Source organism: Meiothermus ruber DSM 1279 (genome assembly GCF_000024425.1).
Classification (GTDB): Bacteria; Deinococcota; Deinococci; order Deinococcales; family Thermaceae; genus Meiothermus; species Meiothermus ruber.
Window position 1 is genome coordinate 1329401 of the sequence record NC_013946.1, and the last position, 223625, is coordinate 1553025.

At 63.4% G+C, this 223625-nt stretch carries 222 protein-coding genes, 6 tRNA genes and 2 CRISPR repeat arrays (2 of these 230 running past the window's edge); of the genes, 120 read left to right on the forward strand and 108 right to left on the reverse strand.

The window, feature by feature from the left end:
* Together acs (MRUB_RS06595) and MRUB_RS06600 are read right to left on the reverse strand one after the other, a co-directional pair.
* A protein-coding gene (acs, locus tag MRUB_RS06595) for an acetate--CoA ligase (RefSeq protein ID WP_013013581.1) crosses the window boundary here: on the reverse strand, positions 1-1451 show its 5' portion. The gene continues 433 nt to the left of window position 1, outside the view; the window shows 1451 of its 1884 coding nt (coding positions 1-1451); its start codon is at positions 1449-1451; its stop codon lies beyond the left edge, outside the window.
* A 154-nt stretch (positions 1452-1605) separates the two neighbouring features.
* A complete protein-coding gene (locus tag MRUB_RS06600; RefSeq protein WP_013013582.1) occupies positions 1606-4248 on the reverse strand; it encodes an AMP-binding protein in 2643 nt (880 codons plus the stop codon).
* A gap of 224 nt (positions 4249-4472) precedes the next feature.
* On the opposite strand from MRUB_RS06600, the gene acs (MRUB_RS06605) reads away from it, so the two are divergent.
* Positions 4473-6419 (forward strand): acetate--CoA ligase, encoded by a 1947-nt coding sequence (acs, locus tag MRUB_RS06605; protein ID WP_013013583.1) that lies wholly within the window; start codon positions 4473-4475, stop codon positions 6417-6419.
* A 193-nt stretch (positions 6420-6612) separates the two neighbouring features.
* Here acs (MRUB_RS06605) and prfB read toward each other — a convergent pair.
* Both prfB and murA read right to left on the reverse strand, forming a co-directional pair.
* Positions 6613-7711, reverse strand: a protein-coding gene (gene prfB / locus MRUB_RS06610; protein ID WP_013013584.1) for a peptide chain release factor 2 whose coding sequence is annotated in 2 segments (ribosomal slippage) — positions 6613-7659 and positions 7661-7711 — 1098 coding nt in all. Because the reading frame shifts where the segments join, the coding sequence is not laid out codon by codon here.
* Positions 7712-7778: 67 nt separating this feature from the next.
* A complete protein-coding gene (gene murA, locus MRUB_RS06615; protein WP_013013585.1) occupies positions 7779-9062 on the reverse strand; it encodes a UDP-N-acetylglucosamine 1-carboxyvinyltransferase in 1284 nt (427 codons plus the stop codon).
* A gap of 183 nt (positions 9063-9245) precedes the next feature.
* Between murA and MRUB_RS06620 the strand changes: the two genes are divergently transcribed.
* Positions 9246-9467 (forward strand): hypothetical protein, encoded by a 222-nt coding sequence (locus MRUB_RS06620; protein WP_013013586.1) that lies wholly within the window; start codon positions 9246-9248, stop codon positions 9465-9467.
* A gap of 14 nt (positions 9468-9481) precedes the next feature.
* Here the strand turns inward: MRUB_RS06620 and rsmF are convergent, their stop codons facing one another.
* Positions 9482-10855 (reverse strand): 16S rRNA (cytosine(1407)-C(5))-methyltransferase RsmF, encoded by a 1374-nt coding sequence (gene rsmF / locus MRUB_RS06625; protein WP_013013587.1) that lies wholly within the window; start codon positions 10853-10855, stop codon positions 9482-9484.
* A gap of 20 nt (positions 10856-10875) precedes the next feature.
* Here rsmF and acpS point away from each other — a divergent pair, with 20 nt between their 5' ends.
* Positions 10876-11241 (forward strand): holo-ACP synthase, encoded by a 366-nt coding sequence (acpS, locus tag MRUB_RS06630; protein ID WP_013013588.1) that lies wholly within the window; start codon positions 10876-10878, stop codon positions 11239-11241.
* Between the two features lie 77 nt (positions 11242-11318).
* Here the strand turns inward: acpS and MRUB_RS06635 are convergent.
* Positions 11319-11404 (reverse strand) — tRNA-Leu (locus tag MRUB_RS06635).
* 452 nt (positions 11405-11856) lie between these two features.
* Here MRUB_RS06635 and MRUB_RS06640 point away from each other — a divergent pair.
* From MRUB_RS06640 to MRUB_RS06685, 10 genes are all read left to right on the forward strand, one after another.
* The gene (locus MRUB_RS06640; protein ID WP_013013590.1) at positions 11857-13485 is read left to right on the forward strand and encodes a glycosyl transferase family protein; all 1629 of its coding nucleotides are present in this window, start codon (positions 11857-11859) and stop codon (positions 13483-13485) included.
* 282 nt (positions 13486-13767) lie between these two features.
* Positions 13768-15339, forward strand: coding sequence for a polysaccharide deacetylase family protein (locus MRUB_RS06645; RefSeq protein ID WP_015586556.1), 1572 nt, complete (start codon positions 13768-13770; stop codon positions 15337-15339).
* A gap of 16 nt (positions 15340-15355) precedes the next feature.
* Positions 15356-16402 carry a glycoside hydrolase family 26 protein gene (locus MRUB_RS06650; RefSeq protein ID WP_013013592.1) on the forward strand — a complete coding sequence of 349 codons (1047 nt, stop codon included), beginning with the start codon at positions 15356-15358 and terminating at the stop codon, positions 16400-16402.
* A 127-nt stretch (positions 16403-16529) separates the two neighbouring features.
* The gene (locus MRUB_RS06655; protein ID WP_015586558.1) at positions 16530-17402 is read left to right on the forward strand and encodes an NAD(P)-dependent oxidoreductase; all 873 of its coding nucleotides are present in this window, start codon (positions 16530-16532) and stop codon (positions 17400-17402) included.
* A gap of 127 nt (positions 17403-17529) precedes the next feature.
* Positions 17530-18015, forward strand: coding sequence for a hypothetical protein (locus tag MRUB_RS06660; RefSeq protein ID WP_013013594.1), 486 nt, complete (start codon positions 17530-17532; stop codon positions 18013-18015).
* A 45-nt stretch (positions 18016-18060) separates the two neighbouring features.
* Complete coding sequence (locus tag MRUB_RS06665) at positions 18061-19113, forward strand: AAA family ATPase (protein ID WP_013013595.1); 1053 nt, start codon at positions 18061-18063, stop codon at positions 19111-19113.
* Positions 19114-19125: 12 nt separating this feature from the next.
* Entirely contained in the window at positions 19126-20148 is a 1023-nt protein-coding gene (locus tag MRUB_RS06670) for a DUF58 domain-containing protein (RefSeq protein WP_013013596.1), read from the forward strand.
* Complete coding sequence (locus MRUB_RS06675; protein WP_013013597.1) at positions 20145-21209, forward strand: VWA domain-containing protein; 1065 nt, start codon at positions 20145-20147, stop codon at positions 21207-21209. Before MRUB_RS06670 ends, MRUB_RS06675 begins: the two co-directional genes overlap by 4 nt.
* Positions 21210-21221: 12 nt before the next feature.
* Positions 21222-22118: a vWA domain-containing protein gene (locus tag MRUB_RS06680; protein ID WP_013013598.1), complete on the forward strand. Its 897-nt coding sequence runs from the start codon at positions 21222-21224 to the stop codon at positions 22116-22118.
* Positions 22119-23075, forward strand: a complete 957-nt coding sequence (locus MRUB_RS06685; protein WP_013013599.1) for a vWA domain-containing protein — start codon at positions 22119-22121, stop codon at positions 23073-23075.
* Between the two features lies 1 nt (position 23076).
* On the opposite strand, the gene MRUB_RS06690 is transcribed toward MRUB_RS06685, so the two are convergent.
* From MRUB_RS06690 to hpaI, 17 genes are all read right to left on the reverse strand, one after another.
* Positions 23077-23685, reverse strand: a complete 609-nt coding sequence (locus tag MRUB_RS06690) for an LON peptidase substrate-binding domain-containing protein (protein WP_013013600.1) — start codon at positions 23683-23685, stop codon at positions 23077-23079.
* A gap of 46 nt (positions 23686-23731) precedes the next feature.
* Positions 23732-24166, reverse strand: a complete 435-nt coding sequence (locus MRUB_RS06695; RefSeq protein ID WP_013013601.1) for a thioesterase family protein — start codon at positions 24164-24166, stop codon at positions 23732-23734.
* A 10-nt stretch (positions 24167-24176) separates the two neighbouring features.
* Entirely contained in the window at positions 24177-25520 is a 1344-nt protein-coding gene (locus MRUB_RS06700) for a phenylacetate--CoA ligase family protein (RefSeq protein ID WP_015586559.1), read from the reverse strand.
* Positions 25521-25614: 94 nt separating this feature from the next.
* Positions 25615-26364, reverse strand: coding sequence for an SDR family oxidoreductase (locus MRUB_RS06705; protein WP_013013603.1), 750 nt, complete (start codon positions 26362-26364; stop codon positions 25615-25617).
* Positions 26361-27569: a 3-oxoadipyl-CoA thiolase gene (gene pcaF / locus MRUB_RS06710; RefSeq protein ID WP_013013604.1), complete on the reverse strand. Its 1209-nt coding sequence runs from the start codon at positions 27567-27569 to the stop codon at positions 26361-26363. Before pcaF ends, MRUB_RS06705 begins: the two co-directional genes overlap by 4 nt.
* A 52-nt stretch (positions 27570-27621) precedes the next feature.
* A complete protein-coding gene (paaI, locus tag MRUB_RS06715) occupies positions 27622-27996 on the reverse strand; it encodes a hydroxyphenylacetyl-CoA thioesterase PaaI (protein WP_013013605.1) in 375 nt (124 codons plus the stop codon).
* Positions 27997-27998: 2 nt separating this feature from the next.
* Positions 27999-28730 (reverse strand): ABC transporter ATP-binding protein, encoded by a 732-nt coding sequence (locus MRUB_RS06720; RefSeq protein WP_013013606.1) that lies wholly within the window; start codon positions 28728-28730, stop codon positions 27999-28001.
* Positions 28727-30499, reverse strand: a complete 1773-nt coding sequence (locus MRUB_RS06725) for a branched-chain amino acid ABC transporter ATP-binding protein/permease (protein WP_013013607.1) — start codon at positions 30497-30499, stop codon at positions 28727-28729. Before MRUB_RS06725 ends, MRUB_RS06720 begins: the two co-directional genes overlap by 4 nt.
* A complete protein-coding gene (locus MRUB_RS06730) occupies positions 30499-31530 on the reverse strand; it encodes a branched-chain amino acid ABC transporter permease (RefSeq protein WP_013013608.1) in 1032 nt (343 codons plus the stop codon). The genes MRUB_RS06725 and MRUB_RS06730 overlap by 1 nt, the downstream gene beginning before the upstream one ends.
* 64 nt (positions 31531-31594) lie before the next feature.
* On the reverse strand, positions 31595-32788 hold the full coding sequence (locus MRUB_RS06735; RefSeq protein WP_013013609.1) for an ABC transporter substrate-binding protein: 1194 nt from the start codon (positions 32786-32788) through the stop codon (positions 31595-31597).
* Complete coding sequence (locus MRUB_RS06740) at positions 32785-34365, reverse strand: 3-hydroxyacyl-CoA dehydrogenase NAD-binding domain-containing protein (RefSeq protein ID WP_013013610.1); 1581 nt, start codon at positions 34363-34365, stop codon at positions 32785-32787. The genes MRUB_RS06735 and MRUB_RS06740 overlap by 4 nt, the downstream gene beginning before the upstream one ends.
* Positions 34366-34516: 151 nt before the next feature.
* A complete protein-coding gene (gene hpaD, locus MRUB_RS06745; RefSeq protein ID WP_013013611.1) occupies positions 34517-35488 on the reverse strand; it encodes a 3,4-dihydroxyphenylacetate 2,3-dioxygenase in 972 nt (323 codons plus the stop codon).
* A gap of 12 nt (positions 35489-35500) precedes the next feature.
* The gene (gene hpaC / locus MRUB_RS06750) at positions 35501-35953 is read right to left on the reverse strand and encodes a 4-hydroxyphenylacetate 3-monooxygenase reductase subunit (protein WP_174320990.1); all 453 of its coding nucleotides are present in this window, start codon (positions 35951-35953) and stop codon (positions 35501-35503) included.
* Positions 35954-35987: 34 nt separating this feature from the next.
* Positions 35988-37445: a 4-hydroxyphenylacetate 3-monooxygenase, oxygenase component gene (gene hpaB / locus MRUB_RS06755; protein WP_013013613.1), complete on the reverse strand. Its 1458-nt coding sequence runs from the start codon at positions 37443-37445 to the stop codon at positions 35988-35990.
* A gap of 11 nt (positions 37446-37456) precedes the next feature.
* Complete coding sequence (gene hpaE / locus MRUB_RS06760) at positions 37457-38974, reverse strand: 5-carboxymethyl-2-hydroxymuconate semialdehyde dehydrogenase (RefSeq protein ID WP_013013614.1); 1518 nt, start codon at positions 38972-38974, stop codon at positions 37457-37459.
* Positions 38971-39765 carry a fumarylacetoacetate hydrolase family protein gene (locus MRUB_RS06765; protein ID WP_013013615.1) on the reverse strand — a complete coding sequence of 265 codons (795 nt, stop codon included), beginning with the start codon at positions 39763-39765 and terminating at the stop codon, positions 38971-38973. The genes hpaE and MRUB_RS06765 overlap by 4 nt, the downstream gene beginning before the upstream one ends.
* 18 nt (positions 39766-39783) lie before the next feature.
* Positions 39784-40725, reverse strand: coding sequence for a 2,4-dihydroxyhept-2-ene-1,7-dioic acid aldolase (gene hpaI, locus MRUB_RS06770; RefSeq protein ID WP_013013616.1), 942 nt, complete (start codon positions 40723-40725; stop codon positions 39784-39786).
* A gap of 123 nt (positions 40726-40848) precedes the next feature.
* On the opposite strand from hpaI, the gene hpaR reads away from it, so the two are divergent.
* Positions 40849-41334: a homoprotocatechuate degradation operon regulator HpaR gene (gene hpaR, locus MRUB_RS06775; protein ID WP_013013617.1), complete on the forward strand. Its 486-nt coding sequence runs from the start codon at positions 40849-40851 to the stop codon at positions 41332-41334.
* Here the strand turns inward: hpaR and MRUB_RS06780 are convergent.
* The gene (locus MRUB_RS06780; protein ID WP_013013618.1) at positions 41331-41903 is read right to left on the reverse strand and encodes a GNAT family N-acetyltransferase; all 573 of its coding nucleotides are present in this window, start codon (positions 41901-41903) and stop codon (positions 41331-41333) included. The genes hpaR and MRUB_RS06780 overlap by 4 nt on opposite strands.
* Positions 41904-42078: 175 nt before the next feature.
* On the opposite strand from MRUB_RS06780, the gene MRUB_RS06785 reads away from it, so the two are divergent.
* A complete protein-coding gene (locus MRUB_RS06785) occupies positions 42079-44151 on the forward strand; it encodes an ABC-F family ATP-binding cassette domain-containing protein (protein WP_013013619.1) in 2073 nt (690 codons plus the stop codon).
* Between the two features lie 3 nt (positions 44152-44154).
* On the opposite strand, the gene MRUB_RS06790 is transcribed toward MRUB_RS06785, so the two are convergent.
* From MRUB_RS06790 to tsaB, 6 genes are all read right to left on the reverse strand, one after another.
* Complete coding sequence (locus MRUB_RS06790; RefSeq protein ID WP_013013620.1) at positions 44155-44592, reverse strand: SufE family protein; 438 nt, start codon at positions 44590-44592, stop codon at positions 44155-44157.
* A gap of 59 nt (positions 44593-44651) precedes the next feature.
* Positions 44652-44915 carry a hypothetical protein gene (locus tag MRUB_RS06795; RefSeq protein WP_013013621.1) on the reverse strand — a complete coding sequence of 88 codons (264 nt, stop codon included), beginning with the start codon at positions 44913-44915 and terminating at the stop codon, positions 44652-44654.
* Positions 44916-44963: 48 nt separating this feature from the next.
* A complete protein-coding gene (locus MRUB_RS06800) occupies positions 44964-45638 on the reverse strand; it encodes a hypothetical protein (RefSeq protein WP_235438182.1) in 675 nt (224 codons plus the stop codon).
* Positions 45639-45853: 215 nt separating this feature from the next.
* Positions 45854-47377 carry an RNA polymerase sigma factor RpoD gene (gene rpoD / locus MRUB_RS06805; protein WP_013013623.1) on the reverse strand — a complete coding sequence of 508 codons (1524 nt, stop codon included), beginning with the start codon at positions 47375-47377 and terminating at the stop codon, positions 45854-45856.
* A 281-nt stretch (positions 47378-47658) separates the two neighbouring features.
* Positions 47659-48753 (reverse strand): methyltransferase, encoded by a 1095-nt coding sequence (locus MRUB_RS06810; RefSeq protein ID WP_013013624.1) that lies wholly within the window; start codon positions 48751-48753, stop codon positions 47659-47661.
* Positions 48750-49280, reverse strand: coding sequence for a tRNA (adenosine(37)-N6)-threonylcarbamoyltransferase complex dimerization subunit type 1 TsaB (gene tsaB, locus MRUB_RS06815; protein WP_235438183.1), 531 nt, complete (start codon positions 49278-49280; stop codon positions 48750-48752). Before tsaB ends, MRUB_RS06810 begins: the two co-directional genes overlap by 4 nt.
* 79 nt (positions 49281-49359) lie before the next feature.
* On the opposite strand from tsaB, the gene proC reads away from it, so the two are divergent.
* From proC to metG, 6 genes are all read left to right on the forward strand, one after another.
* Positions 49360-50142 carry a pyrroline-5-carboxylate reductase gene (gene proC / locus MRUB_RS06820; RefSeq protein ID WP_013013626.1) on the forward strand — a complete coding sequence of 261 codons (783 nt, stop codon included), beginning with the start codon at positions 49360-49362 and terminating at the stop codon, positions 50140-50142.
* 89 nt (positions 50143-50231) lie between these two features.
* Positions 50232-50780, forward strand: a complete 549-nt coding sequence (locus MRUB_RS06825) for a hypothetical protein (protein WP_013013627.1) — start codon at positions 50232-50234, stop codon at positions 50778-50780.
* Positions 50781-50783: 3 nt separating this feature from the next.
* Positions 50784-51272 (forward strand): adenosine diphosphatase, encoded by a 489-nt coding sequence (locus tag MRUB_RS06830; protein WP_013013628.1) that lies wholly within the window; start codon positions 50784-50786, stop codon positions 51270-51272.
* A 97-nt stretch (positions 51273-51369) separates the two neighbouring features.
* Positions 51370-51864: a thioredoxin-dependent thiol peroxidase gene (gene bcp / locus MRUB_RS06835; protein WP_013013629.1), complete on the forward strand. Its 495-nt coding sequence runs from the start codon at positions 51370-51372 to the stop codon at positions 51862-51864.
* A gap of 27 nt (positions 51865-51891) precedes the next feature.
* The gene (gene rpiA / locus MRUB_RS06840) at positions 51892-52578 is read left to right on the forward strand and encodes a ribose-5-phosphate isomerase RpiA (RefSeq protein ID WP_013013630.1); all 687 of its coding nucleotides are present in this window, start codon (positions 51892-51894) and stop codon (positions 52576-52578) included.
* 180 nt (positions 52579-52758) lie between these two features.
* A complete protein-coding gene (gene metG, locus MRUB_RS06845; protein ID WP_013013631.1) occupies positions 52759-54645 on the forward strand; it encodes a methionine--tRNA ligase in 1887 nt (628 codons plus the stop codon).
* Between the two features lie 9 nt (positions 54646-54654).
* On the opposite strand, the gene aroH is transcribed toward metG, so the two are convergent.
* On the reverse strand, positions 54655-55023 hold the full coding sequence (aroH, locus tag MRUB_RS06850; protein ID WP_013013632.1) for a chorismate mutase: 369 nt from the start codon (positions 55021-55023) through the stop codon (positions 54655-54657).
* A 95-nt stretch (positions 55024-55118) separates the two neighbouring features.
* Between aroH and rpmE the strand changes: the two genes are divergently transcribed.
* Both rpmE and MRUB_RS06860 read left to right on the forward strand, forming a co-directional pair.
* Entirely contained in the window at positions 55119-55346 is a 228-nt protein-coding gene (gene rpmE / locus MRUB_RS06855; protein WP_013013633.1) for a 50S ribosomal protein L31, read from the forward strand.
* 155 nt (positions 55347-55501) lie between these two features.
* Positions 55502-56104, forward strand: coding sequence for a thymidine kinase (locus MRUB_RS06860; RefSeq protein ID WP_013013634.1), 603 nt, complete (start codon positions 55502-55504; stop codon positions 56102-56104).
* Between the two features lie 4 nt (positions 56105-56108).
* Here the strand turns inward: MRUB_RS06860 and MRUB_RS06865 are convergent, their stop codons facing one another.
* Positions 56109-56513: an Hsp20/alpha crystallin family protein gene (locus tag MRUB_RS06865; protein WP_013013635.1), complete on the reverse strand. Its 405-nt coding sequence runs from the start codon at positions 56511-56513 to the stop codon at positions 56109-56111.
* 56 nt (positions 56514-56569) lie between these two features.
* Here MRUB_RS06865 and miaA point away from each other — a divergent pair, with 56 nt between their 5' ends.
* The gene (miaA, locus tag MRUB_RS06870; protein WP_169306026.1) at positions 56570-57475 is read left to right on the forward strand and encodes a tRNA (adenosine(37)-N6)-dimethylallyltransferase MiaA; all 906 of its coding nucleotides are present in this window, start codon (positions 56570-56572) and stop codon (positions 57473-57475) included.
* Between the two features lie 12 nt (positions 57476-57487).
* Here miaA and MRUB_RS06875 read toward each other — a convergent pair whose 3' ends face one another.
* Genes MRUB_RS06875 through MRUB_RS06885 form a run of 3 tightly spaced genes read right to left on the reverse strand, consistent with a single transcriptional unit; the run spans position 57488 to position 59924 of the window.
* Complete coding sequence (locus tag MRUB_RS06875) at positions 57488-58270, reverse strand: deoxyribonuclease IV (RefSeq protein ID WP_174320989.1); 783 nt, start codon at positions 58268-58270, stop codon at positions 57488-57490.
* Between the two features lie 14 nt (positions 58271-58284).
* Positions 58285-58884 carry a septal ring lytic transglycosylase RlpA family protein gene (locus MRUB_RS06880; RefSeq protein WP_013013638.1) on the reverse strand — a complete coding sequence of 200 codons (600 nt, stop codon included), beginning with the start codon at positions 58882-58884 and terminating at the stop codon, positions 58285-58287.
* The gene (locus tag MRUB_RS06885) at positions 58881-59924 is read right to left on the reverse strand and encodes a M24 family metallopeptidase (protein ID WP_013013639.1); all 1044 of its coding nucleotides are present in this window, start codon (positions 59922-59924) and stop codon (positions 58881-58883) included. The genes MRUB_RS06880 and MRUB_RS06885 overlap by 4 nt, the downstream gene beginning before the upstream one ends.
* Before the next feature lie 123 nt (positions 59925-60047).
* Here MRUB_RS06885 and MRUB_RS06890 point away from each other — a divergent pair, with 123 nt between their 5' ends.
* A complete protein-coding gene (locus MRUB_RS06890; protein WP_015586567.1) occupies positions 60048-60791 on the forward strand; it encodes a hypothetical protein in 744 nt (247 codons plus the stop codon).
* Positions 60792-60971: 180 nt separating this feature from the next.
* Here MRUB_RS06890 and ileS read toward each other — a convergent pair whose 3' ends face one another.
* On the reverse strand, positions 60972-64235 hold the full coding sequence (ileS, locus tag MRUB_RS06895; protein WP_197057659.1) for an isoleucine--tRNA ligase: 3264 nt from the start codon (positions 64233-64235) through the stop codon (positions 60972-60974).
* Between the two features lie 525 nt (positions 64236-64760).
* Between ileS and fsa the strand changes: the two genes are divergently transcribed.
* The 5 genes from fsa (at position 64761) to MRUB_RS06920 (ending at position 69527) form a co-directional block, all read left to right on the forward strand.
* Entirely contained in the window at positions 64761-65411 is a 651-nt protein-coding gene (fsa, locus tag MRUB_RS06900) for a fructose-6-phosphate aldolase (protein ID WP_013013642.1), read from the forward strand.
* A gap of 111 nt (positions 65412-65522) precedes the next feature.
* The gene (gene rho / locus MRUB_RS06905; protein ID WP_024050148.1) at positions 65523-66800 is read left to right on the forward strand and encodes a transcription termination factor Rho; all 1278 of its coding nucleotides are present in this window, start codon (positions 65523-65525) and stop codon (positions 66798-66800) included.
* A 124-nt stretch (positions 66801-66924) separates the two neighbouring features.
* Positions 66925-68133 carry a LysM peptidoglycan-binding domain-containing M23 family metallopeptidase gene (locus MRUB_RS06910; RefSeq protein WP_013013644.1) on the forward strand — a complete coding sequence of 403 codons (1209 nt, stop codon included), beginning with the start codon at positions 66925-66927 and terminating at the stop codon, positions 68131-68133.
* A 113-nt stretch (positions 68134-68246) separates the two neighbouring features.
* Complete coding sequence (locus MRUB_RS06915; RefSeq protein WP_013013645.1) at positions 68247-68873, forward strand: zinc metalloprotease; 627 nt, start codon at positions 68247-68249, stop codon at positions 68871-68873.
* The gene (locus MRUB_RS06920) at positions 68874-69527 is read left to right on the forward strand and encodes a site-2 protease family protein (RefSeq protein ID WP_013013646.1); all 654 of its coding nucleotides are present in this window, start codon (positions 68874-68876) and stop codon (positions 69525-69527) included.
* Between the two features lie 147 nt (positions 69528-69674).
* Here MRUB_RS06920 and sucD read toward each other — a convergent pair whose 3' ends face one another.
* The 3 genes from sucD to MRUB_RS06935 all read right to left on the reverse strand — a co-directional run bounded on the left by sucD (position 69675) and on the right by MRUB_RS06935 (position 74373).
* Positions 69675-70547, reverse strand: a complete 873-nt coding sequence (sucD, locus tag MRUB_RS06925; protein WP_013013647.1) for a succinate--CoA ligase subunit alpha — start codon at positions 70545-70547, stop codon at positions 69675-69677.
* Positions 70544-71680 (reverse strand): ADP-forming succinate--CoA ligase subunit beta, encoded by a 1137-nt coding sequence (gene sucC, locus MRUB_RS06930; protein WP_013013648.1) that lies wholly within the window; start codon positions 71678-71680, stop codon positions 70544-70546. The genes sucD and sucC overlap by 4 nt, the downstream gene beginning before the upstream one ends.
* Before the next feature lie 140 nt (positions 71681-71820).
* Positions 71821-74373, reverse strand: coding sequence for a G8 domain-containing protein (locus MRUB_RS06935; RefSeq protein ID WP_013013649.1), 2553 nt, complete (start codon positions 74371-74373; stop codon positions 71821-71823).
* Positions 74374-74582: 209 nt separating this feature from the next.
* On the opposite strand from MRUB_RS06935, the gene MRUB_RS06940 reads away from it, so the two are divergent.
* From MRUB_RS06940 to MRUB_RS06965, 6 genes are all read left to right on the forward strand, one after another.
* Positions 74583-74659, forward strand: a tRNA-Pro gene (locus tag MRUB_RS06940).
* A 168-nt stretch (positions 74660-74827) separates the two neighbouring features.
* On the forward strand, positions 74828-75202 hold the full coding sequence (locus MRUB_RS06945; RefSeq protein ID WP_013013650.1) for an FxLYD domain-containing protein: 375 nt from the start codon (positions 74828-74830) through the stop codon (positions 75200-75202).
* A gap of 60 nt (positions 75203-75262) precedes the next feature.
* Entirely contained in the window at positions 75263-75664 is a 402-nt protein-coding gene (locus MRUB_RS06950) for a hypothetical protein (RefSeq protein ID WP_013013651.1), read from the forward strand.
* Between the two features lie 5 nt (positions 75665-75669).
* On the forward strand, positions 75670-76206 hold the full coding sequence (locus tag MRUB_RS06955) for an RsmD family RNA methyltransferase (protein WP_013013652.1): 537 nt from the start codon (positions 75670-75672) through the stop codon (positions 76204-76206).
* Positions 76207-76262: 56 nt separating this feature from the next.
* Positions 76263-76760, forward strand: a complete 498-nt coding sequence (coaD, locus tag MRUB_RS06960; protein ID WP_013013653.1) for a pantetheine-phosphate adenylyltransferase — start codon at positions 76263-76265, stop codon at positions 76758-76760.
* A gap of 3 nt (positions 76761-76763) precedes the next feature.
* Positions 76764-78353, forward strand: a complete 1590-nt coding sequence (locus MRUB_RS06965; RefSeq protein ID WP_013013654.1) for an aldehyde dehydrogenase family protein — start codon at positions 76764-76766, stop codon at positions 78351-78353.
* A gap of 14 nt (positions 78354-78367) precedes the next feature.
* Here the strand turns inward: MRUB_RS06965 and MRUB_RS06970 are convergent, their stop codons facing one another.
* From MRUB_RS06970 to MRUB_RS07000, 7 genes are all read right to left on the reverse strand, one after another.
* Entirely contained in the window at positions 78368-79573 is a 1206-nt protein-coding gene (locus tag MRUB_RS06970; RefSeq protein WP_013013655.1) for a vWA domain-containing protein, read from the reverse strand.
* 32 nt (positions 79574-79605) lie between these two features.
* A complete protein-coding gene (locus MRUB_RS06975; protein ID WP_013013656.1) occupies positions 79606-80502 on the reverse strand; it encodes an AAA family ATPase in 897 nt (298 codons plus the stop codon).
* Positions 80499-81563: an XdhC family protein gene (locus tag MRUB_RS06980; RefSeq protein WP_013013657.1), complete on the reverse strand. Its 1065-nt coding sequence runs from the start codon at positions 81561-81563 to the stop codon at positions 80499-80501. The genes MRUB_RS06975 and MRUB_RS06980 overlap by 4 nt, the downstream gene beginning before the upstream one ends.
* Before the next feature lie 116 nt (positions 81564-81679).
* Entirely contained in the window at positions 81680-82129 is a 450-nt protein-coding gene (locus MRUB_RS06985; protein ID WP_013013658.1) for an SRPBCC family protein, read from the reverse strand.
* 216 nt (positions 82130-82345) lie between these two features.
* The gene (locus MRUB_RS06990) at positions 82346-84745 is read right to left on the reverse strand and encodes an aerobic carbon-monoxide dehydrogenase large subunit (RefSeq protein ID WP_013013659.1); all 2400 of its coding nucleotides are present in this window, start codon (positions 84743-84745) and stop codon (positions 82346-82348) included.
* Positions 84746-84780: 35 nt separating this feature from the next.
* Complete coding sequence (locus MRUB_RS06995) at positions 84781-85269, reverse strand: (2Fe-2S)-binding protein (protein WP_013013660.1); 489 nt, start codon at positions 85267-85269, stop codon at positions 84781-84783.
* A gap of 29 nt (positions 85270-85298) precedes the next feature.
* A complete protein-coding gene (locus MRUB_RS07000) occupies positions 85299-86177 on the reverse strand; it encodes an FAD binding domain-containing protein (protein WP_013013661.1) in 879 nt (292 codons plus the stop codon).
* 125 nt (positions 86178-86302) lie between these two features.
* Here MRUB_RS07000 and MRUB_RS07005 point away from each other — a divergent pair, with 125 nt between their 5' ends.
* From MRUB_RS07005 to rplT, 5 genes are all read left to right on the forward strand, one after another.
* Positions 86303-87184: a nucleotidyltransferase family protein gene (locus MRUB_RS07005; RefSeq protein ID WP_013013662.1), complete on the forward strand. Its 882-nt coding sequence runs from the start codon at positions 86303-86305 to the stop codon at positions 87182-87184.
* A 353-nt stretch (positions 87185-87537) separates the two neighbouring features.
* A complete protein-coding gene (locus tag MRUB_RS07010; RefSeq protein WP_013013663.1) occupies positions 87538-90144 on the forward strand; it encodes an HD domain-containing phosphohydrolase in 2607 nt (868 codons plus the stop codon).
* Positions 90145-90265: 121 nt separating this feature from the next.
* The gene (locus MRUB_RS07015) at positions 90266-91402 is read left to right on the forward strand and encodes an NAD(P)/FAD-dependent oxidoreductase (protein ID WP_013013664.1); all 1137 of its coding nucleotides are present in this window, start codon (positions 90266-90268) and stop codon (positions 91400-91402) included.
* A 95-nt stretch (positions 91403-91497) separates the two neighbouring features.
* Positions 91498-91698: a 50S ribosomal protein L35 gene (rpmI, locus tag MRUB_RS07020; protein ID WP_013013665.1), complete on the forward strand. Its 201-nt coding sequence runs from the start codon at positions 91498-91500 to the stop codon at positions 91696-91698.
* Positions 91699-91714: 16 nt separating this feature from the next.
* Positions 91715-92062 (forward strand): 50S ribosomal protein L20, encoded by a 348-nt coding sequence (gene rplT / locus MRUB_RS07025; protein WP_013013666.1) that lies wholly within the window; start codon positions 91715-91717, stop codon positions 92060-92062.
* A gap of 83 nt (positions 92063-92145) precedes the next feature.
* Here the strand turns inward: rplT and MRUB_RS07030 are convergent, their stop codons facing one another.
* The 11 genes from MRUB_RS07030 to hemL all read right to left on the reverse strand — a co-directional run bounded on the left by MRUB_RS07030 (position 92146) and on the right by hemL (position 103568).
* The gene (locus MRUB_RS07030; RefSeq protein ID WP_013013667.1) at positions 92146-93438 is read right to left on the reverse strand and encodes a M20 family metallo-hydrolase; all 1293 of its coding nucleotides are present in this window, start codon (positions 93436-93438) and stop codon (positions 92146-92148) included.
* A 249-nt stretch (positions 93439-93687) separates the two neighbouring features.
* Positions 93688-94437, reverse strand: a complete 750-nt coding sequence (allE, locus tag MRUB_RS07035) for a (S)-ureidoglycine aminohydrolase (protein WP_013013668.1) — start codon at positions 94435-94437, stop codon at positions 93688-93690.
* On the reverse strand, positions 94434-95780 hold the full coding sequence (locus MRUB_RS07040; RefSeq protein ID WP_013013669.1) for an allantoinase: 1347 nt from the start codon (positions 95778-95780) through the stop codon (positions 94434-94436). Before MRUB_RS07040 ends, allE begins: the two co-directional genes overlap by 4 nt.
* A 9-nt stretch (positions 95781-95789) precedes the next feature.
* A complete protein-coding gene (locus MRUB_RS07045) occupies positions 95790-97037 on the reverse strand; it encodes an allantoate amidohydrolase (protein ID WP_013013670.1) in 1248 nt (415 codons plus the stop codon).
* Positions 97038-97148: 111 nt separating this feature from the next.
* Positions 97149-97505, reverse strand: coding sequence for a hydroxyisourate hydrolase (uraH, locus tag MRUB_RS07050; protein WP_013013671.1), 357 nt, complete (start codon positions 97503-97505; stop codon positions 97149-97151).
* Between the two features lie 9 nt (positions 97506-97514).
* Positions 97515-98831, reverse strand: a complete 1317-nt coding sequence (locus tag MRUB_RS07055; protein WP_013013672.1) for a urate hydroxylase PuuD — start codon at positions 98829-98831, stop codon at positions 97515-97517.
* A gap of 97 nt (positions 98832-98928) precedes the next feature.
* Positions 98929-99420 carry a 2-oxo-4-hydroxy-4-carboxy-5-ureidoimidazoline decarboxylase gene (gene uraD, locus MRUB_RS07060; RefSeq protein ID WP_013013673.1) on the reverse strand — a complete coding sequence of 164 codons (492 nt, stop codon included), beginning with the start codon at positions 99418-99420 and terminating at the stop codon, positions 98929-98931.
* Between the two features lie 2 nt (positions 99421-99422).
* On the reverse strand, positions 99423-100187 hold the full coding sequence (locus tag MRUB_RS07065; protein WP_013013674.1) for an ABC transporter permease: 765 nt from the start codon (positions 100185-100187) through the stop codon (positions 99423-99425).
* Complete coding sequence (locus MRUB_RS07070; RefSeq protein ID WP_013013675.1) at positions 100184-100987, reverse strand: ABC transporter ATP-binding protein; 804 nt, start codon at positions 100985-100987, stop codon at positions 100184-100186. The genes MRUB_RS07065 and MRUB_RS07070 overlap by 4 nt, the downstream gene beginning before the upstream one ends.
* A gap of 52 nt (positions 100988-101039) precedes the next feature.
* Positions 101040-102059 carry an ABC transporter substrate-binding protein gene (locus MRUB_RS07075; RefSeq protein WP_013013676.1) on the reverse strand — a complete coding sequence of 340 codons (1020 nt, stop codon included), beginning with the start codon at positions 102057-102059 and terminating at the stop codon, positions 101040-101042.
* A 186-nt stretch (positions 102060-102245) separates the two neighbouring features.
* Positions 102246-103568, reverse strand: a complete 1323-nt coding sequence (gene hemL / locus MRUB_RS07080) for a glutamate-1-semialdehyde 2,1-aminomutase (protein ID WP_013013677.1) — start codon at positions 103566-103568, stop codon at positions 102246-102248.
* 179 nt (positions 103569-103747) lie between these two features.
* On the opposite strand from hemL, the gene MRUB_RS07085 reads away from it, so the two are divergent.
* From MRUB_RS07085 to hemG, 10 genes are all read left to right on the forward strand, one after another.
* Positions 103748-105076 carry an NAD(P)-binding domain-containing protein gene (locus MRUB_RS07085; protein ID WP_015586573.1) on the forward strand — a complete coding sequence of 443 codons (1329 nt, stop codon included), beginning with the start codon at positions 103748-103750 and terminating at the stop codon, positions 105074-105076.
* The gene (gene hemC / locus MRUB_RS07090; RefSeq protein WP_013013679.1) at positions 105069-105971 is read left to right on the forward strand and encodes a hydroxymethylbilane synthase; all 903 of its coding nucleotides are present in this window, start codon (positions 105069-105071) and stop codon (positions 105969-105971) included. The genes MRUB_RS07085 and hemC overlap by 8 nt, the downstream gene beginning before the upstream one ends.
* On the forward strand, positions 105956-106636 hold the full coding sequence (locus tag MRUB_RS07095; RefSeq protein ID WP_013013680.1) for a uroporphyrinogen-III synthase: 681 nt from the start codon (positions 105956-105958) through the stop codon (positions 106634-106636). Before hemC ends, MRUB_RS07095 begins: the two co-directional genes overlap by 16 nt.
* A complete protein-coding gene (gene hemB, locus MRUB_RS07100) occupies positions 106624-107661 on the forward strand; it encodes a porphobilinogen synthase (RefSeq protein WP_013013681.1) in 1038 nt (345 codons plus the stop codon). The genes MRUB_RS07095 and hemB overlap by 13 nt, the downstream gene beginning before the upstream one ends.
* Positions 107662-107791: 130 nt before the next feature.
* Complete coding sequence (locus MRUB_RS07105; RefSeq protein ID WP_013013682.1) at positions 107792-108910, forward strand: sensor histidine kinase; 1119 nt, start codon at positions 107792-107794, stop codon at positions 108908-108910.
* Positions 108907-109632 carry a response regulator transcription factor gene (locus tag MRUB_RS07110; protein ID WP_013013683.1) on the forward strand — a complete coding sequence of 242 codons (726 nt, stop codon included), beginning with the start codon at positions 108907-108909 and terminating at the stop codon, positions 109630-109632. Before MRUB_RS07105 ends, MRUB_RS07110 begins: the two co-directional genes overlap by 4 nt.
* A complete protein-coding gene (hemE, locus tag MRUB_RS07115) occupies positions 109629-110687 on the forward strand; it encodes a uroporphyrinogen decarboxylase (protein ID WP_013013684.1) in 1059 nt (352 codons plus the stop codon). The genes MRUB_RS07110 and hemE overlap by 4 nt, the downstream gene beginning before the upstream one ends.
* Positions 110684-111466 (forward strand): chlorite dismutase family protein, encoded by a 783-nt coding sequence (locus MRUB_RS07120; protein ID WP_013013685.1) that lies wholly within the window; start codon positions 110684-110686, stop codon positions 111464-111466. The genes hemE and MRUB_RS07120 overlap by 4 nt, the downstream gene beginning before the upstream one ends.
* 23 nt (positions 111467-111489) lie before the next feature.
* Complete coding sequence (gene hemH, locus MRUB_RS07125; RefSeq protein ID WP_024050157.1) at positions 111490-112476, forward strand: ferrochelatase; 987 nt, start codon at positions 111490-111492, stop codon at positions 112474-112476.
* Complete coding sequence (hemG, locus tag MRUB_RS07130; protein WP_013013687.1) at positions 112469-113848, forward strand: protoporphyrinogen oxidase; 1380 nt, start codon at positions 112469-112471, stop codon at positions 113846-113848. The genes hemH and hemG overlap by 8 nt, the downstream gene beginning before the upstream one ends.
* A gap of 212 nt (positions 113849-114060) precedes the next feature.
* Here the strand turns inward: hemG and MRUB_RS07135 are convergent, their stop codons facing one another.
* The 3 genes from MRUB_RS07135 to MRUB_RS15780 are packed head-to-tail and all read right to left on the reverse strand — an operon-like array spanning position 114061 to position 116745.
* Positions 114061-115185, reverse strand: coding sequence for a tyrosine-type recombinase/integrase (locus MRUB_RS07135; protein WP_013013688.1), 1125 nt, complete (start codon positions 115183-115185; stop codon positions 114061-114063).
* A gap of 5 nt (positions 115186-115190) precedes the next feature.
* The gene (locus MRUB_RS07140) at positions 115191-116267 is read right to left on the reverse strand and encodes a restriction endonuclease (RefSeq protein ID WP_013013689.1); all 1077 of its coding nucleotides are present in this window, start codon (positions 116265-116267) and stop codon (positions 115191-115193) included.
* A 43-nt stretch (positions 116268-116310) separates the two neighbouring features.
* Positions 116311-116745: a S24 family peptidase gene (locus tag MRUB_RS15780; protein ID WP_052310724.1), complete on the reverse strand. Its 435-nt coding sequence runs from the start codon at positions 116743-116745 to the stop codon at positions 116311-116313.
* 316 nt (positions 116746-117061) lie between these two features.
* Between MRUB_RS15780 and MRUB_RS16340 the strand changes: the two genes are divergently transcribed.
* The 28 genes from MRUB_RS16340 (at position 117062) to MRUB_RS07265 (ending at position 130080) form a co-directional block, all read left to right on the forward strand.
* Positions 117062-117274, forward strand: a complete 213-nt coding sequence (locus MRUB_RS16340) for a helix-turn-helix domain-containing protein (RefSeq protein WP_036271030.1) — start codon at positions 117062-117064, stop codon at positions 117272-117274.
* Positions 117267-117488, forward strand: coding sequence for a helix-turn-helix domain-containing protein (locus tag MRUB_RS07155; protein ID WP_013013691.1), 222 nt, complete (start codon positions 117267-117269; stop codon positions 117486-117488). Before MRUB_RS16340 ends, MRUB_RS07155 begins: the two co-directional genes overlap by 8 nt.
* A gap of 33 nt (positions 117489-117521) precedes the next feature.
* Positions 117522-117794, forward strand: coding sequence for a hypothetical protein (locus MRUB_RS07160; protein ID WP_013013692.1), 273 nt, complete (start codon positions 117522-117524; stop codon positions 117792-117794).
* A 71-nt stretch (positions 117795-117865) separates the two neighbouring features.
* A complete protein-coding gene (locus tag MRUB_RS15785) occupies positions 117866-118042 on the forward strand; it encodes a hypothetical protein (RefSeq protein WP_015586577.1) in 177 nt (58 codons plus the stop codon).
* A gap of 13 nt (positions 118043-118055) precedes the next feature.
* Complete coding sequence (locus tag MRUB_RS07165; RefSeq protein ID WP_013013694.1) at positions 118056-119288, forward strand: hypothetical protein; 1233 nt, start codon at positions 118056-118058, stop codon at positions 119286-119288.
* A 45-nt stretch (positions 119289-119333) separates the two neighbouring features.
* Positions 119334-119627 carry a hypothetical protein gene (locus MRUB_RS07170; protein ID WP_223299581.1) on the forward strand — a complete coding sequence of 98 codons (294 nt, stop codon included), beginning with the start codon at positions 119334-119336 and terminating at the stop codon, positions 119625-119627.
* A 20-nt stretch (positions 119628-119647) separates the two neighbouring features.
* On the forward strand, positions 119648-120025 hold the full coding sequence (locus MRUB_RS07175) for a hypothetical protein (RefSeq protein ID WP_013013696.1): 378 nt from the start codon (positions 119648-119650) through the stop codon (positions 120023-120025).
* Positions 120026-120029: 4 nt separating this feature from the next.
* Positions 120030-120323 carry a hypothetical protein gene (locus tag MRUB_RS07180; RefSeq protein WP_013012395.1) on the forward strand — a complete coding sequence of 98 codons (294 nt, stop codon included), beginning with the start codon at positions 120030-120032 and terminating at the stop codon, positions 120321-120323.
* A 258-nt stretch (positions 120324-120581) separates the two neighbouring features.
* A complete protein-coding gene (locus MRUB_RS07185) occupies positions 120582-120941 on the forward strand; it encodes a hypothetical protein (RefSeq protein ID WP_015586244.1) in 360 nt (119 codons plus the stop codon).
* A 334-nt stretch (positions 120942-121275) separates the two neighbouring features.
* The gene (locus MRUB_RS07190) at positions 121276-121809 is read left to right on the forward strand and encodes a hypothetical protein (RefSeq protein ID WP_015586243.1); all 534 of its coding nucleotides are present in this window, start codon (positions 121276-121278) and stop codon (positions 121807-121809) included.
* Positions 121790-122326: an N-acetylmuramoyl-L-alanine amidase gene (locus tag MRUB_RS07195; protein ID WP_015586242.1), complete on the forward strand. Its 537-nt coding sequence runs from the start codon at positions 121790-121792 to the stop codon at positions 122324-122326. Before MRUB_RS07190 ends, MRUB_RS07195 begins: the two co-directional genes overlap by 20 nt.
* On the forward strand, positions 122323-122517 hold the full coding sequence (locus MRUB_RS07200) for a hypothetical protein (protein WP_013013697.1): 195 nt from the start codon (positions 122323-122325) through the stop codon (positions 122515-122517). The genes MRUB_RS07195 and MRUB_RS07200 overlap by 4 nt, the downstream gene beginning before the upstream one ends.
* A 14-nt stretch (positions 122518-122531) precedes the next feature.
* On the forward strand, positions 122532-122741 hold the full coding sequence (locus MRUB_RS15565; protein WP_013013698.1) for a hypothetical protein: 210 nt from the start codon (positions 122532-122534) through the stop codon (positions 122739-122741).
* Positions 122725-123147, forward strand: coding sequence for a putative toxin-antitoxin system toxin component, PIN family (locus MRUB_RS07205; RefSeq protein WP_013013699.1), 423 nt, complete (start codon positions 122725-122727; stop codon positions 123145-123147). Before MRUB_RS15565 ends, MRUB_RS07205 begins: the two co-directional genes overlap by 17 nt.
* Positions 123137-123811: an AAA family ATPase gene (locus MRUB_RS07210; RefSeq protein ID WP_013013700.1), complete on the forward strand. Its 675-nt coding sequence runs from the start codon at positions 123137-123139 to the stop codon at positions 123809-123811. The genes MRUB_RS07205 and MRUB_RS07210 overlap by 11 nt, the downstream gene beginning before the upstream one ends.
* Positions 123812-123959: 148 nt before the next feature.
* Complete coding sequence (locus MRUB_RS07215; protein WP_013012388.1) at positions 123960-124376, forward strand: hypothetical protein; 417 nt, start codon at positions 123960-123962, stop codon at positions 124374-124376.
* Between the two features lie 15 nt (positions 124377-124391).
* Positions 124392-124901 (forward strand): hypothetical protein, encoded by a 510-nt coding sequence (locus MRUB_RS07220; protein WP_013012387.1) that lies wholly within the window; start codon positions 124392-124394, stop codon positions 124899-124901.
* A gap of 12 nt (positions 124902-124913) precedes the next feature.
* Positions 124914-125789 (forward strand): hypothetical protein, encoded by an 876-nt coding sequence (locus MRUB_RS07225; RefSeq protein ID WP_013012386.1) that lies wholly within the window; start codon positions 124914-124916, stop codon positions 125787-125789.
* 14 nt (positions 125790-125803) lie between these two features.
* Positions 125804-126142 (forward strand): hypothetical protein, encoded by a 339-nt coding sequence (locus tag MRUB_RS07230; RefSeq protein ID WP_013012385.1) that lies wholly within the window; start codon positions 125804-125806, stop codon positions 126140-126142.
* 1 nt (position 126143) lies between these two features.
* Positions 126144-126485 (forward strand): hypothetical protein, encoded by a 342-nt coding sequence (locus tag MRUB_RS07235; protein ID WP_013012384.1) that lies wholly within the window; start codon positions 126144-126146, stop codon positions 126483-126485.
* A complete protein-coding gene (locus MRUB_RS07240; RefSeq protein WP_013012383.1) occupies positions 126472-127113 on the forward strand; it encodes a coiled-coil domain-containing protein in 642 nt (213 codons plus the stop codon). The genes MRUB_RS07235 and MRUB_RS07240 overlap by 14 nt, the downstream gene beginning before the upstream one ends.
* Positions 127113-127304, forward strand: coding sequence for a hypothetical protein (locus MRUB_RS07245; protein WP_013012382.1), 192 nt, complete (start codon positions 127113-127115; stop codon positions 127302-127304). The genes MRUB_RS07240 and MRUB_RS07245 overlap by 1 nt, the downstream gene beginning before the upstream one ends.
* Positions 127294-127572, forward strand: a complete 279-nt coding sequence (locus tag MRUB_RS07250) for a hypothetical protein (protein ID WP_013012381.1) — start codon at positions 127294-127296, stop codon at positions 127570-127572. The genes MRUB_RS07245 and MRUB_RS07250 overlap by 11 nt, the downstream gene beginning before the upstream one ends.
* A 611-nt stretch (positions 127573-128183) precedes the next feature.
* Positions 128184-128507: a hypothetical protein gene (locus MRUB_RS07255; protein ID WP_223299578.1), complete on the forward strand. Its 324-nt coding sequence runs from the start codon at positions 128184-128186 to the stop codon at positions 128505-128507.
* Complete coding sequence (locus MRUB_RS16210) at positions 128504-128635, forward strand: hypothetical protein (protein WP_280109456.1); 132 nt, start codon at positions 128504-128506, stop codon at positions 128633-128635. Before MRUB_RS07255 ends, MRUB_RS16210 begins: the two co-directional genes overlap by 4 nt.
* Positions 128616-128813 (forward strand): hypothetical protein, encoded by a 198-nt coding sequence (locus tag MRUB_RS15570; protein WP_013012379.1) that lies wholly within the window; start codon positions 128616-128618, stop codon positions 128811-128813. Before MRUB_RS16210 ends, MRUB_RS15570 begins: the two co-directional genes overlap by 20 nt.
* Complete coding sequence (locus MRUB_RS07260) at positions 128810-129262, forward strand: hypothetical protein (protein WP_244403983.1); 453 nt, start codon at positions 128810-128812, stop codon at positions 129260-129262. The genes MRUB_RS15570 and MRUB_RS07260 overlap by 4 nt, the downstream gene beginning before the upstream one ends.
* A gap of 308 nt (positions 129263-129570) precedes the next feature.
* Positions 129571-130080, forward strand: coding sequence for a transglycosylase SLT domain-containing protein (locus MRUB_RS07265; RefSeq protein ID WP_013012377.1), 510 nt, complete (start codon positions 129571-129573; stop codon positions 130078-130080).
* 64 nt (positions 130081-130144) lie between these two features.
* Here the strand turns inward: MRUB_RS07265 and MRUB_RS07270 are convergent.
* The 3 genes from MRUB_RS07270 to MRUB_RS07280 form a co-directional block, all read right to left on the reverse strand.
* Positions 130145-130220 (reverse strand) — tRNA-Arg (locus MRUB_RS07270).
* Between the two features lie 100 nt (positions 130221-130320).
* Positions 130321-130396 (reverse strand) — tRNA-Gly (locus MRUB_RS07275).
* Positions 130397-130419: 23 nt separating this feature from the next.
* Positions 130420-130496, reverse strand: a tRNA-Pro gene (locus MRUB_RS07280).
* A 137-nt stretch (positions 130497-130633) separates the two neighbouring features.
* On the opposite strand from MRUB_RS07280, the gene MRUB_RS07285 reads away from it, so the two are divergent.
* The 3 genes from MRUB_RS07285 (at position 130634) to MRUB_RS07295 (ending at position 133452) form a co-directional block, all read left to right on the forward strand.
* Positions 130634-130709 (forward strand) — tRNA-Lys (locus MRUB_RS07285).
* 461 nt (positions 130710-131170) lie between these two features.
* Entirely contained in the window at positions 131171-132331 is a 1161-nt protein-coding gene (locus tag MRUB_RS07290) for an HD-GYP domain-containing protein (protein WP_235438188.1), read from the forward strand.
* A gap of 56 nt (positions 132332-132387) precedes the next feature.
* Entirely contained in the window at positions 132388-133452 is a 1065-nt protein-coding gene (locus MRUB_RS07295) for an ATP-binding protein (protein ID WP_013013702.1), read from the forward strand.
* A 12-nt stretch (positions 133453-133464) separates the two neighbouring features.
* Here the strand turns inward: MRUB_RS07295 and MRUB_RS07300 are convergent, their stop codons facing one another.
* Positions 133465-135102: a CTP synthase gene (locus tag MRUB_RS07300; protein ID WP_013013703.1), complete on the reverse strand. Its 1638-nt coding sequence runs from the start codon at positions 135100-135102 to the stop codon at positions 133465-133467.
* Between the two features lie 185 nt (positions 135103-135287).
* On the opposite strand from MRUB_RS07300, the gene MRUB_RS07305 reads away from it, so the two are divergent.
* A complete protein-coding gene (locus MRUB_RS07305) occupies positions 135288-136283 on the forward strand; it encodes an MBL fold metallo-hydrolase (protein ID WP_013013704.1) in 996 nt (331 codons plus the stop codon).
* Positions 136284-136372: 89 nt separating this feature from the next.
* Positions 136373-136585, forward strand: coding sequence for a dodecin (locus MRUB_RS07310; RefSeq protein WP_013013705.1), 213 nt, complete (start codon positions 136373-136375; stop codon positions 136583-136585).
* Position 136586: 1 nt separating this feature from the next.
* Here the strand turns inward: MRUB_RS07310 and MRUB_RS07315 are convergent, their stop codons facing one another.
* From MRUB_RS07315 to MRUB_RS07345, 7 genes are all read right to left on the reverse strand, one after another.
* Positions 136587-138176, reverse strand: a complete 1590-nt coding sequence (locus MRUB_RS07315; RefSeq protein WP_013013706.1) for a gamma-glutamyltransferase family protein — start codon at positions 138174-138176, stop codon at positions 136587-136589.
* A gap of 34 nt (positions 138177-138210) precedes the next feature.
* Positions 138211-139044, reverse strand: coding sequence for a nickel transporter permease (gene nikC, locus MRUB_RS07320; RefSeq protein WP_013013707.1), 834 nt, complete (start codon positions 139042-139044; stop codon positions 138211-138213).
* A 1-nt stretch (position 139045) separates the two neighbouring features.
* Entirely contained in the window at positions 139046-139990 is a 945-nt protein-coding gene (locus MRUB_RS07325) for an ABC transporter permease (protein ID WP_013013708.1), read from the reverse strand.
* 12 nt (positions 139991-140002) lie between these two features.
* Positions 140003-141490 carry an ABC transporter substrate-binding protein gene (locus MRUB_RS07330; protein WP_013013709.1) on the reverse strand — a complete coding sequence of 496 codons (1488 nt, stop codon included), beginning with the start codon at positions 141488-141490 and terminating at the stop codon, positions 140003-140005.
* Positions 141487-142170, reverse strand: coding sequence for a FadR/GntR family transcriptional regulator (locus MRUB_RS07335; protein ID WP_013013710.1), 684 nt, complete (start codon positions 142168-142170; stop codon positions 141487-141489). The genes MRUB_RS07330 and MRUB_RS07335 overlap by 4 nt, the downstream gene beginning before the upstream one ends.
* Before the next feature lie 258 nt (positions 142171-142428).
* Positions 142429-143193, reverse strand: a complete 765-nt coding sequence (locus tag MRUB_RS07340) for a TIGR00282 family metallophosphoesterase (RefSeq protein WP_013013711.1) — start codon at positions 143191-143193, stop codon at positions 142429-142431.
* Positions 143194-143246: 53 nt separating this feature from the next.
* Positions 143247-145265: a thioredoxin domain-containing protein gene (locus MRUB_RS07345; RefSeq protein ID WP_013013712.1), complete on the reverse strand. Its 2019-nt coding sequence runs from the start codon at positions 145263-145265 to the stop codon at positions 143247-143249.
* Between the two features lie 36 nt (positions 145266-145301).
* Between MRUB_RS07345 and MRUB_RS07350 the strand changes: the two genes are divergently transcribed.
* The 15 genes from MRUB_RS07350 to MRUB_RS07425 all read left to right on the forward strand — a co-directional run bounded on the left by MRUB_RS07350 (position 145302) and on the right by MRUB_RS07425 (position 162836).
* Positions 145302-145778 carry an RDD family protein gene (locus MRUB_RS07350; protein WP_013013713.1) on the forward strand — a complete coding sequence of 159 codons (477 nt, stop codon included), beginning with the start codon at positions 145302-145304 and terminating at the stop codon, positions 145776-145778.
* 6 nt (positions 145779-145784) lie between these two features.
* Complete coding sequence (gene clpS, locus MRUB_RS07355; RefSeq protein WP_013013714.1) at positions 145785-146081, forward strand: ATP-dependent Clp protease adapter ClpS; 297 nt, start codon at positions 145785-145787, stop codon at positions 146079-146081.
* Between the two features lie 82 nt (positions 146082-146163).
* The gene (locus MRUB_RS07360) at positions 146164-146808 is read left to right on the forward strand and encodes a cation efflux transmembrane domain-containing protein (RefSeq protein WP_013013715.1); all 645 of its coding nucleotides are present in this window, start codon (positions 146164-146166) and stop codon (positions 146806-146808) included.
* Positions 146809-146865: 57 nt separating this feature from the next.
* A complete protein-coding gene (gene clpA / locus MRUB_RS07365; protein WP_013013716.1) occupies positions 146866-149106 on the forward strand; it encodes an ATP-dependent Clp protease ATP-binding subunit ClpA in 2241 nt (746 codons plus the stop codon).
* Positions 149107-149227: 121 nt separating this feature from the next.
* Entirely contained in the window at positions 149228-150613 is a 1386-nt protein-coding gene (locus tag MRUB_RS07370) for a xanthine dehydrogenase small subunit (RefSeq protein ID WP_013013717.1), read from the forward strand.
* Positions 150610-152928 (forward strand): xanthine dehydrogenase molybdopterin binding subunit, encoded by a 2319-nt coding sequence (gene xdhB / locus MRUB_RS07375; RefSeq protein WP_013013718.1) that lies wholly within the window; start codon positions 150610-150612, stop codon positions 152926-152928. Before MRUB_RS07370 ends, xdhB begins: the two co-directional genes overlap by 4 nt.
* A 31-nt stretch (positions 152929-152959) precedes the next feature.
* Positions 152960-153190, forward strand: coding sequence for a type II toxin-antitoxin system Phd/YefM family antitoxin (locus MRUB_RS07380; RefSeq protein ID WP_013013719.1), 231 nt, complete (start codon positions 152960-152962; stop codon positions 153188-153190).
* A 93-nt stretch (positions 153191-153283) separates the two neighbouring features.
* Positions 153284-154123, forward strand: a complete 840-nt coding sequence (xdhC, locus tag MRUB_RS07385; protein WP_013013720.1) for a xanthine dehydrogenase accessory protein XdhC — start codon at positions 153284-153286, stop codon at positions 154121-154123.
* Between the two features lie 44 nt (positions 154124-154167).
* The gene (locus MRUB_RS07390) at positions 154168-155664 is read left to right on the forward strand and encodes an ABC transporter ATP-binding protein (RefSeq protein WP_013013721.1); all 1497 of its coding nucleotides are present in this window, start codon (positions 154168-154170) and stop codon (positions 155662-155664) included.
* The gene (locus tag MRUB_RS07395; RefSeq protein WP_015586937.1) at positions 155661-156716 is read left to right on the forward strand and encodes an ABC transporter permease; all 1056 of its coding nucleotides are present in this window, start codon (positions 155661-155663) and stop codon (positions 156714-156716) included. Before MRUB_RS07390 ends, MRUB_RS07395 begins: the two co-directional genes overlap by 4 nt.
* Positions 156717-157038: 322 nt before the next feature.
* A complete protein-coding gene (locus MRUB_RS07405; protein ID WP_013013723.1) occupies positions 157039-157911 on the forward strand; it encodes an ABC transporter permease in 873 nt (290 codons plus the stop codon).
* A gap of 48 nt (positions 157912-157959) precedes the next feature.
* On the forward strand, positions 157960-159108 hold the full coding sequence (locus tag MRUB_RS07410) for a BMP family ABC transporter substrate-binding protein (RefSeq protein WP_013013724.1): 1149 nt from the start codon (positions 157960-157962) through the stop codon (positions 159106-159108).
* A gap of 108 nt (positions 159109-159216) precedes the next feature.
* On the forward strand, positions 159217-160962 hold the full coding sequence (gene ade, locus MRUB_RS07415) for an adenine deaminase (protein WP_013013725.1): 1746 nt from the start codon (positions 159217-159219) through the stop codon (positions 160960-160962).
* Between the two features lie 6 nt (positions 160963-160968).
* Positions 160969-162261, forward strand: a complete 1293-nt coding sequence (gene guaD / locus MRUB_RS07420) for a guanine deaminase (protein WP_013013726.1) — start codon at positions 160969-160971, stop codon at positions 162259-162261.
* 5 nt (positions 162262-162266) lie between these two features.
* Positions 162267-162836 (forward strand): NUDIX domain-containing protein, encoded by a 570-nt coding sequence (locus tag MRUB_RS07425; RefSeq protein ID WP_013013727.1) that lies wholly within the window; start codon positions 162267-162269, stop codon positions 162834-162836.
* Here MRUB_RS07425 and MRUB_RS07430 read toward each other — a convergent pair.
* Both MRUB_RS07430 and MRUB_RS07435 read right to left on the reverse strand, forming a co-directional pair.
* Positions 162823-163623, reverse strand: coding sequence for a DNA adenine methylase (locus MRUB_RS07430; RefSeq protein WP_013013728.1), 801 nt, complete (start codon positions 163621-163623; stop codon positions 162823-162825). The genes MRUB_RS07425 and MRUB_RS07430 overlap by 14 nt on opposite strands.
* Positions 163624-163631: 8 nt before the next feature.
* Positions 163632-164039: a PD-(D/E)XK nuclease superfamily protein gene (locus tag MRUB_RS07435; protein ID WP_013013729.1), complete on the reverse strand. Its 408-nt coding sequence runs from the start codon at positions 164037-164039 to the stop codon at positions 163632-163634.
* Between the two features lie 155 nt (positions 164040-164194).
* On the opposite strand from MRUB_RS07435, the gene MRUB_RS07440 reads away from it, so the two are divergent.
* The 3 genes from MRUB_RS07440 (at position 164195) to MRUB_RS07450 (ending at position 167730) form a co-directional block, all read left to right on the forward strand.
* A complete protein-coding gene (locus MRUB_RS07440; RefSeq protein ID WP_013013730.1) occupies positions 164195-166486 on the forward strand; it encodes a 3-hydroxyacyl-CoA dehydrogenase/enoyl-CoA hydratase family protein in 2292 nt (763 codons plus the stop codon).
* Between the two features lie 89 nt (positions 166487-166575).
* Positions 166576-167178 (forward strand): tetratricopeptide repeat protein, encoded by a 603-nt coding sequence (locus tag MRUB_RS07445; RefSeq protein WP_235438190.1) that lies wholly within the window; start codon positions 166576-166578, stop codon positions 167176-167178.
* Between the two features lie 69 nt (positions 167179-167247).
* A complete protein-coding gene (locus MRUB_RS07450) occupies positions 167248-167730 on the forward strand; it encodes a TlpA family protein disulfide reductase (RefSeq protein WP_015586933.1) in 483 nt (160 codons plus the stop codon).
* 7 nt (positions 167731-167737) lie between these two features.
* Here MRUB_RS07450 and MRUB_RS07455 read toward each other — a convergent pair whose 3' ends face one another.
* On the reverse strand, positions 167738-168118 hold the full coding sequence (locus MRUB_RS07455; RefSeq protein ID WP_015586932.1) for a Fur family transcriptional regulator: 381 nt from the start codon (positions 168116-168118) through the stop codon (positions 167738-167740).
* A 219-nt stretch (positions 168119-168337) separates the two neighbouring features.
* On the opposite strand from MRUB_RS07455, the gene MRUB_RS07460 reads away from it, so the two are divergent.
* Positions 168338-169234 (forward strand): metal ABC transporter substrate-binding protein, encoded by an 897-nt coding sequence (locus MRUB_RS07460; RefSeq protein WP_013013734.1) that lies wholly within the window; start codon positions 168338-168340, stop codon positions 169232-169234.
* 183 nt (positions 169235-169417) lie between these two features.
* Complete coding sequence (locus tag MRUB_RS07465) at positions 169418-169681, forward strand: hypothetical protein (protein WP_013013735.1); 264 nt, start codon at positions 169418-169420, stop codon at positions 169679-169681.
* Between the two features lie 24 nt (positions 169682-169705).
* Here the strand turns inward: MRUB_RS07465 and MRUB_RS07470 are convergent, their stop codons facing one another.
* Entirely contained in the window at positions 169706-170764 is a 1059-nt protein-coding gene (locus MRUB_RS07470; RefSeq protein WP_013013736.1) for an N-acetylmuramoyl-L-alanine amidase family protein, read from the reverse strand.
* 111 nt (positions 170765-170875) lie between these two features.
* Between MRUB_RS07470 and MRUB_RS07475 the strand changes: the two genes are divergently transcribed.
* Positions 170876-171313: an FKBP-type peptidyl-prolyl cis-trans isomerase gene (locus MRUB_RS07475; RefSeq protein ID WP_015586930.1), complete on the forward strand. Its 438-nt coding sequence runs from the start codon at positions 170876-170878 to the stop codon at positions 171311-171313.
* On the opposite strand, the gene MRUB_RS07480 is transcribed toward MRUB_RS07475, so the two are convergent.
* The gene (locus MRUB_RS07480; protein ID WP_013013738.1) at positions 171310-172347 is read right to left on the reverse strand and encodes a YibE/F family protein; all 1038 of its coding nucleotides are present in this window, start codon (positions 172345-172347) and stop codon (positions 171310-171312) included. The genes MRUB_RS07475 and MRUB_RS07480 overlap by 4 nt on opposite strands.
* Before the next feature lie 100 nt (positions 172348-172447).
* On the opposite strand from MRUB_RS07480, the gene MRUB_RS07485 reads away from it, so the two are divergent.
* Entirely contained in the window at positions 172448-173002 is a 555-nt protein-coding gene (locus tag MRUB_RS07485) for a YIP1 family protein (protein ID WP_013013739.1), read from the forward strand.
* A 197-nt stretch (positions 173003-173199) separates the two neighbouring features.
* A CRISPR array of direct repeats spans positions 173200-174104; the repeat unit is 37 nt; unit sequence GTTTCAATCCTCACTCGAGCTATCGCCCGAGTGCAAC.
* A gap of 201 nt (positions 174105-174305) precedes the next feature.
* Here the strand turns inward: MRUB_RS07485 and cas2 are convergent.
* The 19 genes from cas2 to MRUB_RS07575 all read right to left on the reverse strand — a co-directional run bounded on the left by cas2 (position 174306) and on the right by MRUB_RS07575 (position 195862).
* Entirely contained in the window at positions 174306-174605 is a 300-nt protein-coding gene (cas2, locus tag MRUB_RS07490) for a CRISPR-associated endonuclease Cas2 (protein WP_013013740.1), read from the reverse strand.
* A gap of 2 nt (positions 174606-174607) precedes the next feature.
* Positions 174608-175627, reverse strand: a complete 1020-nt coding sequence (gene cas1c / locus MRUB_RS07495; protein ID WP_013013741.1) for a type I-C CRISPR-associated endonuclease Cas1c — start codon at positions 175625-175627, stop codon at positions 174608-174610.
* Positions 175624-176280 carry a CRISPR-associated protein Cas4 gene (cas4, locus tag MRUB_RS07500; RefSeq protein ID WP_013013742.1) on the reverse strand — a complete coding sequence of 219 codons (657 nt, stop codon included), beginning with the start codon at positions 176278-176280 and terminating at the stop codon, positions 175624-175626. Before cas4 ends, cas1c begins: the two co-directional genes overlap by 4 nt.
* Positions 176281-176316: 36 nt before the next feature.
* Positions 176317-177381 carry a putative CRISPR-associated protein gene (locus tag MRUB_RS07505; RefSeq protein WP_013013743.1) on the reverse strand — a complete coding sequence of 355 codons (1065 nt, stop codon included), beginning with the start codon at positions 177379-177381 and terminating at the stop codon, positions 176317-176319.
* Entirely contained in the window at positions 177378-178340 is a 963-nt protein-coding gene (gene cmr6 / locus MRUB_RS07510) for a type III-B CRISPR module RAMP protein Cmr6 (RefSeq protein ID WP_013013744.1), read from the reverse strand. The genes MRUB_RS07505 and cmr6 overlap by 4 nt, the downstream gene beginning before the upstream one ends.
* Positions 178327-178719 carry a type III-B CRISPR module-associated protein Cmr5 gene (cmr5, locus tag MRUB_RS07515; protein WP_013013745.1) on the reverse strand — a complete coding sequence of 131 codons (393 nt, stop codon included), beginning with the start codon at positions 178717-178719 and terminating at the stop codon, positions 178327-178329. Before cmr5 ends, cmr6 begins: the two co-directional genes overlap by 14 nt.
* A gap of 2 nt (positions 178720-178721) precedes the next feature.
* Complete coding sequence (gene cmr4 / locus MRUB_RS07520) at positions 178722-179459, reverse strand: type III-B CRISPR module RAMP protein Cmr4 (protein WP_013013746.1); 738 nt, start codon at positions 179457-179459, stop codon at positions 178722-178724.
* Complete coding sequence (gene cmr3 / locus MRUB_RS07525; protein ID WP_013013747.1) at positions 179449-180579, reverse strand: type III-B CRISPR module-associated protein Cmr3; 1131 nt, start codon at positions 180577-180579, stop codon at positions 179449-179451. The genes cmr4 and cmr3 overlap by 11 nt, the downstream gene beginning before the upstream one ends.
* Positions 180572-182038 (reverse strand): type III-B CRISPR-associated protein Cas10/Cmr2, encoded by a 1467-nt coding sequence (gene cas10, locus MRUB_RS07530; RefSeq protein WP_013013748.1) that lies wholly within the window; start codon positions 182036-182038, stop codon positions 180572-180574. The genes cmr3 and cas10 overlap by 8 nt, the downstream gene beginning before the upstream one ends.
* On the reverse strand, positions 182035-183258 hold the full coding sequence (gene cmr1, locus MRUB_RS07535; protein ID WP_013013749.1) for a type III-B CRISPR module RAMP protein Cmr1: 1224 nt from the start codon (positions 183256-183258) through the stop codon (positions 182035-182037). The genes cas10 and cmr1 overlap by 4 nt, the downstream gene beginning before the upstream one ends.
* 2 nt (positions 183259-183260) lie before the next feature.
* Entirely contained in the window at positions 183261-184241 is a 981-nt protein-coding gene (gene cas7c / locus MRUB_RS07540) for a type I-C CRISPR-associated protein Cas7/Csd2 (protein WP_013013750.1), read from the reverse strand.
* A 59-nt stretch (positions 184242-184300) separates the two neighbouring features.
* Positions 184301-186157, reverse strand: a complete 1857-nt coding sequence (cas8c, locus tag MRUB_RS07545; RefSeq protein ID WP_013013751.1) for a type I-C CRISPR-associated protein Cas8c/Csd1 — start codon at positions 186155-186157, stop codon at positions 184301-184303.
* Positions 186157-186900: a type I-C CRISPR-associated protein Cas5c gene (gene cas5c / locus MRUB_RS07550; protein WP_013013752.1), complete on the reverse strand. Its 744-nt coding sequence runs from the start codon at positions 186898-186900 to the stop codon at positions 186157-186159. The genes cas8c and cas5c overlap by 1 nt, the downstream gene beginning before the upstream one ends.
* Positions 186901-186911: 11 nt before the next feature.
* Positions 186912-190148 carry a CRISPR-associated endonuclease Cas3'' gene (locus MRUB_RS07555; RefSeq protein ID WP_013013753.1) on the reverse strand — a complete coding sequence of 1079 codons (3237 nt, stop codon included), beginning with the start codon at positions 190146-190148 and terminating at the stop codon, positions 186912-186914.
* Between the two features lie 150 nt (positions 190149-190298).
* On the reverse strand, positions 190299-191891 hold the full coding sequence (locus tag MRUB_RS07560; protein WP_013013754.1) for a tetratricopeptide repeat protein: 1593 nt from the start codon (positions 191889-191891) through the stop codon (positions 190299-190301).
* Positions 191892-191936: 45 nt separating this feature from the next.
* Positions 191937-192086: a hypothetical protein gene (locus MRUB_RS15790; protein WP_155915763.1), complete on the reverse strand. Its 150-nt coding sequence runs from the start codon at positions 192084-192086 to the stop codon at positions 191937-191939.
* Positions 192087-192335: 249 nt separating this feature from the next.
* Positions 192336-193165: direct repeats of the CRISPR family, unit length 37 nt; unit sequence GTTGCACTCGGGCGATAGCTCGAGTGAGGATTGAAAC.
* A gap of 64 nt (positions 193166-193229) precedes the next feature.
* Positions 193230-194738 (reverse strand): lysine--tRNA ligase, encoded by a 1509-nt coding sequence (gene lysS, locus MRUB_RS07565; protein ID WP_013013755.1) that lies wholly within the window; start codon positions 194736-194738, stop codon positions 193230-193232.
* A gap of 107 nt (positions 194739-194845) precedes the next feature.
* Positions 194846-195319 carry a GreA/GreB family elongation factor gene (locus MRUB_RS07570; protein WP_013013756.1) on the reverse strand — a complete coding sequence of 158 codons (474 nt, stop codon included), beginning with the start codon at positions 195317-195319 and terminating at the stop codon, positions 194846-194848.
* 177 nt (positions 195320-195496) lie between these two features.
* Complete coding sequence (locus tag MRUB_RS07575; RefSeq protein ID WP_015586922.1) at positions 195497-195862, reverse strand: hypothetical protein; 366 nt, start codon at positions 195860-195862, stop codon at positions 195497-195499.
* 117 nt (positions 195863-195979) lie between these two features.
* Here MRUB_RS07575 and MRUB_RS07580 point away from each other — a divergent pair, with 117 nt between their 5' ends.
* The 9 genes from MRUB_RS07580 to MRUB_RS07620 all read left to right on the forward strand — a co-directional run bounded on the left by MRUB_RS07580 (position 195980) and on the right by MRUB_RS07620 (position 207770).
* Positions 195980-196456 (forward strand): MarR family winged helix-turn-helix transcriptional regulator, encoded by a 477-nt coding sequence (locus MRUB_RS07580; RefSeq protein ID WP_015586921.1) that lies wholly within the window; start codon positions 195980-195982, stop codon positions 196454-196456.
* Positions 196449-197777 (forward strand): TolC family protein, encoded by a 1329-nt coding sequence (locus MRUB_RS07585; protein ID WP_013013759.1) that lies wholly within the window; start codon positions 196449-196451, stop codon positions 197775-197777. Before MRUB_RS07580 ends, MRUB_RS07585 begins: the two co-directional genes overlap by 8 nt.
* Positions 197774-198775, forward strand: a complete 1002-nt coding sequence (locus tag MRUB_RS07590) for a TolC family protein (RefSeq protein ID WP_013013760.1) — start codon at positions 197774-197776, stop codon at positions 198773-198775. The genes MRUB_RS07585 and MRUB_RS07590 overlap by 4 nt, the downstream gene beginning before the upstream one ends.
* On the forward strand, positions 198775-199998 hold the full coding sequence (locus tag MRUB_RS07595; protein WP_013013761.1) for an efflux RND transporter periplasmic adaptor subunit: 1224 nt from the start codon (positions 198775-198777) through the stop codon (positions 199996-199998). Before MRUB_RS07590 ends, MRUB_RS07595 begins: the two co-directional genes overlap by 1 nt.
* Before the next feature lie 55 nt (positions 199999-200053).
* Positions 200054-203386, forward strand: a complete 3333-nt coding sequence (locus tag MRUB_RS07600) for an efflux RND transporter permease subunit (protein WP_013013762.1) — start codon at positions 200054-200056, stop codon at positions 203384-203386.
* Between the two features lie 65 nt (positions 203387-203451).
* Entirely contained in the window at positions 203452-204195 is a 744-nt protein-coding gene (locus MRUB_RS07605) for an alpha/beta hydrolase (RefSeq protein ID WP_013013763.1), read from the forward strand.
* Between the two features lie 46 nt (positions 204196-204241).
* Positions 204242-205672, forward strand: coding sequence for an Asp-tRNA(Asn)/Glu-tRNA(Gln) amidotransferase subunit GatA (gene gatA / locus MRUB_RS07610; RefSeq protein ID WP_013013764.1), 1431 nt, complete (start codon positions 204242-204244; stop codon positions 205670-205672).
* A 198-nt stretch (positions 205673-205870) separates the two neighbouring features.
* Positions 205871-206644: a 3'-5' exonuclease gene (locus MRUB_RS07615; RefSeq protein ID WP_036200192.1), complete on the forward strand. Its 774-nt coding sequence runs from the start codon at positions 205871-205873 to the stop codon at positions 206642-206644.
* A gap of 7 nt (positions 206645-206651) precedes the next feature.
* A complete protein-coding gene (locus tag MRUB_RS07620) occupies positions 206652-207770 on the forward strand; it encodes a hypothetical protein (protein ID WP_013013766.1) in 1119 nt (372 codons plus the stop codon).
* A gap of 15 nt (positions 207771-207785) precedes the next feature.
* Here the strand turns inward: MRUB_RS07620 and MRUB_RS07625 are convergent, their stop codons facing one another.
* The 6 genes from MRUB_RS07625 to MRUB_RS07650 all read right to left on the reverse strand — a co-directional run bounded on the left by MRUB_RS07625 (position 207786) and on the right by MRUB_RS07650 (position 211629).
* Complete coding sequence (locus tag MRUB_RS07625) at positions 207786-208226, reverse strand: hypothetical protein (protein WP_013013767.1); 441 nt, start codon at positions 208224-208226, stop codon at positions 207786-207788.
* Positions 208226-208516, reverse strand: a complete 291-nt coding sequence (locus tag MRUB_RS07630) for a hypothetical protein (RefSeq protein WP_013013768.1) — start codon at positions 208514-208516, stop codon at positions 208226-208228. The genes MRUB_RS07625 and MRUB_RS07630 overlap by 1 nt, the downstream gene beginning before the upstream one ends.
* 129 nt (positions 208517-208645) lie before the next feature.
* Complete coding sequence (gene icd, locus MRUB_RS07635) at positions 208646-209920, reverse strand: NADP-dependent isocitrate dehydrogenase (protein ID WP_013013769.1); 1275 nt, start codon at positions 209918-209920, stop codon at positions 208646-208648.
* A gap of 102 nt (positions 209921-210022) precedes the next feature.
* Positions 210023-210583 carry a CPBP family intramembrane glutamic endopeptidase gene (locus MRUB_RS07640; protein ID WP_013013770.1) on the reverse strand — a complete coding sequence of 187 codons (561 nt, stop codon included), beginning with the start codon at positions 210581-210583 and terminating at the stop codon, positions 210023-210025.
* A gap of 7 nt (positions 210584-210590) precedes the next feature.
* Positions 210591-210875: an Lrp/AsnC ligand binding domain-containing protein gene (locus MRUB_RS07645; protein WP_013013771.1), complete on the reverse strand. Its 285-nt coding sequence runs from the start codon at positions 210873-210875 to the stop codon at positions 210591-210593.
* Between the two features lie 28 nt (positions 210876-210903).
* The gene (locus MRUB_RS07650) at positions 210904-211629 is read right to left on the reverse strand and encodes a metallophosphoesterase (protein WP_013013772.1); all 726 of its coding nucleotides are present in this window, start codon (positions 211627-211629) and stop codon (positions 210904-210906) included.
* Positions 211630-211741: 112 nt separating this feature from the next.
* On the opposite strand from MRUB_RS07650, the gene recX reads away from it, so the two are divergent.
* Positions 211742-212197, forward strand: coding sequence for a recombination regulator RecX (recX, locus tag MRUB_RS07655; protein ID WP_013013773.1), 456 nt, complete (start codon positions 211742-211744; stop codon positions 212195-212197).
* Here recX and MRUB_RS07660 read toward each other — a convergent pair.
* Positions 212194-213423, reverse strand: coding sequence for an aminopeptidase (locus MRUB_RS07660; protein ID WP_013013774.1), 1230 nt, complete (start codon positions 213421-213423; stop codon positions 212194-212196). The genes recX and MRUB_RS07660 overlap by 4 nt on opposite strands.
* 259 nt (positions 213424-213682) lie before the next feature.
* On the opposite strand from MRUB_RS07660, the gene trpB reads away from it, so the two are divergent.
* The 4 genes from trpB to MRUB_RS07680 are packed head-to-tail and all read left to right on the forward strand — an operon-like array spanning position 213683 to position 217385.
* Complete coding sequence (gene trpB, locus MRUB_RS07665) at positions 213683-214903, forward strand: tryptophan synthase subunit beta (protein ID WP_013013775.1); 1221 nt, start codon at positions 213683-213685, stop codon at positions 214901-214903.
* On the forward strand, positions 214900-215691 hold the full coding sequence (gene trpA, locus MRUB_RS07670) for a tryptophan synthase subunit alpha (protein ID WP_013013776.1): 792 nt from the start codon (positions 214900-214902) through the stop codon (positions 215689-215691). The genes trpB and trpA overlap by 4 nt, the downstream gene beginning before the upstream one ends.
* 10 nt (positions 215692-215701) lie before the next feature.
* Positions 215702-216562 (forward strand): DNA-methyltransferase, encoded by an 861-nt coding sequence (locus MRUB_RS07675; protein WP_013013777.1) that lies wholly within the window; start codon positions 215702-215704, stop codon positions 216560-216562.
* Positions 216531-217385 (forward strand): MBL fold metallo-hydrolase, encoded by an 855-nt coding sequence (locus MRUB_RS07680; RefSeq protein WP_013013778.1) that lies wholly within the window; start codon positions 216531-216533, stop codon positions 217383-217385. The genes MRUB_RS07675 and MRUB_RS07680 overlap by 32 nt, the downstream gene beginning before the upstream one ends.
* Here MRUB_RS07680 and paaZ read toward each other — a convergent pair.
* The 6 genes from paaZ to tpiA all read right to left on the reverse strand — a co-directional run.
* Positions 217361-219421: a phenylacetic acid degradation bifunctional protein PaaZ gene (gene paaZ, locus MRUB_RS07685; RefSeq protein WP_013013779.1), complete on the reverse strand. Its 2061-nt coding sequence runs from the start codon at positions 219419-219421 to the stop codon at positions 217361-217363. The genes MRUB_RS07680 and paaZ overlap by 25 nt on opposite strands.
* A gap of 135 nt (positions 219422-219556) precedes the next feature.
* Positions 219557-220555 (reverse strand): alpha-ketoacid dehydrogenase subunit beta, encoded by a 999-nt coding sequence (locus MRUB_RS07690; RefSeq protein ID WP_013013780.1) that lies wholly within the window; start codon positions 220553-220555, stop codon positions 219557-219559.
* Positions 220552-221586, reverse strand: a complete 1035-nt coding sequence (pdhA, locus tag MRUB_RS07695) for a pyruvate dehydrogenase (acetyl-transferring) E1 component subunit alpha (protein ID WP_013013781.1) — start codon at positions 221584-221586, stop codon at positions 220552-220554. Before pdhA ends, MRUB_RS07690 begins: the two co-directional genes overlap by 4 nt.
* Positions 221587-221725: 139 nt before the next feature.
* Entirely contained in the window at positions 221726-222850 is a 1125-nt protein-coding gene (locus tag MRUB_RS07700; protein ID WP_013013782.1) for a pyridoxal phosphate-dependent aminotransferase, read from the reverse strand.
* A gap of 30 nt (positions 222851-222880) precedes the next feature.
* A complete protein-coding gene (locus MRUB_RS07705; protein WP_013013783.1) occupies positions 222881-223201 on the reverse strand; it encodes an MliC family protein in 321 nt (106 codons plus the stop codon).
* A 10-nt stretch (positions 223202-223211) separates the two neighbouring features.
* Positions 223212-223625 carry the 3' portion of a triose-phosphate isomerase gene (tpiA, locus tag MRUB_RS07710; RefSeq protein ID WP_013013784.1) on the reverse strand. The gene runs 333 nt beyond the window's last position, so only the last 414 of its 747 coding nucleotides appear in the window; the start codon falls outside the window, past its right edge; it ends in the stop codon at positions 223212-223214.

Below are 223625 nucleotides of genomic sequence, written 5' to 3' on the forward strand. Positions count from 1 at the left end.
GTCCAGTACTGGGCGTAGCGGGCGTGGTTGCCCCAGACCGTGCGCATCATGTGGGGGAAGGGGCGCTTGAGCGCGAGCAAGCCGCCGGTTCCGGGGGCTACCTCGTGGCCCTCGGCATCCACCACCGTGGCCTCCACGCCGGGCAGGGGCACCCCTACAAAGCCGGGCCGGCCCTCCAGGGTGAGCGGGGTGCCCAGGGTGGGGCCGCCCAGTTCGGTCTGCCACCAGTTATCGGCCACAAAGCCGCGCTGGCCGCCCTCCATCAGGTGCTCAACCGCCCATTGCCAGGCCTCGGGGTTGAGGGGCTCGCCGGCCACCCCGATGAACCGCAGCGAGGAGAGGTCGTGCCGGGCGGGCCATTCGGGGCCAAACTTCATGAACATGCGAACCGCCGTGGGAGCGGTGAACATCACGTTGACCCGGTAGCGCTCGACGGCCTGCCAGATGGCGGCGGGGTTGGGGTGGTCGGGCGCGCCTTCCCGCAGCACGCTGGTGACGCCCTCGAGCAAAGGCGCGTACACGATGTAGCTGTGCCCCACAATCCAGCCGATGTCCGAGGTGGCCCAGTAGACATCGCTATCCTTCACATCGAAAAAGGTGCGCAGGTGGTAGGCGGTGCCCACCATGTAGCCCCCGTGCACGTGCACCACGCCCTTGGGTTTGCCGGTGGAGCCCGAGGTATAGAGGATAAACAGAGGGTGCTCGCTATCCAGCGGAACCGCTTCGGCCTCGGGTTTGTGCGACCAGAGCAGGTTGTTGAAGTCGTGAAAGCGAGGCCCCTCGGGCACGGCTTTGTTGCGGCAGAACCAGATGGTGTGAAGGTCTAGGTCTTCGATGGCCTGGAGCACGATGGACTCGAGGTCTACCGGCTTGCCCCGGCGGTAGCTCACGTCCCCGGCGATTACCAGCCTGGCCCCGGCGTCCATGATGCGCTCGCGCAAGGCTGAAACCCCCAGCCCGGCATAGACCACCGAGTGAATGGCGCCAATGCGGGCACAGGCCAGCATGGCAATAACGCCTTCCAGGGTGAGGGGCATGTAGATGATGACCCGATCGCCTTTTTCCACCCCCAACGCTCTGAGCCCGCTTGCAAAGCGTGAGACCCGATCCAACAGCTCGCCATAGGTCAGCTTTTGCTCGCTGCCGTCCTCGCTTAAGTACAGGAGCGCGACCTGGTTGCGCTTGGCGCCCTGGGCATGGCGATCCAGGGCGTTGTAGGTGATGTTGGTCTGGCCGCCCACAAACCAGCGGTGGTCGGGGAAGTTCCACTCTAGCACCTGCCCAAAGGGCCGGAACCAGTGAAACCGCCGGGCCTGTTCACCCCAGAACGCCTCAGGGTCTTGCAGGCTGCGGGTGTACTCGGCCCAGAAGTCGGACAGGTTGGCCTGGTTTCGCTGGGCCTCGGGGGCCTGGTAGCTGACCTTGGGTTTTAGCAGTTGCTCGAGTTCCATAAGGGGCCTCCGGTTGTTGCGGCGCTGCTGCTTAACCGAGCGCTTCTCAAAACCTTGCCGCTGGGGCTTGTGGCAAAAATAGAGGAAACCGCTGTGGCAAGAACCCTGACCGGAGGGGGCTTGAAACACCTGGCCCAACGAGCTTGCTGCATACTCACGGCTCCAGGGTGGACAGGTCGCCCGGATCGTTGCCGAGCTCCTGGGCTTTGAGCAGGCGGCGCAGGATTTTGCCGCTTTTGGTGCGGGGTAGCTGGTCGAGGATTTCGACCTCGGTGGGCAGGTGGATATTGCCCAGTTGGCGGCGCAGGTGGGCTTGCAGTTTGTCGGCCAGGATGGCGCGCACCTCGAGGCTGGCCTCGCGGGTTTTGAGCACCACGTATACCTTAATGACCTCACCGACCTCGGGGTTGGGAATCCCCACCGCGGCCACTTCGGCCACCGAAGGGTGCGAGAGCATGGCCCCCTCGATCTCAGCCGTACCGATACGCATCTCCCCGGCCTTGATGACGTCGTCGGAGCGGCCCAGCAGGGCGATATAGCCCTCTTTATCCCGCACGGCGATATCGCCGGTGCTGTAGCAGCCGGGAATGCGGCTCCACTGCTCGAGGTAGCGCTCATCGTTGTTCCAGAAGGTGCGCATGAAATGGGGGAAGGGCTGGCTGATGACCAGGTGGCCTTTCTGGCCGGGGGGTAGCTCACGCCCCAAGGAGTCCACCACGCGCACCTCCACCCCTGGCAGGGGCAGGCCGACCTTGCCGGGTTTGGCCGGCATGCACACGGGGGTGGAGAGGCACGGGCCCCCGGTCTCGGTCTGCCACCAGTGATCCACCACGTGGGCCAGGTGTTTGGCGGCCCAGTGCCAGATCTCGGGGGCCAGATACTCCCCCACGCTGGCCACCAGCCGGAGGTCGGAAAGCTGGGCCTTCTGGGCGAATTCGTCGCCGTGCTTGCGCAGGGTGCGTAGCCAGGTGGGGCTGATGATCAGTACGTTGACCCCGCAGTCCTCCAGGGTCTCATAGAAGCTGCTGGCATCGGGGTAGTCGAGCCGCTCGGCCCGCAGTACGGTGGTGAGTCCTTCCAGCAAGGGTGCATACAGCCCGTAGCTGTGCCCCACAATCCAGGAGAGGTCGGCGGTGGCCCAGGAGATCTCGCCGTCCTTCAGGTCGAAGAGGGTGCGCAGGTGGTAGGTGATGCCCACCATATAGCCCCCGTGCACGTGCACCACGCCCTTGGGCTTGCCGGTGGAACCCGAGGTGTACAGGATGAACAAGGGGTGTTCGCTGTCGACCGGCAGGGCGGGGGTGGTGGGCCGGTGGGCCTCGATTAAATCCCAGAATTCCAGCGGCCTGACCGCGCCGCCCCGGCTGAACCACAGCACCGGTATATCCAGGCCCTGGATGGCCTCCTCGAGCACATGGCTGAAGTGCAGGGTGCGCCCGCCCTGGTACATGCGGTCGGCCGCCACCAGCAGCCGGGCCTGGGTATCCTCCAGGCGTTCGCGCAGGGCCTGGCTGCCCAGGCCGGCAGGAATGGCCACGTGCACCGCCCCGATGCGGGCGCAGGCCAGAAAGGTCAGGGCCATCTCCAGCCCGGTGGGCATATACACCGCCACCCGGTCGCCGGGCTTGATGCCCAGCGACAGCAGCCCACCGGCCAGCCGGGCGGCCAGGTCGCGCAGCTCGCGGTAGGTTAGCTTGTGCACTGTGCCGTCCCCGGCCAGGGCCATCAGGGCCAGTTGATTGCGGCGTGGCCCGTCGGCGTGCCGATCCAGGGCGTTGTAGGTGATGTTGGTGGTGGCCCCCACAAACCAGCGATGGTAGGGGCCGTCCACTTCGCGAACCCGCTTCCAGGGGTTGAACCAGTGGAAGCGCTCAGCCCATTCACCCCAAAAAGCCTCGGGCTGCTCGAGGCTGCGCCGATACTCGGCAGGGTAGTCCTTGAGGTTGGCTTTTTCCACCAGGGGCCTGGGGGCCCAGACGGGGGTTTCTTCGCTGGATGCGCCCAGGTAAACGGGCTCGCTGGAGGGTAAGGGCTTGCTATCGCTGGGTGGGGTGTGTTCGACCTGGACGCGGCTGGAAGCAGCCCTGGCTACCTCCTGCACAGCTTGCACCAGCCGGGTGAAGGCATAAGGAAAGCGCCTCGAGGGCACCACCACCCCAAAGGCTCCTATCACCGTACCGTCCGGGCTGAAAATGGGGGCGGCCACCCCGGAGATGCCGTCGGCGTGCTCCTCGAGCTCCACGGCAAACCCCATCTGGCGCACCTTGGCCAGCTCTTCCTCCAGGGTCAGGGGGTCGGTGATGGTGAGCCGGGTATAAGCCTTCAGATCTTGCAGGTGGGGGGCCTGGGCCTGGCTGTCCATATAGGCCAGCACGGCTTTGCCTAAAGCCAGGGCATGAAAGCCTTCAGACACCTGATCCACGAGGCCGGCCAGCTTGGGCAGGCCCTGCCGCCCGCGGGTGGACAGGCGCAGCTTGCCGTCGCGATCCAGCAGGGCCAGGTAGGTGCGCTCACGGGTGCGCAGGTAAAGCTCTTCCAGCGCATCCGATAGCTTCTCAGGCTCGGCCAGGCGGTTGGGTGAGGGCGCCAGGGCGTTTTTGGATAGCCGGTAGGTGCTACCGTCCCGTTCGGCAAACCCTTCCGAGACCAGGCTGGCCAGCAGGGCGTAGGCGGTGGAAAGGCTTTTGCCTAAAAAAGCGGCCAGACGGGCAGCCTCCACCCCCTCGGGGTGTTCGGCCAGGTAGGCCAGCACCCTTAGCGCCGCTTGAACGGTGGTGAGTTTGCGACTCTGTGCCATAGGTCTTCGGGTTGCTGCACCGTATGATCAAAGGAAGACCAGCGCAGGCTCATCTGGGTTCTGCGGCTATGATGGCCTGGATTGCTCTGGGCTGTCAAGTAAAGCCGGGTTTCGCATATTTGCCGAAGCCCAGTCTTTCTTGACGCCGACCCCTGCCCCGCCTATGCTCACCAACAAACGACCCCTTGATTCGGTAGCCTAACCGAACCCAGAAGAGGTAATTTATGGAAAAAATCGAAGCGGTTCTAAAGGAGGAGCGGGTTTTTCAACCCTCGGAGGATTTTCGGCAGGCGGCCCGTATTCGTCGGCTCGAGGACTACGAGGCCCTTTACCGCGAGAGCCTCCAAGAGCCCGAAAAGTTCTGGAGCCGGGTAGCCTCGGAGCTACACTGGTTCAAGCCCTGGGATAAGGTGCTCGAGTGGAACCCCCCCAACGCCAAGTGGTTCATCGGGGGGCAGCTCAACCTTTCCTACAACTGCCTGGATCGCCACCTCGCAACCCGTGGCAACAAGGCTGCCATCATCTTTGAGGGGGAGCCGGGCGACTCGCGCATCCTCACCTACCAGCAATTGCACCGCGAGGTGAGCAAGTTTGCCAACGTGCTTAAAGGGCTGGGGGTGCGGAAGGGCGACCGTGTGACCATCTACCTGCCCATGATCCCCGAGGCTGCCATCGCCATGCTGGCCTGTGTGCGCATTGGGGCGGTGCACTCGGTGGTGTTTGGGGGCTTCTCGGCCTCGGCCCTGGCCGACCGGATTAATGACGCGCAGGCCAAGGTGCTCATCACCGCCGACGGTGGCTGGCGGCGGGGGAACGTGGTACCGCTCAAGGTCAACAGCGACGAGGCTTTAGCCGATGCCAAATCCGTTGAGCAGGTGGTGGTGGTGCGGCGCACCGGCCACGAGGTTCCTATGGAGCGGGGCCGCGACCACTGGTACCACGAGCTGATGGCCTCGGCCTCACCCGACTGCCCCCCCGAGCCCATGGACGCCGAAGACCCTCTTTTCATCCTGTATACCTCGGGTTCCACCGGCAAGCCCAAAGGGGTTTTGCACACCACCGGGGGCTACTCGGTGTATACCTACCTGACCGCCCAGTACATCTTCGACCTCAAGGAGTCCGATACCTACTTCTGCACGGCGGATGTGGGCTGGATTACCGGTCACAGCTATGTGGTGTATGGGCTGCTGCAAAACGGGGCCACCACCCTGATGTACGAAGGCGCGCCCAACACACCGGACGAGGGCCGCATCTGGAGCATCATTGAAAAATACAGTGTGAGCATCCTGTACACCGCGCCCACGGCCATTCGCGCCTTTATGAAGTGGGGCGAGCAGTGGCCCCTCAAGTACAACCTCTCGAGCCTCCGCCTGCTGGGCTCGGTAGGGGAGCCCATCAACCCCGAGGCCTGGTTCTGGTACTACAAGGTGATCGGCAAGGAGCGCTGCCCCATCGTGGATACCTGGTGGCAGACCGAGACCGGCGGGATCATGATCACCACCCTGCCGGGTGTGCACCCCATGAAGCCCGGTCATGCCGGCAAGCCCTTCTTTGGGGTACAGCCCGAAATTGTAGACACCTCGGGCCAGCCGGTGAACAACCCCGACGAGGGCGGCCACCTGATCATCCAGAAACCCTGGCCCTCCATGCTGCGCACGGTCTGGGGCGACCCGGAGCGCTTCGAGCGGCAGTATTTTTCCCAGTACCCCGGCAACTACTTCACCGGCGACGGGGCCCGGCGCGACGAAGACGGCTATTACCTGATTCTGGGCCGGGTGGACGACGTGCTCAACGTTTCGGGTCACCGCCTGGGCACCATGGAGGTCGAAAGCGCCCTGGTCTCGCACCCGGCGGTGGCTGAGGCGGCGGTGGTGGGGCGGCCCGACCCCATCAAAGGTGAGGGCATTGTGGCCTTTGTAACCCTCAAGACCGGTTTCAGCCCCAGCGCTGAGCTGGCCCAGGAACTCAAGGCCCATGTGGTCAAGGCCATTGGGGCCATTGCCCGCCCCGACGAGATTCGCCTGACCGATGCCCTGCCCAAAACCCGCTCCGGCAAGATTATGCGCCGCCTGCTGCGGCAGGTGGCCTCGGGTGAGGAGATCAAGGGGGATACCAGCACCCTCGAGGATCGGGGGGTGGTGGAGCGGTTGAAATCCACCCCCGCGCAGTAGCTTTTATAAGGGAGCAGGGGTGTATTCCGGCCGTATTGCTTAGGCTTTCAAAGGTGAACGATGCGGCCGGAATGCGCACTGCACAGCAAGCCACCCTTGGCATCGGAAAAAGCCAGGGAGTGCTGTGCACCGGACTCCAAAAGGTCATCCCCTGGAGTCCGGTGATGTTCTGTTGGGATTTGCGCGGGTGGCCCTACTCCTCGTCGGCGCTGGCGACCGCCTCCCGCCGCCCGGCTTTCCACTCCAGCCCGGCCCAGATGAGGCTCTCGAGGTCGCCGTCCAGCACGTTCTCGGGGTCGTGGCGCATCTCGCCGGTGCGGTGGTCTTTGATGTACTGCTTGTCCAGCACGTAGCTCCGGATCTGGCTGCCCCACTCGATAGGCCGTGACTCACCTTTGAGCCGGGCCAGCTCCTCCTGCTTTTTCTTCCACTCGATCTCGAACAGCTTCGAGCGCAGGATGTTCAGGGCCATCTCTTTGTTCTTCTGCTGGCTGCGGGTGACCTGGCACTTCACGAAAATGCCGGTGGGCAGGTGCACCACCCGCACCGCGGAGTCGGTGGTGTTGACCCCCTGGCCGCCCTTGCCCTGCGAGCGCATCACGTCAATGCGCAGGTCTTCGGGGGCAATTTGGATGTCCACCGATTCGTCTACCTCGGGCATCACCTCCACCGCGGCGAAGCTGGTCTGGCGCTTGCCCTGGGCGTTGAAGGGGGAGGGCCGTACCAGGCGGTGCACCCCGGCCTCGGCCGAGAGCAGGCCGTAGGCGTTCTCACCCCGCACGATAAACTGGGCCTGGTCAATTCCGGCCTCGGCGCCGGGTTCTAAGTCCACAAGCTCTAGGCTGAAGCCCTTGCGCTCGGCAAAGCGGGTGTACATGCGGTAGAGCATCTGGGCCCAGTCGCAGGCCTCGGTGCCGCCCGCGCCGGGCTTGATGGTCACAATGGCTGCGTTTTCAGCGTAGGGAAAGCCGAGCAGGGTTTGGTGGTAAAGCTCCTCCAACTCGCGCCCAGCCCGCTCGAGTTCGGGTTGCATCTGCTCCCGCTCCTCGGGCGAAAGCTCCGGCCAGAGTTCCAACAGCCCTTGCAGGTCGGACTCCAGGCGGCGGTAGCCCTCCACCGCTTTGCGCAGCCGGGCTGCTTCCTGCGAGATTTTGCGGGCGTGGGCCGGGTCGTTCCAGAGGCTGGGGTCGTTGATTTGACGGTCTAGTTCCTTCAGGCGGGCTTCTTTACCCGCGATGTCAAAGATACCCCCGAAGGGCCTCGAGCCGGTGTTCTAGGGTCTCTAAATCCATAGCACTTGAGTGTAGGCTTTCTGGGGCCAAACGTCAAACGTGGTTTGACCCGAAGCAACGGCCCCCATCAATCAGCAGCCAGGGCCAGGTCGGGCATTTGCAGGCCGACCTGGGCCCCCAGGCTGCGCAGCCGGTTTTCGATGTCGTCGTAGCCGCGCTCGATGTACTGCATTCCGGTGATATGGCTTTCGCCTTCGGCAGCCAGGGCCGCGATAATCAGACCTCCTCCAGCCCGAATATCGCGGGCCTCAACGGCAGCCCCGGTGAGCTGGCGGCCCTGAATCACCAGGGTGCGGTCTTTTAAGGTGACATCGGCCCCCATGCGGGCCAGCTCGCTGGCGTGGGTGAAGCGGTCGGGGTAGACCCGATCCGAGACCAGCGAGGTGCCGTGCACGGTGGCCAGGTAAGCCGTGGCCGGGGGTTGCAGGTCGGTGACGAAGCCGGGGTATTCACGGGCCTCGAGGTTGAAAGGTTGGGGGTTGGGGGTGGCTTCCAGTCGAATCCAGTCCTGGCCGGTGGTGATGTGGTGGCCCGACTGCGCGAGCTTATCCAGCACCGCGTCCATGTGGAACGGTTCCACGTTGGTCAGGGTGATGGAGCCCCTGGTAGCGGCGGCGGCGAACAGATAGGTGCCGGCCTCAATGCGGTCGGGGATGACGGTGTAGCGCCCCCCCCGCAGACTGGGCTTACCCTTGATGTGCAGGATGCTGCTCCCGATGCCCTTGATCTCGGCCCCCATCATGGTCAGGAAGTTGCACAGATCGACGATCTCAGGCTCCTGCGGGGTGTTTACCAGGACAGCCTCGCCGCCCAGGGCTGCGGCCATCAGGGCCTGCTCGGTACCGCCCAGGGTGGGAAGGTCGTAGACCACCCGACCCGAGGCCGGTTTGCGCCGGCGGGCGGTGTAGGCCAGGCCCTGCTCGGTGATCTCGGTGGTGACCTCGAAGCCCAGCGCACGCAGGGCTTTGATGTGCTGATCGACCGGCCGCTCAGCGAAGTTGCAGCCACCCGGCAGGGGCACGGTACCCTCGCCGGCCCGTGCGGCCAGGGCGCCCAGGACGTTGAAGCTGGCCCGCATCTTGCCGACCAGCTCGAAAGGGGCCTGGGTAGAACGAATTTCGGGTGTGTGCAGGTGCAGGGTACGGCCCTCCCAGGCGTGGCGGGTGCCCAGGTGGCCCAGGAGCTCGAGCAAAACGTCAATATCACGCAGGCGCGGAACCTCTGTGAGGGTAACCGGCTCTGCGGTAAGAATGCTGGCGGCCATTAGCTTGAGCGCCGAGTTTTTGGCCGGAAAAATCCGCAGCTCACCACTAAGGGGAACACCGCCGCGAATAGTTAAGATTCTATTCATACAGGATCGCGTCTCCTGGGTGTGCTCGAGCGTTGTTGTGCATGTTACACATCACACTCACTATGAGCATAGTAAGCCAGAACCGTATTGTCAAGCACAAATGTAACGTGCTAAATTATAGCCAGAAACGCATGCGAGTATTCTACCGTAACCATACTCGTGCAGTGCTTAGACCAACCGGTTATGCCTAAGAAAGAGAAAAAGCGCCTCCAGGTAGTCATCAGCGACGATCAGGACGCCCTCCTGACCAAGCTGGCCTACGAGCTTTCCAGCCCGGAACAACTGGTTTCCAAGTCGGAGGTGGTGCGGCTCGCCATCGAAAAGCTCGCCGACGGGATGGAAGAAGGCCAGCAAAAAGCTGAATTAAAAGCGCTTCTGAAGCGGCTCGAGGAGCAGGAAGAGTAAACCCGCCCGGCGTATTACAGCCCGGTTCTGCTGGGCCGCAGGACGCCTGCTTTGAGCCTGCCCCAGCCCAGGCTGAAGTTTCCAACGGGTGTTTGCAGCGCCACCAGCTTCCAGCCATCGGTGCCTTCCGCTGGGATGGGCTGTCCCAGGGCAAAAGCCAGGGTTCGGGGGTCGTCGCTCGGCAGGAGGAGGGGGTGGTTAACCTCCCCAGGCGTTAGGTAGTGGGCCAGCGGCTGACCTGGCAGAAACCGCCCAGTGTCTTTGCGGTGGCCGGTTCGTGCCTGGCCCAGGTAAAGCCCAGGCGCTGGCGCGCGGAGGCCCTCGAGGTCGGGTAGCCCGGGGGGCAGCAGGTAGAGGTGCCCGGCGCGCTCGAGGAGCTCCCCCTCGAGGGCAATTTGCAGGTGTTCCTCACTCCAGGCCTGCCACAGCGCTCTGGCCTCGCGGGAAGGTGGGGGGATGCGGGCCTGAGGGGGGTGGTTCTCTGCACCATCGATCTTGCGCAGCCTGGCCAAAAAGTGCCCCTCCCCGCGCAGCCGATGGGGCCACAGCCGGGCTGTTCGGGCCAGGGCGGGGAGGCCATCGCCCCAGGCCGGAACCCCGTCGGCAAAAAGAGGGGAGATGCGGGCGTCCTCGAGCGTCCAGCCAGGGGTGCGCAAGAAATCTGCAATGACCTGCTCGTTTTCCTCTGGGGCGAAGGTGCAGGTCGAGTAGACCAGTGTGCCGCCTGGGCGCACCAGGTCGGCGGCGGCGGCCAGCAGGGTCTTTTGTATCCGGGCGGCCCGCGATGGAGCCCCAGGCCCCCAGTGTCGAACCACCTCGGGGTCTTTACGAAACATGCCCTCCCCGGAGCAAGGGGCATCCAGCACCACCCGGTCGAAGTAGGCTCCCCAGGCTTGGGCCAGCTTCTCCACCGGCGCCGAGACCACCGCCAGATTGGCGCCCCAGCGCTCCACGTTTTCCAGCAGCCCGCGCACCCGCTTGCTATCGATTTCGTTGGAGATCAAGAGCCCCCGGCCCTGCATCCGGGCCGCCAGATGGGTGGTTTTACCGCCGGGGGCGGCGGCCAGATCCAGCACCCGCTCACCGGGCTGGGGGTCGGCCAGTACCCCCACGGCCTGGGCCGAGGGCTCCTGGATGTAGTACAGCCCCGCGTAGTAGTACGGATGGGGGCCGGGCCGGGCCTCGGCCGGGTAGTAGAAGCCCTCAGGCGACCAGGGGATGGGCTCGAGGGGCCAGGGGCTGATCTGCCGAAGCTGCTCGGGGCTTAGCTTGAGCGTGTTGACCCGCAGGCCATAGCTGCGGTCGGCCTGGGTAAGGGCCCTCAAAAACTCCGGAAAGGCCTCGCCCAGCAAGTCGGACATTTTGTTCAGAAAGGCTTTGGGCAGCACAACGCTTACAATGCTAACCGATGTCCATTGTAGCGATTGGAACCGATATCGTAGAGCTTGCACGCCTGCGCAAGGTGTGGCAGCGGCACCCCCGGCGGTTTTTGGAACGCCACTTTGTGCCCAGCGAGATCCAGTACTGCCTGGCTAAGCCCGACCCGGTGCCTTCGCTGGCGGTACGGTTTGCGGCGAAGGAGGCCTTTCAGAAATGCTGGCCGGATAGCTTTGGCTGGCTCGAGGTCTGGGTGGAGATGGAAGGGCGCAGACCCCTGCTGCATTTTGCCCCAAAACTCCGAACCCGGATGGAGGCCGAACATCTAAAAGCCCACCTTTCACTTACCCACGAGAGGCACTATGCCCTGGCGATGGTGGTACTGGAAAGAACCTGAACAGTTAGGTGGAGGTAGGGGTGTTGTTTCAGACTGGCTGCAACCCGCGGTCAGACGGGGCTTCCAGCAGCAAAAAATGGTGCCGGGAATGGGACTCGAACCCACACGCCCTTGCGGGCAACGGATTTTAAGTCCGTAGCGTCTACCATTCCGCCATCCCGGCAGACCCGCTCTCTAGTTTAGCCGTTATACGCAATCTGGCAAGATAAATCGCAGCAATACAGCAATGGATACTTTTGTTGAGCCCTGAGACGATTTGTTATCCCAGGTGATACTCATGCGTTACTTATTTATGAGAACAAGCAAAGTACTACTATTGTGTAGCCTCATAAACATACTTTGTGTTGCGGGTAGTGGAGGAAAATTTATGCATATTAGCCGGGTAGTAGAGGAGAAATTTCACATGAAAAGCCGACAAAACCTGAACGAGCCGGTTCTACCCCTACTTTTTGATCAAACCGACACACCTGAACAGGTAGCGTTACTGTAAGACACAAAAAGCTGGAAGGCTTGGCGGCCAGCAGCTAAAAATCATCCATATAGCACTGCTTGGCTCAGTGATTTACCTCCCAGTAAATCTTCCCTTTTATTTGGAAACACTTGCGAGAGGTATGTATGCCTGATTTTATTGGAGCAGTATTGGTGCTGGTCTGCTTTGGATACCTTGTTGCCATCTTTGACGACCTGATTTTCGATGCGGCCTACCTGTTTCGAAGACGCCGTTTTCAGCAGGCCGGTCTTTCGAAGGAGGAACTTGAAAGCGACAACCCCAAGCGCATCGCAGTAATGGTGGCAGCCTGGCAGGAAGCTGGGGTGGTGGCCAAGATGGCGAAGGCCACGTATCGTCTAATGCGTTATCCGGAGGATCGGATCGAGTTTTTTATTGGGGTATACCCCAACGACGAGGCCACGTTGCATGAAGTACGCGAACTGTCCAAGAGCAACCCTCGAGTACATTGCGTAGTTAATCAGAAACCGGGGCCAACTAGCAAAAGCCAGAACCTTAATGAGGTTTTTGCCTTTATCCAAGACCTCGAGAACATCCGGAATCAGGCGTTTGATGTTATTGCTCTACATGACGCAGAGGACGTGATTCACCCTTATGCCTTTCGCTTCTACAGCGCCCTGCTTAGCCGCCATGACATGGTGCAATTGCCGGTGATTGCCATGTTTCCCAGGCTGCCCTGGTGGCGGTGGCTAAACCGCATTGTTTCCGGCACTTATGCCGACGAATTTGCAGAGAGCCACCTTCACCACATGCCGATACGCGAGGGGTTTGGCTTGTTTGTGCCCAGTGCTGGTACCGGCTTCGCTTTGCGACGAGAAGTGGTGAGCTTTTTGGCGGCTGAAGGCCCGGTTTTCCGAGAGGGAAACCTGACCGAGGATTACGACATGTCGTTGCGCTTGTGGCAAAAAGGCTTTCGGGTGCACTTCCACGTGCAGCGGCTCAAGCGCATAGATGATCGAGGCCGGGTTTGCAACGAGGTAGTGGGAATTAAGGAGTACTTTCCTTTTGAAATACCGGCTGCTGTAAAGCAAAAGGCGCGCTGGATTTATGGCATTACCATGCAGAGCCCCAAGGAGACTGGCCTCAAAAGACTGCGCTTAAAGGAACGACTGATACTCTGGCGTGATTGGAAGGGGAAATATACCAACCTGATCCATTTTGTGGGCTATCCACTGGCTTTGTACTCTGTACTGGCCTACTTCCTCGACTGGCCGCATGCAGATCCCCGGTTAATGCTGGTGCTCAGTGGTGGTGTTCTGCTGATCACCCTCGAGCGCCTCCTGATGCGCTTTGCTGCAATCAAATCTGTATATGGGGTAGCCGAAGCACTACAGGCCACCGTGGTGCTGCCATTGTTTCCCTTGAGGTGGTTTGTGGGAAACATCATCAATGCTCTGGCTACTCTGAGGGCCTGGCGTATGTACTTCTGGCCCGCTCGAGGGGCCCGCAAAGGTGCGACCCCAGTTTGGGATAAAACCGAGCGCAAGAGCTATGTGCCTGCTGAGGTGCTTGAGTCTGTTCGCCGTCGCTTGGGGGATGTGCTGCTCTTTTACGGTGATGTAAGCCCCCAAGAGCTGGCTTTAGCCTTGCGCACAAAGCCTTCCGGAGTGCCCTTGGGTGAAATTTTATTGCGCAACCAAACGCTTGATCCCGATCGCCTCAGGCTGCGCATTACCGAGACCCAGGAACGCCTGCAGAACGAATCCAAAGTATCAGCCATTACAGCGAATAAATGACGTATTGCGTTGGATTGGCAAAGGAGCGGTGGTATGAACCTAGCAAAATGGCTCGAGGCGGTCAAGCATTACAGCAAAACTTTGCTTCTGCTGCTCGGCCTGCTGATTTTGGCAGCTTGTGGCAGCTCTCCAAGGCCGAACGTGCAGGACATACAAGACAACCAGGGGGGTGGAGTTAATACGCAGGCAGTCACCCCGGTGCTGATTCTTTATCCTGATGGGCTGGGTACATTTGCTGAATCCGACGGAGTTTCTTTACAAGGTAAGGCCAAAATTGGGTCTGTGCAACTCAAACCAGGCCTGGCCTACGACAGTTCGACACGCCCTAAGAAAAGCGCTAAAGACAAGCGCGGCCAGACGGGGGCACAGGCGCTGGGTGACGTGCAGACCCAGGCCTTCTCCTATCCCGATGCGGCCCAGATCTATGCCATCATGCTGACCAACCTGTTGGGCCGCTACGCCGATGTGGTGGTAACCCGCAAGGCGATTTCTGCCTACACGGCTGGAGAGGCCAACCAGTACTATCGCACCTTTTACATTGGCAGCACTTACGAAGACCCAATTCCGCCCGCGTTCATCTCGGACATCATGGCCGGTGCAAAAGTTACCTGGCTCAACTACAACATCTGGCGTCTGGATAACGCCGCCATCGGGGCCAGCCTGAGCCAGCTCGGCTTGCGCTATGTGGCCTTGTACCCGGAGTATCAGCCGTCTGAGTTTTCGACTGGCTTCAACAGGATTGATTATCGGGGTTATGCTTTCAAAAAATACATCCCGGGCTTGCTGGAAGTGCCTATCGAGATGATGGAGGTGGCCCCCGAGTCTCCCAGCGTGATCGTACACGCCTGGGCCAGAAATAGCGCAGGGCGGCAGATACCTTACGCCTTGCAAAGCGGCAACTTTTGGTACATCGCCGACAATCCCTTCACCTATATTCATGAGCAGGATCGCTATCTGATTTTTGCGGATCTCATTGCGCCCATGATGGGCCGGGACACCACCTGTGCGCCCAGGGCCTTGGCCCGCATGGAAGATTTGAGCCCAAACGACCAGGGCGCTGATCTCAAGCGCATGCTGGATATCATCAACCGGGTAGGAATTCCCTTCCTGGCTACGGCCATACCCCTGTACATCGACAACAACACCACGCCGGTAACTCAAATTCGCTGGACGCAAAACAGCGGGGCCCTCGCCCAGCTTCGCCGCATACCCAGGATTCGCGGCAGAATTTTCCAGCATGGCTACACCCATCAGTTTGAAAATCTGAAGAATCCTTCTGGTATATCGGGTGATGACTGGGAATTCTGGCGGGTGGAGCTGGATGCCAGCGGCAATCGCATTACCAGCACGCCCATACCGGGGATGACCGCCAGCAGTGCGCTGCAGCGCATTCAGACCGGGCGCTCGATTTTGAGCAGCCTGAGCACTGCGCTGTCCAACTTAACCCCCGTTGGCTGGACAACCCCTCATTACGAGGCAGACCCCAGCTACTACGCTACCTTCAACCAGACGTACAACCGGGCTATGGAACGGCGCATCTACCGGGTGGGTTCGGTTATTGCAGGGCAGTTTTTCCCCTATCCAGTGCGCGATGTGAATGGCACCCTGATGCTTCCTGAAAACCTTGGCAGCGTGCAGCCCAACTACCTGCTGCCCATGGTAGAGGAAGCGGCTCGAGCCAACCGGGTGTTGCGTTGCCCCTGGGCGGGCCATTTCTTCCACGCCTACACCATTGACCCAAGTTACACCGGCCCCAATGCCTACTCGGCGGCGCAGTTTGAAAGTTTCCTGGGCTATATTCGCAATACCCTGGGCTACACGTATGTAGACCCCACGGGCGTCACCACGCAGTAGCCGGTGCTGTGGCCCTATGCAACGAATCGGTGCTTTGCTGATCTTGCTGATGCTGGGAGGGTGTTATGACTTCACCCTCCCGCCTGGGCCTGTGAACCCCAAGCCGCCGCTGGTCAGGAGAATAGGGGTGCCCCCCTCTGGTACGCTTTACCACGGTGTGTATCCGGGTCAAAAGGATCGGGAGGAGTACCAGATAACACCTTCCTCGCTGGAGGCCTATGAGCAGGCCGTCAACCGTAGGGTGGCCTGGGTCTATTTTTCCAACGACTGGTTTGCTGGTCGGGATTTTCCTACCGCTACCGCTGAGTGGATTCGGGCGAGGAATGCCGTTCCATATATCCGACTGATGTTGCGCAGTAGCAGCGAGACGTATGTTCCCGAGCCGCTGTACAGTTTGCAGGCGATTCTACGAGGCGACTTTGACCCCGATCTCAGGGCCTGGGGCCGGGCGGCCCAAAATTTTGGCACGCCCCTCTTGGTGGAATGGGGCACCGAGGTCAACGGCCAGTGGTTTTCCTGGAACGGCCGGTGGAATGGCGGGCCTACGCTGGGCCCCGAACGCTTCCGTGAGGCGTATCGCCACATTGTTCAGACCATTCGATCGGTTGGGGCCGACAATTTAACCTGGGTGTGGCACGTGGATGCCTACGATGATCCTGCCGCTGAGTGGAACCGTTTGGAGAATTACTACCCTGGCGACGATGTGGTGGACTGGATTGGTGTTTCTGTTTATGGGGCACAGGAACCGACGGAGAACAATTCCCAAACCTTTGCAGATGGTATGGATGCGGTTATGCCCCGCCTGTTACGGCTGGCGCCGACCAAGCCTGTGGTGGTGGCGGAGTTTGGGGTTACAGCCGGCAACCCGGGTGTGAATGCTGTGCAGTGGGCTGAGGCTGCCCTCACCGATCTGCTGGCCAACCGCTGGCCAGCGGTGCGTGGGTTTTCCTGGTGGAACGAGGCCTTTGATCAAACGGAGATGCGGGTGCAGGTGATTCCTGGTCTGAGGGAAGTGTTTCGTAGCAAACTGGATTCGCCAAAGGTGTTGGATCACCCTTTATGAGCAGGTGCGCCTGGGCGGCCCGGTAGAAGCTGCCCTGGGCGTTGCGCAGAGGTTGATCTGCTTTACGGGAAGCTGTCGCAGCAAACAGCGTTTCTCTGCTTGAGAACCCCTGGTTATTATCTTGACTATGAAAGCAGCTTTTATCGGACTGGGCGCTATGGGGTATCCGCTGGCTGGACATCTGGCAAAACGATACGAGACCCTGGTTTGGAATCGCACCTTTGATAAGGCCCTGGCCCACGCCAAGGCCTATGGCTCCAGGCCAGCCGATCTGAGCGAACTCGGCCAGGCCGATATTCTGTTCACCTGTCTGCCCACTTCCCTCGAGGTTGATGAGATGGCCCACAAGCTACTGCCCTACCTGCGCCCCGGCACGCTTTGGGTGGATCACACCTCGGGCGAGCCCGAGCTGGCCAGGAAGACCGCCCAGGTGCTGCAGGAGAAAGGGGTTTCCTACCTGGATGCCTGCCTGTCAGGTGGCGTGGCCGGTGCGGTTCAGGGCAGGGCCACTGTGATGGCCGGGGGTTCAGCCGAAGATTTTGCCCGTGCCAGGCCGGTCATGGAGGTCTATGCCGCAAAAATTGTGCACGTAGGGCCGCTGGGGTCGGGGCATGCGGTCAAGGCGGTGAATAATGCCTTGCTGGCGGTTAACCTGTGGGCCCTGAGTGAAGGCATGGTGGCCCTGGTCAAGCAAGGGGTGGATGCCAGGCTGGCCCTCGAGGTCATCAACGCCTCCTCGGGCCGCTCCAACGTGAGCGAGAACCTGTTTGGTCAGCGGGTGCTGAGCCGCCAGTTTACCAACACCTTTGCGCTGGGCTTGCTAGCTAAAGATCTGGGTATTTGCGCCAAGGTGCTCGAGGCCGCCGGCACCCCGGCCCCCCTGCTGCGGCAGATGCGGGAGTTTTTCGAGATTGCCAAGCGCGAGGTGGGCAGCACAGACGTGGATCACACCGCTGTGGCCCGGCTGCTCGAGCAGTGGTCGGGGGTTGAAATCAGGTAATCGCAGGGCTGTGTTCCGTTGCGATTTCGCCATGGAAAGTGGTTTATGGCCGCTGCTGATGAGAAATTGGGGGTTCAAACGTAGGGCATTCTCAGATTGAACCCAGTATTGCATCATAAAGTAAAGCATGGAAAAGCTCAGGCTGGGTGGGTTGGGTAAACCGGTTGTGGCCGCCCTGGCGCTGCTGGCTGTGTTTGCTGCGGGTTACGCGATCGGGTTGCGGTCGGCGCCCAGGGCATGGGCGGTGGGGGCCTCTGAACCGCGCTTGGGACAGCCCCGTTGGGTACAGTTTGACCAGCAGCAGCCGCTCCAACCGATGCCCGATCCCCGTGAGCTGATTCCACTTCAGCCGGGGCCGGGGCCCGGCCAGCCGCAGCCCGGGCAGGAGCCGGCTGCGGAGTGTCCCATTCTGATTTACCAGGATGGTCAGCTATACCGCTTTGACCTGCCCGGACAGCCCATGCCGGGGCCCGGAGGCCCGCAGCCAGGGCCCGGTATGCCGGGGGGCTCCCCAGAGCTGATTCCCCTCGAGCCCAACACCCCCTCCCTGCCCAGCCCTCCCCCGCAACCCACCCCCACCCCTCCCGACAGCAATCCGGATCAGAGCATCTAAAACCACCTACCGCACCTCGTGTGTTTGTTTTCTGGAGAGGTTGTTATGAACGAAGCGCCTAAAACCACCCTCGAGCCCCAGGCCGTGATGGATGCCGCCGCCAAGCTGCGCACGCTTTTGCTGGAAGTCAAGAAGGTGATTGTGGGGCAGGATCTGATGCTGGAACGCATGCTGGTGGCGCTGCTGGCGCGGGGCCACATCCTGATCGAGGGGGTGCCGGGGCTGGCTAAAACCCTGGCCATCAAGACCATGGCCGAGGCCATCGGGGCCAGCTTCAAGCGCATCCAGTTCACCCCCGACCTGGTGCCCGCCGATCTAGTAGGCACCCGCATCTACAACCCCAAGGAGGCCAGCTTCGAGGTGGAGCTGGGCCCCATCTTTGCCAACCTGATTCTGGCCGACGAGATTAACCGGGCCCCGGCCAAGATCCAGTCGGCTTTGCTCGAGGCCATGCAGGAGCGCCAGGTCACCATCGGACACGAGACCTTCAAGCTGCCCGACCCCTTTTTGGTACTGGCTACGCAGAACCCCATCGAGTCGGAGGGCACCTACTTCCTGCCCGAGGCCCAGGTAGACCGCTTCATGTTCAAGGTATGGATTGACTACCCCGCCTTCTACGAGGAGATGACGGTGGTGGAGCGGGTTTCTACCAAGTTTGAGCGGGTCAACGAGGTGCTCACCGGCGACGAGCTGCGCCACCTGCAGGCCATGGCCGACCAGGTGCACGTACACCAGGCCGTCACCGAGTACGCCGTGCGGCTGACCCGGGCCACCCGCGACCCCGGCGAGGTGGGCCTTTCGAACCTGAAGAAGTACATCAGCTTTGGGGGTAGCCCACGCGCCAGCGTCAACCTGATTCTGGGGGCCAAGGCCCTGGCCATCGTGCGGGGCCGCGAGTACGCCCTGCCCGAGGATGTGCGCGACCTGGCCCCCGAGGTGCTGCGCCACCGCATCATCCTGTCCTACGAGGCCCTGGCCGACGAGGTGAAGCTCGAGGAGGTGGTGCAGAAGATCATTGCCGCCACCCCCTTGCCCAAGGTGCACATCGGCGATCCCTACCGCGATACCCGGCCCGCCGCCGAGAACCCCTCGGCCTGAGCAGGACGAGTTATGCTGCTGCGACGACCGCGCAAGAGCCAGATCGAAGTCACCCTCGAGGCCGAACCCACGAAGGCCCCACCCCGCCCGCGCGAGCTGCCCACTGAGCTGCTGCGCAGGCTCGAGTTCCGGGTTTTGAAGCGGCTGGACGGGTTTTTGTTTGGCGACTACACCGGCTTTTTCTACGGCCCCAGCCTGGATCTGGCCGAGGTGCGGGAGTACCAGCCCGGCGACGAGGTGCGCCGCATAGACTGGAACGTGACCGCCCGCACCGGCAAAATCCACATCCGGCAGTACCGCGAAGAAAAAGAGGTCACGGTCTGGTTGATTGTCGATCTCTCGGCCTCGATGCGCTTTGGTACCCGGCGGGTGCTCAAGCTCGAGGAGGCCCTGGAGTTTGTGGGCACCGCGGCGGCCATTGCGGGGCGGCACGGCGACAAGGTGGGCGCTATAGGTTTTTCGGAAGCTGGGATGCGGATCGTACCGCCCGGTACGGGCCGGCGGCAGGCGCTGCGGATTCTACACGAGCTGTACGGACTGGTGGCCGCACACCAGGGGGCTGTTCCCGGCTCAAAACAGCGGGCAAAGCCGGTAGAACAACCCAGTCCTGCCGGTGGCTCGCTGGAACAGGCGCTCGAGCACGCGGCCAAAACCCTCAAGCGCCGGGTTCTGCTGTTTGTGGTCTCCGACTTTCTCAGTCAAAACCCCGAGCAGGAGCCCCTTTGGGCTTCTGGCCTGCGGCGGCTGGCCTATCGCCATGATGTGGTGGCGGTGCGCATCTTCGACCCTGCCGAAAAAGAGCTGCCCAACGCGGGCGAGCTACGCCTGCGCGACCTCGAGAGCGGTGAGGAGATCTGGATTGATACCAGCGACCCCAGGGTGCGCCGGGCCCATGCGGCTTTGGTGCAGGCCCGCGAAGCTATGCTCGAGCGCACCCTGCGGGCGGCCCAGGTGGATGCGCTGCACCTGTCTACCGCCCAGGAAATTGTGGAGCCGCTCCTCAAGTTCACCTTGCGCAGAAGGGGGCGAAGATGAGCTTTACCTGGCCTGCTTTCTTGTGGCTGCTGCTGCTAATTCCTGCGTTTATTGGGTTCCTGGCCTGGGTCAACCGGCGACGGGAACGCACCGCCGAGGCTTTCGCCGACGCGCATTTGTTGGGTAGCGTGGTGCGCCGGCCGCCCAAGGCCCACGTGCGCTGGCCTTTGGCGCTGCAGTTGCTGGCCCTGTGCTTGCTGCTGCTTGCCGCGGCCCGTCCGGTGGCCAGTCCCCCCTTGCCGACCAATAAGGCGGCCATTGTGCTGGCAGTGGATACCTCGCGCTCCATGCTGGCCACCGACCTCAATCCCAACCGATTGGAGGCCGCCAAGGCCACCGCCCGCAAGTTTATCGAGCTGGCCCCGCCCACCACCCAGATTGGCCTGGTCAGCTTCTCCGACTCGGCCTCGGCTTTGGTGATGCCCACCACCGACCGCCAGAAGCTGCTGGAAGCCATCGAGCGGCTCAAGCCAGCCCAGAACACCTCCATCGAGAATGCCATCATCACCGGGGTGCGGATGCTGCCGGGGCGCAACACCCTCAGACCCCCTGCCGAGCTACAACCCCCCGGTCTGAGCCAGCCTGACCCCTTGCAGGGCATCCCCGATCTGCCGCTGCCCCAGCAGGCCCAGCCCCCGGCCAACCTGCCGCCGGGCAGCCTGGTGATTCTGTCGGACGGGGCCTCCAACGTGAGCAGCAATCCCACGCTGCCCACCCGCACCACCCTCGAGGTCGCGGCCCGCTTTGCCAAAAACGCCAACGTGAGGCTGTACACCTTCCCCATGGGACAGCCTGGCGGTGCGGTGACCCAGATTGAAGGGCGGCACTACTACATCCCTTTTGAACCCAGGAACCTCGAGCAGCTCGCCCAGGCCACCGGGGGGAAAAACACCTACCCACCCACCGAGGAGGCCCTCCGGGCGATTGTTAAGGAACTGGGGGTGGTCATCCGCTGGGAGGGTACCAAGACCGAGGTTTCCTCGCTGCTCTCGGCCCTGGCCGCCGCGCTGATGATTCTGGCGGCCGGGCTGAGCCTGCGCTGGCAGCGCCGGGTGCCGTAGGGGTTTGTAGCCATGGGCTTTCTCGCACCCTGGAACCTGTGGGCCCTGCTGGGTCTGGTGGCCCTGGGTGTGCTGTACTGGCGATGGCGGCAGGGGCGCTCGAGCGGCCATGTCTGGTATCCGGGGATAGGCCCCATGGCTGGCACGAACCAGCAGAACATCTGGTTTTACCTGCCCCTGATCGGCTTTTTCCTGGCCCTGGCTGCGGCCCTTCTCGCCACCGCCCGCCCCACCCTCCGGCTGATGATGCCCGAGAACCTGGCCGGGGTGATTCTGGCGATTGAAAACGGCTGGTCTATGCGCCAGACCGATATCGCCCCCAACCGCATGGTAGCCACCCAGATGGCCGCCAAGGCCCTGGTGGATAAACTCCCCAGGCACATCAAGGTGGGGGTGGTGACCTTTTCCGGCTATGGAACCTTGCTGCTGCCGCCTACCACCGATCGCAAGGCCATTCGCCAGGCTATTGATAACCTCGACCTGGGTGGGGGCTTCTCCTTTACCTACGGACTGCTGGCCGCCCTGGAGGCCCTCCCCCAAACCCCTCCCGAGGGCTCGAGGCCCGGGGTGATTGTGCTGTTTTCGCACGGTCACGACGTTTCTGGCAACGACCCGCTCAAAATCGCCGATCAGGCCCTCGAGCGCGGCATCCAGGTACACGCCATCGGGGTGGGCACCCACGGTCACAACTTCGACGAGGAGATGCTCAAAAAAGTAGCCGACCGAACCGGGGGCCGCTACTACCCCATCTTTTCGGCCAGCGACCTGAGCAAAGCCCATGCCGACCTGGGGCGGGTGCTGGCCTGGCGCCCCCAGACCACCGAGGTTAGCGGCCTTTTGAGCTTACTGGCTGCGCTGTTGCTGGGCTTTAGCCTGGGGTTGTCGGCCTGGCGGCGACGGGTGATCTGAATGAGCTTGCTGTGGCCCTGGGCGCTGGCGCTGTTGCTGCTGGTTTCCCTGCTGGTCTGGCTGTACGGGCGTGCTTTGCGGCCGCCCTCCGAGCTGGTGGTGCTGCACCCCGACGCGGGAGCGCTGGCCCGCTCTCGGAAAGCTCTTGGCGGATGGCAGCACCTCCCGGCTGGGCTGTATCTGCTGGCCTTGCTGGCAGCGGTGCTGGCCCTGGCCCGGCCCTCCCTGCCGGTGTGGCAGGCTGATCCCAAGGCGGCGGTGGTGCTGGCGGTGGATATCAGCCTCTCGATGCAGGCCACCGATGTGCAGCCCAGCCGCTTTGAGGCGGCCCGGGCGGCCCTGCGCACCTTCATCCGTGAGCTACCGGAGGGTTTGCGGCTGGCCCTGGTCACCTTTGCGCGGGATGCCCATCTGGTGGTGCCCCTCACCACCGACCGGGGGCGCTTGCTGGAGGCAGTGGATTTTTTGCAGTTGAACCTGGGCACGGCCATCGGCGATGCCATCCTGGAGAGCATCCAGGCCCTGCCCCCCCTTTCCGAGCGCGCCGAAGACCCCGACCCCAGGCGGCTGGCGACCATCATCCTGCTTACCGATGGGCGGAGTCTGGGTGGGGTTGACCCGGTGGTGGCGGCCCAGGAGGCGGCCCGCCAGCAGATCCGGGTGCACACCATCGGCATTGGCCGTACCACCAGCGGCCCGGTGCCGGGTCTGCCCGAGGTATACGCGCAGGCCGCGCTCTTCGACGAGGAGACCCTCAAAGAGGTGGCCCGGGTGGGCGATGGGCAGTACTTTTATGTCGATTCGGCGGAAAAGCTCAAAGAGGCCTACCGCGACCTGACCCGCCCGCTGCTGTGGCGCATCCGCCAGGACGAGGTCACGGCAATTTTTGCCTTGCTCTCGGCCGCGCTGCTGCTACTCAGCCTGGGGATAGCCCAGATGCGGCGCCGGGTGGCGTAATTCAGGCCTCGGCGCTGCTGCCGGCCATTGAGCCCTGGCGCATGAGGGTCTGGGCCAGCTCGAGCCGGGCGATAAGGGAAGGGGCCTCGAGCAAAGCCTGCCGATCCAGCGCCGAGACCCGCAGGTTCACGCACAGAAAAGAGGCCTGGTAAAGGGGGTCGTCGGGCAGGTTGGCGATGGCCTCTTCCAGGGCGCTGGGGTCGGCGAACCCAGCCATGTAGCTGCGGAAAGCCTCCATGGCATCCCAGGCCACCACGATCTCCTCGCTGCGGGCGCTGCGCTCGAGGGGCCAGGGGATGTCCAGGGTGGTCTGGTACAGGTTCTTTTCAAAAACCCCCACCCCCTCCACCCGGCAGCGCTCCCCACCCCGGCAGACGATGTTGAAGGTGCCGTCGGGGTTTTCCGAGGCCGCCAGTAAGTCCACATACCCCCCCACCGCCCGGAAGCCCTGCGCGGTAGCCAGGGTAATCACAAAGCGCCGCTGGTCTTCGCCCTGGGCCAGCAAGTCCCGCACCATCTGCTTGTAGCGCTCCTCGAAGATGTACAGCGGAATCAGCAGCCCTGGAAAAACCACGGTCTCGGGCAGGGGGAAGAGGGGGAGGCGCTTCACGGTATCAGGTTAAGGGGTACAGACGGCGGTGTGCAAAGGTGTTGCTTCACTTATGCTGTTCCTGCCAGCGCGCCTGCAGCTTCTCGAAAATTCGCAGCAGCTTGGCCCTGGGCAGGATCACCTGCTCGGTGTAGCCCACCCCAATCTGGTCGCCCAGCTCGTTCCAGGCGGTGCACTGGGCGTGCACCCGGTTGCCTTCGGTGCGCAGGTGCTCGGCCACAATGCGCACCTTCATGCCGGGCAGGGCCGAGGCCAGGTGATCCACGCTCACCTTGGAGCCGATGCCCTCCTCGCCCTCTTCTAAGAAAGGCAGGATGATCTTGCGCCCGGCCAGTTCCATGTGTTTGGCCATCCAGTAAGTGGCGTAGACCGGGTGCAGCTTGCCCAGTTGGGGGTCGTCGGGGTGCTCGAAGTCCACGGTCATCTCTTCGGTGACAGTGGTCTCGAAGCTGGCCTGATAGCCGGGGGGAATGGGTTTCATAGACTGGGTGTTAGCGCAGCTTGCGCAGGTCGGCCACCCGCTTGAGCTTGCCGCCCTCGCTGCGGGGGGCCGTGCCGGGGTTGATGAGCGAGACCTTCACCGAGAGGCCCACGTTGTCCTTGATTTTCCGGGCCACTTTCTCGCGCAGGTGGGCCAGCCGCTGGTCGGCCTCAATAACCTCGTCGGAAAGCACCTTCTGCCCGATTTCACGGAAGAAGGGTTCGGCGACCTCGAGCTTCAGCTCCAGCTCGTCCATGGGGCCCTCGCGGGTGAGCACAATCTGGTAGTGCGGCACCACCTCGGGAATCTCCTTGAGCACCGCCTCGATCTGGGTAGGGTAGACGTTCACCCCCCGCACGATCAGCATATCGTCGGTGCGGCCCCGGATCTGGGCCATGCGGGCGTGGGTGCGACCCGAGGGGCCGGGCTCGCGGGTGATGTAGGTCAGGTCGCCCGTCCAGTAGCGCAGGATGGGCATGGCCTTCTTGGTCAGGGTGGTGAAGACCAGCACCCCCACCTCGCCGTCGGGCAGGGGGTCGCCGGTCTCGGGGTCTACTACCTCGGGGTAGAAGTGGTCTTCCCAGATGTAGCTGAGCCCTTCGCGCTCGTTCACGTCCTCGTTGGAAACCCCCGGCCCGATGATCTCCGAGAGGCCGTAGATGTTGGTGGCCCTGACCCCCAGCCCCTCGTCCACGCTCTGGCGGATGGCCTCGGTCCAGGGTTCGGCCCCCAGGATGGCGTACTGCAGGCTGATCTCCTCGGGCGTGATACCGCGCTTTTTGAACTCCTCGGCCAGGGTCTGGGCATAGGAGGGGGTGCAGGCGATCATCTCGGGCTTGAAGTCCTGAATGAGCATGATCTGTCGGTCGGTCATGCCGCCCGAGATGGGCACCACCACCATGCCCAGCTTTTCTGCACCGCCGTGCAGGCCCAGCCCGCCGGTAAAAAGCCCGTAGCCGTAGGCGTTGTGCAGCATCATGCCGGGCCGGCCCCCTGCGGCCGCCAGCGAGCGGGCCACCACCTCGGCGAAAATCTCCAGGTCGCCTTTGGTATAACCCACCACGGTGGGCTTGCCGGTGGTGCCGCTGGAGGCGTGGATGCGGGCGAGCTCTTGGCGGGGTACGGCAAACATCCCGAAGGGGTAGGTGTCGCGCAGGTCTTTTTTCTTGGTGAAGGGCAGCTTGTGCAAATCCTCTACGCCCCGGATGTCGCTGGGTTTGAGCCCCTTCTCGTCCAGGGCCTGCCGGTAGAAGGGCACCCGCTCGTACACATAAGCGACCTGCTCGCGCAAGCGCTGGTTTTGCAGTTCGGTGAGCTTGGGGCGGGGAAGGGTCTCGAGTTCGGGCTGGAACATGGGCATAGGCACCTCGAGGTCTGTGGGCTTCAGAACGACAGTTTACACCTGTGGCAGGGTTGTGCTTTGGTGAACCGGCGGATCGAAGCTCAGCTCATAGCGCGGTCATCCCCCCGTCCACGGCCAAGACCTGCCCGGTTACGTAGTCCGAGGCCGGGCTGCACAGGTACAGGGCGGCGGCGGCCAGCTCGCCGGTTTTCCCGATGCGGCCCAGCGGTGTGCGCTCGCGCACGAGCTGCTCGGTGCGGGCCAGCAGTTTTTCGGTCATGCGGGTGGGGAAGAAGCCCGGCGCCAGGGCGTTCACGCGGATGCCAAAGGGCCCCCACTTGACCGCCAGATCGCGCGTCAGGGCGATGAGCGCGCCTTTGGAGGCCGAGTAGGCGGCGGCGTCCATCACCTCGCTGGGGCTGCCGGCCAGGCCCGCGACCGAGGCAATGTTGAGGATTTTGCCGTAGCCGCGGGCTTTCATGCCGCGGGCGGCAATCCTCGAGGCCAGAAAAGCCCCGGTTACATTGATGTCCAGCACCTCGCGGATCTTCTCCACCGGTACCTCCAGGGCGTCCTGGCCCCAGGTCACCCCGGCGGCGTTGACCAGGACCTCCACCGGGCCCACCCGGGCAAAAGCGGCCTCGAGGCTCGCTTCGTCCTGCACGTTGCCCACAATGGGTATCGCATCGGGGATGAGCTTCAGGGCCTCTGCAAAGAAGCTTTCGCGCCGGGCCAGCAGGGCCACCCGGGCCCCGGCCTCGCGCAGGCCGCAGGCAATCTCCAGGCCCAGGCCCCGCGAGCCCCCGGTCACCAGGGCGGTTTTGCCCTGGAGGTTGAACTGCTCGAGCACCCTCATACCCGCTCCACCACCATGGCGATGCCCTGTCCCACCCCAATGCACATGGTAGCCAGGCCAAACTGCACCTGGCGGCGCTGCATCTCGTGCACCAGATTGGTCAGGATGCGGGCCCCCGAGCAGCCCAGGGGGTGGCCGATGGCGATGGCCCCGCCGTTGACGTTCAGGCGCTCATCCTCGGGCTCGAGGCCCCACTCCTGCAGCACGGCCAGGCTCTGGGCGGCAAAGGCCTCGTTCAGCTCAATCAGGCCGATGTCTTGCAGGGTGAGGCCAGCCCGCTGCAGGGCTTTTTGGGTTGCGGGCACCGGCCCGATGCCCATAATGCGCGGCTCCACCCCCGCCACCGCGATGGCCCGCACCCGGGCCATGGGCTTGAGCCCGTGGGCCCTGGCGTAGGCGTCGGCCACCAGCAAAACGGCTGCGGCCCCGTCGTTGAGCGAAGAGGAGTTGCCGGCGGTCACGCTGCCCCCGGCCCGGAAGACCGGCCTGAGCTGGGCCAGGGCCTCGAGGCTGGTGTCGGCCCGGGGGCCCTCGTCGGTTTGCACCAGGGTGGTATTTCCTTTGCGGTCTTTGACCTCCACCGGCACCATCTGGCTGGCGTAGGCCCCGCTCTGCTGGGCCCGGATGGCTTTCTGATGCGAGTGCAGGGCAAACCGATCCTGGGCCTCGCGGCTAATTTTGTACTGCTCGGCCAGGTTTTCGGCGGTCTCGCCCATGGCCTCGGTGCCGTAGAGCTCCTTCATCCGGGGGTTCACCAGCCGCCAGCCCAGGGTGGTGTCGTAGAGGGTGACGTTGCCGGTGGCGAAGCCCTTTTCGGCCTTGGGCATCACCCAGGGCGCGCGGCTCATGCTCTCCACCCCGCCCCCCAGGTACACCTGGCCCTCCCCGGCCCAGATGGCCCGCGCGGCGCTGGCTACGGCGTCCAGCCCGCTCCCGCACAGGCGGTTGACGGTGGAGCCCCCCACGCTGATGGGCAGCCCGGCCAGCAGCAGGGACATGCGGGCCACGTTGCGGTTGTCCTCGCCGGCCTGGTTGGCACAGCCCATATACACGTCCTCTACGTCGCTACCGGGGATGCCGGTGCGCTCCAGCAGGGCCTTGAGCGGGATGGCCCCCAGATCGTCGGGGCGCACCGAGGAAAGGGCGCCCCCATGCTTGCCGACCGGTGTGCGAACAGCGTCCAGAATGTAGGCTTCCATGGTCATAAGGTGTTTTATCCTATCGGGGTCGTATCCACAAGCGCCTTTTGCGAACAGGCTAACCTTCGGCAAAGCGGAAGACCGTGCCGGTAAAGAGGGCTACCACGCGCCCATTGCTGCGAACCTCGATGCGGTAGGTGGCGGTGCGCCGGCCCAGGTGCTCCTCGAGGGCGTGGGCCTCGAGGTGCTCACCAGCCTGCACGGCCTTGAAGTACTGCATCTGGGTGGTGAGGGCCACCGCGGCGGTGCCGTGCGAGTTGGAGGCTAGGGCAAAAGCCGCGTCGGCCAGGCTGTACAGGAAGCCGCCGTGGCAGGCCCCGTGGATGTTGAGGTGCTCAGGCCTGACCTGCGCGGCCACCACGGCCCGGCCAGGCTCCACCAGCCGGGTTTCCAGGCCCAAAAGCTGCATGTAGGGGTCGGTGAGGGTGTGCATGATCAGACTTCGGTCTTGGTGCGGATGCCCAGGTAGGACTCGATCACCCGCGGGTCGTGTAGCAAGTCCTGGCCGCGGCCTTCCATCACCAGCTCGCCGGCCTCGAGCACGTACCCCCGGTCGGCCAGCTTGAGGGCCATGCGGGCGTTCTGCTCCACCACCAGGATGGGGGTGCCCTGGGCTTTGAGCTCGCCCAGGATGTGAAAAATCTCCTGCACGATCAGGGGGGCCAGCCCCAGGCTGGGCTCGTCCAGCAGCAGCAGCTTGGGTCGGGCCATCAGGGCCCGCCCAATTGCCAGCATCTGCTGCTCGCCCCCGGACATGGTGCCGGCCAGCTGCTTGCGCCGCTCGCGCAGGCGAGGAAAAAGGGTATAGACGCGCTCGAGGTCTTCCCGGATGCCTTTCTCGCGGCGCTGGAAGCGGGTAAAGGCCCCCAGCAGCAGGTTGTCCTCTACCTCCATCGAGGCGAAGAGTTCCCGCTTCTCGGGCACCATCACCAGGCCCTGGGCGGCCAGGGCTTCCGGGCTGCGCTGGCCTTGGGCCTGCCCCTGGTAGCGCACCGTGCCGCTGGCGCTCACCAGCCCCACAATCCCCTTGAGGGTGCTGCTCTTGCCGGCCCCGTTGGGGCCGATGAGGGTGATGGCCTCGCCCGCCCCTACCGTGAGGGACAGGTTGCGCACGGCCTCCACGGCCCCGTAGCGCACGGTGAGGTTTTGCACTTCCAGCACGCTCATGCGGCCTCCCCCAGGTAGGCCTCGATCACCCTGGGATTGCGCTGTACTTCGGCAGGGGTGCCTTCGGCCAGCTTTTCCCCATAATGCATCACCACCACCCGGTCTACCAGCCCCATCACCAGATCCATGTCGTGGTCTACCAGAAGCACCGTCACCCCTTCGTTCACCAGCTTGCGAATCAGGGCGGCAAACTGGCGCTTCTCGCCTGCCCGCAACCCCGCCGCTGGCTCGTCCAGGAGCAGCACCTCGGGCCCCGAGGCCAGGGCGCGGGCAATCTCCAGCAGCCTGAGCTGACCGATGGCCAGCCCATCGGCTTTTTGGTGGGCCAGATGGGCCAGGCCCACCCGCTCCAGCGCCCGGTAGGCCTCGGCCAGGGCCGCCGCCTCCTCGGCCCGGTTGAGCCCCAACATGGAGGCCAGCAGGCCCCGCTGGGTGCGGGCGTAGGTGCCCAGGGCGGCGTTTTCCAGCACGGTCATCTCGGGGAAGAGGTGGGGGTGCTGGAAGGTACGGGCAATCCCCAGCCGGTGCACCTCGTAGGGCATCCGGCCCGCGAGGGGCTGGCCCTTGAAGCGCACCGTGCCTTGGCTGGGCGCATAGACCGAGGTAATCATGTTGAAGCAGGTGGACTTGCCGGCCCCGTTGGGGCCAATCAGGGCCAGAATCTCGCCCCTGCGGAGCTGAAAACTCATGCCGTTGACCGCCAGCAGACCGCCGAAGCTTTTGCTCAGGTTGTCAACCTCGAGCACCACCTCACCCGGCTTTCCCACAACCAGCCGGCCCGGCAGGCCGCTGCCAGCAGGGTTTTGCGGGCGGGCTTTGGGTAGGTAGCGCTCGAGGAAGGGCCACAGCCCTTTGGGGGCAAACATCAGAATGAGCACCAGAATCAGGCCATAGGCGATGATCTCGTAGTTGCCGGTGCGGCCGAAAATGCGCGGCAGCAGGCCCTTGAGCACCTCCTCGAGGCCCGTCACCAGCCCCGAGCCCAGAATGACCCCCGGGATGCTGCCCACGCCCCCGGCCACCGCCGCAATCAGGTACTTGATGGAGGCGTCCAGGCTGAAGGGGGTGGGGTTGATAAACTTCTGGTAATGCACATAAAGCCAGCCGGCCACACCGGCGTAGATGGCCGAGAGCACGAAGACCTGTAGCTTGAGCACCGCCGGATTCACCCCAAAGCTGGCCGCGGCAATGGCATCCCCCTTGGAAGCCCGCATGGCCCGCCCGATGCGGCTGTTGGTCAGGTTCCAGGCCGTCCAGGCCCCCAGCAGTACGAAAAACCAGGCCAGGTAAAAGTAGCTTCTGCTGTCGTTCAAACTCCAGCCAAACACCGAGACGGAGGGAATGCCGCGCAGGCCGGTATGCCCGCCGGTAAGCTCAATCCAGCTCCCCATCACGATGTACAGGGCCATACACCAGGCGATGGTGGAGAGGGGCAGGTAGTGGCCTTTGAGCCGGGCGGTGATGCCGCCCAGCACCACCGCGCCCACCACCGCCGCCAGCACCCCCAGCGGCAGGGTCAGCCAGGGGTTCAGGCCCTGGCCAATGGTCAGGAGGGCGCTGGTGTAGGCGGCCAGCCCCATGAAGGCCGCCTGGCCGAAACTGGTCATGCCCGATAGGCCGGTGAGCAGGTACAGCCCCAGCGCGACCAGGGCGCCAAAGGCGATGTAGTTGCCCACCGTCAGGTAAAACGAGGACGGGGGTAGCAAGAGCGGCAGCAAGAGCAGCAGTCCAACGGCCACCAGGGTGATGGGGGATAGCTGAAGCCTCATCAGTCCTCCTCCCCCAGCTCGTGGCTTTGCAGGCTGCGCCACAAGAGGATGGGCAGCAGCAGGGCAAACACGATGGCATCTTTATAGGCGCTGGCCTGGAACGAGGCCCAGGACTCCATGGCCCCCACCAGCAAAGCCCCCACCACCGCCAGCGGATAGCTAATCAGGCCGCCCAGAATGCCGGCCACAAAGCCCTTGAGCCCCAGCAAGAAGCCCTGGAAGTAGGCTGGGGAGATGAGGGGGGCCAGCAGCAACCCGCTCACACCGGCGATGAGGGTGGCAATGCCAAAGGAAACATAGCCGGCCTGGCTGGGGCTGATGCCCAGGAGCCGGGCCCCGTAGCGGTTGACCGCGCAGGCCCGCAGGGCCTTGCCGTAGATGCTTTTGGTGAAAAACAGAAACAGGCCCACCATGGCTAAAAGCGCAAAACCGTAGACCAGGAAGGCCTGGTTGTTGACCGGTACCAGCCCAATGGTGGTCTGCCCCCCCAGGATGGGGGGTAGGCGGAACTGTTCGGGGCCAAAAAACACCAGCCCCAGGCCCATAAAAGCAAAGTGCAGCCCCACCGCAATAATCAGGTAGGTGAGCACGCTGGCATTCTTGGCGGGTTCAAAGAAAAGCCGGTAGGAGGCGGGGCCAATCGGCAGCACCACCAGGAGGGCCAGCAGCCAGCCCAGCCACAGCGGCACCCCCTGGGCCCCCCACCAGGCCAGGCCCAGCACCCCCAGCGCACTCAAAGCCAACCAACCGGCCCGTCTAAGGTTTTTTCGGTCTAAAATGGCCCACCATAGCAGCATGGTCGCCGCCAGCCAGGCCGTGCCGGGAATCTGGCCCTGCAGGTTCAGCCCGCTCACCTCGGGGGGGAGAAACCACACATAGGTGAGGGGGGCATAGACCAAAAACTCCCCCAATGGAACCAGAATCACCCGGGTTACCGCAAAGACCAGCACCAGCGAGAGCGCCAGCAGCGCGTAGATGGTGCCGTTTTGCAGGGCATCGGCGGTGAGAAAAGAGACAATCGTCCAGTCCATAAAGCTCGGGTGGCCGGTGGCCAATAGCCTGGGCTACCAGCTACTGGCCACCGCCATCTGCCTCCTACCTAAAGGTTCGCAGCAGCCTCCAGTCCAGCTTCCCGGCCGGTGTCTTAACGACCTCGACCATCACCGCGGCTTCGTTGAAGCGCAGGCCCAGGTGGTCGGTGGGGGACATGTTGAAGATACCGTGGGTGCCCACCACATTGCGGGTGGCCTCGAGCTCGTCGCGCAGCACCCGGCGGAAGGCGGCCAGGTTGGTGGGCTGTTCGCGGCGCAGCGCGCGCTCGAGGGCCGGGCGCAAAATAGCCCAGGCATCGTAGGCGTGGCCGCCAAAGGTGGAGTAGCTGCCGATGCCGAAGCGGGCCTCGTACTGCTGTACGTAGTTGGTAGCCACCTGCCGGTTGGGGAAGTCGGGGGGGAGCTGGTCGAAGACCAGCACCGGGCCGGCGGGCAGGCGGGTGCCGATCAGCACATCGCCGCCCACCCGCAGGAAGTCGGGGTTGGCCACGCCGTGGGTCTGGTAGATGAGGCCCCGGTAGCCGCGCTCGCGCAGGGTGCGCTGGGGCAGCACCGGCGCGGTGCCCGAGCCGCCGATCAGCACCGCATCGGGGTTGCGGGCCAGGATGCGCAGCACCTGACCGGCCACCGAGGTGTCGGTGCGGGCAAAGCGCTCGGAGGCTACCACCTGAATGCCGGCCTCGCGGGCCGCTGCCTCGAAGGCCCGGGCCCAGCCCTCGCCGTAGGCGTCGTTAAAGCCGATGTAGGCTGCGGTCTTGACCCCGGAAGCGGCCATGTCCCGCACGATGGGCTGGCTCATCTGCTGCTCGGTCTGGGGGGTTTTGAAGACCCAGCGCCGCTTTTCATCCACCGGGAAGACGATCTCGAGGTTGGCTGCCAGGGAGATTTTGGGCACACCGGCCTCGGCCACGGGGTCAATCATGCCCAGGCTGGCCGGGGTGGTGGTGGTGCCGATAATCGCCAGCACCTGGTCTTCCTGGATCAGGCGTCGGGTGGCCCGCACCGCCTGGGTGGTGTCCGAGGCGTCGTCCAGAATGATGAACTGCACCGGACGGCCCGCCACCCCACCCCGGCGGTTGACCTGCTCTTCCAGGAGCACCAGGGTGTTGCGCTCGGGGATGCCCAGGCTGGCGGCGGGGCCGGTGGCCGAGACCACCACCCCGATCTTCAGGGGGGCCTGCTGGGCCAGGCCCAGCCCCAGTCCAAGGGCCAGAAGTCCTATCAACGCTCGCTTCATCTTGCCTCCTTTACACCGCTTTTTTGCCAATCTCCCTCAGCGCCCGCGGCCAAGGATAGATTTCCGAACGATTCCAAACCCGCTGCTACCATCCGGCGTAGCAGGGGGTGCGGGCGGTAGCGATCCTCGCCTAGCTCGGCGTGAAGCCCTTCCAGGGCCCGCAGCACCGGCTTGAGCCAGAGCCGCTCGGCCCATTCCAGGGGCCCCAGCGGGTAGCCCGTGCCCAGCCGCATGGCGCGGTTCAGATCGGCGGGGCCGGCCACGCCTTCGGCCAGGGCCGAGACGGCCTCGTTGATGAGCAGGGCCAGGATGCGGAAGCCCACCCCACCGGGCTGGTCGGGGAGTACCAGGGCGTGGTGGCCGTGGGCGTGGAAGTAGGCCTGGGCCAGCTCGAGGGCCTCGCTGGCCCCGCTCAGGGGTGCGAAAAGCTCGACGATGGCTTTTTCCCCGATGGGCGGCACCAGGCTAAAGCCGGCCACCGGGCGTCCTTTGAACTCGGCCTGCACGCTGCTGACCGAGTGTGCCCAGACCAGCGAGACCACCGGCAGATTCTCGAAAAAGTCGTGCTTGCGCTCGAGCTTGACCCGGCAGTCCAGCACAAACCGGGCCTCGGCGGGGTTTTCGGTGTGACGGAAGCGGGCCCGGAGCGCCTGGGCCAGCGGGTTGGGCCCGACAATCAGGGGAAGGGGAATTCCTTGGGTCTGCACCGGGGGCGGGGCGGGCGGTTTGGGCGGGCCGGGGGGGTAGGTGTACCAGCCCTGGCCGGTTTTGCGGCCCAGCATCCCCGCGGCCACCCGCTGGTACTGCAACGGGTGGGGCCGGTAGCGGGGCTCGCCGTAGAAAGCCTGATAGACCGAGGTCGAGGCGGCGTAGTTGACATCCAGCCCGATCAAGTCCATCAGCTCAAAGGGCCCCATGGGGAAGCCCAGGCCGCGCAGAATCCAGTCTATGTGCTCTTTGGCGATGCCCTCGCCGTGCAGCCTCAGGGCCTCACCGTAAAAGGGCCGGGCCACCCGGTTCACCAGAAAGCCGGGGGCGTCCACCACCTGCACGGGCTCCTTGCCCCAGCTTCGCATCAGCTCCAGCGCGCGCTCCAGCAGCGCCGGGGCGGTCTGTAGCCCCCCCACCACCTCCACCAGCTTCATGCGCTGGGCGGGGTTGAAGAAGTGTAGCCCCAGCACCCGCTCGGGGTGCTTGACCCTGGCGGCGATGGCCGAGATGGAAAAGGTCGAGGTGTTGCTGGCCAGGGTGTTGTTCGGGTTGAGTTCGCCCAGCTGGCCCAGCAGCTCTTGCTTGAGCTCGAGCTGCTCCGGCGCTGCTTCGATAACCCAGGCGGCCTTCGCACACTCCTCCAGCGATTGGGTGGGTTGTATGCGGGCCAGAACCTCGTCCGGCGTGCCCGCCAGGCGGCCCTGCTCGGCCAGCTTTTGCAGGTCAGCGCGAATATCGGCCAGGGCGCGCTCGAGGGCGGCCTCGAGGGGGTCGTAGAGCCAGACCGCATGGCCGGCCAAAGCCGCCACCTCGGCGATGCCCCGACCCATCGTGCCTGCCCCCAGTATTGCTACCGTTTCCTTCACCAAGCCTCCCTCAACCAAACAAACACTCGTTTGTTTAACCTTGTGTTGGGCGACAGTCTAAACGCAGGTTTTCTCACTGTCAAGAACGACAAACCAGGCTACAACTCCACCGTTTGGTCTGGCTTGAATCGGCCTGCTGGCCGACCTCGGCTCAGATCACGTGCTGTGGCAGCCCCTGTAACTCCGACTCCTGCGGCTCTACCCAGCCGCCCTCGAAGGCCTCCAAAAGCGAGCCCTCCAGGAACCAGCTCTTGGGGGTTTTGGCCCCCCACAAGGTCTGGCGGCGGGGGTCGTTGAGGCTCCAGCGGATGGGCTCGAAATCGGGGTCTACCGTGCTGTAGTCGGAGGTGTACAGCTCGATGCGGTGGCCGTCGGGGTCGCGCAGGTACAGGAAGAAGGCGTTGGAGACGCCGTGGCGTCCTGGCCCGCGCTCGATGGCCTCGGTCTCTCTGGCCCCGGCCAGAATGTCGCAGGCCCGGATGATGCTCATGGCATCGGGCATCCAGTAGGCGAAGTGGTGCAGCCGGGGGCCGGTGCCGTTGGTGAGGGCCAGGTCGTGTACGTTGCCCTTGCGGTGAATCCAGGCCGCCCAGATTCGGCCGTCGTCGTCCTCGGTGTACTCCGAGAGGCGGAAGGCCAGCTTATCCATGTACCAGCGGGTCATGGCCTCCACCTGCGGCGTCATCACGTTGATGTGGTCAATGCGCTGGATGCCGGGGCCTTTGTGCAGGTCGTAGCGTTGCAGGAGCCAGGGGTACTTCTGGCTTTCGGCATAGAAGGCCACCGGAACCCCAAAGGGGTCTTGCAAGCGCAGCATTCTGGGCCGATCCTGCTCGCTCTCCCAGCGGTGGGGGAGGCCCAGGGTCTGGGCCAGCTCGGCCAGGAGTTGCAAATCCAGTTCGCCGGCCACCCGGTAGCCCAGGTGCTTGACGCCGGGTTCGGGGGCCAGCTCGAGCTTGAGGGTCCACTCGCGGTCCTCGGTGCCGCGTAGGTACAGGGCGCTCTGGCTTTCGTGCAGCACATTCAGGCCGAGTAAATCTACGTAGAAGTGGCGCGAACGCTCCAGATCGGTCACGTAGAACACCCCGTGGCCGATGCGGATGATGTTGGGCATCTGGGTCATAGTCACCTCGCTTCAGGGCAGTTGCCGGTAGCCCCGGTTCCAGTAGAGCAAGGGACGCGTCCCGCTGCTAAGTCTCACGCGTTCCACCTGCCCCACCACAATCCTGTGGGTGCCCCCCGGATAGACCGCCCAGGTTCGGCAGAAGAGCGTGGCCAGGGCCCCCTCGAGGGCCGGGGGGTCTTCGGTGGTAAGGGGCTCGTAGCCCTCGATGGGGCGTCCGGCAAAGTGGTCGGAGATGTGTTCGTGCCCCTCGGGCAGGAGGTTCACGGAAAACTGCCCCGCGCGCTCCAGAATCGGCCAGAGCTGGGCTGTCTGGTTGATGCAGACCAAGATTAAAGGCGGCTCCAGGCTCACGCTGGTAAAGCTGCTGGCGGTCATGCCTCGAGCCTCCCCCTTAAAGCGGGCGGCGATCACCGTGACCCCGCTGGGCCAGTGGCGCATGACCTGGCGGAGCTGGTCTTGCAGGGTGGGCTGGGTGGTTTCCATAAGGTTTCTGGGGCTAGTCGCTGGCCACCACCTCCGGCTGGGCCTGGGTTTTCCAGCCCAGATACTGCCGGATGCGCTCCTTGTAGGGCTCCTTGTCGTAGACCGCGTAGAGGGTCTGGTACATGCGCACCGGGTCGCCGAAGAAGAAGCGCTCGTAGAGGGTCTGGCGTGCGCCAAAGCCGCTAATGGTCATGTCCCAGGCCAGGCGGAAGAGCTGCACGCGCTCTCTGGCTGGCAGGGTGGCCGATTGCAGGAACTTTTCCAGGTAAGGGGCCAGGGGGGAGTTGAAGTCGTGTTCGGAGGGTAGGGTGATCAGGCCCGAGGCCGCTATCTGCTGGACGATCTCGTTGATGCGGGGATAGAGCCGGGGGTACAGGTTGCGCGCCCCATCCAGGGCCCCCCGGTCGGGGCAGACCAGACCGTACTTGTTGGGCTGGGCGTCGCGCTCGGCCCGGGCCCAGAAACCCTTCATGGCCTCTAGATACACGATTATTTCGGCGATTTTTTCCTGCACGTGGGGGAAGGTGTCGGCCCCGATGGTCTCGCCCAGCAGGGAAACCAGTCCCAAAAAGGCCTCGGTCTTGGCGTTTTTGAGCACCACCACCTGGTGGGCCATGTGCATCAGGGCCCCGGTCTCGGCGTAGGCGGTGTTGCAGCGCTGCAGGTCTTTGTAGATGAAGACCCGCTCCCACGGCACAAACACATCGTCGAAGACCGTGAGGCAGTCCATCTCTTCCAGCCGGCTGCTCAAAGGGTGGTCGAAGCTCGAGTCTCCCACGGCCATGCTTTCGCGGCTGATGAAGTGCAGCCCTGGGGTGTTGGTGGGGATGGCGAAGGCCACCGCGTATTTGTCGGCCCCCGGCCCTTCCTTGAGCAGGGTGGAAGGGAAGACCAGCAGCTCATCGGCGGTGGGCAGGGTGGAGAGCATCCGGGCCCCCCGCACCACGATGCCCTTCTCATTTTCGCTCACCACCCCCAGGGGGATGTAGGGGTCGGGCTGCTCGAGGTTGCTCTTGGCCCGGTTGACCTGGGGGTTGGTAAGGCAGTGGGTGGTGGCGAGGTCGTTTTCGCGCACGTACTGCACGTAGCGGCGCACGTTGTCGGCATAGGCCCCAAAAAACTCGGCGCTCTGCTCAAAAGCCATCAGCACCGCATTCAGGTAGTCCGGGCAGCGCCCCATCATGCCCAGGTTGGCATCGGCCCAGAGCTTGTAGGCCGCGCTGCGCCGGGCCAGGTCTTCTTTACTGCGGGCCGGTAGCAGGCTCATAGCGTAGCGTTTACCGCCCTCTTCGTAGGTCAAAATATCGCGGTAGCGCGGGTCGTGCTGCATGTCGTACAGCTCGGCCAGGGCGTGGGTGATGCCCTTGAAGACCGGGTGGGTGGTGGGGTCTTCAACCTTTTGGCCCTTGTACCAGAGGTTGGGCGGGTTCTCTCTGAGGGCTTGTAGATACTCCTTGCCGCTGCGTGCCATGGGTGCCTCCTTCACTTCCCAAACTTCGGAATTGCGTGCTCGGTGAGCGGCAGGGCGATGTGCTTCAGCTCGGTGTAGAACTCCAGGCTGTGCTCGCCGCCCTCGCGGTGGGTGCCGCTCATCTTGACCCCGCCAAAGGGGGTGGGCAGGTGCCGCACGTTGTGCGAGTTGATCCAGGTCATACCGGCCTCCAGGTGCAGGGCCATGCGGTGCGCCCGGGCTACGTCCCGCGTCCAGACGTAGGAGGCCAGGCCGTACTTGGAGTCGTTGGCCTTTTGCAGGGCGTCGGCCTCGTCCTTGAAGGGGATGACGGTCAGGATGGGGCCAAAAATCTCCTCCTGGGCGATGCGGTGGTGGTTTTCGGCCACAAACAGGCCGGGCCGCACATAGTTGCCCTCGGTGCCCACCCGCTCACCGCCGAAGATGTGCTGGGACTCCTGTTTGCCAATTTCCACGTAGCCCAGCACGCGCTGCAGGTGCTCGGGGTGGATCAGGGGGCCCACCTCGGTGTCGGGCTCGAGGGGATGCCCCACCTTGATCCGGGCAGCCCGTTCGGCCACCCGTTGCACGAACTCTTCAAAGATGCTTTCCTGCACCAGCGCCCGTGAGTTGGCGGTGCAGCGCTCGCCGTTGAAGCTATAAATCTGGAAGATGGTAGCATCCAGGGCCCGCTCGAGGTCGGCGTCCTCGAAGATGATGGCGGGGGATTTCCCGCCGAGCTCGAGGGAGAGCCGCTTGAGGTGCTCCGCGCTGTTGCGGGTGATGAGGCTGCCGGTGGTGGTCTCCCCGGTGAAGGCGATTAGGGGGATGTCCGGATGGCGCACCACCGCGTCGCCGGCCTCCTCGCCGAAGCCCTGCACCACATTGAAGACCCCCGGCGGCAGGTCGGCTTCCTGCATGATCTCCGCCAGCTTCCAGGCGGTCAGGGGCGACCACTCGGCGGGTTTCAAGACCACCGTGTTGCCGAAAGCCAGGGCCGGGGCAATGCGCCAGGTGGAGAGCATCATGGGGGCGTTCCAGGGGGTGATGATGCCGCAGACCCCGACCGGTACGCGAATGCTGTAGTTGAGCCACTCGCTGTCCACCGGGTAGCTGCGCCCGTCCATGGCCCGCTCGGCGTACTCGGCGTAAAAGCTAAAGTTCTCGGCGGCCCGCGCCACCTGGGCCCGCACGATCCGCAGGGCCTGCCCGGCGTCCAGGCACTCCATCACCGCTAGCTCGTCGCCGTGCTTCTCCAGCACCTCGGCAATCTTGAGCAGGTATCTCTTGCGGGTTTTGGCGCTCTGTTTCCACCGGGGAAACGCTGCCTTGGCGGCTTTGGCGGCTTTGTCCACGTCCTCGGCGTGGCCCCTGTAGGCGTAGGCCAGCACCTGGTTGTTGGAGGGGTCGAGGCTCTCGAACAGCTCGCCCCGCACCCCCGGCACAAAGGCCCCGTTGATGAAGTGCGTTACGGTGTGGGTGGCAATTTTGTTCCGCACCTGCGCGATGAACTCAGGGCGGATGGCCTGGGTTTTCTCCGATACCTTCATAGCACCACCGATCTGTCCCCTTCCTGCGAAATAATCGGCTCGGCCTCCTCAGTCTCCCACTCGATGGGGTTTTCCAGCGCCCCCAGCCCTTCAATCTCCATGCGCATGAGGTCGCCGGGGTGCACCTGGGAGATGCCCTTGGGCGTGCCGGTCAGGAGTACGTCGCCCGGCTCCAGGGTCATGAAGCGGCTGATGAACTCGATAATCTCCGGTATAGAGAAAATCATGCCCTGGGTGGTGGCCTCCTGGCGCAGCTCGTTGTTGACGTAGGCCCGCATCCGCAGGTTGTGGGGGTCGGCAATCTCGTCGGCGGTGACGTAGAAGGGCCCCAGCGGGCCGAAGGTGTCCCAGCCCTTGCCCCGGATGGGCGGGCGGAAGGTGTTGGTCACGTAATCGCGCACCACCAGGTCGTTGGCGATGGTGTAGCCCCCCACGTAGTCCAGGGCGTCCTTGGCCTTGACCCGGCGGGCGTGGCGTCCCATAATCACCGCCAGCTCGCACTCGAAGTGCATGAACCGGGCCCCCCGGGGGTAGATGACCGTGCCCTTGTGAGGCAGCAGGCTGGTGTTGGGCTTCCAGAACAAAGCCGGCTCGCTGGGGCGCTTGAGGCCAAACTCGTCGGCGTGTTCGGCAAAGTTCAGGGCCAGGGCGATCACCTTGCCGGGCTCAACCGGGAGCAACCACTGCACCGCATCGGGGTGGTGGGCCTCACCGGCATGGTCGAGCAGCATCCCGTCCTGGAGGTACCCTTCCAGGGTGCGGCCTTTGGAGATAAAGCGCGCGCGTTTCATAAATCACCACAGCAAGGCTCACACGTACTGCCTGCCCGAGGGATCGGGCAGCACTTCACGGCCTTTTTGCTCCGGAGCGATCAGGCCGTAGGACTCGGCCATGCGGCGCAGCCGGGCCTCGACCTCGGGGGTGGTGGGGCCCAGGGGTTCGCGCCATTCCTTTTCGCACAGGCCCATCCAGGACAGCACGGTTTTGAGGGGGATGGGGTTGGTGTCCCAGAAGACCGCGTCGTTGGCCTCGAGGCCAAAGTAGTGCAGCTCGAGCGCCTCCTTGAAGCGGCCCTCCAGGGTGAGCTGGCACATCTGGGCGGTCTCCTTGGGCAGCCAGTTGGCCGTGGCGGCGATGGTGCCCACCGCCCCCACGCACATCATGGGGAAGGTAAGGGCCTCGAGGCCGCAGTACACGCTAAAGTCCCGCCCCACCCTGCGCAGCAGCTCCGAGACGTACTCCACGTCCTTGGAGGAGTGCTTGAGACCCACCACGTTTTTGAAGTCCCGCCGCAGACGGGCCACCGTCTCGACCTTAATCTCGACCCCAGCCCGGCCCGGAATGTTGTAGAGCACGATGGGCATCTCCGGCACGGCCTGGGCCACCTGGCCGAAAAACCGGTAGAGCCCCTCCTGGTTGGGCTTGATGTAGTAAGGGGTGATGACCAGCGCCCCCTGCGCCCCCATCTTGTAGGCGGCCTGGGTGATCTCCAGGGTCTCGTCGAGCCGCAGGGTTCCGGTTCCGGCCAGCAGGGGCACGCGTCCCCGAATGAAGCGCAAAGCCAGCTCAATCAGGTACTTGCGCTCCTCTACGCTTAGCGTACCGGGCTCGCCGGTGGTGCCGCCCACGCTCAGGGCGTGGGAGCCTGCTTCAATCTGCCGCTCGATGAGCCGTTCGAGCGCGCCTTCATCTATGGCACCGTTCTTAAACGGTGTGACCAGAGGTACGATGCTGCCTTTGAACTCGACCATTGCGCTCCTTTGCCATATGTGAGCCAGGTTATAAACAGGCGGTTGTGATACTTAATATATTAAGTAAAACCGCGTCCTGCTTTGCAAGCCAGGGTACAATTGTCCCGATTCAAGGAACCCCCGATGTCCACTGCTTCCCAAGACCCCTCCAGCCGGTTGCTCCGCGACCTCACCCACTCGCTGCCCATGGCCCTGCTGCGCACCCGCGAGGCGGTGGTGCAGCGGTTCAGGGTGGTGCTCTCGAGGCATGGCCTGACTGAGCAACAGTGGCGCATATTGCGGGCGCTGGATGGGCACGAGGGGCTGGAGATATCCCTGCTGGCCGAGCAGTGCCGGATTCTTTTGCCCAGCATGACCGGCATCCTGCGGCGCATGGAGCAGCGGGGCCTGGTGCGCCGCTATGCCAACCAGGCCGATGGCCGCAGCATTCGGGTGCGCCTGACCGAGGCCGCGCAGGCCCTGGTGGAAGAGATCAAGCCCGAGGTGGTGGGGGTGTACGCCGAGATTGAGCGCATTCTGGGCCAGCGCAAGCTCGAGCAACTCTACGCCCTGCTCGAGGAGCTGGAAGCCGGTTTGCTCGAGGGCCAGGGCCGCTCTGGGGCTGTTTAGGCTTGCGGGGAAGAGGTCTCGAGCCGGAGTGTGCTACTAGCAGACTCAAACTCCTCGCGCAGCATGCCGAACAGATGAACGTCTTCCTTGATGCCCTGCCGGGTCTCGTGCTGGCGCAAAACCCCTTCACGCTTGAAGCCCAGCTTCTCCAAAAGACCCAGCATCCGGTTGTTGGAGCTGTGCACCTCGGCGGTGATGCGTTCCAGGCCCAGCTCCCTGAAGGCGTGCTCGAGCATCTGCAGGCCCGCGGCGTACCCCACCCCCTGCCCCCGGTGGCTCTCGTCGCCGATGGCGATGCGCAAGCGGGCCCGCTTCTCCAGCAGATTAACCTCACGCAGATCCACGAACCCCACCAGGTAACCCTCGGGCTGTTCTGGGGTGGTGATCACGATGCCTTTGCGCACCAGGTCGGCCGGGGGGTTGTTGAGCAACCTCACGAACCAGTCCTGCAACTGCTCGGCCGGGAGCCCCACCGGCCAGCCGTTGGCCAGGCAGAAGGCCTCATCCTGGCTCCACTCGAGCACGCGGGGTAGGTCGCTCATGGTTAGCGGGCGCAGGTGCACTTCCATGCCTACACCTTACAATGCGCGCGGTTTACCCAGCGTGAAGCCCGCCATTATTTACGCGGGTTGCTGGGGTTTTATGCTCAGGTTACGCCGGCTGCGCTTTTCAAGAAACGCCGCGCCGCTTCTGGGCCGGGCTTGCTTTGACGTTTCGTTGAGCCCAGGCTAGGCTTGAGGGGCTGTGAGGCAGCCTCGAGTCCTGCTGCGCCTGCACCAAGCCGAAAAAGCCTTCGGTGAGCGGGTTTTGTTCAGGCAGGCCGATTTCTGGATCGAGGCCGGGGAGCGGGCAGCCCTGATGGGGCCCAACGGGGCCGGCAAAAGCACCCTGTTTCGGGTGCTTTGCGGGGAAAAGCCCCTCGACCAGGGCCGCCTGGTGCGCCCAGCCGGTGTGCGGGTTTTCTACCTGCCGCAGGATTTCCGCCCGGCTGGGGGCACCGTCTATGAGCTGGCTTATGCCGTCACCCCTTTGCACCGGGCGGAACTCGAGCTGCGCAACACCCCCCCTGAAAACGCGGGCGAGGTGTGGTCGCGCATCCGTGAGCTGTCGTTCTGGAAAGGCCAGGTCGCCCGCACCCTGGCCGGCTTTGGTCTGGGTGCGTTGTGGGAACAGCCCGTCGAAAAGCTTTCGGGGGGCGAGGGGGTGCGGCTGGGCCTGGCGATGGCCTTCCTTTCCGGGGCAGAGGTGCTGCTTCTGGACGAGCCCACCACCCACCTCGATCTGCGGATGCGCCTGCGGCTGGAAGAGCTGCTGCTGGCCTACCCTGGGGCGGTGGGCCTGATTTCCCACGACCGCGTGCTGGTACGCCGGGTGGCTACCACGGTCTATCACCTGGAGGCCGGCCGGTTGTTTCGCGTACCGGGCGGCTACGCAACGTATCTGCAAGAACGCGAGCGCATCCGCCGAACCCTGGAAAAAGCCCGCCTGGAAGCGCTCAAGGAGCGTGAGCGGCTGACGCAGGCCCTGCCCGACCGCAGGCGGCCGGGTCTGGATCGCCGCAAGAGCGAGAAAGCCCGGCTGCAAACCCGGGCCGAGCGCATCCAGGTGCCCGACCCGCCTCCCCCAGAGCGTCGCTGGAGCCTGGAAATTGCCGCTGAAGGAACACCCCGGCTGGTGCTCGAGGCCAAAAACCTGGAAAAAGCCTATGGCACGGAGCAGGCCGTGCGGAAAGTAATCCGCCAGGCCACCCTGCGCATCTTCCGGGGTGACCGGATTGCCCTCCTGGGCCCCAACGGGGTGGGCAAGACCACCCTGCTGCGCCTGCTTCTGTCCAGGGAGCTGCCCGATGCCGGCGAGCGTACCCAGGGCTACGGGGTGAGCACGGCCTACCTCGACCAGCACTACCACGGCCTCGAGCCCGACCTGCCCCTCTTCGCCCAGTTCGCCGCCCGCTTTGGCGAAGCCCGCGCAGCGGCCCTGCTGGGCCGGATGGGCTTCAGGCCCCCCCACTGGAACGATCCCCCCCGCGGCTTTTCCGGGGGTGAGCGGGCCCGGGCCGGCCTCTTGGTGATGGACGAGCCCACCAACCACATCGAACTCGAGCTGCTGGAGGCCCTCGAGCGGGCCCTGGCCGACTACCCCGGCACCTTGCTGTTCGTCTCCCACGACCGGGAGCTGGTCAAAAAGGTGGCCACCCGTTTCTGGGGCCTGGAGGACGGGGTGCTGGTGGAATACCCCACCTACGCCGAGGCCGAGGCCGCCCTGTTGGGCAAACCGGCCTTGCGGCTCGACCCCTATGGCGAGGTGGCCCTGGAAGAAGAGCCTTCCGAGGAAGCGCAGGATCTCGAGGCCCTGCGCATGGCCCTGCTCGAGCGCTTATACGAACCCCACCAAACCGACCGCGCCCGCCTGCGGCTGCGCGCCGATCTGCTGGCGCTGGAAGAGGCGCTGTACCGGCAGTATGCCCATGAGTTTTTTCGGCCCCACCCCTACCGCTACCGGGTGCGGCAGGCAGGCCTCGAGGTCTTCGCCGAAGAAGAGCTGGGTCTGTGGCAGTTCTGGAGCCGCGAGGAGGTCTGCTGGGGGCAGCTCGCCAACGGGGTGCTGCTGCTGGAAGACTCGCCCAGCCCCAGGCTTTTGCAGGTGGTTTTGCGCATAGCCTTTGAGCTCGAGGGTGCCCAGGTGGTGCGCGTGGGCCGGCAAAGCTACGGCCGTAGCAGCTACCTGAAGCAGTTCACAGGGGCTGCGCCAGTCAGCACCAGGCGCCCGTCTCCTCGCAAGCGGCACAAGGCCAACCAGCGCGCGCCCAAACCCTGATTTTTACCCCTGCGCCTCGCGCACCTGGCGCTTGATGCGGGCCAGCACGGCCTGCAAGCCCCTGAGCCGCAGGGGGGTGATGATCTCTTCCAGCCTGGCCAGGGTATAGAAGTCCTCCGGTACGCCCAGCACCGCCTCGGGGCTTTCGCCCTCCAGCCCTTCGGCCAGCAGTCCGGCGAAGGCCCGTACGGTGGGGGCTTCTTTGGGGGCGTCGAAAAACAGGTGCACCTGGTTGTTCTCGAGCTCGGCGTGCACGAAAAAGGGCGTGGTGCACTCGTGCACCTGCTCGAGCTTGCCCTGCATGCCCTCGGGTAAAGGGGGCATCTTCTTGGCGAACTCCAGCAGCATCTCGGTCTTGATGACTTTCGGTGCGCTGCCGAGGGTTTTTACCACGCTTTGCAGCTTGGGGGGTAGTTGGGCTAAACGCTCTTCAGCGGTCATGGGTCTTAGGGTACCGGCTGGAGGATGAAGGGTCTAGGGTTTTGCCCACCATGCCGGGCTCAGGCGTCCTGCTGGAAAAGCCTGAACAGATCCCGGCCCAGCTCAGCGTAGTTGCGCACGGAGCCGGCCTGGTTGCCGTAGGCCAGGTACAGCACGCGGTGGATGGCCTGGGCGGCCTCTTCCGCAGAGCGTACGAGCGCAAGCTGCTCTACGATCTCGGCCACCACCGGCCCATAGAGTTGCTCCGGGGGGGCCAGCTCGCCCAGGCCCAGGGGGTCGTAGATCTGCAGGTAGGTTTGCACCTGTGCGGCCAGGTCTTGCATACCTACAGCATACCGGTTGGGCCCCTGCGGGGTGCGGGCGCGAAAGCCCTATGGGGCGCTAACAGTAAAATTGGCGCTCTCGCCCAGCGACATATTGAACTGGCCTGAAACCAGCGGCGGATCGTTGGCGATGTTGCTGCTGGCGGCGTACACCTCCACCGCGTACTGGTCGCTGGTGTTGAGGCTCAGGCTGCTGAAGGTGGTGCTGAGCGAGGTGACCCGTGTGCTGGCCACCACGCTACCGGTGGTGCGGTTGACCAGCCGCACCAGGAAGGCACCTGCGCCTGGTACCGGGTTCCAGGAAGCCGTAACCGAACGGGTGGTGGGGTTGTTCCCGATGCTGACGGTGGGCTGGGCCAGGGTGCTGCTGGCGTCTACCTCCACCGGGACCAGCTCGGTCTGTCCGTCTATGAGCGCCGAGAAGGTATAGGTGCCGCTGCTCAGGCTGGGGCTGGGGTTCCAGCCCACCTGCCACCACACCCCTGAGGGGGTGCGGGAGGAGGCGCTTTGCAGGGTAATGCTCTCGCTGTAGCCACCCGGCCCGCTGACGTTCACCGTAATGCTGTTGGGCTGTTGTTGGGGCCGCAGCACCAGCAGATACGACCGCCCGACGCCGGTGGCGTTGTAGGTTCCGATAGAGGCTTGAAGTTTGGCTTGGGGCGGGCTCGAGCACCCACCCAAGAGACCCAGCATTGCGATTCCGGCGAGCAGATAGTGTTTCACTCGTCACCTCGAGCTCGTAGACTAAAACAGAAATGTGAGAGCTGCCCAACAACGCACCCATATCATGGTTCAGATTCAGGTAGCAAGCTCGCTGGACAATCTTGAGCTGGGCTCACCGACCATGAAGCGCTGGTGTTGGTGCTCAGCGAGGGTCTGATTGCAGTAGAAACACCCGACCGCGCGGCCGGGTGTTCGGTGGTTTCTGGGCTCCCGCTTCAGTCCAGGAAGTCCCGTAGCTTGCGGGTGCGCGACTCGTGGTACTTGAGCTTGCGCAGGGCCTTGTTCTCGATCTGGCGGATGCGCTCGCGGGTCACCCCGAAGTAGGCGCCCACCTCTTCTAAGGTGTGTTCCCGCCCGTCAATCAGGCCCTTACGCAGCTTGAGCACCATGGCCTCGCGCTCGGAGAGCTTGCCCAGGGCTTTTTCCAGCTCCTCCGAAAGCATGCTCTGGGCAGCAGAGTCCACCGGCGAGGCCATGTGCTCGTCGGGGATGAAGTCGCCGTAGAAGCTGTCCTTCTCGTCGCCGATGGGGGTTTCCAGGCTCACCGGCTCCTGGGCGATCTTGAAGGTTTCTTCTACCTTCTTGGCGTCCCAGCCGGGTCCCATGGCGTCGGCGATCTCCTCGTAGGAGGGTTCGCGGCCCAGCTCCTGCTGCATTTGACGGGCGGTGCGGGTGAGTTTGTTGATGGTCTCCACCATGTGCACCGGGATGCGAATGGTGCGGGCCTGGTCGGCGATGGCCCGGTTGATGGCCTGGCGAATCCACCAGGTGGCGTAGGTGGAAAACTTAAAGCGGCGCTTGAACTCGAACTTCTCCACCGCCCGGATCAGGCCCTGGTTGCCTTCCTGGATGAGATCCAGGAAGCTAAGGCCGCGCCCGGTGTACTTTTTGGCGATGCTAACCACCAGCCGCAGGTTGGCCTCGATCAGGTGCTGGCGGCAAATCTCGCCGTCGCGTGCGATGTGCAAGTAGCGCTTGACCTCGCGGGGCAGGGCCCGCAGTCGGGCGTCCACCGCTGCGATGGTTTCGGGGTCGATGCGCAGATCGGTGCCGGGAATGCTGGCCACGCGGCTGCTGCCCTGTACCTGGCTGCGCAGGACATGGCGGATGAGCTCGGCGTCTAAACCGGTTTCCTCGGCCAGGCGTTGGGCGGCTGCGACGCCCTCCTCGACCCGGCGGGCCAGGTCGATCTCTTCTTCCAGGGTCAGCAGGGGCACCTGCCCGATCTCGTGTAGGTATTGCCTTACCGGGTCGGAGGTGGAGATGCGGGGGAGGGGCAGGTCTTCCTCGATTTCCTCCTCGGCCTCATCGATGGGCAGGGTGCCCAGCTCGAAGTCCGGCTCCAGCATCTCGATGTCCTCGAGGTCGGCCTCGAGCAACTCCTCCGTGAGATCTTCGTCGGAAAGCGCGGCTGGGGCCAGCCCGCCCCCCTTGCGGGGGGGTGGGGCTATCTCGTCCAGGTCAGGCCCGACCTCCAGATCTTCTTCGAGATCGGGGGGCTCGAGCTCGTCCATGTCAGCGACCAGCTCCTCATCCAGGATATCTTCTTCTGGCTCTGCGACGACCGTACCCTTGGCGCTTTTCGGGCTGCCGGACTTGGGTTTGGAAGCGGCCGTTTTTTTGCCCACGGACTTCGGGGCTGGTTCGACGAGACTGGCCTTTTTGCTCTTGCGAACGGCTTTGCTGGTCTCGGGTTGTTCGGTGGCTTCGGTTGGTTTGCGACTGGGTTTTTTGGACATAGCGCGGTTGGTGGTTGCGGCAAGGGTTTTGCTCAAAGGGCTGCTGGTGGGGCCGGCTTGCTTGGAGGTGGGCTTGCTTGGAGCTGCGGCCTGCTCCGGGCTTGGGCTGCCTGAGCCTTTGCTAGTGGATGGCTTGGAGGCTCGAGGCTGCTGGGCGGCTGTTTTCTTAGAGCCGCCCTTTGCCTGGGATGGGCGGGGGGCACCATTGGCCGGGGTTTTTCCTTTGCTGCTTGTGGCATTTTTGCTCTTGCTCAAGCTCTTCACCTCCCGTTAAGGCCCGGTTACTTATAGGCCACCAACACCTTGTGAGTGTTTACTGCCAGGGTGCGCACGGTGGCAAAACGCGCCTCCAGCAGGGGCTCATAAGGAAGAAAGCGGTTGGCCACAAGATAAAATTTCCCGCCCCTCTCTAGGCGGGCGTGGGCGGCTTCAATAAATGCGATGGCGGTTTCTAACACGACAAGCCCCCCCACGTGAAACGGGGGGTTCGTGATAATGGTAGTAAAGGTCTGGTCTTCTGTCAAGGCCTCGTCCACATCGGAGTGTAGCACGGTGGCCGCCTCGCCCAGGTTCTTCTGGGCGCACAGCACGCTGATCCAGTCGTCTTCCAGCAGGGTGAGGCCCTGGGCCCGGCCCAGCAGTGGACGGCTCAGTGCGCCATAACCCCCGCCGATGTCCAGCACGTGGCCCAGGTCTTGGGGAAGCTCGCGCAGGAGCATGGCGCTACCGGGATCCAAGTGGCCGCCTGAGAAAACGCCGGGCAGATAAGAAAAGGATAGGGTCTTGCCCATGAACGCCCAGTCGAAAGACTGCCAGACCTCGGGCAGGCTGGGTGCGGGCTTTTCTTTTTCCAGCACGGCGACGCGCCAGGCTCCTTCGCGCCGCACCAGCAGGCCGTAGCCCACCCAGGCCTGGGCGAGCTTGAAGTAGTGCGCGAAGCCTTTATCTTTGCTGCCGGCAATCCACAGCCGGCCCCCAGTGCGCAGGGCTCGAGCCGCTCCCAACAGGGCTAGCTCCACGAAGCGGGTACCCCGGTGGGCCGGCAGCACCAGGGCTACGAGATCGGCTGAGTCGGGTTCGGTGGCCCAGGGCAGGCCCCGGGTTACCCGAACCGACGAACCAAAACTGGCTTCCAGGCAGCGCAGGGAGGCCCTCGAGGTCTCGATGGCCTGCACGCGCAGGCCCTGCTGGCGCAGGGCGTGGGTCACCAACCCAATGCCGGGGTTGAGGTCGAGGGCGGACTGACCGTGGGGCTCAAGCACCTCGGCCAGGAGCGTATAGGCGGGATCCTGGCTTCCACGCGCGCCCGGTTTGGTGTAGAGGAAGCCTCCTGGAACGGGGGTTTTAAGCAGGGTGTGGTAGGCCTCGAGGTTCATAGGTAAAGCGGCTCAACCCGCCCGGGTCGGGCCTTTAGCGCGGCCAGGCCCAGGGCAGCGAGGGCCTGGCCCGAAGGGGGCTCGTCGATCGTCATCAGACCGGTGGGCGCCAGCTCGCCGAACCGGGCCCGGTGGGGGGGCTGTACGACCTGAACCTGCGCCCCCTCAACAACATAACAAGCGGCATAGCAAAGCGCGTTGCGGGTGCGCTGAACCACGGTGACCGGCCCCTGGTGGCGCAGGGCCACGGCTTCCAGCGTCTCCACGCCCGCCACGGGAATGCCCAGTCCCCGGGCCAGGCCCAGACCGGCCGCAATGCCCACCCGCAGCCCGGTGTACGAGCCGGGCCCGCGCCCGACCGCTATCCCGGTCAACTCCTTGAGGCTTACCCCGGTTTGCTGCAAGAAGGCCTCGAGCTCCGGCCACAGCACCTCGGCGTGGCGGCGCTCTAAGCGTATGGCGCGTTCGGCGTGGGGGAGTCCCAGCACCAGGTAGGGCGTGGCGGTATCAATCGCGAGCACCAGCACCACCGGAGTATAGCAACACACCAGGCGCCATGGGCGATTCCCCTGTTGGGCCCGCTGGCTTGCTGCTAAACTTGGGGCCATGAAATTGGCTATCGTGGGTGTAGGCAAGATGGGTAAGAGCATTTTAGAAGGTCTGCTGCGGGCCGAGATGCTCGAGCCTGGCGAGATCGGCATCCTCGACACCCCAGAGCGCACCCAGGCAGTGGCGCAGGAGACTGGCGCCAGGCCCCTCCATCTGGAGGACTTGCGACGCTGCGAACGAATACTGCTGAGTGTGCAACCCAAAGACCTGGCCGGCCTGGCCCCCCAGATTGCCCATCCCAACGTGGGCTATATCTCCATCATGGCCGGGGTGTCCACTGCGGTGCTCTCCCGCCGGCTGGGCACCCGGCGGGTGGTGCGCTGTATGCCCAACCTGGCGGCTACCATTGGCAAGAGCTCCACAGCCGTTACCGGCCCCCGCGAGGCCGAGGAGGCGGGTGACCTGCAGTTTGCGCGGGCCCTGTTCGCTACCGTCGGGGATGTCTACGACCTGCCCGAACGGCTCTTCGACGCCTTTACGGGCATGTCGGCCTCGGCGCCGGCGTATGTGGCCGTGGTGGCGGAGGCCCTGGCCGATGGGGGCGTCAAACAAGGCATCCCACGGGCCCAGGCCCTGCGGCTTGCGGCCGATGTTCTGATTGCCACCGGCGAGCTGCTGCGCAGAAAACACCCTGCGGTGCTCAAGGACGAGGTCAGCAGCCCCGGGGGTACCACCATCCACGGCCTGGCTGCCCTCGAGGCCCGCGGTGTTCGCGCAGCCTTGATGGAGGCAGTGGAGGCCGCTACCCTGCGCGGGCACGAACTGGGGAAGGACGAATAGATACGAAGGAAGGCTATGGTCTCGAACGCTGGATGGGGAGGGTGCGCATCGCACCCCGGTTTCCCTAAAAAAGGCGTAGCATTAAGCCGATGAAGCGCTTTGCGATCTTGGGGCTGTTGCTGGTGTGCGCGCTGGCCGCACCAACGGCGTATTATCCCAGTGGGGTGGGCTATTCCTGGACGTATTCCACAGGTATGGAGCAGGTGTTTACCCGCGAGCAAAATGGCCTGCTGGTGTTTGAGCGGCGGCTGGCCAAACAGCCGGTGAGCGCCGATCTGCTTCGCTACACAGACAGCGGTGTGCTGCTCGAGGGTTTATTGGTAGGGCAGGCTGTGCAGCGCTACAGTCCACCCCTGCTGCTATACCCGGCCCCACCCCTGGTGCTTGGACAGGAATGGGGGGGGCGTAGCAGCTTTGGCGGACAGAGTGTGGCCTTGCTGGGGAAGGTTTTGCGTATCGAGGGCGTCAGCGTGCCGGCAGGCCGTTTCAACGCCTACGTGATTCGCACCTCAACCGTTACCAGCGCGGGCGGTAGCCAGGTTATGGAGATTTACTTTGTGCCAGGTGTGGGGGTTGTGCGCTATGCCACCCCCGACGGGGCCACGGTTGACCTGGTGAAGTTCCATGTGCCTAAATAGGGTATGGAACTGCAAATCGTCAGGGTGGAAAAACCCGAAAACCTGAATGTTATCCTGGGCATGAGCCACTTCATCAAGACGGTGGAGGATCTCCACGAGGCCCTGGTTACAGCGGTGCCGGGCATTCGGTTTGGCCTGGCTTTCTGCGAGGCTTCGGGTAAGCGACTGATACGCAAAACGGGCACCTCCGACGAGCTGGTGGAGCTGGCGGTCAAAAACGCCCAGGCCATTGGGGCCGGCCACTCATTCCTGATCGTGCTGGGCGAAGGCTACTTTCCCATCAATGTGCTGCACGCTGTGAAGGCCTGCCCAGAAGTGGTGCGGATTTTTGCTGCAACCGCCAACCCGCTCGCGGTGATTGTGGCCGAGCAGGATGATCAGCGCGGGATTCTGGGGGTTTTAGATGGCTATAAGCCGCTGGGGGTCGAGGCCGAGGAAGACATGCAGTGGCGCAAGGACATTCTGCGCAAATTCGGCTACAAAGTGGGTTAAGCGAGCGACCGATGCGGTTTCTAGGCGGCTACGGAAACCAGGCCCTGCAGCGTAGAGAACATTGCCCTGTAGAGGCCTGGGGTATTATCCGGCTGCTATGCTGAACGTTGGTGACTCCGCTCCAAACTTCACCCTACCCGACCAGGAAGGCAAGCTGCACACCCTCGAGGACTACCGCGGCCGCTGGGTGGTGCTTTACTTCTACCCCAAGGACGATACGCCCGGCTGTACCAAGGAAGCCTGTAGCTTTCGAGACGAAAAAGGCCGCCTGGAAGAGCTGGGGGCGGTGGTGCTGGGGGTCTCCGCCGACGATGTGCAAAGCCACGGCAGGTTTCACGGCAAGTATGGCCTGAATTTCCCGCTCCTGTCCAACCCCGACAAAGAGGTCATTCGCGCTTATGGGGCCTGGGGTAGCAAGACCCTGTACGGCAAGGCCTACGAAGGGGTGATGCGTTACACCTACCTGATCGACCCGGCGGGCCGGGTGGCCCGGGTGTGGAATAAAGTGAAGCCCGATGAGCACGCCCTCGAGGTCGCGGAGGCCCTGCTGGAGCTCCAGCAGCAGAAGGTTGGTGGCAATTCGGTAAGCTAGGGGAGGCCCAGGGTTGGGGCTCCTTCTATGAACGACCAAGAGAACTTCAAACAGCAAGCGGCCCTCGAGGCCGTCAAGTTCGTGCGTTCGGGGATGGTGGTGGGGCTTGGTACGGGCTCCACCGCCCGGTATGCGGTTTTGGAGCTAGGCCGCCGGTTGCGCGAGGGCGAGCTTTCGGATGTGGTGGCGGTGCCTACTTCGGAGGCCACGGCCCGGCTGGCCCAGAGCCAGGGGATTCCTCTGGTGGAGCTCGAGGCCCGGGGTGTTGACCTGGCTATTGATGGCGCCGACGAAATCGCCCCCGATCTCTCCCTCATCAAGGGGTTGGGCGGGGCCCTGCTGCGCGAGAAAATTGTCGAGGCCAACGCCAGGCAGTTCATCGTGATCGCCGACCATAGCAAAAAGGTGGGCCAACTGGGGCGGGGGGTGGTTCCGGTGGAGATTGTGCGCTTTGGCTACCGTGCCACCCTGCAGGCCTTGGGGCGAATGGGGAAGGCCACCTTGCGCATGAACGGAGAAGAATTCTTCTATAGCGACGGAGGCAACCTAATCGCAGATATCGACTTCGGGCCAATTCCGAAGCCTGGAGACCTCGAGGTCGAACTCAAGCGCATTCCCGGCGTGGTGGAGAGCGGCTTATTCATCGGGCTGGCTACGCTGGCAATCGTGGCCGGGCCAGAGGGCCTGGAGTACCTGGGCACCCCACCCCAGTAGGGTGGCGGTGACGGCCGGGCCAGACCTGGTATAAAATAGGCTCGTGGTAGGCTACTGGTTTACCCGAATGATGCGAAAAACCCGACGATAGCAGCGGTGAGGCTATCGGCGGGGCGCGTTTGCGCCCCTTTTTTTAGCAAACTCAATAAAACCGAAACACCAAGCACCAAGGAGTTACCTGTGAGCAAAGTTTTCTACGAGACCGCCGCAATTGACTACGCCAACGCGGCCCCCCATATCGGGCATGTGTACGAGAAAATCATCTGCGATTTTCTGGCCCGGTTTCACCGCCTGGATGGCTACGAAACCAACTTTGTGACCGGCACTGATGAACACGGAGAAAAGATCGCTCGAGCGGCCAAAAATGCCGGCCAGGAGCCCCAGGCTTTTGTGGACTATGTTTCCGAGCAGCTATTCCAGCCAGCCTACAGGCGCCTGCTCATTAGCTACGACGACTACATCCGCACCACCTCGGAGCGCCACAAACGCTACGTACAGGAAATCCTGCGCAAGGTTTATGAGGCCGGCGACATCTACTACGCCGAGTACGAGGGGCTCTACTCGGTGGGCTCGGAGCGCTTTGTAACTGAAAAAGAGCTGGTCAATGGTGTTCTACCGGGCGATTCGGAGCCGCCCATTCTGCGCAAGGAGGCCAACTACTTCTTCCGCATGGAGAAATACCGGCCCTGGCTGATCGAATACCTGTCTGAACACCCCGACCTGATCCAGCCCCAGGCCTACCGCAACGAGGTGCTGGAGATGCTCAAAGAGCCGATTGGCGACCTTTCCATCTCGCGCCCCAAAGACCGCGTGCCCTGGGGCATTCCCATTCCCTGGGACGAGAACCACGTCACCTACGTGTGGTTCGATGCCCTGCTGGCCTACGCCTCCTCGCTGGCCAGCCGGGGCCTTTTTGAGAAATTCTGGCCCCACGCCTGGCATGTGATTGGCAAAGACATCCTCAAACCCCACGCCATCTTCTGGCCCACCATGCTCAAGAGCGCGGGCCTGCCCATCTATAAGCGCCTGGTGGTGCACGGGCACATCCTGGCCATGGATGGTCGAAAGATGGGTAAGAGCCTGGGGAACGCGGTAGACCCCCTGGCCTTGCTGGACAAGTACGGTGTGGACGCGCTGCACTATGCCCTACTGCGCGATACCACCCTGGGGTCGGATAGCCCCTTTGGCGAAGAGGTTGTGGCGCAACGCCTGAATTCCGATCTGGCCAACGACCTTGGCAACCTGCTCTCGAGGGTGCGCACCATGCTGCTCAAGTACTGCGGTGGTATCATTCCTGCCCCTTCCTCGCCGGATTCCGAGGTGGCGCGCGCCGGGGTTGCCCTGGCCGGGAAGGTGCGCAAGGAGGTGGATGCCCTGCGGATTCACCTGGCTTTGGAGGAGGTGCTGCAGTACGTTCGGGGCCTGAACAAGTTCATCAACGATGTAAAACCCTGGGAGCTGGCCCGTGATCCTGGCCGGCAAAAAGAGCTTGAAGACGCCCTTTACACCGCGGTGGAAGGCCTGCGGATTGCCAGCGTGCTTCTGGAGCCGGCCCTGCCAACCAAGGCCAAGGAGCTGCGGGCGGCTTTAGGGCTTGGCGACTACACCCTCGAGCAGACCGAGACCTGGGGGCTTTCCCCGGCAGGCACGCGCATACCCGAGGAGGCCCCCATTCTCTTCCCCAAGCTCGAGGCCAAAACCGAGAGCGCACAGGCCAAAACCGAGCCCCAGCCGAGCAACGGTCTGATCGGCATAGACGATTTTGCCAAGGTGGACTTCCGGGTGGCCGAGGTGCTCAAAGCCGAAAAGCACCCCAAGGCCGACAAACTGCTGATCCTGACCCTCAACGTGGGCGACCACACCCGGCAGGTGGTCTCGGGCATTGCCCAGTACTACACCCCCGAAAGCCTGGTGGGTAAAAAGCTGGTGCTGGTAGCGAACCTCAAACCCGCGGTGCTGCGTGGGGTGGAGTCGCAGGGCATGATTCTGGCCGGGGAAGACGCCCAGGGCCGAATTGTGGTGATCACGCCCGAGCAAGACCTGCCTCCGGGCGCAAAAGTGCGCTAGTGCCTACCCTTACTGCGCGCTCTCGAGGTCGGGGCGCAGGCGCACCGCCTCACGCAGGTATACGTGCTTGACCTGTTTTTGCGGCAGATCGGTGTTCCATAGCATCATCACCCGTATAACCCTGGGTAGCGCGCCCGGCACTGGAATCTCGCGGGAGTTGATGAGCGGAACCATCTGCATGCCCAACTGCCGCGCGGCCTCGGCTGGAAAAGCGGCCCGCAGGTCGTCGGTTAGCGTGAAAAACATGGCCCCAATGCTATCGAAATCGGTGATCTGGTTGACCTCGAGCATCTTTTGCAACAGCTCGCGGGTAGCGCTCAGGATGGCTTCCCGGCTATCCTCTTCAACTGTGATGGCGCCACGAACTCCTCGCATCATGGTGTGCGCGATTTTATACTAGCTTGCCCTTCCCGCCTAGACCTGCTATATTTAGCAAGTTGACAGCACGGCAAAATCCGTGCCCAGGAGAGACTATGAAAGAGAAAATTCACCCCAAGCTGGTTCCCTGCAAGATCATCTGCAACGGTGAGGTGGTCATGCAAACCTACAGCACCAAGCCCGAGATTCACGTGGAAGTCTGGAGCGGTAACCACCCCTTCTGGACGGGCCAGCAGCGCTTTGTGGATACCGAGGGCCGGGTTGAGAAATTCCAGAAGAAGTTCGGAGGAACCTACGGCAAAAAGGCCGCCTCGAAACGCTAATTGCTTGCATGAAAGGGCAGGTGGACGGGGTTCTACCTGCCCGATTGATTTTTGGGTAAATCGGCCCGCTCGGTGACAACGATTCACCTTACCGATAAAAACACAGCGCTTTTGGGCTTGCCAAGGGTAGGATATCCTAGGCTCCGGTTATGAGCATGCCCCATCTTCCGCATCATCAGGGTTGGATAGAAGTCGTGGTTGGGCCGATGTTCTCCGGCAAGTCGGATGAACTGATTCGGCGTGTCAAGCGGGCCCTGATTGCCCGCCAGCGGGTGCTGGTATTTAAGCCGCGCCTGGATGACCGCTACCACGCCTCCGATGTCTTTAGCCACGACGGCCGACGGGCAGAGGCCATCGCTGTGCGCGATGCCGCCGAGCTTAGGGCGCACCTATCCGACCCGCTGCCCGACGTGGTGGCCGTGGATGAGGCCCAGTTTTTTGATGCGGGCCTGGTGGCGCTGGTGTTGGAACTGGCGGATAGGGGGGTGCGGGTAATTTGTGCTGGCCTGGATATGGATTTTCGCGGTGAGCCGTTCGGCATCATGCCCCAATTGCTGGCCCGGGCCGAGTATGTGGAGAAGCTTTTTGCGGTGTGTCCGGTGTGTGGGGCCCCGGCAACCCGCACCCAGCGCTTTGTGAATGGCAAACCGGCCCGCTACGACGACCCGGTAATTCTGGTCGGCGCCAGCGAGGCCTACGAGCCGCGCTGCCGCAAGTGCCATACCGTGGTGACCAAAGAAGTACAGGAGATTCTTTAGACTCCTATTTTTTGCCTCTGCGGGGGGTTTTACGTGCTTTTTGCAGCACCAGCTCGAGCACACCCCCCTTGAGTGAGGCCTGGGCGCTGCCCGGCACAATGGCCTCGGGTAGGGTTAGGGTGCGGCGAAATGCCCCGGAGGGGCGTTCCTGGCGGTAGAACCCTCCTGGCTGGGGGTGGCGTATTCCGGCCAGGGTGATGGTCTGCCCCTCTTCCTTGAGCTCGAGGTCTTCGTTTTTCACGCCAGGCACATCCACCAAAATACGAAAATGATCGTTCTCATCAATTATATCGACCGCCGGCACCCACTCGCCCAGCGCTTCCTTGGAGGCGAACCGCCGCGAGAGCTCGTCGAGCTGCTGTCGAATGGTTTGCAGGCGTTCAAGCGCATCGAAGCGTTCAATGGTCATGGTCTCGAGAATATCATGACTTCGATTGGGGTAACTGAGCTATGGATTGCGCTGCCCTGCCCATCATTCCAGTCCTGACCGGGCCTACCGGAACCGGAAAAACCGAGCTGGCCTTGCGCCTGGGCAGGCTATTTCCCCTGGCGGTGATTTCGGCCGACGCCAGCATGGTCTACCGGGGGATGGATATCGGCACGGCCAAGCCCAGCCAGGCCCAGCGTGAGGCGGTCAAGCACCACCTGATCGACGTGGTATGGCCAGACCAGCGCTTTAGCGTCACAGATTTTATTCACCTGGCCGAAGAGGCCATTCAGGAAACGCTGGCACAGGGCCAGGTGCCGCTGGTGGTGGGGGGTACCGGCTATTACATCCGCGCGCTTTCAGAGGGCATGCATACGCTGCCCGAGCCCGATTCGGAAGTACAGGCGGAGCTCTGGAAACTCGTCGAAAGGCAGGGGATTGAACCCCTGCTCCAAGAGCTCGAGCGCGCCAGCCCCGAGGACGCCCAGCGGGTGCAGCGCAACCCCCGTCGTTTGGTGCGGGCTGTGGAGGTGCTGCGCCGTACCGGGCTGCCCCCGGCCCGGTTTCCTAAGCGCGTGCCCCGCTTCCGCTACCGCAAGCTGGTGCTGTGGCCTGACTGGGCCTGGCTCGAGCCCCGCCTGGAGCTACGGGTGGCGGGCATGTTTACACAAGGCCTGGTGCAGGAGGTCGAAGGCTTGCTGGCTGCATACCCCCAGATGCCCACGGCGCTGCAGGGTATCGGCTACAAGGAGGTCGCCGGCTATTTGAGGGGTGCGTATGGCCTGGAAGAGGCGCGAAAAGCCATCATCCGCGCCACGCGGGCCTATGCCAAACGCCAGTACACCTGGTTTCGTAAAGAGCCCGGCGAGGTCACTTTCCTGCCGCACGGCGGCGACGAAGCCTGGCCGGGTGTGCTCGGCTGGTTTCGGCAGGCCCTCGAGTAACAGCCATGCCTCCTAGGGGTGGGCCAGCCACTCCCTCAGCACCCGCAGGTTGTGGGCGTCTTCCTGTGCACCACGGGGGGTTTCCAGGATAAAGACCTTGTCGCGCAGCCTGGCATCCAGGGCAAAGCGGCGGAGTTCCGGCCCGATCCGGCCCTCCATTAGATTGGCGTGGTGGTCGATCTGGGCGCCCCGCTCGCCCACCGAGTCGTTGAGGTGAATTACCGGAACCCGCTCCAGGCCCACCAACCGCTCGAGCCCGTCCAGGGCCTCCTCGAGGTGATACCCTGCGGCAAAGGCGTGGCAGGTATCGAAGCAAACCCCCAGCCGGGTGCCCTCGATCATCTGGGCCAGGGTATCCAGGCGAGCCCCCAGTTTTTCGCCGCCTCCGGCGGTGTTCTCCAGAAGCAGGCGGGGCCCGCTTTGACTTAGCTGGGCCAGCTCGAGCGCCCGGAGGGCGTTGGCCCGGGCTGTCTGGGCCGATCCCGAGCCTGGGTGTACCACCACATACTGGGCCCCCAGCGCCTGGGCTTTGGCCAGATCGTCGGCCAGGCTGAAAACGCTTTTTTGCCCTAGCTCGCCTTCGGCAGCCAGGTTTACCAGGTAGGAGGCGTGAATGACTGTGGGCAGACCACCCAGGTTTTCCTTTCGGGCCCTGAAGCCCTCTACTTCACCCGGTTTGAGGTTGCGCGTTTTCCAACTGCGCGGGCTCTTGGCGAAAATCTGGACGGCGCCAAGCCCCAGCAGCTCGGCTTCCTGGGCTGCGCCGGCGATGCCGAGTTTGCCGGCGATGGACATATGAAAACCGTACTTCACTTAAGCCACTCCACTCGTACCAGCACAACCCCGCTTTGGTGCATCCCGATCAGGCGGGCAGCAGCATAAGATAGGTCGATAATGCGGCCCCGGATGTGAGGGCCCCGGTCGTTGATCCGAACCACCACGCTCTTGCCGTTTTGCAGGTTGGTCACGCGCACCTGCGCATTGAAGGGCAGGGTGCGGTGGGCTGCGGTCAGATGGTATTTGTTGAAACGCTCGCCGCTGGCGGTGCGGCGCCCATGAAAGCGCGCCCCATACCAAGAGGCCAGGCCCTGTTGAACCAGTCGAGGGGCGGGGGTGCGCACTTCCAGCGGGGCTTTTGGCAGGGGTAGAAAGACCCATGCGGGGGGTTCTTCGGTGGGTTCGGGTAGTGGAAGAACTTCCAGGTTCATGGGATCCCAGGCCGAGGTTGGAATGTTGAGCTGCAGACCCGCTGGTAATGGGTCTTGAATCAGCCCGTTGAGCAGTATCAGCTCGGACACGCTCACCTGAAACAGCCGCGCGATGCGCTCGAGGGTGTCACCTGGTTGCACCACATAGCCCTGGGCCCAGGCCAGACCGCCCAGCAGCAGCAGCGATAGCCAGCGCTTCATAGCTCCATCAGATGCTTTGGGCTTCTGGATAGCACCTCGTGGCCCTGCTCGGTGACCAGCACCAGGTCTTCGATACGGCAGCCGCCGAGGCCCGGGATGTAGACGCCGGGCTCAATGGTTATCACCTGGTTGACCTCGAGGACATCCTCCGAAGCCTGGCTCAGGCTGGGGGCTTCGTGTATGAACAAGCCCACCCCATGCCCCAGGCTGTGGGTGAAGTGTTCCCCGTAGCCAAGCTGCTTTAGATGCGCTCGAGCCAGTGTGTCCAGCTCGCGACCGGTTTTGCCGGGGGCGACGGCCTCCAGCGCCAGGGTCTGGGCTTCCAGCACGGCCTGGTAGATGCTGCGCAACTCGTTCGAGACCTGGCCCACCGCCACCGTACGGGTCATATCGGAGCAGTAGCCCCCAATCACACAGCCGAAATCCAGCGTAACCAATTCCCCCGCCTGGATAATGCGGTTGCTGGCGCCCCCGTGGGGCATGGCGCTGCGTTCCCCCGAGGCCACGGTGGTGCTAAAAGCCAGCCCTTCGGAACCATTTTTCCGCAGGAAGAACTCCAGCTCGAGGGCCACCTCAATTTCCCGTACCCCTGGCTTGATGTAGGGCAGAATGTGGGAGAAACCCTGATCAGCCAGATGGGCCGCCCGCCGGATCTGCTCAATTTCCTGGGGGCTTTTTCGGCGGCGCAGCCGTTCAAAGACACCGCTGGTGGGTACGAACTCGAGGTCCGGGAAATCCTGCCGGAACCCCTCCAGGGCAGCCACGCTCAGGTGTTCGGCCTCGATGCCCACCCGGCCCCGGAAAAACTCGGCTAGCAGCTTGTTCATCTCGGCACGGTTGAGCAGGATGCGGTATGGGAAGCGCTGTTGGGCGGCCTCTACCAGATAGCGGCCGTCGGTGATAAGGGTGGGGCCGTCCTGGGTAATGACCACTTTGGCATCCTTGCCCTCTACGAAACCAGATAGGTAGCGCACGTTGTGGGGGTTGGAGACAAAAAACGCGTCGAGGTTCAGATCGGCAAGCAAACCTTGAAAGTCCACGAGGGGAACTTTACCCTACCGGGCTGTTTCTGGGCGAATACTGTTTTCACAAAGTGATTATCGTGAAAAGCTCTACATAAACTCATAGAAACAAAACCGCTTCGTGCTAAGGTCATCGGCAGGATGATCAAGCGTATAGCTGCTTTGGCGTGGATGGTTGGGCTGGGCCTGGCATGGGCCCAGGTTTCACCCGAGGCCGCGCAGCTCCTCGAGCGCGCGCGCAGCGTTCTAGGGGGTGCGGCCCTGGCTAACCTCAACACCTATCGTGAGGTGACGACCAATATCTACTACCTGCCCGACGGTAAAGAGGAGAGCCGCATCGTAACCTTGCTGCTGGTGGACTTTAGCAACCGGCGCGTCCGCCTTGAGCTTTACGACCCCGAGAGCCTGGGCTCCTCCAACCCCATCCCGCTGGCTTTGCAGCAGTACAGTCCCCAGGAAAGCTTCTTTTGGAGCCGCGAGACCTCCTTGAGGCCCCTTCCACAGAATCAGCGGGAGATTTTGCGCTCGAGCCTCTACACCGGCTGGCTGGGCCTCAAATATGGCAGCAGCAATCGGGAGCGGGCCAGCGTGACCCCGGGCAGCCTACGAAACCAGGCCGGACGCCTGCTTACCGTGAGCACCCAGGGCTGGGTCAGCACCTACCTGCTCAACCCCGATGGGCTGTTGCTGGGTGAGCGCCTGGATATTCCGGGCGTGGGCGAAAGCATCACCTTTTTCACCAACTACCGATCGGTGCAGGGGGTGCGCCTACCGCACAATTGGGAGAACTACGTGGGGGGTGTGCTGGCGGCGCGGGGTGAGGTGATGGAGGTGGAAATCAACCCCGTTCTGGGCGAGGTCGATTTTTTCAAACCGGCCCGCTAGTGCTTGCTGCTTTGAACCTTCTCGCGGCGCGGCCTTTGGTGCGACTTTTTTGATTCTCGTAGCGAATGATGAAAATTGCCCCAGACCTGTGGGGCCATCGATTTTGTCGCCGCTTTGCTGTGCCTTGGGGGCCCGGTAAAGCGGTTCCTGCCGGGCCTACCAGCAGGAACCGCTTCAGCCCTAGGCCTTGCTCAGACCAAACTTGACGGAGCCCTCTTCGTCGGACAGCTCGGTGATGAAACCGGCCGGTTCGCCTGGCTCCAGGGAAAGGGCCAGGGTTTCTTCCTGAAGCCTCGAGCCAAACCTAGCCAAGGACTGCGCGTACTTGCCCTCGGCCTGGTAGGTTAGATGGATGCGATCCGAAACGTTCAGGCCCATATCCTTACGGGCTTGCTGCACCAGCCGGATCAGGTCGCGGCTGAGCCCCTCGAGCAGCAAGTCTTCATCGAGGCGAACCTCGAGCGCCGCCATATAACCCCCCTCCTCCTGGGCAGCAAAGCCCTCGGGCGAGAGGGCCTCGAGCAGCACCTCCGCAGGCTCCAGCACGATGCGCTCGCCCTCGAGCTCCAGGCTCAAACCCCGCCCTGCTTTGAGGGTTTGCGCCACCATCTGGCTATCGAGCTCGGCCAGGGCGGCCCGGATGGCCGGAACCCGCTTGCCATACTTCTTGCCCAGCAGCGGGAGGTTGGGGAGCACCCGGTAGGTTAGCAACTCCTCGCCCAGGCCCAGCACCTCTACCTGCTTCACGTTCAGCTCTTCCGCAATTTCATCGGCAAAGCGGCGCAGACCGGCCAGCTCGGCCTCGCTGGGGGCGGTGACCAGCACCCTGGGCAAGGGCATGCGGGTCTTGATGCCGCTGGTGGCTCGAGCCCCTCGAGCCAGGCCCACAACCCTCACCACCGCACCCATCTGGGTTAGAAGCGTCGAGTCAATCAGATCGGAATTGGCCTGGGGCCAGTCCGAAAGGTGCACCGACTCGGGGGCCTCGGGCTGAATCGAGCGCACCAGGTTTTGCCACAGGGCCTCGGCGATAAACGGCGTGAACGGTGCGGCGAGCTGGGTCACCGTGACCAGGGCCTCCCACAGGGTGGCATAGGCCGATTCGCGGTCGGCGGGGTTCTCGTTTTTCCAGAAGCGCCGGCGGTTGCGCCGCACGTACCAGTTGGATAGCTCCTCCACAAACTGCTCGAGGGCTTTGCCGGCCCCCCGGGCGTCGTAAGCATCCAGGGCAGCCGTGACCTGCTGGATGAGCTGTTGCTGGCGGGCTACCAGCCACCGATCCATCTCGGGACGCTCCTGCACAGCGGGGCGCTGGTTCAGGTTGGGCCTGTCTAGGTTGGCGTACAGCACAAAGAAACCGTACACATTCCACAAAGTGCCCAGAAAACCCCGCTGGGCCTCCTGCACCAGGCGCTCGGAGAAGCGCTTTTGCTCCCCTGGTTCCGAACCGGTGAACAGATACCAGCGCACCGCGTCGGCCCCGTACTTGTCGAACATGGGCAGGGGCTCCACCACGTTGCCCTTGCTTTTGGACATCTTGTGGCCCTTCTCGTCCACCAGGTGGCCCAGGCAGATGACGTTTTTGAAGCAGGGCTGGTCGTACAGCAAGGTCGAGATGGCGTGCAACGAGTAGAACCAGCCGCGGGTCTGGTCGATGGCCTCGCAGATGTAGTCGGCGGGGAAGTGCTTGCGCCACAGCTCGAAGTTGGCCTCAAAGCCGGGCAGCGGCTTGCCGTCCTGGTCAACCATCAGGTGCCACTGGGCGTAGGGCATGGCCCCCGAGTCGAACCAGACGTCGAGCACCTCCGGCACCCGGCGGAAGGTTTTGCCGTTTTTGACAAAGGTAATTTCATCCACGTAGGGGCGGTGCAGGTCGAGGTCGCTCAAGTCGCGGCCGACCAGCTCGGAAAGCTCCCGCACGCTGCCCACGCAGATGTACTCCGAGCCATCCTCCGAGACCCAGAAGGGCAGCGGCGTGCCCCAGTAGCGCTCGCGGCTGATGGCCCAGTCCACGTTGTCCTTGAGCCAGTTGCCGAAGCGGCCGTGCTTGATGTGCTCGGGAATCCAGTGGATTTTCTCGTTGTTGTCGTACAGGGCCTGGCGGAAGTTGGAGGTTTTGATGTACCAGCTCGGCTTGGCGAAGTACAGGATGGGGTCGCCGGTGCGGTCGTGGAAGGGGTAGCGGTGGCGGATCTGCCCGGCATGGTACAGCAACCCGCGCTCCTTCATGATGCGGATCAAGCCCTTATCAGCATCTTTGAAAAACTTGCCGCGCTCGTCGGTAACCTGCATCAGGCCGTACTCGTTGGTGCCAAAGAGCAAGGGCGTGCCGTATTGGCGGGCCAGCTCCAGGTCTTCAGCCCCGTAGACTGGGGCCTCGTGGGCAATCCCCGAGCCGTCCTCGGCGCTCACGAAGTCGGCCAGGGCGATAAAGTGCATCACCGGCCGGCCATCGGGGCGCTTTTCCCCTTGCTGCTGTACCACGCCCAGCTCCACGCACACCTCGGGGAAGGGGGGGGTGTACTCCCACCACTCCAGATCGGCGCCCTTGAGGTGTGCGATCACCTCGAGCTCCTCCTTGTGCAGCTCTTTGAGCCGCTCCACCGCCTCGGTGGCAAAAATCAGGTGGCCCACCGAGGGCGACCGTACCACGGCGTAGTCCATCGCTGGGTTCACAGCGGCCATGGTGTTGGAGGGCAGCGTCCAGGGGGTGGTGGTCCAGACCAGAATAGCCAGGTTTTCTAAATCCTCGAGCCGCACCCCCTGGGCCTGGAGTTTTTCCCGTACCGCGGGCGGGGTGGTCTCGAGCTTCAAGGGGAAGCGCACATACACGCTGGGGTCGTCCACTTCCCGATAACCATCGGCAATCTCGTTTTGCGAGAGGGTGGTGGAGATGCGGGGCGAGAGCGGCACCACCTTGTAGTCCTGCACCACCATGCCCTTATCCCACATGCGCTTGAGCAGGTTCCAGACCGACTCGATGTAGGAGTTGTGGTAGGTCACGTAGGCGTTCTCGAGGTCCAGCCACATGCCCATGCGCTCGGTGAAGTAGTTCCAGTCCTCGATATTGGCGAAAACCCACTCCCGGCACTGCTTGGTAAACTCGGCGATCTCCTGGCTGTTCAGGGCTTTGCGGCCCAGCACGCCCAGCTTTTTCTCCACCGCAATCTCTACCGGCAGGCCGTGGGTGTCCCAGCCCCCCTTGCGGGTGACATGGTAGCCCTGCATGGTTTTGTAGCGGGGGAAGATGTCCTTGAAGCTGCGGGCCAGCACATGGTGCATGGCTGGCTTGCCGTTGGCGGTGGGGGGGCCTTCGTAAAAGACAAACTCGCCCTTGGGTGCGGCTTTTCGATCCGACTTGGCAAAAATTTGATTCTCACGCCAAAAAGCCAGTACAGCTTCTTCCAGTTTGGGGAAATTGGTCTCGGTCACCTCTTGAAACAGCTTTTTTTCCTCCACCATAACCTGGTTCCTTTCTGAGGGCGGGTCACAAATAAAAACCGCCCGACCTGTGACCCAAAGTTCCTCAGGTGCGGACGAGAAGCTCGGCTCGAGGTTTCCCGCGTTACCACCGCACTTCCTGAATATCGCCGATGCTCGCAACAGCTTCTTCGACTTTATTCAGGCCCTCATCTGCGCTGTTCCGGGCGCACCCGCTGGGTTCTACTCAGGCCCGCTGGCCCTTTCTTCCCAGGCTGCCTGGGGTGATCCTCGGCTTTCAGGTTGCCGCCTGGCTCACACCCTCCCAGGCTCGCTGTATGGGCTTTGAAAGCCTACCTGTCCCCAGCTCTTTACACCGGCTGAAGCCTGTGCTATATTGCACTGCTGGCAACCGGCTAACCTGAATGGTAGCAAGCTGCTAATCCCGCGTCAACAACCAAATCACTTGTTTCTCATCGCTGGTCGGCGATATACTCGCCTGGAAAACCCGTTCAAACCTGACCAGAAGCGGGAAGGAGTACATGCGCCATGGATCTGTACCTGGATACTGCTGAAGTGAGTGAAATCAGAGAGATAGCCGCCTGGGGTGTGCTGGCTGGCGTTACCACCAACCCCTCCCTGATCGCCAGGTCGGGCCGCCCGCTCGAGCCCACCATCAAGGAAATCTGTCAGATCGTGCAGGGCCCGGTCTCGGCCGAGGTGGTTTCCACCACCGCTGCCGAGATGATCGCCGAGGGACGCCGTTTGGCCGCCATCGATCCGCACGTGGTGGTCAAGCTGCCCACCACCGTGGATGGCCTTAAGGCTTGCAAAGCGCTTTCTGATGAAGGCATCCGCATCAACATGACCCTGGTGTTCTCGGCCAATCAGGCCCTGCTATGCGCCAAGGCCGGGGCCTGGTGTGTTTCGCCCTTCCTGGGCCGCATCGACGACATCTCCTGGGAAGGCATGGAATTAATCCGCGAAATTGCCGAACTCTTCCAGGTGCAGAACCTCAGCACCCGGATTCTGGCCGCTTCGATCCGCCATCCCCGCCACGTGACCCAGGCGGCCATGCTGGGGGCCGACATCGCCACCATGCCGGCCAAGGTTTTCCAGCAGCTGGTCAAGCACCCCCTGACCGATCTGGGGCTCAAGGCCTTTTTAGAAGACTGGGCCAAAGCCAATCCAAAAGTATAGAAACGCAAAACCTAAGCAAATAAGCAAAATGGAGTAACCACCATGCCCAAATCCAGCACTGCCGATCCCAACGCCGAAGCCCAGGTCACCGTGACCCGCACCGGCAAGAAAATCCGCCGCAAGGTCGAGAACAAGGTTCCGCTGAGCTACCAGGAGCTCTCCAGCCGCATCCTGCCTGAGCTGCACCTACTGGCTGCGGAAGCCGGCATCCCCAACTACAAAAAGCTGTCTAAAGACGAACTGGTCATGCTCCTGCTCTCGCAGGAGGCCAGCGAGGAGGGCCTGGTAATCGCCAAGGGCTACCTTGAAATCAGCCAGGATGGCTATGGCTTTTTGCAGGAAGACCTTTATGACATGGACTCCCGCACGGCCATCGTCTCGGCTGGCCTGATCAAACAGTACCAACTGCGCACCGGCGATTATGTAGTGGGCAAGGCCCGCATGGCCCGCGAAAACGAGCGTTACGGCACACTGATGAAGGTCGAGGCGGTCAACAACCTCGACCCTGAGGCGGCCGCCAAACGCCCCAAGTTCGACGACCTGATACCGCAGTTCCCCGACCGGCAGATTATCCTCGAGACCACCGGGGAAGAATCCTCCAACCGCGTCATCGACCTGTTGGCGCCCATTGGACGGGGGCAGCGCGGCCTGATTGTGGCGCCCCCTAAAGCCGGTAAAACCACCTTGCTGAAGAAGGTGGCTCGAGCCGTGCTCAGAAACGAGCCCGACATCAAAGTGATCGTGCTGCTAATTGACGAGCGCCCCGAAGAGGTCACCGATTTCCGCGAGTCGGTCGAGGGGGCCGAGGTGATCGCTTCTACTTTCGATGAGCCGCCGCAGAACCACATCCGGGTGGCCGAGTTCGTGCACGAGCGGAGCCGCCGGATTGTCGAGGAAGGCGGCCATGTTCTGATTCTGCTGGACTCCATCACCCGCCTGGCCCGGGCCAACAACCTGGTCACACCGCCCACCGGGCGCACCCTTTCGGGCGGTCTGGACTCCGCCGCCCTGCACTTCCCCAAGCGCTTCTTGGGGGCTGCCCGCAACATTCGCGGCGGCGGCTCGCTCACCATCCTGGCTACGGCCCTGGTCGAAACCGGCAGCCGCATGGACGATGTAATCTTCGAAGAGTTCAAGGGCACCGGCAACATGGAGTTGCACCTCTCGCGCCGGCTGGAAGAGCGCCGCATCTTCCCGGCCATTGACATCCTTAAGTCGGGTACCCGCCGCGAGGAGCTGCTGCTAGGCGAGGAGGTAATCCAAAAAATGTGGCTCTTGCGTAAAGTGCTGGCCGATATGGATCCGGCCGAGGCCATGGAAATGCTGCTTGCGCGCCTGTCTCGCACCAAGACCAACAAAGAGTTCCTTGCAACTTTGGGTGGAAAGTAGGTATACTTCCTCCGGAAGTCATCGGGAACCCAGAAAATGCTCTACGCTACATTCTGAGGTTCCACTAAAGGAGCTGTTGCTTTTTAGGTAACTTCCAAAGAAAAGCGCAGCCTCGGAGGTTGACTTGGCTATCAGCGAACTCTTGAGCAGTGTTTTGGCGACGGGAATCTTCAGTCTGCCATTGGGGCTGAACCAGCCCAACCTGCCTGGAACCGAGATCAAAGTGGGTACACCCGCACGCAAAGGCTGGGTGATCTACACCGTGCGCCCCGGCGATACCCTGAGCCAGATCGCCAGCCGATACCGGGTAGATGCCAGGGCCATCATCTACAGCAGCGGTTTACAAAACGCTGTGCTGCGGCCTGGGCAGGAGCTGCGCATCCCTCTGGTTGAAGAGACCAACGATGAGATCCGCCTCCCCCCCGGCGTTCGGGCCTATGTTGTGCGCAGCGGTGATACCGTAGAATCGATTGCGCGGCGTTTCGACCTTACCATTCTTGGGCTGGTCTCGGCAAACCCCGGCTTGCAAAGTCTGGATCGCCTCGATGTGGGCTCCACCCTGTACATTCCTACGGGGGAGCCCGGTTTGCTACTACAGCTCAGGAAAGGGGAGACCATCCACGATCTGGCTCAGCGCTTTGGTCTTTCGGTGAACGAAGTGGCCAAGGCCAACGGACTGGACTCGCCCACCGATGTGCGGGCCGGCGATTTAATCTTGTTGCCCAGGGTGCAGGCCAGGGCCACCTACCAGCGCCTTCTGCAAATTCAGGAAGCTGAACGCAAGGCCCGTGAAGAGGAAGCCCGTCGGTTGGCCGAGCAGCGCCGCAAGCAGGAGGAGGCCCGACAAAAGCAATTGGCTGAGCAGCGTCGCTTGCAGGCGCAATCACGGGCGCGCCTGCAACAGCAGACGCAAAGCCAACCCCGCCTGCGCCCGGCCAATGCGGTGGTAGCCGCGGCCGGCTACCGCTGGCCGATCTCAAACTTTACCATCACCACCTACTTTGGGCGGCGTGGGGTGTTCCAGCGCTTCCATACCGGTATCGACCTGGCCGCGCCTATAGGCACACCCATCTACGCAGCCAGGGCCGGGCAGGTCGATACCGCCGGGTGGAGCCGCTATGGTTATGGCTTGCATGTGATTATCAACCACGGTGGGGCACAGGAGACCCTTTATGCCCACATGTCGCGGATTGTGGTTCGCCCGGGGCAGTGGGTAGATAGGGGAGACCTCATCGGTTATGTGGGCTCGACGGGGTGGAGCACCGGCCCTCACCTGCACTTTGAGGTGCGGGTGGGAGGGGTGGCCCGTAACCCCTTGGCCTATCTGCCCTAGAGCCAGGTATGCGCTTTTCTATGCGCATTGAGCCTTTTGCTGATGGGCCGGCGTCGTGATCCCTCGACTGGAAACTAACCTAAACGCTCGTAAACCCGTAAACTGGTAGCGACATGTTTTTCTTTGAGCTCCTAGGTAGAGATCCCTTGGCCTATCTGGTGGCCTTTGCCGCCGCTGCTTTTGGCCTGGTTGTTCATAACCTGTTCCAAGCCTATCTGGCTGACCGCTACAAAGACAGCGACCCCAGGCGTTACGGCTTCCTAACGGTGGAGCCAAGGGTACACCTGGATGGTCTGGGTCTTATTTTCCTGGCGCTGCTTGGCTTTGGCTTTCCACGCCTGGTTCCCTGGCGGCTGTATGGCTCCAGAGGAGCCCAGACCGCGCTGATGGGGCCGCTGGGGTTCTTTGTGGCTGCCTTCTTTTACATCTTACTCGGAAGGCTTCTGGACAGCCTGGGGCCGGCGACCTCGAGCATTGCCCTGGGCTTGACGGTAGCCGGTTCCCTGATGATCAGCCATGCCGCGGTCTATTTATTTCCCGTGCCTCCCCTGGATGGGGCAAGGGTGGTGTATGCGATTGGCAGCCCTGAAGCGCGGCGTTTTATGGATCAGCTACAAAGCTATGGCTTTGTGGGCTTTTTTCTTATCTTCCTGGTTTTGAATCTGACCGGGATTCTGCCGGCCATCCGGGAGGGCCTGAGTGGTTTGCTGAACAGCCTGTTTGCTGCGATTGGCTTGTAGATGGGTTTACTGCCGCTCTTGCAAAGCGACCCCCTGGCTTTTGTGCTGGTGGTGCTGGTGTTGTTGATCTCACTGGCCCTGCACGAGTGGGGGCACGCCATCACGGCGCTGTGGATGGGCGATTCGACCGCCAAAGACCAGGGCCGGGTAACCCTCAACCCCATCAAGCACCTGGATCTCATCGGCTCCATTATGATTCTCCTGGTTGGTTTTGGCTGGGCTAAGCCCGTGCCTATTTATCCACCCAATTTTCGCCAGTATCGCCTTGGGCTTTTTGTGGTCTCGATAGCGGGAATTTGCATTAATTTATGCATTGCCACCTTACTCGCCGGACTGCTGCGCTGGATGCTTGTATCCGGTCTTTTAGAGAACCCCAGCCATGGCGTCTTAATCGTAGCCCAGGCTATGGCTGTGGCAGCCAGCATCAATCTGACCTTAGCGGTGTTCAATCTACTGCCTATTCCACCCCTGGATGGCTCCAAAATTTTGCAAAGCTTTCTCCCCTTGCGCTGGCACCCTTACATTTGGCGCTTGGAAGCAAACCCCACCTATGCCATTGTGGCCATGCTGTTGCTGCTGACAGTGTTCCGGCAACCCCTGGGTAGCTTTCTCGGCCTGGTGCGGACGTGGTTTTTTGATGCCTTTGGTCTTTGACAACGACCAGCATCCAACCAATTGCTCAAAAGTCTGGGTGGTCGGCGGCTGATTGAAGAAGCGAGCTGGTGGAAAGTGTTTTCTGCCAAAACGTAAGAAAAAACCCGACAGGGTTAGGCACGGCCCTGCCGGGTTGCGGCTGCAAGGCTAGCCAAGTTTGGCGCGCACCAGCTCCACGATATCGTCGATGGTATCGGCTACGGGTATGTTGGCCTCGGCGAAGGCGGCCAGCTTGCTTTCCGGGGTGCCGACACTCCCCATGATGATGGCCCCAGCGTGGCCCATTTTCTTGCCCTTGGGGGCGCTGCGCCCACCAATAAAACCTACCACCGGCTTCTTCATGTGCTCCTTAACGTAGGCGGCGGCGTCCTCCTCATCGGAGCCGCCAATCTCGCCGCAAAGCACAACCGCGTGGGTTTCTGGGTCTTCGTTGAAGAGGGGCAGCAGGTCTTTGAAGGTGGTGCCGATGATGGGGTCGCCCCCGATACCAATACAGGTGGAGATGCCATACCCTGCGTCCGACAGGGCCTTGGCGGTTTCGTAGGTAACGGTGCCCGAGCGGGAGATCAGCCCAACCCGACCTTTCTTGAATACGCTGGCAGGCATGATGCCCAGCTTGCACTCTTCGGGGGTGATAAGGCCAGGGCAGTTGCCCCCAATTAGGCGGACGTTCTGCATGGCCTTGATCTCGGCCACGGCTTTGACCATATCCAGGGTGGGGATGCCCTCAGTGATCAGCACCACCAAGGGTATACCGGCATGTGCTGCTTCGAGGGCCGCATCGGCCGCGGCTGGAGCGGGCACAAAAATAATAGAGGCATCCACCCGGTGGTGAGCGGTGGCTTCCTTCACGGTGTCGTAGACCGGCACCCCCAGCATGGTCTGGCCTCCTTTGCCGGGGGTTACACCCGCGACCACCTTGGTGCCAGCCTTCATCATGGCCTCGGTGTGGAAGGCCCCTTCACGTCCGGTAATGCCTTGCACGATGACCTGGGTGTCTTTGTTGACCAGGATGCTCACTTCGTACCTCCCGTCATCGAGATGATGGCTTTGGCGGCTTCAACCGAGGTGGGGTACATATACACGGGGCGGCCTTTCAGAAGGGTTTTGGCTTCTTCCTCGGCAGTACCGGCGACGCGCATAGCCACTGGTTTGGTGAGGAGGCCTTCATCCAGCGCGCGAATGACACCCTTGGCGACCTCGTCGGCACGGGTAATGCCTCCAAAAATGTTGATGAAGACGCCTTTCACGTCGGGGTCTTTAAGCACTACTTTGAGCGCGTTGTACACGATGTCGGCTTTGGCACCGCCTCCGATATCCAGGAAATTGGCTGCCTTGCCGCCGCAGCGCTGAACCAGGTCGAGGGTGTACATGACCAGCCCGGCGCCGTTGCCGATAACGCCAATGTTGCCGTCGAGCTTGACGTAACTAAAGCCGTAGTTGGATGCCTCGACCTCGAGGGGGTGCTCGGCCTCGAACTCGCGCAGCGGGGTCAGGTCGGGGTGGCGGTAGAGGGCGTTGTCATCCAGCACAATTTTGGCGTCGGCAGCGACCACCTCGCCGGAGTCGGTGATTACCAGCGGGTTGATCTCGGCGGTAGAAGCATCAATACCCACATAAGCCTGGTAGAGTTTGACCAGCACATCGGCCAGCTTGTTGAGGTTGCCCTCCATGCCAGCGCGTTTAACCAGCTCGCGCGCTTCAAAGGGGCGCAGGCCCTTATGAGGGTCGATGGGGTATTTGATCAGGGCTTGAGGGCGGGTGGCTGCCACCTCTTCGATGTCCACTCCCCCTTCCTTGGAGAGCATTAACACCACCCGCTGGCTCACCCGATCCAGGATCATGCCTGCGTAGTATTCCTTTGCAATGTGCAGACCCTTGGCCACCAGGACTTTCTTGGTGATAAAGCCGTTGATGTTAAGGCCCAGTATCTGGGTGGCCTTTTCACGGGCCTCTTCAGGGGTTCGGGCTAGCTTGACGCCCCCGGCCTTGCCTCTCCCACCGGTGTGCACCTGGGCTTTGATGACCACCAGGTCGCCGTACTCGCTGGCGATTTGCTTGGCCTCGTCGGCAGTAAAGGCGATCTTGCCGGGGGGAACCGGGATGCCGTACTTGGCGAGGATCTCTTTGGCCTGATACTCGTGTAGGTTCACACTTGCCTCCGTGGATTTGGGTTTGCCAACCTAACGGCTACGCACTGCCGCTCGCCATTATAAGTTCTTTTTCACAGGGTATGCGAAACCGGGTGGTACAACCCTAAGCAGAGCCCTGCTGCACTGGTAACTCGAGGGGTTTACCTACATAGATCGTTGCGGCAAATATCCAGCACCGCCCAGTCGCGTCCCGGCTGGTTGCGCACCACCAGTTTTACCCACAACGTACCGCCCTCGGCCCAGTAACGGTCTCCGGTACTGTTATCGAAATCGCTGCGTGAGGCCGCTCGAGCCAGCTTATTGCGGTTATCTATCCAGTAATCACGGTAGATGAACGGCTCCCCGTTGTAAGGGATGGCCAGGTTGATGAACTCGCCCGGGGCGCTGTCGTCAAAGCGCAGCCTAAGCTTGTTGGGCATGTCTCCAGTTAAGCTGAGCGTGTAGCTGCGACCCTTGATCACGGTGGCCCCAAACTCGGTGTTGGCTCCCTCCTGAGGTCGGCCCCACATGCGGAAGACCGGGTTGCTGCCGTCGTTGCGTTGCAGGGAGACCGGGGCGATGTCACCGCCGCTTTGGTTGTAAATATACAGGCGCCCGTAGCTGTAGTTGCAAATTCCGGCGTTCCAGTCAGTCCTAATTTCGCAGTTGGTGTCGAGCAAGAAGGGGGTGTTGAGCACGATGGCATGGCCGGGGTGGCCCCCCACCGAACCATCGATATCCACAAAAACCGCACCCCGGTAGCCATCGGCGCTATCATCGTTGGCAATTTCTTCAGGGGTGGGCTCTGGACGTGGAGGCAGGTAGACGGGCTTGGCGTTGGTGAAGCGCGCGCCCTCGGCGAAGTTGCGGCTGTCAATGGCAAAGTCGGTGAAGCGCAGGTAGCTCAGGGCCCCGGCCTCGCGGGTGGCGGTTTGGCTGCCCTGGGCGTTCTGGATTTGCAGGGGCTGGAAGTTGAAAAACTGCACATTGCGGAAACCGATTTTGCCGTCGTAGAACTCGAAGCCGCGAATGGGGAAGTTGTCCTGGATGGGGCCGCCGCTGCTGGCCGCCCAGGGCCTGGGCAGGCTGCGTCCGTCGCTACCGCGGAACTCCCAGTTTTCGGGAAAGCCTTTATTGGCGCTATCGCCCACCACCAGCGAGTCTTCCAGGGTGCTTTCTTGTGAGGCGAAGGTCACCCCGATGGCGTTATCGGCCAGTTTAGCCCCGGTGACCTTGTGGTTGATGCCGCGCAGCCAGGCGGCGTTGCCTCGGTTTTTGTAGGCGGTGAAGTTTTTGAACTCGGCGACTATGGGCGGGTTTTCGGTGTTGCTGTTACTTGGATTGCTAGGATTGGTGCGGGGGTTGTAGACGGTGGGCTCAGCGGCCAGGGTATTTTTGTTGGGGCCGCGGTCGACCATCAGGCCATCCCAGTTGGAGTGGGCCACATTCCCCGAGAACTCGCCCAATGGGGTGCGGCGGGGCCAGATGGTGGTGGTGGCCGAGGGGCCGGTGGGATTTTCGGGCAATGCGTACCAGAAACCGGTGTGATCGGAGCCGGCGGCCACGTTGTTGCGCACGATGTTGTCGGGGTGGGTGATCCAGAAGGTGGCGGGGGTTTTATCGGTGGGGATTACACCCAGCTCGCCCTTGGCCGGGTCGGGTTTGCGGGTCAGGATGCCCAGGTTGCCCTCGATGAGGTTTTTGCTCTCGGCGCCGTCCTCGAGGAAGTAGCAGTGGCCCAGGGTGTTATAGGCCACGTTGCCGACGACCTCGACCTCGCTGGTGCCGTGAATGGTTACGCAGCGGTTAAAGGACTCGTGGATGGAGGAATTTTTGATGTACTGCCCCGGCGCCCGGCCCATCAGGTGCCAGTGGATGGGGTAGCGGGCCAGGGTGTTGCGCTGCCCCATGCGGTAGAGTTCTACACCTGAAACCCGCATAGTGCTGCCCATCATGGCCATGATGTGCCCGCCAAAACCGGAGCTGCTCGATGAATCGTCCCCCCGGATCAGGATGTTGCGGGAGAGCAGCCCCACCTCGCCCCGCTGGTCTACCCCGTAGGTGATCTCGCCAAAATGGGGGTACCTGAGGGGGGCATCCAGGGTGAGGGTATTGCCGCTGATGGCCTGGATGGTGCGCACCTCGGCCTGTCGGGGGTTGTAATCGGTGGAGGCCAGCACGATGCGGTCGCCCACGCGCCAGCCGCTGGCGTCCAGCACGGTGATCTGGGTGGCGCCAGCGGGGGCGGTCTGGGCCAGTTTGGTCCAGCCTTTGCGCGGCTCGCCATGCAAGTCCAGGCTGCCCCCCATCACCCCCAGCACCTTGGTGCCCATACCCATCTGGTCTTCGTCGGGGTTGCTGCCGGTGAGGGTGATGACGGCCCGGTTGCGGAAGGGCTGGTTGGGGGTGCCGACCTCGAGCTTCCCGTGCACCATAATCCAGTCGGCGCTCAGCTCCAGGTCTCGGTTATCGAAGCGCAAAACGCCGTTGATGGTCAGGCCCTTGAGGGGGGGCGGGCTTACGTCGAGCACCACAGCCAGATCGGGGGGAATCACCACCACCTCGCCGGCGCGGGGCGGCTGCCCGCTGGGCCAGGTGCGGGGATCCGACCACATACCAGTACGGCTGGGGTTGGGGCCGTTGGGGGTGCCTGCGCTATCGGTGTTGCAGGCAGTTAGCATAACCATTATTAGCAGACCTAGCCAGTGCTTCATCGAAATCTCCTCTAATGCTCTCTTAGAAAAGTGGCCCCTGCAAGGGTGTTTATGCAGCTAACTTTCAAGATACGGGTCAAGTAACTCTAATTTGTTTGGTGCTGCATTAAGACTCGCTTCATCAATTAAGCACAAACCCTGCTGCAAGGACCACCCCAGCGGCCTAGACAAAGCGTCACGTCCGCTCTATACTCAGTACTCGCTGGCGCCGAGGAGTAGCGCAGCCTGGTAGCGCACCTGCTTCGGGAGCAGGGGGTCGCTGGTTCGAATCCAGTCTCCTCGACCAACTCAACCGGTGCGACGTGCCACTAGACCCGAACCCGAAGGCTCGGGTTCTCACCCGGTTAAAATAACGCTCGGTAAAACTCGGAAAGGGTTAAACTAAAGCCCTGCAAGCTAGATACGAGGTCGGGGGTGCCTTTTTTGAGGCGCACCTGTACGAAACGGTTGGGTTATGAAGCGTTTTCTAGTGGTTGTCAGCGCCCTCATGGTTGTAGGGATGGCTGTTGCGCAGTCGAGCCCCTACCGCTTGAGGGTGCTGTCCTGGAGCTGTCAGGCCTTTGCACGCGGGGTGCTGATTCAGGGCACGGTGCGCAATATCAGCCCCCGGCCTTTGCAGGACTTGCGGGTGAGTGCTCGAGTGATTGGCCCAGGGCTGCGCATGGCCGCTAACTCGGCGCCCCTGCAGGATCGCAACCTAATGCCGGGGGAGTCGGCGCGCTTTGAGCTGCGGGTTCGCACCAATTTTGATTCGGTGAGCCGTTGTGAGCTGTGGTTCCGCAATCCTCGAGTGATCCAGATCGCCACCCTGGTGCCCAATCCCCGTTGAGCGCCCGGAGGCGCAACGCCTGGGTCTCTGGGTTCCGCTATCTTTGGTAGCATTGGCGGTATGAGATTGGGTGCCCTTATCTTGGGAATCTTTTTCTGGCTGGGGCTGGGTCAGGCGCAGGGCGTGGTGTACAAGCTGCGCGTCACCGAATGGAGCTGCACACCCAGCGCGGGGGTGATGATTGCGAGGGGAACCGTGGTTAACCAGTCCGGCCAGACCCTACACAACGTGCGCGTCAACCTGCGGGTGGTGGACAAAGTGGTTACCACGGTCAACGGGGTTCCGAACCGAAGGGTTTACGGCACCAACTCGGCCCCGATTGCCGAGCGAAGCCTGGCCAACGGGGCCAGCAGCCGCTTTGAGGTGCGGGTTCGGCCTGCGCAACTTCAGGGCACCCAGTGCCAGCTCTGGTTCCGTAGCCCGGACATCGTGCAAATCCCCACCCGTGTGCCGGGTCAGTAGCCGATATGCTGCGCATTTTAGGTGGAACTGCCAAAGGCGTGGCCCTGAAGGTGCCGGAATCGGCGCGGCCCAGCCCGGTGCGGCTGCGCAAGGCCCTCTTCGATTTTTTGCGCTTTAGGTACCCCCGCCGGGGCCGCTTCCTGGATTTGTACGCGGGTAGCGGCGCGGTGGGCCTCGAGGCCGCCTCGGAGGGCTTTGAAACCACCTTGGTGGAAAAGGATCGGCAGGCTATCCAGTTCCTGAGGGAGAATGCCACCAAGGCCCGCCTGAAGGTTCGGATCGAGGGGATGCCGGTGGAGCGCTACTTGCAAGAAGCCAGGCGGCAAGGGCTGCGCTTCACGGTGGCTTTTATGGCCCCGCCCTATCCCCACGACCTGTTGCAGGATTTTGAACGGCTGCTCGAGGCGCGGGTGGTCGAAGCCGGTGGGTTGTACATCCTGCAGCACCCCACCGACCTGCACCTGCCGATGGGGGAGCGACGGGTGTATGGCTACAACTGCCTCACCATCATCGAGGCCGACATGTTCGAGCCGCCGGAATGAGGGGTTTGACCCGAGGCGCTTTGCCATGTGAAGATACGGGCCGAAAGCGAGGCGCTATGCACGTGGTTTACCCTGGCAGTTTCGACCCTTTGCATAACGGGCATTTTGACGTGATCCAGCGGGCCTCGAGGCACTTTGCAAAGGTCACGGTGGCGGTGCTCGAGAACCCCTCCAAGCGGGGTTTATGGCTGTTCACGCCCCTGGAGCGCGTGGAGATTATCCGACGGGCGGTGGCCTCGGCCCGGCTTGCCAACGTGGAAGTGGATACCTTCAACGGCCTTCTGGCCGAGTATATGAAGCAGATTGGCTCGAGGGTCATCGTCAAGGGATTGCGGGCGGTCTCCGACTACGAGAACGAACTGCAGATGGCCCACCTGAACCGCCAGTACGGCAACCACCCCGAGACTTTTTTCATCATGGCGGCCACCCGTTGGTCGTTTGTCTCCTCCACCATGGTCAAGGAGATCGCCCGCTACGGGGGCGATGTGTCGAAGTTGGTACCACCTGCTACGGTAGAGGCTTTGCGGGAAAAACTCAGCTCTGTGGAGAAGTGAAGTATGCAGACACACCCCAGCAAATACGGTAAAGCCCTGGAAATAGGCCATCTGATTGGGGGAGAGGAGGTGTTCGAGGGCCCTTGGCTCGAGCGCCACAACCCCGCCGACCGCGCCGACCTGGTAGCCCGCTTCCCCGAAGCCCCCAAAGAAACCCTGCGCAAGGCGGCCCAGGCGGCCCAGAAAGCCTTCCAGGAATGGTCGCGCACCCCCGCGCCGGTGCGCGGGGCGGTGCTGATGAACCTGGCCGAGGTGCTGACCCGCGAAAAAGCCACCCTGGTACGGCTGATGGTGCGCGAGGTGGGCAAGACCTTCAAAGAAGCCGGTGGGGATGTGCAGGAGGCCATTGACACCGCTATCTTCTTCGCCTCGGAAGGCCGCCGGCTCTACGGCCAGACCGTGCCCAGCGAGATGAAGAACAAGGAGCTCTTCACCTTCCGCCGGCCCGTCGGGGTGGTGGGGATGATTACGGCGGGCAACTTTCCCATCGCGGTGCCTTCCTGGAAGCTGATCCCGGCCGTTCTGACCGGCAACACCGTGGTCTGGAAGCCCTCCGACGATTCGCCCGCGCTGTCGTATGTACTGGTGAAGCTATTTGAGGAGGCGGGCCTGCCCCCAGGGGTGATCAACGTGGTGTTTGGCGGGGGCAAGGACTCCACGGGCCAGTGGCTGGTGGAGCTGATGGACGAGGGGCTGCTGAACAAGTTTGCCTTTACCGGAAGCACCGCGGTGGGGCGCTGGATTGGCGAGGTGGCGGGCCGCAACCTGCTGCGCCCGACCCTCGAGCTCGGCGGCAAAAACCCCCTGGTGGTGCTGCGCGACAGCGACCTCGAGCTGGCTGTGGAAGGGGCCTGGTGGAGCGCTTTCGCCACCGGCGGCCAGCGCTGCACCAGCGCCGGCAACATCATCGTGGAGGCGCCCATCTACGACGAGTTCAAAAAGCGCTTCCTGGAGAAAACCGAGTCGACGGTGGTGGGGAACCCGCTCGAGCACCCCGAGGTCACCTATGGGCCTTTTATCAACGCCCGCCTGTACGAGCGCTGGGTCGAGCACTATAGCTGGGGCCAGGCCGACGGCGCTACGCTGCTTTTTGGCAAAGCCCGCATAACCGCCTCGAACCCCTACCCCCGCTTCAAGGGCGACCCCGAGGCGGGCCTGTTCGGCTGGCCTACGGTCTGGGAGGCCCGGCCGGGGATGCGGCAGTTTGAACAGGAGATCTTCGGCCCGACCATCAACCTGGTGCGGGTGGATGGGCTGGACGAGGCCATCCAGGTGGCCAACGCCCACCCCTACGGGCTCTCGAGCGCGGTCTACACCAACCGCCGCGACTGGGCCTACCGCTTCAAAACCGAGATTAAGGCCGGCATGACCAGCATCAACAACTCCACCGTGGGGGCCGAGGCTCACCTGCCGTTTGGGGGTATCCGGGGCAGCGGCAACGGTGCGCGGGAGAGCGGCGTCTGGGTGATCGAGGAATACACCTACTGGCAGGCGGTGAACGAGGAGTACTCCGGCAGGCTGCAACTGGCCCAGATGGACACCGACTACACCCAGCCCCGCACACCAACCAACTGGAGCGAGCTGCTGGGATAGCGCCGCGCAACGGGCTATTTTCGCAATTTGAGCCGCTGGGTAAGCCGGGCGAAGGCCTCGGGATCTTCGGCGGTGCAGAGCCGGTCGAGGTAGGGCAGGGCTGTGTTCATGCAGTTGGCTCGAGGGTCGTAGCCCTTCTGGTTGAGCAGGGGATTGAGCCAGATCAGGGCGGCGCTGCGCTGGCGTATTTTTTGCAGGGCCAGTTCCAGGATTTCCGTTGCTCCGGTATCCAGCCCGTCGCTGGCTACAATTACAATGCTGTCGCCGCGAATCAGGCCGCCGTACTGCTGCTCGAGCCGCAACAGGTTTTCCCCAATGCTGGTGCCCCCACCCCAGGCCCGGCCCAGCCGGTGGAGCCGGGGCCGCTCGGAAAGGCTTTTGGCTTTTTCGAGCTGCCGGGTTATGCGCTCCATCTGGGTGGAGAAAACAAAAACCTCCACCCGGTTGCAGCGCATCCGCAGGGCATAGGCAAACTGCAACAGCCGGTCGGCGTAGTCCTGCATCGAGCGGCTCCCGTCGAGCACGAATATAAAGCGGGGCTGGCGCTTGGGGTGGTGCTGCCAGGCGGGGTAGAGGGGGTCGCCGCCGGTGTGCAGGGCTTTGCGCAGGGTGCGCCGCAGGTGAAAGCGCGGCCCTTTGCTGGCAAGCTTCCAGCGCCGGCTGCGCCCCAGGCGCACCTGGTTGACCATCTGGGTGGCTGCCTGCAGCATGGCCTCGAGGTCTTGCTGGGGTATCTCCACTTCCGGGGCCTCGGCCCCTTCGATACGGCTGAACATGGCTTTGAGCAGGGGGGCGGCCCAGTCGGCCGGGGTATCTTGGTGGGGGTGTGGCCGGCCCTTGCCGCTCAGGTCACCTGAGCCCTCCGGGTGTTCGGGAGAAGAAGACCGACGGGCCGGTATCTGCTCGTGGCCTTCCTCCGGGCCGCCGGGGGTGGCTTTGGGGGGGTGGTTGGGGGCTGCCGGACGCTGCCGGCCCGAGAGGAAAAACTGAAAGAACAGGTCGTCGAACACCCGCTCCTGCTCGAGGCTGCTGCACATGACCAGCTTGAGGGCCTGTCGAACCTCCTGCAGGTTGCCCAGGTGCACGGCCTCGAGCGCGCGCAAACTGTCCTGTATCTCCTGTGGCCCGATGTTGAAGCGCTGGGTGGTGCGGCGCAGGTGCTCGCCAAAGGCCACCAGGTTCTCGAGCAGGTTGCCATAAGGAAAAGCGTTGGGCGGCATGGGCAGCGTCTCCAACAGCCAGCTTGATCTGCTCAGACGACCAGCTCGGCGATGCGGGCTTTATGGGCTTCCACCAGGGCCAGGTCGTCTTTGTCCTTGATGATTACGCCCCAGGTCTGCTCGAGGATGCTCATATCGAGGGACTCCTTGTGCAGTGAGACCAGCGCCTCGGCCCAGTCCAGGCTCTCGGCCACGCCGGGGGCCTTGTTCAGGGGCAGCTCGCGCAGGTGGGCCACCACCCTTGCAATCTTTTGTGCCAGCCGCTCGTTGATGCCCGGTAGCCTGGCCCGGATGATCTCGACCTCTTTTTCAAAGCTGGGGTAGTTTTGCCACAGGTACAAACAGCGCCGCCGGAGGGCGTCCGACAGCTCGCGGCTGCGGTTGGAGGTCAGGATCACATAGGGCCGGTGCCGGGCCTTGAGGGTGCCCAGCTCGGGGATGGTGACCTGAAACTCGGCTAAAAGCTCGAGCAAAAAAGCCTCGAACTCCTCGTCGGTGCGGTCTATCTCGTCAATCAGCAGCACCGGGGGCTGATCCTGCGAGATGGCCTCGAGCAGCGGGCGGCGCAGCAGGTAGGCCTCACTGAAAATCTCGGCCTCACGCTGGGCCAGGCTCTCGCCCGAATTCTCGGTCAGGCGGATGTGCAGCATCTGCTTGGGGTAGTTCCACTCGTACAGGGCCTGGGCGGTGTCGAGGCCTTCGTAGCACTGCAGCCGAATCAGCCGGGTATCCAGCACCTCAGCTAGGGTTTTGGCGACCTGGGTTTTGCCCACCCCGGCGGGGCCCTCGACCAGCAGCGGCTTGCGCAGGGCCATCACCAGCCTGAGGGCGGTGGCCATGGGCAGGTCGGCGATGTAGTTGCGCTCGCGCAGAACGGCCTGGATACCCTCGACGCTTTGTAGAAGCGGATTCTGCTCAGCCGGGTTCATGCCCTACCCTTCAGGTACTTTTCGGGGTTTTTCAGGAACTTGGCGCGGCAGTTGGGGCAGCTAAAGTAGTAGGTCTGGCCCTGGTACTCGGCGCTGACGGCTTTGGCGATTTCGACCAGCTCGCCGCTGGTGGGGTCGATGGCCATACCGCTGGGGATGGCGGCAGGGGCTGCGGCCACCGGAAGATCGGCTGCGATGGCCTGAACCTGCTCGAGCGCCGGCAAGGGGTTTGGAGGGGCCTCGACAGCTACTTTTTGGGGGTTCTTTTGGTGCTTGAGTGAGATGATCTCGGCCAGGATCGAGACGGCCACCTCGTCGCGCCCGCGCCCCCCTAAGTCGAGCCCGGCGGGGTATTTGAGCTGGGGGAAGGTGGTTCTGGGTACTCCCAGAATTTCCAGATTGTCCAGCACCGCGGCCCCGCGCTTTCGGCTCGCCACCAGCCCCAGGTAGGCCGGGCGGGGCATGCGCTGGGCGATGAGCACCAGGGCGTCTTCGTCGTAGTGGCCCTGCGAGGCGATTACGATATGGGTTTTGGCGGGGTTTTGCGCGTCGAGCCAGTTTCCCAGTTCGCGCCAGTCCAGCACCTGTATCTCGGACTCGAGGCTCACCCCGGCCAGCTCGGGCTTATCGCAGGCCAGCGTGACGGTGTAGTTCATGCGGGCGGCTATCTGGGCGGTGGTGAGGGCGATTTGCGAACCCCCCACCACCAGCAAGCAGGATTTGCCAATCAGGGGCTCGATGTAGACGTCCACCGCGCCCTCGCTGGCGCAGGTCATGGGAATGACCACCTCGTCGGCGTGCTCGAGCACCACCTTAGCCGCCGCCTCCGGGGTAATCCTGACCAGCCGGGGCTTGCCCAGGCGCAGGGCCTCGAGGGCCTGTTTGCGCACAATTTCCCGTGAACAAGCACCCCCCACATACCCTTCAAAGCACCCATCTTCAAAGATGATGGCTTTGTCGCCCAGGTGCGAGGAGACCGGGGCCTGGCGCGAGACCACCGTAGCCAGTGCAAAGGACTGGCCGCTTTGCCTGAGCTCAGCAATTCTGCTGTAGATGTCCATTTGTATTCAAGCGTAAAGCCAGATGGAACAGGAAAATCATGCGCTGGTCACAAAACCGAGCTCGAGCCACCCTGCCCGCTGGCTGTGCTTGTGCTACTCACCGGCGCCTGGACTCACTAGACCTCACTCATTTTCTGGCCCATATTGGCAAACACCGTCTCGATGAGCCGCTTGGCCTGGGCATCCAGCACCCGCCCCCCCACCGTAGCAGCGGGGCCGCTCACCGTGGCCTGGCCCTGCCAGTCCAACAGCGTGGTCTGGTCGTCCTGGCCCTTGATGTCGGCGCTGGCGGTAAGATCCACGGCACTACCCAGTCCACCGCCGCGGATACGCACCATCACCTTGTTTTCGTCTGGACGAGGGTCAAGCTCAATGTTGAACTTGAATGTACCCCGCACAGGCCCCACCGCCACCCCTACGGTGGCAACCATGTGCTTATCGTCCTTGATCTCCACGCTCTTGAGGTCGGGCAGGCAGGAGGCTACTTTTTGGGGATCCTGGATAAAGCTCCAAACTTTTTCGGGGTTGGCTTGAACGTTTTCTTGACCTTTGTACTCGAGTTTCATATCTCACACCTCACAAATGGCCTGAATTGGCCCAAAAGCCAGTCTTCCAACACATTGGCGCACAACATGCCAGGCCCGGTGGGCGCGCAGCGATGGGGTGGGCAGCTTACTACAGAACGGAGACTGTCCACCCCATTCTTGCTGCAACGAACGACGATTAACAGAAGCCCAATGCAGTTCGCGACAGGTCGCAGGCGCTTGGGATATCAGTTCTGGCTAGAAAGCGTCCACTCCGGCCTGCCGCAAAATCTTCCAGACCTTTTCGCGGGTGATGGGCATGTCGATGTGGCGCACACCCAGGTGAGCCAGGGCGTCCACCACGGCGTTCACAAAGGCGGCCGGGCTGCCCACCGTGGGCGACTCGCCCACCCCTTTGGCCCCAATGGGGTGGTGGGGGCTGGGGGTAACGGTGTGGCCGGTCTCCCATTTGGGGGTCTCGAGGGCGGTGGGCAGCAGATAATCGGTGAAGTTGGAGGCCAGGTGGTTGCCCTGCTCGTCGAAGGCGATCTCCTGCATGAAGGCCATGGCGAAGCCTTCGGTCAGGCCGCCGTGCACCTGTCCTTCCACAATCATGGGGTTGATGATGGTGCCGCAGTCGTCAATGGCTACGAAGCGGCGCACCTTGACCTCGCCGGTGCCTTTGTCAATGTCCACCACGCAGACGTAGGCGCCGTGGGGGAAGGTCAGGTTGGGCGGGTCGTAGTAGTAGGTGGTTTCCAGTCCAGGCTCCAGGCCCGGGGGCAGGTTGGTATAGGCGGCAAAAGCCACCTCGTTCATGGTCACGCTCTTGCTGGGCACGCCCTTGACCTGGAACTTCTTGTCCACCCACTCCACGTCGTTTTCACCCACTTCCAGCAGGTGTGCGGCGATCTTTTTGGCCTTCTCGCGGATGCGACGGGCGGCCAGGGCCATGGCCCCGCCGGCGGTGGGGGTGCTGCGGCTGGCGTAGGTGCCCAGGCCATAGGGGGCGGTGTCGGTGTCGCCCTCCTCCACAATAATCTTGTCCACGTCCAGGCCCAGCTCCTCCGAGACGATCTGGGCCCAGGTGGTCTCGTGGCCCTGGCCCTGGTGGCGCGTGCCGGCCCGCACGATGGCGGAGCCCGTGGGGTGTACCCGAATCTCGGCCCCATCGAACATCTTGATGCCCAGGATGTCGAAGTCCTTGCTGGGCCCGGCCCCCACAATCTCGGTAAAGGTGGAGATGCCAATGCCCATTAGCTCGCCCCTGGCCCGCTTCTCGGCTTGCTCTTTGCGCAGCTCGTGGTAACCGATGCGCTCGAGCGCCACCTTCAGGGTTTTCTCGTAGTCGCCGGAGTCGTAGGTCCAGCCCAGGGCCGAGGGGTAGGGGAACTGGTGGGGCTGGATGAAGTTCTTGAGGCGCAGCTCGGCGGGGTCCATCTTGAGCTCGTGGGCCAGCACGTCCATGCTGCGCTCAATCAGGTAGCTGGCCTCGGTCACGCGGAAGGAGCAGCGGTAGGCCACCCCGCCGGGGGCCTTGTTGGTGTAAACCGCTTCTACCTGGGCGTAGGCTTTCTGGAAGTCGTAGGATCCGGTGCAGATGCTGAACAAACCCGCCGGGTACTTGCTGGGGTCGGCGGCGGCGTCGAAGGCCCCGTGGTCGGCCAGGGTGTAGACCTTCATGGCCGTGACCTTGCCGTCTTTGGTGGCCCCAATCTCGATGTCCATGTGGAAATCGCGGGCGAAGCCGGTGGTGGTGAGGTTCTCGGTGCGGGTCTCGACCCATTTGACCGGCGCGCCCAGCACGATGCTGCCCACGATGGCGCACACGTAGCCGGGGTAGACCGGCACCTTGTTGCCGAAGCCACCGCCAATATCGGGCGAGATAACCCGGATGTTGTTCTCGGGAATTTTGGTTACCAGTGATAGCACGGTGCGGATGGCGTGGGGCGCCTGGGTGGTCATGTAGACCGTAAGGCGTCCGGTGGCCTTGTTCATGTCGCCGATGCAGCCGCAGGGCTCCAGGGGGGCCGGGTGGCTGCGCGGGTAGACCATGTGCTGCTTGATGCGCACCTCGGACTGGGCCAGGGCCTTTTCGGTTTCGTCCTTAGAGCCCACCTCCCAGGTCCAGATGTGGTTGGGATGCCGCCGAGGCCCGTGGGCCCCGCTCATCTGATCTTTGATGTCTTCCCGCAGCACCGGCGCGTCGGGGGCGGTGGCCTTGTAGGGATCGACCACCACTGGCAGGGGCTCGTACTCGACCTGGACTGCGGCGGCCCCGTCGGCGGCGGCCTGCCGGGTCTCGGCGTACACCGCGGCCACCTCCTGGTGCTGGTACAGCACCTTGCCGTCGGCCAGCACCATCTGCTTATCGCCGGCCAGGGTTGGAATCCAGGAAAGCCCCGCGGCGGCCAGGTCTTTGGCGGTGATGACGGCTTTGACGCCGGGAATTTTCAGGGCCTCGCTGGTATCGATGTTCAAAATTTTAGCGTGGGCGTAGGGGCTATGCACCAGGGCCATGTAGAGCATGCCTGGAAGGTTGATATCGTCGAGGTAGTTGCCTTTGCCCACGATAAAGCGAGCGTCTTCCTTGCGCTTGATGGCCTTACCGAGCCCTTGGATGCCCTTGGGCTCGAGGTTGGGGGTCTGGACTGCCATGGGTGCTCCTTTCAGCCAAGAAAACCAGAAGGGGGTTAATCATCGGCGGCCGCGCCAGACGGTTGGCGCAGCATCTCGGCAGCTTGCTGAACCGCTTTGACGATGTTCTGGTAGCCGGTGCAGCGGCAGAGGTTGCCCGAGAGGCCGAAGCGAATCTCCTCCTCGGTGGGGTTGGGGTTGTGTTGCAAGAGCACGTGCGCGGCCATGATCATGCCGGGTGTGCAGTAGCCGCACTGCAGGCCGTGCTGGTCGTGGAAAGCCTGCTGCAATGGGTGCAGCTTGCCGCCCTGGGCCATGCCCTCGATGGTGGTAATCTCGTGGCCCTCGGCCTGGACTGCGAACATGGTGCAGCTCTTAACGGCGGTTTTGCCATCGAGCACCACCGTGCAAACCCCGCAGGAAGAGCTGTCGCAGCCGATATGGGTTCCGGTAAGACCGGCATCGCGGATGGCATGCACCAGCAGGGTGCGGGGCTCTACGCTGAGCTTTTTCTCCGAGCCGTTGATTTTTAGCGTGATTTCCATGCTGAGCTCCTACAAAGCTGCTACGGGCTTTAGGCCACCGCCACATTCAGGCGCTGCAGGGCTTTAATCAGACCGCGCCCTACCAGTACGCGGGCCATGTCCTTTTTGTACTCAGCGGAGCCGCGCGCATCTGGATTGGGGTCGGCGATTTTGCGGGCTTCTTCGGCCGCGGCCCGGATCAGCTCGAGCGTGGGCTTTTGGCCCCGCAGGATTTTCTCCCCCTCTTCAACCCGCAGGGGCATGTGGGCTACGGCGGTAATGCCGATGCCGGCTTCCTTGATGGTGCCGTCGGGGTTGAGCTCAATCTGTACAGCGGCGGCAGCGGTGGCGTAGTCGCCCACCTTCCGCTCGATTTTTTCGTAAGCGCCAGAGGTGAGCGCGTTGGGGACAGGAAACCGCACCTCCACCGCCATCTCACCCTCGCCGATGGAGGTCGCGAAGCTATCTACCAGGAACTGGTCAATGGGCTCCACTCGAGCCCCGCCCTGGCCCTGAATAACCATCTGGGCCCGCGCTGCAATGGCCGCAGCCGCCCAGTCGCCGGAGGGGTCGTTGTGGCAGAGGGAGCCCACCACGGTAGCGCGGAAGCGCACGATGGGGTCGGCGACCACCATGGAGACATCGCTAATCAAGTGATACCTGCTTCTTATCTCAGGGCTGAACTCCACGTCGGTGTCCCGCACCAACGCTCCCAGGCAGAGCATCCCATTTTCTTCTTTCATGTAGCCCAGGTTGGGTAGCTTGTTGATATCAACAAGCACCGCGGGTTGGGCCAGGCGGTAGCGCATGGCCGGGATCAGGCTCTGCCCACCGGCCAGCACGCGGGCGTCGCTGCCGTACTGGGCCAGATGGCTCAGGGCCTCCTCGAGGGACATCGGACGTTTGTACTCAAAGGCCGCAGGTATCATGCAGTCCAGCCTCCTTTTTGCTTTTGCAAGCCAGAATAATCTATGTCCTAAACCCACCCAGCAAAGATGTTTAAGCTTACAGTTTGTATCAGTTTTCCATAAGCTGCGATACCTTACGATGGGCTATGGTGGATGCCATTGTGCTATCGGCTGGGCGGGCCTCGAGGTTCGGGGTGCCCAAATGGTTGCTGCCGGCAGGTGAGGGCCAGGTGCTGCTAACGCGGGTGCTCGAGCAGGCTGCTGCTGTGGTGGATGGGCGGATCGCAGTGGTGGTGGGGCGCGCATCGAAGGTGACCCGCTACGTGGTGGAGCGCTGGGTGGAAGCCGCTGGGGGTAGGGTGCACACGGCGCTCAACCGCCATTACCGCTACGGACAGAGCACCTCGCTAAAGGCCGGCATCCGGGCCTTACCGGATGCGGCAGGGGTGCTGGTTATGCTGGCCGATATGCCGGCGCTCGAGCCGACAAGGCTGGAACGGCTGAGGCAGGCCATACAGGCTCGAGGCCCGTACTCGGTGGCGGTTGCGGCCAGTCTGCAGGGCCAGGTGCTGCCACCGGTCTACCTGTCGGCCCAGCTTTTCCCGGATATTCAAAAACTCAGAGGGGATCAGGGGGCGCGGGCCATCCTGCGGGCCTACGAAGAACGCGTGGAGCGGGTCGAGTGGGGGGCGGGGCCCTGGTTTACCGATGTGGACGACTGGCCGACTTACCGGCATCTGGCTCATCAGCAGGGGTGGGCCCTCGAGCGGGGGGGGGTGCTGCCCCGACGGCCTGTGGCCCCGGCCCAGTTCAAAGACAGGGTGGATGCGGCCCTGGCATCGCAGGAGGTGCCCTGGCTGGCGCCGGGGATTCTACTGCTGCCGTCCTCGGGTGAGGCCTGCTGGCTCGACCTAACCCCGCCCTACCGTGGGGTTAGGAGCCTGGTGATGGGGCGCGCAAGCACGCCGGAGGCCTACCTGCAACTGCTGCGCAGCGCTGCCCTCGCGGCGCTGGCTTCGGGGGTATAGCCGCCCAAAAATTTTCTCGTCTGATGGCCGCTGCGCTCCTTCTGGCTGGGCCAGACACCCCTACCCGGGGTGATAGGCCCTTAAGTGCTCATTAAGTTTTGGATTGGCTACAAAAACCTGCTGCAAGCTGGCGTCTAAGCCTTGGTGGTCGCACTTTTGCTGATTTGTGGCGGCCATTTTGCAGAGCTGCCTGTCACAGCCGGAGCACACCTTGGAGCGTATCCTAAAAAAAGGTGGTTTTGTAAGGAATTTACGAAGCCGGTAAATAGCTTTATTAGAACCGTATGACCGGGGGTTTTTGAATAGGGGCATGGCCGGTGCAAGATGATCTGAATGGTACAGAAAAAGCTTTGATGCCTGAAGCGGATGTCGCGCTGCTACTATCGGATGCCCAAAGCCAGCTTGGCCTCGCCCCCATGCAGGCCGTGCGTCTGGTTGAGCAGGCCCGTAGCCTGGCCCACCAGCAGGGGCAAACCGGCTATGAGGCGCAGGCAACCCTTATTGAGGCCAGGGCGTATCTTCGCCTCGGCCAGTTGGCAGCCTCTATGCAGGCAGTTCAGAACGCCCTCGAGCTGGCCGAGCAGGCCCAGGATATGGGTCTCAAGCTCGACGGCCTGCGTCTGCTGGCTACCGTTTTGCGCGAACAGGGTGAGCTGGATCTGGCCAGCACCTACCTCGAGGAGGCCATTCAACTGGCCCGACAGGGCGTGCAACCGGCGGCTGAGGCGGACTGCCTGAACCAGCAGGCCGGCATCCACCATTCCCGGGCCGAGTATGCCCAGGCCCTGGATAAGCTCACCCGTGCTCTGGGCATCGTGCGCACCCTGAACAACCCGGCGGCTCAGGCCAGCTACCTCAACAACATCGGTATCCTGCGCACCGAGCTGGGGCAGTACCCCCAGGCCCTCGAGGCCTTTCTGGAAGCCTACCAGCTATACCAGCAAGAAGGCCACAGCGCGCGAAACCGCGCAGGCAACCTCGCGTCTATCGGCAACCTGTACATGGAAATGGGCGACTTTGCGCAGGCCCACCGATACTACGAGCAAGCCCTGGCTGAGGCCCATCAGTCTAGTGATCGCCTGATCGAGCTGCAGGTCATGCAGCTCATGGCCGAGCTGGCCTACAAGCGCCAGGACTACCCCCAGGCCCTGGCGCTTTACCAGACCATCCTGCAGGCCAGCCAGCAGCAGGGTTTGGAGCGGATGCAGGCCACTGCCCTCGAGGGCCTGGCCAAGGCCCAGATGGCCCTGGGGGAGCCCCAGACGGCCACCCAAACCCTGCTGGAGGTCTTGGCCCTGGCGCGCTCGAGCGGCTGGGGCGCCACCCTTTTGGATGTGCTTTTAAGCCTGGGGGAGGCCTGGCTGGCCCAGGGGGCGCTCGAGCAGGCCCGGGCCTGCGCCCAGGAAGCCCTCGAGCTGGCCAGCCAGGCCAGGCGTAAACGCAGCACCTACCTGGCCCACCGGCTGCTGGCCCAGATACACAAGGCCGCGGGGGCGTTTGAGACGGCTGTGATGCACCTGGAAGAGTACCACCGCCTGGAACGAGAAGTCTTCAACGAGGAGAGCGAGCGCAAACGGCAAACCCTCATCAACCACCTCGAGCTCGAGCGCGCACGCACCGAGGCTGAACAGCTACGCCTCAAAACCGAGCTCGAGCGCCAGGCCCGCGAAGAAGCCCAGGCCAAGGTTTTCCAGCGCACCCAGGAGCTCGAGTTCGCCCAGCTCGAGATCGTCTCGCGCCTGGCCCTGGCCGCGGAGTTCCGCGATGACGCCACCGGTGAGCATACCTACCGCGTAGGGCGCAACGCGGCCCTGATTGCCCAGCAGTTGGGCTGGCCCTCCAACGAGGTGGAGATTCTGCGGCTGGCCGCGCGGCTTCACGATGTGGGCAAGATTGGTATTCCGGACGCCATTTTGCTCAAACACGACCGGCTGACCCCCGAAGAGTACGAAATCGTGAAAGAACACACCACCATCGGGGCGCGCATTCTGTCGGGGGGGCGCTCCCGGCTCCTCCATTTAGCCGAAGAAATTGCCCTGACCCACCACGAGCGCTTCGACGGCAGCGGTTACCCCAGGGGCCTGGCGGGTGAAGCCATTCCCCTGCCTGGCCGCATTGTGGCTGTGGCGGATGTGCTCGATGCCCTCACCCACGAACGCCCTTACAAAAGGGCCTGGTCGGTAGCGGAGGCCCTGGCCGAGATCAAGCGCCAGAGCGGGCGCCAGTTTGATCCGGTGGTGGTGGAGGCCTGTCTGGCCGTGTTTGCTGATGCTGCGGTGGGGGTTGAGGAGCACATGCAGCGCCTGGACTCCGACCTTTCGCTTTCAGTGCAGCTCGAGAAAGCCCAGTTGGGCTGGGGCGTTGGGGAAGTTGAACAGCTCCGCCAAAACTTTGAGCAGCTTCTGGCCGAACGCACCCGTGAACTCGAGCAAGCCCGCCGTGAAGCCCAGATGCTGGCCCGCCGAATGGAGCTCATGGCCCACACCGATGTGCTCACCGGTCTGGGCAACCGCCGGGCGTTTGAGTCCGACCTGGAGAGCGAGGTGACCCGCGCCTACCGGGTGGGCTACCCCCTGAGCGTGCTGGCGATGGACCTCGATACCCTCAAACTGCTCAACGATACCGAGGGCCACGAACGCGGCGATGCGCTGCTGCGCACCTTTGCTTTAGCTGTTCAGGAGAGCTTTATGGATCTGGGTCGGGTGTACCGGATTGGGGGCGACGAGTTCGCGGCGATTCTGCCCTACCTGGATGTCAGCCACCGCAATGAGATCCTTAGCCGCGTAGAAGCGGCGGTCAGGCTTACTCAACAACGGGGCTTCCCCCAGGCCAGCGTTAGCAGCGGCCTGGCCGCATTGCCTGAGGAGGCCAGCTCCGATGGCGACCTGGTGCGGCTTTCTGATCAGCGTATGTACCAGGACAAGCTCGTACGCCGGAGGGCTCGAGAGGCCAGCACCTGAAGCGGGCTATCCACCGACTGTCTGGAATTCTCCGGAACTGCCCCTGTTGGAATGGGCCTTCTTTACCGGGCTGCGCTTGCCTGGCTGGCGCGGGTCTACCTTGTGCGCTAAAGTAGGCACGATGACGCATTACGATGCCCTCATAGTTGGCGCGGGCATTATCGGCGCCGCCTGCGCGTACCGCCTGGCGGAGCGGGGCCTTCGGGTGGGGGTGCTGGAGATGGCCCCCGCACCCGCCATGGGTTCGACCGGTAAGAGTGCAGCGGGGGTGCGGGTGCAGTTTACCGAGGCCACCAACATTCTGCTGTCCTGGTATTCCATACAGGAGTATCAAGCGATGCCGGAAGCAGCCTACCGGCCCATCGGCTATCTGTTTCTGGTGCCGGACTCCCAGTGGGAACAGCACCTGGCGGGGGTGGAGCTGCAGCGCAGCCTGGGGGTACCGGTGGAGGTGCGCGACCTCGAGGCCGCCCAGGAGTGGTTCAGCTTCTCGCCAATAGCAGCGGGCCTGGAAGCCATCCGGGGGGCCACCTATGGCCCTGCCGACGGTATTGTAGACCCCCATGGCATCTGCCTGGCCTACCTGCGGCGCGCAAGGGAGATGGGGGCTTTGGTGCATACCGAGACCGAGTTTTGCCTGGCCCAGCCGACCAAAACTGGATGGAAGGTGCAGACCCCCAAAGGGTGGCTCGAGGCCCGGGTGGTGATCAACGCGGCTGGGGCCTGGGCGGGGGAGGTGGGGCGACGGGCGGGGCTGAGTATCCCGGTGAAGCCCGCCCGGCGGATGGTTTTCTGCACCGCGCCCATACCCCAACCCTCCTGGCATCCCCTGACCATAGATCTGTCCAGCGGCTTCTGGTTTCGCCCCGAGCACGACCGGCTGATTTTTGGCCGCAGCAATCCGGCCGATCTGGGCTTCCACGAAGGGATGGACTGGGGCTGGCTCGAGCCCACCCTCGAGGTGGGCCTGGCCCGCTTTCCCTGGCTCGAGGGGTGTAACCTCGACCAAAAGGCGAGCTGGTGGGGCTACTACGAGGTTACCCCCGATCACAACCCCATCCTGGGCTGGATGCCGGGTGTGAAGGGATGGGTCAACGCCTGTGGCTTTTCCGGCCACGGGGTGCAGCAGGCCGCTATGGTAGGCCGTCTGATGGCTGAGGAAGTAGTGGATGGGCGGGCTTGCAGCTTGAATATAGACGCACTGCGCTATGAGCGCTTTCTGGAAGATGCCAAGACGCGGGAAAAAAACATCGTCTAGGGTTGGCAGGGGCCTGAAAGGATGCTATACTTGCAAGGCTGCCGAGTTGAAAGCCCTCGAGACGAGGCACTTGGGCGGCCAACCAGGAGTAGACCATGGCTAAGATGAAGACCCATAAGGGCGCCAAAGGCCGTGTCAAGATTACGGCTACAGGCAAAGTGGTAGGCAAAAAGCCGGGGAAGCGCCACCTCAACTGGCACAAATCGGGTAAAAGCCGCCGTCAGAAAGGGCGCGACTTTACCTTTTCGAAGGGCGAAGAGCGTCGTGTCCACCGCCTGATGCCCTACGACGTATAAGGAGAGGTGATCCAGAATGCCACGCGCCAAAACCGGTGTAGTTCGTCGTCGTAAGCACAAGGCAATCCTCAAACGGGCCAAGGGCTTCTACGGTTTGCGCTCCAAGAGTGTGCGCAAGGCCCGCGAGACCCTGTTTAGCGGAGCCATGCGCTCCTTCAACGACCGCCGCAAGCGTAAGGGCGATATGCGCCGCTTGTGGATTGTGCGTATCAACGCGGCTGCTCGCCAGCACGGTCTGAGCTACAGCGTGTTTATGCACGGCCTCAAGAAAGCCGGCATCGAGCTCGACCGCAAGATTCTGGCCGATATTGCCGTGCGTCAGCCCGAAGCCTTTGCCGAGCTGGTTAACAAAGCCAGGGCCTAGGCAGCACCGACCTGAAAACCCGCCCTTGTGGCGGGTGTTTTTTTGCTATGTCGGAACGCAAAAAGGTGGCCGCTGCTGAGTTTCTATTCATCCAGCAGAACAGGGTCATCCTTGGCAACAGTCTTTTCCTCGGCCAGCGAGAGCTTGGCCAGGGTGAGGGCCAGCACATAGACGCCCCGGGCGATATCGTCGGGGGCGGCATACTCGTCTGGTCGGTGGCTGATGCCTTCCCGGCAGGGAATGAAGAGCATGGCGGTCGGGGCAATCCGGGCCATAAACAAGGAGTCGTGATAGGCCCGACTCACCATCAACTTAAACCTGACCCCAGCCTCGCTGCACGAGGCCACCAGGGCTTTGAGCACATCGGAGCCTGCTTTGGCGGGTGGGTCGATGTTGATGATTTGCACGCTGTATTTGATCTCACGCCGGGTGCAGACCTGTTCGACCCCTTGAATTACGTTGCGGATCACCTGGTCGCGGCGGGATTGTTCGACATCCCGGATATCGATCTCGAGCCTGACCCGGCTGGGCACGCTGTTGACCGCGTTGGGGTAGACCTCGCAGAAGCCGGTGGTAGCCACGGTGTTGATGCTGCCGCTGTTTTTGGCGAAGGCTTCCACACCCAGAATAATCTCGGCAGCAGCGCAGAGCGCATCGCGCCGGTCGGGCATCAGGACGGTTCCGGCATGGCCGCCCACCCCTTCCAGGTGAACCCGCAAGGAGGCTGGGGCTGCAATGGCGGTTACGATGCCCAGCGGGACGCGCTCCTGCTCGAGCACCGGGCCCTGCTCGATGTGCAGCTCCACGAAAGCCGAGTAGTAGCCCTCGGGGAGGGCCACGTCTTCCAGGCGGCCCATATAGCCGGCCTCCCAGCGCACCTCCTCGAGGGTGCGCCCCTCCGGGTCTTTGAGCTCGCGCAGTGAATCGGGGCTCAAGACCCCGGCCAGGGCCCGGCTTCCCAGGCAGCCAATGCCAAAACGGGTGGGCTCTTCGGCGGTAAAAATCAGCAGTTCAATCGAGCGACGGGGTTTGAAGCCGCTGCGCTGCAGGGAGCGGATGGCCTCCAGTCCTCCCAGAACGCCCACCGTGCCGTCGTACATGCCGGCATAGGGGATGGCGTCGAAGTGGGAGCCGGTGCCCACCGCGGGCAGGTCGGGCGCGGAGCCCTCCCAGCGGGCGAAGATGTTGCCCAGGCCATCCTCGCGTAGGTGCAGACCCGCTTCCTCGCACAGCCCCTTGAGGTAGGCCCGCGCTTCCAGGTCGGGCTTGGTAAAAAGAATGCGGGTAATGGCCGGCTTGGGGGTATCGGAAAACTCGGCCAGGGCCTCGAGTTCGCGGACAATTCGTTCTTGGTCTACCAGAGGTCGTACGATCATGGGCTACTCCAGCAATTTTTAGAAGGCCTGCTTCGGTCGGGCTTGAAAAGAATCCATACCGGATTCAAAAGACAATCGTCAATCAAAAATTCCGTGAGTCTGTCTTTTTGAACCCTAGAGCACTCCCTTCGGTCGGGTTGTTCCGTCGCTGTCTGGCGACGAAACAACCGAATCTGGTATCAGCACGAGAAGTTTACCGCACCCAGCCAAGTGGCCTCCAGCGCCCAGGCCCGGGCAAGGGGGTCTGGGTCAGCCCAACAGCTCGAGCGAGTGGCGGTTGACGTCTTTGTAAATCAGGTACTTGCTGGGTGTTTTGCCCAGCGCCCCAAACCACTGTGGGCAGTAGGAGGCCATCCAGATGACATCGCCGGCCTGCACGGTGTACCAGTGGTCGCCCAGCCGGTACACCCCACCCCCCTGGAGGAAGAGCAGGCCGTGTTCCATCACGTGGGTTTCCACCAGCGACAGGTGGGCGCCAGGCTCGAAGGTCATGGTGTTGACGGCCATATCAAAGGAGGGGTTATCCGGCAGCAGCAGGCGCACCTGCAGGGCCTCGTCGCCCAGGAGCGGGCTGCTGGGCATCTCGGGCTCATGCCCGAGCACCACTGAGGGCACTTCTACCCCGGCTAAGGCCTGGTAGGGTTTGTCGAATACCACCATCCGTGCACGCGCGGCGGCCTCGAAGCGGTGGGGGGTGTTGGCTGGCAGGTAGGCGTAGCGGTGGGCCCCCAGGGTATGCCGGGCCTCGCCCACCTCGAGCGCCACCGCGCCTTCCAGCACATAAGCAAACCGCTGGATGTCCAGCAGGGTCATCTCGCCGCTGCCGCCGGGCTCCATCTCCACCGTGTACATCTTGAAGCGGGCCCCCAGCTCAGGGGAGATGTGTACGATGCAGGCGGTGTTTTTCCAGCCGGGCAGGGGGGCCCGCACAAAGGTATCGGGGGTGAGGAGGGCGTGGTCGGGGGCTACGCGGGTACGGGTAAAACCGGTCAGACTCATAGATGCCTCGTAAGCAATCGAACCTCGTTGGGCTTTTCTATCTTACCCAGGGCATACACCCGCTGCCCCCGCAGCCAGGTTTCCCGCACCACGCCCACAAAGCGACGGCCCAGGTAGGGCGAGATGGGGTGTCGCTGGTGCAGATCCTGGGGCTTCAGGGTGTGGGTCTGCTGAAGGTCTACCAGGGCAAAGTCGGCGTCGTAGCCTTCGGCCAATAGGCCCTTGCCCTGCAGGCCAAAGCGCTGCGCTGGGTTGGTTGCCAGCAGCCGGGCGATCTGCTCCAAGGCTAGGCCCCGTGCCTGCCAGCCTTCGGTTAGCAGCACAGCCAGGGTGGACTGCACCCCGGCAATCCCGCCCCACAGGGCAAAAAAGTCATCGCCCTGTTTCATCTCGGGCGGGCTGGGGGAGTGGTCGGAGCCGATGATGTCCACCAAGCCCTGCAAGACCTGGTTCCACAGCAGGGTTTGCTGGTCGCCGGAGCGAAGGGGTGGGGCGCACTTGGCAAGGGCTCCCAGGCGCTCGAGGTCTTCCTCGGTGAAGGCCAGGTAGTGGGGGCAGGTCTCGAGGCTCACGTCCACCCCTCTGGCTTTGGCCTCGGCGGCCAGCGCCACCCCGGCCCCCGAGCTGATGTGCACGATGTGCAGCCGGCAGCCGGTTTCCTGGGCGAGCAGCAGGGCCCGCTGGATGGCCTCCAGCTCGGTAAAGACCGGCCTCGAGTCCAGGTAGTCGCGCCAGGTGGTCTGGCCTTGCTGCTGCTTTTGCCGGGCAAAATGGGCGGTCAGGGCGTCGGACTCGGCATGAACGGCCACCGGCAGGCCCAGCCGGGCGGCGATGCGCATGCCTTCGTACAGGCTGCCGTCGTCGCAGTGTGGAAACTCCGGCAGGCCGGAGTTGGACATGAAGGCCTTGAACCCGATCACCCCCCGCAGGGCCAGCTCGGGCAGGCGCTCGAGGTTCTGGGGGGTGAGCCCCCCCCACAGGGCGAAATCGGTGTGGGAGGAGGCCCGCATGGCCGCCAGCTTCTGGTCGAAGGAAGGGGCATCGAGGGTGCAGGGCAGCGAGTTGAGCGGCATGTCGAAAAACGCCGTGCCACCGCCGGCGGCCAGGGCCGCGCTGCCGGTGGCGATGCCCTCCCAGTGGGCCTGTCCCGGCTCGTTGAAGTGCACGTGCACGTCGATCAGGCCGGGCAGCACATGCAAGCCCTCCGCGCTGACCTCCTGCCGGGCTGGCTCGCTAATTTCCGGGGCAATCTGTGCAATCTGCCCGTCCTTTATCCCCAGGTCGGCCTGCCGCACCCCTTCGGGGGTGACCAGCTTTCCAGTGCGCACGATCAGATCGAGCATCCTCACCTCCTAACCCAGATGGGCCGCCAGCCTGTGCAAAAAGTCCAGGCCCACCCGCAAGGCGGCCTCCACGTCCTGCGGCCAGACCGACTCCTCCGGGTGGTGCGAGAGACCGCCGGGGCTGCGCAAAAACAGCATGGTGGCGGGGCAGAGTGCGGCCATTACCATGGCATCGTGCCCGGCCCCCGAGACCATGCGGTGCACCGGGTAGCCCTGGGCCTCCAAGGCCTGGGCCAGCAGCCTATTCAGGCCGGGGTCGCAGGGCACGGCGGGCTGCTCGTAGAGGGTCTGGTAGCCAAGCTCGAGGCCCCGGCGCTGGGCCACCTGCTGGGCCCGGGTGATCAGGTTGGCGACCGCCTGGCTGCGGGTATCGTCCTCGAGGTGGCGCACATCCAGGCTCATCTGCACCTCCCCCGGAATCACGTTGGCCGCCCCAGGCAATGCGGTGATCATGCCCACCGTAGCCACCAGGCCCGGCTCCTCGCGGGCCTCGCGCTCGACCAGGGTAATCCACTCGGCGGCCCCGGCCAGGGCGTCTTTGCGCAGGTGCATGGGCGCGGTGCCGGCATGCCCGGCCTGGCCGCGGAAGGCCACCTCGAGCCGGCTCTGCCCCACGATGCCCTCCACCAGGCCCAGCGGATACCCCAGGGCCTCCAGCACCGGCCCCTGCTCGATGTGAAACTCCAGAAACCCTTTGACAAAAGCGGGGTCGTAGGCGGCCTGGGGAATCTGGGCGGGCTCTAAGCCAAAGGCCCGGATGGCCGCCTCGACCGTCTGACCCTCGGCGTCTTGCAGCTTTAGCAGCGCCGGCTCGAACCGCCCGACGATGGCCTTGCTCCCCAGAAAGGGCACCCCAAACCGCACTCCCTCCTCTTCCGAGAAGGCGATCACCTCAATGGCAAGGGACAGCCTGCGGCCCCCCAGGGCCTTCACCACCGCCAGCGCCAGCGTTACCCCCAGAAGGCCATCGAAACGGCCCGCATCCCGCACGGTGTCCACGTGCGAGCCCATCAGCAGGGCCGGGGCGTCGGGGGTCTGGCCGGGGTAGCGCCCGATCAGGTTCCCCACCGCGTCCACCCGCACCGCCATGCCCAGCTCCTGCATCCAGGCGGTGAGCAGCCGGTGCACCTCCCGCATGGGGGGGGAGAGGAAGGTGCGGGTCAGGCGGCCTGCCTCTTCGGATAGGCGGCCCAGGGCCAGGCAGCGCTCGAGGGCTTCCTGGGCCAGTTGGGAGAAGTCGGTATCGGAAAGGTTCATGGTCGGGTCAGTTGGGATGCGTTCTTGTTCGTAGGGCAGTGAGCCCCCGTGGGAAGCGAAAAACGTGGTTTGCTGCGGACGGGACAAGGGATGAAGCTTCCCTTGGGGTACTCAGCTACCCCGATAGGTGCTGTAGCCGTAGGGCGAGATGAGGAGCGGTACGTGGTAGTGCCCTCGGGCCTCGGCGATGCCGAAGCGGATGGGCACCTCGTCCAGAAAGGGGGGGTCGGGCAGGGGGACGCCCTGGGCCTTGAAGTAGGCGGCCACGTGGAAGACCAGCTCGTACAGGCCCACCGGGATGGTCTCGCCCGAGAGCAAGGGGGTATCGGTACGGCCATCGGCGTTGGTGCGGGCCGCGGTCACCAAGGTGCGCTCGCCCGCGGGGCCGATGCGGTAGAGCTCGAGGTCGAGCCCCGCCGCGGGGCGGCCGTGGGCGGTGTCCAGCACATGGGTTGAGAGGCGTGCCATGCCTTAATCCTACGGCCCCGGCGCGCCCTGGGCCACCCAGGCCCCCAGCCTGGCCCGCTGCTCGGGGGTCATGGGCGGAACCCCTGGCACCATTAGGGGCATGTACTGGGTGTCCACCGAAACCTGCTTGATTTTCTGGGCATACCCCACGATCTGCTCGGGGGTCTCGAGCACCACCCCCCCCGGCGCCGAGGCAAAGCCCGGCTGGGTGGGGCGGGCCGCGTGGCACATCTGGCAGTGTGCGGCGATGATGGCCTGCACCTCGGCAAAGGTTACCGCCGGCTGGCCCTGGGCTTCGGGGCTCTGGCGCGGGGCGGTCAGGTAGAAAGCCCCCAGGAGCAAAGCCGCCGCCAGCACCAGCAGGTAGGGCATGGCCCCACCTTCCGTCAGGGTTTTGTGGTGCTCTTTCTCGGTCACGTTGATGAAGTGCCGCACCGCCACCCCGGCCACGAAGAGCAGGATCAGGATGAGCCAGTTGGCCCCGTTGTTATAGGTCATGGGGAAGTGGTGGGCGATCATGGTGAAAAGCACCGGCAGGGTGAGGTAGTTGTTGTGGCGGGAGCGAAGCTGCACCCAGGCCACAAAGTTGGGGTCGAGGGCCTCGCCCCGTTGCGCGGCCCGCACCAGCTTTTTTTGTGAGGGGATGATCACAAAAAACACGTTGGCCGCCATGATGGTGCCCAGCATGGCCCCGATGTGCATGAAGGTGCCGCGCCCGCTGAAGACCTGCCCCAGCAGATAAGCCGCCAGCGCGACCAGCACCCCACCCACCAGCAAAAACAAAGCCGGGCGGTAGAGCAGTTGGGTGCTGGAAAGCCCCACGTAAACCAGCCAGGCCGCTACCAGGCTTGCAATAGCAATCGCGATGGCCGCCCAGCCTGGCAGGGTGCTGCCGGGGGCCAGCAGGATGGTGCGGGGATCGGCATAGTAGACGATGATGAGCAGCAAGAAGCCCGTAACCCAGGTGAGGTAGGCATCCCACTTGAACCAGTGCAGGTATCGGGGCAGCTCTTTGGGGGCGGTTTTGTACTTCTCCAGGTAGTAGATGCCGCCGCCGTGGATGGCCCAGATGTTGCCGGAAAGCTCGGCCCGCACACCCTGGCGCTCGAGGGCGTTCTCCAGAAAGATGAAGTAGAAGCTGGCCCCAATCCAGGCGACGCCGTAGATGATGTGCAGCCAGCGCACCACCAGGTTGAGCCACTCCCGGGCGTGGGCCTGCCAGCCGTTCGCCAGGGTGAGGGCCACCGCCACGGCGAAGATAGCCAGGAGGGCCAGCACCCAGGGCCACTTAACGATTCGCAGTCGGTCTTGGTGGAGGGGGTTCATGGTCTTGGCTGATTCTATCGTGGTTTTCTCTAGCGGGTGTGGTAGCGTTGGCTGGTTTTTGAGGATGGCTGTGTGATATCCCAGCGTTGTTTTGCTGCTATCTCAGCAGATCGGTCAGCCGGAAATAGGCAATTTTGAAGACTTCCTCCAGGGCTGTCTGAAACTCAACGTCCGATGGGTTGTGGAGCCTCTGCTCCATGGCCTGCAAGATATCGGCTTTGGTTTTGCCCCGCACCGCCAGGATGAAGGGGAAGCCGAACTTCTTGGTGTAGGCCCGGTTCAGGGCCTGGATGCGCTCGAACTCGGCGGGGGAGAGGGCATCCAGGCCAGCCCCCTTCTGCTCCGCCGCCGAGGCGGGGGCCATGCGGGCGCGGCTGCCCAGGTCGGGGTGGGCCCGCAGGAGGGCGAGCTGGGCCTCCTTGGGGGCCTGCCGCACCACCTGCACCAGGCTTTGCTGCAGGGCCTCGAGGCTGGCCCAGGGCCGTTGCGCCCAGGCCTGCTCGGCGATCCAGGGCGAGTGCTCGAAGACCCAGCCCACCTGTTCGACAAAGGCTTCTTTGGAGAGAAGATTTACTGCTTCAAGGTTCATATTTATGCGTTCTGGCCGCGGTAGGCCCAGCCCACCAGGCGGCGCTCCAAAATGGCAAATACCGCATAGAGCGCGATGCCCATGATTGCGATGAGCAAGAGCCCACCAAAGACCAGCGGCACGTTGAACTGCGAGCTGGCCGAGGTCATCAGGTAGCCGATGCCCTTTTGCGAGGCGGCGATCTCGGAGATGACCGCGCCCACAAAGGCCAGGGTGATGGCCACCTTGAGCGAAGCGAAGAAGTAGGGCATGGAGAAGGGAATAGAGACCCTGGTAAAGGCCTCGAGGCGGCTCGAGCCCAGCACCCGCAACACCTCCCGCAGCTCCGGCGGCACCGAGGCCAGCCCGGTAGCCACGTTCACCACGATGGGGAAAAACGAGATTAGAAAAGCGGTTAGGATGGCCGGCACCGTCCCGATGCCAAACCACAGCACCAGCACCGGCACCAGAGCCGCCTTGGGCACGCTGTTGAAGCCCACCAGGATGGGATACAGGGCCAGGTTCAGGGGCTTGGAGGTGCCCACCGCCGCCCCTAGCAGCACCCCGGCCACCACCGCAATCCCAAAACCGGCCAGGGTCGTCCAGAGGGTCTGCCAGGCGTGGCCCAGCACCACCCCCCAGACCGGCAGCAGCGACGCGATGGCCTGCGAGGGGGCGGGCAGCACAAAGGGCGGAATCTTGAAGAGCCGCACCGAGAGCTCCCACAGCACAAACAAGCCCACACTCGCCCCGGCGGCAATCAGGGTGTCGCGGGTGCGGAGGTTCATGCGCCCACCCCCTTCAGGCCGCTGATCTGGGTGCGCAGGCCCCCGATCTGTTCGCGCAATTCCTTGACGATGTGGGTAAACCCGTCTTCGTAGGTGAGCTCGAGGGCCCTGGGGCGGGGAAACTCCACCCGGCGGGCATAGGCGATTTTGCCGGGGCGGGTGCTCATGGTGTAGATGGTGTCGGAGAGGTACACCGCCTCGCGCAGGTCGTGGGTAACCAGAATTACCGTGGGCTTGCGGCTCATGTAGAGCACCTGCATGGCCTGCCACAGCTCCTCGCGGGTAAAGGCGTCGAGCGCCGAGAAGGGCTCGTCGAGCATCAGAATTTCGGGCTGATGGATGAGCGCCCGGCACAGGCTGGCCCGCTGCTGCATCCCGCCCGAAAGCTCCCAGACGTGCGCGTTCTCGAAACCGGCGAGGCCCACCGAGGCCATCAGCTCGCGGGCTGCCTCGATGTAGGGCTTGGGGTTCTGCCGGTACTGCTGCTTGTGCTTTGCCGAGACCTCGAGCGGCAATAGAATGTTTTGCAGGATGGTGCGCCAGGGCATCAGGGTGGGGTTCTGGAAGGCCATCCCAATGCCGGCGATGGGCCCCCGCACCACCTGACCGTGCACGGTGGCCTGGCCGCTGCTGGGGGGGCGCAGCCCCGAGATTACCCGCAAGAGCGTAGACTTTCCGCAGCCCGAAGGCCCCACCAGCGCCACGAACTCCCCTTTAGCGATGGAGAGGTTGACCCCCTCCACCGCCAGGTAGCCGTTGTCGTAGCGCAGGCTTACGTTGCTGAGCTCAATGAAGGGCATGGCTGTTCCTTGGCTAGAGTTTAGCCTGCTGGGGTTGGATGGTCAAAAAGGCTCATCGCGCCGGGCCGGTGACCCGCCGCTCGGCGATGGGGGGCAGGAAGCGCTCGCTCCAGACCTGCTCCACCCGCAACGTGGTGTTGAGGTCGAAGGCTTTGACCACCGCGCGGATGTTGCGCTCTACCCGCTCCCGCCGTACCGAGCCCAGCCCGAAGGCCCGGCTGTCGGCGGTGAGGACGTGGGTGTTGAGGGCCAGCAGCAGCCGCTCGCGCTCGAGGGCCTCGTTGATGAGCCCGTCCCGCCGCTTGACCGCCGCCACGCCCTCGTCGGGGTTGGCGATCACATCCTTGAAGCCCTTGACCAAAGCCCGCAAAAAGGCCGCCACCGCCTGGGGGTTGGCCTGGGCGAAGTCGCGTCGCACCACCACCGCGTTGCCGTAGAGATCCTGGGTGTAGTCGCCGTACTTGAAGATGACCAGATCCTCGGGCTTGACCCCCACGTTTTTCAGGTTGAGGAAGGAGGTGAAGTAAAAACCGGTGATGCCGTCGGCCTGACCGCGGGCCAGGGTGGGCTCGCGCAGCGGCACGTCCACGTTGATGAAGTTGACTTTAGAAGCGTCCAGGCCCACCGCCTCGGCAAACACCGGGAAGAGCCGGCGGCCCGCGTCGCCTGCGGGGGCGGCCAGGGTTTTGCCCGCCAGGTCGGTGGGGCGGGCAATGCCTTTGCCCTTGATGGCAAACACCGCGGCGGGGGTGGTGTTGTAGACCATGAACACCGCCAGGAGCTGGTTGTTGGGGTTTCGGGTGTTGAACTCGATCAGGGAATTGAAGTCTGCAAAGCCCATGTCGTAGTTGCCGGCGGCAATTTTGCTGATGGCATCGGCAGAGCCAAAACCCCGGTCAATGCTCACGTTCAGCCCCTCGGCGCTGTAGTAGCCCTTGTCCTGGGCCAGCAAAAAAGGCGCGGTGGGCCCCTGAAAAGCAAAGTCCAGGGTAAAGCGCACATTGGTGCGCGACTGGGCCAGGCCCAGGCTGGTGAGGAATAACAGCGCCAGAAGCAGACCTCGAGTCCACATAGCAAAACCTCCCGGTGTTTTATACACCTGGGCCGAGTATAGGTAGATGCAAGGCGCAGTGTCAACGGCAGCTTTCAAAAGCTGCCAGGATCGCATCAACGCTTTGAGCGGGAGGGGCCGTATTCCCGCTTAGTGTTATTGGGAAATGCCCAGGATGTCCGTATTTTTATAAACGCACACCGAGGTTCATCTTACAAGGAGGGCAGGTTCTTTCAGCGCCTGGGCGATGGCCTCGAGGGTTTTGTCCAGCTCTTGCGGGCCGTGCGCCAGCGAGAAGAAGGCGGCCTCGAACTGGCTGGGGGGCCAGTAGACGCCCCGTTGCAACAGGCCGTGGAAGAAGGCCTTGAAGCGCTCGGTGTCGGAGGCCACGGCCTCGGTGTAGGTCTGTACGGGCCCCTCGCGGAAGAAAACCGTAATCATGGAGCCTACGCGGTTGATGGCGACCGGCAGCCCGGCCTCGGCAAACAGGGTTTGCAGGCCTTGCTCGAGCGCCGCGCCGTAGGCCTCGAGCCGGGCGTAGGGCGGATCCTGGAAAAGGGTCTCCAGGGTAGCCAGCCCGGCGGCCATGGAGAGCGGGTTTCCGCTCAGGGTGCCGGCCTGGTAGACCGGGCCCAGCGGCGCCACCTGCTGCATGATCTCGGCCCGGCCCCCGTAGGCCCCCACCGGCAGCCCGCCCCCCAGAATCTTGCCCCAGCAGATCAGGTCGGGCTGCAGGCCCAGAAGCTCCACCGCGCCCCCCTTGGCCAGGCGGAAGCCGGTCATCACCTCGTCGGCGATCAGCAGGGCCCCGTACTGGCGGGTCAGGCGGTGCAGGGCCTCGAGGAACGCGGGCGTGGGGATGAGCACCCCCGCGTTGCCCACCACTGGCTCGAAGATCACCGCGGCGATCTGCTCGCCGTAGCGCTGGAACAGGTCTTCCAGGGCCTGGGGCTCGTTGTAGTCGGCCACCAGGGTCAGCTCGGCGAAGGCCTGGGGCACCCCGGCGCTCGAGGGGGCGCTGCGGGCGCTGCCCCCGCCCCCGGTAAGGAGGCCCGAGCCGGCCTGCACCAGGAGGCTGTCGGCATGGCCGTGGTAGTTGCCCCGGAACTTCACGATCAGGTCGCGCCCGGTGTAGCCCCGGGCCAGCCGCAGGGCGCTCATGGTGGCCTCGGTGCCGCTGCTTACGAAGCGCACCAGGTCGGCGCTGGGGTAGGCCTCCCGCACCCGCTGGGCCAGCCGGATCTCCCGCTCGGTGGGGGCCCCGTAGCTCAGCCCTTCGGCCAGGGCCTGCTGGATGGCCGCAACGACCGCTGGGTGGTTGTGCCCCAGAATCATGGGCCCCCAGGAGCCAATGTAATCCAGGAGCTGGTTGCCGTCGGCGTCCCAGAGGTAGGCCCCCTGGGCCCGCGCGATAAAGCGCGGGGTGCCCCCCACAGCCTTAAAGGCCCGTACTGGCGAGTTGACCCCGCCAGGGATCACCTGCTGAGCTTCCCTGAATAACTCTTCAGACCGTGCAGTTGAGTGGTGCATGTGCAGAACTTAGCACCCTTTGACCCTCTAGGACAACCCAGGGGCCTGGCGGGGGAAGGGGCGCACCCCATGAGAGTGCTTTGGGGCGTTTCGCACGGTACAATTGACCAGGATGGGTGAGGCCGGTGACAGTTTTGTGACACTTTTCTAAGCGTTTTGCTATTGATAATCAGTCTCGTATGGAGCGGCTGGCCCTGATTGGGGTATCACAGCGGAGGGGTGGGATGGAGGCCCTGACCCAGTGGGGTGAATGGTGGCAGCACCGCACCCCCGAGCTATCGGCCTTGGCCGAGGAGTGGGTGCCCCTGTTGACCTGTAATCGCACCGAGGTGGTTTTGGCCCTGAGGGCTGGGGTGGCGCTCGAGCACGCCCGGCAGGCCCTGATACCCCCCGAACTCCCCCGGGGTTATGCCTACCAGGGCGAGGCGGCCCTGGAGCACCTGGCCCGGGTGGCGGCCTCGCTCGACTCGGTGAACCCCGGCGAAGACCAGATTATGCGGCAGGTGCGCCAGGCCTTTGAGGCGGCCCAAAAGGCTGGAAGCGTGGGCCCCCTAACCCACTTTGCTTTTCAGAGCGCGCTCAAGATCGCCAAGCGGGTTCGCCGGGAGGTGGAGCTGGCCCCGGCCCAGACCTCGCTATTTAGCCTGGCCCGCCCCGCCCTGGAAGCCCTTCTGCCCCGCCCGGCCCGGGTGGCGGTGGTGGGCACTGGCGAGATGGGCAGCCTGGCGGCCCGCAGCCTGGCGGCCCTGCCCGGCATCGAGCTTTTTTTGGTGAACCGCACCCCCGAGAAAGCCCAGGCCCTGGCGGAGGCGCTGGGCGCTCGAGCCATGGCGCTCTCCGATTTTCTAAAAAACCCCCCCGAGCTCGAGGCCCTGGTGGCCGCCACCCCGGTGGCGGGGCTGTTTGGCGGTTCTTTTTTTCAGGCCCAGCCCCGGCTCAGGGTGGCGGTGGATCTGGGGATGCCGGCCAACATAGTCCCGGAGGCCACCCGGGGGGTGGCGCTCTTCGACTTGAATCTGCTGGAACGCCTGGGTGAGGAACGCCGGGCGCGCCTGCAGGCCGAGCTGGCCAGGGCCGAGCTGATTGTGGCCCAGGAGCTGGAGCAGGTTCTGGCTGAGTGGGCCGAGCGGGCCATTGCACCGGCCATCACCCAGATGCGCGAGGCCTACCGCCGTACCCTGGCCGAGCTGCTGGGTGAGCAGGCCGAACCCGAACTCGTCGAGCGGCTGGCCCACCGCTTTGCGCATTTCCCGGTGAAGGGCCTGCGCGGCCTGGCCCGGCGGCATGGCCCTGAGGCCGCTGAGGTGTTCTTGCAGGAAGCGGGCCTCTGGGTGGACGATTCCCTTCGGGACGGAACAGGTTTCGCGCACCATGGGGACGATCCCCTTCGGGATGGAACAAGTTCCGTGCACCATAGGGACGATTCCCTTCGGGACGGAACAGGCTCCTTGCATCCGGTGGACGAGGCCCGGGTGGGGCCTGTGCGCCAGGGGGTGGGCCGTGGGTAGGGTGCGTATCGCCACCCGCGGCAGCCGGTTGGCGCTGTGGCAGGCGGGGTGGGTGCAGCAACAGCTCGAGCGGCTGGGCGCTCAGGTGGAGCTGGTGGTGGTGGAGACCCAGGGTGACCGGGAAAGCCGGCCCTTTGCCCAGATGCAAGGCCAGGGCTTCTTTACCAAAGCGGTGCAGGATGCGGTGCTGAACTGGGAGGCCGACCTGGCCGTGCATTCGTTTAAAGACCTGCCCAGTGCCCGGCCAGAGGGTTTGGAAATTGCCGCCGTGCCCAAAAGAGAAGACCCCCGCGAGCTTTTGCTGGTTCGCCCGGAAGCCCTGGACGAAGCCGCGCCCGGCCTGCCCCTGCGCTCAGGGGCCCTGGCAGGCACCAGCGCCGCGCGGCGCCAGGCCCAGCTCAGGCAGCTCAGGCCCGACCTGGGTCTGAAGGAGCTGCGCGGGAATGTGCCGACCCGGGTGGATAAGCTCCGGTGCGGAGAGTACGACGCTATTTTGCTAGCTTATGCTGGCTTGAAGCGGCTCGAGCTTGACCTGAGCGGCCTGTATACACAGGTGCTGCCCACGACCGTGCTGGTGCCGGCTCCAGCCCAGGGCGCGCTGGCCCTGGAGTGCCGCTCAGACGATCACCGTCTCAAAGCCCTGCTGCAACCCCTGGATGACCCCCAGGCCCGCCGCACGGTGGAAGCGGAGCGGGGGCTCATGCAGAAGCTGGCCGGGGGCTGCCAGCTTGCCCTGGGCGCGCTGGCCCAGGCCGGTCCGCAGGGGCTGATGCTCCTGGCCTGGTATGGCGGGCGGCGCTACCAGGCCCAGGCCCCGACCCCCGAGGCCGTGGCACAGGTGGTTTTTGACCAAATTCGCGCCGAGCATCCGGAGGTGGTATGCGAATCGCCCTAACCCAGTCTGAAGGCCGTTTGGAAGGTTTGCAGGAGCGCCTGGAGGCGATGGGCCTCGAGGTGCTGCGCTTTCCGCTGGTTCAGACCCAGACCCTGCCCGCCGATTTAGCGCCGCTGGATGACTGCCGCTGGTGGCTGTTTACCAGCGTGGCGGCGGTGCGGGCGGTGCTCGAGCTGAGGGGTAGCCTGCCAGGTCGGGCGCTGGGGGCGGTGGGCCGGGCCACCCAACAGGCCCTGGAAGAGGCCGGCGGCAGGGTAGACCTGGTCGCCCCCGAGGAGACCGCCGAGAGCCTGGCCGAGGCGTTTCTGGCCCTCAGGCCTTTTGGATTTGTGGGGCTGCCGCAGGGCAACCGCGCGCGCCCGGTGCTGGCCCAGCGCCTGCGGGAAGCAGGCTACGTGGTGCGCAGTGTGGTGGTTTATCAGACCCAGACCCTGCCCTGGCCGTCCGATGGCCCTGTTCCCGAGCTGGTGCTGCTGACCAGCCCCACCGGGGTGGAAGCCTTACCGGAGGCGGTTGGGCGCAAGGTCCATCTGCTGGCGTTGGGCCCCACCACGGCGGCGGCCCTGTCCGAGCGGGGTTTTCCGCACACAGTGGTGCCGAGGCCCAGCGTGGAAGCCGTTCTGGAGACAGTCCGGTACATCCGAGGTGAATTATGCTCGATTTAGACAACCCCGAAGTGCAGTCCCTCGAGGCCCCGCCCGACCTTGTGCGGCGCCCGCGCCGTTTGCGCACCAGCGCGGCCCTGCGCGAGAGCGTGGCCGAGACCCACCTGCGCCCCACCGACTTCCTGGCGCCGTTCTTCATTACGACGGGTCGGGATCTGGCTGAACCCATCGCCACGCTGCCCGGCATTCACCGCTACAGCGTGGATAGGTTCTTGCTCGAGGTCGAGCGCGCCCTCGAGCTGGGCCTGCGCAGCCTGCTGCTTTTTGGTGTGCTGCCCGATACCTGGAAAGACCCCTTCGGTCAGAGCGCCGCCGATCCCAACGGCCCGGTGCCCACCGCCATCCGGGAAGCCCGCAAGGCCTTTGGCGAGGATGTGGTCATCTACACCGACGTCTGCCTGTGCGCCCACACCACCCACGGCCACTGCGGGGTGCTGAAAGAGACCCCTCGAGGGGTGCAGATCGACAACGACCGCTCGCTGCCGCAACTGGCCGCCATGGCCCTGGCCCACGCCGAGGCCGGCGCCGATTTTGTAGCCCCCTCCGACATGATGGACGGGCGGGTGGGCTACCTGCGCCGTGCCCTGGATCAGGCCGGCCATACTGGGGTGGGCATCCTCTCGTACGCCGTCAAGTACGCCAGCGCTTTTTACGGCCCATTCCGCGATGCGGCCAAGAGCGCCCCCAGTTTTGGCGACCGGGCCAGCTACCAGATGGACATCCGCAACGCCCGCGAGGCCCTACGCGAAGCCGCCCTCGACGAGGCCGAAGGGGCGGATATGCTCATGGTGAAGCCCGCGCTGGCCTACCTCGATATTCTGGCCCGCCTGCGCCCGCAGACCCAACTGCCTTTGGTGGCCTACAACGTGAGCGGCGAGTACGCCATGCTCAAGGCGGCGGCCCAGGCTGGGGTGCTGGACGAGGCCCGGGCGGTGCGCGAGACCCTGGTGGCCATCAAGCGGGCCGGGGCCGACCTGATCATCAGCTACCACGCCCAGGAGGCCCTGGCCCAGGGCTGGATCTGAAAGCCATGCTGCTTGCTGTTGACCGGCGGGATAAAAGACCCTTTGAAGGAGTGGATAAACAAAACAATATGTATTCGCTGGGCCTAGGGCAGGCAACCGGGAGGTGGGTTTACTGCGAAGGTTGATTCAAATGCGCTCGTCTCGAGGCTGGGTCTGGGTGGCTTTCGGGGTGGTGGTGGTGTTCCTGCTGGCCCAGGTGGCCTGGTGGTTGATTTTTCAGCGCAACACCATCCAGCAAAACATCGAGTACGCCGAGACCGCCTGGTTGCAGGAGGCCGCGCTGGTGCAGCAGCTCTGGGCGGCCACCGCGCCTGAGAAGCGCGAGGCGCTAAGGCTCGAGCTGCAAAAAGCTTTCCCGCACCTCGAGGTCGAGGGCGAGCGGGTGTATGTCAACCCCGAGCGGCTACAGGCCTACCGCACCGAGCAGATGCGGCACCTGCGCATGTTTGCCTACGAAGGGCCGGTCTTCTTGCTGGTGATGCTGCTGGGGCTCTACATCATCGGGCGCAGCCTGCAGAGTGAGCAGGAGTTCAAGCGCCGCCAGCAGAACTTCCTGATGGCTGCCTCGCACGAGTTTCGCACCCCCATCAGCACCCTGCGCCTGCTGGCCCAGACCCTGGCGATGCGGGAGCTGCCCCGCGAAAAGCAGCGCACCTACCTGGAGCACATGATCCACGAGATTGACCGTATGGAAGACCTTACCGAGCGACTGCTGGCTACCTCGAGGCTGGCCCAGGGCATGGGTCAGATAAAGCCGGAACGCCACGACCTGAACCAGGCCGTCAGCCGTTGCCTGGCCCGCCAGCAACAGACCCTGGTGGCCCGTGGGGCCGCCCTGCACTTTGAGCCATCACCCACCCCCTTGCTGGTTGACCTCGACCCGGAGGCTTTTGGCCTGGTGCTTTCGAACCTGCTCGACAACGCCGTTAAGTACAGCCCACAGCCAGAAAAACCAATCTGGGTGCGGCTTCATACCAAGGGTGGGCAGGCCGTGCTGGAGGTGGAAGACCGGGGGGTGGGCCTGTCAAAAGGACAGCTACAGCAAATTTTCGAACCCTTCTACCGCGTGGGCGATGAGCAGACCCGCCGCACCCGCGGGCTGGGTCTGGGGCTTTACCTGGTCAAGAGCATCACCGAGCTGATGGGTGGCCGGGTCTGGGCCGAGGCCCTGCCCCAGGGCAGCCGCTTTGTGCTCAGCTTTCCCCTGGTTGAAGCCCAGGGGCTGGTGGGCGAAAGGAGGCCTGCGTGAAGCCCAAGGTGTTGTTGGTTGAAGATGAACCCGCTTTGGCCGGGGCCCTGGCCGATAACCTCGAGGGCGAGGGTTATGCGGTGGAAGTCGCCCCGGATGGTCGCGCGGCTCTCGAGCGCTGGGCGGCCTGGAACCCCGACCTGGTGGTACTGGACGTGATGCTGCCGGGCCTGAACGGCCTGCAGGTCTGCCGGCAGATGCGCGCCCAGGGCCAGACCACCCCGGTGCTGTTCCTATCGGCCAAAGGGGCCCCCGAGGAGCGGGTCGAAGGGCTCAGGGTGGGGGGCGACGATTACCTGGCCAAACCCTTCCACCTGCCCGAGTTTTTGCTGCGCGTCAAGAACCTTCTGCGCCGCCGGGCCGAGACCCCAAGGGCGGTGTACGAGTTTGCGGGGCATCGGATCGACTTCCGCGCCTGGACGGCTTACCTGAAGGATGGCCGCAAAGAGGTGCTGGGCGAGCGTGAGATGGCGATTCTGCGCCTGCTGATTGAGCGGGCCGGCCAGGTGGTGAGCCGCGACGAGATTCTCGACCGGGTCTGGGGCCAGGAGGTGTTTCCCAGCAGCCGCACCATCGACAACTTTGTGGTGCGGTTGCGCCGGCTGTTCGAGCCCGATCCGGCCCGCCCGGTGCACCTTCACACCGTCTGGGGGGTGGGCTACCGCTTCACCCCGCAGCCCGAGCTCAAATCCGAGACTGCCTTTTCTAAGGAGCCAACTTGAAAAACCCCACTACCACCACCTCGAGCCCACTGTTTTTGCGAGCGGCCTGGGGGGAAGATACCCCCCGCGCCCCCCTCTGGCTGATGCGCCAGGCCGGGCGCTACCTGCCCGAGTACCGCGCCATCAAGGCCCGGGCCAGCTTCTGGGAGATGGTAAGAACCCCCGAGCTGGCCGCCGAGATCACCCTACAGCCCCTGCGCCGTTTTCCGCTGGACGCGGCCATCCTCTTTAGCGATATCATGACCCCCTTGCCGGCCATGGGGGTGCCGATCGAGTTCAACCCGGGGCCGGTGGTGGCCGAGCCGCTGCGCACCCAGGCCCAGCTCGAGGCCCTGCGCCTGCCCGAACCCCAGGAAATCGCTCCCTACGTGGCCGAGGCCATCCGACTGGTGCGGCGCGAGCTGGCCGGTAAGCCCGTGGCCCTCATCGGCTTTGCCGGGGCCCCCCTGACCCTGGCCACCTACCTGGTACAGGGGAGCGGCGCCAAGGACTACGAGGAATTCCGCGCCTTTCTTCGCCAGGCGCCCCACCTGGCCCACCAACTCTTACAAAAGCTCACCGAGCTAACCATCCGCTACCTGCGGATGCAGATCGAGGCCGGGGCCGAGGCCGTTCAGCTTTTCGACTCCTGGGCCGGTCTGCACGACCCGGATACCTACCGCACCTTTGGCCTGCCCTACAATCAGAAAGTCCTGTCGGCCCTGGCCGGCCTGGGTGTGCCGCGCATCTACCTGGCGGTGGGGGCCTCGCACCTCTACCCCTTGCTGGCCCTGCTGCCCTGCGAGGCGGTGAGCGTGGACTGGCGCCTGAGCCTGGCCCAGGTGCGCCCCTTCTTCCCGGCCCACACCCTGCAGGGCAACCTCGATCCGGCGGTCTTGCTGGCCCCGCTCGAGGTTATTACCCAGGAAGCCCACAAGGTGCTCAGGGCTGGTCTGGGCGGCCCCCACATCTTCAACCTGGGCCACGGGGTGATTCGCACCACACCCCCCGAACACGTGGCCCACTTGGTCGAGGTGGTGCATCAGTTCAACCGACACAGCGAGGAACCTGCATGAACGAGAAAGAAACCCGTGAGTACAGAGAGAAGGAAACCCGGCGCATGGTCGATCTGGATCCCGCGGGCCTGGTAAGCCGCAAAGCCCCCGACCAGGCCAAACGGCAGTTCATGAACTACGCCTTCTTCAAGCTCGATCCCGCGTTTAGAAGGCAGAGCCCCGAGTTTGTGAAGGCGGCCAAGGCCGAGTTTGCCGAGGTGTGTGAGCGCTGGGCCCAGCGGGGCGAGGGCTTCATCCTGCGCACCTACAGCCTGGTGGGCACCCGGGCCGACGTGGACTTCATGCTCTGGCGCATCAGCTTTAACGTGCCCGATTTCCAGGCCATGCAGCGCGACCTCAACCGCACCGCCCTGGCCGGCTATCTGAGCCAGCCCTACTCCTTCCTCTCCATGCAAAAGCGCTCCATCTACGTGGATCGCTTCAACCCCGAGGGCGAGGGGGTGCACCTGCTACCGGGGCAGGGCCAGTACCTGTTTGTGTATCCATTTGTCAAGACCCGGCCCTGGTACAAGCTCTCACCCCAGGCCCGTCAGGGCATGATGGACGAGCACATCTACGTTTCGGCCCCCTTTACCGGCGTAACCCTGAACACATCTTACTCCTACGGCATCGACGACCAGGAGTTTGTGGTGGCCTTCGACTCCAACTACCCCCAGGAGTTCGTCGATCTGGTGCAGCGCCTGCGCTTTACCGAGGCCAGCCTCTACACCCTTCGCGATACCCCCATGTTTACCTGCATTAAAAAGGACATCCGCGAGGTGCTGGAGGATCTGGCCTGATGGCCCAAATACCGGGAGAACCCATGAACGTACTCTTAATGGCCTACGGCACCCCTTATCGGCAGGAGGAAATTGAGCCCTACTATACCGACATCCGGCGCGGGCGGCCCCCCAGCCCGGAGCTGCTGGCCGAGCTGGCCGAGCGCTACCACCTGATTGGGCGCAGCCCCCTGAGCGAGATCACCTACGCCCAGGCGGTGCGGCTCGAGGCCGCCCTGAACGCCACCCTGCCCCTCTACCCGCAGCCTTTTCAGAGTTCCCCCGGCCCCCGCGTGCGCGGCCCGGCGCGGGTCTACCTGGGCACCAAGCACTGGCACCCCTTCATCGCCGAGGCGGTGCAGGCCATGGCCCAGGATGGGGTTAAGCAGGCGGTGGGCATTGTGGCGGCGCCGCACTTTTCCTCCCGCAGCATCGCCGAGTACCGCGAAAAGGTAGAAAAAGCCCTGGCCGAACTGGGCCATCCTTTCCGCTTCCGGCTGGTGGAGGCCTACCCCGACCATCCGGGCTACATTCAGGCCCTGGCCCATCGGGTGCTCGAGCAGGTCTGGCGGCTGCGCGAGCCGGGGCGGGCCCTCTTCCTTTTCACGGCCCACTCCATACCCGAAAAATCGGCCCAGGATGGCGTTTATCAGGCCCAGGTGCGCACCACCGCCGAGCGGGTGGCGCAAAAGCTGGGTCTGGCGCACTGGGACACCGCCTGGCAGTCGGCGGGCCGCACCCCGGAGCCCTGGATTGGGCCCGATGTGAACGAGCGGCTCGAGGAAGCCGCCGCCCAGGGCTACCAGGAGGTGGTGGTGACGGCGGTGGGCTTCCCCTCCGATCACCTCGAGGTCTTCTACGACCTCGACTATGAAGCCCAGAACACCGCGGCCCGGCTGGGCCTGCGCCTGCTGCGCACCCGCAGCCTGAACGCCGACCCCGACTACATCGAGGTGCTGCGCGACCTGGTGGTGCGGGAGTGGAATGCTTTTGAGCTGCCCAAAGCGGAAACGGCAGGACAGCATGGCTAGCGTGGTGGTGGTGGGGGGTGGGGCGGCGGGCCTTTCGACGGCCTATTACCTGCACCGGGCCGCACCGCATCTGCACATCACCCTGCTCGAGGCCGATGCCCGCCTGGGCGGAAAAATAACCACCGTCGCCGAGCACGGCTTCGTGCTGGAGGGTGGCCCTGATGCGGTGGTGCGCTACAAGCCCTGGGCCCTGGAACTGATGCACCAGCTCGGCCTGGAAAACCAGATTGTGGGCACAAAGCCCGCCCACCCCTCGGCCCTGATTCACGACGGGCGCGAGGCCCTGCCCATCCCCGCCGGGCTGCAAATGGTTATACCCGGCGATCTGAAGGCGCTGGCCCAAAGCCCGCTCCTGAGCCCTTTTGGCAAGGCTCGAGCGGCCCTCGAGCTGCTCCTGCCCAAAGGAACGCCGGAGGACGAACCCTTCGGAGCCTTTATCGAGCGCCGGCTGGGCCGGCAGGTCTGGGAGCGGCTGGTGGCCCCGCTCTCGGGTGGCATCTACGGCGGTGACCCCTACGAGCTTTCCACCCTGGCGGCCTTCCCCCAGCTCAAGGCTCTCGAGCAGCAGCACGGCAGCCTGATCCGGGGGGCCATTCAGCAGCGCAAAGCGCGGGGCAGCCGCGAAAAGGGGCAGCTTTTCGCCTCGCTCGAGGGCGGCCTGGGTAGGCTGGTCGAGGCTATACAGGCCCGCCTGGGTAGGGTAGAGATCAGGCTCAACACCACGGTGACCGCTCTGGAGCGCTCCGGTGGCTGGCGCATCCACACCACCCAGGGAAGCCTCCAGGCCGACGCGCTGGTGCTGGCGACCCCGGCCCCCGTCACCGGATGCCTGCTCGAGCCCCTTCACCCTGAGGCCGCCGCTGCCTTGCGACAGATTCCCTACGGCCCCTCCTCAACCGTCACCTTCGCCTTTGCCAAAGAAAAGCTACCGCCCCGGGTGGGCCACGGCATGCTCATGGCCGCCCACCGCGGCTTCAGCGTGCGCGGTTTCACCTGGGCCGACCAGAAGTGGCCGGGCCGTGCCCCCGAGGGCTACGGTCTGGTGCGCGCTTATTTTTCCGGCCTGGAGGCCAGTAAAGAAGAGCTGGCCCAGCTTGCCCTGCGCGACCTGGCACGTCTGTGGGGCCAGGTGCCCGAACCTCTGCACACCTGGGTATTCCGCTGGCCCGAGGGTCTGCCCCGCTACACGGTGGGCCACCGCGAGCGCGTAGCCCAGGCCCTCAAAGCCGAAGAGTTATCGGGTTTATTTCTGGTTGGCGCGGCCTACCAGGGGGTGGGGCTCCCCGAGGTGATTCGGATGGGTCAGGAAGTGGCCGAACGGGTGCTGGCATATACCGGCGCGCAGGCGCGGGATGGGGCGCCTGTAGGATGAAAGAGGGTAAATTTTGGGGGTAAAACGCAACCGGAGGCCACACCCGACCTCCGGTTTTTGTGCCCAGGACGTGGCGCGCCCGGGAGGATTCGAACCCCCGACCTACCGCTTAGAAGGCCAATCCGTAAATGTTTAGCTGTTTTGCCTTTTGTATGTTTTGCTTTCCTGGTCGTATTTTTGACAGATTCGATTTTTTGCTACTTCCAGTTTTCTTAGGTAAGCCTCTGTTTTTGTAGGTGTAATAAGGTGTCAAGGTTCAGTGCTGCCTGCCGCCGGTCTTCTTCTTGTAAGTGTTGGTATATCCGAAGGGTTAGGGCGGGATCTTTGTGTCTCAAGCGGTCGGCTACCTGCTTGGGGCTAAGACCTGCCTGTAAAGCCATCGAGGTATACGTGTGTCGCAACCCATGCAAACCGATTCGTGGCACCTTTGCTTGTTCGGTTAGGGCCTGGAACGTGCGCATGACATTGCGGTAAGAGAGGGGAGTACCAACCTCCGACGGGAAAATCAGATCATGATCCAGCCAGCGCTTGGCAGTAGCCCGTTCTTCAGCCTGGCGCGTGCGATGTTCAGACAGAATGGTTTGGGTAGCAAGGTCAAGGTAGATAGGGGCCGATGATCCCAAAGTTTTGGTAGGGCCCAGGGTACGTTGCTTGGTAAGGGTGTGGCGAATCCACAATTTCTCACCTTGCCAATCCTGCCAGCGTAGGGCCATGGCTTCCCCGATACGCAATCCAGTGGTCAGCATTACGTAAAACATCGGATACAGTCGGTGGCCCTGGGCCGCTGCGAGAAATGCGCTTACCTGCTCCCGATTCCACGCCCGTGGAGGGCGCACCGTGCCGCCAGTGGGAGGGTCTACAGCGTCCATGGGGTTTGCCTCCAGAAGACCCACCCGTACCGCGTCCCGCAAAGCCGCTCGCAGGAATTGGTACAAATGGCGACGGGTGGAAGGGGAGAGTTCCGCCAGTTCTGCAAAGCGAGCGCGGATAGCCAGCGGGGAAAGGCGGGTCAAGGGGGTGGCAGCTAGCGGCTTGAGTAACTGCTGATAATTGCGGTAATTCTGAACGGTAGAAGGGCGTAATCCTTTGGATCGGGCGCGCTCATCCGCCCAGCGCTCGAGCCACTCGCCCAGCCGCAAGCGGGTGGGTTGAATCAGCCCATAGCCAGCCCTGGGCAACAGCCGGGCCAGGGCCTCGGCCACCTCGCGCCGGGTGCGCCCGTACACCCAGCGTTTGCGCTGCTTGCCATCCGGGCCGTAGCCGATGGTCACGAAGGCCGCCCAGCGCCCGTCCTTGCGCTGGAAGATGGAGCCTTCGCCTTTGCCGCGTCGGGGCATGTTACTTAGTTGCCTCCACTCTCCACGATCTTCCAGCCGTCTGATTTTTTCAGTACGTACCTCATTTCAAATGGGCCGTCGGTTTTAACCTGATCCTGTTGACCAGGACATACCAAAGTCTGCTTCCAGGACTTCCGCACTGTGGCATTGGCAACGTCCCCGCGAACGTCTATACCCAGCACCCGCATCGGCTCTTTCTCAACGGTGAAGAGGATACAACCCCGTCTTGCTCGTTGATCTATCCAGGGCTGCACCCTTGCTGAAATAAGCTCTTGGGCAGCATATTCAAACAACCGGGAAGTATCGTTGGTGTTCAAAGCATGGCGATAGGCACGGTCATACCCTATGACCACATCTTCTGGAGATGGCTGCTCTGATGCTACCCAAACCCTCTTAAACCCAAAAATGGCGATTGCAGCCAAGAGTGCAACCAAGAAAGCAGGTGCCCATAACAAAAACGACTTGTTTTTTGGTGCTTTAGGAGTAAAGCGGGGGCGAACTTCCAGTGGGAGGGTTTTTTGCTCAGCCTGCCGTCCTGACTGGGAGACAAAAACAGACTCCGGAGATGGAATATGGGGCACAAGCTCAAAAGTACTTTGCGTTCTAGGCAAACTAGCAGGCTTACCAAGTTCCAAACCTATTTCTTGCAAAAGCTTTTCGTCTCGATAAATAGAGGCAAAGTACAACTTTTGCAACTCATGCTTAGTCCAAAGAATAGTCTTGTTGTACGCCGCCAAACGTTTAGCTGGTTCAGAAAAATCAACTGCATTGCTCATCGCTATGGAGTGATGGGCACCGTAAGCGGCTTTTGCTGCTACAGCTTGCTGCACCGCTGAAAGTCCAATTACCTTTTCATCGTCTTGGCGGTGCTTGGCTTGAATAACATATCTGATGCCATCTGGGTTGTCTAAAACCAAGTCGCCGCCCATATCACGTGATCTTTTGGTTACATATACCTTCCAACCCAATGGCCTAAACATGCTCAACAAATCAGCAACATAAAGCTCTAAACCTTCACCATCGAGCTTTTCTAATCGTCTTGTGATGTCCGAATCTGGCTCAAATAGAGGTTCGTGCTCCATAGCTAAATGTTCAAATACGAACAGGTTTGTTTTGGTTCATTCATCACAACCTCCCCCCCACCGGATCGTGGTAGTACACCCGCCCCACAATCCGCATCTCGGAAGGCCGCCAGGGCCGGTAAGCGGGGTTGTCCGACACCAGCCAGAGCTGACCGTCGTCCAGGCGACGCACCCGTTTGATGGTGTGACCGTCGCCCGGTATCTCGCAGATGTAGATGCGCCCCTCGCGTAGCTCGGTTTCGCTGGGGTCTACATACACCCGGTCGCCATCGTGAAGGGTGGGGGCCATGCTGTCGCCCTCCACCCGGTACAGCAGGCTGCCGCGCCGCCACACATCCGCCAGCACCGGCACCCCCTCCGGGTCTACCGGCTGGCCGGCACTGGCCAGGCCGCGCACGGGTTGGATGAGGAAGCGAACGGGGGTGACGCGTTCGCGGTGATCAAGACTGGGTACTTTGCCTCGAACTAGGTAAACCAAATCGTTAACCGGAATATCTAAAGCATATGCCAAACGCTCTAAAGTTGAAAACTGTACCTCTTTCCAAGATGAAATTCCTCTAATCAGGTTGCCAAGATGAGTATGGCTAATTCCAGCCATGCTAGCCACTTTTCTAACTGACAAACCCAACTCTTTTATCCTTTTCTGAACGAACAAAGAAACATCATCTACGGGCATTATGGTGACCACTTTATTTGCTTGGGTGGTAACTGTAGCTGTCATTTGTAAACAACCTAACACAACTCATTGCAACTGTACTTGACACCTAGCTGAGTAAGTGGTATTTGTGATTGCAATGCGGAAACTACAGTTGCCATCCAGATTGACCTACACCGTTCAAGAAGCAGCCAGCCTCTTAGGCGTTCATGAAGAAAGTCTGCGCCGGGAGATAAGGGCAGGGCGTCTTGTTGCTAGCCGTCTAGGTCGAAAGCTGCTGATCCCAGTCGAGAACCTCGAGGAATACATCAAAAAAGGTCAGTCGGTATCCCAGGAGGCCCCCCGTGAATGAACAACCCAATCCTCTGCCCAAAGTCGCCTACCGGGTGGACGAGGCCGCCAGGCTGCTCAACGTCCACCCCAGCACCATCTACGAGCTGGTGCGGGCTGGCACCCTGCCGCACAAGCGGCTGGGCCGCCGCATCATCATCCCGGCCAAAGCCCTCGACGAATGGCTCAACACGCCCGAGCCCTGGGCGTCCTACGACTACACCCACAGGAAATAACCCCGGCTGGCACCGGGGTTGAAAGGAGACGTTATGGATAGTGTAGCACGACTGGAAATGGCTTTAGCAATCGCCCTTGAACGGGTTTACCGAGATGTGGGCGAATACCAGGAAGAGGCGGTGGTGGATTACCTGGACAGTCACGAGATTGGGGAGTTTTACGAGGCGAACCGCTATCTCGCCTGGAAGGACGTGAAGCGCCTGGTAAATGAGCTGGAGCTGCTGGAGCAGGCCGCCGGTATCCGGCACGTGAAGGTGGTGGGCCATGAGGAGCGCCTGGCCCGCTACCGGGGGAGGGGGGTTTGACATGAAGATGTCCGAACGCCGGCACACCGCATATCTGGCCTTGGGAATGTTTCTGGTCTTTTGGCTCATCGTTGCTTTGGACGGCCTGGCCCAGGGGCCCGCTGCTGCGGGTGTATGCCCGCCATAGCGGCACCATCACCATCTGGAAGCCCAACTGGCCCAGGCCCCTCACCGGCCTGGTCAACCTGACTGAGGTGGAGCTGGGCCAGGGCCCCTACCTGGTGCAGCGTGTTCATGACACCGCATAGAAGGGAGAGTTGCATGAACCCAGAAATTCAAGCCCAGATTGAAGCAATACGACAGCGGAACCCGCAACTTGCACAGATTCTGCTGCGGACTCACGAGGCTCTGAAAAAACGGGAATCCGGAGAAGATGCCGTCCAGGACGCAAAAAATCCGCCCTCTAAAACGCCCGATAAGGCCCCTCCTGCATCGCCTGCAACCTCTGATACCCACGCCCCTTCTCAAGGCTTGTCAAAAGGCCTCACAGAGGCAGAATCATTCCAGAAAAACACCCCTGCACCGGACTGGGAGGAGGTGCGCAGATTCGAATGGCAGGACTTGCTTAGCAAAGCAGAGGATTTGATTCGAAAAGCCGGGGACTGGGAGGCCCTGGGCCCCCTCCGGCCCCTGGTGCGCCTGCTGGTGGCCTTCGCCTTGCGGGAAGGGGCCCGCCACGTCCCCGAACGGGAGGCCACGGTTTTCCTGGCCCAGTGGGAGCTGGCGCGTATGCTTGAAATATCCGACCGCACCCTGGAGCGATGGCTGAACGACGCCCGCTATGAAAGCTACCGCGGCGTGGCCCAGGACTGGATCGCCTGGGAGACCTGGATGGTTTCTGGTGAGGGCATTGGTAAAAACCATGCCGTGCGTGGTGGGACTGTCTGGCGGGTGCGGGTCAAGCCGATTCGCCGCTCGTTTGGACGGAAAATCCGTGTGCTGGCCCCGTACCTGGCACTTCCTTGGAGAAATTTGGCTGAGGATCGCCAGGAAGGACGCACTGAAAGGGCAGCAAATGCAAACCCGGACACAATGTCGGGATATAAAAGACTACATCAATTAGGGAAGGGATTAACTCTTCAATCAATAGTAGGGAAACCGTTAATCACCCAAAGAAAAAAACACCCGTTATCTCTATATCCCGACACTCAGACCAGCCGTGACCTCCGCGAGCTGCTCCGGGTGGCCAGCATTCCGAATAGACGCGAAGGCCGGCGCTCCTGGGCCCGCGATACGGCGGCAGCCATTGCCCGGGCCCTGGGCGACCAGAAGAGCATGGCGTTCTGGTTACGCATAGTCTGGTCAGCCCTTCGGGTCATCATCTACGGGGGTGGAGAAGGGGTTTTGAGGGTGCTGTTCCGGGTAGTTTCCATTGCCAGTGAGGCCCGGCAGGACGGCTTCGCCCGATCAGCAGGGGCTTACGCGCATTATTTGTTGGGCAAAGAGGGCTATTTTGAGCTGGTATCCCCCTTTGCGGCCTATCGGGTGGGGTAAATCATGCGGCTGGATCGTTTGAACCCAGAGTGGTTGAAATTGGCCGTGGCAGGTCTGACAGAGAACGCTCAGGCCCAGCCGGGTAAAACCGCCTGGATTGCCATTCCCACTTCTCCGGCAGATAAGGTGCAGGTGGGCTTGAAGCTCAACGAGATCGGATACATCGTTTACCTGCGGCGACCTGGAGGAAAAGAGGATCCGCGCGAGATGCAGGCGCTGCTGAATGCTCTGAACCTGGGCCCTGCCACCAAGATTGTAGAGGCCAAAGGCCGAATGCCGCGTAAGTGGGGGGCCAGGCGCTACCTTGTGGCGGTGGTGCTGGAGAAAAAAGCGGCCTGATCATCTGCTACCCTAGAGCTATGGACGAGAAACTCAACCCGCTGCGCCTGGTGCTGCTGACCGTGCTAATCGGGTACTTCGCCTTCCTCTTCACCCGGCCCCAGCCCGAAGAACCCCTGGTAACCCAGGTGCCAGCACCGGCCACCACCCCAGCACCTACCGCCACCACCCCCGCCCCTGCCAACTGCCTGGGCCAGATCACCCAGGTAGCGCAGGGTGTCAACGAAATTCGCCTGACCATCACCGGCTCGGCAGAACGCATCCTGGTCTACACCGACCAGGGCAACATCACCGCCGCCACCCCGGAGGTGGGCAGCGGTGGTGAGTACCGCATCCGCACCCCGGGCCCCGCCACCGCCGTGCAGCTCGACGACTGCCCGGTGCTCAACTTGAGGTAAGCGCATGGAAGACATACGCAAAGGACGCCCTTCACGCCGCCTGCTCGACCTGGCCTCTCGCAAGCGCGAGCCCGTTCCGCTAGAAAGCCAACCCCTAGAAATGCTGCTCTACGCCCTTTTCGGGAATCTCCAGGCCGCCCGTTCCATCGGCCAGGCTCTTGGGGGCGACATCCGCAACATCCACGGCTGGGACATCCGCGACCTGGAATCCCTACCCGGCGTGGGTAGGGGGGTTATTGGCAAGCTGGCAGCGCTGGTGGAAATAGTACGTCGGCTACACCAAAAGAAAGCGACCTAAGCCTGGGCCGCTTTGCACCGGCAGGTGGGCAAGCCCACCTGCACCGTCGTTTTGCACCTCCGCTCTGCGCTTGATTCTGCAGCGCAACCGGGCAAGCCTGAAAGCATGGCTTTTCAACGCGTGCCTGTAAATTCAGACAAGCCACTTGGGCCGGGCACCTATGAGATCGTATTAGCCCACCAAAGTGGCGATATTTCGCGGGTAACCCGATCCGACCTAGAACGAGCGCTGCAAGCAAAATACGGCTCGAGTATAAAAGTGTTGGACTGGGGTAAAAAAGGCAGCGACCTGGTGATCCGGCTCCAGGTAACCGCCACCCCCACCGCCTCCACCTCGGGGGCCCAGGATCCGTGGGCCATAACCCCGGCCTTAAGCTGGTATACCCCGGATGACCTGATCCAGCCCGCCTTCCTTCCCGCGCTGCCAGCCATTTTCACCGCAGCAGCGGTCATAGCGATTCTGTATCTAACCTGGCGCATCGTAGCCACCATCAAAGAGACCGTGCAGCTCGTGCCCGAGCCGGCCCGCTCGGTAGCGGTCACTGGCTCCGGCGTGGGCCTAGCCGCCCTGGGCATAGGCGTTCTGGCCCTGGCGGTTTGGCCCAGAGGCAGGAGGTAAACCATGACCCTAAGGCTGCCAGAACCACTGTTGGCAGAACCGGTGGAGATGCCAGCTTTGCAACCCGAAGCGCCCCGCCAGGTGGAGGCCGTTCCCCTGGGGCCAGACGAACTCGATCCCGTTGTGACCCAGGCAGTGGAATCACAGCCCGAGGTATCCATGCCAAAAACAGCGGCGGTTGAAAACGAAAACCCTTCGGAAAAGGTTTCCAAAGAAAAAGCCGAGCCTGCCAACCCCAAACCTACTCCCAAATCTGTTCAGGGGTACGCCGTGGCCGTTCTGGGTGCGGTGCTGGTAGTGGCTGCGGCAGTCCTGGGTATGAAAGGAGGCACCGGTGCAACAACCCCCTGTGGGAACTGCGGCGGAAACAGAACCGGCGGTTCTGCGGTTTCCGGATCCGGCCCCATCATCTACTGACGAAGGCTTCCAGAACATAGAAGACAACCAGGGGGAGGCCTCTTTTTCCGACCTTCCCCCCGAACCCCCATCCATCGAACCCTTTACCGGGGCCGATCTGGTTCAGGGGGCTACCTGGATGCTAATCCTGGGGCTGAGGCTGCAAACCCAGGAAGAAGTGGAAGCCTTCACCCGGGCTTTTCAGGGGGGCGTACTCCCCATGCTCCCTCCCGCACCAGTGCTGGACGCGCTCAAGGTGGGGGAGGCCCTGGCCGCCTACGGCATCGGCAAGAACCGCCTGCCGCTGCAAGGGGGCGTGGAGCATCTGCCCCCCTGGCTGCGCATCCTGCTGGGGGCGGGGGTGATGGCCATGAGCGTCTACGGAGGTATGCGTGCAGTTCAGGAAATACGGGCTCGGAGTGCTCCTAATCCTCCTGCTGGGGGTAGTGCTGATGAACCAGCCCAGGCCTAGAAAAAGTGCATATCTGGTTTTAGACCCTGGGCACGGTGGGCGCGACCCTGGGGCGGTGGATCCCAATTCGGGAACCCGCGAAAGCGATCTCAACCTGGCGCAGGCCCTCACCCTCAAGGAGTACCTGGTGGCCCTGGGCTACACGGTGGGCTTCACCCGCACCACAGACGTGTTTGTGCCGCTGGCCGAGAGAACCCGCATGGCCCAGGCGCAGGGAGCCCGGGTTTTTGTCAGTGTGCACCACGACACCCCCACCGCTCCGGGCCCTGGGGTGTACTATTCCGCGCATCCGCTATCCCGGAGCCTGGCTGAACGGATTGCCGCAGTTCTGAGAGGGGCATGGGTTCGCCCTTCATCTGCCAGTCGGTTTGGCCGGCTCTACATTGACGACTTTCCAGGCCCGGCGGTGCTGGTGGAGTTTGGCCCCACGCGCCCTGTTTCGCGGGAAGAGCGGATTGCACGGGCTCAAGCCGTCGCGTCTCCTATAGCGTCCTACGTGCAGGAGGTAGTGGTGTGAATTTTGATGCCATCAAAAACAACGTCTTCCCCATCGCCGTGCTGGCCGGTAGCCTCTACCTGGGCCTGGGCCGCCTAAAGAACCTGCGCGAAGGGCAGGGCTGCCCCAAGTGCGAGACCGCCCAGGCCGTGGTCGCCTTCGCCCTGGCCGCCTGGGCAGGGTGGGAGCTGTGGCAAAGCTACCAAGCCTAAGCTATTCTGGAAATATGGCCTTACCTGCTGCACTAGAAAAAGAACTCGAGCGCTTCAAGAAAGAATATGGTCCAGGTTGGAGTCAAAAAGCAGTTCGCCTTCTGGAAGAAGAAATCAAGCGTAAAAAAGCCAAAAAGAAACTGGCCGAATTCATGAAAGCGACAAGTGGACGGATCAAACTAAGCGAAAAGGAAATCTTCCAACGCCTTGAAAATCGTTCTTGACACTAATGTACTCATCGCTGCCTTGCTGAAAAAAGGCAAAGCCTATCGCTTGGTAGTCACTTTCGGTCTGGAAAAAGAACGCTTTGAAATTGTCACTGCCATTGAGCAACTAAATGAACTCAAACGGGTGCTACGGGAAAAATTCCCTGGGGTGTTATCTCCCCAAGAGATAGGACACTTCATCTCGCTTTTTCGACAAGCAGCAATCCTGGTGCGGCCCACTCAAGGGGTTAAAGCTTCGCCTGACCCGGATGACGACATCATCTTGGCTATCGCGGTAGCCAGCAAAGCTGATTACCTCGTCAGCGGAGATAAAAACCATCTACTGCAACTCAAAAAAATCAACAGCACAAAAATCGTCAGCCTTTCCTGGTTATTGAAAAAAATCGCACCCTATGGCCGGTAGACAGACCTTCCGCATCCTCATCGTGGGCAAGTCGGGGTCGGGGAAGTCCACCCTGGCCCGTCAAATCCTGCTTCGCATGATGGGGCGCTTCCGAAAGCTGGTCATCGTCAACCGCAAAACGGAGTTCTCCGACCTTTGCGAGGCCCGCTTCCGGGTAAAGGAAGAAGGCGATCCAAGCCGGGCCCTGCGGCGTCACAGCAGGGTCTTCTTCCACGTCACGGGCTACGACCCGCGCGCTTTCCTGGATGCCCTGGGAGCGGAGATCATGCGCCAGCGGGATGTTTTGTTGCTGGTGGACGAGGCCTACCACTTCTTCCCCCGGGGGGCGGTGCCCAAGGGACTGTTTGAGGTGCTCACCGGGGGGCGCGAGGCCGGGCACAACGCCATCTTCGTGACCCAGATGCTCCAGGGCCTCACCGGGGGGATAGACCCCGGCGTGCGCAAGCAGGCCTCCCACCTGGTCACCTTCCGGGTCACCGAGCCCAACGACGTGCGGGCAGTTTCCGAGCACTTCCCCGAGCTGGGCGAGCGGGTGCGCACCCTGGCCCGCCCGGACGACGGCCTGCCCCCGGAGTACGGTGTAAAGAACCTGGATCGGGAAGAGGGGGGCCTGGTGCTGCGCAACCCCCAAAACCCCCGGCGCAGGATGTGGGTGCGTTTGTAGAGCCAGACGCAACAAGTACACCCCGGCAGGTCAAAGCAGCCTGCCGGGGTGTACTTTAGGGCCGCTTTGACCTGCCGCTTTGCACCTTCCCCTTGCGCTTGCTTTTCAGGCCAGCGGCTGCCCACGCTGGTATCGGTAAGGAGGAGTAATGGCGGAACAGGCGGCGATTCAAGCGGGCCGGGACATGCAAAAGCTAGCCAGCACCTCCAACCCCCTGGAGGTGGTGCAGAACCCAATTGTGGTCGCCACCTCCCTGGGCGTGTTGGGGGCCTATATGGCCCGCAAAACCATCTACACCAGTCGGCGTGACCTGTTTGGCTGGGCCGCTAAGGGCCCGGACGGCAAGGTGCGCTACTACAAGGTGGGCAGCGACGGAAAGCCCACCACCACGGAAGTGCCCAACGCCTACACCAATCGGCTGCTGCTGAACCTGGGCGGCGTTCTACTCGGAACCCTGCTCATCAACAACAAGCTGACCGATGACCCCATGGTGGACTACATCGGTCTGGGAGTCGCGGCAGGGTCGTTTGCAAATTTGGTCATGACCCTGCTGGCCATTGACTAGTGATTAGGAGGAAACATGCAGGAGGCTTTTAACCGCATCAAAACCATTCGGCCCAGCGCCCGCCCCATCACCCTGATCAAGGGCGGCCCGGATTACCGCGACTACACCGGCAGGCAGCGGGTGAAGGTGGCGGAGTTCGTGGTGCCCCAGGGGGCTTCGTGGGTTATCGCCAACCCCCTGCCCGTGGTGCTGAAGCTCTACGATACGGGTGGCAACCAGCTCCCCCACGACACCGACGTTTTCCTGGCCCGCAAGACCCGTGGCTTCGATGCGCCGGAGTTCCTGGGCAAAATCCAGTACGCCGGGTACTACGACCTGAGCGAGGCGCAACAGCGCGATGCGAAGTACTACCAGAACATCCTCGCCACCCTGAGCCCGGCCAAGGGCGGGGTAACCCCCCAGGGCTTTGCCTTCCGGGAGGGGGACATTCTGGAAGTTTACGTGGAATCCAGCGCGACGCCTGCCCTGGCCGACGCCCGTACCCGGATCGAACTGCCGGTGGGCGTGGACAACTCCACTATCTAGGCAGGAGGAACAATGGCTATCCTGGATAACCTTGGCAACCTGCTTCGGCGTGGCCTGGACACCTTTCGTGATTTGCCCCGCCTGGAAACCTCGAACTCCCAGCAGGCGGCTGCACCAGTTCGCCCGGCACCCGCAGCGGTGCAGATGAGCGACTGGGCCTTCGCCTGGATTGACGGGGAGGACATCGAAAGTACTGGCTTCCCCTACCGGGCCAACGAGTGGTTTCCGCTGGCCCAGATGCGCACCCCCGAGACCGCCCACTTCCGCGTTATGGCGGGGGAGAAACGCTTGCGCGTCTACCTGAAGGGGCAGCAGACCGTGGCCGGGCAGAACCTGGGCGCACCCCAGGCCCGCACCGTCAACCTGCCCTACCTGATCCAGAGCGCCCAGGGGGCCCCCACCCTGCCCTCTGCCTACCACCCCGACGTGGCGGTATGGGCCCAGGTGGGTGGGGTGTGGCAAAAACTCGTTATTACCAGCGTGAACTACGCCGGCGGCCAGGTAACATTCACCGAGCCGGCGGGGGTGCCCACCACCAGCAACATCGAGATTTACTACACCCATGCCGACGGCCAGTTCCGCTTCCGGGTGGCCCGGGACGCGGGCGGGATTGACGATAGTGTAGCGACGGTGTTCAACCAGTCCTTCGGCACCATGCACTCGGTTGACCAGAACAACCTGGAAACCATGCTGGCCTGGCCGCAGCAGGTGGAGCTGGTGCCGGGCACCCGGCTGGTGCTCGAGGTACGCACCACCCAGGTGCCCATGGTCTGGAACGACCGGGCGGGCCACTACGTCCACATCGCGGCCCTGGCCCGCCGGGTGCAGGTGCTGGATAAGGGCCAGATCAACCGCCTGGCCGAGCTGGAGAACCGGGCGGGGCTGTAAGGAGGGCGTAGCGTATGAGCTTCAGCACCGGCAACGCCTACCAGATCACCTTCAACGACAACAACCTGGCAACCAGCGGCCCGGCAGAGCCGCCGCTGTGGAAGCAGATCCTTGGCGGCCTGGGAGATGTGAGTTCCCTGTTAGACCCCTACATCTACACCGACCAGGAAAAGGCCCGGTACGACCTGCTGAAAGCACAGGCCGAAGCCGAAAAGGCCAGGGCCCTGGCCGAGGCCGAGAAAGCCAGGGCTGCCGGCATCGCGGTGCAACCCCAGCCCGCGGTGCCAGCCTGGGTCTGGGTGGTGGGGGCCGCCGCGCTGGTACTGGTGTTGGTCTTGATGCTGCGGGATTGAGATGGAGTTGCTTGGGTTTCTCGGAAGTGCGCTGGGGGGTCTCTTTGGGTTTCTTGGCGAAGATCGCAAAGCCAGGGCTATTGAAGAGGCCGCTCGAGCCCAGGTTCAGACCTCGCGGAACCTGGTGGACGGGGCCATTGCCCAGTGGGCCGAGCTGCGCCGGGCGGAGGAAGCCAAAGCCGCAGCCCAGCGTGACCTGGGCTACTGGCAGGAGGACACCCAGCGCACCCGCATCTACTACAACTACCAGGCCGCTCGTTCAGGCCAGGCCGCGCTGTTATTGGTTACCGGCGCGGGCCTGCTCGGCGTGATTCTGTGGAGGTTGGGGCGTGAAGCCGATTGAGGTATTCGCTGTTGTGGGCGCCGGAGGCCTGGCCGCCTTTGGGCTGTACACCTACGCCAGGAGCCGGCCCAAAGCGGAAGAGACGGTGCCCGGCATCCCGCCCCAGGTGCCCACCCACCCCGGTGTTTCAGGGCAGGAGCGCACCAGTTTGTGCCAGGTGCTCACCGGATACCGCTCCAAATTGAAAGAGTACGAAGACCTGCGGGCCGATGCCGAAAAAAAGATGCGCGACCTGGAAAGCCTGGCCCAGGGCAACTGCCGCAGTTACGCCCAGGATCCCACCTTCCAGTACCACTGCAACGGCTTTCCAATATGCGGTATCAACGAATGGTGGACAGTAAGCGGCACCCAGACCAACCAGGACGCCTACAACGCCTGCATGACCTTCCTGCAGGCCGGGGGTGGCCTCGAGCAGCGCAAACACCCCAAAAAAGAAGGCAGCTCCTGGGACGATACCTGGGCGGACATTGACCGCATCAACAGCCAGATCGGGGCCGCCTATAACCAGGTGCAGAATCTGCGCAACCAGTACCAGGAGGCCCAGCGCCAGGCGGAAGAAGCGCGGCAGCAGATCAACAACCTGCGCCGCCGGATTGCTGATCTGGAAGCCCAGGGGGTGTTTTGCTGATGGAATTCCTGGACGCCGTGGACAAGGGCCTGGGGGTGGTGGCCTTTCTGGCTTTTCTGAAGCTGGTCTTCAGCGATCTGCAGGAGATAAAAGCGGCCATGAGGCAGATAGAAAAACACCTGGCGATCCAGGTTGAACTATCGGCCCAGGCCAGGGCCAGGAAAAAAGAAGAGGTGCGAAATGGACGCTAAAACCCTTGTTTTGCTTGCGGTGGGAGGTGTGCTGGTGTACTTCGGCTGGAAGGCCCTGGGCCAGCCCCAGGCGCAGACCGACCCGGCCGAACCAGACAACCAGCAGCAAGAGCAGCCCGGCTCCGGCTGGAACGACGGATGGAACCCCGACTATCAGAACCCCGGCGGGGGTGCACCGGGCTTTGGCTACGGCTCGTTCAGCAACCCCTGCGCGATCTTCCCAAGCCTCTGCCGCCCTTCGACGCCGCTTGGAGGGTATGAGATATGAACTGGGTCTGGTGGCTGGTGGGCGGTCTGGGCGTGGCCGGTGTGGGGCTATATGTCGCTTCCCAGGCTGGGACGCAACCACCACCTCAAGCTCAACAACCGCCTCAAACTACTTCGCCCCCAACCCCTGCTGGTGATACAGGCTATATCACCTGCATGGCAGCCTGGCCCTGTGCGGATGGTTCTACCCAATCCGGCTGCAGCGCACAGGCAGCCTGCGCCAACCACGGGGGGCCGGCTACGGCGGGCAGAATAGCCATCGTTGAAAGAAAAAGCGATCTTGCTTGGAACCAAACAGAACAAACCCCGATTAGTGATACAGGCTATATCACCTGCATGGCAGCCTGGCCCTGTGCGGATGGTTCTACCCAGTCCGGCTGCAGCGCACAGGCGGCCTGCGCCAACCACGGGGGGCCGGCTACGGCGGGCAGAATAGCCATTGCCTACGATAGCGACCTTGCTTGGAACCAAACAGAACAAACCCCGATTTGGGATCGCATCTAGGGGGATAGGGTGAACTGGACTGACTTTATACCATCTGGAAACCTATGGATCGTCTGGCTGCTCCAGGCCAGCTTAGCCGTAGGCGTAATAACCTTGTTTGCTGGCGGTTTGATAGCGCTCCTTGGGAAGATTCCCATAGTGGGGCCAATCCTGGCGGGGATCGTGCGCATCATCGCCGGGAACTACGAGCGCTGGCTGTCGGAGCGCGTTCCCAAACTGGCCGAGCAGGTGGTGCTCAGCGTTGAGGAACGGTATCGCAAAAGTAACCTTTCCTTTGAAGAACGGGCCCAGACCAAGCTGGAGGAGGCCATTTCTGCCTTGCAGCAGATGGCCCCAGGCCTGGGCCGCGATATCGCCCAGCGGCAGGTAGAGGCCGCGCTATCGCGCATTCGGGCTACCGGGATGGAGCAGAAAGCAGGAGGTGCAAAGTGAACTTTCAGGACGGCGTGCAGGTGGGCGCTGGCTTTGTGGTAGGCGCAGCGCTGGTCTGGTTGGGGATTATCCTGATCTTGGCGATTCTGGGGGCCCTCATTGGACGAGATGGCAGCAGCAACCAATAGCGGAACAAACCTCTGGCAGGCCTACAAGCAGGGGGTGGGGGTGGGCCTGGGGCTCCTCACGGTCTACGCCCTGGCCCTGCTCATCCTGGCCCTGCTAGTTCGGCAAAGCATAGGCAATTTGCCCACCCAGCCCCCGCAGGAAGGAGGCCCTACTAAATGTTCAACCTCTTGGGCATGAAACCGGAAGAAATCATCACCCAGGCCCAGGGCGCGGTGAAGGCCCTGGAAGAAAGGCTGGCCTGCCTGGAGGACAGGCTGGCGGCCATCCAGCGCACCCTGGAGTACGAGTACGGGCGGCCCCGGCGGGACGTGGCCGGGCACGACCCGGCCCGGCTGCCCCTGATCTCCCAGATTGACGTATATGGCATTCCTACTGGCGAAGTCTTTGGTTACAACCGCTCCCACCTAGACGTAGCGGGTGTATTAGGAAAGCCCGCCACAAGAGGCCACTTAGTTAACATGGGATACAGTAACGTTCAAATCTGGTTCTCTTATGGTTCCTCCAAAGTGGGGCCATATATTCTACCGCCATCAGCAGCTCTGGAGATCTCTTTCCTTGTAGAAAAAGTGGAGTTTGAGGTGGATCTTGAAGGGGGCTATAGCAAGATCCAGGTGCTCTTTCAATGAAAGGAACTAATGAAAGTGTGTGTAACTCTCAACCGTGGACGCAAACGCATTAGCCGCAGTGTGCGATTTACGGGACATGTCAAAAGGGTAAGAATAGAGTGTCGAAGCGAAATCATCATTACATAGCCTGGGCCGTTTTAGGCGGCGCGGCCCTTCTGGCCCTGGCCGGGGGACGGGCGGCTTCGGCTCCTCGTGGTGGGGGAACCGTTGGTGCGCCGCCATCCCCTACCTGCCCCTACCCGCCCCCAGGCCCTCCGCCCCTGGATAAGAGCCGCTGGGATCTCATAGATCGCATCTATGCCCGTGTCGTGGAAGCTAACCCGCGCCTGAAAAATACCTCGTGCAGTGAGTGCGGGGGCCGCTCGCTGGCGGCGGTGGTGGCCGGGGCCCTGGCCCAGGCCGAGGGGCTGGAGGTGCCCCCCGATCTGGTGGTGGCAGTGGCCTGGCACGAGAGCACCTTCAACCCGCATGTAGACCGGGTGGCGGAGGCCCTGCGAATAAGCAACAACGGGGCCAACTGCGCTTCGGGTACGGAAATTGGCCCCATGCAGGTCAAGCCGTGCGCGTTCAGGACTGTGCGACTTGATCCAACGCTCCTGCTCAACATGCCCACGCCGGTGCGGATTCAGTACGCGGTGTCTGCCGGCATTTTGTACCTGCGCTGGCTGAAAAACATTCGCCTGCCCGGTGCATCCTGGTGTGAGGTGCTGCACGCCTACAACGTGGGGCCGGGGGCCTTCCTGGCGGGGCAGCGGAATGCAAGCTATGTGCAGGCCATTCTGGGTAAGGTGGGGGAGTATTCGGAGTTGAGGGTTTAGGTGTCAATAAGGTGTCAAGCGATAACCCCAGCCTTTAGCAAGCTGGGGTTTTAGCGTCCTGGACTGGTGCGCCCGGGAGGATTCGAACCCCCGACCTACCGCTTAGAAGGCGGCTGCTCTATCCACTGAGCTACGGGCGCACGAGGGCCCAACCAGGCCAGCGATAGTTTAGCAGACTTGATGAACTGGTAAATACCGCTGTTCGCCCAAAAATTAAAGCCGCCCCGGAGGGCGGAGATTTGGAGCGGGAGACGGGATTCGAACCCGCGACATTCAGCTTGGAAGGCTGACGCTCTACCAACTGAGCTACTCCCGCACAGGGCGCTTTCCTGGAGCGCATGGTCGGGGAGACTGGATTCGAACCAGCGACCCTCTGCTCCCAAAGCAGATGCGCTACCAGACTGCGCTACTCCCCGGCTGTGCGTTTGGCCTGCCTGCCAGAACGCAACACCAAAGATAACATGACTAGCAAGAAACGGTCAAACACCGCGCCGACCCCTGACTACAACCCATTGACAAAAGGGGTTGACCCCACTATATTTATGTGTTGCTTGGGCTGTTAGCTCAATTGGCAGAGCAACTGACTCTTAATCAGTGGGTTGCAGGTTCGATTCCTGCACAGCCCACCAAGCCTTAGGCGGGAAGACCCGAGGGGCGCTCACCCTCGGGTTGGTTTTTTATGAATATGGTTTTTGGCCTGCGACTGGGCGGGCAAAGGTTCCAGGCCCTTAAGGCAGTTGGATGCTGGGCTGCATACCGCTAGGGTGCAATCCCCTGCGGCAAATAACCCAGCGATTGCTGTGCCTGGTGCTAGATTTAGTACAACGTGCGTACCATGAGGCTTTACAACACGAGAACATCGCGCAACCAGATACTGTTTAGCATACTGGCCTTGCTTGCCTGGGGTGTGGTTTCGTTTCTATACCTTCCAGACACCTACCAGGCCTTCAGCTTTTTGTTTTTGATGCCTTGGGTCTGGAGCCGCGGGTTTCGCAGTTTACGCTGGGCGGTGCCGTTGCTGCTGATATACACGCTGCTACAACACTTATACCCAAGGCCCAACCTTAGCGTGGACAGCCTTCTGGTCACCATGCTTCCTGGACTAATTGCGCTGGGCTTTGTGGCATGGTTGCGCGAGCGTGACAGGCTAAAACAGAAGGAGCTCGAGGATTCCTTGCGGCACATGCATTTGCTAGAAGAGGCAAGCCTGAGCATCAGCACAGCCAACGACCCCCTCGAGCTTACCGAAAACGCCATGGCCTATCTGCACAACCTGGGCATTGCCCCGCACCTGGCTTTTGTGCGTTTTCGCGAGGGCAAGCCGGTGGTGGTGAGCGCCAAAGGCGCCCTCGAGCGCTACCGTGGACGTCATTTGCCCCAACAAAAACTGAGCACCCATGCCTCCCTCACCGACAGCTTTACGGTGGGCAATTACCTCGAGGGCATCCCAGAAAGCGTAGGCTGGTCCACGGCCGCGGTGCCGGTCTCGGCCCGGCAAAAGCGCCCTCTGGGCGTGGTGATTCTGGCCCGGGAAGGCAATAAACCCTTTCATTCGGAAGAAAAGGCCATTGCCAACTCGCTCATTCGGGTGATGGGGGCTCAGCTTGGGCAGATGGAGGCCCTCAAGCAGCTCGAGGACGCCTACGACGGCACGCTGCGCGCTTTGGGTCTGGCGCTGGAATTCCGCGACCACGAGACCCAGGGTCATACCAAGCGGGTGGTGGCCTGGTCTGATCAACTCGCACAGGATGTGGGCCTCGATGCTTCGATGCGCAAGTTCCTGCGCTGGGGGGCTTACCTGCACGATATCGGTAAACTCTCCATCCCCGACAACATCCTGCGCAAGCCCGATAAGCTCAACGATGAAGAGTGGGAAATTATGAAAAGCCATGTGGTGAGGGGGTGGGAGATGCTATCACGGGTGCCCTTTCTACCCCAGGAAACCCTCGAGGTGGTGCGCCACCATCACGAGAACTGGGATGGCAGTGGTTACCCCGACGGCCTGAAGGGGCAGGATATCCCCATTCTGGCGCGCATCTTTGCGGTGGTGGATACCTTCGATGCGCTCTACAGCCCCCGCCCCTACAAGCGGGCCTGGAAACCTGCGGAAATTATCGAGGAGCTTAACCGCCTCAAGGGTAAAAAGCTCGACCCCAAGCTGGTTGACATCTTTATCAAGCGCATCACCTCGCCCTCCGGTAAGGAAGTCATGGAGGCTGCCAATCCCAGCAAAGTTAGCGCTAAGGCCTAAGCCGCCGATGGCTCTGCACGGGCGCCCTGGCGGTTTTCGGGCTAAAATAGCCGGCAATGCAGCTTTTCCCTCCCTTACACCCAACCCCGCTGGCCGAACTTTTTTATGCTCGAGTACCCAAAGGTGAGCCCTGGGCCTGGGTTTTGAGCAAACGCATACTCTCCGACGAGATCCTGGCCCGACGTCTGCTGAGCGAGCCTCTGAGTCCTGGGCTGGCCGACTGGATCGATCAGGAGCTGGCGCGGCTGCGCAGGGAGCTGGATCACCTCAGAAAAGAGCACCCTTTTTCTGATTTTGGACACCTCGAGCCCAGCCCGGCCGAAGCCCTGGCGCTGGAGGCCCTGCTAAAGGGCTCTGCTGCTTCTGTGCAAGCCCTCTACCGGACGTATGGTTACGGGATTTATCTTTACCATAGCGCTTTTATCTTCGATGGTCAGGTGAAAGCCATTGAGAAGCCCGATCCAGCCTGCTTTGACGATCTGGTGGGCTATGCCCGGCAGATCGGTGCGCTGCGCGCCAACGTGGAGCGTTTTGTTGCAGGCCGTCCGGCGGTGCCCATGCTTTTGTACGGGGCGCGGGGTACCGGTAAATCCACTTCAGTGAAGGCCCTGCGCACCCACTACGCCGACCGTGGCCTGCGGCTGGTGGAGGTTTTGCCCGAGGGGCTGGATCAACTGCCTGCGCTGATGGAGGCGCTGGCCCCGCTGCCCTTTCGCTTTGTGCTGTTCATGGACGACCTGGCCTTTGCCGAGGGGGATGCGCGGTTCCACCTCCTCAAGGTGCTGCTCGAGGGTGCGGTCTACGAACGGCCTGCCAACGTGCTGGTGGTGGCGACCTCCAACCGGCGCAACCTGGTCTCCCAGCACTGGGCCGAGCGCCCCGACCCCAACGCCAGCGACCCCGCTTCCTGGGACACCCTGCAGGACAAGCTGGCCCTGGCCGACCGCTTCGGGCTGGTGCTCACCTTTCCGCCTTTCGACCAGCAGCTTTACCTCGAGGCCGTCGCGCATCTGCTTGGAGGGCAGCTTGACGAGGCCACCCGTCAGGCCGCCCTGCGCTTTGCCCTCGAGGGCCGGGGCTTTTCCGGGCGCACAGCCCGGCACTTTGCCAGTCAGCAATAGCCCAGATTGGGGCTAGATGGACTGGAATAGAGCCTGGCGCTTGCGCTCGAGGGCGGCGCCAATGAAGCCAAAGAAGGGCGGTGAGACCCGCATGGGGCGGCTGGAGAGTTCGGGGTGGGCCTGCAGGCCAATAAAGAAGGGGTGGTCGGCCAGCTCAATCGCCTCGACCAGCCCTTCCCCCCGGCCTTGCACGCCGGGCGTGACCGCCGAGACCGTCAGGCCGCCCTCGATGAGCCGCTGCACGTAGGCGGGGTTGACCTCGTAGCGGTGGCGGTGGCGCTCGTAGACCAGTTCCTTGCCGTAGAGCTTGTAGAGCAGGGTTTCGGGGTGAATGCGCATGGGCCAGTTGCCCAGCCGCATGGTGCCGCCCATCCCCTCGACCTCGAGCTGCTCGGGCATCAGGTCGATCACCGGGTGGGGGGTGTAGGGGTCAAACTCGGTGCTGTTGGCCCCCTCGAGGCCCAGCACATTCCGGGCGTACTCGATCACCGCGATTTGCAGCCCCAGGCAGATGCCAAAATAGGGCACCCGATGCTCGCGGGCGTAGCGGGCTGCCAGGATTTTGCCCTCCACCCCCCGGATGCCAAAGCCAGGCCCCACCAGCACGCCGTCCACCTGGCCCAGCAGCTCGGCGGCCTTGGCCAGATCGGTAATCTCCTCGGCGTTGACCCACTTGACGTTGACCCGCGCGTCGTGGGCGATGCCGGCGTGGCGGAAGCCTTCCAGGATGCTCAGGTAGGCGTCGGGCATCTTCACGTACTTGCCCACGAAGGCCACCGTCACCTCGTCTTTGGGTTGCTTGAGCTTGCGCACGGCGTTCTGCCAGAAGCTCAGGTTGGGCTGGATGGGCTCCAGACCCAGCTTTTTCTCCACCACGCGCCCCAAACCCTGCTCCTCCAGCACCAGCGGCATCTCGTAGAGGTGCTGTACGGTGGGGCTGCTGAAGACCTCGCCGGCGTGCACGTTGGTAAATAGGGCCACTTTTTTACGCACATCCTCCGGCACCATCTTCTCCGAGCGCAGCACCAGCACATCGGGCTGGATACCCACCCCGCGCAGGGTGGAGACCGAGTGCTGGGTGGGTTTGGTTTTGAACTCCTCGGAGGCCGCGAAGTAGGGCACCAACGTCAGGTGCAGATACATGATGTCCTGATCGTCTTCGTCGAACTGAAACTGGCGGATGGCCTCCAGGAAGGGCAGGCTCTCGATGTCGCCCACCGTACCCCCCACCTCCACCACCACAATCTCGGCGTTTTGCTCCTGGGCGGTGCGGCGGATGCGGTCTTTGATCTCGTCGGTGATGTGAGGAATCACCTGCACGGTCTGAGAGAGGTACTCCCCGCGGCGCTCTTTCTGGATCACCGACAGATACACCTGGCCGGTGGTGATGTTGTTGGCCCGTGAGAGGTCTATGTCCAGAAAGCGCTCGTAGTGGCCGATGTCCAGGTCGGTCTCGGCCCCATCGCCGGTGACAAAAACTTCCCCGTGTTCGTAGGGGCGCATGGTGCCCGCGTCCACGTTGACGTAAGGGTCGATCTTGATGGCGGTTACGCGGTAGCCCCGCCCCCGCAAAATGGCCCCCAGGCTGGAGGTAAGGATGCCCTTGCCCAGACTGCTCACCACACCGCCGGTCACAAAAATGTATTTCATAAACAAACCCCCATTGCGCTGAGCCAGACGCAGCGCTACGAAAACTTGGCCCATTAACGCTCAACCCCTGCGGTAGAGCAGCCAAACTATCACGGGACTTGATCGTACCACGCCGGGCCCCCGGTGTGTCCAGCCCTGTTTACCTTTCATCTAGCCAAAAAACTTTGACTTGGTACAATCTGTTTATGGCACGCGCCACCCGCCTGTCCTCCGAGGTTGCACCGGGCATATTTGCCATCCCGGTTTCCATCCCGTACCCCTTCAAATACGTGAACTGCTATCTGCTGATGCCGGGCCCCGGGGTTAGCGGGGGGCCGGTGCTGGTGGACTGTGCGCTCGACACCCCCGAGGCCCGGAGCGGTCTCGAGGCCGCCTTGCAGGAGCACGGCCTGGGCTTTGGCGACCTCGAGCACCTGGTGATAACCCACCACCACCCCGACCACTACGGCCTGGCCGGGCTGATCGAGGCCCAGGGGCCCACGGTCTGGATGCTGGACGTGGAAAAGGCTCGAGGGCACATCTTCTGGACTGAGCCCGAGGAGATGACCCGCAGCGGGCAGGAATTGTTCTACCGCCATGGCGTGCACGATGGCTACCTGAGCGACCTGGGCAAGGAGATGGCCAAAACCCGCAGCCGGGTGCACCCGGCCCGGAACCTTCGAACCTTTGGTGACGGGCAGACCCTCGAGCTGGCAGGCATGCGCTTGCGGGTGGTCTGGACGCCGGGCCACGCCGACGGCCACGCCATGCTGCTGCGCGAGTCGGATGGGGTGCTGCTGGCTGGTGACCAGATCCTGGAGCGCATCTCGCCCAACATTGGCCTCTGGGCCTACTCGTACCCCAACCCTTTGCAGCACTACTTCGAGTCGCTGGAAAAAACCGCCGCCCTGGGGGCCTCGCTGGCCCTGCCGGGGCACTACCGGCCCATCCGGGACATTGCCGGGCGCGTAGCCGAACTCAAAGCCCACCACCGGGAGCGGCTGGGGTTCTTGCTAGGCCTGATGGACAGCACGCCCCAGACCTGCTGGCAGCTATCGCTGGGGCTGTTTCCGGGCGACCTCAACCTGGCCCAGCGGCGCTTCGCCTGGTCGGAAACCCTGGCGCACCTGGAGTACCTGGTGGCCGAGGGGCTGGTGAAGCGGCTCGAGCTCGACGGAATCGTGCACTATAGCCGCAGCTAATAGCGTAGTCCGAGGCGCCAAAAAGGAGGCCGCCCGCCCAGACGGGTTATCATGGCGGTACAGCCTTTTATCTGACAAGGAGGTCGGCTATGAGCAAGGTCTATAAGAAGGTGGAGCTGGTGGGCAGCAGTTCAGAGAGCCTCGAGGACGCCATCAAGGTAGCGCTGGCTCGAGCCCGCCAGACCCTGCGCAGCCTGGACTGGTTCGAGGTCAAAGAGATTCGCGGCAGCCTGACCGACGGTTATGTGAACAGCTACCAGGTCACGCTGCTGGTCGGCTTCCGGCTCGAAGAGGGAGAATAGCTCACCAGGCCAGGGCCATCCCATCGGCCCGTGGCTCGGTGGCGGCCAGGAAGGCCGCGGCGGGTTTCAAAATCATCTGGCCCCGGCCAAACGAGGCCCACTCGCTTTGCAGCACCACCTCGTGGCCGCGCTCCTTGAGGCCCTGCACCAGGTGCAGGGGCACGGCGGGCTCGAGCTCCACCCGGAGGCCTTGCGTCCACTGCCAGCGGGGGGCGTCCAGGGCGGCCTGGGGGTTCATGTGGTAGTCTTCCAGGTTCACCACCACCTGCAGATGCCCCTGGGGCTGCATATGCCCGCCCATTACCCCAAAGGGCCCCAGGGGCTTGCCCTCGCGGGTGAGGAAGCCGGGGATGATGGTGTGGAAGGGTTTCTTGGCCGGGGCGTACTGGTTGACGTGCCCTTCTTCCAGCACAAAACCGGCACCCCGGTTTTGCAGCGAGATGCCGGTGCCGTCCACCACAATGCCGGCCCCAAAGCCCATGTAGTTGGACTGGATAAAGGAGACCTGCAACTCGCCGTCGGCGGCGCACAGGTAGACGGTGCCCCCCTGGGGCGCACCGGCCTGCACCGGTAGGGCCTGCTCACCTATCAGGCCCCGGCGCTGGGCCAGGTAGTCCGGGTGCAGCAGGTCGGCGGCCGAGACGGTCATGTAGCGGGGGTCGCCCACGTATTTTTGCACGTCGGCAAAGGCCAGCTTCATGGCCTCGAGCTGCAGGTGGAAGCCCTCCACCGAGTCGCGGGGGTACTGGCTTAGCTCGAAGCCCTCGAGGATTTTCAGCGCCATCAGGGCCGCGATGCCCTGCCCTGGGGGGGGTATCTGGTGTACCTCGAGGCCCCGGTACCGCACCGAGAGGGGCTCCACCCACTCCGAGCGGTAGGCGGCCAGGTCGGCGCGGGTCAGGTAACCCCCGGTGGCCGCGGCAAAATCGGCGATCCGGTCGGCCAGTTTACCGCGGTAAAAACTCTCGCTGTGGGTGCGGGCCAGCTCCCGCAGGGTCTCGGCGTGCCGCGGGCTGCGCCAGATCTCGCCCGGCCGGGGGGCTTTGCCGCCGGGCATGAAGACCGCTTTGAAGGGTTGAAAACAGGCGTCCTGCAGGGGGCCATACACCGCCTCGATGCGCCGCCAGTTGCGCCCGGTCTCGGGGGTGACGGCAAAGCCCTCCTCGGCGTAGCGGATGGCCGGCTCGAAAAGCCGCTCGAAGGGCAGCTTGCCAAACTTTTGGTGCAGCTCGCGCCAGGCGTCGGGCGCCCCCGGCACCGTGACCGGCAGCCAGCCGCGGGTGGGCACTGCTCCGCCTGCGGCAAAGGTTGCAAAGTCCAGACCGGCGGGGCTCAGGCCGTTGGCGCTCAGGCCGTGCAGCTTCTCTCCGTCGTGCACCAGGGCAAAGGCATCGGAGCCGATGCCGTTGGAGGTGGGCTCGAGCACGGTTAGGGCTATGGCCATGGCCAGGGCCGCGTCCACCGCGTTGCCCCCGGCCAGGAGCATCTCCATGCCGGCCAGGGCGGCCTGGGGCTGGCTGGTGGCTACTGCGCCCCGTTTGCCGGTCACCACGTGGCGGCGGGAGGGATAGGGATACTGGTTGAGGTTCATAGCATTAACACCGGGCGTAATTATTGCACCCGCCCTACTTCTTCATGCGCGGATCCAGGGCATCGCGCAGGCCGTCCCCAATCAGGTTAAAGGCCAGCACCGCCAAAAAGATAGCCAGGCCGGGGAACAGGGCCATATGGGGCGCCTGGCTGAGGTAGCCTCGAGCGTCGTTGAGCATCGAGCCCCACGAAGGCGTGGGTGGCTGCACCCCCAACCCCAGGAAGGACAGGGTGGCCTCGGCCAGCACCGCTGTGGCCGTGCTCAGGCTCACCTGAACGATTAATGGCCCGAGTATGTTGGGTAGCAGGTGCCGCGTGATGATGCGGCCATCGCTGCCGCCCAGGGCGACGGCGGCCTGCACATACTCACGGGGACGCTCGGCCAGCACCTGCCCGCGAATCAGGCGGGCAAACACCGGGGTGGTGACCACCCCAATCGCCAGCATGGTGTTTTGCAGGCTCGGGCCCAGCACGGCGGCCAGGGCGATGGCCAGCACCAGGAAAGGAAAGGCCAGCATGGCGTCGGTCAGACGCATCAGCACATCGTCCATCCAACCGCCGTAAAAGCCGGCCACCAGCCCAATCAGGCCTCCCAGCAGCAGAGCCAGCAGCACCGAGATTAAGCCCGCGGCCAGCGAGACTCGAGCCCCATAGAGCACCCTGGAGAAGATGTCCCGCCCGAGCTGGTCGGTGCCAAACCAGTGCTGGCTCGAGGGGGGTTGTTGCAGGGCGCTGAAATCGGTCGCGGTGGGGCTATAAGGCACCAGAATGGGCGCAAAGATGGCCCCCAGCACCAGCAGCAACAGTATGACCAGCCCGGCCAGGGCCAGGCGGTTGGCAAGAAAGGCGCGCAGCGTACGGTTGCTCATCTCAGTGGTAGCGGATGCGCGGGTCAATGGCCGCGTAAAGCAGGTCGGTGAGCACGTTGATCAGAAACACCGCCAGGGCCGAGATCAGCACCACCGCCTGCAAAACCGGGAAGTCGCGGTTGAAGACCGAGTCCACCAGCAGCCGCCCAAAGCCGGGGATGGAGAAAACCTGCTCGGTGACCACCGCGCCCCCCAACAAACCGCCTAGCTGCAAACCGATCACCGTTACGACCGGGATAGCGGCGTTGCGCAAGGCGTGCTTGTACACCACCACCCGGCCTTCCAGACCCTTGGCTCGAGCGGTGCGGACATAGTCTTGTGAAAGCACCTCGAGCATGCTGTTGCGGGTAAAGCGGGCGATGGCGCCGGCCAGCGCGGTGCCCAGGGTAATGGCGGGCATCAGCATCAGGAGCAGGTTTTTTTGCAGGTCTACCCAGGGCTCAACGTAGCCAGAAGGCGGTATCCAGGCCAGGCGGATGCTGAACACGTAGATCAGCAGGATGCCCAGAAAAAAGTTGGGGATGGAGACCCCCGAAAGGGCCATCACGGTTACGCCTGCATCAATGGCGCTGTTTCTTCGCAACGCCGCCAGCACCCCCGCCGGAATGCCGATTGCAACGGCCACCAGAAGCGAAAACAGGCTGAGCTCCAGGGTGGTGGGTAGTTTTTGCCAGATTATCGGGGCCACCGGCTCGTTGCCGCGAATCGAGCGCCCCAGGTCGCCCCTCACCAGGCCCCACAGCCAGTCGGCATACTGCACCAGGATGGGCCGGTTGAGCCCCAGTTCCTCTCGAATCTGCGCGACCAGCTCGGGGGTGGCCTCTTCGCCCAGCAGCAGCCGGGCCGGGTCACCCGGTAACACCCGGGTCAGCGTAAAAACCAGCACTGTGACCAGCAACAGGGTGGGCAAACCACCCATCAAGCGCCGCAGGACGAAGAGGAACACCGCTTTTAGCTCCTACTGACCGCCCAGGCTCACGCCGCGGAAGCGCAGGATGCCATCGGGAATAACCGGAAGCCCGCTCAGGCGGCGGCTCACGCCGATGGTGGTCTGGGGGTGGTAGACGTAGATGTAGGGCAGGTCTTCCTGGATGATTTTGGTGATCTGACTATACAGGTCGCGGCGGGCCTCCGGCAACCGCACGGTGCGCGCCCGGTTGAGCAGGTTGTCCACCCGCGGGTTGCAGTAGCCGGAGTAGTTGTTGGGCGCTTTACAGCGAACAAAGTCGTAGATGTTGCCGTCGGGGTCGGGCCGCCCGCTCCAGCCCACCGCCACCGCCTCGAGTTCCAGTTTGGCGGCCCTGTCCAGCAAGGTGCCAAACTCCACCTGCTCGATGCGCACCTGAATGCCTGCTTCGGCGGCCATGGCCTGGTACACCTGGGCCAACTGGGCCAGCACCGGGCCGGGCGCAATGGTCAGGGTAAAGCTGAAGCCCTGCGGACGGCCGCCTTCGGCCAGCTTCTGCCGGGCCAGGGCCAGGTCGCGCCTGGGAACGGGGATGGTTTTATCGTAGGCCAGGGTGCCGGGGGGGAAGGGCCCATTGGAAGGGAGGGCTGTACCCAAAAACACCACACGGTCTACCACATCGCGGTCAATGGTGGCGGCGAAAGCCTGCCGCAAGGCCTTGTTGGTGAAGGGGCCTTTGGTGTGGTTGAGCCAGATACCCTGATATCCGATGCCCGGGAAGTTGTTGACCGTGAGGTTGGGGTTATTGCGAATGGTCGCCAGGTCTTTGGCGGCTACCGGGGTAATGATGCTCACCGCCCCCGAGAGCAGGTTGGCGACCCGCACGTCGTCGTCGGGGAAGGGGCGGTAAATAAGTTGCTCGATGCGGGGAAAGCCGCGCTGCCAGTAGTTTTCGTTGCGCGCCAGCACAATGCGGTCTTGCCGCCGCCGCTCCACGAACTTGAAGGGCCCGGTTCCCACAGGGTTGTTGCCAAACTCAGCCCCCAGCTTTTGCACGGCGGTGGGGCTGACCATCATCCCCGAGCGGTCGGACAGGATGGCCAGGAAAGGCGCGAAGGGCTCCCGCAGGGTTACCCGCACGGTATAGGGATTAACAACCTGCACGTTGGTGATGAGCGAGAGCTCGCCCGAGCGGCGGGAACCGGGGGCGCTGCGGTAGCGATCCAGGTTGAACTTGACCGCCTCGGCATTGAAGTCGGTGCCATCGTGGAACTTAACGCCCTGCCGCAGGTTGAAAACATAGACCTTGCCGTCTTCCTCTACGCGCCAGCTGGTTGCCAGCATGGGCACAATGCGCAGGTTTTCGTCAAGATCGACCAGCTTGTCGTAAATCTGGTTCTGCACCTGCCGATCCACGAGGGCAGAAGAAAGCAGGGGGTCGAGGTTGGGGGGATCGGCATCCAACCCCACCGTGACCGTTTGGGCCAGCCCCAAACCGCCCAGGCTCCAGAGAACAACTGCTGCCAACCACTTTTTCATCGGTCTACCTCCTTGATTTTGGCCGAGCTTTCAACCGTGCTCAGGTGGGCCAACATGGCCTGACGGGCCGCTTCGGGGTCGGAAGCCCGAATGGCCTCGAGGATGCGCAGGTGCTCAGAAAGGGTAACTTGTGGGCGGTAGCGTTTAGCAGTCGATACCAGGCGGATCTGTCGCAACTCGACTTCCAGTAAGCTTACGATCTCGCTCAGCACCGCGTTGCGGCTCATATCGGCCAGGGTTTTGTGGAAAAACATATCGAGCTCGACAAATCGGTACAGATCCTCTTTAGCCGCCTGCTGCTGAGCGAGCAATTCCTCGAGCCGGGCAACCCCCTGCGGGTGGCTGCGCTCGGCAGCCAGGGCGGCCACTGCCGGCTCCAGGATGCGGCGTACTTCAAAGAGCTCGAGGATAAAGTCTTCTTGGTGCAGCCTCGAGCGCAAGCGGCGACCAAAGCTCTCCGAAGGAGAGGCCACCCGTGTTCCGTCCCCCTGCCGGATTTCCACCCAGCCGTTGAGCTCGAGGATGCGCAGAGCCTCCCGCACCGAGGAGCGGCTTACGCCAAAGCGGCTGGCCAGGTCGCGCTCGCCAGGCAACTGGTCGCCAGGCCGCCAGACGCCATCCTGGAGCAATTGCTCGAGGTCTTTGGCGAGCTTCTCGGAAACACGGGTCGGGCGCACCATCGGAAGCCAGCCTCCTATTGGTCAGACCACTGAACCAGTAACTGCATGCAAATACACTAAGCCAGTGGGCCAAAGCGTTTGTAATCTGGACTGCATTTCTATTCAAAAACCCGTCCCGTGGGATGCTATAGGCGAAATGCGGGGGCTTTTTTCTAGCCGAAAAACCCCGCCCAGATACCTTGAACGGAACTGTTCCAAACCGCCTGGCTGGCCCTATGCGCACGAAAGAAAGTGCATGAATTTGCAGAAAGCTGTGGGCTACGCCGGCTCATCCCAGCGCATAGGCCGGATCGAGGTGCACCGGCCCCCTTCCAAAACCAGCTCGGTGGCGCAGAACATGGCCCGCCCCGGGGCAGCCTTGAAAGGGGTGGGCCGCTGGGTGATGAAGCGACCCAAAAAGCTCTCGATCTCGCCCCCGATGATGGAGTGAATGGGGCCGGTCATGCCCACGTCGGCCTGGATGGCGGTGCCGTTGGCTAGAAAGCCGGCATCGGCGGTCTGGACGTGGGTGTGGGTGCCCAGCAGGGCCGCGATCTTGCCGTCCAGGTAGTGGCCCAGGGCGTATTTTTCGCTGGTGGCCTCGGCGTGCACCTCGAGCAGCGCGTAATCGTGCTCGACTTCGGCCAGTAAGGCCTCGCTGCTGCGAAAGGGGTCGTAGAGGTTCAGGCCCATGTTGACCTGGCCCATTACCTGCATCACCAGGAGTTTTTCACCCCCGGCCTCGAGCACCCAGTGCCCTTTTCCGGGGGTGCCGGGGGGGTAGTTGAGGGCGCGGATGATGGGCTCGGTTTCAATGAGCTGGTAGATGTCTTTGTGATCCCAGGCGTGGTTGCCCAGGGTGATCAGGTCGGCGCCGGCCTCACGCAGTTTGCGGTAGGCTGGCTTGGACAAGCCCTTCCCATGGTGGGCGTTCTCGCCATTGACGATGACCAGATCGTACTGGGGGCGCAGGTCGGGGAGGTGCATTGCCACAGCTCGTAAACCCGGATCGCCATAGACGTCGCCAACAAATAGGACGCGCATGAAACCAGCTTATCGCGGCTTACGGCCTTCCAGGGTGCAAAAAACCACCCGCTTTAGCCTGGGATGCTTGCACTGGGGTAGATGGCTTGAAGCTCCCCCCGTAGCTGTTCCAGCCTGTCCACGGGGAGGCGGCAGGCCCCATGCTGGCACAGATAAGCCCGACCGGGCTGGCGGCTTTGCAGAACCGGGAGGGTGTTGGGCGGGCCATAGATCAGGGTGGTGAGCGGTAAAAACCAGCTACGCAGGGCATCCATCATGGCTGCCGGCGCTGCCACGGCCAGCTCACTGCCCAGGGTGCCCACCAGGTGGGCCTGGAGCATGGCTGGAAAGCCAAAGGCGTTGTGTAGCAGGCGCTGGGCGTTGGATTCCACCGTTGTCAGCGCAGCCTGGTGCCAGTCCGGGCGCTCGTAAAGCGCTGCCAGCCGGAACAGCAGCTCGGCTGCCACCGCATTTCCCGAAGGGTACGGTCCATCGTAGGCATCGAGGGCCACCACCGGCAGGGTTTGATCCAGCGAGTCGCGGAAGGCCCCCGTGGGCTCTTTGAAGTGGGTCAGGATGGCTTCGGCTAGTTGCCGGGCACCCTCGAGCCACCCCACCTCCCCAGTGGCCTCAAAGAGCGCCAGCAGGCCCAGTCCATAATGGGCCTGGTCGCTCAGGTAGGCCTGGGGCTTGAGCTGGCCCTGGCGCCAGCTATGCCGCAGCAGGCCGTCGCGGTACATCTCCTGCATCACAAACGCGGCGTTTTTGCGGGCGGCCTCGATGTAGCGGGGCTCTTCCAGCCAGCGCCCCACATCGGCCAGGGCCCGCAGCATCAGGCCGTTCCAGTCGGCCAGCACCTTGTCGTCGGTGAGGGGTGGGGTGCGCTGCTGCCGCGCGGCGTACAGGCGGTGGCGCACGCTCTGTACCCAGCGTTCGAAGGCTTCGGGCCCCAGGCCCAGGTGTTGCATCAGGGCCGCATCGGGGATGCGCCGCTCGAGCACGTTGGTGTGCTCCCAGTTCCCGGCCTCCGAGACCCCAAACAAGAGCATGGCGGCCTCGGCCTCCGCGCCCAGAACCCGGCGGAATTCCTCGGCCTGCCAGACATAGAATTTCCCTTCCACCCCCTCCGAGTCGGCGTCCTGGGCCGACCAGAAACCACCCTCTGGCCCGGTCAGCTCGCGCAGCACGTAGTCCAGGGTTTCTTGGGCAATCCGTTGGTAGCGCCGGGCTTGCTCGAGGGAGGCCTGGGGCATCCGGCTGGCTGCGGCGTAGAGCCGGGCTAGCTGGGCGTTGTCGTAAAGCATCTTTTCAAAGTGCGGCACCCGCCAGATGTGATCCACGGTGTAGCGATGAAAACCGCCGCCCACCTGGTCGTAGAGGCCGCCCTCGGCCATCCGATCCAGCGTGAGCTGTAGGTGCTTCCAGGCTGCCTCATGGCCCAGCCAGGCCTGCGTGAGCAGGTAGCCCAGGGCGGGCGATTGGGGAAACTTGGGGGCCCCACCGAAGCCGCCGTGGGCTGGGTCGAAGATTCTGGAAAGTCCGGCCAGGGCGGTGCTGTGCAGGTCATCCGGCAGGGCGCCCCCCCGCGGCTTGAGCTGATCCTGCAGGTAGGTGGTGAGCTGCTCGGCGTTCTCCAAAACCTCTTTTTGCTGGTGCAGCCAGGCGTTGTGCACACCGGCCAGCACCCGCCGGAAGCTGGGGAAGCCCTGCCGATCTTCGGGCGGCCAGTAGGTTCCACCAAAAAAGGGGCGCAGGTCGGGCATCAGGAACATGTTCATAGGCCAGCCGCCCGAGCCGGTCATGGCTTGCAGGGCCGACATGTAGACCTGATCCACGTCGGGCCGTTCTTCCCGGTCTACCTTGATGGGTACGAAATGGGCATTCAGAAATTGCGCCACCTCGGGGTCTTCGAAGCTTTCCCGCTCCATCACGTGGCACCAGTGGCAGGTGGCATAGCCCACCGACAAAAAAATGGGCTTGTTTTCGGCCCTGGCTTTGGCGAAGGCCTCCTCGCCCCAGGGGTACCAGTCCACCGGGTTATGGGCGTGCTGCAGAAGATAGGGGCTGCTCTCCTTAGCAAGTCGGTTTGGCACACCCCCAGCCTAGCCACTGGGCCTTAGAGTAAAAGTGTGGTGGGACGCAAGCTTACCCGCGCGACCGTGCGTTACCTGGCCCGCCGCTTGCTGGCTGGTTTGATCGACCTGGGCGTGCTGGCCGGCTTGCAGTTTGGCATTGTGCGGGCGGTAACCGCGCTGTTTCCACCCACCCACCCAGGCCACCACTTTTCAACCGAGGGCCTGATTCTATTTGGCCTGTTCTCCCCGCTGGCCTGGTTTACCTACGCGGTGCTGCCGCTGGCCCGCAGGGGCCAGACCCTGGGCAAGGAGCTGATGGGGCTCTGGGTGGTGAACCAGGTAGGGCGGCCCCCCAGCCTGTGGCAGGCCTTTGTGCGGGAAAGCCTGGGGCGCTGGCTGAACGCCATGGTGCTGAACCTCGGCCTGCTGCTGGTGCTGTGGGATCGAGACCACCAGGCTTTGCACGACATGGTGGCGGAAACTTTCGTAGTGATGCTGCGAGCGCGGCAGGGCAGCGGTTTGCTAGACTAAAAAACCGTGAGCGACACCGCTACCAAGACCCGCAGTCAGACCGCTACCCGCACCCCACCGCGGTACAAGGTGTTGCTGCTCAACGACGACTACACCCCCATGGACTTTGTGGTGGAGGTGTTGATGCGGTACTTCAAGAAGAGCAAGCTCGAGGCCACCCGCATCATGCTGCAGGTGCACCACGCGGGGGTGGGGGTGGCCGGGGTGTACCCTTTTGAAATTGCCGAGACCAAGGTCAACCAGGTGATGGCGGCGGCCAGCGCCGAAGGCCATCCGCTGCAGTGCACCATGGAGCCCGAGTAGGGCCGGTTTTTGATGCCGGAATTGCAGTATCCAAGGTGCCAAACGTACAAAAAAGCGTCGGTGCCTGGGGTAGGGTTTGGGTATGTATCTTTCTTCCCAGGATCAACGTTGGTACCGGCTGGCCTTTGCTCTAGCGATTCTGACCGTTGTCTATAACCTGCTCGAGGGCCTGGTCTCGGTCTGGTTTGGTGCTGCCGACGAGTCCCTGACCCTTTTTGGCTTTGGCCTCGATAGCTTCATCGAGATGATCTCGGGCCTGGGCATTCTGGCGATGGTGCTGCGCATCTGGCGGCACCCTGGGGCGCCCACGGGCCGCTTCGAGAAAACCGCCCTGCAGATCACCGGCACCGGCTTTTACGGGCTGACCGGGATTCTTTCGGTCATGGCCCTCTACAACCTGAGCACCCAGCACAAGCCCGAGACCACCCTGGCGGGCGTGGTGATTGCGGTCATCTCGATCTCGCTGATGTGGGCGCTCATCCACTACAAGACCCAGGCCGGTCGAGCCCTGGGCTCGGAGGCCATCCTGGCCGATGCCAAGTGCGCGCGGGTCTGCATGTATATGTCCGGCCTGCTGCTTTTTTCCAGCCTGGTGTACTCCTTGAGCGGCATCTGGTTTGTGGACAGCCTGGGGGCCTTGGGCCTGGCCTACCTGTCCTTTACCGAAGGCCGCGAAGCCTTTGCCAAGGCCAATGGCGCTGAATGCAGTTGCCACGCCGGAAGCTAGTGGGCGACTTTTGGAACAATCTGGACCCACCGGCCTGCTAGACTCGAGCCAGCAGGTATGGAGACCCCCCTGACCCCCACCCTTGAACGTTCCATCCGCCGCGCGCTGGGGATTGCCCTCGAGCGCGGGCACGAGTACGCCGGCCTCGAGCACCTGCTCCTGGCCCTGCTCGACGACCCCGACGCCAGCCGGGTGTTGCAGTACTGCAAGGTCAACCTCGAGCACCTGCGGGCTTTGCTCGAGGAGTCGCTGCGCCAGTTTGAGTCGGTTCCAGGCAGCGAACCCGAGCCTACCACGGCCTTTCAGCGGGTGATCCAGCGGGCGGTCTTGCAGATGCGCTCCGCCGGGCGCGACCAGGCCAACGGGGCCAATGTGCTGGTGGCCATCATGGACGAGCGGCAGTCGGCGGCCTACGCCCTGCTGGAGCAGCTCGGCGTGAGCCGGCTCGACCTGACCTCGGCCATCTCGAGGGGGGCCCTGCCGCGGGGGGTATCGTCCAACATCGAGCCCGTGCAGGTGGGCGAGGAGGGCGCGGGCGTGGCCGAGAACCCCCTCGAGGCCTACTGCACCAACCTGACCGAACGGGCCCGCAAGGGTGAGCTCGACCCGCTCGTTGGGCGGGAGAAGGAGCTCGAGCGCATCCTGACGGTTCTTTCCCGCCGGCAGAAGAACAACCCCCTGCTGGTGGGCGACCCGGGGGTGGGCAAGACCGCGCTGGTGGAGGGGCTGGCCCAGCGCATTGTGGCCCCGACCGTGGCGCTTGCCCTGCCCAGCCGGCTGGTGGGGGCCGAGGTCTTCGCGCTGGACATGGGCAGCCTGCTGGCCGGCACCCGCTACCGGGGCGACTTCGAGGAGCGGCTCAAGGCGGTGATGAAGGCCCTCGAGGCCCATCCCAACGCCATCCTGTTCATAGACGAGATTCACACCATCGTGGGGGCCGGCTCCACCACCGGCTCTACCGTAGACGCCAGCAACCTGCTCAAGCCGGCCCTCACCGGCAAACTCCGGTGCATTGGGGCCACCACCTTTGCCGAGTACAAGCACTTCGAGAAAGACCGGGCCATCGCCCGGCGCTTCCAGAAGATTGACATCGGCGAGCCTTCCCACGCCGACGCGGTGAAAATCCTGGAGGGGCTCAAGCCGCGTCTGGAGGCCCACCACCAGCTCACCTACACCAAAGCGGCCCTCGAGCGGGCGGTGGAGCTGGCAGCCCGCCACCTCTCCGAGCGCCGCCTGCCCGACTCCGCCCTGGACGTGCTGGACGAGGCCGGGGCCGCCCAGGCCCTGCTGCCGCCAGGCAAGCGCAAGAGCCGCATCGGGGTGGCCGAGGTCGAGGCCACCGTGGCCCGCATCGCCCGCATTCCGGCCAAGAACCTGAGCCGCGACGACGAGGCCGTGCTGGCTAACCTCGAGCAGGAGCTAAAACGCGCGGTGTTCGGGCAGGACAGGGCGGTGGAGGAAGTCGCCAGCGCCATCAAGCTCGCGCGCGCCGGCCTGCGCGACCCGCAAAAACCCATGGGTTCGTACCTGTTCGCCGGCCCCACCGGGGTGGGCAAAACCGAGCTGGCCCGCCAGCTCGCGGCCTCCCTGGGGGTGCCGCTGCTGCGCTTCGATATGTCGGAGTACATGGAGAAGCACTCGGTCTCGAGGCTCATCGGTGCGCCGCCGGGCTATGTGGGCTTCGACCAGGGCGGCCTCCTCACCGACGCGGTGCTGCAAAACCCCCACTGCGTGCTCCTGCTGGACGAGATCGAGAAGGCCCACCCCGACCTCTACGCCATTTTGTTACAGGTCATGGACTATGGCCGGCTCACCGACCACAACGGCAAGACTGTGGACTTCCGCAGCACCATCCTGATCATGACCACCAACGCCGGGGCCGCCGAGGCCAGCGAGCTGCGGGTGGGCTTCCTGGGGGGCACCCGCAGCGAGGCCAGCGAAGAGGCCCTCAAGCGCCTGTTCACCCCGGAGTTCCGCAACCGCCTGGACGCCATCGTGCACTTTAACCCGCTTTCCCCGGCCATCATGCAGCAGATTGTGGGCAAGTTCCTGGGGCAGCTCGAGGCCCAGCTCAAGGAGCGCAAGGTGGCGCTCGAGGTGCAGCCCGAGGCCATTGCCTGGCTGGCTGAGCACGGCTACGACCGCCTGATGGGGGCCCGCCCGCTGGCCCGGCTGATCCAGGAAAAAATCAAGAAACCCCTGGCCGATCTGCTGCTCTTTGGCCCGCTCAAGCAGGGGGGGCGTTTGCAGGTTGTGCGCCAGGGCGAGGAGATTGCCCTGAAAGCCCATTCCGCTTGAAGGCCTGTCCACAGTTCCCGCCCTGCCAAGAAGAGGCTGAATGGAAAACCGCACGCCAGTCTGTATCGCCACAAGCGGTACAATAGGTCACCATAGATAGCCGGACTCCAGGAGGGCTTGGGTGGCCGAGTTGAGCTTTCAGTTGAATGGACGACCCGTTCAGATTTCCGATGTAGACCCGCACACCACCTTGCTTGCGTGGCTGCGCCAAATGGGCCTGACCGGTAGCAAAGAAGGCTGTGCAGAAGGGGAGTGCGGGGCCTGTGCGGTGCTGCTGCGCAAGCCCGACGACCGGGGCTCGCGCCTCGAGGCCGTCAACGGCTGCTTGCTGCTGCTGCCCAGCCTGGCCGGTCAGGAGGTCTGGACGGTGGAGGGGCTTTCTTCCGATGCGCAGCTCCATCCGGTTCAACAGGCCATGCTGCAGGGGGGCTCGCAGTGCGGCTACTGCACGCCAGGGTTTGTGGTCAGTATGGCGGCGGAGTACTACCGCAAAGGTCGCGAAGGGTTCGACCTCGAGGCACTCTCCGGCAACCTCTGCCGCTGCACCGGCTACCGGCCCATCCGGGACGCGGCGCTTGCGCTGGGCCAGCCCGCCCCCGACGACCCCCTGGCCCGCCGCTGCCGGGAACCCGCCCCAGCCCTGGGCCCCCTGCACTACCAGGCCGGCCCCACCTACCTGCGCCCGGCCTCCCTATCCGAGCTTTTCCACGCCCTGGAAGAGCATCCCCAGGCCCGGCTGGTGGCCGGCGGCACCGATGTGGTGGTGGAGGTCAACCAGCGCTTCGCTCGAGCCCAGGTATTTCTCGACCTGAGCGCCCTGCCCGAACTCCAGACCCTGCGCTGGGGCCAGGGCTATGTCGAGCTTGGCGCGGGGGTTCCCCTGAGCGAGCTCGAGCGCTGGCTAAATGGCCGCATCCCCCTCCTGGCGGAGTGGTTTCCGCTGTTTGCCTCGCGCCTGATTCGCAACCGGGCCACCCTGGGGGGCAACCTGGGCACCGCCTCGCCCATCGGCGATGGCCCGCCGGTCTTACTGGCCCTGGGGGCCGAGGTGGTGCTTGCCAGCGCGGTAGGGGAGCGGGTGCTGCCGCTCGAGCGCTTCTTCACCGGCTACCGCCAGACCGCCCGGCAACCCGGCGAGGTCATCCGCGCGGTGCGCATCCCCCTGCCCCTGGCCCCGCAGGCCCGCTTCTACAAGGTGGCCAAACGGCGCATGGACGATATCTCCACGGTGGCCGCCGCCTTTGCCCTGCGGCTGGAAGCCGGCCTGGTGCAGCACATCCGGATTGGCCTGGGTGGGGTGGCTGCCACCCCGGTGCGGGCCTACCAGACCGAGGCCTTTTTGCAGGGCAAGCCCTGGGATGGGCGCACCGTGCGGGCGGCGGCCGAGGTGATCCGGGGCGAGTTCAGGCCCATCGACGATCACCGGGGCAGCGCGGCCTATCGCACGGCCATGCTGGGGAACCTGCTGCACAAGTTCTATGCCGAGACGGCGGAGGTGTGGGTATGAAGGTGGTGGGCCAAGCAATTCCCCACGAATCGGCCAGAGAACACGTGACTGGACGGGCGCTTTATACCGACGATTTATGGCCCCGCTACCCCCAGACCCTCCACGCCTGGCCGGTGCAGGCCCCCCACGCCCATGCCCGCGTGCTGCGCCTCGAGCCCGCGCCGGCCTACCGGGTGCCGGGGGTGGTGCGGGTGCTCACCGCTCAGGACGTGCCGGGCCTGAATGACTCCGGCATCAAGGGCGACGAGCCCCTGTTTCCTGCCGAGGTGATGTACCACGGCCAGGCGGTGGCCTGGGTGCTGGCCGAGACCGAGGAAGCCGCGCGGCTGGGGGCGGCGCAGGTGGTGGTGGAGTACGAACCCCTGCCGGCCATCCTCACCATCCAGGAGGCCATCGCCCAGGGGAGTTTCCAGGGGGCCACCCTGCAGGCCCGCCGGGGCGACCTCGAGCAGGGCTTCAGCGCCTCGGCGCGGGTTCTGTCGGGGGCGCTGCACCTGGGGGGGCAGGAGCACTTCTACCTCGAGACCCAGGCCTCGCTGGCCCTGCTCGACGAGACCGGCCACATCCTGGTGCATTCCTCCACCCAGCACCCCTCCGAGACCCAGGAGGTGGTGGCCCAGGTGCTGGGCCTGCCGCGCAACCAGATCACGGTGCAGTGCATCCGCATGGGCGGGGGCTTTGGCGGCAAGGAGGTGCAGGCCAACCCCTACGCGGCGGTGGCGGCTTTGGGGGCCTACCTGACCCGGCGCCCGGTGCGGGTGCGGCTTCCCCGCCTGCAGGACATCACCCTGACCGGCAAGCGCCACCCCTTCTACGCTCGCTGGAAGGTGGGCTGCTCCGAGGAAGGGCGGCTGCTGGCCTTGCAGATCGAGCTCTTCTCGGATGGGGGCTGGTCGCTGGATCTGAGCGAGGCGGTGCTGGCCCGTGCAGTCTGCCACATTGACAACGCCTACTTTATCCCCCACCTCGAGGCCACCGGGCGGGTCTGCAAAACCCACAAAACCTCCCAGACCGCCTTTAGGGGCTTTGGCGGGCCGCAGGGCATGGTCTTTATCGAGGAGGTGCTCACCCAGGTGGCCCAGACTCTGGGGCTGCCGCCGGAGGTGGTGCGGGAGCGCAACTTCTACGGACTGTCCGACGACCCGCAGACCCGCACCACCCACTACGGTCAGGAGATCAAGGACGTGGAGCGCATCCGCCTGATCTGGAACGAGCTCAAAAGCAGCGCCGAGCTCGAGCGCCGCCGCCAGGAGGTCGCGCTTTTCAACGCCCAGAACCCCCACCGCAAGCGGGGTCTGGCCATCACCCCGGTCAAGTTCGGCATCTCCTTCAACTTCACCACCTACAACCAGGCCGGAGCGCTGGTGCTGGTCTATCAGGACGGCTCGGTGCAGGTCAACCACGGGGGCACCGAGATGGGCCAGGGGCTTTACACCAAGATTCAACAGATTGCCGCCGAGGCCCTGGGGGTGCCGCTCGAGGCCGTCCGCCTGATGCCCACCCGCACCGACAAAGTTCCCAACACCTCGGCCACCGCGGCCTCCACCGGGGCCGACCTGAACGGGGCCGCGGTCAAGGATGCCTGCGAGAAAATCAAGGCCCGGCTGGCCGGGGTCGCGGCCCAGCGCTTCGGGGTGAACCCCGCCGATGTGGTGTTCGAGGGCGGCCAGATCTGGAGCATCTGGAAGCCCGAGGAGCGCCTGGCCTTTGCCGAGGTGGTGCGGGCCGCCTACGCCCAGCGGGTGCAGCTCTTTGCCGATGGCTTCTACCGCACGCCGGGTCTGCACTGGGACAAAACCCGGATGCAGGGCAAGCCCTTCCACTACTTCGCCTACGGCGCGGCGGTGAGCGAGGTGGAGGTGGACGGCTTCACCGGCCAGTACGCTTTGCGCCGGGTGGACATCCTGCACGATGTGGGCGACTCGCTCTCGCCGCTGGTAGACCTGGGCCAGGTGGAGGGGGGCTTTATCCAGGGCCTGGGCTGGCTCACCTTAGAAGACCTGCGCTGGGACGCGGAGGGCCGCCTGGCTACCCGCTCGGCCAGCACCTACAAGCTGCCCAGCTTTTCCGAGCTGCCCCCGGTGTTCAACGTGCGGCTCCTGCCCAAAGCCACCGAGACCGGGGTGGTGTACGGCTCAAAAGCGGTAGGGGAGCCCCCCCTGATGCTGGCCATCTCGGTGCGCGAGGCTCTGCGTGACGCGGTGGCGGCTTTTGGTGCAGGGGGCTACGTGGAGCTGGCCTCGCCGGCCACGCCCGAGGCGGTCTACTGGGCCATTGAGCGGGTTCGGCAAGGGGCCTTGGTGTCTGGGGATTGATAAACTCGGCGTTTCAAACCAAACTAGCCTCATGCCAACGGTGGTCAATGTGGGCCAAGCAAAAACGCACCTCTCGAGCCTGCTCGAGCGGGTTCGGGCAGGGGAGGAGATCATCCTAGCCAAGAACGGCCAGCCCTACGCGCGGCTGGTGCCGCTGGAGAAACCCCAAAAGCGCAAGCTGGGCCTCATGAAAGGGCTCGGGAAAGTGGATAAAGCGTTCTTTGAGCCGCTTCCCGAGGAAGATTTGAAGGAATGGGAATGAAGGTGGGGCTTTTGCATGGATGCTGGCATTGGTTTGGTTAAGCCTGGCGTCGAGCTCTTGAAAGGAGCCTCGCTGGGCTAGGCTGGAGGAACGATGCGCTGGTTTGAGCACCTGGCCCAACTAACCGAGCGCAAGCAGCCCCTGGTGTTGGTCACCCTGGTGGTGGTGCGGGGCCATGCGCCCCGCGAGGCCGGGGCCAAGATGCTGGTGACGGCGGAGGCGGTCTACGGCACCATTGGGGGTGGGAACCTTGAGGCCACCGCCATTGGGCTGGCGCGGCAGATGCTGGCCGTGGGCGCTGCCAGCCCTCAGATGCACACCCTGCGGCTCACCGAACAGGCCCCGGCCGAGTACGGCGTGCAGTGCTGTGGGGGCGAGGTGACCATCCTGCTCGAGCGGGTGACACCGGCCCGGCCCACCGTGGCCCTCTTTGGGGTGGGGCACGTGGGGCTGGCCCTGGCCCGGGTGCTCTCGATCTGCCCGGTGGCCCTCTGGCTGGTGGACTCGAGGGCCCCCATGCTGAACGAGGCGCGCCTGGCACCCCTGCACCACGGCCCGGCCGAGATTAAAGCCTTCCACGCCCCTATCCTGGACGGGGTGGTGAGCGACCTGCCGGCGGGCGCGCACCTGGTGGTCATGACCCACGACCACGCCGAGGATCTGTTCGTGCTCGAGATGGCCTTGCGCCGCGCCGACCTGGGCTATATCGGCCTTATTGGGAGCGCGGGCAAGTGGGCCCGCTTCCGGCAGAAGCTGAAGGCCCAGGGTTTTACCGATCAGGACTTGCATCGGGTCACCACCCCCATCGGCCTGCCGGGGGTCAGGAGCAAAGCGCCGGAGGCCATCGCCATCGCCACGGCGGCCCAGTTGTTGCCGCTGCTCTTTGAGGAAGCGCCCCCCGCGAAGCCCGATCGGAAAGAGCTGACCGACTAACCCCGGCTACCGGCCCACAGCTCTTTTCTGTATGATTTGCGGCAATGTCGGCGCTGCTCGAGCTCAAAAACATCACCAAGCGTTTTCCGGGCGTGGTCGCCAACGACGGGGTGAGCCTCGAGGTCTACCCCGGCGAGGTGCTGGCGCTCTTGGGGGAGAACGGGGCCGGTAAGTCCACCCTGATCTCCATCCTCTACGGCCTCTACCGCCCCGACGAAGGGGAGATTCGGGTGGAGGGCCGCCTGGTGCGCATCGCCTCCCCCATGGACGCCCTCCGGCTGGGTATTGGGCTGGTGCCCCAGCACCCCACGCTGGTAGGCCGCCACACCGTGGCCGAAAACCTGGCCCTGGGCATTGGTAGCCCCTTTTTCCCAGTCCAGCGCATCGGGCCCCTGGTGGAGCGAATCGCCCAGGGCTACGGCCTGCAAATAGACCCCAGGGCCCCGGTGCACCAGCTCTCGCCGGGCGAGAAGCAACGGGTGGAGATCGTGCGGGCCCTGCTGCGGGGGGCCAAGGTGCTCATCCTGGACGAGCCGACCAGCGTGCTCACCCCCCAGGAGGCCGAGGCTTTGTTCAGGGTTATGCGCGAGCTGCGGGCGGCGGGTAAGTCGCTTATCTTCATCTCCCACAAGCTCGAGGAGGTTTTGTCCATCGCCGACCGCTGCACGGTGCTGCGTCGGGGGCGGGTGGTGGGCAGTTTGCCCAGGGAAGAGGCCAGCAAGCCCAGGCTGGCCGAGCTGATGGTGGGGCGCAGCGTGAGCTTCGAGCGCAAGCGGCAAAGCGCCTCGCTGGGAGAGGTGGTGCTCGAGGTCGAAGACCTCAAGGCCCGCTCGAGCCGCAACCTCCCGGCCTTGCGGGGGGTTTCTTTTACGTTGCGTGGGGGAGAGATTCTGGGCCTGGCTGGGGTGGCAGGCAACGGCCAGAGCGAGCTGGTGGAGGTGCTGGCAGGGCTCCGAAGCATCGAGGCGGGCTCGGTGCGGCTCCTGGGGCAGCCTCTGCCGCCCCACCCAGCGCGACTGTTCGATATGGGAGTGGCCCACATCCCCGAAGACCGCATCCAGATGGGCACCGTGCCCAGCATGAGCGTGGCCGAAAACCTGGCCCTGCGCACCTTCGACCGGCCCCCCTGGGCCCGCGGCGGCCTGCTCAACCCCCGGGCCTTTGAAGAGGAAGCCCGGCAGCAGGTGCAGGCCTACGCCATCGCCACCCCCAGCCTTGGCACCCCCTCGAGGCTCCTTTCGGGCGGCAACATCCAGAAGGTCATCCTGGCCCGCGAGCTGGCCGGGAAGCCCAGGTTGATTCTGGCTGTACACCCCACCTACGGCCTCGATATCGGGGCCACCGAGCAGGTGCACCGGGTCTTGCTGGAAAAAACCCAGCAGGGGGCGGCAGTGCTCCTGGTCTCGGAGGATCTGGAGGAGCTGCTCTCGCTCTCCGACCGCATCGGGGTGCTCTACCGGGGGGCCTTGCAGGGGCCGTTTGCGGTGGAGGAGGTCTCGCGCGAGGCCATCGGCCTGTGGATGACCGGGGGTGCGGCGTGAGGCTCGAGCCCCTGGTGAATGCCTCGGCCGGGCGGGTGCTGGGGGTCACGCTGGCCGCGTTGGGGCTGGCCTTTGTGCTGGTGGGCGCGGTGTTTGTGGCCTATGGGCAGAACCCGCTCGAGGTCTACCGCATCATGCTCACCGGCACTCTACTGGACGCCAAGGGCTGGCAGGAAATCCTTCGCCGCAGCATCCCCCTGCTCTTGATTGGGGTGGGCCTGACCCTGGCCTTCCGCGCCCAGTTCTACAACATCGGGGCCGAGGGCCAGCTTTTGCTGGGGGCGGTGCTGGCCGCCGGGGTGGCCCTTTTCGTGCCCTTGCCGGCGCCCCTGAGCCTCCCGGCCATGGCGCTGGCCGGGGCGCTGGGTGGGGTGCTGTGGTGCGGCCTGGCGGCCTGGCTGCGGCTGCGCTTCAGCGTCAACGAAATCCTCTCCACCCTGATGCTCAACTACGTGGCCCAGTCGCTGGTCATCTTCCTCATCAACGGCCCCTGGCGGGGCAAGGATGTGCGGGGCTACATCTACTCCGACCGCTTCGCCGAGTACCAGCAGATTCCGGTCTGGGCGGGCTCGAGCGTGCACTGGCCCACCCTGTTGCTGGGGGTGCTGCTGGCCCTGGTCTTGCAGTTCGTGCTCTTCCGCACCACCCTGGGCTTCCGCATGCGCATCGTGGGGGAGAACCCAGGGGCCGCGCGCTACCTGGGGATTGCCCAGGGCCGGGTGCTGCTGCTGCTGGCCCTCATCACCGGGGGCATGGCCGGTCTGGCCGGGGTGGGGGAGATTGCGGGCATTCACCACCGACTCATCGAGCCCAGCCAGCTTTCCAGTGGCTATGGCTTTACCGCCATCATCGTGGCCTGGCTGGCTCGAGGCCACCCGGCCCTGGTGCTCCTCACCGCCCCCCTGATGGGCCTGGTGCTGGCCGGGGGCGACCTGCTGAAGGTCAGCCTCAATATGCCCTTCCGCATCGTGGATATCTTCAGCGGGGTGATTTTGTTCTGCCTGATTGGCTCGGAGCTTTTTTTGCGTTACCGTGTCCGCTGGGGCAGGTAAGACGAACCCAATGCCTGCCGGGAGCGGTTATGCTGGTACGAACTTATGCGAACCACGCTGGACTTGCCCGATGACCTGTACAAGCGACTCGAGCAGTTGGTTGTTCGGGAGGGGAGACCCTTGAGGGAAATAGTGCTGAGGCGCTTGGAGGAGGGTTTGAATCGTCAAGCTACCAGTACGGCTCAACGTATCCTGCCCGTCGTGCCGGAGGCGGGTCGTAGGATGAGGGCTTACGCGCATGCGGAGCCATGGGGTCTTTTGGATGAATAAGCGACTTTAGGCGCTTCAGTGGTCTAAGCTACGTGTTGTTGTAACTGCGTGTATGGAAGAGATCATCAACGCCCTGGCTCGAGCCCTATCCTTTGGCACCCCCCTCTTAATTGCCTGCTTGGGGGCCATCCTGAACGAGCGGGCCGGGGTGGTGAACCTGGGGGTGGAGGGCATGATGGCCCTGGGGGCCCTGGCCGGTTTTGCGGTGGCCTACGGCAGCGGGGCGGGCGATGGCAACCTCTGGCTGGCGGTGCTGGCGGCCATGCTGGCCGGGGCCATGGCCGCTTTGCTGCACGGCTTTGTGACCATCACCCTGCAGGCCAACCAGTTTGTCTCGGGCCTGGCCCTGACCATGGTGGGCCTGGGTACGGCGGGCCTGCTGGGCAAGCGCTTTGAGGGGCTGCCGCTCTTCAACCAGCCCCCCGAGTGGCCTTTCACCCTGGGGGCCTTTGTGCTGGCGGGTCTGCTGGCGTTTGTGTTGTATGCCACCCGGACGGGGCTTTCGCTGCGTTCGGTGGGCGAGAACCCGGCGGCTGCCGACCTGCTGGGCATCAACGTACTGCGGGTGCGCTACGCTGCGGTGGCGGCGGGTGGGTCGCTGGCCGGGCTGGCCGGGGCCTACCTTTCGCTGGTCTACCGCCCCTCCTGGACCGATGGTATGACCGCGGGGCTGGGCTGGATTGCGGTGGCGTTGGTGATTTTTGTGGGCTGGAGCCCTGTGCGGGCCGTATTCGGGGCGGTCTTTTTCGGGCTTCTGTACTACCTGCAGTTCCGGTTGCAGGGGCAGGTGGCCGTCCCTTCAGAGGTATTTGCGAGCCTGCCCTACCTTCTGGTTATACTTGTGCTGGCTTTGTCCGGGCTGCGCGGGCAGCAGGGCAACGCCCCTGAAGCGCTGGGAAAACCCTATCGGCGAGGTGAACGCTAAAGCCTACCCGACAAGGGCATGTTGGGTGGGCTGGTTGAAGGGGGATGTATGCGAAAGACTTGGTTGATCGGTACGGTGATGGCGCTGGTGCTTGGCCTGGGGATGGCCCAGCAGTCCAACCTCAAAGCCTGCTTTATCTATGTAGGCCCCATCGGCGATGTGGGCTGGACTTACGCCCACGACGAGGCCCGGCGGGCTGCTGAGAAGGCCATTCCGGGTCTTACCACCCAGTACGTGGAGTCGGTTAAGCCGGCCGACACCCTGGCCACGGTAGACCGGCTGGTTGCGGGCGGTTGCAACGTAATCTTCACCACCTCCTTCGACTTCATGGATCCGACCCTCGAGGCCGCCAAGAAGTACCCCGAGGTCATCTTTGCCCATGCATCCGGCTTTAAGCGGGCCCCCAACATGCTCACCTACATGGCCGATTTCTACCAGATCTACTACCTGAACGGCCTGATGGCGGGCGCCCTCACCAAGAGCGGCAAGGTGGGCTATGTGGCGGCTTTCCCCATCCCCGAGCTCAAGCGCCACATCTCGGCTTTCGCCCTGGGCGTGCGCGCGGTCAACCCCCGGGCCACCGTGAATGTGAAGTGGATCAACGCCTGGTACGACCCCGTGAAGGCCCGTGAGGCCGCCGAGGCCCTGATGGCCGAGGGCAACGATATCCTGGCCTTTACCGAGGACACCGCCACGGTCATCCAGACCGCGGCCCGGCGCCGGGTGCCCAGCTTCAGCCACTACAACTCGATGTACAAGTACGCGCCCGACTACGTGGTCTCGGGGCAGTTGGTGGACTGGAGCGTCATTTACATCGACATCCTGAAAAAGGTGCAGAACGGCACCTACACCCCCAGGAACCTGCAAAACGTGGACTACTGGTGGCTGGCCCGCGAGAAAGCGGTGATGCTGGGGGCCCAGGTGGGCATGCCCATCAACCCCAAGTTCGAGGCGGCCCTGAAGCAGGCCAGCATGACCGTGAACGGCAAGAAAGTGAGCGTCTACGACCGGGTGATGGAGCTGTACAAAGACATCCAGAGCGCCAACCCCAAATGGGATCCCTTCACCGGCCCCATCCGTGACCGCAACGGGATTCTGCGCGTGCCGGCAGGGCGCAAGATGACCGTGAAGGAGCTCAACGAGATGCAGTGGGTGGCCCCTGGGGTGGTGGGCCCGGTGCCAGACGAGCCCAAATAATCTCAGCGGAAGCTTTCTGCCTGGCCTGGTCTGTCCAGGCCAGGTTTTTTTGGCAGGGCGGGCCTGCGCTTGCGAGGGGCCTGGGCTTGCCTGTACCATGCGCAGAACATGAACCTCCAGCTATCCGATCTCCAGTACGCAGTGGACGTGGCGATGGGCCGTCAGCCGGGAAGCCTGCTGCTCAAAAATGCGCGGCTGGTCAATGTGTTCACGCTGGAAATCCAGCACACCCACATCCTGCTGGCCGGGCGGCTGATAGCCGCGGTGGGGCCGGCGTACGCTCAGGCCCCGGCAGCCGAGGTGGTGGATCTGGAGGGCCGCTGGGTGGCCCCCGGCCTGATTGACGGGCACGTGCACCTCGAGTCCTCCCTGGTCTCGCCGGCGGAGTACGCCAAGGGGGTGGTGCCCCGGGGGGTGACCGGGGTGGTCACCGACCCCCACGAGATCGCCAATGTGGCCGGGGTAGCGGGCATCGAGTGGCTGATGCAGGCCAGCGAGGGGCTGCCCCTGGAGGTCTGGATCACCGTGCCCTCCTCGGTGCCTTCCACGCCCCTCGAGACCAGCGGTGCGGTGCTGGGGCTGGCCGAAATTGAGCGGCTGCTGGCCCACCCGAGGGTGGTGGGGGTGGCCGAGCTGATGAGCTTTCCGGCCATCCTGGCCGCCGACGCCACCGAGCTTGGCAAGGTGCTCCTGGCCGAGCGCTCCCGCAAGTCGCCCGAAGGCCATGCCCCCACCCTGGTGGGGCCTGCGCTGCAGGGCTATTTAGCCAGCGGCATCGCCTCCGATCACGAGAGCACCACCCTGGAGGAGGGGCGGGCCAAGCTCGAGGCCGGCTGCTTCCTGATGGTGCGCGAAGGCTCGACCACCCGCAACCTGGAGGCCCTGGCCCCGCTGCTGCGCCCGGAACATGGTGAGCGCATCGGCCTGGTGACCGACGATCGGCTGCCCTCCGACCTGCTCAGGGAGGGTGGGGTGGACTTCCTGGTGCGCAAGGCCATCGGGCTGGGGGTAGACCCGGCCTATGCCATCCGCGCCGGTAGCTGGAACGTGGCCCGCCACTACCGTCTTTTGCGCCGAGGCGCTATTGCCCCCGGCTTCCAGGCCGACCTGGTGGTGCTGGACGACCTGCACAGCTTCCGGGCCCAGGCCGTCTACCAGCAAGGCCGCCGGGTGGCCCGCCAGGGGCGGCTGGAGGTGGCCCTGCCCAAGACCGAAGTCTCGGGGGCGGTTTCGCACACCGTGCGGCTGCCCGAACTGCACCCCCAGGATCTGCAAATACCGGCCAGCCCGGGGAAGGTGCGGGTGATCCGGGCCATACCGCACCAGGTGCTAACCGCCGAGGAGCACCTCGAGCCCACCGTGCGCGATGGGGAGGTGGTGGCCGACCCCAGCCGCGACCTGGCCAAGCTGGTGTGTTTTGAGCGCCACGGCAAAAACGGCCGCATCGGTAAGGGTCTGGTGACCGCGTTTGGCCTGCAAAAAGGAGCCCTGGCCTGCACGGTGGGCCACGACCACCACAACCTGATGGCGGTGGGGGTCTCGGACGCCGACATCGTAACGGCGGCCCGCCGGCTCTGGGCCCTGGGCGGTGGGATGGTGGCGGTGGCCGACGGCGAGGTGCTGGCCGAGCTGGCCCTGCCCATCGCCGGCCTGATGACCGATGAGCCGCTGGAGGTGGTGGACGCCCGGCTACAGGACCTCGAGGCCGCCGCCAAAACCCTGGGGGTGACCCTGCCCGACCCCTACATGGCGCTTTCCTTCCTGGGCCTGGCGGTGATCCCCGAGCTGCGCCTGACCGACCACGGTCTGGTGGATGTGCGGCAGGGGGCGGTGGTGGGGCTCTTTGTAGAATAGGTCGGCATGACCGTTCTACTGCGTGGCCTGATCCTTCACACACCCCACAACCCCTTCCATACCGCCGGGGCCCTCGAGGCCTTTTCCGACGGGGGATTGGCTCTGCGGGATGGGCAGATCGTCGCGCTGGGCAGCTTTTCCGAGGTTCGAAAACACCACCCCGAGGCCCCGGTGCAGGACTGCCGCGAAGGGGTGCTGCTGCCGGGACTGGTGGACACCCACGTGCACTACCCGCAGACCCGGGTGATTGGCGCGATGGGCTACTCGCTGCTGGACTGGCTGGAAAAGCGCACCCTGCCCCTGGAGGCCCGGCTTTCCGACAACAGGCTGGCCCGTGAGCTGGCCCGCGAGTTCGTCTGGCTCCTCTTGCGCAACGGCACCACCACCGCGCTGGTCTTCGGCTCGCACTTTCAGGGGGCTACCGCCAACCTGTTTGGGGCCGCCGAGGACGTGGGCCTGCGCATCATCGCTGGGCAGGTCTGCTCCGACCGCATGCTGCGCCCCGAGCTGCACACCACCCCCGAGCGGAGCTACGCCGAGCAGAAGATGCTCATCCAGCGTTTTCATGGCCGGGGCCGGTTGCGCTACGCGGTGACCCCCCGCTTTGCCCTCTCGGCCTCGGAGGGGTTGCTCGAGGTCTGCCAGGCGCTTTTGCAGGAGCACCCCGACCTGCACTTCACCACCCACATCAACGAGAACCTCGAGGAGATTCGCACCGTAGCCGAGCTTTTCCCCTGGAGCCAGCACTACCTGCACACCTACGACCGCTTCGGCCTGGTCACCGAGCGCTCGGTCTTTGCCCACAACGTCCACCCCACCGAACCCGAACTGGCCCGCCTGGCCGAAGCCCGGGCGGCCATCGCCCACTGCCCTAGCTCCAACGCCTTTATCGGCAGCGGCATCTTCCCCATGAACCGACACCTGCGGCACGGGGTTCGCTTCGGGCTGGGCTCGGACGTGGGGGGCGGCACCGGGTTCAGCCTGCTCAAGGAGGGCCTGATGGCCTACCTGGCCCAGCGCTACGCCCCCGAGGGGGTGGGCCTGACCCCGGCCCACCTGCTTTACCTGGCTACCCAGGCCGGGGCCGAGGTGCTGGGCCTGGGCGAGACCGTGGGGAGTTTGACCCCCGGCAAGGCCGCCGACGTGATCTGGGTGCGGCCCGAACCCGGCAGCACCCTCGAGGTGCACTTCCGCCACCTGGACTCGGCAGAGGACTTGCTGGGCTCGCTCTTCACCCTGCACGGCGAGGCCCAGGTGCACAGGGTCTGGCTCGAGGGCCGCGAAGTGATGGTATCTTGACCCGCATGGAACAGGTGTATGTGCTTCCGGCCTCGGTGTTTCCAGCGGCCCAGGCTTCCCTCATCCCGCTCGAGGCCGCGCTCTTACGGAGAATTGAGCAGGAGGGGTTTTTCCTCAAGCGCCCCCAGGCCGAGGAAGACCCCACCCACCGCCAGATCATCCCCTATGCGGTGGTGCGCCACCGGGGCCGGTTTTTCCTGATGCGCCGCACCAAAGGCGGGGCCGAGGCCCGGCTCCACAACCGGTACACCCTGGGCGTGGGCGGGCACATCAACCCCGAAGATGTGGGCGGCAACCCGGTCTTGGATGGGCTGCGCCGCGAACTTCTGGAAGAGGTGGGCGTTCGGGCCTACACCGCGCAGCCCGTGGGCTTCATCGTTATGGCCGACAGCCCGGTGAGCCGGGTGCACGCGGGCGTGGTGTTTGTGGTAGAGGCGGAAGACGAACCGCGGGTGATGGAAGCGGAGAAGCTCGAGGGCCGCCTGGCCTCGCTGGAAGAGGTGCAGCAGGTGTACGAGGGGCTCGAGGGCTGGTCGAAGGTGGTGGTGGACTGGCTCAGGGCTAGATGTTTTTGAAAGCCAGAATCTCGAGGGCATCTTGGCGGTTTCCGTCACAACTGATACGGCGGGGCGCTGGCAGGACGATGATTGCATAGCCCGCTTTGGTGTAGAGTTCGTGAATTCGATCGGTGAGTTGGTTGGAAATTATCACGGGGCCGCGATGCTTTTCTAGGTACTCCACCAAACGAACCTGATCATTCCAGGAAAACCCTCCCGGACTGTACTGCGTGAATTCAACGTCATAAGGCGGATCGGCGTACACGAAAGCGTCGGGGTCAATTGCAAGTTCGCTGAAGTCGCCGGTCTTAAACTCCCAGTCGCGGAAAACTTCTCTGTAGCCTGAGAAATCGGTCTGGTAGTTGACCGTCTTATACTTTCCAAACGGCACATTAAACTCACCCGAAGCGTTGAAGCGACACAGCCCGTTGTAGCCCGTTCGGTTGAGATAGTAGAACAGCGCCGCCGCTTCAGCAGTATTGGCTCTTTTCTCACGTATGAGCTGATTGAAACGCTTGCGATAGTCTAGATAGAATTCCCGCTCGTAAACCATTGGTATCGAAATTTGCAGCCCACGTCGAACCCACTGATAAAAGTTGATCAGATGAGGGTTGCTATCGTTCAGCAGAGCTGATTTAGGTCTCAGGCCCAAAGTGACCCCCATTCCGCCAACAAAGGGTTCGACGAAAAGCCGGTCACGGTGTTTAGACCAGTGCGGCTGGAGGTGTTTCACCAGCCAGCGTTTCCCTCCAGCCCACTTGAGCAGCGGAGGCAGGTCAGCCCTAAAAAGCGGTTCGGCTACCATTGGTCACCTCATTCTCTACAAAAAAACCGCTTGAACCAAAGATCGGCATATTCCTCGCGCACGAACCCCTCAACCATAGCCCAGCGTTCGTAGGATTGGCGAAAGCCTGCCCCGGAAAACACAACGATGGAATGAACACCCAACAAACGGTCTCGTTTGGCTTCCTCAAGGGCCCGAAACAGCTTGTCTTCTGCCGAGCCACTGGTTTTTTGTTCTTTACACTCAATATAGAGGTAGGGTTTGAGTTCACCGTTCTCCTTTCGCAAAACGGCAATATCTACCCTTCTACCGGTTTCTCGAATGGCACTTCCCAATGGAGAGAGGTATTCCTCTTGCACTACATAATCGTTCAGTCCACAGTTTTTTAGGATTTGCTCCAGTAAAAACTTGATTCGCTCACGTAGGCTTGCGGACATACCAAGAGTTTATGATAGGAACCATTATCTGACCAGATCATCTGAAGAAGACAGAACCGAACCTGCTAGACTTGGCTATCCGGTTGTTATAAACTTTGACTCGGTATAAAAATAGCTAACCCAAAGCTATAACCCTTTTTCGCCTGGAGGACAGAATGCGAATCAAGAAGATCGGTGTGGTGGGTTCGGGGACGATGGGCGGTGCGATTGCCGCGCTGGCGGCCTCGGCGGGGGTGCCGGTGGTGATGCTGGACATTCCCGGCCAGGAAGACAAGCTCGAGCTGGTCAAAAAAGGCCTCGAGCGCCAGCTCAAGAGCAAGCCGGCTAGCTTCATGGACAAAAGCCGGGCCTCCTTAATCGAGCTGGGCACCACCGACGAGCTGGAAAAACTCAAAGACTGCGACTGGATCGTGGAGGTCATCATCGAGAAGCCGGAGCCCAAGCAGGCTTTGTTCGCCCGGATCGAGGCCCTGGGCACCCAGGCCATCGTGAGCTCCAACACCTCCGGCATCCCCATGAAAACCCTGCTGGAGGGGCGGGGTGAGGCCTTCCGCAAGCGCTTTTTGGGCACGCACTTCTTCGCCCCGGTGCGCTACCTGCACCTGCTGGAACTGATTCCCACCCCCGAGACCGACCCGGCGGTGCTCGAGACCATGCGCCGCTTTGGCGAGCGCATTCTGGGTAAGGGCACGGTCATCTGCAAAGACGCCCCCGGCTTCATCGCCAACCGGCTGGGGGTGTTTGGGATGGCCCAGGCCATGCGCCTGATGATGTCGGAGGGCCTCACCATCGACGAGGTGGACGCCCTCACCGGCCCGCTGGTGGGTCGCCCCAAGAGCGCCACCTTCCGTACCGGCGACATCTCCGGTCTGGACGTGCTCAAGCTGGTCTCCACCGAGCTTTCGCACACCACCGGCGAGGACTTCCGTATGCCCGACTGGGTAGAGAGCCTCATCCAGCAGGGCCACCTGGGCGAGAAAACCGGGGCTGGCTTCTACAAAAAGGTGGGCAAGGACATCTACACCTACGACTACACCAGCGGCGAGTACAAGCCCCAGCAGAAACTGCGCCTGGATGAAATCGCCGCCATCAAAGACCTGCCCCTCAACGAGCGCTTGAAGCGGGTGGGCGACCTGCCCGGCAAGTACGGGGCTTTTGCCCGCAAGCTGTTTTTGTACAACGCCCACTACGCCCTCGAGAAAGCCCAGGAAATCGCCTACGACATCGTCTCGGTAGACCGGGCGCTGGAGTGGGGCTTCGCCTGGGAGCAGGGCCCCTTCAAGAACATGGACGCGGTGGGCCTGGACTACCTGCGCAAGGGCTTCGCTGAGCTGGGCCTGCCCGAGCCCGAGCTGCTCAAAAAAGCCCAGGGCAGCTTCTACAAAGACGGCCACTACCTGGGCTTCGATGGGCAGTACCACCCCATCCCGGCGGAAGAGGGGGTGATCCGACTGCAAACGGTTAAGCAGGCCGGCAAGACCCTGCTGGAAGGGAAGGAGTACGCCCTGCTCGACCTGGGCGATGGGGTGGCCCTCTTCGAGAACCGGGCCAAGATGGGCACCTGGGGGGACGGCTCCATCTCCGGGCTGCACAAAGCCCTGGACTGGGTGGAGGCCAACGGCTATGCGGGGCTGGTGATCGGGCACGAAGACCCCCGCACCTTTAGCGCCGGGGCCAACCTGGCGCTGGTGCTGATGGCCGCCCAGGAGGGGGCCTGGGACGACCTCGAGCTAGCCACCCGCCGCTTCCAGCAGACCTCCATGCGCCTGCGCCGCTCACCCTTCCCGGTGGTGGCCGCGCCCTTCGGCCTGACCCTGGGTGGCGGGGCCGAGTTCAGCCTGCACAGCAGCGCCATTCAGGCCCACGCCGAGCTTTACATGGGCCTGGTCGAGACCGGGGTGGGCCTGCTGCCCGGTGGGGGCGGCACCAAGGAGATGCTTTTCCGCTTCACCCAGGAGCTTGCGGCCTATGGGCCCGAGATTGACCTGTTCGAAGGGGTCAAGCGGGCCTTCCAGATGATCATGCTGGCCCAGACCAGCACCAGCGCCCTCGAGGCCCGCAACATGGGCTTTTTGCGCCCGAGCGACGGTATCAGCATGAACCGCGACCGCCTGATCGCCGACGCCAAGCGCCGGGTGCTCTTCATGGCCCCCGACTTCGTGCCACAACCCCCCATGAAGGTGCGGGCCCTGGGCAAGGAGGCGCTGGGCAACCTGCACTACGCCCTGTGGCAGTTCCAGGAAGCCAAACAGGCCAGCGAGCACGACGTGGTGGTGGGCAAAGCCGTGGCCTACGTCCTGTGCGGTGGCGACGGGCCGGCCCGCGAGGTAACCGAGCAGGACATCCTGGATCTGGAACGCGAAGGCTTCCTCAAACTCCTGGGCACCAAGAAAACCCAGGAGCGCATCGCCCATACCCTCAAGACCGGCAAACCTCTGAGAAACTAAGCACCCAACCGATGGCAGTCCGGGCCCCGCTCGAGTGCAAAAATCACCGGTGGGGCCCGGTGGTCTTGCTAGGGTGGGCCTTGGGGGGGATGATTCGGGGAATGGCCCAGCTCGACGCCGTCAAGGGAGTTGCACAGGCGCTCAAGCACCTGGAAAGGGGAGAAGCTGCGCAGGCCCTGCGAGTGCTCGATAAAGTTTCCTGGGCAGATCTGGGCTGGCCGGATTACTGGCGGGTGCGGGCCGAGGCTTTTTTGCTGCTGGGGGAGGCCAGACGGGCGGCCAAGTGCGCCGAGGAAGGTTTGCACGAGGCCCCGGATAACCTCGAGCTGCTTGTGGTGTACATTCGTGCTTTGCTGCAAGCGCAGGACTACCACAAGGCCCAGGAGGCGCTGAACCACGCGTCGCAGCTATTTCCGCAGAGCCTCGAGCTCCAGCAGTTGGCCGAGACCCTTGCACAGCACGAAACAGCTAGCCACCCCCTGCCCCCTTCGCCAATGGAAGCCTGGCGCCAGCCCAAAAACCGGCCCTCGAGGAAGCCACTGTTTGATGAGGCCGAGGCCCGGGCCATCCGCCGGGCTTTCCAAACCCCTGCCTATAAGCCGAGAAACCGGCCAGGTTTTGTGCTCCGGGCCTTTTTGTGCCTGCTGCTGGGCCTGGGCTTGTACTGGCTCTGGGCGCGAAACCCTGGCTGAGACCGGGGATCACACCCAATGTGGGCTGTGATTCGTAGGATGCCGGCAGGATTTCGTATGCTGTTGTGGATGCGTCGCTGGATCTGGTTTGTTCTGCCCCTGATCGGACTGGTAGGGTGGTGGTTGCTTCAGCCTAAACCAACTGCTGCGCCGGAGGCTTTACCCTCCGCAACCCTGCAGCGGCTGGACGGCCCGGCCGTCCAACTGTCCGACTTTAAAGGCAAGCCCATCGTGCTCAACGCCTGGGCCACCTGGTGCGGCCCTTGCCGGCGCGAGATGCCGCTCCTGGTGGAGGCCGCACGCGCCCACCCGGGGATCCAGTTTATTTTTCTGAACATCAGCGATGGCCCGGAGGCCGTAAAGGCTTTCCAGCGGGAACTCAAGCTGCAAATCCCCAACGTGCTGCTGGACCCCGAAGCCACACTCAGCGATCCCTTGCGCATTCAGGGCTTGCCAGTGACCCTGTTTTACAACGCCGAGGGCGTGCTGGTGAACCGCCACATCGGCGAGATAAAAGCTGAGACGCTCGAGGCCCTGCTCAAAGCCTTGTAGCCGCGGGCTAGGGGTGGGGATCAAGGCACTGGGTGCACCGGCCATATAGCACAATTTCGTGGCGCTCGGTTTTGAAGCCCTGGGGCGCCATAAACGAGAAGTCCCCTGGACAGCCCTCGAGCTCGAAGACCTTGCCACAGCGTGTGCAATGGAAGTGATGGTGGTGTTTTTTGCCAGATAGCTCGTAGCGCGGGGCCTCACCGGGGAGTTCAACCGGGATCGCGCTGCCCTCTTCGACCAAACCCTTCAGGGTGCGATAGACGGTTGCGATGCCCAGGCCGGGCACCTTGTGCCGGGCGGCCTCGAGCACCTCGGAGGGGGAGAGCGGTCGGTTGAGCTCTTGCATCACCTGACGGATGGCCTGCCGCTGGCGTGTGGAGCGCTCCATACTCTTCAGCATAGCAGATGGGCCTCTTGACATAATGATAATGGGTTATCATTATGAATGCGGTGCAGCAGAGGCTTCATAAAGCCGGCCTGCGGTTTAACTTGGGACTATCTTTGTGAAATGCTGGAAATACCCTGAAAAGCGGATGGTAAAGAAAACGCCGTCTTTCGCTTGGGAGGGGTAGAAGGCTGCCCACCTGAAGACGCGAGGAGGTTATGCATGCGAAGTATGGTTTGGACAGGGGTTGTGCTGGTTCTGGGCCTTGGCATCGCCCAGGCTAACACCCTTTCAATCTCGGCGACCACAGGTTTTTTGGCCGACATGGTGCGGAATGTGGGGGGCAGCCGGGTCTCGGTTGTGCAGGTGGTGCCCGATGGCAGCGATCCCCACAGCTTTGAGCCACGCCCCTCGGTGGTGCGGGCCATTGCCGGTTCCAGGGTTTTGTTTGCCAACGGCCTTTTCCTCGAGCCGTTTTTAGAGAAGCTCGAGGCCCAGCTTCCGGCCGGTGCCCGCGTGGTTAAGCTGGCCGAAGGGATGCCGAACCTGATCGAGGTGGCCGAAAATGGGCCCCACCAGGAAGCCGAGCATGCCCATGACCACGGTGCTTACGACCCCCACCTCTGGCTCGACCCCACCTATGGGCTAAGGTACGTAGAAAAGATACGCGATGCCCTGATAGCCCTGGATCCTGCCGGGCGGGCCATCTATACCCAGAATGCGGCCCGCTATATTCAGCGGATTCGCCAGGTCGACGCCGAGGTACAGCGCTGCCTGGCGGCCATACCTCAGGCCCGGCGCAAGCTGGTTTCGCAGCACGAATCGCTCAGCTACTTTAACCGCTACTACCGCCTCGAAAGCCTGGGCAGCATCGCCGACTTTGTCGGTCAGGAACGGGGCCCAGCCAGCCTGGCCCGGCTGGCCCAGGTAATGAAAAGAGAAGGTGTGCGGGTGATATTTGTCGAGCCTCAGTTTTCACAAAGCCAGGCGCGCTCTTTGGCCGAGGCCACCGGGGCCCGCATCGTGCGCATCTACTCCGATGCCTTCGACCGTGCGGTTGACTCCTACCTCGAGCTGATACAGGCCAACGGTCAGGCTATTTGCACGGCCTTCAAGTAAAGGTATGCGGCCCAATCCCCTCAATGTGCAGTTCTGGCTATGGGGCCAGGATGTGCTGGCGGGCTACCTCGAGGCCTTTGGTTTTAGGAGATACCCCAATGCCAGCGGCCAAGGCTCGAGCCTCTACCGCAAGGGGCCGGTAGGGCTCCACTCGAGCACGGCCTGGCTGGGTATCGCCCAGGGGTGCTGGTCTATAAGCGGCCGGTCGAAGGCTTTTTTCTGCTCGAGGATGACCAGTCCATGCCGCTTCTGCCCGAACAGGCTCGACCGGTGGATCGGGTCTGGGGCCTCGAGGTGCTGCGCTCTTTTGTGGTGGGCTACGAGACCTGGGTTTGGCTCTACGCAGGCCCTGCCTATCGGAAGATGCTGCTAGGGAACCTGCCCTCTATGCTGCGGGGCGATCGGGCTGCTTGGGAGCGCTGGTTGCTGCCGGATGATGGGAGGTAAGCGCGGATGGCCGTTCTACCCTGTTTAGCGCTGGGCGTTCCCGTTGTTCAAAAATGCCACGATGCCTCCTGCCAAACCCCTAGCCAACTGGTCCCGATAGGTACTGGTGGCCAGCCTTTTGCCCTCGGTGGGGTGATTGACAAAGCCGATTTCCACCAGGATGGCGGGGATGCGGGCATTGCGAATTACGTAGAAGGGGGCGGTCTGCACCCCGCGGCTTACCGCACCGGTCTCGCGCACCATGGCCTGCAGGGTTTTGAGGGCGAGCTGTTCGGAAAACTTGAGGTTGGCCTGGGCCAGCAGGTCGCGCATGAGCCGCTGGGCCACACTGCGGGCTTCCTGGGTCAGACGCTGCCCGAGGGAGCCCCCACCGTTTTCCAGGATGGCCTTGGACAGAAGCCGCTGGTCGATGGTCTCGCCAAAGTAGTACACTTCGATGCCCTGGGCGGCCCGCCCGGATGCGTTGGCGTGAATGGAGACGAACAGGGTGCGCTTGCTGTCGGCCATGGCAGCCCGCAGCCCCAGGTCGGCGACCTTGTCGGCCGACAGGTGTTGGTCTGTGCTGCGGGTGAGAAGAACCCGGATGCCCCGGGCCTCGAGCAGCCGCTTGGTGCGGAGGGCCACATCGAGCACCACCTCTTCTTCGCGCACGAACCCTATGGCCCCAGGGTCAACGCCCCCGTGGCCGGGGTCGAGCACCACCACTGGGGTGGGCGGGCCGGCCCTGGGGCGGGGTTGCACGCCGGTGTTGCTGCGCACCTCCAGCACCAAACGCCGGGGATCGGCCAGCTCCATGGTTCGATGATTTGTACCGGGCTTGAGGGTCACCACATAAACCGTGCCACCTGGGTTGGGGGTGGCTCGGTAGCCCACCACCTGGGGCGTGTTAAGCAAGGCCCGCAGGCTGCGGGATGGGGTGCCCTGGAAGCGGATGGAGAGCTCGTTCCCCTGGCGACTCAGGCTAAATTTCGCTGTATTGGGGAGGCTGAATACCAGCCTTGTGAGGCCGTTTTCACTGCCCACTCGAGGTTGGGCCAAACCCAAAGAGACCAAACCTATAATCAGAGCAAAAATACACCGCATCTAACGGGATTTTAGCGCTTTGCCACAGGATACGATAGCCCCAGAGGCCTTTTTTCAAAAGAAACCCTGAATGCTAGGAGGCGGACAATGCAGGTAGACAATACAAGTGTTGTGAAACTGGAGTACCAACTGTGGGTGGATGGGCGCAAGCTCGAGGGCACCGAAGGTCAGCCCACAACCATCCTGATGGGCCACGCACCCGAGTTACCCCCGGGCCTCGAGGCCAATCTTTTGGGCAAGATGCCAGGAAGCTATCAGATTTTCCTGCCTCCGGAGCCTTACAACCCAGACCTGCGCACGATTGTGCCGGCTGCCGATTTACCCGAGCCTCCGCGGTTGGGCGCTGGCTATGGCGGAGAAAGCCCCGATGGTCGGTGGCTGCTGTACCGCGTGGTGCACATTGACGGGGAGCAGGTTACACTCGATGCCAACCCACCCCTGGCAGGGAAGGCCCTGGAGTACCGCCTGATTATTCATAGCGTGCGGCCCGCAACACCCGAGGAGCTCGAGCACGGCCATGTTCACGGTGAGGGGGGTGTGCAACACTAGGCCCCAGGCCACCTGCGCTCGATGTAGTCGAGTTTGCGCCCTCGTAGCAGCCATGCCGCCACCAGGGTGGTGAGGGGAACAGCAAGCACCAGGGCCAGCGAACCCACCAGCATAGTTACGATTTCCGCGGCGAAGGTCTCGTTGTTGAAGAGTATAGCCAGAGGAACATCACTCTGACCGATCAGCAGCAGCAGCGGAAGGCTACCAGCCGCATAGGCCAGCACCAGGGTGTTGACCAGGCTGCCAATGTGATCAAAACCCACCGCCATGCCCCTCGAGTAAAGCTCCCGCACGCTATAACGCGGGTTGGCCTGCACCAGGGCCTGCACAACGGCGGCCTGTGTGACCGTTACATCGTTGAGGGCACCCAAAGCGCCCACCACCACCCCCGCCAGGTATAACGAGATTAAATCCAGATTCCCCCCAAGCTGGAATCGAGCCAAAAAAGCCTCCTCTGAAGTGAGGCCTGTGAACTGCATCCATTCGGTCAGCAGCGTGGCAAGCACCAGGGCGACCAGCGCAGCCATGGTGGTACCGATCAGCGCTGCGGAGGTTTTGCGGTTGATGCCGTGCACAAAGTAGATGGAAAGCGCCAAAATGCCGAATGCTCCCAGAAAGGTAACCAGTAGCGGGTTGCTGCCTGCGGCAATTTGAGGCACCACCACGTAAGCCAAAACGCCCATGCTGGCTGCCGTGCCCAGCAGACCTCGCAAGCCTTTGCCGCGCCCCAATGCAATGGTGACAAGCACAAACAATCCAAGCAAAGCCCACAGGTAATGCAGACGATAAGGCTCTGTAAGATAGGTTTTTCCGTCAGCCTGGTAGACCACCACCAACTGCCCAATGCGAAAGTCGATGCCGTCTGTGGGCATCTCGGCTTGTACTACTTGATTGCCTATACGTACCGTTGCGCGCTCTTGATCCAGGGCTACGATGCGAGCAATCGCGTAGATGCCAGCCGAGCCTGTTTGCGGGTGGGTACTCTGAGCCCAGGCCAGACTCAAAGATAACAGGAGGGCAATAAATAGACGCATGGCTCTAATCCTATTGGGCAACGAGATGAGAGGGAAATGACGAGCATTTGAAATTTCGTAGTACACTACAGTGGAAGCTGTAAGCCTAAGGGGGGATACCATGAACACCGCGCCATCCATTACCGATACCTTGACAAATATGTTCAACCAGAGCATCCAGGTTATTAGTAAGCCCAGCGTTGCAACCTTTGAACAATTTGAAAACAAGGGAACCCTTCGAGAAGCTGTTATCTATGTGTTGACCGCTGGCATCATCGTAGGGCTGCTGAATTGGGGGGGAGGTTTTGGAGGTTTTCTGAGTGGAATTATCGTTACCATTATTGGGTTTCTGGTGTTTACCTATCTGGTGCACTATGTCGGTAAGTCCCAGGGAGGAACCGGAACACTAGACAATGTGGCCTATACTTTTGCGCTATTTTGGGTGCCCATCAGCGTTTTGACTGCGGTGCTAAACCTAGTTCTAATCGTCACTCTAATCGGCATCCTATTAATTCCCTTACTGATGATCGCATCTCTGGTTGTTGACGTGTATTTTGCCTACCTGGCTGTGCAGTCGAGTATGAACCTGCGCGAAAGTGGAAAAATTTGGATTACCCTGGCCGCAGCTTTTGTGGGTACTTTGGCTATTACCTTTGTTGTTGCGGTTATTCTTTGATAGTTGAACCACTTATATAGGACTTTCTTCACCTACCCAAAGACGTTCAATTCAGACATAAATAATGCATCCCACTTATAGTGGGTGCTTCTAAAGACGCTTGTGAGTTCCCCTCCCTAGCTCACAAGCGTTTTTGGCTTAAGCTTCGCCCGAGTGCAACGAGGCGGCGCTGTGGCAACTCAGACTGGTGGAAACCCGTTTCAATCCTCACTCGAGCTATCGCCCGAGTGCAACCTTATAATAGGTGCATCTTTATGATGATACCAAGGTTTCAATCCTCACTCGAGCTATCGCCCGAGTGCAACGAATTCCTCGGCTACCTCGGGAGCCGCAACGCCGGCGTTTCAATCCTCACTCGAGCTATCGCCCGAGTGCAACGGGGCTTGCGGAGGACGGACGCGCTCGCCTTTGTGTTTCAATCCTCACTCGAGCTATCGCCCGAGTGCAACATGCGCGTTGTTTCCCGTAATGCGTGAGGTAACGTTGGTTTCAATCCTCACTCGAGCTATCGCCCGAGTGCAACACACGGGCGAGGCCATGGAAACTGCCCGGGCGATCGTTTCAATCCTCACTCGAGCTATCGCCCGAGTGCAACATAGAGGCTCTACGAGCAGCGGGCTATACGCATAGTTTCAATCCTCACTCGAGCTATCGCCCGAGTGCAACTGGCGCTCAAAATTGTCGCTCTGCTGCTCAGCAGGTTTCAATCCTCACTCGAGCTATCGCCCGAGTGCAACGCGCGGGCACATTGATGTTAGCGGTGAACGGCTGGCTGGTTTCAATCCTCACTCGAGCTATCGCCCGAGTGCAACGGGGCCTTTTGGGCCCAGCGCTAGTGCCAGAGTAGGTTTCAATCCTCACTCGAGCTATCGCCCGAGTGCAACATTGCCGGCAGAAGTAAATGGTATGTATATAGTGTATAGTTTCAATCCTCACTCGAGCTATCGCCCGAGTGCAACAGAGAGTGTCTGCATATTGAGCTACTGCTGCCTCGTTTCAATCCTCACTCGAGCTATCGCCCGAGTGCAACGTTGCAGGGGATATCCAGGACATTGCAGTTTGTTTGTTTCAATCCTCACTCGAGCTATCGCCCGAGTGCAACAGCCTCATTCTAGCGTGCGTGCAGGACGGGGTTCAAGAGGCCGTTTGCGCGAACCCCCCCAAAAAAGCTTCCGACGCAGGGTGGGGGAAGGTGGAGGGAAAGCGGGTTTTCAATGTCCCCTAGCCAGTTTCTCGGCTTGCGCGAACCCCCCTGGGTTTTGGCACTTGCTTGGGGTTCGCGCAAAGCAAGTGCCAGGGTGGCTTAGACCACCAGTGGATCGTCAAAATCAGTGTACCTGTCCTGACCGTGCACGCGCAAACAACGCTCGCGACCACCGGGCAGGGTGTAGATGCGCAGGCTGTCTTTGTCCGGGTCGATCACTTTGAGCAGCTTGGCCTCCATGTCTTCTAGCTGGGCCCGCGAGACGCGGCACTCGAAGACCGACATCTGCACCCGCTGACCGAAGTTTTTGCAAATCTTGGCAACACGGGCCAGGCGCGCCTGACCGTCTGCGGAGGTCACGTTTACGTCGTAGGTCACCAGAATGTCTAGCCGTTCCATGCCTATCGCCCCACAAAAGGTAGGTACTGCGGAAGGTCGCCCCGCAAATAGCGGGCCAGCAAGCGGGCCTGGATGTGCGGTAGCAACCCCACCGGTACAGGCTCTTTGAATAGCGGATGCTGTACGGTCTCCAGGCGGCGCGTCTGGAAGGCCACAATTACTGCCTTTCGGCCCTCCTCGTTCAGCAAAACGGCCCCACCGGGACGTACTTCAAAGTGCTCGGGGGCTAGCTGCTTGCGATTCAGAAGCGACAGGGCCAGCCGGTCGGCCCACCAGGCCCGGAACTCTTCCAGCAGATCGAGTGCCAGCGCATGGCGTCCAGGGCGAAGGGCGTGCAAGAAACCGGCCTGGGGGTCGAGCCCCACCCCCTCGAGCGCCGCGGTGCACTGGGTGGTGAGCAGGGCATACACAAAGCTGAGCAGGGCATTCACCGGGTCGCGCGGGGGGCGTTTGTTGCGGCCATCGAAGCGGAACTCGCCCGAGAGCAAAAGGTCGCCAAAGGCCGCAAAGTAGGCGCTGGCCGCGCCGCCCTCGAGGCCCCGCACCTCGTCCAACGAGCGGGCTTGCGGAAGCTGGCGCAGCGCGGCTTCGTGCTCGTAGAGGGCCAGGGCCAGGGCCTCGGTTTCGCCGCGCTCCCGCACCGCCCGCTGCAACACCAGGCGGGCGTTTTTGAGCTTGCCCTCTACAAAGCGCTGGGCCAGGTAGAGGCTGCTCGATGGGTTGTCCAGCGCGCGGTACTGGGCCTGCCGCAGCAGCACATTGCCCGAAACCGGGCCCGCGAGCCGCCCCTGGAAGCGGCCCGACTCGCTGAACCAGGTGACCTCGAGGCCGTCCTGGGCGCAGCGGTGCAGCAGGTAAGGCGAAACCAGCACGTTGCCAAACAGTGCCAGCCCTCCTAGGTGGTGCAGGGGTACGTTGCGTAGGGTTACGTCTTCGTGCTCAATGCGCAGGGTGTCGCCCTCGAGGCGCAAATACACGCCCTGGGTTTGTATGTAAAGGGTGTTCAATACCTCGCTGTTCATGACCATTGTTGGTTTCGCCAAGCCCTTAGCGCTTGCGGCACCTCGGGCATACATACCCCCAAGAGAGAACAGTGTTTGCAGCGTTCGTCGGCAGCCGGAGGGGGCAGGCGCTCCTGCTGCAACAGCTTGCGCAGCGCGCTGATGGTGGCGAGGGTGGCCGCGCGCAGCTCGGGGGTAAACTGCACCACCCGGCGGCGCTGGCTCGATTTGCTGAACAGCGCCCCCTCCATCACGCTCTGGCCGAACATCTCTTCCAGGCACAGAGCCTGGGCGCATAGCTGCACCTCGGCGGCTTTGCGGGCCAGCTCGCGGGGCCAGCGCTTGCTTACCTTGTACTCCACCGGGTAGGGCACGCCCTCCACAAACTCCACCACATCGGCCCGGCCCGTAAGCCCCAGCCGCTCCGACCACAAGGGCAGAGCCCGTTCCACCCAGACCCCCTCGCGCAGCAAGCCCTGCGGAATGTCTACGTTCTCGTGGGCGCGCGTACCGCGCAGGGTGAACTCGTTGTCCTCCCACTCGCCCTCGAGCAGAATCAGGGCCGCCCGGCGGGGGCAGTAGGTGTACTGGGCCAGGGCGCTTAGGGGTAGGGGCTCCTGGGGCTGGGAGGGCGCTGGAACTATTTCTGGGAATATATCATCCAGTTCATCCATAAAATCCCCCTCAAACACGCTGACCTGCCGGGTTGCCTAGCCTTCCCAGGGTTCAAAGTCGTCTTCGGAATAGTTACTCCAGTAAAAGCCTTCCCGACACATCTTGTCGTACTCGGGGCCGTGGCGGGTCAGGGCAAACACATAAAGCTTGCCGTCTTTCTCGACATAAAAAAGCCGCTCGTCCACCTGGCCTTTGGGATAGCCCAGGGCATCGCCTCTGCCGCTTTTGAATTCGCTGAGGGCTGCGCGGTTGGGTAAGCGCAGACGCTGTAGTAGCTTGTGGTAGCGCTCCTGGGTGGCGGGTTCAAACTTTTCAAGTTCTCGCCGGACCAGTCTGTAAAGGTAGATGGGCACACCCTGGGCTTGCTCGAGCTCATTCTTGAAGGCTTCCAGGTAAGCTTCGCCCAGTGGCGACAGGCCAAGGTATACCTGTCCCTCAAACTCAAACTCCTCGAGAAGCACCTGGGCCTCTTCGGGGAGCAAAGCGGCTCTGGACTCTGCCTCCACTTTAGGCCGCAGCCCAGCTTCTCCCGCACTCAGCCAATCGAAAAAATCGGCGTACCAGACAAAAAGGCTGCTATCCCAGCCGATGGGTGTAGGTGGGAGGATGGCAATTTCCTTGAACTGTTCGTGAATGTAGCAGACTGGAACCTTGAAGGCCAACCCCAGAACTGTGGCGTAGGAGATTTCAGCCTTGAAGCCTCCTGTGGCGTTGATGATAACCTCCCTTTGTCTTTTGGCTGCTTTGCGAATCTCTCCGGCCAGGGTGCGAACGAAGTTTTTCAGGCCAAAGTCCACAAAGCCCTTTGCCTCGTAAGCCAGGCCCCCTATCTCAACCAATCCACAGGGTACGTTGGCTTGCAGGAAATATTGCTGCAGCAAATGCGCTGCCTTACGGCCTTCCTCGGTGGCACTATACAACAAGATGATCTCGTCTCCAGCCTGCAAAATGCGCGAAAGGGAGTTGGTCTCAGCACAGGCCTTTTTGGGATCCGCCTGCAGGTAGTTCAGAATGTCCTGATCAGTAGGATTATCCTTGATAGCTTTCTTAGCGTTCGTAAGCAGGCTGGTGCCTACGGTGGTGAGGATGACGGTGCTCACGTATGCTCTCCCAATAACTGCTCTATTTCGGCGTGCTGGGGGTTTTTGCTGGGGTTCCACACCCTCCACTCTTGCAGGTGCTTACGGATGGCCTCGAGGGTGGGCTTGCGCAAAGGGGCGGGCTGATCGCGCAGCTCCTGGAGGAAGAAATTCAGCTCGCCGCGCTCGTTGTTGGGCTTGATTTTTTCGATTCGGGCTTTGTAACCCTGGTACAGTTCCTCGCCCAGCTCGGCCTGGCTTTTGGGCTTGGGGGGCAGCTTGACCTCGAAATACCCATAGCCCGCGTTGGTCTTGCCCCCCAGGCCCAGGTGCTCCAGCCCCCATCGCAAGATTTCCGCTGCGGTGTACAGCCAGTCCGTGGCGTTGTCCGAGGAACTCGAGAGCGCCAGGCAAAACTTGGTTCCCGGCTTCACGCTCAGAAAACCCACCGGGTTGGGGTCGTCGAAGTCGGTGGGCCAGCGCTGGCCGCCGCTGTAGTAGTCTGGGTGGTGCACGGTGATGACGTCTTTCTGGAAGGGCTGACGGCTGCTGGGGTCTAGCCAGCCGTCCCAGTAGACCAGGTGCGCGGCCTTCTGGGTTGTGCCGAGCAGAATCTCTTGCTGGTGCTCGTCCAGGCCGTAGTGCCGCGCGGCCCGAGCCATCAGGCCCTTGAGGGCGCTGCCCGGAAGGTAGGGCGTGCCGTAGGTGTGGTGAATGCTCAGGCCGTTTTCAATCGGGCTGGCGTTGCCCAGGCCGATAGCCAGGGGGGTGCGGGTGGTGGCCTCGAGGAAAACCGCGCCGCTCAGGGCCGCTTTCCAGCGCTCAAAGGCGCTTTTGTAAACCTCTGCAATGGGCCTGGCAGCAATTGCGTCCAGCAGCGCTCGAGCCGCCTGCTTGCTGGCATCGTGCTCCTTGAGGTATCTGTACAGCGCCAGCCCGGCATGATTGGGGGGCTCGAGCAGAAGCCTAGCGGCCCTCATCGTCGCCTCCTGTCTCGACCTTCAGGACGCTTTTGGCAAAGCGCTTGAAGTAGACCCAGGCCTCCAGCACCCGCCGGGTGTGGTGCATGTAGACCGTGGTGGGGGCCTGATGCAAATGCGCCAGCAGGTCGCCCTCTACCTCGAGGATGGCCCCGAGGTGCTCGAGCAGCTTCTGGTGGGCCCGGGCCCGCGGGCCTTCGCCGCTGGCCTTGTCGGCGCTAAAGGCCACCGCCTGGCAAAGCCCGCTTTGCAGCACCATCACCGGGAAGCTGTGGCACAGGCCGCCGTAGATTCGCTTGAGCTCGGGGTCGGCCTGCTCCAGGCTGCTCACCAGCTCCAGGGCCCGCTTCATATCCTTCTGGTTGCGGGTTTGGGGCATGGCTACACACCCCCCAGCACCCGCAGCAAGCCACGCCCCACGCTGGCCTCGCCCCCTATCTGCAGGTAGGGGCGCCGGTGCAGCTCGGCGAAGTGTGCTGCGTCTTTGGCGAGGGCAAAGCTCGAGAAAACGGCCTCGGCGGGGATGGCCTCCTCATACCACAAAGCCCCGCTGGCGACGGTTTTACTTGCGCTCTCGAGGCGCACCCGTGCGATGACCTCGAGGCCGGTCTGGCAAAAGTAGCTAAACACATCGTTGCTCACCAGGGCCAGGCGCTCCATCAGGTCTGGCTCCTCTTTTCCAAACAACAGCCCGCTGATGGCCTTAGCCAGCGCTTCAGAGGAGCCTTTTACCTTCAGGTCGATGTCTTCCAGAATCACCTGGTTGTTGTACTGGATGGCGCTCCCGGCCAGGGCTTCGGCATCGCGCTGCCAGCGCTGGAGCACCAGCGGGCAGGTGATGAGCGCGAAGGTTCCAGCATAAGAACGCACCGGCAGCAGCAGCAGACGGGCATCGGTGAGGGTAAGCTCGCCCATCTGCTCCAACGAACCAAAGATCTTATTGGCCGCCTCATCCGCGCGCCCATCGCGCAGCACCCCCTTGAGGCTGCTGGCGGGAATCAGCGGAAAGCCTGTGGCTGCTTCGCGGGCCACCGGCAGGTCAATCACCGAGCCCGAAACCTGCCCGGTACCGGGATGCACCGGGGTCAGGGCCTGTAAGAAAAACGCCTTAGTCTGCATAACTTCCCACCCCCCACAGGGCAAGGCCAAAACCGTCCTTGCGGTCTTGCTCGTTGTCCGAGACCGGGCGCAACCAGCTTTCCAGCACCGCGCTGGGATCGCCCTCCAGCAGCTCGAAGAAGTAGACGCTGCCCGCGGGCACCATCCAGCGCACCGGCTTGGGTCGGTTGTTGCGCAGGCTCCAGCCCGAGACCGGCTCCCGCCGCCCCACCGCTGCGGCCACCAGCCGCAGCCTGACCTTGGCCAGCCCCCGGGGCAGGTGCTGTTCACCCGGCTTTTTCAACCACCCGGGCTTCCAGCCGTCTTCGAACAGGGCCGGCGTGGCTAAAACCATGCGGATTAGCTGGCCCTTGGCAAGCCCGGCAAAGGCTTTCTGGATACTTTCGGGGCAGTCCCACCAGTAGCGCGAAAGCTCCTCGCGCACCCGCAGCGCCACCGGTCGCGACTCGCCGCCCAGGAACCCCAGTAGCTGGGGGGTGTGCCCCTCAGGGAGGGAGGCCCGGGCCCGCAGGGTATAGGGGATGTACCGCCCATTCTGCACCTGCTCGAGGGCGCGGTAGCTCACGCTAAAGAGCTGACCTTCCTGGGCCTTGCCCTTGGATGGATCCATCGCCACATGGATGCGCTGTTCGGCGGGCGGGCCCGCCACCCGCTCGGGCAGCACAGTTTCCCCTAGCAGCCAGCGTTTCATATCGCCCTGCCGCCAGAGGGTATAGCCGGGCTGGGGTTTGACATCCTCGCTCACCCGCAGCGGCATCAGACCTTCCGGCAGGTTGCACCCACCCACGGGCTGGAAGGGTTGCAGGCGCATGACCCTATCCTGGTGGTCTTTTCGGTAGACAAGGGCATCGCGCGGGGCAGGCAGGATAATTTCCTCACCACAGGCCAGCAAAGGGCCATAAATGGGCAAACCATGAAGGTTTTGTAGATACTGGTAATCGCTCCAATTGGCCTTCTGGGCAAAACCGACCTGGGCGCGCACAAAACCGGCCACCGTGCTGGGTAAGGGCAGGGGCAGGCTTTGCGCGGCCGTCTCGGTTCCATCGGCGGCACTGAAGGGCCTTCCATCGCGCCAAAACTGGGGGGTGAGGGCTTGAATTTCCAGAACACGTTCAGGCACGGCCAACCTCCGTTTGGTTTTCGGTTTTTACACCGCTTAGAAAACGAGCAACAACCAGCTCTTTGGCGTAATCGAGCAAATCCTGGCGGGATTCGAACAGGGGCAGCTTCAGGCCCTTGCGCTCCTTACGCCCCAGGATGCGCTCGGCCTCGGCTTGCAGGTAGGCCACGTTCATATCGTCCTGCCACTCCCGGGCCAGCTCGAGCAGCTCGTAGGCCAGGCCCTGGGTGAGATCGCCCTGCTCGAACGACTGCAGTAGCTCACGCCAGCGCAGCCTGTCCCAGGGGCGCACCACGGTAATGGGTGCTCCACCTCGAGTGTGCAGGGCCACCGCCAGGGCGTTACGCCCCCCATCCTTGGCCGCTTTTTCGGCGTCTCGAGCGTTTTGCAGCGATTGGGAGAGCGGCTGACGGTAGTGCACCACCGCTATCCCTGCCGAGAGGGTGCCGCGCACCCGGTGACGGAAGCTCTCGGAGAGTTCTTGCCCGCAGGCAATGGCCCGGTTCACCGGCAAAAAGGCCAGCACATCGTCGCCGCCGGAGTAGACCATAAAGCCGTGGTGCTTCCCAACAATCCTCTGGGCTTCGTGGGCGAAGTCGTCGAGTGTTTTGGAAAGTGCGCGGTGGGCTTCGGGGTTATCTTGCCGGCTAATCAGCTCGCCCATGCGGTCGCCGTCGGCCACCAGGATGGCGAAGTAGGGCTGGGGTTCTGTGATGTGGTCGTCGTCCTCGCCCCAGCGGTCTTCGGGCTGGACTTTGGGGTTTTGGGCCCGGCGGGCCATGGTGCGGGTGTCCACCACTGTCTGGTACATGCTCACGCCATAGCAGCGCTTGAGCAGCGAGATGGCGTCGAGGTGCTCGGTGGGCTTGATGCGCAGGGGGCGGTGGGCGCCGTCGGGCAGACGAAGGGTGGCCTCACCCCACATGCGGGGATCAATCACCGCTGCGCGGGAGGGGTCGAGGGGCGATTTGGGTATACCCTCGTCGTTTTGCTGGGTGGGGGCAAACTCGCGCAGGGCCTTGCGTCCGGCCAGCAGACGCTCCACGCTCTGCCGGGCCTGGGGGTAGTTGTTTTCCAGCGGAACCCAGGCCGCGTAGAACTCGAGGAAGCTTTCAAGCTGAAGCTGCGCCCTGCCCTGGTCAATTTGCTTCCGGTATCGCTCCGGGAGGCCGTCCATGGCTTCCTGCCAAAGCTGCTTTAGCTTTTCCTGAGCGGCTTTGCGGGCCCCCTCGGCCAACTGCTGAGGGTCGTCGGTCACCTCGGCCAGAATTTTGTTGGCCCCATCGGCTTCCTGGTCAGATGGGAAGATGAGCCCGGCGTTTTGCTCGGCCAGATACCGGGCCACCACCCGGCTTAGTTCCTGCAAAATCTGCGAACCGGCGTAGAGGTCGGCGGTGCGCCGGGCCGCGGCGATGAAGTCCTGTACGGGGCCGATGGAGATAGAGAGCAGGTGGGTCACAGGGGCACCTCCTGGGTAAAACCCTGCATATGGGCCGCTTTGCGAACGGCCTCGAGGGGATTGTCGGCCTCGAGCGCCTCCAGCACGGGGTCGGCGTCGGGGATATAAAGTGCAAGCTCCTGGCCGCCAATTTTGATGCGCTCGGGCGGTGGGGCCTTGAGCAACACCACCGCGGGCCGCACACTGCCATCGGCAAAGGCAATGGGTTTCAGGATGATGGGCGAGGCCATGCGCTTACCCTGGGCGTGCTGGGCCTCGAGGGTACCGCTAAAGCTATTCCCCAGGCGCTGGTAGACGATGGGCAGGCCCAGGTACGGCTTTACCAGGGCGATCTGCGTCTGGCTGGGCCTCAGGGCCAGTAGGGTTTTATGGTCGTGCCACTTGCCCCCGGCCATGGGCGTGTACGCCATGGTTTTGTCCGTCTGGGGGTCTTTTACGAAGTGCCCTTTGCGCAAACGCGTCCAGAATTGGCCCAGCTCACGCCAGGCCGCATGGCCCTTGTAGGGGTCGGTGTTGCTGGGTTTGCGGGGCTGACCCAGACAAATTACCGCACCGGCAAGCGTGGTGTGCGGGGGGTTCTCTGCAGGCTGCTGGGCGAACCAGGCCCTGAGCTGCTCGGGGTTGGCCGGTAGCCAGTTTTGCAGGTCGTTTACAGCCTCGAGCGCCCCCACCCCCCGCCTGGTGCGAGCACCTATGCCACCAAACGCAATCCAGGCCCGGAGGGCACGGCGCAGGTGCTCCTTTTCGGGGTCGGGCAGGTTGGGGGTGAGCTCGAGGGTAAACTCCACCCACCGGAGCCCGCTGGCCTCCTCGAGGCCCTCGCTTCTATTCGGATTAAAAGGGTGCAGAAAGAAGCGCTCCATCGGCCCGGTTCTGGCGGTGCCCTTGTCCCCAACCAGATCCGAAGGCTTGACGGCATCCCCCGTTTTCTGCTCGAGCACACGCAGCGCCACCTTCCCATACCGCTGGGCGCTGCCCCAGATCGCCTCTTCAGCTTTGAACAGCTCCCCTGGGGTGGCATACTGCGCCCCTGCCGTAGCCCGCCACCAGAAACGCAGGTGGCCGCGCACGCTGGCTGCCCGCACCGGGTGCTCAGGGTCTACCTGACGCGGTGTGGCGCTGCTGCCGAACAGGGGGGTGATGGTGCGCAGCCTAAGCGTCCAGGTTTCCAGGGCCGGCGCTTTGAGCTGTGGGGGTGGAATCGGAACCGTCCTGGGCATGGCTAGACTCCCATCCAGGCATCAAACCTGGCCTCGTCCCACTCGGAAAGCTCGAGCATCCGCACCCCTTTGGGCAGTTGGGCGGGGTCGGCGGTAATCCGGTAATCGGTAAAGCTGCGCGGGGGCCTGCCCTCGTCCAGCCGCTCCACCGAGACCACCTGCCCCAGCTCGAGCAGCCGGTGTGCAGGCGCACAGCCCAGCCGGGCCTGGCGCCGGTTCTGCTCGGCGTTATTGGGGTCGCCGTTGCCCACATGTTTGAACAGGTACAGGCGGCGGGTGGCCATATGGCCCTTGCTGGCGCTGCGGTCGTGCTCGAACATGTTCATCAGGGCTTCCACCAGCAGCTTGAGGTCGGCCTCGCTGAAGCCGGTTTGCTCGGCCAGGTGCGCGCTGATGAAACCTTTAGCCATATATAGCCCGTAGGACACCTGGCTTTTGCGCCCCATGGTGCGCAGCTTGTCCTCGGGCTGCTCGGCCTCCCAGCGCAGATAGTCTTCCAGGGTTTTGGCGTTTTTAACATCCTCGGCCACCGCCCCACGGGTAATGCTGAACTCCGCCGGAAAGATGGGGTCGAGGCTCCGGGCGAAGGTGATCTGCACCGGCCCTCGCACCTGCCCGGCGTTGGCCCCGGTGCTCATCACCGCGCCAAAGGTGCGCACGTCGAAGAACTGCTCACACATCCAGCGCCGCGCGGCCTCTACTTTGTCTTTGGTCTTGCTTCCGGTAAAGCCACCCTGGCTTTTTACGTGGGCCTCGAAGATGGGGCGGTTCAGGTTGGTGCTGTGCTGCACGAAGATGCTGGCCCCAGCGATCTGGGCATAGTTGCGAACGCGCCGCTTCAGGGCCACGTCGCTCACCAGACCGTGGCCGTCCTCGGGGTCGATGCGCGGGGCGTTGCCACTGTCGGGGTCGCCGTTGGGGTTGCCGTCCTTAACGTCAAAAAACAGCAGGAACTCGTAGCGGTTTTGGATGGGCTGGGACATCTAGGGCCTCCTTATTCCTGGGTTTCAATACCCACTCGATCTTTTGCCTGAGTGCACCGCTAGGGTGCTGAAGGGGCTTGGGTTTGGGGGGTTTCCTTCTTGCGGCTGGCGGCCATCTGCTGGTAGTAGCCCAGGGCAAACAGGCTCTGCTCTTCCAGGCTCAGGGTGCGCGGCAGGTTTTTGCCCAGGGCTTTCCAGACCTCGGCGAGCTGGGTGTTGAACCAGTAGGCCAGGCCCGGTGCGTCTTTAGCCATCTTGGCCAGGTGGTGCTGCGAGAGCCGGGTCAGCCGACCCAGCACCAGCGAGGGGGTGCTGGAGGCAGCCCCGTAGTAGCGCTGGATCACCCCGGCGTTGATCTCGGACTCGCTGGCGGCCTCCTGAATCTGGGCCAGGAGGCACATCAAACGGCCACAGTGGTAGGCCGGGCTGGGGTGGCTTAGGTCGAGTTCTGCGCTCATCCGGTAACCTCCTTTGCGGTTGTGGTAGGCCTTCAGAAGCCCCATGCGGGCGTAGATGCGCCCCAGGGCAGCGGCGTCGGGTTTCTGAGCCTTCAAGGCTTCAGTAAAAGCCCCGGTCATCACCTCGGCGGTGTGGGTCTCCATGATTTTGGCGACCGCTGCGTAGGGGATGGGCAGGCGGGGGTTGAGGGCGGCCCGCCAGAGGGGGGTTTGGAGCTGTTTGATGGGTTTGAGGTAGTCGTCGAAGTTTTGCTCGGGGGTCTTGGGCCGCTGGAGGCTGAGGAAGAGCCGGTTGAGGCCCGGCAGGCTGGCCGGCCCCTGGCCGTCGCGCCGCACGATGGCGAGGTCGGTGAACCAGGCCTCCACTGCGGCGACAAAGTCCTCGAGCTGCCCCATCTGCCAGTCGCGCAACATCACCCGGCCCGAGGCTGGGCTCATGGCGGCAGCAAAAAAGCGGGCGCTGCGGAGTTCGGGCGGGGCCTGGCCAGTTCGGAGGGCCTGCAAAACCTGGTGGGCGCGCTCGAGGGCCTGTAGCTCCTGGGCCTCGTCTGTTACAGGCGCGAAGAGGTCTTTGAAGAAGTCGTCTTCTTTTGGAATTTCCCGATCGTACCAGACCACCACCTTCATCTCGCCCAGGGTCTCGGCTTTCTCCAGCAAAGCATCCAGCCCGGCCCGGTAGGCATTGGCGGCCTGCTCCTCCACCGCGGCGTTCTCCCCCTGCGAGAGACCATAGGACTCGAAAGCCTCCTTGTCGTAGGTGACCAGGGCGTGCCCGAAGGCGCTCCCGCCCAGCCTGGTCACCTTGGGGTGGGTGGAGGCCGGGGTTACCAGCGCACCGCTGGCAAACGAGGGCATGCGCCCCTCCGCGTCTGGCTTGGGAAAAGCCTGGGCCCTGAAGCGCCGCCACCAGTCACGCCAGTCGGGAAAGTCCAGCACGCACTGGCCCTGAAGCCAAAAGGAGACTTTGTCGGTGGGTTTGAGCTTTTCGGCCCCTTTTTTCTGGGTCTGGGCCTCGAGCTTCTGCAAAATTAGCTGCATCTGCGCTGGGTCGGACAGGGCCTGGGCAATGGGCTTTAGAAGCGGTACGTCGTTGGCGGCAAGCTGAATCAGCAGGCGGAAGGTGGCCTGTTTTTGCAGGTTCTTGGCGTGCTCATCGGGCCTCTTAACCTGGCCGTTAGCGTCCCGCTCGGCCAGGCCAAACACCACCGCGCAGGTATCGGCCAGAAAGTGGGCGGCCTGCTCCACCGGGTGTCCCTGGCCCCGCAGGTAGCCGGGAAGGCTCATCATATCGGGCTGGGAAAGGTCGGGCGCGGTTTTGGCCTGGTTTTCCAGCGGAATCAGCTCGGTGAAGGCCCCCTGCGGGCTTACCCCCACCAGCCAGCGGATTTCTTTGGTGGTAAAGCCCGGCTCGGCCAGCAACCCTTTCTGCTGGGTGTACGAGACCAACTGCGAAAGCATCATCCACCCCCTTTGCGAACCTGTGGGCTTTCGTAGGGGGGCACCTCGAGCACCCCCTGCACCACCTCGGCCTCGAACAGGCTGATGCTCGGTTTCTCGCCGCGGTCGGTGCGCAGCGGGCGACCTGGGTGCGAGAGGTCGAAGACGTCGTAGAGCATCCAGCCGATTTTTTCGTTGTAGGGTACCGGGGCGGCCCCTTCATCCTCGACCAGCCGGAAATAGCCGGTAAACTCGCGGCAGCCCAGGTAGGGCTGGTAGATGCACTGGCCGGCCCGGGCCCGCCTTTGAAAACTCTGCTCGATTTTTTGCCGCAAAGCGGGGTCTTCGCGGTAGAGCACGGCCTGGGCGGTCAGGCGGTAGCGCACGTTTTTAAGGGCCATGGTCTGGCGCTGGGTGCGGCCCTTGGTGTCCTGGCCGGTATCATCCTTGGTGGCGTCGGCGTACAGGGGCTCAAAGCTGCCGGGGTCTTTCATCCAGGCCTGGATGTTGCGCACGCTGGCCTTCTCCTTGACCTCGTTGCGCATCAGGCTGATGTAGCGCACCGGGCTCAGCACCTCGATGCGGCGCACCTGCCAGTACATCAGGGGCGTTTTATGCTGGGGGTCGAAGTCGAGGTAAATGGCATCGAAGATACCCCGCGCCGCACTGGGGGTGATGATGGGGTAGCTAAAGCGCTCCACCTTGAACTCGGGCCGGGTAAAACAGGCCAGCTCACCCCAGACTTCCAACTGAAAACTTCGCATCCAACCTCCTTTCAGACCACCAGCCCCACCGAGGCCCCATCCTGGGGGGTGAAGCCCAGGCGGGCGTCGTAGAGCGCGGGGTCGGCAGAGAGAAACCAGTCCGGAGCCTCGCCCCGCCCATAGCGCAGGAAGACCGTCTCCAGGAAGGGCGGGGGGCCATCTTTGGGCAGGAAGTAGGGCACGGTGTAGGGCCGGGCCCGGTGAATCCAGGCTGCGGAAATGCCGTGGTCGCGGGCCTCCTGCATCAGGGCCAGGGCTTCGTCGTTATAGGGCACCACCACGTTTACCGCCACCGACTCGATGATCCGGTAGCGCCGGGCCAGCTCGGTGTAGTTCTGGGTCTGAATCAAGGCCTCGATCGCAGGGTCGCTCACCTGCTGGAGCGCGTAGAGGCTCTGGTAGTAACGGCGGAAGGTGGTGGGCTCGAGGGTGAGCGGCCCCTCGGCCTGCAAGGCGCGGGTCAGGGCGGCGGCCCGGCCATAGGCCCGGTCGGGGTAGGCTTCCTCCTGGGGCAGGAAGACCACCAGCCGGCCTTGCGGGCGCAGGCCGTGCCGGTTGATGCGCCCAGCGGTCTGGGCGATGGCCTCGAGCGGCCCCAAAGCGCGGTAGCCCGCCGGGAAGTCCAGCTCCACCCCGGCCTCCACCACCTGGGTAGCTACCAAGCGGCAGGGCTGGCCCTGCTCTAAGCGGCGCTGTACCTCCTCGAGCACCCTTCGCCGGTGGGCCGGGCACAGGGCGGTGGACAGGTGGTAGAGCCCCTCGAGGTTGCGCGCCTGGGACTCCTGGAACAGCGCGTAGGCCTGGCGCTTGAGGTTGAGCACCGCCAGCACCTGCGGCTCGGCCTCCAGCAGGGTAGCCAGATGGGGCCAGGGGATGGGGTTTTTCAACCACCACTCGAGTTCTACCCGCCGGCTCTGGGCAAAAAGCCGCTCGGGCTCCGGCACCATCTCCACCGGCTGCCAGCCCTGGGGCTCGCCGCGCTGGATCTGCTCGTGCAGGGTGTCGAAGGCGGGCTGGGTGGCGGTGGCGAACACCACCACCGCGCCGTACTTTTGGCTGGCTAGGCGGGCCAGGGTTTTGAGGGTGGGCACGGCCAGGTGGGTGGGCAGGGTCTGCACCTCGTCGAAAAGCAGCACGCTACCCGCCAGGTTGTGCAGCTTGCGGCAGGCCCCAGGGCGGTTGGCGTGCAGGCTTTCCAGAAGCTGCACGTGGGTGGTGAGGACGATGGGGGCCTCCCAGTTTTCGCTCAAGAGGCGGCGTTCGCGCTCCTGCAAGTCCTGCTCGTCGGAGAGTTCTCTGGAGAGGGGCCGGTAGGCCAGGCTGTGGTCTTCCAGGATGTAATGGGGCCCGAAGTCGGCGAACAGCTCGCGGTAGACTTTGGCGGTCTGGTCGAGGATGGAAAGATAGGGCAGCACCACCACAATCCGGCGTATGCGGGGGTCGCGCGCGGCCCGCCGCAGGGCGAAGCGCAGCATGGCCAGGGTCTTGCCCAGGCCGGTGGGGGCGGTGAGGGTGAAGACCGAGGCGGCCTGCTCTGCCGCGCTCGCCGCGGCCTCGGCCACAACCCTGCGCAGTTCGAGCGTTTTCTGGGGGATGTGGCCTGCCTGGCTAAGCTGGGCCAGGTGGGCCTCGAGGCGCTCGAGGGCCTCCCTGGCCCGCAACTCCGGGGGTGCAGGACGGGCTTCAGGGCCTTTGATGTGGGCCTCGGTGTCCAGAAAATCGGCGTCCACCAGGGCCGAGAAGAGCATGCGGGTATCCAGCATGGCAGCTGCCCCCGCCGGGGGGGAGATGCGGGTCTGGCTGGGCGGGGGCAGCTCGAGGCCATCCTTCTGCAGGCGGGCTTTGAGCACCTCGAGGTCGGTCTCGCTCAGCCGCAGTTCGGGCGGAACACCCTTTCCGTCCTCGCGTAGCTTCATCTCCATCAGGCTTTCCCTGGCCCCGCTTTGCAGCCCGATGTGGTGGCCCTGTACGGCCAGGGCCACCGCGGGCTGGCGGTACTCGAACAAGGCCAGGTGGGCCCCCGCCGACCAGTGGTCGAGGCCTTTTTCCCTGCCCTCGAGTCGGCGCTGGAAAAGGTCGCCGTACTTGCCCAGGTCGTGCAGGCGGCCCGCCAGCCGCGCGTTTTCTTCCTCGCCAAAGGGCCGGGCCTTGGCCGCCGCCCGCTCGGCCACCTGGTGCAGGTGTTCCCGCAGGGGCTGCCAGCGGGCGGGGTTGGGGTGGGTGTGGGCCCAGTAGGTTCTGAAAGCCAGGCCGGGCTGCCCGTACTGCTCGAGCACCGCCCGCGCCTCGGCCAGCCAGGCCTGCCGCAGGCTTTCCGGCTCCAGCACCTCCACCCTGGGCCCCCAGCTCTGAATCCAGGGTAGCAGCTCGAGGGGGAATCCTTCGGTATCGGTGCCAACGGTAATTTGAACGAGAGTGCTACCACCCTCGAGCTGCTCAAGGATCTGCAGGTTGGGGTAACCCCCCTCCCGGATGCGCTCGCTGGCCTCCGGGTTGAAGCGCAGCCGCACCCGCATGGGCGGCTCGCTGCGCACGATGCCCCAGGCGCTGGAAAGGTACTGGCTGGGGTCGAAGTCGTCGGGAATGGTGTAGGTTTCGTCCAGCAGGCGCGGGCGCTGGATGCGCTCGAGCTTGTAGGTTTTGAGGTTCTCGAGGTAGTGCAAACCCCGGCCATACAGGCGGTCTTTGCCGATCACATAAACTGCCATATTGGCCCTGGACACCTCGATGAAGTAGGTCTCGAGTTCGACCCGGATGACCCGCGCCTGGGGAAGGCGGTACTCAAAGGCCACCACCTGCTGGTTGAGCCAGCCCTGGGTGAGGGTCTCGAGGTTGGCCCCGCTCAGGCTGGGGGGGCGCTGGTTCAGGGCCTCGGTGCTGCGCAGGGCGATGCTGCGCAGGGGCTCCGGCAGGCTTCTTGCCAGCTTGCGCAGCGACTCCTGGTAGGCTTTGTTGCTGCCGGGCGCGTGATGGGCCAGCATGCGCAAGGCCGCATGGGCCACCACCGTCTCGGTAAGGCTCAGCCGCTCCCGCACCTCGACCCAGTAGAGGCCCCGCAGCCGGTCGTGCCGGAACTCGAGCCCCAGCCGCTCGGCCAGGGCCTGGGCCTCGAGCAGGTAGTCGAAAATGGCCCGCTCGCCCAGACCCAGCTCCCGGCGCAGTTCGTGGGGCCGCCAGGCTTTCTGCTCGAGCAGCTCCAACAGTCGGAGCAGCCTGTGGGCTTTGTTTTGGTGGTACGTTGCTTCCATATACCAGCACCAGCAGCAAGGTTTACTAGTAGCGTAAACCCTGTCGTCCAGCTCTCGTCCAGGTAGCTTTTTACGCGCTTTGTTGTGTTATAAAACTTGAGTGTGTTTATATCAGGATACAATCCGAGCCTGGGCACTCGTAGGGCCACCCTATATGACATTCCACTGCTGGCGGTACTCCTCAATCCAGTTGCTGTAGTAGCCCGGCATGAACTCGAGCATCTGCCCCTGGTGGTCGAGGGGGGGCTCGGTTGGGAAGACCCACTCGCTTTCGGGGTCGAGGGTGTACATCCTCCCAGTGCTGCGCACGCTGTCCTTCCAGCCCAGGGTCAGCCGCAGGGAATTGACCACCTCCCACAAGGCTTTACGGGGGTTCTTGCCGGGGGTGGCAATCTGATCCAACAAGACCTCGAGGCTGGCCGAGCCGCCTTTAATCAGGAGAAACACCAGTAACTCACCAGCCTTGCTCACTGCAGGCAGTGGTACAGCCCGACCGTTGACCCGCACCTCGAGCCGCCCATAGGGGTTCACCTCTACCCGGTAGGTTGCGCGTACCCTGGGCTGGGCACCCTGTACAGCCGAGGCCAACAAGGGGAAGCAGCTCAGCTCTTCTCTGAACCAAAAGTGGTTGCTTTCCACGGAGGCCAGCCGGTCTTTGGCCTGGGCCAGGTCGCCTTTGCAGCGCAGCCACTCGGCCTCGAGGATGCCCAGTTGAATCTTCTCCCGATCCCCGAGCGAGATGGAGCGAAGATAGGGCAGCTTTTGCTCGAGGTACTCGAGGTGGCCCAGCATCAGGTGGGCCGCGGCAATGTCCAGCTCGATCCAGCGCTCCTCAGGGTTGATCCGGTGGGCTTGCAACAGCTTAGCCAGACCCTCCTCAACCTGGCCCATAAGACGCAGGGTGTGACCCCAGCCCCACAAGGCCAGTTGGGCATCATCGGCATCGCCCCTGGCCTTGTAGGCCTCCTGGTAGGCTTGCAAGGCCCGCTGCAACTCGCCGAACATACGCCGCACAATCCCCAGCCCCAGCAAAGCCCGTCCACGAATGCCGTTGGCCGCTTTTTTCTGGCTTATACGAAGCGCTTCTAAAAAATGCTGCTCGGCCTCTGCAGGCTTATTTTTGAGTAAAAGATAGCCGATGTTGCTATGCGTCCAGGCCAGATAGTAAGGGTCGTTTTCAAGGTAGATAAGGGCTTCGGCCCAGGTTGCATGGGCTGGTGCGTGCTGGTTACTGCTGTAAAGATGCCAGCCATAATCCAGCAACATCCGCCCTAAGGCATGGCCTTGTAGGTGGTTGCGGGCCTGCTCGAAGTAGTGTTGCCACCCGGCCTGCTTGAGCCGGTTTGTCGCCATACCCAGGCAGCGGTAGTACAACCCCCTATCGGGTACAGAGGCTTCACAAAGGCTCTGGAGCACCTCCATAGCCTGTTGGTTCTGGTTGAGCTGAAGAAGGGCCCAGGCCCGATAAAGGTGCAGGCCATCGGCAGGGGTATTGGACTCGAACCAGGCCAGAACATCCTTTGGCTTTCGGGCTCGAGCCAGGGTTTGCAGGTAGATGCGCTGAAAAACCTGCTCCTGCCGCAAAGGCTCTGGCACACCCTCCAGCAGGCGCAAAAACCTTTCGGTTTGATGATAGGTCTGGTGCTGCTCGTTGGCGTTTTGTAGCAGTTGCAGGGCCAGATCAGCCCGGCCCTGCTCGGCCAGAGCCTCTAGATTTGCTCCCAGCAGCTCCAGATCCCTCACGCATTTTTCATCATACTAAGCCGTGGGTGGGCTGCCCAGCCCACCCTAGCCGCCAGCACAACATTTGGGAATGTCGCCAGCAGTTTGCCCCGGCACCGGAGCCGGTGCAAAGAGGGCCAACCCTCCCAACAACAGAACCAGCGCAACCAACCAGCCGATTTGCTTTTTCCCGAGAGCAGAACGTGTCTTGTTCATGCCCTCCAGCGTCGGGGCGGGGTATGCACAGTTTGTGCAGGGTGAGGTAATCTAGTGGCTAGGTAACCGCGCGAACCCCAAGCAAGTGCCAAAACCCAGGGGGGTTCGCGCAAGCCGAGAAACTGGCTAGGGGACATTGAAAACCCGCTTTCCCTCCACCTTCCCCCACCCTGCGTCGGAAGCTTTTTTTGGGGGGTTCGCGCAAACGGCCTCTTGAACCCCGTCCTGCACGCACGCTAGAATGAGGCTGTTGCACTCGGGCGATAGCTCGAGTGAGGATTGAAACGGCGGCCAGGAGGAGGGCCCCGGCGAGCGCTTCAGGTTGCACTCGGGCGATAGCTCGAGTGAGGATTGAAACGAAGACGGCCCCCGCGACCCCCCCGATGGCCCCCGTTGCACTCGGGCGATAGCTCGAGTGAGGATTGAAACTCGAGAGTGGATGGCCCGCTCGTAGAGCGCTCTAGAGGTTGCACTCGGGCGATAGCTCGAGTGAGGATTGAAACCTTCATATATTCCTCCCTTCTGGCTATAGAATAGGTTGCACTCGGGCGATAGCTCGAGTGAGGATTGAAACCTCAATGACGGACGCAGTGCCGGTTTGGAAGTCAACGGTTGCACTCGGGCGATAGCTCGAGTGAGGATTGAAACCTCGCCCGTGAGGGTGATGGCCCGCAACAACCCCACGTTGCACTCGGGCGATAGCTCGAGTGAGGATTGAAACGCGTAGGTGCAGGCGGCAATCGCCGCCTCCACCGCGTTGCACTCGGGCGATAGCTCGAGTGAGGATTGAAACGGCGAGGGCTTGAACGAGTTCCTTCATGCGTACGTTGCACTCGGGCGATAGCTCGAGTGAGGATTGAAACTTCGCGGGCGCCGGCGAGGGCGCCGGCCCCCTGACGTTGCACTCGGGCGATAGCTCGAGTGAGGATTGAAACTTCACTAAAAAATTTCCGCAACATAGACCCAACAGTGTTGCACTCGGGCGATAGCTCGAGTGAGGATTGAAACCTCAAAGTTGATGTACACGCGGAAATCTCCTAGGGTTGCACTCGGGCGATAGCTCGAGTGAGGATTGAAACTACACCGCACGCGACGCTCATCGTCGCCGAGCACGATGCGATTTCTTTTGAACCTAGTGGTGGATCACTCCTGGTCGGTGGATTCCTCGAGGTCGGGTGCTTCTTTACGCGGCTTGAGCAGAGGGAAGAGGATTACGTCGCGGATGCTTTCTTGGTTGGTGAGTACCATAGCCAGCCGGTCTATGCCCAGGCCCATACCGGCGGCGGGGGGCATGCCGTACTCGAGGGCCAGCAAAAAGTCTTCGTCGATCTCCGGTTCCTCGTCGTCGCCGGCCTCGCGGCGCTTAGCCTGTTCCTGGAAGCGCGCGCGCTGATCGAGGGCATCGTTGAGCTCAGAATAAATAGGGGAGATCTCGAAGCCGGCCACAAATAGGTCGGCGCGCTCGGTGAGGTTGGTCTTGCTGGGGTCGCGGTGACGCTTGACCAGTGGGCTGATGGCCAAGGGCACATCCACCACAAACGTGGGCTGAATCAGGGTGTGCTCCACGTAGTGCCCGAACAGCTTGTCCAGCAATTTGTAACTGGGTACGCTGCGCAGCTCCGGGTGCTTTTGATCGGCCCAGGTGCGCAGGCGCTCGAGGTCGGTGGGGTCGAAGTCGAGGCCGGCTCGCTCTTTGAGGGTGGCAACAAAATCTATGCGCTTGAAGGGCTTGGCAAAGTCAATCAGATGCTCACCATACTGCACCTGGGTGCTGCCAAAGAGGTGCTGCACCAGGCCCGAGAGCAGGTCTTCGACCAGGGCCATCATGTCGTGGTAGTCGGCATAGGCCCAGTAGGCCTCGAGCATGGTGAACTCGGGGTTGTGCTTGACCGAGATGCCTTCGTTGCGGTAGTTGCGGCCAATCTCGAAGACCTTCTCGAAACCGCCTACCAGCAGGCGCTTGAGGTGCAGCTCGAGGGCAATGCGCAGGTTGAACTCGTGATCGAGCGCGTTGTGGAAGGTTTTGAAGGGCTTGGCCTCGGTGCCGCCGGCGATGGCCTGCAGGGTAGGGCCTTCAACCTCCAAAAAGCCCCGCTGGTCGAAGAAATCGCGGATGTAGCGCACCATACGGCTGCGAATGCGAAACACCTCCCGCACCTCGGGGTTCTGGATCAGGTCGAGGTAGCGCTGGCGGTAGCGGGTTTCCACGTCGCGGATGCCGTGCCACTTGTCGGGCAGGGGGTGGAGCGACTTGACCAGGGGTACGAATTTTCGAACCTTGATGGTTATCTCGCCGGTTTTGGTGGTGAAAACCGTACCCTCAACCCCCAAAATATCGCCGATATCGAGTTTTTTGATCAGGTCGTAATGCTCGGTGATGTCGCGGGCCAGGTAGAGCTGAATGCGCCCGCTCTGGTCTTGCAGGTGGGCAAAGCTGGCCTTGCCCATGTGACGGAAGGTCATCAGGCGGCCCGCTACGCGCACCTCTTCCTCGGGCCACTCCTGCTGGGGGGCGGCCCCGGCGTGGGCGGCCAGAATCTGAGCGGCGTCGTGGGTCTTGGGGAAGCGGTAGGGGAAGCGCTCGAAGCCGGCTTCGGCCAGGGCCTCGAGGTTGGCTAGGCGTTGTTGGGTCTGTTCGCTGTACTCAGGCATACGCACATCCAGCTTTTAGAGTCTAAGCTGCACTGGGCCAATTCGCAAAGCGCGCCAACAAAAAGCTCCCAATAGCGGGTGCTATTGGGGCTTAAGCCTGGCAATGGCTAGTGCTGGATGGACTCTATTTTGAATTCCTTCTTACCCTTGGGGGTTTCAAGCAATACCTTGGCTCCCACCTGTTGTCCTAAAAGGGCCCGGCCCATGGGGCTTTCGTCAGAGATTTTCATGGGGCGTTCGAGTACGCTGGCCTCGGCTGGGGCCACCACCTGTACTTCCATGATCTCGCCCTCCTTCGACCGTAGGCTCACGATGGCCCCCAGCGTTACCTGGCTTACCTTGGTACCCTCTTCCTCCATGATCTGTGCGCGGGAGAGGGTGTCGGTGAGCGAGTCGATGCGGGCCTCGATGCGGGCTTTCTCGCGCTTGGCGTCTTCCAGGCCCGAGTCGTCGTAATCGTCGGAGGACTCCATCAGCTCCTGCAATATACGTGTGGCATCCTGTAGCCGAGCCCGTTCCTGCTCGAGTTCGGCCACCAGTCGTTCATATCCCGATTTTGTCAACTTGACTTCGCGTGCCATCCGGCCTCCTGAAGGTTTTTGAAATTTGGCGTTTTGCGCCTGTTCACAATCGCTACCGATGCTGCGTTACCGACCTGAGATGTGTATGAGTTAGCCTGGCTTTGGAAGAGGCCCGGCGGATTGCCGAGCCTTTATAAAGTTGCCTTGGCCCCGTCTGAGAGGGGTCTTCAAGTCGCGCTAAGGTAGTATACCCCGCAGCAGGATTTCCCTCAAACGCGCTGGTGGGGCTATCCCAGAGCAGCTTTCCGTGTCCCGGCAGAGGGCCACGTACCGGAAGTGACGGGCATCCTGACCCACCCCAAAGCGGAAAAATTGTGCGGCGGCTCGTGAAATATGGCGGTGGCAGGCCGCGCAGACGATGGGCGTGGTGCTACCGGTGGGCTCGAGGGGCTCTAAAATCAGGTGCAGTGGGCTTTCCTCGATATGCACCCGCGCCTCTTGATCCCGGTAATAAAGGATTTCCCCCGGAGGCCAGAGCTCCGGGGAGGTTCCAGGAAAGAGCTCTAAAATGAGCTCCCGCTCTTCGAAGCTTTTTTCCCCCATTTGCCTGTAGCTTACCATGCCCTGACGAATAATTTGTTGCTGGGTAAAAGCCTTTTCGTGAAAAGTGTAGCGAAAGCCGCTTTCCTTACCTATTAGTAGGTCTAATATTTCATGGGTATGAATATTTTGGATGAAAAGCTGGATGAGCTGTGGCGGCTGACCACCCACGTGGTGTGGCAGATGCGGCTTGACCAGCAGAAAGCCTTTGAAGGGCTGGGGGTTTCGCTGATGCAGGCCTTTGCCCTGATGTGCATCTCGGAGGGGATCGATCAGCCCTCGAGCCTGGCCTTTGTGATGGACGCCTCCCCGCCAGGGGTGTCCCAGCTTTTAGCGAGCCTGGAGGAGCGCGGTCTGGTGCGGCGTGAGCTGGATACCAGCGACAAGCGCAAGGTGCGCATTCTGCTGACCGATTCTGGGAAAGATTTCCTTGAGCAGATGCGCGAGCGCTGGCGGGCGTTCTCGCGTGAGCGATTTGGGCGGCTCAGCCCGGAGGAGCTTTCCATGATCACCCAAAGCTACCGCAAGATCATCGATCTGAGCCCAGGCAAGGGCCTGGCTTCCTGGGAGCATGAACAGGAGATGGACTATGAGTAACCCCTCGGGCCGGAAACGAAGGCTTCTGCTGGCCTTTATGGGGGTGGCATTGGTGGGGGTGAGCCCCGGATGGGCGCAGGGGTTTTTTGCGCCGCTGGAAAACCACCCCACGCTGTTGCAGGCCCGCCTGGGCCTCGAGGCGGCCCAGGCCCAGCTCCGGGCCACCCTGAGCCCGGTGAGCTTCCAGCTTCAGGGCGGGCTCTCGTTTTTTGAGGTGACACCACCCCCCGGCGCCCCCACCTGCCCCAACCCCCTCAACCCGCAGTGCGTTGTTCTGCCCACCGATGGCCGGCAGGTTACCCTGGGCCTGACCTTCACCCCATTCCCTTTCGGCGATGTGTCGGATGCCGCTAACCAGGCGGCCCTGGGGGTTGAGCAGGCAACCCTGGGGTTGCGCCAGGCCCGTACCCAGCTCGAGGCCCAGGCGGTGGAGGCCGCGTTGCGGGTGCGGCTGGCTGAGTCGGGCCTCGAGGTCGCCCGGCTGGGTGTGCGGCTGGCCCAGGCCAGCCTCGAGGCCGCCCGGCTGCGCGAGCGCCGGGGGGCGGCCAGCCAGAGCGAGGTGCGCCAGGCCGAGGCCAGCCTGCGGCAGGCGGCCCTTCAGTTGTCCGACGCCGAGCGCAACCTGGCCCTGGCCCGGCAAAGCCTCTCCGACCTGATCGGCCAGGAGAGCGCCACCCCACCCCGGCTGGCTGTGCCCAGCGGCGGCGTTCCGCCCCAGGTTCGGCAGGCCGAGCTGCAACTCATCAATGCCCAGATCGCCTACGACCGGGCCGTGCGGGGGGTGCTGCCGGTGGTGCAGGGCAGTTACACCCGCAACACCTCCGACAGCGATGCGCTGACCCTCTCGATTAACTCCCGCACCCTGCAACCTTCGCTTAGCTACACCAACCAGGTGCCGGGGCGCAGCGCCCCACAGGATCGAATTGTGGGAACCCTGCAGATTGGGCTCTCGGCCAACATCGCTTTTGGGGTGGTGGATGCCCTCGAGGCTGCGCAAAAGCAGGTGGAGGCAGCCCGGCAGGCGGTGGAGGCGGCCCGCCGCAACAGCAAACTGCAGGAAGATTTGTTGCGGGCTTCGCTGGAGACCGCCGAGCAAAACCTGGCCAACGCCCTGCAGGCCCGCACCGATGCTGAACGCAGCCTGGCCGAAGCCCGCGAGCGCGAGCGGCTGGGTCTGTCCAGCCCGCTGGCCTCGTTGCAGGCCGAGCTGGCCCTGGCCCAGGCCCGGCTGGGGGTCGAGCAGGCCGAGTTGAACCGCACCCAGCGCATTTTAGATATTTACCGTTTTTATGCCCTGCCCCTTAGCGAGGTGAACCGATGAAAATGGCCGTTGCCACCCGTTTTGTTACACCGCTGACCCTACTCTTGTCCCTAGCCCTGGCCCAGGCCCAGAGCCTGAGTCTCGAGGCGGCGCTGACTAAAGCCACCGCGCAGGCCCCGGTGATAGCCGCCAAGGCCGAGCTGGACGATGCCAACACCAACCTGCAAAGGGTGCTGTCTGATCCTTTGCTAACCCGCCCCAGCCGCGTGCAGGCTGAACAGCGCGCAGCTCTGGCCCAGGCCAGCTACGAGCGCGCGGTGGTTCAGGCCCAGAGCAGCATTGTGGGGGCCTACGCCCAGGTGCTCGAGGCCCAGGTACAGGTGCGTCTGGCCCAGAAAGCCCTCGAGGTCGCGGCCCGCGGTGTGGAGGTGGCCCAGATTCGCCAGCGCAATGGTTCTGGAACGGTGCTGGATGTGCGCAACGCGCAGAACCGCCTGGAAGAGGCCCGCAGCAACCTTAGCCGGGCTGAGAATGGCCTGGCCTTGGCCCAGGCCTCGCTGCGCAGCCTGGTGGGGGCTTTTGAGGCGCTGGCCCCCCTGCCCAACCCCCCGGCCATGCCAGAGGCGGGTGTGGTACAGGGGCTTCTGAATAAGAACCCCGATGTGCTACAGGCCCGCCAGCGGGCCGAACTGGCCCAGCTTCAGGTTGAACTGCTTGACCCCAGCTATGCAGCCCAGGCCGATATCGAGGCGGCCAAAGCGCGGGCCGAACAGGCAGCGGCTGGCGCCCGGGAGATTGAACGCGGCCTGGCCCTGCAGTACGACTCGCTCTTCCAGAACCTTCAGGCGGCCGCCAGGGCCCTCTCGGTGCAGCAAGCTGCTCTAGCCAACGCCCGTGAAACCCTTGCCAACGATAAAAAGCGCCTGGATGCGGGCCTGATCAGCCAGGTGGCTTACCTGCAGACCGAGCTGTCTTTCATCCAGGCCGAGCTGGCCGCCCAGCAAGCCCTGGGGAATTACTGGCGGGCCTACTACAGCCTGCTGGCCGGAGGTCGCTAATGGGTCGGCCTGGCAACAAGATCTGGTTGTGGTTGGGGGTGGTCGCGCTCTTGCTGGCCGGTTGCGGGCCGCGCCGGGCAGCGAATAGCGAAAGCCCTACCTCTGCTGAGGAAGCGGTGGCCCGCAGCGTCAAGGTGCGGGTGGTGCAGCCGGCGCGTGGGGTGCTCAGCACGGTGCGCACAACCGGGGCTATTCTTTCCCCAGCCCGCGAGAGCCAGGTGGGGGCGACGGCCTCGGGTAAAGTTTTGGAGGTAGCGGTAAGCGAGGGCAGCCAGGTGGCCCAGGGCCAGGTGGTTCTGCGCCTTGACCCAGCCAACGCCCAGATCGCGCTGCGCAACGCCGAGCTGGCTTTGCAGCAGGCCCAGGTGAACCTCGAGCGGGCCCAGCGCTCGACCGCGGGCTCCCTGGCCCCCCTGCAGGCCAGCCTGGAATCGGCCCAGGCCAACCTTCAGGTGGCCGAGCGGCGCTACCGGGAAGGCCAGCAACTCTTCCAGGCCGGGGCCATTGCCCAGGTGGAGCTGACCGGCCTCGAGGCCGCCTACAACCAGGCCAAGGCCGCCTTCGACAACGCCCGCGAGAACCTGGCCCGCGCCCAGCGGGCCTCCAGCGAAGACCTGGCCTTGCTGCGGCTGCAGGTGCAACAGGCCCAGAACCAGCTCAGCCAGGCCCGGCGGGCCGTGGCCGATACCGAGGTAAAGGCCCCTTTTGCCGGTGTGGTGGCGGAAATTTTTGTGAACCCCGGTGAGTTTGTGAGTGTGGGGCAGCGGGTTTTCAGGCTGGCCGATACCTCGAGGCTCGAGGCCAGCTTCCGCCTGCCCCCGGAGGAGGCCGCCAGCCTACCGATGGGTCGTAAGGTCGAACTGATCTATGGGGGGCGCAGCTACCCCGCCACCCTGATTAAAAGCAGCGAGGTGCCCGGCACCGACCGGCTCGTCGAGCTGACCGCGCAGGTGGAGGGCGACCTGCCCCCCGGTGCCAGCGCACAGGTGCGGTATACCCTCAACCTGGCCCAGGGCAACCTGCTACCCGCCGGGGCACTGCGCACCGAGGGCCGCAGCACCTACGTATTTGTGGTGCAGGAGGGCAAGGCTGTACGAACCCCGGTGCGGGTCTTGGGTGATACCGGCGCCCAGGTGGCGGTGGATGGGCTGGGCAGCCAGCCGGTGATCTTCCCGGTGCCCTCGAGCCTCAGCGACGGCGATGCAGTGGAGGTGGTGCAGTGAAGGGCTTTAAGACGCTACTGGGCGAGCCTGGAGCAGACTTTGCGCAGGGGGGGGTATGAGCCAGCCAGAACGCCCGAATGATGACAAACCTGTCAACCCAGTAGTCGCCTTTTTTGTCCGGCGCTTTGTCTTCTCCACCGCCATCTTTTTGGCGATGGTGCTCTTTGGTCTGATCTCCGGCAGCCGGGTGGGGGTGGACTTGCTGCCCCGCTTCGAAATTCCGGTGGTGGCCGTGACCACCGCCTACCCGGGGGCCGGGCCTGAAGAGGTCGAGCAGCAGATTAGCCGCCCCATTGAGGATGCCGTCTCCACCCTGGCGGGCCTCGATCAGGTGGCCTCCATCTCCGGCGAGGGCTTCTCACAGGTGGTGATTTCCTTTGAGTTCGGCCAGGACATCAACCGGGTGGCCACCGATGTCTCACAGCGCGTGGCGGCGGTGCGCGGGCAGCTACCGCGTGAGGCCGAAGCCCCGGTGGTGCAGCGTTTTGACCCCGCGGCTTCGCCGATTCTTTTTATCGCCCTATCGGCCGATGGGCGCGATCTGCGGGAGGTGGCTAAGTACGCCAACGACGTGCTCAAGCCCCGCTTGCAGCTCGTTTCCGGAGTGGCCGATGTGCAGGTGCAGGGTGCTCCCGACCGGCAGATACAGGTGCTGCTCGATCCTTACAAGGTGGCTGCCTACAACCTATCCCCGGCCCAGGTGGTGGCCGCCATCCAGGCCTCGGCCCTGGCCATTCCCGCTGGAACCCAGAGCGACCAGGGGCAGCGCCTGCTCTTCACCCTGCGCAATACGCCCACCACCCCCGAGGACGTCGGGCGGATTCTGGTTGACCCGGCCCGCGGCCTCCAGGTGAGCGACCTGGGGGTGGTGCGGGATGCCCAGGCCGAGCCCACCCGGCTGACCCGGCTCAACGGCCAGCCCGTGATTCCGCTGGCCGTGCGCAAAACCCCTGACTCCAACGCGGTGGCGGTGGCCCAGGGCATCAAGCGCACCCTGCAAGAGGCCCGGCTGCCCCAGGGGTATCAGGCCCGCATTGTGGGCGACACCACCACCTTCATCGAAAATACCGTCAACGACACCTTCCGCGAGGTGTTGCTGGTGGCCGCCATCGTCTCGTTTATCACCCTGATCTTCCTGGGCAAGCTCAACTCGGTCTTCAGTGTGGTGCTGGCCATCCCCATCACCATGTCGGGGGCGCTGATTGTATTTGGCCTGCTGGGCTTTACCTTCAACATCATCAGCCTGCTGGCCCTTATTGTGGCGGTGGGCATTGTGGTGGACGACTCCATCGTGCTCTCGGAGAACATCGAGCGCTACCGCCGCATGGGCTACGACAACCTGCAGGCGGTGCTCAAGGGCTCCACCGAGGTGCTGTCGGCGGTCTCGGCGGCCACCCTCTCGCTTTTGGCGGTGTTTTTGCCCATCAGTTTTTTGCCGGGAATCATCGGTGAGTTCTTCCGTCAGTTCGGCATTGTGCTGGCGGCGGCCATTGCGGTGAGCTGGCTCGAGGCCCTCTTCTTCCTCACGGTGCGCCTGGCCTACTTTCCCGACCCCGAACCCCCCACCTGGCGCCAGCTCGGCCAGCGCTTGCTGGGTCTGGGCCAGGACTTGCGCTGGGGGCTGCGGCTGCACATCTACCGCCAGCCCGACCTCAGCACCGCGCGCCGCTGGTTCAATATCCTGATAACCCCCCTGACCCTCCTGCTGGCCCCGGTGCGCTGGCTGTTTTCGGTGGTTTTTGGCCTGGCCGGCGCCATCGCGGGCAGTCTGCATGGGGCGTCGGAGGGGGTTTTCCTGGCCTTAAGGGAGTTTTACGCGCGCAGTCTGGCCGCGGCGCTTAAGCGGAGCGGCCTGGTGCTGCTGGTGGGGCTGGGCTTTTTCCTGAGCATCGGCTATGTGGCCCCCAGAATTCCCTTCAACTTCACCCCCAAAAACGACAACGGGCAGATCAACATCGACCTGGCGCTCTCCAAAGGCACCGCCCTGTCGGAAACCGATGCCCTTTCGCGCCGCCTGGAGTCCTGGTTGCTGACCCGCTCCGAGGTGCGGGCGGTGCTCAACACGGTGGGTAGCTCGCAGAACATCCTGGGGGCGGGCAACCCCGAGCGGGCCCGCATCGTGGTGGAGCTGGTGCCCAGAGACGAGCGGCCGGATGTGTACAGCCTGCTGCCCATCTACCGGGAGGCCTTGCAGGGCCTGCTCGAGGATCGCCCCGAGGCCGAGCTGCGCGTGACGGTGCCGGAAGGGGGGCCGGGTGGGGCGGCCGACCTGCAGTTTACCCTGACCGCACCCAACCCCACCCTGTTGGCCGAGAAGAACCGCCAGGTGCTCGAGGTCATGCGCAGCCTGCCTTACCTGATTGACGTGCGCAGCAGCCTCGAGGAGACCGCGACCGAGCGGGTGCTGGTGCCCAACCCCAGCAAGCTTATTGGCACCGGCCTCACCCCCAACGACCTGGCCCAGGCCCTGCGCATCTACAACGCCGGTACCGAGGCGGGCAATGTGCGCTCGGGTGGCGACGATATTCCCATCGTAGTGCGGGCCGATCCCCGCTTCGTGCCCGACCAGTCCAGTCTGCTTTCGCTGCCGGTAGCCGCACCCGCCTTGCGGAGCACCCTGCCCATCGGCAGCCTGGGGCAGTTTGAGAACCGCCAGACCCCCGCCCAGCTCTCGCGCACCAACCAGGCCTTCTCGGCGGGTATCAACGCCAACCGGGCGCCCGACTCGGAGATTGGCACCTTCCAGCTTGCCAACCTGGTGCAGCAGGAGCTGGAGAAGGCCGGGGTCTTTACCGATGGGGTGCGGCTGGAAACCCAGGGCTCTACCGCTTTTGTGGGCGACCTGGCCCGCAGCGCGCCCATCGCTTTTGGCCTGGCTTTGCTGCTCAACTTCCTGGTGATCTCGAGCCAGTTCAACACCTTCCGCTACCCCGTGTACCTGCTGCTCCCGGTACCGCTGGCCCTGGTGGGGGCTTTCTGGTTCCTGTACTTCTTCCGGAGCGGTCTGGATGTGGTTTCGGTGCTGGGGGTGGTGATTTTGATCGGCCTGGTTACCAAGAACGCCATCCTGCTGCTCGACTTTGCGGTGCGTGAGGCCCGTGAAAGGTCGCTGTACGACGCACTGGTCGAGGCTGGGCGGCTGCGCCTGCGCCCCATCCTGATGACCACCCTCACGGTGCTGATGATCTCCATTCCCCTCATCGCCGCGGCCGGCGAAGGCTCGGAGTTCCGCCGTCCGCTGGGTATTATCATCCTGGGTGGGGTTTCGGTTTCCATGCTGTTGACGCTCTATGTGGTGCCGGCAGCCTTCTATCTATTCGAGCGGCGGCGCTACGAAAAACTGCGCGAGGAGCAGCGGCTTGCCGCCAGTCCGGCCATCGGTGACTAAAGGGTTTATGGCCTCGAGATTACCAGCGGCGGGTTTCCAAGTAATTCCTGGGGTTTTCTACTGCTATGAACAAATACCGTGTCTTTTGGCTGGTTTTTTTGGGCGGACTGCTGCTTTTTGCCGCTGCTATAGTCTGGTACACCCGGCGCGCCCTGGCCCCCTATCCGCCTGCGCAGGTGGCGCTCGAGGCCCTGGTCTCGGATAACCAGGTTCTGGTGCAGGACAGGCCCTATGGCTGGGTGTTTATTCCCCAGGGGGCTGCCAAAGGTGGTCTGGCTTTTTACCCAGGGGGGCTGGTCGAGCCCCAGGCCTACGCCCCGGTTTTGCGCAGGATTGCGGCCAATGGCTATCGGGTGGCCCTGCTGCGGGTGCGTTTTAATCTGGCCGTCACCGAGCAGGGCAAGGCCCGCCAGGCCATGGCCGAGGCCCCCCAGCTCCCCTGGGCGGTGGGCGGACATAGTTTGGGTGGGGTGGTGGCCTCCAACTTTGCCCAGAGCAATCCGGGGGCCCAGGCGCTGGTGATGTGGGCGGCGTATCCCCAAAACGACCTTTCGGATAAGGCGACACCCACCCTGGCCTTGTTTGGTGAGCGCGACGGGGTTATTCGAAAGGAGCAGCTCGAGGCCAGCCTGTCCAAGTTTCCCAAGAATACCCAAACTGAGACCATCCCCGGCCTCAACCATGCCGGTTTTGGAGCTTACGGCCCCCAGCGGGGGGATCAACCGGCCACCATTCCGGCCGAAGAGGGGTGGAACCGGGTGGCCCGGAGCACCGTGGACTTCCTCAATCGGTCTCTGGTCGGCCCCTGAGGCCCGGTATCCCAGATCGGCCGGATGCGCCTTATCATGGGGCGGTATGCTGGCACACGAAATTGTGAAAAATATCCAGTCGGGCCAGGTTTCACCCCAAGAGGTGGTGTCTGCATCTTTGCAGCGGATCGCACAGCTCGAGCCCCGGCTCCATGCCCTGATCCGCCTGAATCCCCAGGCCGAGCAAGAAGCCGCCTTGGTTGAGCAGCGGCTCGCCCGCGGTGAGCCCCTACCCCTGGCTGGGGTTCCGGTTGTACTGAAAGACAACATCTGCACCCAGGGCCTGACGACGACCTGTGGCTCCAGGATGCTGGCTGATTTTGTGCCGCCGTACAGCGCGACCGTGGTGGAAAAACTGCGCCAGGCCGGGGCGGTGGTGGTGGCCAAGGCCAACATGGACGAGTTCGCCATGGGCTCTTCCACCGAGTACTCGGCCTTCGGCCCTACCCGCAACCCCTGGGACACCGAACGGGTTCCTGGGGGCACCTCGGGGGGCTCAGCGGCCGCGGTGGCAGCCGGCATGGTTCCGTTGGCGCTCGGCACTGATACCGGCGGGAGCGTGCGCCAGCCGGCTGCGCTGTGCGGGGTGTATGGCTTTAAACCCACCTATGGCCGCATCTCACGCTACGGGGTGGTGGCCACAGCCAGCAGCCTCGATCAGGTGGGTACGATGGCCCGCACGGTGCAGGATCTGGCCTTGCTGAGCGATGTGGTAAGCGGTTACGATCCCATGGACAGCACCAGCCTGGAGGTACAGCCGCAGTTTGCGGCCGCCTTACAGGCCTCGAGCCGGGGCCTCACCATTGGCCTGGTCAAAGAAGCCCTGACCGTGGGCAATTCCGCGGGCGTGCTGGAAGCGCTCGAGCGTTTCCGGTCGGTTATGGAAGCCCAGGGGGTGCGCTTTGTGGAGGTGAGCCTGCCCTCCCTGGAATACGCCCTGGCCGCCTACTACATCGTCAACACGGCGGAAATCAGCTCGAACCTTGCGCGCTACGACGGAACCCTGTACGGCCTGCGGGTGCCTGGCGATGACAGCACCACCACCATGATGCAAAGCCGCGAACACGGCTTTGGCCCGGAGGTGCAGCGGCGCATCCTGATGGGTACTTTTGTGCTCTCCTCGGGCTACTACGAGGCCTATTACGGTAAGGCCTTGCGGGCCCGGGCCAGGATCAAGGCCGACTTCGACCGGGCCTTTAGCGAAGCCGACCTGCTGCTGACCCCCACCAGCCCATTCCCAGCCTTCCGCTTGGGCGAAAAAACCACCGATCCCCTCTCGATGTACCTTGCCGACATCGATACCGTGGCTGTCAACCTGGCTGGACTGCCGGCCATGAGCATCCCGGCGGGCTTTGAAGGTCACCTACCGGTGGGGCTGCAGCTTATTGGCAAGGCCCTGCACGACGAGCAGATATTTGCAGCAGCCAACGCTTTTGAACAGGCCACCGAGCGGGCCTTCGCCCGCGCGGCTATATAAGGCCCTCAATGGCTGCTTAATGTTATTGCTTTAACACCTATCAAGCCCTGTCATATCCGCGTAAACTGCGGTATACTCCCTCCGAGACCCTCGGATTATCCGGTGAACTCGATAATGTTTTTGGGCGTTTGAACTGGTCTCCTTCCAAGCCCTCGAGGTTTCGTGCCTATGTTGCACGCATCGCCGATGCCCCAATCCATGAGTCCCACCCACTACCGCCTTTCAACCCGACTCGTCCGTCACCTGCGCAGCGCCGGCTGCCACCTTCCTGAGCGCTTGCTGGCCGAGCAGGTGCTGGCTTTGCAGGGCTGGCCCAAAGGCGCCTGGCTCAACGACCTGATCGGCAACCTGCTGGATGGGCGTTTTGAACGCCTAGGCGCCGGGGTGGGCCTGTGGGAGTGGAAGTACAGTTTTCCTGCCCAGGGCGAAGCGGTGGTGGTGCTGGATATTGAGACCACTGGCCTATCGCCCACAGACCACGAAATTATCGAGCTGGCCCTGATTCGCCTCGAGAACGGCCGCCGCACCGTGTTTGAGCGACTGGTCAATCCCGGCGTGCTGATTCCGCCTTTTATCAGCCGACTGACCGGCATCCGCAGCCAGGATGTGCGGGATGCGGCCGATATCTACACGGTGCTGGAGGAAGCTTGGCCCCTGCTGGATAACGCCACCCTGATCATCCAGAACGCCAGCTTCGACCTGGGTTTTTTGCAACCGCGCTTCAAGCGTCTGGGTTATCGCCTGGATAATCCGGTGGTGGACACGATACACTGGGCCCGTAAGGCCCTGCCAGGGCTGACCAAGCGGGGTTTGGATTCCCTGGCCTGGGCCTTCGACCTGGGGCCAATTCCCGCCCGCCATCGTGCGATGGGCGACGTGGAGACCACCCTTCAGGTGGCCCATGAAATGTACTACATGCTCACCGCAGGCCATCCCGCTCCGACCAGTCAACTAGCCTTCATGGCCCGTTAGGAAACCTATGATTGCGCGCTACGTCCTCACCAGCACCTGCCTGAATACCGGCACCATGAGCCTAACCCAGCCCCTGCGGGTTTTTTTGCAGGGTAAAGAGCGTATTGCCCTGCGGGACGAAGAAGGTGAAGTCTACGAGGCCCCCATCAACTGGGCGCAGAACCGCCTCGAGGGCCTGGCCCCTTACTATGCGAAGCGCCGGCTGGGGGTCAACGACAAAATTGTGCTGCACCTCGAGGGCAGCGAGATTGTGCTGGAGGCCCTGACGACCGTGGCCAGACCGGCCCGGCCCCGCCCGACCGAGGCCGAGCGTCCGAAGCCCCAGCCCCCCGAGCCCTCACCCGATAGGCCCGAGAAGCGGGTGCGGGTTACGCCCTACCCCAAAGAGCTCATCTACCCCCACAAACCATTTCCCAGCGAGGTGCCTGCCTTTTCCGCCGACCTCGAGGCTTTGGGTTTTTCCCGTGAATCGAGCGCCGCACCCTGGGTGTTCAGGGCCGCTCTGGGCCGCCGAACCTTCTTGCTGGCCCTGGCTAAATTTGGCGAGATGGAAGCCAAAGAACTCCTTTCCTACCGCCAGCAGGGGCGGGTGCAGTACGCGGCGATGGTGGCTGGGGAGTCTTCCAGGGCCGAGGCCCTGGCCGAGATAGCCGCCGTGCGGCCCTCCGGTTTGACCCAGGCGGGCCTGGGCTACGTCTCGCCCGAAGCCTTGCAGCGCCTGAACAAGCTGCGCGCTGCCTTTCCGCTGGGGCCGCTGGACGTCGAACGGCTGCTGCGGGAGGGGCGCGTCGACCTGGAAGCCATCCAGACCCTCGAGCGCGAAATTTCCGGCGTGCTGCGGGATCGTAGCCACTTCTCAGCGGTTCTTACCTTGCTGGCCGATTACCCGCCCCAGCAGGTCTTTCTGCTAGCCGACCTGATGCCCATGGCGCGGGAGCTGAACCTCGAGGCCGACCACCTGCAAAGGGTGCTCGAGAGCCTCAGCAGCCCGCCGTTCCTGCTTTTGAAGCGCCTGTCGCCGGGGGAGTTTCTGATGCGCCAGTCGGTCAACCAGGCCCTGGCCGACTGGATCGAGTACGCGCAGGTGATGACCCGTCGCCTGCAGGGTGTGCATCTAGAACTTTAACAGCGTGGAGCTGCGCTAGCTAAAAAGCGACCGCAGACGGGCCTCGAGTGCATCCGCGGCCTTCTGGCTCATGGTGAGCCGAAGCTTGAGCACCAGCTTGCGGCTCCACTCTTCCAGCGCCCTCAGATCCTCCTTGCCCTCGACCTCCGATGCAAACTGGGAGGCGCGCCCCCCCAGTTCCTCCTGAAGGATGGTCAGCAGCCGGGATTTGGTTATGGCTAGCTGATCAGATGGGTTTGCGGGTGGGCTGGCTGGCTTCTGGTTTGTACTTACCTCTTCGATCAGGCCCTGCTCGAGCAGGTGGGCCAGTAATTTTTGCAGAACCTCCGGGGCGAGCTGGGTGCGCTGGGCCAGGAGCTGGTCGCTGACCGCTTCGCGGCACAGCGTGTAGACCAGCCGCTCCTCCCGATTGAGGAAGATGTCCAGGGCTTTGCTGGTCTGGCGGTAGTAGTGCATCAACCCTCGAGCGCCTTTAGTATGGCCTGCACCAGCCGAAGTACCAGCAACACAAAGATCGCTCCAAAAAGCAGTATCAAAGCCATGATGACCAGCAGGGTATCGGCCGGACGGCTCCAGGTCAGGACACCCACCAGCAGATACCCCAGCGCAAAGAAGACGATTAGAGCGTTGAGCTGGGTCAGCCGTTCCCCGATAATGCCACCCGGCGCCAGGCCCTTGATCTGAAGGCCGGTGTAGGTGTTGTACACCATTAAAAGCAAGCCCAGCACAAAAAGAATCTGTACCATTAAGCCCCCCTCAACGCTGGTAACGAAAGGTGTTTATACCAACATTATAAAGCATCGGGGCGTGCTTTTTGGTGTGGACGTAACGAAAAACCCACCGGATGACCCGGTGGGCGGCCAGGGAAGTGCGGGTTACATATTTTCGATCAGCGCCTGGCCGAACTCGCTGCATTTGAGCAGGGTTGCGTTGCGGCCCTCGGCCACCATCAGGCGATGGAAGTCGTAGGTAACCCGGCCCTGTGCGATGGTCTTGGTCATGGCCTGGATAATCAGATCGGCGGCCTCCGTCCAGCCCATGTAGCGCAGCATCATCTCACCCGAGAGGATCACCGAGCTGGGGTTAACCTGGTCTTTGCCGGCGTACTTAGGGGCGGTGCCGTGGGTGGCTTCAAACACCGCGTGCCCGGTGTAGTAGTTGACGTTGGAGCCGGGCGCGATGCCAATGCCCCCTACCTGGGCGGCCAGGGCATCGGAGATGTAGTCGCCGTTGAGGTTAAGGGTGGCAATCACGCTGTACTCGGCCGGCCGCAGCAGGATTTGCTGCAGGAAGTTGTCGGCGATCATGTCCTTGATGATAATTTGCCGGCCGGTTTTGGGGTTGGTGATGGTTTGCCAGGGGCCCCCGTCGAGGTCTACGGCGCCAAACTTGCTTTTAGCCAGGGCGTACCCCCAGTCGCGGAAGGCGCCTTCGGTGTACTTCATAATATTGCCCTTGTGCACCAGGGTGACCGAGGGCAGGTCGTTGTCGATGGCGTAGTTGATAGCGGCCTCGACCAGGCGATGGGTGCCCTCTTCCGATACCGGCTTGATACCGATGCCGGCGGTCTGAGGGAAGCGAATTTTGCCGTAGGACTTGGGGAACTCGGCCTCGAACCACTCGAGGAACCGTTTAACCTCGGGGCTGTCCTTGGGAAACTCGATGCCAGCGTAGATATCCTCGGTGTTCTCTCGGAAAATCACCATGTTGACCAGCTCGGGGTGGCGCACCGGGCTGGGCACCCCTTCGAACCACTGCACCGGGCGTACACAGGCGTATAGGTCGAGCTCTTGGCGCAAGGCGACGTTGATGGAGCGAATCCCACCCCCAACCGGCGTGGTGAGCGGGCCTTTGATGGCGACCAGGTACTCGCGGATGAACTCGAGGGTCTCTTCCGGGAGCCAGATGGGTTCACCGTAAACCTGGTTGGCCTTCTCGCCTGCATAAATTTCGGCCCAGGCTATCTTGCGTCTGCCCCCATAGGCCTTGGCTACCGCCGCATCCAGCACCGGCTGGGCGGCTCGCCATATGTCTGGGCCGGTGCCGTCGCCTTCGATAAAGCCGATGATGGGTTGATCGGGCACGTGCAGCTTGCCATCTTGGATGGTGATCTTTTCGCCAGCGGGAACCGAGATTTTTTGGTATGCCATAGCTCTAAAAGCATATCAGAATAGTGCTTTTTGTGATTTGCTCGAGGATGCACAGCGCTTATTGCAACCTTGAGAATGACGGGGTTCGTTCCAGGAACCGCGCTAAATTTGACCGCCGGCCTTTGGCTGATCCAACAACTGATAAAAGCCTCGAGCATTGTGTAGATAATGGGCCAGCATCCCCGGAATCAGGCTTCCGGTGAGCAGATAGGCTGCGCCAAAGCCCAGACCACCCAAAAAGACAAACAGCGGATAGCTCCAGGCCTTGCGATCGGGAACCGGGTGCAGCGCGGTGAACACCACCGCCTGAAGAAAAACCCCCAGCCAGCCCCCCCACAGGGCATTCTGCAAGGCCCCACGAAAAAACAGCTCTTCACCCACCCCGGAGGCCAGGGCCAGCAGCAGAGCCTGGTGGTGGCTGATGCCCTGGGTGCGCATCAAGGTTCCAAGCTGACCGTGCAGGGCCTCAGCGGCCTGGAAGCTTCTGGGGAAGAGTAGGGAGAACACCCGCTCGAGGCCCATCAACCCCCAAAAAAGCAGCAGGAAAACCAGGCTATCGCGCAGGGGATCGGGGCTCTTTACGGCAGCATAACCGGCCAGTTCCATCCAGACGGAACCGACCAGCATGAGCCCGAGCTGGATCAGCATGAAGAAGCGGAACATGGGATATCTACAGACCTTCGCCGCCGATATTGAAGCCTTGCTCGAGCAGCTTGCGCGAGTAGGCTCTAAAGGCCAGGAGGGTCTGGGTGCGTTCAATGCCCCTTAGCTTGCGCAACCCCAGGGTTACGATGTCGTCGAGCTGCTCGAAGTCTTTGAAGCGCAAAATCGCCACCAAGTCCCACTCACCGGTAACTGAGTAGACCTCGGCCACCCCAGGGATCTCGGCCACCGCCTCGGCGGTTTCGGCGGTGGACTCGCGGCTGGTCTGAATCAAGACAAACGCGGTAATCATGCCTGGATGATACTCCAGATGCCGGCTCTCAGCGTGTGGGCTGGTGGGTGTGGGTTTGATGGGGCGTATCGAGGATGAGCTGGGGCCTGAACCGCACCACATCCGCCGAAACAAAGTGTAGGGGAATGCCGTTCCAGTGTTTGGGCAGCCTTTCTGGGTCGGCCCCGTGCAGGTGTCCGTACACCACGCAGGTGGGCCGGTAGCGTTCAATAAGCTCGGTGAAGCCGGTGGGGCCACCGGTGGGGCCGAAAGGGGGGTAGTGCAAAGCCAGCACCAGGTATTGGTAGTCGTGCCCCTGAAGGGTCTTGAGTGAAAGCCCCAGCCGCTCTACTTCCCGCTTGTAGATTTTTTCGTCCTCTGGGGTGAAGTTATAGCTGCCGGGGGTGTCCCAGCCACGGCTTCCGGCGATGGCCAGATTGCCGATGACCAGCGAGTCGTGCTGCAAAGCGTGCATGCGGGGGGGCAGCGCCTGCCGCAGACGGCTGATGGAGGGCCACCAGTAGTCGTGGTTCCCGCGCAAAAGCACCTTGATACCCGGAAGCTTAGCCAGGTCGGCTAAATCGAGCATGGCTTCGGGCAGCTTCATGGCCCAGGAGATATCCCCAGCCACGATGACCAGGTCATCCTCACCTACTACTTTTTGCCACTCTTCGAACACAGCCTCAGGATGCCCCTCCCATTCCGGCCCGAAGATGTTCATCGGCTTAGGGAAGGCTTTGGATAGATGTATATCGGCGATGGCAAAGACGCGCATACGGAGCCTGGCGAGCCATAAATGGCTCAGTCTAGTGTCTAGGGTTCGCGCCCGAGCGTCAAGTGTGAGGGCCGCTAAGGACTCTCATTCTGCTTAGGGCATAATCAGGCAGATGAAGCAGGAGAACCCCGACGGGTTGTTTTTATACGCGGTGCGGCTGCTGGGGGCCCGGGCTTACTCGGAGGCAGCCCTGCGCCACAAACTATCCCGTAGAGCCCCGCCCGAAGTGGTGGAGGCAACCCTTGGGCGCCTTAAACAGCGGGGTTACCTCGACGACCACGGCTACGCCGAAGGTTATGTTCGGTTGTATGCAGGCAGGTGGGGCGCGGCCAAGCTACGCCGGGCCCTTTTGTCGAAGGGGGTCTCGAGCGAGACTGTAGACCGGGTGTTGGCTGCGCAGATGGCCCAGCAAGACCCGGTCGAAGAGGCGCTGGCCTTATTGGCGCGCTACCCAAGCCGCCACAGGGGTGAAAAGCCCCGCGCCATTCGTTTTTTGACCAATCGGGGTTATGCTCTAGCCCACGCCTTGGCGGCCTGGGCGCGCTACCTCGAGCAAGCCAGCCCCTAAACCCACTCGCCCTTGCGCATCAGTGGCTCGGCCTGCCCCGAGGCGGTGATGCCGTCCACATCGATCTCGCTCGAGCCGATCATCCAATCGATATGAATGAGGCTGCGGTTGGCCCCTTTGGCCTCGAGCTCTTCGGGGCTGAGCTGGCTGCCACCCTGGATGCACTCGCTGTAGGCCTGGCCCAGGGCGATGTGGCTGGCGGCGTTCTCGTCGAAGAGGGTGTTGTAAAACAGCAGACCGCTTTGCGAGATGGGGGAGGCGTGCGGCACCAGGGCCACCTCGCCCAGGCTTTTGGCCCCTTCGTCGGTTTGCAGCACCCGGTTCAGCACGTCGGCCCCACTTTTGGCAGTGGCCTCCACCACGCGGCCCTTCTCAAAGCGCACCTCGATATCCTCGAGCAGGCTCCCCAGATACGAAAGCGGCTTGGTGCTGCGCACCACGCCCTCGATGCGGTCTTTGTGGGGTGCGGTGAACACCTCCTCGGTGGGGATGTTGGGGTTACAGACCACGCCGTTTTTGGCCTGAACGGCCCCGCCGGCCCAGAGGTGATCCTCGGCCAGGCCCACCAGCAGGTCGGTGCCGGGGCCTTTGAAGTGCAGGGCGTGGTAGCGCTTCTGGTTCAGGTAGGCCACGCGCTCGGCCAGGCGCTGGTTGTGGGCTTTCCAGGCGGCCACGGGATCGGGCGTGTCGAGCCTCGAGGCCTTGAAAATAGCCTCCCATAGCTTCCGAACAGCCTCTTGCTCGGACAGTCCGGGAAATACCGCGCGGGCCCAGGCCGGCTGCGGATAGGCCACAATGCTCCAGTTGATGTGGTGGGTGGTGATGAGCTCGAGCACCCGCCGGTAGGCCAGGGAGCGGGCCCGGTTGGCCCGGGCTACTTTTTCCGGGGGCTGGCCCCCCAGCAGGTTGGGGTCGCTGCCGGCGATATGCAGGCGGGCTGCTCCAGCCTGAAAGGCCTCGGCCATGCCGTTATAGAGCCACTGCGGCGCTTTGTCGAAGGAGGCCTCGGGGGCATGCTGGAAGCGCAGCAGATGGGCGGCCTCGTCGTCGTAGAGCACGCTGACCAGGGGGCTCCCGGCCTTGTAGGCGTACTCGGTGATTTTCCGCACCAGCGGTACGGCCTCGATGGGGGCGGTAATCAGCAGCTCCTGGCCCTCCTGGAGGTTCAGTCCTACGTGCACGGCTACTTTGGCGAGGGAGTCGAGGTAGTGTTCGTAAAGCTCCATTGCGCACCTACTCTAACACCCAGACCTGCTTGCAGAAAGCATTCTTTGCAACCTTGACGGAAGCCCCCGGGCTTGCTACCCTTTGGGCAGATGCGACCCCGCACCCCCCGCAGCTACAAGTGGCACCACCAGCGCTGGTGGCGTCGCCCGGCCTGAGCGCGGCGGGCCTTTCCCACGCGTTTGGGCTTTCCTCGAGGTCACGGCCTCGAGTTTTTGTTTGTCCCCATCCGACCCAGCCCAAGTTTTTTGCGAGGAACCTATGCAGCTACCCAGCTACCCTTTACCCGACCCCCGGGGCCGCTACGGCGAGTTTGGCGGGCGCTATGTGCCCGAGACCCTGATTCCGGCCCTGGAGGAGCTCACCGAGGCCTACCTGCACTACAAGCAAGACCCCGAGTTCCTGGCCGAGTACGCCTACTACCTGCGCGAGTACGTGGGCCGGCCCAGCCCCCTCTACTTTGCCGAGAACCTGACCCGGCACCTGGGCGGGGCCAAGATCTACCTCAAGCGCGAAGACCTGAACCACACCGGGGCCCACAAGATCAACAACACCCTGGGCCAGGCCCTGCTGTGCAAGCGCATGGGCAAGAAGCGGGTGATCGCCGAGACCGGCGCGGGCCAGCACGGCGTCTCGGTGGCCACGGTGGCGGCCCTGATGGGCCTGGAGTGCGTGGTGTACCAGGGGGCCGAGGACGTGCGGCGGCAGGCCCTGAACGTCTTTCGCATGAGGCTCCTGGGGGCCGAGGTACGCCCCGTGGAGAGCGGAACCCGCACCCTCAAGGACGCCACCAACGAGGCCATCCGCGACTGGGTGACCAACGTGCGCGACAGCTTTTACATCATCGGCTCGGTGGTGGGGCCGCACCCCTACCCGGCCATGGCCCGCGACTTTCAGAGCGTGGTGGGCGAGGAAATTAAAGCCCAGCTCCTCGAGAAAGAGGGCCGCGAGAACCCGGATGTGATCCTGGCCTGCGTGGGTGGGGGTTCCAACGCCATTGGGGTGTTTGCGCCTTTTGCCTACCAGGAGAACCGGCCCCGGCTGATTGGGGTGGAGGCCGCTGGCCACGGCAAAGCCTCGGGCCTGCACAGCCTGAGCATCGGGGCGGGCCGGAAGGGGGTGCTGCACGGGGCCAAGATGTACCTGCTCTACGACGACGACGGCCAGATTCTGCCGGCTCACTCGGTCTCGGCAGGCCTCGATTACCCCGGTGTGGGCCCCGAGCACAGCTACTACGCCGAGCAGGGGCTGGCCGAGTACGTGGGCATCAGCGACGAGGAGGCCCTCGAGGGCTTCCAGTTGCTGTGCCGCCTGGAAGGGATTATCCCGGCCCTGGAGTCGGCCCACGCCATCGCCTACGCGGCCAAGCTGGCCCCGGAGCTGGAACCCGAGCAGATCATGGTTATCAACCTCTCGGGCCGGGGCGACAAGGACGTGGTGGAGGTGATGCGGCTGATGGAGGCCAGAGGAGGGGCGGCATGACCACCCGCGAAGCCTTTGCCAGGGCCAGAGCCGAGGGCCGGGCGGCCCTGATTCCTTACGTGATGGCCGGCTACCCCAGCCGTGGGCGCGACCTGGAAATTGTGGAGCAGGTGCTGCCCTATGCCGACCTGCTCGAGGTGGGCCTGCCCTACTCCGACCCCTTGGGCGACGGGCCGGTGATCCAGCGGGCCTCCGAGCAAGCCCTGCGGCAGGGCCTGCGGGTGGCCGAGGTGGCCGGGTTCGTGCAGGAAATCCGGGCCCTGACCGACAAGCCCCTCTTTCTGATGACCTACATTAACCCGGTGCTGGCGGTGGGCCCGGCGGCCTTCTTCCAGATGTTCAAGGAGGCCGGGGCCACGGGCCTGATTCTGCCCGACCTGCCCCCCGACGAAGACCCAGAGCTGGTGTCGCTGGCCCAGCGGGCGGGCCTCGAGACCACCTTCCTGCTGGCCCCCACCTCCACCGACGCCCGCATCCAGGCCGTCACCCCTCACTGCACCGGCTTCGTCTACACCGTCTCGGTGGCCGGGGTGACCGGCGCGCGGGATCGGCTGCCGGAGGGCCTGCCCGAGCTGGTGCAGCGCATTAGGCGCTTCACCGATGCGCCGGTGGCGATTGGCTTTGGCATCTCCAACCGGGCCACCGCCCAGCAAGCGGCCCAGGCCGCCGACGGGGCGGTGATCGCCAGCGCCCTGATCCGGGCGCTGGAGGAGGGGCGGGGGCTCGCGGAGGTCTTGAGCGAGGTGCAAGCGGGCCTGCAGGGTGCGGTCGGCCAGTTCATGGGCTAGAATCGGGCCGATGCGGCGCATTGTGCAGGCGGAGTGTCTGGATTACATCCGCACCTTACCCGAGGCTTCCTTTCCGCTCATCTATCTCGACCCGCCCTTCAACACCCGCAAAACCCAGCAACGGCGCCGCATACGTGCTGTGGCCGACGAACAGGGTTCGCGTCGCGGCTTTGGGGGTAAGCGCTACCGCACCGAGGCCCTCGAGGCCCCCGTCTACCCCGACCGCTACGACGACTTCGTGGAGTTTCTGCGCCCCCGGCTCGAGCAAGCCTACCGGTTGCTCACCCCGAACGGTTCACTGTTTGTGCACCTGGACTACCGCGAGGTGCACTACGTGAAGGTGCTCCTGGATCAGATCTTTGGCCGCAAGAGCTTCATCAACGAGATCATTTGGGCCTACGACTACGGCGGGCGCTCCAAAAAGCGCTGGCCGGCCAAGCACGACACCCTCCTGTGGTACGCCAAGCACCCCCAGAAGTACACCTTCAACTACGAGGCCATCGACCGCATCCCCTACCTGGCCCCCAAGATGGCCGGGCCGGAGAAGGCCTCGAGGGGCAAAACCCCCACCGATGTCTGGTGGATGACCATCGTACCCACCTCCTCCAAGGAGAAGACCGGCTACCCCACCCAAAAACCCCTGCGGCTCCTGGAGCGTATCGTGCGGGTGCACTCCAACCCCGGCGAGGTGGTGCTGGACTTTTTCGCTGGCTCCGGTACCACCGGCGAGGCGGCGGCCCGTAACGGGCGGGGGTTTTTGCTGGTGGATCAGAGCCCGGATGCGGTGGCCGTCATGCGGCGTAGACTGGCGGCCTTCGAACCTGAGATAATCATCCCCAATGCGCCCCATCCAGTACCACAAGCTCGGTAACCTCGAGCTCTGGATTCTGAGCGACGGCGAGCTGTGGCTGGATGGCGGCTCGATGTTTGGCATCGTGCCCAGGAGCCTCTGGTCGAAGCTGGTGACCCCGGACGAACAGAACCGCATCCGCCTGGGCCTGAACCCTTTGCTGGTGCGCGCGGGCGGGCATCTGGTGCTCATCGAGACCGGCATTGACCGCAAACCCGGCGAGAAGTTCCGCCGCCTCTACGGCCTGAGCGAGACCAACCCCCTGCTGGATCAGCTGGCGCTGCTGGGGGTGGGGCCGCAGGACATCTCGCTGGTGGTGCACACCCACCTGCACTTCGACCACGCCGGGCTCAACACCCGGCTGGTGGAGGGGCGGCTCCTGCCCACCTTTCCCAGGGCCCGCCACATCGTGCAGAGGCAGGAGCTGGAGGACGCTTTGCACCCCCACGAACGCAGCCAGGCCAGCTACCGCATAGAAAACGTGGAGCCCCTGGCCGAGCAGGGGCGTTTTGAGGTGGTGGAGGGGGAGGCCGAGCTACTGCCCGGCCTGCGGGTGCTGCCGGCGCCCGGCCACACCCTGGGGATGCAGGTGGTGGAGCTGGCCTCGGAAGGGCAGCGGCTGGCCTACACCGGCGACCTGGTGGCCCTGCGGGTGCAGACGCCGCTCCTCTACATCCCGGCCTTCGACCTCTACCCCATGACCACCCTCGAGACCCGCAAAAAGCTTTACGCGCGCTGGCTCGAGGACGACTACCTGCTCTGCTTCACCCACGAGCCGGGGCCGCCTATGGGCCGGCTGGTGCGGGGTGAGAAGGGTTATCAGGCCGAGGCTGTGGAATTCTGAACCGCGGGCTTGCGCTCCACCAGGGTCAGGATGTCGTAGAGGGCCACGGTCTTGCCCTCCTGGTTGAAGATCTCCACCGCCCAGGTCACCACCCCGGTGGGCCGCTCGCCGGGCTTGGGGTCTTTGGCGCTTTTCGACTTGACCGTGAGGCGGGCCTGGATGGTATCGCCGATGCCCACCGGCTCGATAAACCGCAGGTGCTCGAGGCCGTAGTTAGCCAGCACCGGCCCCGGCGCCGGGCTCACAAACAAACCCGCCGCCGCCGAGATCAGGAAGTAGCCGTGAGCCACCCGCTTCCCGAAGATGGAGTCTCTGGCCCCAATCTCGTCCACGTGGGCGTAGAAGTAGTCGCCGGTGAGGTTGGCGAAGTTCACGATATCGGCTTCGGTCACGGTGCGGCGGTGGGTCAGGAGGCTTTCGCCAATCTCCAGGTCTTCAAAGTACTTGCGGAAGGGGTGCACCACATCCTCGCGCACCTTGGCCCCGCGCACATACTCGTTGCTCAGGGCCACCAGGGTGGTGGGGTCGGCCTGCACCGCGCAGCGCTGGAGGTAGTGCTTGATGCCGCGCACCCCGCCCAGCTCCTCGCCGGCCCCGGCCCGGCCCGGCCCGCCGTGCACCAGCAGCGGCAGGGGAGAGCCGTGGCCGGTGGACTCCTGGGCGTTCTCGCGGTTGAGGATGAGCATGCGCCCGTGGTGGGTGGCGCAGCCGAAGAAGAGGGTGCGGGCCTCCTGCCGGTTGTAGGTCACGATGCTTCCCACCAGACTGCCTTTGCCCCGCCGGGCCAGGGCGATGGCCTCGTCCAGGCTCCCGTAGGGCATCAGGGTGGCTACCGGGCCGAAGGGCTCGAGGTCGTGCGCCCCGCTCTCCCAGGGCTTGGGGCTGTAGAGCAGGGTGGGGGGCATAAAGCCGCCTTTTTCCCAGTCGCCGCCCAGAAGCTCGGACGAACCCTGGAAGGCCACCTCGCAGCCCTGGGCCTTGAGCTGCTCGAGCACGCCCTGCACGTCCCGGCGCTGGGCCGCCCCTACCAGCGGGCCCATCCGCACCTCAGGGCGGCGGGGGTCGCCCAGGGTCACCTGGGAAAGCGCCTGCTTGAGGGCCTCCAGCACGGCCTCCAGTTTGTCTTTGGGGACGATCACCCGGCGGATGGCGGTGCACTTTTGCCCGGCCTTGACGGTCATCTCCCGCGCCACTTCCTTCACGAAAAGCTCGAACTCGAGGTCGCCCGGCTCCACGCTCTGGCCCAGGATGGCGCAGTTCAGGCTGTCGGCCTCCATGTTGAAAGGCACCGCGTGGGCCACCAGGTTGGGGTGCACCTTTAGCTTGCGTCCGGTGGCAGCCGAGCCGGTGAAGGTGACGCTGTCTTGCTCGTTCAGGTGCTCGAACAGGTCACCGATGCCGCCGCAGATGAGCTGGATGGCCCCCTCCGGCAGAATCCCCGACTCGATCATGGCCCGGAAGACCGCCTCGGTCAGGTAGGCGGTCTGGGTGGCCGGCTTGACGATGGCCGGAACCCCGGCGATAAGCCCCGGGGCCAGCTTCTCCAGCATCCCCCAGACCGGGAAGTTATATGCGTTGATGTGCACCGCCACGCCCTCCCTGGGCACCAGGATGTGCCGCCCCAGAAAAGTGCCCTGCTTGGAGAGCGTCAGAGGGTCGTCCTCGACCAGGAAGCGCTCGTTGGGTAGCTCGCGCCGGGCCAGCGAGGAGTAGCTGAAAAAGGTGCCAAGGCCCCCGTCAATGTCGAACCAGCCATCGTACTGGGTAGCCCCAGTCTTGTAGGAAAGCGCGTAGAACTGCTCCTTGCGGGCCTGCAGATACTGGGCCAGGGCCCGCAGCATGGCGGCTCGTTCATGAAAGGTGTACTTGCGCAGGTTGGGGCCGCCCACCTCGCGGGCGTAGCGCACCATCGCTCCGAAATCCAGCCCCTGGCTGCTTACCAGGGCCACCGGCTCGCCATACACCGCATCGGTAACCAGGGTGCCGTCGTCCGCGCCCTGTTGCCAGGCTCCGACCGCGTAACTGTGGAGTTTCATGTCTGTTATTCTAACAAACGCTTGTTCGCAAAAAGCGGTGGGGGCAGTATGGTTGCTTTCCAAAGCCGTCCTGAAGGCTTGGAGAAGGGAAACTATCCTTGAGGTGATGTCATGGCAGGTGGCCGAAAAAAGCTGTTAGTGTTCCAGCACCCTACGCACCGCCTCCAGAACCCGCCTGGCGTCCGGGCGGTAGAAGTTTTCCACCGCGCTGAACGGGGGGTAGGGGGCGTCCCAGCCGGCCACCCGCAGGATGGGGGCTTGCAGGTAGTCCAGGGCCTCCTCGGCGATGCGGGCGGCGATTTCCGCGCCAAAGCCCCCCGTGCGCATGGCCTCGTAGACCACCACCGCGCGCCCGGTTTTCTGCACCGAGGCCAGGATGGTGGGGGTGTCCAGGGGTATTAGGGTCTCGAGGTCCACCACCTCCAGCTCCACCCCCTCCCGCGCGGCCACCTCGGCGGCCTTGAGGCAGACCTCCACCATCCCGCCGTAGCAGAACAGGCTGGCGGCGTTGCCCTCCCGCACCACCCGGGCTTGGCCCAGGGGTAGGGTGTAGTAGCCTTCCGGCACCTCGGCCTTCACGCCCCGGTAGAGCTTGATGGCCTCCAGGAAAAACACCGGGTCGGGATCTTCGATGGCCGCCAGCAGCAGTCCCTTGGCCCGCTCGGGCGAGGAGGGGATCACCATCTTGACCCCCGGCACGTGGGCCAGGATGGCCTCGGGGCTGTCGGCGTGCTGCTCAGGGGTTTTGACCCCGCCGCCGTAAGGGGCGCGGATGACCATGGGGATGGTAAAGCGGCCCCGGGTGCGGTGGCGCATCCGGCCCAGGTGCGAAAGAATCTGGTCGAGGGCGGGGTATAAGAACCCGGCGAACTGTATCTCGGCCACCGGGCGCAGCCCGGCCATGGCCAGCCCAATCCCGAAACCCACAATTCCGCTCTCGGCCAGGGGCGTATCGAAGACCCGCTTTTCGCCGTACTTTTGCGCGAGCCCGTCCGAGGCCCGGAACACCCCGCCCATGGTGCCCACGTCCTCGCCAAAGAGCACCACCCGTTCGTCTTTGGCCAGGGCCAGATCCAGGGCCTCGTTGATGGCCTGCACGTTGTTCAGGACTCGAGTACCACGCTCTGCAATCATGCTTCCCCCCGCAGATACTTCCAGGCCGCTTGCTGGTCGGGCTGCATCTTCTGGTAAACCTGCTCCACAATTTCCCACGGTTTGGGTTCCGGGGCCCGGTCGGCCTCCTCGACGGCGGCTAAAAACTCGGCCTCGAGCGCCTCGGTTAGCGCTTCTTCCTGCGCCTCGCTCCACAACCCCAGGTGCAACAGGCAGTTTTTCATGCGCAGAATGGGGTCGCGCTTGAGCCAGCGCTCGGTTTCCTCCTCGCTGCGGTAGCGGCTGGGGTCGTCGGAGGAGGTGTGGGGGGCCACCCGGTAGGTCAGGGCCTCGATCAGGGTGGGGCCACCACCGGCCCGGGCCCGGTTCACGGCTTCTCTGGCCACGCTCCAGACCGCGACCAGGTCGTTGCCGTCCACCGTCACCCCTGGAATTCCGTAGCCCTGGGCTTTCTGGGCGATGCGCTGCACCTTCGTCTGCTTGTAGGTGGGCACGCTGATGGCCCAGCCGTTGTTCTGCACCACCACCACCAGGGGGGCCTCAAAGACCGCGGCGAAGTTCAGACCTTCGTGAAAGTCGCCCTCGGAGGTGCCGCCGTCGCCAATGAATACCGCCACCACGGCGTCCTTGCCCATAAGCCGCTGGGCATGGGCCACCCCGGCGGCCTGAGGGATCTGGGTGGCGATGGGGATGTAAAACTGCACCATGTTGACGTTGGGCGGTGCACCCCAGCCAGCCGGGTCGGCCCGCCAGCTCAGGATGAGCTTGCTGATGGGCATGCCAAAGGTGAGAGCCGCCGCACTCTCGCGGTAGCTGGGCAGCAGCCAGTCGTAATCGGGGCGCAGGCAGAGGGCCACCCCCACCTGGGCGGCCTCCTGACCGCGAAAGGGCGGGTAGACCCCCAGCCGCCCCTGCCGTTGCAAGACCAGAACGCGCTCGTCAAAGTGGCGGGCCCGGCGCAAAGCCCGGTAGCCCTGGAGGAGCTCTTCGGGGCTGAGGGGTAAGTCCCGTAGGGGTCGGCCTTGATCATCGAGGTACTGAATTGTGTCCACGTTGATTAGTTTAGCCCATGATGGCCGCTGGGAAGTCCATGCCGGTGTGTATAGCAGATAGATTTCACAAGCAAAATATAGTGAAAAAATACACAAAAGCGGTCAGCGCTGATGCAGGGGCTGGCCCCTTTATCCCAGCCTAAGGGGTGACCTGCTTCAGGTAATGCCCCAGGCGCTCCAAAGCCTGCTCGATCTCGTCGCTGGTTTTGCAAAAAGCCAGGCGAAAGAGCCCTTGGGGAGCGGGGTTGTGCAGGTAGAAGGCCGAGCCGGGAATAATGGCTACCTTAGCCTCGCGCACCAGGGTCTGGGCCTCGAGCCCCGGCAAAAGCGCGGTGAGGAAGTAGGTTCCGGCAGGGGAGAAGGTTTTGAGCCCCAGCGATCTTAGGCCCTGCTCGAGCAAGTCCTTGCGCCGGCCGTAGCTCTCGCGCAGCGCCTGGTAAAAGCCCTCTTTGCGGGCGATGGGCAGGGCTTCGGCCACCGCGGCCTGGAGGGGGGCGGCCGAGCAGAAGCTGCTCCACTGGCGCATACCCGCGACCTGCGGGGCCAAGCCGGGGGGTGTGACAATCCAGCCGATGCGCCAGCCGGTGGCTTCCAGACGCTTGCCGGCCGAGCCCACCGTGAAGACCCGTTCGGGGGCGAGCTCACGGAACCGCACCGGGGGTTCCCCAAAGTAGAGTTCGTCGTAAACCTCGTCGCTGATAATCCAGAGGTCGTGTCTGCGGGCCAGCTCCACAATGCGCTGGGCCTCGGCGCGGGAAAAGACCGAGCCGGTGGGGTTGTAGGGGTTGGTGAGCAGGATGGCCTGGGTGCGTACCGAAATGGCTCGCTCGAGCGCCGGTAAATCGACCTCCCAGCGCTCGGTAAGCTGCATGGGAACCATTACCGGCTCGGCCCCGGCGATGCGGGCCTGAGGGATGTACACATCGAAATAGGGCTCGAGCATCACCACCTCGTCGTCCGGGCCGTAGAGTGCTTCAGCCAGCGCGTGCAGGGCCTCGGTGCCCCCCGCGGTGATGATCACGTCCTCGGGCGAAACCCCCAGGTCTTCGGCAACGGCCTCGCGCAGGCGCGGTAGGCCGATGGGCGGGGTGTACTGGTCTACGCTGCCGATGGCGCGCCGGGCGGCCTCTAGAAGAAAATCAGGTGGGGGGTTGGAGGGAAAGCCCTGCCCCAGGTTGATAGCCCCGTGCTGCGCGGCCAGGCGGCTCATCTGGGCGAAGATGCTCTCCCTGGAAAGCTGGGTACGGGGGTGAAGATGCGCCATGGGTGATGAAAAGTCTACTGCATGCTGCGCCTAGCGAATGGGCTTGCAGGCTCGGGCCAGTGTCTTGCCGGTGCGCTCGCTCATCAGCAGGGCTTCTTCGGTGGCCCCCGAGCCCTTGACCCACCAGGAGGCCCGCCCATCGGAGTATTTGACCCCCGAGGCGGCCTCGACCTGGAACAGCGGGCCGTAGGTCTGACGGTTGAACACCACCCCCACCCGGTCGAAGCCGTTTTGATAAACCGCCCGAACCTGGAGGCCCCCGGCGCAGCGGTAGGTGCGCTGCACAATATCGGTGGACTGGGCCAGACCGATCAGACCAACAAACCAAACCAGCAAGATCCATGCGCGCATATGCCCTCCATTAGGCCGTGAGCAGCTTTATGTAGTCCTCCAGCTTAAGGCTGGCCCCCCCGACCAGTCCCCCATCAATGTTGGGCTGGGCAAAGAGGGCCGTGGCGTTCTCGGGCTTGACCGAGCCGCCGTAAAGGATGCGCATCTGCCCGGCAAAGTCCGCACCGTAGCGGCCTTCCAGCCAGCCACGAATGGCCTGGTGCATGGCCTCGGCATCCTCGGGGGTGGCGGTTTTGCCGGTGCCAATGGCCCAGACCGGCTCGTAGGCAATCACCAGATGCTGGGGTGAGGCCGGGTTGACCCCTTGCAGGCTCCCCTCGAGCTGCTGCAGGGTGTACTCGACATGGCTTCCGGCCTCGCGCACTTCCAGGGGCTCGCCCACGCACAGGATGGGGGTGATGCCCTGCTCCAATAGACGCCGGGC

Coding starts and splice junctions, on each gene's coding strand:
- cas7c (WP_013013750.1), bottom strand. CDS start 184,241: ATGTCCCAGCCCATCCAAAACCGCTACGAGTTCCTGCTGTTTTTTGAC.
- MRUB_RS06950 (WP_013013651.1), top strand. CDS start 75,263: ATGAGATTGGGTGCCCTTATCTTGGGAATCTTTTTCTGGCTGGGGCTG.
- MRUB_RS06920 (WP_013013646.1), top strand. CDS start 68,874: ATGGGTTTACTGCCGCTCTTGCAAAGCGACCCCCTGGCTTTTGTGCTG.
- cmr5 (WP_013013745.1), bottom strand. CDS start 178,719: ATGCCCCAAACCCGCAACCAGAAGGATATGAAGCGGGCCCTGGAGCTG.
- MRUB_RS07380 (WP_013013719.1), top strand. CDS start 152,960: ATGCCAACGGTGGTCAATGTGGGCCAAGCAAAAACGCACCTCTCGAGC.
- MRUB_RS07045 (WP_013013670.1), bottom strand. CDS start 97,037: ATGAACCTTTCCGATACCGACTTCTCCCAACTGGCCCAGGAAGCCCTC.
- MRUB_RS06985 (WP_013013658.1), bottom strand. CDS start 82,129: ATGAAACTCGAGTACAAAGGTCAAGAAAACGTTCAAGCCAACCCCGAA.
- cmr4 (WP_013013746.1), bottom strand. CDS start 179,459: ATGCAGACTAAGGCGTTTTTCTTACAGGCCCTGACCCCGGTGCATCCC.
- trpB (WP_013013775.1), top strand. CDS start 213,683: ATGCAGCTACCCAGCTACCCTTTACCCGACCCCCGGGGCCGCTACGGC.
- MRUB_RS15570 (WP_013012379.1), top strand. CDS start 128,616: ATGGCAGCAGCAACCAATAGCGGAACAAACCTCTGGCAGGCCTACAAG.
- MRUB_RS07210 (WP_013013700.1), top strand. CDS start 123,137: ATGGCCGGTAGACAGACCTTCCGCATCCTCATCGTGGGCAAGTCGGGG.
- MRUB_RS07175 (WP_013013696.1), top strand. CDS start 119,648: ATGGACGAGAAACTCAACCCGCTGCGCCTGGTGCTGCTGACCGTGCTA.
- MRUB_RS06700 (WP_015586559.1), bottom strand. CDS start 25,520: ATGTTCCAGCCCGAACTCGAGACCCTTCCCCGCCCCAAGCTCACCGAA.
- MRUB_RS07410 (WP_013013724.1), top strand. CDS start 157,960: ATGCGAAAGACTTGGTTGATCGGTACGGTGATGGCGCTGGTGCTTGGC.
- hpaI (WP_013013616.1), bottom strand. CDS start 40,725: ATGGTCGAGTTCAAAGGCAGCATCGTACCTCTGGTCACACCGTTTAAG.
- recX (WP_013013773.1), top strand. CDS start 211,742: ATGAAGCAGGAGAACCCCGACGGGTTGTTTTTATACGCGGTGCGGCTG.
- MRUB_RS06880 (WP_013013638.1), bottom strand. CDS start 58,884: ATGAAGCGCTGGCTATCGCTGCTGCTGCTGGGCGGTCTGGCCTGGGCC.
- MRUB_RS07065 (WP_013013674.1), bottom strand. CDS start 100,187: ATGAACCTCCGCACCCGCGACACCCTGATTGCCGCCGGGGCGAGTGTG.
- MRUB_RS06965 (WP_013013654.1), top strand. CDS start 76,764: ATGCAGACACACCCCAGCAAATACGGTAAAGCCCTGGAAATAGGCCAT.
- MRUB_RS06990 (WP_013013659.1), bottom strand. CDS start 84,745: ATGGCAGTCCAGACCCCCAACCTCGAGCCCAAGGGCATCCAAGGGCTC.
- MRUB_RS07335 (WP_013013710.1), bottom strand. CDS start 142,170: ATGGTGCGCCCGACCCGTGTTTCCGAGAAGCTCGCCAAAGACCTCGAG.
- MRUB_RS07470 (WP_013013736.1), bottom strand. CDS start 170,764: ATGCGGTGTATTTTTGCTCTGATTATAGGTTTGGTCTCTTTGGGTTTG.
- MRUB_RS07680 (WP_013013778.1), top strand. CDS start 216,531: ATGCGCCCCATCCAGTACCACAAGCTCGGTAACCTCGAGCTCTGGATT.
- uraD (WP_013013673.1), bottom strand. CDS start 99,420: ATGAACCTTGAAGCAGTAAATCTTCTCTCCAAAGAAGCCTTTGTCGAA.
- rplT (WP_013013666.1), top strand. CDS start 91,715: ATGCCACGCGCCAAAACCGGTGTAGTTCGTCGTCGTAAGCACAAGGCA.
- MRUB_RS07485 (WP_013013739.1), top strand. CDS start 172,448: ATGAACACCGCGCCATCCATTACCGATACCTTGACAAATATGTTCAAC.
- MRUB_RS07000 (WP_013013661.1), bottom strand. CDS start 86,177: ATGATACCTGCGGCCTTTGAGTACAAACGTCCGATGTCCCTCGAGGAG.
- xdhC (WP_013013720.1), top strand. CDS start 153,284: ATGCGCTGGTTTGAGCACCTGGCCCAACTAACCGAGCGCAAGCAGCCC.
- MRUB_RS07095 (WP_013013680.1), top strand. CDS start 105,956: ATGCGAATCGCCCTAACCCAGTCTGAAGGCCGTTTGGAAGGTTTGCAG.
- MRUB_RS06720 (WP_013013606.1), bottom strand. CDS start 28,730: ATGAGCGTGCTGGAAGTGCAAAACCTCACCGTGCGCTACGGGGCCGTG.
- MRUB_RS07450 (WP_015586933.1), top strand. CDS start 167,248: ATGCGTCGCTGGATCTGGTTTGTTCTGCCCCTGATCGGACTGGTAGGG.
- MRUB_RS07180 (WP_013012395.1), top strand. CDS start 120,030: ATGGAAGACATACGCAAAGGACGCCCTTCACGCCGCCTGCTCGACCTG.
- MRUB_RS06825 (WP_013013627.1), top strand. CDS start 50,232: ATGAAGCGCTTTGCGATCTTGGGGCTGTTGCTGGTGTGCGCGCTGGCC.
- proC (WP_013013626.1), top strand. CDS start 49,360: ATGAAATTGGCTATCGTGGGTGTAGGCAAGATGGGTAAGAGCATTTTA.
- MRUB_RS07460 (WP_013013734.1), top strand. CDS start 168,338: ATGCGAAGTATGGTTTGGACAGGGGTTGTGCTGGTTCTGGGCCTTGGC.
- MRUB_RS07140 (WP_013013689.1), bottom strand. CDS start 116,267: ATGGAGCACGAACCTCTATTTGAGCCAGATTCGGACATCACAAGACGA.
- MRUB_RS06875 (WP_174320989.1), bottom strand. CDS start 58,270: ATGTCCATCGCCGGCAAACTCGGCATCGCCGGCGCAGCCCAGGAAGCC.
- hpaR (WP_013013617.1), top strand. CDS start 40,849: ATGTCCACTGCTTCCCAAGACCCCTCCAGCCGGTTGCTCCGCGACCTC.
- MRUB_RS06600 (WP_013013582.1), bottom strand. CDS start 4,248: ATGGCACAGAGTCGCAAACTCACCACCGTTCAAGCGGCGCTAAGGGTG.
- MRUB_RS07705 (WP_013013783.1), bottom strand. CDS start 223,201: ATGCGCGCATGGATCTTGCTGGTTTGGTTTGTTGGTCTGATCGGTCTG.
- MRUB_RS07455 (WP_015586932.1), bottom strand. CDS start 168,118: ATGGAGCGCTCCACACGCCAGCGGCAGGCCATCCGTCAGGTGATGCAA.
- MRUB_RS07675 (WP_013013777.1), top strand. CDS start 215,702: ATGCGGCGCATTGTGCAGGCGGAGTGTCTGGATTACATCCGCACCTTA.
- cas1c (WP_013013741.1), bottom strand. CDS start 175,627: ATGAACAGCGAGGTATTGAACACCCTTTACATACAAACCCAGGGCGTG.
- MRUB_RS06765 (WP_013013615.1), bottom strand. CDS start 39,765: ATGAAACGCGCGCGCTTTATCTCCAAAGGCCGCACCCTGGAAGGGTAC.
- MRUB_RS16340 (WP_036271030.1), top strand. CDS start 117,062: ATGCGGAAACTACAGTTGCCATCCAGATTGACCTACACCGTTCAAGAA.
- MRUB_RS07605 (WP_013013763.1), top strand. CDS start 203,452: ATGAACAAATACCGTGTCTTTTGGCTGGTTTTTTTGGGCGGACTGCTG.
- MRUB_RS07580 (WP_015586921.1), top strand. CDS start 195,980: ATGAATATTTTGGATGAAAAGCTGGATGAGCTGTGGCGGCTGACCACC.
- MRUB_RS06810 (WP_013013624.1), bottom strand. CDS start 48,753: ATGAACCTCGAGGCCTACCACACCCTGCTTAAAACCCCCGTTCCAGGA.
- MRUB_RS06860 (WP_013013634.1), top strand. CDS start 55,502: ATGCCCCATCTTCCGCATCATCAGGGTTGGATAGAAGTCGTGGTTGGG.
- MRUB_RS07005 (WP_013013662.1), top strand. CDS start 86,303: ATGGTGGATGCCATTGTGCTATCGGCTGGGCGGGCCTCGAGGTTCGGG.
- MRUB_RS07245 (WP_013012382.1), top strand. CDS start 127,113: ATGGAATTCCTGGACGCCGTGGACAAGGGCCTGGGGGTGGTGGCCTTT.
- MRUB_RS07305 (WP_013013704.1), top strand. CDS start 135,288: ATGGCACGCGCCACCCGCCTGTCCTCCGAGGTTGCACCGGGCATATTT.
- hemL (WP_013013677.1), bottom strand. CDS start 103,568: ATGCACCACTCAACTGCACGGTCTGAAGAGTTATTCAGGGAAGCTCAG.
- MRUB_RS07040 (WP_013013669.1), bottom strand. CDS start 95,780: ATGCTCGATCTGATCGTGCGCACTGGAAAGCTGGTCACCCCCGAAGGG.
- gatA (WP_013013764.1), top strand. CDS start 204,242: ATGCTGGCACACGAAATTGTGAAAAATATCCAGTCGGGCCAGGTTTCA.
- xdhB (WP_013013718.1), top strand. CDS start 150,610: ATGAAGGTGGTGGGCCAAGCAATTCCCCACGAATCGGCCAGAGAACAC.
- MRUB_RS06655 (WP_015586558.1), top strand. CDS start 16,530: ATGAAAGCAGCTTTTATCGGACTGGGCGCTATGGGGTATCCGCTGGCT.
- hpaD (WP_013013611.1), bottom strand. CDS start 35,488: ATGACCCAGATGCCCAACATCATCCGCATCGGCCACGGGGTGTTCTAC.
- MRUB_RS07105 (WP_013013682.1), top strand. CDS start 107,792: ATGCGCTCGTCTCGAGGCTGGGTCTGGGTGGCTTTCGGGGTGGTGGTG.
- MRUB_RS06730 (WP_013013608.1), bottom strand. CDS start 31,530: ATGGACTGGACGATTGTCTCTTTTCTCACCGCCGATGCCCTGCAAAAC.
- MRUB_RS06725 (WP_013013607.1), bottom strand. CDS start 30,499: ATGAGGCTTCAGCTATCCCCCATCACCCTGGTGGCCGTTGGACTGCTG.
- MRUB_RS07630 (WP_013013768.1), bottom strand. CDS start 208,516: ATGGTACAGATTCTTTTTGTGCTGGGCTTGCTTTTAATGGTGTACAAC.
- MRUB_RS06945 (WP_013013650.1), top strand. CDS start 74,828: ATGAAGCGTTTTCTAGTGGTTGTCAGCGCCCTCATGGTTGTAGGGATG.
- MRUB_RS06680 (WP_013013598.1), top strand. CDS start 21,222: ATGGGCTTTCTCGCACCCTGGAACCTGTGGGCCCTGCTGGGTCTGGTG.
- MRUB_RS07085 (WP_015586573.1), top strand. CDS start 103,748: ATGGAGCGGCTGGCCCTGATTGGGGTATCACAGCGGAGGGGTGGGATG.
- hemH (WP_024050157.1), top strand. CDS start 111,490: ATGAACGTACTCTTAATGGCCTACGGCACCCCTTATCGGCAGGAGGAA.
- MRUB_RS07070 (WP_013013675.1), bottom strand. CDS start 100,987: ATGCCCTTCATTGAGCTCAGCAACGTAAGCCTGCGCTACGACAACGGC.
- clpA (WP_013013716.1), top strand. CDS start 146,866: ATGGAGACCCCCCTGACCCCCACCCTTGAACGTTCCATCCGCCGCGCG.
- MRUB_RS07575 (WP_015586922.1), bottom strand. CDS start 195,862: ATGGGGGAAAAAAGCTTCGAAGAGCGGGAGCTCATTTTAGAGCTCTTT.
- MRUB_RS07690 (WP_013013780.1), bottom strand. CDS start 220,555: ATGATTGCAGAGCGTGGTACTCGAGTCCTGAACAACGTGCAGGCCATC.
- trpA (WP_013013776.1), top strand. CDS start 214,900: ATGACCACCCGCGAAGCCTTTGCCAGGGCCAGAGCCGAGGGCCGGGCG.
- MRUB_RS07235 (WP_013012384.1), top strand. CDS start 126,144: ATGGAGTTGCTTGGGTTTCTCGGAAGTGCGCTGGGGGGTCTCTTTGGG.
- MRUB_RS07260 (WP_244403983.1), top strand. CDS start 128,810: ATGAAACCGGAAGAAATCATCACCCAGGCCCAGGGCGCGGTGAAGGCC.
- acs (WP_013013583.1), top strand. CDS start 4,473: ATGGAAAAAATCGAAGCGGTTCTAAAGGAGGAGCGGGTTTTTCAACCC.
- MRUB_RS07430 (WP_013013728.1), bottom strand. CDS start 163,623: ATGGTAGCCGAACCGCTTTTTAGGGCTGACCTGCCTCCGCTGCTCAAG.
- MRUB_RS07160 (WP_013013692.1), top strand. CDS start 117,522: ATGGATAGTGTAGCACGACTGGAAATGGCTTTAGCAATCGCCCTTGAA.
- MRUB_RS07620 (WP_013013766.1), top strand. CDS start 206,652: ATGATTGCGCGCTACGTCCTCACCAGCACCTGCCTGAATACCGGCACC.
- guaD (WP_013013726.1), top strand. CDS start 160,969: ATGACCGTTCTACTGCGTGGCCTGATCCTTCACACACCCCACAACCCC.
- hemB (WP_013013681.1), top strand. CDS start 106,624: ATGCTCGATTTAGACAACCCCGAAGTGCAGTCCCTCGAGGCCCCGCCC.
- cas8c (WP_013013751.1), bottom strand. CDS start 186,157: ATGCTTTCGCAGTTGGTCTCGTACACCCAGCAGAAAGGGTTGCTGGCC.
- MRUB_RS07645 (WP_013013771.1), bottom strand. CDS start 210,875: ATGATTACCGCGTTTGTCTTGATTCAGACCAGCCGCGAGTCCACCGCC.
- MRUB_RS07315 (WP_013013706.1), bottom strand. CDS start 138,176: ATGAACCTCAACCAGTATCCCTATCCCTCCCGCCGCCACGTGGTGACC.
- MRUB_RS07425 (WP_013013727.1), top strand. CDS start 162,267: ATGGAACAGGTGTATGTGCTTCCGGCCTCGGTGTTTCCAGCGGCCCAG.
- MRUB_RS06795 (WP_013013621.1), bottom strand. CDS start 44,915: ATGCAAGACCTGGCCGCACAGGTGCAAACCTACCTGCAGATCTACGAC.
- ade (WP_013013725.1), top strand. CDS start 159,217: ATGAACCTCCAGCTATCCGATCTCCAGTACGCAGTGGACGTGGCGATG.
- rpmE (WP_013013633.1), top strand. CDS start 55,119: ATGAAAGAGAAAATTCACCCCAAGCTGGTTCCCTGCAAGATCATCTGC.
- MRUB_RS07595 (WP_013013761.1), top strand. CDS start 198,775: ATGGGTCGGCCTGGCAACAAGATCTGGTTGTGGTTGGGGGTGGTCGCG.
- MRUB_RS06735 (WP_013013609.1), bottom strand. CDS start 32,788: ATGAAGCGAGCGTTGATAGGACTTCTGGCCCTTGGACTGGGGCTGGGC.
- MRUB_RS07650 (WP_013013772.1), bottom strand. CDS start 211,629: ATGCGCGTCTTTGCCATCGCCGATATACATCTATCCAAAGCCTTCCCT.
- rpoD (WP_013013623.1), bottom strand. CDS start 47,377: ATGTCCAAAAAACCCAGTCGCAAACCAACCGAAGCCACCGAACAACCC.
- MRUB_RS07120 (WP_013013685.1), top strand. CDS start 110,684: ATGAACGAGAAAGAAACCCGTGAGTACAGAGAGAAGGAAACCCGGCGC.
- paaZ (WP_013013779.1), bottom strand. CDS start 219,421: ATGAAACTCCACAGTTACGCGGTCGGAGCCTGGCAACAGGGCGCGGAC.
- MRUB_RS06790 (WP_013013620.1), bottom strand. CDS start 44,592: ATGACCGCTGAAGAGCGTTTAGCCCAACTACCCCCCAAGCTGCAAAGC.
- MRUB_RS06780 (WP_013013618.1), bottom strand. CDS start 41,903: ATGGAAGTGCACCTGCGCCCGCTAACCATGAGCGACCTACCCCGCGTG.
- MRUB_RS07055 (WP_013013672.1), bottom strand. CDS start 98,831: ATGAACCCCCTCCACCAAGACCGACTGCGAATCGTTAAGTGGCCCTGG.
- acpS (WP_013013588.1), top strand. CDS start 10,876: ATGTCCATTGTAGCGATTGGAACCGATATCGTAGAGCTTGCACGCCTG.
- MRUB_RS06705 (WP_013013603.1), bottom strand. CDS start 26,364: ATGAGGGTGCTCGAGCAGTTCAACCTCCAGGGCAAAACCGCCCTGGTG.
- murA (WP_013013585.1), bottom strand. CDS start 9,062: ATGAATAGAATCTTAACTATTCGCGGCGGTGTTCCCCTTAGTGGTGAG.
- MRUB_RS07600 (WP_013013762.1), top strand. CDS start 200,054: ATGAGCCAGCCAGAACGCCCGAATGATGACAAACCTGTCAACCCAGTA.
- uraH (WP_013013671.1), bottom strand. CDS start 97,505: ATGGCACGCCTCTCAACCCATGTGCTGGACACCGCCCACGGCCGCCCC.
- cas5c (WP_013013752.1), bottom strand. CDS start 186,900: ATGCGAAGTTTTCAGTTGGAAGTCTGGGGTGAGCTGGCCTGTTTTACC.
- MRUB_RS07135 (WP_013013688.1), bottom strand. CDS start 115,185: ATGCCCCGACGCGGCAAAGGCGAAGGCTCCATCTTCCAGCGCAAGGAC.
- MRUB_RS07590 (WP_013013760.1), top strand. CDS start 197,774: ATGAAAATGGCCGTTGCCACCCGTTTTGTTACACCGCTGACCCTACTC.
- rpiA (WP_013013630.1), top strand. CDS start 51,892: ATGAACGACCAAGAGAACTTCAAACAGCAAGCGGCCCTCGAGGCCGTC.
- MRUB_RS07330 (WP_013013709.1), bottom strand. CDS start 141,490: ATGAAAAAGTGGTTGGCAGCAGTTGTTCTCTGGAGCCTGGGCGGTTTG.
- MRUB_RS07015 (WP_013013664.1), top strand. CDS start 90,266: ATGACGCATTACGATGCCCTCATAGTTGGCGCGGGCATTATCGGCGCC.
- MRUB_RS07225 (WP_013012386.1), top strand. CDS start 124,914: ATGGCTATCCTGGATAACCTTGGCAACCTGCTTCGGCGTGGCCTGGAC.
- MRUB_RS06970 (WP_013013655.1), bottom strand. CDS start 79,573: ATGCCGCCCAACGCTTTTCCTTATGGCAACCTGCTCGAGAACCTGGTG.
- MRUB_RS06865 (WP_013013635.1), bottom strand. CDS start 56,513: ATGACCATTGAACGCTTCGATGCGCTTGAACGCCTGCAAACCATTCGA.
- hpaE (WP_013013614.1), bottom strand. CDS start 38,974: ATGAAGGTATCGGAGAAAACCCAGGCCATCCGCCCTGAGTTCATCGCG.
- MRUB_RS07300 (WP_013013703.1), bottom strand. CDS start 135,102: ATGAAATACATTTTTGTGACCGGCGGTGTGGTGAGCAGTCTGGGCAAG.
- aroH (WP_013013632.1), bottom strand. CDS start 55,023: ATGATGCGAGGAGTTCGTGGCGCCATCACAGTTGAAGAGGATAGCCGG.
- MRUB_RS15790 (WP_155915763.1), bottom strand. CDS start 192,086: ATGAACAAGACACGTTCTGCTCTCGGGAAAAAGCAAATCGGCTGGTTG.
- MRUB_RS06650 (WP_013013592.1), top strand. CDS start 15,356: ATGCAACGAATCGGTGCTTTGCTGATCTTGCTGATGCTGGGAGGGTGT.
- MRUB_RS07615 (WP_036200192.1), top strand. CDS start 205,871: ATGAGTCCCACCCACTACCGCCTTTCAACCCGACTCGTCCGTCACCTG.
- MRUB_RS07195 (WP_015586242.1), top strand. CDS start 121,790: ATGAACCAGCCCAGGCCTAGAAAAAGTGCATATCTGGTTTTAGACCCT.
- MRUB_RS06695 (WP_013013601.1), bottom strand. CDS start 24,166: ATGAAACCCATTCCCCCCGGCTATCAGGCCAGCTTCGAGACCACTGTC.
- coaD (WP_013013653.1), top strand. CDS start 76,263: ATGCACGTGGTTTACCCTGGCAGTTTCGACCCTTTGCATAACGGGCAT.
- MRUB_RS07340 (WP_013013711.1), bottom strand. CDS start 143,193: ATGCGCGTCCTATTTGTTGGCGACGTCTATGGCGATCCGGGTTTACGA.
- MRUB_RS07555 (WP_013013753.1), bottom strand. CDS start 190,148: ATGGAAGCAACGTACCACCAAAACAAAGCCCACAGGCTGCTCCGACTG.
- MRUB_RS06620 (WP_013013586.1), top strand. CDS start 9,246: ATGCCTAAGAAAGAGAAAAAGCGCCTCCAGGTAGTCATCAGCGACGAT.
- hemG (WP_013013687.1), top strand. CDS start 112,469: ATGGCTAGCGTGGTGGTGGTGGGGGGTGGGGCGGCGGGCCTTTCGACG.
- MRUB_RS07220 (WP_013012387.1), top strand. CDS start 124,392: ATGCAGGAGGCTTTTAACCGCATCAAAACCATTCGGCCCAGCGCCCGC.
- allE (WP_013013668.1), bottom strand. CDS start 94,437: ATGAGTCTGACCGGTTTTACCCGTACCCGCGTAGCCCCCGACCACGCC.
- MRUB_RS06890 (WP_015586567.1), top strand. CDS start 60,048: ATGATCAAGCGTATAGCTGCTTTGGCGTGGATGGTTGGGCTGGGCCTG.
- cas4 (WP_013013742.1), bottom strand. CDS start 176,280: ATGGATGAACTGGATGATATATTCCCAGAAATAGTTCCAGCGCCCTCC.
- MRUB_RS07075 (WP_013013676.1), bottom strand. CDS start 102,059: ATGTGGACTCGAGGTCTGCTTCTGGCGCTGTTATTCCTCACCAGCCTG.
- MRUB_RS06640 (WP_013013590.1), top strand. CDS start 11,857: ATGCCTGATTTTATTGGAGCAGTATTGGTGCTGGTCTGCTTTGGATAC.
- MRUB_RS06830 (WP_013013628.1), top strand. CDS start 50,784: ATGGAACTGCAAATCGTCAGGGTGGAAAAACCCGAAAACCTGAATGTT.
- MRUB_RS07295 (WP_013013702.1), top strand. CDS start 132,388: ATGCAGCTTTTCCCTCCCTTACACCCAACCCCGCTGGCCGAACTTTTT.
- MRUB_RS06915 (WP_013013645.1), top strand. CDS start 68,247: ATGTTTTTCTTTGAGCTCCTAGGTAGAGATCCCTTGGCCTATCTGGTG.
- MRUB_RS06675 (WP_013013597.1), top strand. CDS start 20,145: ATGAGCTTTACCTGGCCTGCTTTCTTGTGGCTGCTGCTGCTAATTCCT.
- hpaB (WP_013013613.1), bottom strand. CDS start 37,445: ATGGCACGCAGCGGCAAGGAGTATCTACAAGCCCTCAGAGAGAACCCG.
- MRUB_RS06685 (WP_013013599.1), top strand. CDS start 22,119: ATGAGCTTGCTGTGGCCCTGGGCGCTGGCGCTGTTGCTGCTGGTTTCC.
- MRUB_RS07165 (WP_013013694.1), top strand. CDS start 118,056: ATGAACCCAGAAATTCAAGCCCAGATTGAAGCAATACGACAGCGGAAC.
- pcaF (WP_013013604.1), bottom strand. CDS start 27,569: ATGACCATGGAAGCCTACATTCTGGACGCTGTTCGCACACCGGTCGGC.
- MRUB_RS06670 (WP_013013596.1), top strand. CDS start 19,126: ATGCTGCTGCGACGACCGCGCAAGAGCCAGATCGAAGTCACCCTCGAG.
- MRUB_RS07585 (WP_013013759.1), top strand. CDS start 196,449: ATGAGTAACCCCTCGGGCCGGAAACGAAGGCTTCTGCTGGCCTTTATG.
- lysS (WP_013013755.1), bottom strand. CDS start 194,738: ATGCCTGAGTACAGCGAACAGACCCAACAACGCCTAGCCAACCTCGAG.
- MRUB_RS15565 (WP_013013698.1), top strand. CDS start 122,532: ATGGCCTTACCTGCTGCACTAGAAAAAGAACTCGAGCGCTTCAAGAAA.
- MRUB_RS06975 (WP_013013656.1), bottom strand. CDS start 80,502: ATGAACCCGGCTGAGCAGAATCCGCTTCTACAAAGCGTCGAGGGTATC.
- MRUB_RS07030 (WP_013013667.1), bottom strand. CDS start 93,438: ATGATCGTACGACCTCTGGTAGACCAAGAACGAATTGTCCGCGAACTC.
- MRUB_RS07660 (WP_013013774.1), bottom strand. CDS start 213,423: ATGGAGCTTTACGAACACTACCTCGACTCCCTCGCCAAAGTAGCCGTG.
- MRUB_RS07640 (WP_013013770.1), bottom strand. CDS start 210,583: ATGTTCCGCTTCTTCATGCTGATCCAGCTCGGGCTCATGCTGGTCGGT.
- MRUB_RS07390 (WP_013013721.1), top strand. CDS start 154,168: ATGTCGGCGCTGCTCGAGCTCAAAAACATCACCAAGCGTTTTCCGGGC.
- MRUB_RS06665 (WP_013013595.1), top strand. CDS start 18,061: ATGAACGAAGCGCCTAAAACCACCCTCGAGCCCCAGGCCGTGATGGAT.
- icd (WP_013013769.1), bottom strand. CDS start 209,920: ATGGCATACCAAAAAATCTCGGTTCCCGCTGGCGAAAAGATCACCATC.
- MRUB_RS06955 (WP_013013652.1), top strand. CDS start 75,670: ATGCTGCGCATTTTAGGTGGAACTGCCAAAGGCGTGGCCCTGAAGGTG.
- MRUB_RS06995 (WP_013013660.1), bottom strand. CDS start 85,269: ATGGAAATCACGCTAAAAATCAACGGCTCGGAGAAAAAGCTCAGCGTA.
- MRUB_RS07445 (WP_235438190.1), top strand. CDS start 166,576: ATGATTCGGGGAATGGCCCAGCTCGACGCCGTCAAGGGAGTTGCACAG.
- MRUB_RS07290 (WP_235438188.1), top strand. CDS start 131,171: ATGCTTCCTGGACTAATTGCGCTGGGCTTTGTGGCATGGTTGCGCGAG.
- paaI (WP_013013605.1), bottom strand. CDS start 27,996: ATGCACACCCTCACCGACCCCTACATGCAGCTTTTGGGCCTGGAAACC.
- rpmI (WP_013013665.1), top strand. CDS start 91,498: ATGGCTAAGATGAAGACCCATAAGGGCGCCAAAGGCCGTGTCAAGATT.
- bcp (WP_013013629.1), top strand. CDS start 51,370: ATGCTGAACGTTGGTGACTCCGCTCCAAACTTCACCCTACCCGACCAG.
- cas2 (WP_013013740.1), bottom strand. CDS start 174,605: ATGGAACGGCTAGACATTCTGGTGACCTACGACGTAAACGTGACCTCC.
- MRUB_RS07405 (WP_013013723.1), top strand. CDS start 157,039: ATGGAAGAGATCATCAACGCCCTGGCTCGAGCCCTATCCTTTGGCACC.
- nikC (WP_013013707.1), bottom strand. CDS start 139,044: ATGAGCAACCGTACGCTGCGCGCCTTTCTTGCCAACCGCCTGGCCCTG.
- cmr6 (WP_013013744.1), bottom strand. CDS start 178,340: ATGAGGGCCGCTAGGCTTCTGCTCGAGCCCCCCAATCATGCCGGGCTG.
- fsa (WP_013013642.1), top strand. CDS start 64,761: ATGGATCTGTACCTGGATACTGCTGAAGTGAGTGAAATCAGAGAGATA.
- MRUB_RS07570 (WP_013013756.1), bottom strand. CDS start 195,319: ATGGCACGCGAAGTCAAGTTGACAAAATCGGGATATGAACGACTGGTG.
- MRUB_RS07010 (WP_013013663.1), top strand. CDS start 87,538: ATGCCTGAAGCGGATGTCGCGCTGCTACTATCGGATGCCCAAAGCCAG.
- cmr1 (WP_013013749.1), bottom strand. CDS start 183,258: ATGCCCAGGACGGTTCCGATTCCACCCCCACAGCTCAAAGCGCCGGCC.
- MRUB_RS07310 (WP_013013705.1), top strand. CDS start 136,373: ATGAGCAAGGTCTATAAGAAGGTGGAGCTGGTGGGCAGCAGTTCAGAG.
- MRUB_RS06935 (WP_013013649.1), bottom strand. CDS start 74,373: ATGAAGCACTGGCTAGGTCTGCTAATAATGGTTATGCTAACTGCCTGC.
- MRUB_RS07625 (WP_013013767.1), bottom strand. CDS start 208,226: ATGCACTACTACCGCCAGACCAGCAAAGCCCTGGACATCTTCCTCAAT.
- MRUB_RS07700 (WP_013013782.1), bottom strand. CDS start 222,850: ATGGCGCATCTTCACCCCCGTACCCAGCTTTCCAGGGAGAGCATCTTC.
- MRUB_RS06660 (WP_013013594.1), top strand. CDS start 17,530: ATGGAAAAGCTCAGGCTGGGTGGGTTGGGTAAACCGGTTGTGGCCGCC.
- MRUB_RS07480 (WP_013013738.1), bottom strand. CDS start 172,347: ATGCGTCTATTTATTGCCCTCCTGTTATCTTTGAGTCTGGCCTGGGCT.
- MRUB_RS07230 (WP_013012385.1), top strand. CDS start 125,804: ATGAGCTTCAGCACCGGCAACGCCTACCAGATCACCTTCAACGACAAC.
- MRUB_RS07250 (WP_013012381.1), top strand. CDS start 127,294: ATGGACGCTAAAACCCTTGTTTTGCTTGCGGTGGGAGGTGTGCTGGTG.
- MRUB_RS07440 (WP_013013730.1), top strand. CDS start 164,195: ATGCGAATCAAGAAGATCGGTGTGGTGGGTTCGGGGACGATGGGCGGT.
- MRUB_RS07215 (WP_013012388.1), top strand. CDS start 123,960: ATGGCGGAACAGGCGGCGATTCAAGCGGGCCGGGACATGCAAAAGCTA.
- MRUB_RS07360 (WP_013013715.1), top strand. CDS start 146,164: ATGTATCTTTCTTCCCAGGATCAACGTTGGTACCGGCTGGCCTTTGCT.
- MRUB_RS07435 (WP_013013729.1), bottom strand. CDS start 164,039: ATGTCCGCAAGCCTACGTGAGCGAATCAAGTTTTTACTGGAGCAAATC.
- MRUB_RS06980 (WP_013013657.1), bottom strand. CDS start 81,563: ATGGACATCTACAGCAGAATTGCTGAGCTCAGGCAAAGCGGCCAGTCC.